The sequence below is a fragment of the Nocardia sp. Marseille-Q1738 genome, assembly GCF_965283145.1.
The window spans coordinates 802082-1026168 of record NZ_CBDIMS010000002.1 but is presented as its reverse complement, the minus strand read 5'-3'; the positions used below and the strand labels follow the sequence as shown (position 1 = coordinate 1026168).

At 68.0% G+C, this 224087-nt stretch carries 220 protein-coding genes and 1 riboswitch (1 of these 221 cut by a window edge); of the genes, 105 read left to right on the top strand and 115 right to left on the bottom strand.

Annotation, left to right across the window (positions count from 1 at the left end):
- Together ACWPXK_RS13170 and ACWPXK_RS13165 are read left to right on the top strand one after the other, a co-directional pair.
- Window positions 1-1397, top strand: partial view of an FAD-dependent oxidoreductase gene (locus ACWPXK_RS13170; RefSeq protein ID WP_454196329.1) — the 3' portion only. It extends 67 nt beyond the left edge of the window; 1397 of the gene's 1464 nt are visible here — the last part of the coding sequence; its start codon lies beyond the left edge, outside the window; it ends in the stop codon at window positions 1395-1397.
- A gap of 94 nt (window positions 1398-1491) precedes the next feature.
- Window positions 1492-2367, top strand: a complete 876-nt coding sequence (locus ACWPXK_RS13165) for an amidohydrolase family protein (RefSeq protein ID WP_454196328.1) — start codon at window positions 1492-1494, stop codon at window positions 2365-2367.
- 59 nt (window positions 2368-2426) lie between these two features.
- On the opposite strand, the gene ACWPXK_RS13160 is transcribed toward ACWPXK_RS13165, so the two are convergent.
- Window positions 2427-2909, bottom strand: a complete 483-nt coding sequence (locus ACWPXK_RS13160; protein ID WP_454196327.1) for a DUF456 domain-containing protein — start codon at window positions 2907-2909, stop codon at window positions 2427-2429.
- A gap of 164 nt (window positions 2910-3073) precedes the next feature.
- Between ACWPXK_RS13160 and ACWPXK_RS13155 the strand changes: the two genes are divergently transcribed.
- From ACWPXK_RS13155 to ACWPXK_RS13145, 3 genes are all read left to right on the top strand, one after another.
- On the top strand, window positions 3074-3703 hold the full coding sequence (locus ACWPXK_RS13155) for a type 1 glutamine amidotransferase family protein (RefSeq protein ID WP_454196326.1): 630 nt from the start codon (window positions 3074-3076) through the stop codon (window positions 3701-3703).
- 172 nt (window positions 3704-3875) lie between these two features.
- Window positions 3876-4325: a MarR family winged helix-turn-helix transcriptional regulator gene (locus ACWPXK_RS13150; RefSeq protein ID WP_454196325.1), complete on the top strand. Its 450-nt coding sequence runs from the start codon at window positions 3876-3878 to the stop codon at window positions 4323-4325.
- Entirely contained in the window at window positions 4325-5431 is a 1107-nt protein-coding gene (locus ACWPXK_RS13145; RefSeq protein WP_454196324.1) for a glycosyltransferase 87 family protein, read from the top strand. Before ACWPXK_RS13150 ends, ACWPXK_RS13145 begins: the two co-directional genes overlap by 1 nt.
- A 52-nt stretch (window positions 5432-5483) precedes the next feature.
- Here ACWPXK_RS13145 and ACWPXK_RS13140 read toward each other — a convergent pair whose 3' ends face one another.
- On the bottom strand, window positions 5484-6242 hold the full coding sequence (locus tag ACWPXK_RS13140) for an HAD-IIA family hydrolase (protein WP_442944044.1): 759 nt from the start codon (window positions 6240-6242) through the stop codon (window positions 5484-5486).
- A 305-nt stretch (window positions 6243-6547) separates the two neighbouring features.
- Here ACWPXK_RS13140 and fgd point away from each other — a divergent pair, with 305 nt between their 5' ends.
- Window positions 6548-7558 carry a glucose-6-phosphate dehydrogenase (coenzyme-F420) gene (gene fgd / locus ACWPXK_RS13135; protein WP_357726138.1) on the top strand — a complete coding sequence of 337 codons (1011 nt, stop codon included), beginning with the start codon at window positions 6548-6550 and terminating at the stop codon, window positions 7556-7558.
- 91 nt (window positions 7559-7649) lie between these two features.
- Here the strand turns inward: fgd and ACWPXK_RS13130 are convergent, their stop codons facing one another.
- Entirely contained in the window at window positions 7650-8156 is a 507-nt protein-coding gene (locus ACWPXK_RS13130) for a nitroreductase family deazaflavin-dependent oxidoreductase (protein WP_454196323.1), read from the bottom strand.
- 116 nt (window positions 8157-8272) lie between these two features.
- On the opposite strand from ACWPXK_RS13130, the gene pta reads away from it, so the two are divergent.
- Window positions 8273-10345, top strand: a complete 2073-nt coding sequence (pta, locus tag ACWPXK_RS13125) for a phosphate acetyltransferase (RefSeq protein WP_454196322.1) — start codon at window positions 8273-8275, stop codon at window positions 10343-10345.
- A 157-nt stretch (window positions 10346-10502) separates the two neighbouring features.
- The gene (locus ACWPXK_RS13120) at window positions 10503-11714 is read left to right on the top strand and encodes an acetate kinase (protein ID WP_454196321.1); all 1212 of its coding nucleotides are present in this window, start codon (window positions 10503-10505) and stop codon (window positions 11712-11714) included.
- On the opposite strand, the gene ACWPXK_RS13115 is transcribed toward ACWPXK_RS13120, so the two are convergent.
- From ACWPXK_RS13115 to ACWPXK_RS13105, 3 genes are read right to left on the bottom strand one after another with little or no spacing between them, the layout of a single operon-like run.
- On the bottom strand, window positions 11711-14386 hold the full coding sequence (locus tag ACWPXK_RS13115; RefSeq protein WP_454196320.1) for a tetratricopeptide repeat protein: 2676 nt from the start codon (window positions 14384-14386) through the stop codon (window positions 11711-11713). The genes ACWPXK_RS13120 and ACWPXK_RS13115 overlap by 4 nt on opposite strands.
- Window positions 14387-14392: 6 nt before the next feature.
- On the bottom strand, window positions 14393-15376 hold the full coding sequence (locus ACWPXK_RS13110) for a glutamate ABC transporter substrate-binding protein (RefSeq protein ID WP_454196319.1): 984 nt from the start codon (window positions 15374-15376) through the stop codon (window positions 14393-14395).
- Window positions 15373-16746, bottom strand: a complete 1374-nt coding sequence (locus ACWPXK_RS13105; RefSeq protein WP_454196318.1) for a hypothetical protein — start codon at window positions 16744-16746, stop codon at window positions 15373-15375. The genes ACWPXK_RS13110 and ACWPXK_RS13105 overlap by 4 nt, the downstream gene beginning before the upstream one ends.
- 187 nt (window positions 16747-16933) lie before the next feature.
- Between ACWPXK_RS13105 and ACWPXK_RS13100 the strand changes: the two genes are divergently transcribed.
- The gene (locus tag ACWPXK_RS13100) at window positions 16934-17620 is read left to right on the top strand and encodes an NUDIX hydrolase (protein WP_454196317.1); all 687 of its coding nucleotides are present in this window, start codon (window positions 16934-16936) and stop codon (window positions 17618-17620) included.
- 210 nt (window positions 17621-17830) lie between these two features.
- On the opposite strand, the gene thiE is transcribed toward ACWPXK_RS13100, so the two are convergent.
- Window positions 17831-18529: a thiamine phosphate synthase gene (thiE, locus tag ACWPXK_RS13095; RefSeq protein WP_454196316.1), complete on the bottom strand. Its 699-nt coding sequence runs from the start codon at window positions 18527-18529 to the stop codon at window positions 17831-17833.
- Between the two features lie 57 nt (window positions 18530-18586).
- On the opposite strand from thiE, the gene thiO reads away from it, so the two are divergent.
- From thiO to thiG, 3 genes are all read left to right on the top strand, one after another.
- On the top strand, window positions 18587-19660 hold the full coding sequence (thiO, locus tag ACWPXK_RS13090; protein WP_454196315.1) for a glycine oxidase ThiO: 1074 nt from the start codon (window positions 18587-18589) through the stop codon (window positions 19658-19660).
- On the top strand, window positions 19657-19875 hold the full coding sequence (gene thiS, locus ACWPXK_RS13085) for a sulfur carrier protein ThiS (protein ID WP_454196314.1): 219 nt from the start codon (window positions 19657-19659) through the stop codon (window positions 19873-19875). The genes thiO and thiS overlap by 4 nt, the downstream gene beginning before the upstream one ends.
- 79 nt (window positions 19876-19954) lie before the next feature.
- A complete protein-coding gene (gene thiG, locus ACWPXK_RS13080; RefSeq protein WP_454196447.1) occupies window positions 19955-20659 on the top strand; it encodes a thiazole synthase in 705 nt (234 codons plus the stop codon).
- 102 nt (window positions 20660-20761) lie between these two features.
- Here thiG and ACWPXK_RS13075 read toward each other — a convergent pair whose 3' ends face one another.
- Window positions 20762-21235 (bottom strand): DUF6194 family protein, encoded by a 474-nt coding sequence (locus ACWPXK_RS13075; protein WP_454196313.1) that lies wholly within the window; start codon window positions 21233-21235, stop codon window positions 20762-20764.
- Between the two features lie 84 nt (window positions 21236-21319).
- Here ACWPXK_RS13075 and ACWPXK_RS13070 point away from each other — a divergent pair, with 84 nt between their 5' ends.
- Window positions 21320-22018, top strand: a complete 699-nt coding sequence (locus ACWPXK_RS13070; protein ID WP_454196446.1) for a MerR family transcriptional regulator — start codon at window positions 21320-21322, stop codon at window positions 22016-22018.
- 156 nt (window positions 22019-22174) lie between these two features.
- On the opposite strand, the gene ACWPXK_RS13065 is transcribed toward ACWPXK_RS13070, so the two are convergent.
- Window positions 22175-23056 carry an alpha/beta fold hydrolase gene (locus tag ACWPXK_RS13065; RefSeq protein WP_454196312.1) on the bottom strand — a complete coding sequence of 294 codons (882 nt, stop codon included), beginning with the start codon at window positions 23054-23056 and terminating at the stop codon, window positions 22175-22177.
- 358 nt (window positions 23057-23414) lie between these two features.
- Between ACWPXK_RS13065 and ACWPXK_RS13060 the strand changes: the two genes are divergently transcribed.
- From ACWPXK_RS13060 to ACWPXK_RS13050, 3 genes are all read left to right on the top strand, one after another.
- Window positions 23415-24359 (top strand): ABC transporter ATP-binding protein, encoded by a 945-nt coding sequence (locus tag ACWPXK_RS13060; RefSeq protein ID WP_454196311.1) that lies wholly within the window; start codon window positions 23415-23417, stop codon window positions 24357-24359.
- Entirely contained in the window at window positions 24359-25120 is a 762-nt protein-coding gene (locus tag ACWPXK_RS13055) for an ABC transporter permease (protein ID WP_454196310.1), read from the top strand. Before ACWPXK_RS13060 ends, ACWPXK_RS13055 begins: the two co-directional genes overlap by 1 nt.
- A 506-nt stretch (window positions 25121-25626) precedes the next feature.
- Window positions 25627-26391, top strand: a complete 765-nt coding sequence (locus ACWPXK_RS13050) for an adenylate/guanylate cyclase domain-containing protein (protein ID WP_454196445.1) — start codon at window positions 25627-25629, stop codon at window positions 26389-26391.
- Here ACWPXK_RS13050 and ACWPXK_RS13045 read toward each other — a convergent pair.
- Window positions 26388-26555, bottom strand: a complete 168-nt coding sequence (locus ACWPXK_RS13045) for a hypothetical protein (protein WP_454196309.1) — start codon at window positions 26553-26555, stop codon at window positions 26388-26390. The genes ACWPXK_RS13050 and ACWPXK_RS13045 overlap by 4 nt on opposite strands.
- Window positions 26556-26748: 193 nt before the next feature.
- Between ACWPXK_RS13045 and ACWPXK_RS13040 the strand changes: the two genes are divergently transcribed.
- From ACWPXK_RS13040 to ACWPXK_RS13005, 8 genes are all read left to right on the top strand, one after another.
- Window positions 26749-28464, top strand: coding sequence for an acyclic terpene utilization AtuA family protein (locus ACWPXK_RS13040; protein WP_454196308.1), 1716 nt, complete (start codon window positions 26749-26751; stop codon window positions 28462-28464).
- A 70-nt stretch (window positions 28465-28534) separates the two neighbouring features.
- Window positions 28535-29686, top strand: coding sequence for an acyl-CoA dehydrogenase family protein (locus tag ACWPXK_RS13035; protein WP_454196307.1), 1152 nt, complete (start codon window positions 28535-28537; stop codon window positions 29684-29686).
- Window positions 29683-31281 (top strand): acyl-CoA carboxylase subunit beta, encoded by a 1599-nt coding sequence (locus ACWPXK_RS13030; RefSeq protein ID WP_454196306.1) that lies wholly within the window; start codon window positions 29683-29685, stop codon window positions 31279-31281. Before ACWPXK_RS13035 ends, ACWPXK_RS13030 begins: the two co-directional genes overlap by 4 nt.
- Window positions 31282-31289: 8 nt before the next feature.
- Window positions 31290-33323 (top strand): acetyl/propionyl/methylcrotonyl-CoA carboxylase subunit alpha, encoded by a 2034-nt coding sequence (locus ACWPXK_RS13025; protein WP_454196305.1) that lies wholly within the window; start codon window positions 31290-31292, stop codon window positions 33321-33323.
- On the top strand, window positions 33323-34483 hold the full coding sequence (locus tag ACWPXK_RS13020; RefSeq protein ID WP_454196304.1) for an acyl-CoA dehydrogenase family protein: 1161 nt from the start codon (window positions 33323-33325) through the stop codon (window positions 34481-34483). Before ACWPXK_RS13025 ends, ACWPXK_RS13020 begins: the two co-directional genes overlap by 1 nt.
- Window positions 34484-34493: 10 nt before the next feature.
- Window positions 34494-35270: an enoyl-CoA hydratase family protein gene (locus ACWPXK_RS13015; protein ID WP_454196303.1), complete on the top strand. Its 777-nt coding sequence runs from the start codon at window positions 34494-34496 to the stop codon at window positions 35268-35270.
- 5 nt (window positions 35271-35275) lie between these two features.
- Entirely contained in the window at window positions 35276-35890 is a 615-nt protein-coding gene (locus ACWPXK_RS13010) for a TetR/AcrR family transcriptional regulator (RefSeq protein WP_454196302.1), read from the top strand.
- A gap of 80 nt (window positions 35891-35970) precedes the next feature.
- Entirely contained in the window at window positions 35971-36468 is a 498-nt protein-coding gene (locus tag ACWPXK_RS13005) for a hypothetical protein (protein ID WP_454196301.1), read from the top strand.
- A 308-nt stretch (window positions 36469-36776) separates the two neighbouring features.
- Here ACWPXK_RS13005 and ACWPXK_RS13000 read toward each other — a convergent pair whose 3' ends face one another.
- The 3 genes from ACWPXK_RS13000 to ACWPXK_RS12990 form a co-directional block, all read right to left on the bottom strand.
- On the bottom strand, window positions 36777-37142 hold the full coding sequence (locus ACWPXK_RS13000) for a hypothetical protein (protein WP_364321371.1): 366 nt from the start codon (window positions 37140-37142) through the stop codon (window positions 36777-36779).
- 417 nt (window positions 37143-37559) lie between these two features.
- Window positions 37560-39695, bottom strand: a complete 2136-nt coding sequence (locus tag ACWPXK_RS12995; RefSeq protein ID WP_454196300.1) for a glycosyltransferase family 39 protein — start codon at window positions 39693-39695, stop codon at window positions 37560-37562.
- Window positions 39692-41023: a glycosyltransferase gene (locus tag ACWPXK_RS12990; RefSeq protein ID WP_454196299.1), complete on the bottom strand. Its 1332-nt coding sequence runs from the start codon at window positions 41021-41023 to the stop codon at window positions 39692-39694. Before ACWPXK_RS12990 ends, ACWPXK_RS12995 begins: the two co-directional genes overlap by 4 nt.
- A 156-nt stretch (window positions 41024-41179) precedes the next feature.
- On the opposite strand from ACWPXK_RS12990, the gene ACWPXK_RS12985 reads away from it, so the two are divergent.
- Together ACWPXK_RS12985 and ACWPXK_RS12980 are read left to right on the top strand one after the other, a co-directional pair.
- Window positions 41180-41302 (top strand): hypothetical protein, encoded by a 123-nt coding sequence (locus ACWPXK_RS12985; RefSeq protein ID WP_454196298.1) that lies wholly within the window; start codon window positions 41180-41182, stop codon window positions 41300-41302.
- Window positions 41303-41399: 97 nt separating this feature from the next.
- Entirely contained in the window at window positions 41400-42095 is a 696-nt protein-coding gene (locus ACWPXK_RS12980) for a TetR/AcrR family transcriptional regulator (RefSeq protein ID WP_454196297.1), read from the top strand.
- Window positions 42096-42286: 191 nt separating this feature from the next.
- On the opposite strand, the gene thiD is transcribed toward ACWPXK_RS12980, so the two are convergent.
- Window positions 42287-43132, bottom strand: coding sequence for a bifunctional hydroxymethylpyrimidine kinase/phosphomethylpyrimidine kinase (thiD, locus tag ACWPXK_RS12975; protein ID WP_454196296.1), 846 nt, complete (start codon window positions 43130-43132; stop codon window positions 42287-42289).
- 90 nt (window positions 43133-43222) lie between these two features.
- Between thiD and ACWPXK_RS12970 the strand changes: the two genes are divergently transcribed.
- Window positions 43223-44359, top strand: coding sequence for a GTP-binding protein (locus ACWPXK_RS12970; RefSeq protein ID WP_454196295.1), 1137 nt, complete (start codon window positions 43223-43225; stop codon window positions 44357-44359).
- 106 nt (window positions 44360-44465) lie between these two features.
- Here the strand turns inward: ACWPXK_RS12970 and ACWPXK_RS12965 are convergent, their stop codons facing one another.
- Both ACWPXK_RS12965 and ACWPXK_RS12960 read right to left on the bottom strand, forming a co-directional pair.
- Entirely contained in the window at window positions 44466-45089 is a 624-nt protein-coding gene (locus ACWPXK_RS12965) for an NAD(P)-dependent oxidoreductase (RefSeq protein ID WP_454196294.1), read from the bottom strand.
- Window positions 45090-45265: 176 nt separating this feature from the next.
- Complete coding sequence (locus tag ACWPXK_RS12960) at window positions 45266-46348, bottom strand: epoxide hydrolase family protein (protein WP_454196293.1); 1083 nt, start codon at window positions 46346-46348, stop codon at window positions 45266-45268.
- Window positions 46349-46435: 87 nt separating this feature from the next.
- Between ACWPXK_RS12960 and ACWPXK_RS12955 the strand changes: the two genes are divergently transcribed.
- A complete protein-coding gene (locus tag ACWPXK_RS12955) occupies window positions 46436-47080 on the top strand; it encodes a TetR/AcrR family transcriptional regulator (protein WP_454196292.1) in 645 nt (214 codons plus the stop codon).
- 76 nt (window positions 47081-47156) lie between these two features.
- Complete coding sequence (locus tag ACWPXK_RS12950; protein ID WP_040784385.1) at window positions 47157-47564, top strand: VOC family protein; 408 nt, start codon at window positions 47157-47159, stop codon at window positions 47562-47564.
- A 58-nt stretch (window positions 47565-47622) separates the two neighbouring features.
- On the opposite strand, the gene ACWPXK_RS12945 is transcribed toward ACWPXK_RS12950, so the two are convergent.
- From ACWPXK_RS12945 to ACWPXK_RS12930, 4 genes are all read right to left on the bottom strand, one after another.
- Entirely contained in the window at window positions 47623-48261 is a 639-nt protein-coding gene (locus ACWPXK_RS12945) for an inositol monophosphatase family protein (protein WP_454196291.1), read from the bottom strand.
- Complete coding sequence (locus ACWPXK_RS12940; protein ID WP_454196290.1) at window positions 48224-49159, bottom strand: helix-turn-helix domain-containing protein; 936 nt, start codon at window positions 49157-49159, stop codon at window positions 48224-48226. Before ACWPXK_RS12940 ends, ACWPXK_RS12945 begins: the two co-directional genes overlap by 38 nt.
- 143 nt (window positions 49160-49302) lie before the next feature.
- Complete coding sequence (locus tag ACWPXK_RS12935) at window positions 49303-50097, bottom strand: thioesterase family protein (protein ID WP_454196289.1); 795 nt, start codon at window positions 50095-50097, stop codon at window positions 49303-49305.
- Between the two features lie 146 nt (window positions 50098-50243).
- Window positions 50244-51488: a KasA/KasB family beta-ketoacyl-ACP synthase gene (locus ACWPXK_RS12930; protein WP_454196288.1), complete on the bottom strand. Its 1245-nt coding sequence runs from the start codon at window positions 51486-51488 to the stop codon at window positions 50244-50246.
- Window positions 51489-51527: 39 nt separating this feature from the next.
- Between ACWPXK_RS12930 and ACWPXK_RS12925 the strand changes: the two genes are divergently transcribed.
- Complete coding sequence (locus ACWPXK_RS12925; RefSeq protein WP_454196287.1) at window positions 51528-52085, top strand: TetR/AcrR family transcriptional regulator; 558 nt, start codon at window positions 51528-51530, stop codon at window positions 52083-52085.
- A 284-nt stretch (window positions 52086-52369) separates the two neighbouring features.
- On the top strand, window positions 52370-52636 hold the full coding sequence (locus ACWPXK_RS12920; protein WP_454196286.1) for a hypothetical protein: 267 nt from the start codon (window positions 52370-52372) through the stop codon (window positions 52634-52636).
- A gap of 20 nt (window positions 52637-52656) precedes the next feature.
- On the opposite strand, the gene ACWPXK_RS12915 is transcribed toward ACWPXK_RS12920, so the two are convergent.
- Window positions 52657-53118 (bottom strand): SgcJ/EcaC family oxidoreductase, encoded by a 462-nt coding sequence (locus ACWPXK_RS12915; protein ID WP_454196285.1) that lies wholly within the window; start codon window positions 53116-53118, stop codon window positions 52657-52659.
- A gap of 90 nt (window positions 53119-53208) precedes the next feature.
- On the opposite strand from ACWPXK_RS12915, the gene ACWPXK_RS12910 reads away from it, so the two are divergent.
- Window positions 53209-53670 (top strand): MarR family transcriptional regulator, encoded by a 462-nt coding sequence (locus ACWPXK_RS12910; RefSeq protein WP_454196284.1) that lies wholly within the window; start codon window positions 53209-53211, stop codon window positions 53668-53670.
- Window positions 53671-53680: 10 nt separating this feature from the next.
- On the opposite strand, the gene ACWPXK_RS12905 is transcribed toward ACWPXK_RS12910, so the two are convergent.
- Window positions 53681-54349 carry a TetR/AcrR family transcriptional regulator gene (locus tag ACWPXK_RS12905; RefSeq protein ID WP_454196283.1) on the bottom strand — a complete coding sequence of 223 codons (669 nt, stop codon included), beginning with the start codon at window positions 54347-54349 and terminating at the stop codon, window positions 53681-53683.
- Between the two features lie 164 nt (window positions 54350-54513).
- Here ACWPXK_RS12905 and ACWPXK_RS12900 point away from each other — a divergent pair, with 164 nt between their 5' ends.
- The 3 genes from ACWPXK_RS12900 (at window position 54514) to thiC (ending at window position 58347) form a co-directional block, all read left to right on the top strand.
- A complete protein-coding gene (locus ACWPXK_RS12900; RefSeq protein WP_454196282.1) occupies window positions 54514-54960 on the top strand; it encodes a hypothetical protein in 447 nt (148 codons plus the stop codon).
- A gap of 101 nt (window positions 54961-55061) precedes the next feature.
- Window positions 55062-56438: a lipase family protein gene (locus ACWPXK_RS12895; RefSeq protein WP_454196281.1), complete on the top strand. Its 1377-nt coding sequence runs from the start codon at window positions 55062-55064 to the stop codon at window positions 56436-56438.
- A 143-nt stretch (window positions 56439-56581) separates the two neighbouring features.
- Window positions 56582-56704, top strand: a riboswitch (TPP riboswitch).
- Window positions 56695-58347 carry a phosphomethylpyrimidine synthase ThiC gene (gene thiC, locus ACWPXK_RS12890; protein ID WP_454196280.1) on the top strand — a complete coding sequence of 551 codons (1653 nt, stop codon included), beginning with the start codon at window positions 56695-56697 and terminating at the stop codon, window positions 58345-58347. It overlaps the preceding riboswitch by 10 nt.
- A 107-nt stretch (window positions 58348-58454) precedes the next feature.
- On the opposite strand, the gene ACWPXK_RS12885 is transcribed toward thiC, so the two are convergent.
- From ACWPXK_RS12885 to ACWPXK_RS12870, 4 genes are read right to left on the bottom strand one after another with little or no spacing between them, the layout of a single operon-like run.
- Window positions 58455-58814, bottom strand: coding sequence for a hypothetical protein (locus ACWPXK_RS12885; RefSeq protein WP_454196279.1), 360 nt, complete (start codon window positions 58812-58814; stop codon window positions 58455-58457).
- 41 nt (window positions 58815-58855) lie between these two features.
- Window positions 58856-59689, bottom strand: a complete 834-nt coding sequence (locus ACWPXK_RS12880; protein WP_454196278.1) for a helix-turn-helix domain-containing protein — start codon at window positions 59687-59689, stop codon at window positions 58856-58858.
- Window positions 59686-60204: a DUF6879 family protein gene (locus ACWPXK_RS12875; RefSeq protein WP_454196277.1), complete on the bottom strand. Its 519-nt coding sequence runs from the start codon at window positions 60202-60204 to the stop codon at window positions 59686-59688. The genes ACWPXK_RS12880 and ACWPXK_RS12875 overlap by 4 nt, the downstream gene beginning before the upstream one ends.
- Complete coding sequence (locus ACWPXK_RS12870; protein WP_454196276.1) at window positions 60185-60556, bottom strand: hypothetical protein; 372 nt, start codon at window positions 60554-60556, stop codon at window positions 60185-60187. The genes ACWPXK_RS12875 and ACWPXK_RS12870 overlap by 20 nt, the downstream gene beginning before the upstream one ends.
- A 363-nt stretch (window positions 60557-60919) precedes the next feature.
- On the opposite strand from ACWPXK_RS12870, the gene ACWPXK_RS12865 reads away from it, so the two are divergent.
- Window positions 60920-61114 (top strand): hypothetical protein, encoded by a 195-nt coding sequence (locus tag ACWPXK_RS12865; RefSeq protein WP_454196275.1) that lies wholly within the window; start codon window positions 60920-60922, stop codon window positions 61112-61114.
- Between the two features lie 53 nt (window positions 61115-61167).
- On the top strand, window positions 61168-61686 hold the full coding sequence (locus tag ACWPXK_RS12860) for a DUF6879 family protein (RefSeq protein WP_454196274.1): 519 nt from the start codon (window positions 61168-61170) through the stop codon (window positions 61684-61686).
- 183 nt (window positions 61687-61869) lie between these two features.
- On the opposite strand, the gene ACWPXK_RS12855 is transcribed toward ACWPXK_RS12860, so the two are convergent.
- The 7 genes from ACWPXK_RS12855 to ACWPXK_RS12825 form a co-directional block, all read right to left on the bottom strand.
- Window positions 61870-62097: a hypothetical protein gene (locus tag ACWPXK_RS12855; RefSeq protein ID WP_454196273.1), complete on the bottom strand. Its 228-nt coding sequence runs from the start codon at window positions 62095-62097 to the stop codon at window positions 61870-61872.
- 109 nt (window positions 62098-62206) lie between these two features.
- A complete protein-coding gene (gene fahA, locus ACWPXK_RS12850) occupies window positions 62207-63385 on the bottom strand; it encodes a fumarylacetoacetase (protein ID WP_454196272.1) in 1179 nt (392 codons plus the stop codon).
- A complete protein-coding gene (locus tag ACWPXK_RS12845; RefSeq protein WP_454196271.1) occupies window positions 63382-64578 on the bottom strand; it encodes a homogentisate 1,2-dioxygenase in 1197 nt (398 codons plus the stop codon). The genes fahA and ACWPXK_RS12845 overlap by 4 nt, the downstream gene beginning before the upstream one ends.
- A gap of 171 nt (window positions 64579-64749) precedes the next feature.
- Window positions 64750-65376 carry a TetR/AcrR family transcriptional regulator gene (locus ACWPXK_RS12840; RefSeq protein ID WP_454196270.1) on the bottom strand — a complete coding sequence of 209 codons (627 nt, stop codon included), beginning with the start codon at window positions 65374-65376 and terminating at the stop codon, window positions 64750-64752.
- A 74-nt stretch (window positions 65377-65450) separates the two neighbouring features.
- A complete protein-coding gene (locus tag ACWPXK_RS12835; RefSeq protein WP_454196269.1) occupies window positions 65451-66281 on the bottom strand; it encodes an exodeoxyribonuclease III in 831 nt (276 codons plus the stop codon).
- Window positions 66282-66315: 34 nt separating this feature from the next.
- Window positions 66316-67323 carry an N-acetylglutamate synthase, CG3035 family gene (locus ACWPXK_RS12830; RefSeq protein ID WP_454196268.1) on the bottom strand — a complete coding sequence of 336 codons (1008 nt, stop codon included), beginning with the start codon at window positions 67321-67323 and terminating at the stop codon, window positions 66316-66318.
- Window positions 67313-67903, bottom strand: a complete 591-nt coding sequence (locus ACWPXK_RS12825) for a peptide deformylase (RefSeq protein ID WP_454196267.1) — start codon at window positions 67901-67903, stop codon at window positions 67313-67315. The genes ACWPXK_RS12830 and ACWPXK_RS12825 overlap by 11 nt, the downstream gene beginning before the upstream one ends.
- A gap of 184 nt (window positions 67904-68087) precedes the next feature.
- Here ACWPXK_RS12825 and ACWPXK_RS12820 point away from each other — a divergent pair, with 184 nt between their 5' ends.
- The 5 genes from ACWPXK_RS12820 (at window position 68088) to ACWPXK_RS12800 (ending at window position 72467) form a co-directional block, all read left to right on the top strand.
- On the top strand, window positions 68088-68441 hold the full coding sequence (locus ACWPXK_RS12820) for a DUF3263 domain-containing protein (RefSeq protein WP_454196266.1): 354 nt from the start codon (window positions 68088-68090) through the stop codon (window positions 68439-68441).
- Window positions 68442-68489: 48 nt separating this feature from the next.
- A complete protein-coding gene (locus ACWPXK_RS12815) occupies window positions 68490-69035 on the top strand; it encodes a LytR C-terminal domain-containing protein (RefSeq protein ID WP_454196265.1) in 546 nt (181 codons plus the stop codon).
- A gap of 155 nt (window positions 69036-69190) precedes the next feature.
- Window positions 69191-69874: a superoxide dismutase[Cu-Zn] gene (gene sodC, locus ACWPXK_RS12810; protein WP_454196264.1), complete on the top strand. Its 684-nt coding sequence runs from the start codon at window positions 69191-69193 to the stop codon at window positions 69872-69874.
- Between the two features lie 11 nt (window positions 69875-69885).
- The gene (locus ACWPXK_RS12805) at window positions 69886-71031 is read left to right on the top strand and encodes a glutamate--cysteine ligase (RefSeq protein WP_454196263.1); all 1146 of its coding nucleotides are present in this window, start codon (window positions 69886-69888) and stop codon (window positions 71029-71031) included.
- Window positions 71032-71099: 68 nt separating this feature from the next.
- A complete protein-coding gene (locus ACWPXK_RS12800) occupies window positions 71100-72467 on the top strand; it encodes a DUF5933 domain-containing protein (RefSeq protein WP_454196262.1) in 1368 nt (455 codons plus the stop codon).
- A 34-nt stretch (window positions 72468-72501) separates the two neighbouring features.
- On the opposite strand, the gene mnhG is transcribed toward ACWPXK_RS12800, so the two are convergent.
- From mnhG to ACWPXK_RS12735, 13 genes are all read right to left on the bottom strand, one after another.
- On the bottom strand, window positions 72502-72837 hold the full coding sequence (gene mnhG / locus ACWPXK_RS12795; RefSeq protein ID WP_454196261.1) for a monovalent cation/H(+) antiporter subunit G: 336 nt from the start codon (window positions 72835-72837) through the stop codon (window positions 72502-72504).
- Window positions 72834-73094 (bottom strand): monovalent cation/H+ antiporter complex subunit F, encoded by a 261-nt coding sequence (locus ACWPXK_RS12790; protein ID WP_364321511.1) that lies wholly within the window; start codon window positions 73092-73094, stop codon window positions 72834-72836. Before ACWPXK_RS12790 ends, mnhG begins: the two co-directional genes overlap by 4 nt.
- Complete coding sequence (locus ACWPXK_RS12785; RefSeq protein ID WP_454196260.1) at window positions 73091-73666, bottom strand: Na+/H+ antiporter subunit E; 576 nt, start codon at window positions 73664-73666, stop codon at window positions 73091-73093. Before ACWPXK_RS12785 ends, ACWPXK_RS12790 begins: the two co-directional genes overlap by 4 nt.
- A complete protein-coding gene (locus ACWPXK_RS12780) occupies window positions 73663-75276 on the bottom strand; it encodes a Na+/H+ antiporter subunit D (RefSeq protein WP_454196259.1) in 1614 nt (537 codons plus the stop codon). Before ACWPXK_RS12780 ends, ACWPXK_RS12785 begins: the two co-directional genes overlap by 4 nt.
- A complete protein-coding gene (locus tag ACWPXK_RS12775) occupies window positions 75273-75656 on the bottom strand; it encodes a Na(+)/H(+) antiporter subunit C (protein ID WP_454196258.1) in 384 nt (127 codons plus the stop codon). The genes ACWPXK_RS12780 and ACWPXK_RS12775 overlap by 4 nt, the downstream gene beginning before the upstream one ends.
- Window positions 75653-78562: a Na+/H+ antiporter subunit A gene (locus ACWPXK_RS12770; protein ID WP_454196257.1), complete on the bottom strand. Its 2910-nt coding sequence runs from the start codon at window positions 78560-78562 to the stop codon at window positions 75653-75655. The genes ACWPXK_RS12775 and ACWPXK_RS12770 overlap by 4 nt, the downstream gene beginning before the upstream one ends.
- A gap of 110 nt (window positions 78563-78672) precedes the next feature.
- Window positions 78673-79974 (bottom strand): hypothetical protein, encoded by a 1302-nt coding sequence (locus ACWPXK_RS12765; protein WP_454196256.1) that lies wholly within the window; start codon window positions 79972-79974, stop codon window positions 78673-78675.
- Window positions 79975-80099: 125 nt separating this feature from the next.
- Window positions 80100-82397 (bottom strand): AAA family ATPase, encoded by a 2298-nt coding sequence (locus tag ACWPXK_RS12760; RefSeq protein ID WP_454196255.1) that lies wholly within the window; start codon window positions 82395-82397, stop codon window positions 80100-80102.
- 67 nt (window positions 82398-82464) lie between these two features.
- Window positions 82465-82914 (bottom strand): hypothetical protein, encoded by a 450-nt coding sequence (locus ACWPXK_RS12755; protein WP_454196254.1) that lies wholly within the window; start codon window positions 82912-82914, stop codon window positions 82465-82467.
- Window positions 82915-82987: 73 nt separating this feature from the next.
- Window positions 82988-83341, bottom strand: a complete 354-nt coding sequence (locus ACWPXK_RS12750; RefSeq protein WP_454196253.1) for a UBP-type zinc finger domain-containing protein — start codon at window positions 83339-83341, stop codon at window positions 82988-82990.
- On the bottom strand, window positions 83338-84834 hold the full coding sequence (locus tag ACWPXK_RS12745; RefSeq protein WP_454196252.1) for an ATP-binding protein: 1497 nt from the start codon (window positions 84832-84834) through the stop codon (window positions 83338-83340). The genes ACWPXK_RS12750 and ACWPXK_RS12745 overlap by 4 nt, the downstream gene beginning before the upstream one ends.
- Before the next feature lie 14 nt (window positions 84835-84848).
- Window positions 84849-86516 (bottom strand): FAD-dependent oxidoreductase, encoded by a 1668-nt coding sequence (locus ACWPXK_RS12740; protein WP_454196251.1) that lies wholly within the window; start codon window positions 86514-86516, stop codon window positions 84849-84851.
- Between the two features lie 53 nt (window positions 86517-86569).
- Window positions 86570-86767 carry a hypothetical protein gene (locus ACWPXK_RS12735; RefSeq protein ID WP_454196250.1) on the bottom strand — a complete coding sequence of 66 codons (198 nt, stop codon included), beginning with the start codon at window positions 86765-86767 and terminating at the stop codon, window positions 86570-86572.
- A gap of 210 nt (window positions 86768-86977) precedes the next feature.
- On the opposite strand from ACWPXK_RS12735, the gene ACWPXK_RS12730 reads away from it, so the two are divergent.
- Entirely contained in the window at window positions 86978-87433 is a 456-nt protein-coding gene (locus ACWPXK_RS12730; protein ID WP_454196249.1) for an SRPBCC family protein, read from the top strand.
- Window positions 87434-87514: 81 nt separating this feature from the next.
- Here the strand turns inward: ACWPXK_RS12730 and ACWPXK_RS12725 are convergent, their stop codons facing one another.
- Window positions 87515-88543 carry a beta-ketoacyl-ACP synthase III gene (locus ACWPXK_RS12725; protein ID WP_454196248.1) on the bottom strand — a complete coding sequence of 343 codons (1029 nt, stop codon included), beginning with the start codon at window positions 88541-88543 and terminating at the stop codon, window positions 87515-87517.
- A 220-nt stretch (window positions 88544-88763) separates the two neighbouring features.
- Between ACWPXK_RS12725 and ACWPXK_RS12720 the strand changes: the two genes are divergently transcribed.
- The 6 genes from ACWPXK_RS12720 to ACWPXK_RS12695 all read left to right on the top strand — a co-directional run bounded on the left by ACWPXK_RS12720 (window position 88764) and on the right by ACWPXK_RS12695 (window position 93913).
- Entirely contained in the window at window positions 88764-89036 is a 273-nt protein-coding gene (locus ACWPXK_RS12720; RefSeq protein ID WP_454196247.1) for a GlsB/YeaQ/YmgE family stress response membrane protein, read from the top strand.
- A gap of 103 nt (window positions 89037-89139) precedes the next feature.
- Window positions 89140-89868, top strand: a complete 729-nt coding sequence (locus ACWPXK_RS12715; RefSeq protein WP_454196246.1) for a phosphatidylserine decarboxylase — start codon at window positions 89140-89142, stop codon at window positions 89866-89868.
- Window positions 89868-90788: a CDP-alcohol phosphatidyltransferase family protein gene (locus ACWPXK_RS12710; protein ID WP_454196444.1), complete on the top strand. Its 921-nt coding sequence runs from the start codon at window positions 89868-89870 to the stop codon at window positions 90786-90788. The genes ACWPXK_RS12715 and ACWPXK_RS12710 overlap by 1 nt, the downstream gene beginning before the upstream one ends.
- Window positions 90789-90935: 147 nt before the next feature.
- On the top strand, window positions 90936-91964 hold the full coding sequence (locus tag ACWPXK_RS12705; protein ID WP_454196245.1) for an RNA polymerase sigma-70 factor: 1029 nt from the start codon (window positions 90936-90938) through the stop codon (window positions 91962-91964).
- Between the two features lie 81 nt (window positions 91965-92045).
- Window positions 92046-93134 (top strand): NAD(P)/FAD-dependent oxidoreductase, encoded by a 1089-nt coding sequence (locus ACWPXK_RS12700; protein WP_454196244.1) that lies wholly within the window; start codon window positions 92046-92048, stop codon window positions 93132-93134.
- Between the two features lie 53 nt (window positions 93135-93187).
- Entirely contained in the window at window positions 93188-93913 is a 726-nt protein-coding gene (locus tag ACWPXK_RS12695) for a Clp protease N-terminal domain-containing protein (protein WP_454196243.1), read from the top strand.
- 239 nt (window positions 93914-94152) lie between these two features.
- Here ACWPXK_RS12695 and ACWPXK_RS12690 read toward each other — a convergent pair whose 3' ends face one another.
- Both ACWPXK_RS12690 and ACWPXK_RS12685 read right to left on the bottom strand, forming a co-directional pair.
- On the bottom strand, window positions 94153-94827 hold the full coding sequence (locus ACWPXK_RS12690) for a suppressor of fused domain protein (protein WP_454196242.1): 675 nt from the start codon (window positions 94825-94827) through the stop codon (window positions 94153-94155).
- Between the two features lie 59 nt (window positions 94828-94886).
- Window positions 94887-96980 (bottom strand): NAD(+) synthase, encoded by a 2094-nt coding sequence (locus tag ACWPXK_RS12685; RefSeq protein ID WP_454196241.1) that lies wholly within the window; start codon window positions 96978-96980, stop codon window positions 94887-94889.
- A gap of 151 nt (window positions 96981-97131) precedes the next feature.
- On the opposite strand from ACWPXK_RS12685, the gene ACWPXK_RS12680 reads away from it, so the two are divergent.
- Window positions 97132-97425 (top strand): hypothetical protein, encoded by a 294-nt coding sequence (locus ACWPXK_RS12680; protein WP_330233360.1) that lies wholly within the window; start codon window positions 97132-97134, stop codon window positions 97423-97425.
- A 226-nt stretch (window positions 97426-97651) separates the two neighbouring features.
- Window positions 97652-99277 (top strand): chaperonin GroEL, encoded by a 1626-nt coding sequence (groL, locus tag ACWPXK_RS12675; protein ID WP_040784310.1) that lies wholly within the window; start codon window positions 97652-97654, stop codon window positions 99275-99277.
- Between the two features lie 75 nt (window positions 99278-99352).
- Here groL and ACWPXK_RS12670 read toward each other — a convergent pair whose 3' ends face one another.
- The gene (locus tag ACWPXK_RS12670) at window positions 99353-100351 is read right to left on the bottom strand and encodes an SMP-30/gluconolactonase/LRE family protein (RefSeq protein ID WP_454196240.1); all 999 of its coding nucleotides are present in this window, start codon (window positions 100349-100351) and stop codon (window positions 99353-99355) included.
- A gap of 122 nt (window positions 100352-100473) precedes the next feature.
- Between ACWPXK_RS12670 and ACWPXK_RS12665 the strand changes: the two genes are divergently transcribed.
- Window positions 100474-100926 carry a MarR family winged helix-turn-helix transcriptional regulator gene (locus ACWPXK_RS12665; RefSeq protein WP_454196239.1) on the top strand — a complete coding sequence of 151 codons (453 nt, stop codon included), beginning with the start codon at window positions 100474-100476 and terminating at the stop codon, window positions 100924-100926.
- 78 nt (window positions 100927-101004) lie between these two features.
- Here ACWPXK_RS12665 and ACWPXK_RS12660 read toward each other — a convergent pair whose 3' ends face one another.
- Window positions 101005-102180 carry an MFS transporter gene (locus ACWPXK_RS12660; RefSeq protein ID WP_454196443.1) on the bottom strand — a complete coding sequence of 392 codons (1176 nt, stop codon included), beginning with the start codon at window positions 102178-102180 and terminating at the stop codon, window positions 101005-101007.
- A 49-nt stretch (window positions 102181-102229) separates the two neighbouring features.
- On the opposite strand from ACWPXK_RS12660, the gene ACWPXK_RS12655 reads away from it, so the two are divergent.
- On the top strand, window positions 102230-102550 hold the full coding sequence (locus ACWPXK_RS12655) for an ArsR/SmtB family transcription factor (protein WP_454196238.1): 321 nt from the start codon (window positions 102230-102232) through the stop codon (window positions 102548-102550).
- A gap of 1 nt (window position 102551) precedes the next feature.
- Here the strand turns inward: ACWPXK_RS12655 and ACWPXK_RS12650 are convergent, their stop codons facing one another.
- A complete protein-coding gene (locus ACWPXK_RS12650; RefSeq protein ID WP_454196237.1) occupies window positions 102552-103241 on the bottom strand; it encodes a ZIP family metal transporter in 690 nt (229 codons plus the stop codon).
- Between the two features lie 124 nt (window positions 103242-103365).
- Between ACWPXK_RS12650 and ACWPXK_RS12645 the strand changes: the two genes are divergently transcribed.
- From ACWPXK_RS12645 to ACWPXK_RS12635, 3 genes are all read left to right on the top strand, one after another.
- Window positions 103366-104190, top strand: a complete 825-nt coding sequence (locus ACWPXK_RS12645) for an HAD-IIA family hydrolase (protein ID WP_454196236.1) — start codon at window positions 103366-103368, stop codon at window positions 104188-104190.
- Between the two features lie 308 nt (window positions 104191-104498).
- On the top strand, window positions 104499-105131 hold the full coding sequence (locus tag ACWPXK_RS12640; protein ID WP_454196235.1) for a TetR/AcrR family transcriptional regulator: 633 nt from the start codon (window positions 104499-104501) through the stop codon (window positions 105129-105131).
- A 40-nt stretch (window positions 105132-105171) separates the two neighbouring features.
- Entirely contained in the window at window positions 105172-106029 is an 858-nt protein-coding gene (locus tag ACWPXK_RS12635; RefSeq protein WP_454196234.1) for an alpha/beta hydrolase family protein, read from the top strand.
- On the opposite strand, the gene ACWPXK_RS12630 is transcribed toward ACWPXK_RS12635, so the two are convergent.
- Window positions 106026-108083 (bottom strand): prolyl oligopeptidase family serine peptidase, encoded by a 2058-nt coding sequence (locus tag ACWPXK_RS12630; protein ID WP_454196233.1) that lies wholly within the window; start codon window positions 108081-108083, stop codon window positions 106026-106028. The genes ACWPXK_RS12635 and ACWPXK_RS12630 overlap by 4 nt on opposite strands.
- Window positions 108084-108116: 33 nt before the next feature.
- Window positions 108117-108659, bottom strand: coding sequence for an AMIN-like domain-containing (lipo)protein (locus tag ACWPXK_RS12625; protein WP_454196232.1), 543 nt, complete (start codon window positions 108657-108659; stop codon window positions 108117-108119).
- A gap of 218 nt (window positions 108660-108877) precedes the next feature.
- Between ACWPXK_RS12625 and ACWPXK_RS12620 the strand changes: the two genes are divergently transcribed.
- From ACWPXK_RS12620 to ACWPXK_RS12605, 4 genes are all read left to right on the top strand, one after another.
- A complete protein-coding gene (locus ACWPXK_RS12620; RefSeq protein ID WP_454196231.1) occupies window positions 108878-109852 on the top strand; it encodes a dipeptidase in 975 nt (324 codons plus the stop codon).
- Window positions 109853-110358: 506 nt separating this feature from the next.
- Window positions 110359-111759 carry a dihydrolipoyl dehydrogenase gene (gene lpdA / locus ACWPXK_RS12615; protein ID WP_454196230.1) on the top strand — a complete coding sequence of 467 codons (1401 nt, stop codon included), beginning with the start codon at window positions 110359-110361 and terminating at the stop codon, window positions 111757-111759.
- Window positions 111760-111764: 5 nt separating this feature from the next.
- Window positions 111765-112196, top strand: coding sequence for a hypothetical protein (locus ACWPXK_RS12610; RefSeq protein ID WP_454196229.1), 432 nt, complete (start codon window positions 111765-111767; stop codon window positions 112194-112196).
- 120 nt (window positions 112197-112316) lie between these two features.
- Window positions 112317-113018: a polysaccharide deacetylase family protein gene (locus tag ACWPXK_RS12605; protein WP_454196228.1), complete on the top strand. Its 702-nt coding sequence runs from the start codon at window positions 112317-112319 to the stop codon at window positions 113016-113018.
- 368 nt (window positions 113019-113386) lie between these two features.
- Here the strand turns inward: ACWPXK_RS12605 and ACWPXK_RS12600 are convergent, their stop codons facing one another.
- Together ACWPXK_RS12600 and ACWPXK_RS12595 are read right to left on the bottom strand one after the other, a co-directional pair.
- Complete coding sequence (locus tag ACWPXK_RS12600; RefSeq protein ID WP_454196227.1) at window positions 113387-113803, bottom strand: PPOX class F420-dependent oxidoreductase; 417 nt, start codon at window positions 113801-113803, stop codon at window positions 113387-113389.
- A gap of 46 nt (window positions 113804-113849) precedes the next feature.
- The gene (locus tag ACWPXK_RS12595) at window positions 113850-114251 is read right to left on the bottom strand and encodes a winged helix-turn-helix transcriptional regulator (protein WP_454196226.1); all 402 of its coding nucleotides are present in this window, start codon (window positions 114249-114251) and stop codon (window positions 113850-113852) included.
- A gap of 98 nt (window positions 114252-114349) precedes the next feature.
- On the opposite strand from ACWPXK_RS12595, the gene ACWPXK_RS12590 reads away from it, so the two are divergent.
- Complete coding sequence (locus ACWPXK_RS12590; RefSeq protein ID WP_454196225.1) at window positions 114350-115201, top strand: SDR family oxidoreductase; 852 nt, start codon at window positions 114350-114352, stop codon at window positions 115199-115201.
- Window positions 115202-115276: 75 nt separating this feature from the next.
- Here the strand turns inward: ACWPXK_RS12590 and ACWPXK_RS12585 are convergent, their stop codons facing one another.
- Window positions 115277-115654 carry a VOC family protein gene (locus ACWPXK_RS12585; protein ID WP_454196224.1) on the bottom strand — a complete coding sequence of 126 codons (378 nt, stop codon included), beginning with the start codon at window positions 115652-115654 and terminating at the stop codon, window positions 115277-115279.
- A 132-nt stretch (window positions 115655-115786) separates the two neighbouring features.
- Between ACWPXK_RS12585 and ACWPXK_RS12580 the strand changes: the two genes are divergently transcribed.
- Entirely contained in the window at window positions 115787-116572 is a 786-nt protein-coding gene (locus ACWPXK_RS12580) for a TetR/AcrR family transcriptional regulator (protein WP_454196223.1), read from the top strand.
- Window positions 116573-116775: 203 nt separating this feature from the next.
- On the opposite strand, the gene ACWPXK_RS12575 is transcribed toward ACWPXK_RS12580, so the two are convergent.
- Window positions 116776-117309, bottom strand: a complete 534-nt coding sequence (locus ACWPXK_RS12575; protein ID WP_454196442.1) for a carboxymuconolactone decarboxylase family protein — start codon at window positions 117307-117309, stop codon at window positions 116776-116778.
- Between the two features lie 228 nt (window positions 117310-117537).
- Here ACWPXK_RS12575 and ACWPXK_RS12570 point away from each other — a divergent pair, with 228 nt between their 5' ends.
- The gene (locus tag ACWPXK_RS12570) at window positions 117538-118413 is read left to right on the top strand and encodes an NERD domain-containing protein (protein ID WP_454196222.1); all 876 of its coding nucleotides are present in this window, start codon (window positions 117538-117540) and stop codon (window positions 118411-118413) included.
- A gap of 3 nt (window positions 118414-118416) precedes the next feature.
- Here the strand turns inward: ACWPXK_RS12570 and ACWPXK_RS12565 are convergent, their stop codons facing one another.
- The 6 genes from ACWPXK_RS12565 to urtA form a co-directional block, all read right to left on the bottom strand.
- Window positions 118417-119112 carry a GntR family transcriptional regulator gene (locus ACWPXK_RS12565; RefSeq protein ID WP_454196221.1) on the bottom strand — a complete coding sequence of 232 codons (696 nt, stop codon included), beginning with the start codon at window positions 119110-119112 and terminating at the stop codon, window positions 118417-118419.
- Between the two features lie 8 nt (window positions 119113-119120).
- Window positions 119121-119813, bottom strand: a complete 693-nt coding sequence (gene urtE, locus ACWPXK_RS12560; RefSeq protein WP_454196220.1) for an urea ABC transporter ATP-binding subunit UrtE — start codon at window positions 119811-119813, stop codon at window positions 119121-119123.
- 2 nt (window positions 119814-119815) lie between these two features.
- Window positions 119816-120628 (bottom strand): urea ABC transporter ATP-binding protein UrtD, encoded by an 813-nt coding sequence (gene urtD, locus ACWPXK_RS12555; RefSeq protein WP_454196219.1) that lies wholly within the window; start codon window positions 120626-120628, stop codon window positions 119816-119818.
- Window positions 120625-121764 carry an urea ABC transporter permease subunit UrtC gene (urtC, locus tag ACWPXK_RS12550; protein WP_454196218.1) on the bottom strand — a complete coding sequence of 380 codons (1140 nt, stop codon included), beginning with the start codon at window positions 121762-121764 and terminating at the stop codon, window positions 120625-120627. The genes urtD and urtC overlap by 4 nt, the downstream gene beginning before the upstream one ends.
- Window positions 121761-122645: an urea ABC transporter permease subunit UrtB gene (gene urtB, locus ACWPXK_RS12545; protein ID WP_454196217.1), complete on the bottom strand. Its 885-nt coding sequence runs from the start codon at window positions 122643-122645 to the stop codon at window positions 121761-121763. Before urtB ends, urtC begins: the two co-directional genes overlap by 4 nt.
- Before the next feature lie 164 nt (window positions 122646-122809).
- Window positions 122810-124081 (bottom strand): urea ABC transporter substrate-binding protein, encoded by a 1272-nt coding sequence (gene urtA / locus ACWPXK_RS12540; protein WP_454196216.1) that lies wholly within the window; start codon window positions 124079-124081, stop codon window positions 122810-122812.
- A 373-nt stretch (window positions 124082-124454) separates the two neighbouring features.
- Here urtA and ACWPXK_RS12535 point away from each other — a divergent pair, with 373 nt between their 5' ends.
- Complete coding sequence (locus ACWPXK_RS12535) at window positions 124455-126284, top strand: acyl-CoA dehydrogenase (RefSeq protein ID WP_454196215.1); 1830 nt, start codon at window positions 124455-124457, stop codon at window positions 126282-126284.
- Window positions 126285-126485: 201 nt separating this feature from the next.
- On the opposite strand, the gene ACWPXK_RS12530 is transcribed toward ACWPXK_RS12535, so the two are convergent.
- Window positions 126486-127328 (bottom strand): TetR/AcrR family transcriptional regulator, encoded by an 843-nt coding sequence (locus tag ACWPXK_RS12530; RefSeq protein WP_454196214.1) that lies wholly within the window; start codon window positions 127326-127328, stop codon window positions 126486-126488.
- A 98-nt stretch (window positions 127329-127426) separates the two neighbouring features.
- Here ACWPXK_RS12530 and ACWPXK_RS12525 point away from each other — a divergent pair, with 98 nt between their 5' ends.
- Window positions 127427-128635, top strand: a complete 1209-nt coding sequence (locus tag ACWPXK_RS12525) for an MFS transporter (protein WP_454196213.1) — start codon at window positions 127427-127429, stop codon at window positions 128633-128635.
- Between the two features lie 153 nt (window positions 128636-128788).
- Here the strand turns inward: ACWPXK_RS12525 and ramB are convergent, their stop codons facing one another.
- Window positions 128789-130195 (bottom strand): acetate metabolism transcriptional regulator RamB, encoded by a 1407-nt coding sequence (ramB, locus tag ACWPXK_RS12520; protein ID WP_454196212.1) that lies wholly within the window; start codon window positions 130193-130195, stop codon window positions 128789-128791.
- A gap of 96 nt (window positions 130196-130291) precedes the next feature.
- Between ramB and ACWPXK_RS12515 the strand changes: the two genes are divergently transcribed.
- From ACWPXK_RS12515 to ACWPXK_RS12490, 6 genes are all read left to right on the top strand, one after another.
- Window positions 130292-131803 carry an ATP-dependent DNA ligase gene (locus ACWPXK_RS12515; protein ID WP_454196211.1) on the top strand — a complete coding sequence of 504 codons (1512 nt, stop codon included), beginning with the start codon at window positions 130292-130294 and terminating at the stop codon, window positions 131801-131803.
- Window positions 131804-132135: 332 nt separating this feature from the next.
- Entirely contained in the window at window positions 132136-133392 is a 1257-nt protein-coding gene (locus ACWPXK_RS12510) for a lipase family protein (protein WP_454196210.1), read from the top strand.
- An 88-nt stretch (window positions 133393-133480) separates the two neighbouring features.
- Window positions 133481-134701, top strand: coding sequence for an anion permease (locus tag ACWPXK_RS12505; protein ID WP_454196209.1), 1221 nt, complete (start codon window positions 133481-133483; stop codon window positions 134699-134701).
- Window positions 134702-134712: 11 nt separating this feature from the next.
- A complete protein-coding gene (locus ACWPXK_RS12500) occupies window positions 134713-134997 on the top strand; it encodes a hypothetical protein (protein WP_454196208.1) in 285 nt (94 codons plus the stop codon).
- 11 nt (window positions 134998-135008) lie between these two features.
- Window positions 135009-135344 (top strand): DUF3349 domain-containing protein, encoded by a 336-nt coding sequence (locus tag ACWPXK_RS12495; RefSeq protein WP_454196207.1) that lies wholly within the window; start codon window positions 135009-135011, stop codon window positions 135342-135344.
- A gap of 17 nt (window positions 135345-135361) precedes the next feature.
- Window positions 135362-135652 carry a DUF3349 domain-containing protein gene (locus ACWPXK_RS12490; protein WP_454196206.1) on the top strand — a complete coding sequence of 97 codons (291 nt, stop codon included), beginning with the start codon at window positions 135362-135364 and terminating at the stop codon, window positions 135650-135652.
- Here ACWPXK_RS12490 and ACWPXK_RS12485 read toward each other — a convergent pair.
- Window positions 135647-136186 carry a DUF4254 domain-containing protein gene (locus tag ACWPXK_RS12485; protein WP_454196205.1) on the bottom strand — a complete coding sequence of 180 codons (540 nt, stop codon included), beginning with the start codon at window positions 136184-136186 and terminating at the stop codon, window positions 135647-135649. The genes ACWPXK_RS12490 and ACWPXK_RS12485 overlap by 6 nt on opposite strands.
- A gap of 299 nt (window positions 136187-136485) precedes the next feature.
- Here ACWPXK_RS12485 and ACWPXK_RS12480 point away from each other — a divergent pair, with 299 nt between their 5' ends.
- Both ACWPXK_RS12480 and ACWPXK_RS12475 read left to right on the top strand, forming a co-directional pair.
- The gene (locus ACWPXK_RS12480; protein ID WP_454196441.1) at window positions 136486-137448 is read left to right on the top strand and encodes a DUF5753 domain-containing protein; all 963 of its coding nucleotides are present in this window, start codon (window positions 136486-136488) and stop codon (window positions 137446-137448) included.
- Window positions 137445-137642 carry a DUF397 domain-containing protein gene (locus ACWPXK_RS12475; protein WP_454196204.1) on the top strand — a complete coding sequence of 66 codons (198 nt, stop codon included), beginning with the start codon at window positions 137445-137447 and terminating at the stop codon, window positions 137640-137642. Before ACWPXK_RS12480 ends, ACWPXK_RS12475 begins: the two co-directional genes overlap by 4 nt.
- A gap of 269 nt (window positions 137643-137911) precedes the next feature.
- Here ACWPXK_RS12475 and ACWPXK_RS12470 read toward each other — a convergent pair whose 3' ends face one another.
- Window positions 137912-138496 (bottom strand): DUF559 domain-containing protein, encoded by a 585-nt coding sequence (locus ACWPXK_RS12470; protein WP_454196203.1) that lies wholly within the window; start codon window positions 138494-138496, stop codon window positions 137912-137914.
- Window positions 138497-138996: 500 nt separating this feature from the next.
- On the opposite strand from ACWPXK_RS12470, the gene ACWPXK_RS12465 reads away from it, so the two are divergent.
- Window positions 138997-139608: a hypothetical protein gene (locus ACWPXK_RS12465; RefSeq protein ID WP_454196202.1), complete on the top strand. Its 612-nt coding sequence runs from the start codon at window positions 138997-138999 to the stop codon at window positions 139606-139608.
- Window positions 139609-139813: 205 nt separating this feature from the next.
- Here the strand turns inward: ACWPXK_RS12465 and truB are convergent, their stop codons facing one another.
- From truB to rimP, 11 genes are all read right to left on the bottom strand, one after another.
- Window positions 139814-140713 carry a tRNA pseudouridine(55) synthase TruB gene (truB, locus tag ACWPXK_RS12460; protein ID WP_454196201.1) on the bottom strand — a complete coding sequence of 300 codons (900 nt, stop codon included), beginning with the start codon at window positions 140711-140713 and terminating at the stop codon, window positions 139814-139816.
- Entirely contained in the window at window positions 140713-141381 is a 669-nt protein-coding gene (gene npt, locus ACWPXK_RS12455) for a 4'-phosphopantetheinyl transferase Npt (protein ID WP_454196200.1), read from the bottom strand. The genes truB and npt overlap by 1 nt, the downstream gene beginning before the upstream one ends.
- 44 nt (window positions 141382-141425) lie before the next feature.
- Window positions 141426-142385, bottom strand: a complete 960-nt coding sequence (locus ACWPXK_RS12450) for a metallophosphoesterase family protein (protein ID WP_454196199.1) — start codon at window positions 142383-142385, stop codon at window positions 141426-141428.
- A gap of 69 nt (window positions 142386-142454) precedes the next feature.
- On the bottom strand, window positions 142455-143747 hold the full coding sequence (locus ACWPXK_RS12445) for an MATE family efflux transporter (protein ID WP_454196440.1): 1293 nt from the start codon (window positions 143745-143747) through the stop codon (window positions 142455-142457).
- A gap of 508 nt (window positions 143748-144255) precedes the next feature.
- Window positions 144256-145257, bottom strand: coding sequence for a DHH family phosphoesterase (locus ACWPXK_RS12440; protein WP_454196198.1), 1002 nt, complete (start codon window positions 145255-145257; stop codon window positions 144256-144258).
- A gap of 13 nt (window positions 145258-145270) precedes the next feature.
- Window positions 145271-145714: a 30S ribosome-binding factor RbfA gene (rbfA, locus tag ACWPXK_RS12435; RefSeq protein WP_454196439.1), complete on the bottom strand. Its 444-nt coding sequence runs from the start codon at window positions 145712-145714 to the stop codon at window positions 145271-145273.
- A gap of 39 nt (window positions 145715-145753) precedes the next feature.
- Window positions 145754-146044 carry a DUF503 domain-containing protein gene (locus ACWPXK_RS12430; protein ID WP_330229492.1) on the bottom strand — a complete coding sequence of 97 codons (291 nt, stop codon included), beginning with the start codon at window positions 146042-146044 and terminating at the stop codon, window positions 145754-145756.
- A gap of 78 nt (window positions 146045-146122) precedes the next feature.
- Window positions 146123-149131 (bottom strand): translation initiation factor IF-2, encoded by a 3009-nt coding sequence (gene infB / locus ACWPXK_RS12425; protein WP_454196197.1) that lies wholly within the window; start codon window positions 149129-149131, stop codon window positions 146123-146125.
- Window positions 149132-149239: 108 nt separating this feature from the next.
- Entirely contained in the window at window positions 149240-149572 is a 333-nt protein-coding gene (locus ACWPXK_RS12420) for a YlxR family protein (RefSeq protein WP_454196196.1), read from the bottom strand.
- A gap of 122 nt (window positions 149573-149694) precedes the next feature.
- Window positions 149695-150723 carry a transcription termination factor NusA gene (gene nusA / locus ACWPXK_RS12415; protein WP_454196195.1) on the bottom strand — a complete coding sequence of 343 codons (1029 nt, stop codon included), beginning with the start codon at window positions 150721-150723 and terminating at the stop codon, window positions 149695-149697.
- A complete protein-coding gene (gene rimP / locus ACWPXK_RS12410) occupies window positions 150720-151394 on the bottom strand; it encodes a ribosome maturation factor RimP (RefSeq protein ID WP_454196194.1) in 675 nt (224 codons plus the stop codon). Before rimP ends, nusA begins: the two co-directional genes overlap by 4 nt.
- 163 nt (window positions 151395-151557) lie before the next feature.
- On the opposite strand from rimP, the gene ACWPXK_RS12405 reads away from it, so the two are divergent.
- Together ACWPXK_RS12405 and ACWPXK_RS12400 are read left to right on the top strand one after the other, a co-directional pair.
- Window positions 151558-152154, top strand: a complete 597-nt coding sequence (locus ACWPXK_RS12405; RefSeq protein WP_454196193.1) for a hypothetical protein — start codon at window positions 151558-151560, stop codon at window positions 152152-152154.
- Window positions 152151-152585 (top strand): ferritin-like domain-containing protein, encoded by a 435-nt coding sequence (locus ACWPXK_RS12400; RefSeq protein WP_454196192.1) that lies wholly within the window; start codon window positions 152151-152153, stop codon window positions 152583-152585. Before ACWPXK_RS12405 ends, ACWPXK_RS12400 begins: the two co-directional genes overlap by 4 nt.
- A 322-nt stretch (window positions 152586-152907) precedes the next feature.
- Here ACWPXK_RS12400 and ACWPXK_RS12395 read toward each other — a convergent pair whose 3' ends face one another.
- Together ACWPXK_RS12395 and ACWPXK_RS12390 are read right to left on the bottom strand one after the other, a co-directional pair.
- Window positions 152908-154659 carry an acyl-CoA dehydrogenase family protein gene (locus ACWPXK_RS12395; RefSeq protein WP_454196191.1) on the bottom strand — a complete coding sequence of 584 codons (1752 nt, stop codon included), beginning with the start codon at window positions 154657-154659 and terminating at the stop codon, window positions 152908-152910.
- 314 nt (window positions 154660-154973) lie between these two features.
- Window positions 154974-156746 (bottom strand): proline--tRNA ligase, encoded by a 1773-nt coding sequence (locus tag ACWPXK_RS12390; protein ID WP_454196190.1) that lies wholly within the window; start codon window positions 156744-156746, stop codon window positions 154974-154976.
- Window positions 156747-156804: 58 nt separating this feature from the next.
- On the opposite strand from ACWPXK_RS12390, the gene yaaA reads away from it, so the two are divergent.
- Window positions 156805-157548: a peroxide stress protein YaaA gene (gene yaaA, locus ACWPXK_RS12385; RefSeq protein ID WP_454196189.1), complete on the top strand. Its 744-nt coding sequence runs from the start codon at window positions 156805-156807 to the stop codon at window positions 157546-157548.
- A gap of 10 nt (window positions 157549-157558) precedes the next feature.
- Here yaaA and ACWPXK_RS12380 read toward each other — a convergent pair whose 3' ends face one another.
- Both ACWPXK_RS12380 and ACWPXK_RS12375 read right to left on the bottom strand, forming a co-directional pair.
- Entirely contained in the window at window positions 157559-158188 is a 630-nt protein-coding gene (locus ACWPXK_RS12380) for an HD domain-containing protein (RefSeq protein WP_454196188.1), read from the bottom strand.
- Window positions 158189-158294: 106 nt separating this feature from the next.
- A complete protein-coding gene (locus tag ACWPXK_RS12375) occupies window positions 158295-159890 on the bottom strand; it encodes a PucR family transcriptional regulator (RefSeq protein ID WP_454196187.1) in 1596 nt (531 codons plus the stop codon).
- A 219-nt stretch (window positions 159891-160109) separates the two neighbouring features.
- On the opposite strand from ACWPXK_RS12375, the gene ACWPXK_RS12370 reads away from it, so the two are divergent.
- Window positions 160110-161474: an aminotransferase class III-fold pyridoxal phosphate-dependent enzyme gene (locus ACWPXK_RS12370; RefSeq protein WP_454196186.1), complete on the top strand. Its 1365-nt coding sequence runs from the start codon at window positions 160110-160112 to the stop codon at window positions 161472-161474.
- A 42-nt stretch (window positions 161475-161516) separates the two neighbouring features.
- Window positions 161517-161930 carry a PPOX class F420-dependent oxidoreductase gene (locus tag ACWPXK_RS12365; RefSeq protein WP_454196185.1) on the top strand — a complete coding sequence of 138 codons (414 nt, stop codon included), beginning with the start codon at window positions 161517-161519 and terminating at the stop codon, window positions 161928-161930.
- Between the two features lie 575 nt (window positions 161931-162505).
- Here ACWPXK_RS12365 and ACWPXK_RS12360 read toward each other — a convergent pair.
- The 3 genes from ACWPXK_RS12360 to ACWPXK_RS12350 form a co-directional block, all read right to left on the bottom strand.
- On the bottom strand, window positions 162506-163966 hold the full coding sequence (locus ACWPXK_RS12360) for an MFS transporter (RefSeq protein ID WP_454196184.1): 1461 nt from the start codon (window positions 163964-163966) through the stop codon (window positions 162506-162508).
- A 226-nt stretch (window positions 163967-164192) separates the two neighbouring features.
- Window positions 164193-165467 (bottom strand): uroporphyrinogen-III C-methyltransferase, encoded by a 1275-nt coding sequence (gene cobA, locus ACWPXK_RS12355; RefSeq protein ID WP_454196183.1) that lies wholly within the window; start codon window positions 165465-165467, stop codon window positions 164193-164195.
- Between the two features lie 105 nt (window positions 165468-165572).
- Window positions 165573-167003, bottom strand: a complete 1431-nt coding sequence (locus tag ACWPXK_RS12350) for a DoxX family protein (RefSeq protein ID WP_454196182.1) — start codon at window positions 167001-167003, stop codon at window positions 165573-165575.
- A gap of 451 nt (window positions 167004-167454) precedes the next feature.
- On the opposite strand from ACWPXK_RS12350, the gene ACWPXK_RS12345 reads away from it, so the two are divergent.
- Window positions 167455-167925, top strand: coding sequence for a nucleoside deaminase (locus tag ACWPXK_RS12345; RefSeq protein ID WP_454196181.1), 471 nt, complete (start codon window positions 167455-167457; stop codon window positions 167923-167925).
- An 18-nt stretch (window positions 167926-167943) separates the two neighbouring features.
- On the opposite strand, the gene ACWPXK_RS12340 is transcribed toward ACWPXK_RS12345, so the two are convergent.
- Together ACWPXK_RS12340 and ACWPXK_RS12335 are read right to left on the bottom strand one after the other, a co-directional pair.
- Window positions 167944-169305, bottom strand: a complete 1362-nt coding sequence (locus ACWPXK_RS12340; protein ID WP_454196180.1) for a DoxX family protein — start codon at window positions 169303-169305, stop codon at window positions 167944-167946.
- 99 nt (window positions 169306-169404) lie between these two features.
- Complete coding sequence (locus ACWPXK_RS12335) at window positions 169405-170766, bottom strand: DoxX family protein (RefSeq protein WP_454196179.1); 1362 nt, start codon at window positions 170764-170766, stop codon at window positions 169405-169407.
- 245 nt (window positions 170767-171011) lie between these two features.
- Here ACWPXK_RS12335 and ACWPXK_RS12330 point away from each other — a divergent pair, with 245 nt between their 5' ends.
- Complete coding sequence (locus ACWPXK_RS12330; protein WP_454196178.1) at window positions 171012-172142, top strand: phosphotransferase family protein; 1131 nt, start codon at window positions 171012-171014, stop codon at window positions 172140-172142.
- A gap of 1 nt (window position 172143) precedes the next feature.
- Window positions 172144-173241 carry a hypothetical protein gene (locus tag ACWPXK_RS12325; protein WP_454196177.1) on the top strand — a complete coding sequence of 366 codons (1098 nt, stop codon included), beginning with the start codon at window positions 172144-172146 and terminating at the stop codon, window positions 173239-173241.
- 359 nt (window positions 173242-173600) lie between these two features.
- On the opposite strand, the gene ACWPXK_RS12320 is transcribed toward ACWPXK_RS12325, so the two are convergent.
- The 6 genes from ACWPXK_RS12320 to mqo all read right to left on the bottom strand — a co-directional run bounded on the left by ACWPXK_RS12320 (window position 173601) and on the right by mqo (window position 180935).
- The gene (locus ACWPXK_RS12320; protein ID WP_454196176.1) at window positions 173601-173963 is read right to left on the bottom strand and encodes a cobalamin biosynthesis protein; all 363 of its coding nucleotides are present in this window, start codon (window positions 173961-173963) and stop codon (window positions 173601-173603) included.
- Window positions 173950-175746, bottom strand: a complete 1797-nt coding sequence (locus ACWPXK_RS12315; RefSeq protein WP_454196175.1) for a cobyrinate a,c-diamide synthase — start codon at window positions 175744-175746, stop codon at window positions 173950-173952. The genes ACWPXK_RS12320 and ACWPXK_RS12315 overlap by 14 nt, the downstream gene beginning before the upstream one ends.
- An 88-nt stretch (window positions 175747-175834) precedes the next feature.
- On the bottom strand, window positions 175835-176449 hold the full coding sequence (gene cobO, locus ACWPXK_RS12310) for a cob(I)yrinic acid a,c-diamide adenosyltransferase (RefSeq protein WP_454196174.1): 615 nt from the start codon (window positions 176447-176449) through the stop codon (window positions 175835-175837).
- A gap of 272 nt (window positions 176450-176721) precedes the next feature.
- The gene (locus ACWPXK_RS12305; protein ID WP_454196438.1) at window positions 176722-178689 is read right to left on the bottom strand and encodes a magnesium chelatase subunit D family protein; all 1968 of its coding nucleotides are present in this window, start codon (window positions 178687-178689) and stop codon (window positions 176722-176724) included.
- 241 nt (window positions 178690-178930) lie between these two features.
- Complete coding sequence (locus ACWPXK_RS12300; RefSeq protein ID WP_454196173.1) at window positions 178931-179386, bottom strand: GNAT family N-acetyltransferase; 456 nt, start codon at window positions 179384-179386, stop codon at window positions 178931-178933.
- 19 nt (window positions 179387-179405) lie between these two features.
- Window positions 179406-180935 (bottom strand): malate dehydrogenase (quinone), encoded by a 1530-nt coding sequence (gene mqo, locus ACWPXK_RS12295; protein ID WP_454196437.1) that lies wholly within the window; start codon window positions 180933-180935, stop codon window positions 179406-179408.
- A gap of 285 nt (window positions 180936-181220) precedes the next feature.
- On the opposite strand from mqo, the gene ACWPXK_RS12290 reads away from it, so the two are divergent.
- Entirely contained in the window at window positions 181221-182312 is a 1092-nt protein-coding gene (locus tag ACWPXK_RS12290) for an alpha/beta hydrolase (RefSeq protein ID WP_454196172.1), read from the top strand.
- Here ACWPXK_RS12290 and ACWPXK_RS12285 read toward each other — a convergent pair.
- From ACWPXK_RS12285 to map, 5 genes are all read right to left on the bottom strand, one after another.
- A complete protein-coding gene (locus tag ACWPXK_RS12285) occupies window positions 182292-182855 on the bottom strand; it encodes an alpha/beta hydrolase (protein WP_454196171.1) in 564 nt (187 codons plus the stop codon). The two genes, ACWPXK_RS12290 and ACWPXK_RS12285, sit on opposite strands and share 21 nt — an antisense overlap.
- Before the next feature lie 55 nt (window positions 182856-182910).
- The gene (locus ACWPXK_RS12280) at window positions 182911-183303 is read right to left on the bottom strand and encodes a PIN domain-containing protein (protein ID WP_364326198.1); all 393 of its coding nucleotides are present in this window, start codon (window positions 183301-183303) and stop codon (window positions 182911-182913) included.
- Complete coding sequence (locus ACWPXK_RS12275) at window positions 183303-183587, bottom strand: AbrB/MazE/SpoVT family DNA-binding domain-containing protein (protein WP_364326196.1); 285 nt, start codon at window positions 183585-183587, stop codon at window positions 183303-183305. The genes ACWPXK_RS12280 and ACWPXK_RS12275 overlap by 1 nt, the downstream gene beginning before the upstream one ends.
- Window positions 183588-183680: 93 nt before the next feature.
- Window positions 183681-185219: a cobyric acid synthase gene (locus tag ACWPXK_RS12270; protein WP_454196170.1), complete on the bottom strand. Its 1539-nt coding sequence runs from the start codon at window positions 185217-185219 to the stop codon at window positions 183681-183683.
- A gap of 70 nt (window positions 185220-185289) precedes the next feature.
- On the bottom strand, window positions 185290-186153 hold the full coding sequence (gene map, locus ACWPXK_RS12265) for a type I methionyl aminopeptidase (RefSeq protein ID WP_454196169.1): 864 nt from the start codon (window positions 186151-186153) through the stop codon (window positions 185290-185292).
- 119 nt (window positions 186154-186272) lie between these two features.
- Between map and ACWPXK_RS12260 the strand changes: the two genes are divergently transcribed.
- The gene (locus ACWPXK_RS12260; protein ID WP_454196168.1) at window positions 186273-187295 is read left to right on the top strand and encodes an LLM class flavin-dependent oxidoreductase; all 1023 of its coding nucleotides are present in this window, start codon (window positions 186273-186275) and stop codon (window positions 187293-187295) included.
- A gap of 102 nt (window positions 187296-187397) precedes the next feature.
- Here the strand turns inward: ACWPXK_RS12260 and ACWPXK_RS12255 are convergent, their stop codons facing one another.
- The 3 genes from ACWPXK_RS12255 to ACWPXK_RS12245 all read right to left on the bottom strand — a co-directional run bounded on the left by ACWPXK_RS12255 (window position 187398) and on the right by ACWPXK_RS12245 (window position 189439).
- Window positions 187398-187757 (bottom strand): DUF4254 domain-containing protein, encoded by a 360-nt coding sequence (locus ACWPXK_RS12255; RefSeq protein ID WP_454196436.1) that lies wholly within the window; start codon window positions 187755-187757, stop codon window positions 187398-187400.
- Between the two features lie 321 nt (window positions 187758-188078).
- Complete coding sequence (locus tag ACWPXK_RS12250; RefSeq protein ID WP_454196167.1) at window positions 188079-188459, bottom strand: DUF1304 domain-containing protein; 381 nt, start codon at window positions 188457-188459, stop codon at window positions 188079-188081.
- Window positions 188460-188623: 164 nt separating this feature from the next.
- Window positions 188624-189439 carry an amidohydrolase family protein gene (locus ACWPXK_RS12245; protein ID WP_454196166.1) on the bottom strand — a complete coding sequence of 272 codons (816 nt, stop codon included), beginning with the start codon at window positions 189437-189439 and terminating at the stop codon, window positions 188624-188626.
- Window positions 189440-189574: 135 nt separating this feature from the next.
- Here ACWPXK_RS12245 and ACWPXK_RS12240 point away from each other — a divergent pair, with 135 nt between their 5' ends.
- A complete protein-coding gene (locus tag ACWPXK_RS12240) occupies window positions 189575-193003 on the top strand; it encodes a protein kinase domain-containing protein (RefSeq protein ID WP_454196165.1) in 3429 nt (1142 codons plus the stop codon).
- Window positions 193004-193036: 33 nt separating this feature from the next.
- On the opposite strand, the gene ACWPXK_RS12235 is transcribed toward ACWPXK_RS12240, so the two are convergent.
- From ACWPXK_RS12235 to ACWPXK_RS12225, 3 genes are all read right to left on the bottom strand, one after another.
- Window positions 193037-194338, bottom strand: coding sequence for a diguanylate cyclase domain-containing protein (locus ACWPXK_RS12235; RefSeq protein WP_454196164.1), 1302 nt, complete (start codon window positions 194336-194338; stop codon window positions 193037-193039).
- 120 nt (window positions 194339-194458) lie between these two features.
- Window positions 194459-195655 carry a terpene synthase family protein gene (locus tag ACWPXK_RS12230; protein ID WP_454196163.1) on the bottom strand — a complete coding sequence of 399 codons (1197 nt, stop codon included), beginning with the start codon at window positions 195653-195655 and terminating at the stop codon, window positions 194459-194461.
- Window positions 195656-196330, bottom strand: coding sequence for a PAS and ANTAR domain-containing protein (locus ACWPXK_RS12225; protein WP_454196435.1), 675 nt, complete (start codon window positions 196328-196330; stop codon window positions 195656-195658). It lies immediately after the preceding gene.
- A 753-nt stretch (window positions 196331-197083) separates the two neighbouring features.
- Between ACWPXK_RS12225 and ACWPXK_RS12220 the strand changes: the two genes are divergently transcribed.
- The 3 genes from ACWPXK_RS12220 (at window position 197084) to ACWPXK_RS12210 (ending at window position 200040) form a co-directional block, all read left to right on the top strand.
- Window positions 197084-197944: a helix-turn-helix domain-containing protein gene (locus ACWPXK_RS12220; RefSeq protein ID WP_454196162.1), complete on the top strand. Its 861-nt coding sequence runs from the start codon at window positions 197084-197086 to the stop codon at window positions 197942-197944.
- Window positions 197945-198061: 117 nt separating this feature from the next.
- Window positions 198062-199450 carry an APC family permease gene (locus tag ACWPXK_RS12215; protein ID WP_454196161.1) on the top strand — a complete coding sequence of 463 codons (1389 nt, stop codon included), beginning with the start codon at window positions 198062-198064 and terminating at the stop codon, window positions 199448-199450.
- Window positions 199451-199542: 92 nt separating this feature from the next.
- Window positions 199543-200040: a hypothetical protein gene (locus tag ACWPXK_RS12210; protein WP_454196160.1), complete on the top strand. Its 498-nt coding sequence runs from the start codon at window positions 199543-199545 to the stop codon at window positions 200038-200040.
- Here the strand turns inward: ACWPXK_RS12210 and ACWPXK_RS12205 are convergent, their stop codons facing one another.
- Both ACWPXK_RS12205 and ACWPXK_RS12200 read right to left on the bottom strand, forming a co-directional pair.
- Window positions 200041-200493, bottom strand: coding sequence for a DUF4254 domain-containing protein (locus ACWPXK_RS12205; protein ID WP_454196159.1), 453 nt, complete (start codon window positions 200491-200493; stop codon window positions 200041-200043). It lies immediately after the preceding gene.
- A gap of 261 nt (window positions 200494-200754) precedes the next feature.
- A complete protein-coding gene (locus tag ACWPXK_RS12200) occupies window positions 200755-201693 on the bottom strand; it encodes a phosphotransferase (protein WP_454196158.1) in 939 nt (312 codons plus the stop codon).
- 673 nt (window positions 201694-202366) lie between these two features.
- On the opposite strand from ACWPXK_RS12200, the gene ACWPXK_RS12195 reads away from it, so the two are divergent.
- Window positions 202367-203770: a GH25 family lysozyme gene (locus tag ACWPXK_RS12195; RefSeq protein WP_454196157.1), complete on the top strand. Its 1404-nt coding sequence runs from the start codon at window positions 202367-202369 to the stop codon at window positions 203768-203770.
- Window positions 203771-203896: 126 nt separating this feature from the next.
- Here the strand turns inward: ACWPXK_RS12195 and ACWPXK_RS12190 are convergent, their stop codons facing one another.
- Together ACWPXK_RS12190 and ACWPXK_RS12185 are read right to left on the bottom strand one after the other, a co-directional pair.
- The gene (locus tag ACWPXK_RS12190) at window positions 203897-205042 is read right to left on the bottom strand and encodes a CHAP domain-containing protein (protein ID WP_454196156.1); all 1146 of its coding nucleotides are present in this window, start codon (window positions 205040-205042) and stop codon (window positions 203897-203899) included.
- 222 nt (window positions 205043-205264) lie between these two features.
- Window positions 205265-206023 (bottom strand): SDR family oxidoreductase, encoded by a 759-nt coding sequence (locus tag ACWPXK_RS12185; protein WP_454196155.1) that lies wholly within the window; start codon window positions 206021-206023, stop codon window positions 205265-205267.
- 59 nt (window positions 206024-206082) lie between these two features.
- Here ACWPXK_RS12185 and ACWPXK_RS12180 point away from each other — a divergent pair, with 59 nt between their 5' ends.
- From ACWPXK_RS12180 to ACWPXK_RS12170, 3 genes are all read left to right on the top strand, one after another.
- Window positions 206083-206319: a winged helix-turn-helix transcriptional regulator gene (locus ACWPXK_RS12180; RefSeq protein WP_454196154.1), complete on the top strand. Its 237-nt coding sequence runs from the start codon at window positions 206083-206085 to the stop codon at window positions 206317-206319.
- A gap of 70 nt (window positions 206320-206389) precedes the next feature.
- Window positions 206390-207460 carry a DNA polymerase III subunit beta family protein gene (locus tag ACWPXK_RS12175; protein ID WP_454196153.1) on the top strand — a complete coding sequence of 357 codons (1071 nt, stop codon included), beginning with the start codon at window positions 206390-206392 and terminating at the stop codon, window positions 207458-207460.
- A 253-nt stretch (window positions 207461-207713) separates the two neighbouring features.
- Complete coding sequence (locus tag ACWPXK_RS12170) at window positions 207714-208235, top strand: hypothetical protein (protein WP_454196152.1); 522 nt, start codon at window positions 207714-207716, stop codon at window positions 208233-208235.
- Between the two features lie 22 nt (window positions 208236-208257).
- On the opposite strand, the gene ACWPXK_RS12165 is transcribed toward ACWPXK_RS12170, so the two are convergent.
- Window positions 208258-209550 carry a TIGR03118 family protein gene (locus tag ACWPXK_RS12165; RefSeq protein ID WP_454196434.1) on the bottom strand — a complete coding sequence of 431 codons (1293 nt, stop codon included), beginning with the start codon at window positions 209548-209550 and terminating at the stop codon, window positions 208258-208260.
- Between the two features lie 181 nt (window positions 209551-209731).
- Here ACWPXK_RS12165 and ACWPXK_RS12160 point away from each other — a divergent pair, with 181 nt between their 5' ends.
- On the top strand, window positions 209732-210229 hold the full coding sequence (locus ACWPXK_RS12160; protein ID WP_454196151.1) for a peroxynitrite isomerase: 498 nt from the start codon (window positions 209732-209734) through the stop codon (window positions 210227-210229).
- A 278-nt stretch (window positions 210230-210507) separates the two neighbouring features.
- On the opposite strand, the gene ACWPXK_RS12155 is transcribed toward ACWPXK_RS12160, so the two are convergent.
- Window positions 210508-210936, bottom strand: coding sequence for a DUF4254 domain-containing protein (locus tag ACWPXK_RS12155; protein ID WP_454196150.1), 429 nt, complete (start codon window positions 210934-210936; stop codon window positions 210508-210510).
- 76 nt (window positions 210937-211012) lie between these two features.
- On the bottom strand, window positions 211013-211546 hold the full coding sequence (locus tag ACWPXK_RS12150; RefSeq protein WP_454196149.1) for a DNA-directed RNA polymerase subunit beta: 534 nt from the start codon (window positions 211544-211546) through the stop codon (window positions 211013-211015).
- A 250-nt stretch (window positions 211547-211796) separates the two neighbouring features.
- Between ACWPXK_RS12150 and ACWPXK_RS12145 the strand changes: the two genes are divergently transcribed.
- The 9 genes from ACWPXK_RS12145 to ACWPXK_RS12105 all read left to right on the top strand — a co-directional run bounded on the left by ACWPXK_RS12145 (window position 211797) and on the right by ACWPXK_RS12105 (window position 219108).
- Window positions 211797-212678, top strand: a complete 882-nt coding sequence (locus ACWPXK_RS12145) for a helix-turn-helix domain-containing protein (RefSeq protein WP_454196148.1) — start codon at window positions 211797-211799, stop codon at window positions 212676-212678.
- Window positions 212675-212881, top strand: coding sequence for a DUF397 domain-containing protein (locus ACWPXK_RS12140; protein ID WP_454196147.1), 207 nt, complete (start codon window positions 212675-212677; stop codon window positions 212879-212881). The genes ACWPXK_RS12145 and ACWPXK_RS12140 overlap by 4 nt, the downstream gene beginning before the upstream one ends.
- 216 nt (window positions 212882-213097) lie before the next feature.
- Entirely contained in the window at window positions 213098-213670 is a 573-nt protein-coding gene (locus tag ACWPXK_RS12135) for a DUF3558 domain-containing protein (RefSeq protein ID WP_454196146.1), read from the top strand.
- Window positions 213671-213703: 33 nt separating this feature from the next.
- Complete coding sequence (locus ACWPXK_RS12130; protein WP_454196145.1) at window positions 213704-214177, top strand: hypothetical protein; 474 nt, start codon at window positions 213704-213706, stop codon at window positions 214175-214177.
- Window positions 214174-215328 (top strand): WXG100 family type VII secretion target, encoded by a 1155-nt coding sequence (locus ACWPXK_RS12125; RefSeq protein WP_454196144.1) that lies wholly within the window; start codon window positions 214174-214176, stop codon window positions 215326-215328. Before ACWPXK_RS12130 ends, ACWPXK_RS12125 begins: the two co-directional genes overlap by 4 nt.
- Window positions 215329-215656: 328 nt before the next feature.
- Window positions 215657-216433: an ESX secretion-associated protein EspG gene (locus tag ACWPXK_RS12120; RefSeq protein WP_454196143.1), complete on the top strand. Its 777-nt coding sequence runs from the start codon at window positions 215657-215659 to the stop codon at window positions 216431-216433.
- A 247-nt stretch (window positions 216434-216680) separates the two neighbouring features.
- Window positions 216681-217811: a hypothetical protein gene (locus ACWPXK_RS12115; RefSeq protein WP_454196142.1), complete on the top strand. Its 1131-nt coding sequence runs from the start codon at window positions 216681-216683 to the stop codon at window positions 217809-217811.
- Between the two features lie 99 nt (window positions 217812-217910).
- On the top strand, window positions 217911-218588 hold the full coding sequence (locus ACWPXK_RS12110) for a hypothetical protein (RefSeq protein WP_454196141.1): 678 nt from the start codon (window positions 217911-217913) through the stop codon (window positions 218586-218588).
- 31 nt (window positions 218589-218619) lie between these two features.
- Entirely contained in the window at window positions 218620-219108 is a 489-nt protein-coding gene (locus ACWPXK_RS12105) for a hypothetical protein (RefSeq protein ID WP_454196140.1), read from the top strand.
- Between the two features lie 529 nt (window positions 219109-219637).
- On the opposite strand, the gene ACWPXK_RS12100 is transcribed toward ACWPXK_RS12105, so the two are convergent.
- The 3 genes from ACWPXK_RS12100 to ACWPXK_RS12090 form a co-directional block, all read right to left on the bottom strand.
- A complete protein-coding gene (locus ACWPXK_RS12100; protein ID WP_454196139.1) occupies window positions 219638-219961 on the bottom strand; it encodes a hypothetical protein in 324 nt (107 codons plus the stop codon).
- Window positions 219962-220074: 113 nt separating this feature from the next.
- Window positions 220075-221253 carry a DUF3558 family protein gene (locus ACWPXK_RS12095; protein WP_454196138.1) on the bottom strand — a complete coding sequence of 393 codons (1179 nt, stop codon included), beginning with the start codon at window positions 221251-221253 and terminating at the stop codon, window positions 220075-220077.
- Between the two features lie 145 nt (window positions 221254-221398).
- Complete coding sequence (locus ACWPXK_RS12090; RefSeq protein WP_454196137.1) at window positions 221399-221884, bottom strand: hypothetical protein; 486 nt, start codon at window positions 221882-221884, stop codon at window positions 221399-221401.
- 968 nt (window positions 221885-222852) lie between these two features.
- Here ACWPXK_RS12090 and ACWPXK_RS12085 point away from each other — a divergent pair.
- From ACWPXK_RS12085 to ACWPXK_RS12075, 3 genes are read left to right on the top strand one after another with little or no spacing between them, the layout of a single operon-like run.
- Complete coding sequence (locus ACWPXK_RS12085; RefSeq protein ID WP_454196136.1) at window positions 222853-223074, top strand: hypothetical protein; 222 nt, start codon at window positions 222853-222855, stop codon at window positions 223072-223074.
- The gene (locus ACWPXK_RS12080) at window positions 223071-223508 is read left to right on the top strand and encodes a hypothetical protein (RefSeq protein WP_454196135.1); all 438 of its coding nucleotides are present in this window, start codon (window positions 223071-223073) and stop codon (window positions 223506-223508) included. The genes ACWPXK_RS12085 and ACWPXK_RS12080 overlap by 4 nt, the downstream gene beginning before the upstream one ends.
- A complete protein-coding gene (locus ACWPXK_RS12075) occupies window positions 223505-223810 on the top strand; it encodes a hypothetical protein (RefSeq protein WP_454196134.1) in 306 nt (101 codons plus the stop codon). The genes ACWPXK_RS12080 and ACWPXK_RS12075 overlap by 4 nt, the downstream gene beginning before the upstream one ends.
- The last annotated feature ends 277 nt before the right edge of the window (window positions 223811-224087 follow it).

Sequence of the window (224087 nt, the reverse complement as noted above, 5' to 3'; positions counted from 1 at the left end):
CCTCCGGGCTTGACGCGCACACCGCGAAGACCCGCCCGCTCCGCATCGCGATCGTGGGCGCCGGACCGGCCGGGATCTACGCCGCCGACGCGTTGATGAAGTCCGATGCCGACGTGAGTATCGACCTGTTCGAGCGCATGCCCGCGCCGTTCGGGCTGATCCGCTACGGCGTCGCGCCCGACCACCCGCGGATCAAGGGCATCATCACCGCCCTGCACAAGGTGCTGGACAAGCCGCAGGTGCGGCTGCTGGGCAACATCGACTACGGCACCGACATCACCCTCGATGACCTGCGCGCCTTCTACGACGCGGTGATCTTCTCCACCGGCGCCAACGCCGACCGCGCCCTGCCCATCCCCGGCATCGACCTCGACGGCTCCTACGGCGCGGCGGACTTCGTGTCCTGGTACGACGGGCACCCCGACGTGCCGCGCAGCTGGCCGCTGGACGCGGAGAAGGTCGCCGTCCTCGGCGTCGGCAACGTCGCCCTGGACGTGGCCCGCGTGCTGGCCAAGACCGGCGACGAGCTGCTGCCCACGGAGATCCCGCCGAACGTCTACCAGGGGTTGAAGGCCAACAAGGCGGTCGAGGTGCACGTCTTCGGCCGCCGCGGTCCCGCCCAGGCCAAGTTCACCCCGCTGGAGCTGCGCGAACTCGACCACTCGCCGACCATCGAGGTCATCGTCGACCCCGAGGACATCGACTACGACGAAGGCTCCGAAGCCGCGCGCAGGCATTCCAAGCAGGTCGACATGGTCGCCAACACCCTCGAGCAGTGGGCCATCCGCGATGCAGGCAACCGGCCGCACAAGCTGTTCCTGCACTTCTTCGAGTCCCCCGCCGAGGTGCTCGGCGAGAACGGCAAGGTCGTCGGCCTGCGCACCGAACGCACCCAGCTCGACGGCACCGGAAACGTCAAGGGGACCGGCGTGTTCAAGGACTGGGAAGTGCAGGCGGTATACCGTGCCGTGGGCTACCTGTCGCAGAACATCAGCAACCTGCCCTTCGACGACCAGGCCGGCACCGTGCCCAACGAAGCGGGCCGGGTGATCGTCGACGAGAACGCCGACGGCGCCGCTCGCTACATGCCCGCCACCTACGTGACCGGCTGGATCAAACGAGGCCCGGTCGGCCTGATCGGCCACACCAAGGGCGACGCCAACGAAACCATCGCCTGCCTGCTGGACGACGCCCCCGGCTTCACCCCCGCCGAGCGGCCCGAACTCGAAGCCGTCACCGAGTTCCTCGAAGGCAAGGGCATCCCGTTCACCACCTGGGCAGGCTGGTACCGCCTCGACGCCCACGAGCGTTCCCTGGGCGAACCCGAAGGCCGCGAACGCGTCAAGGTCGTCGAACGCGAGGACATGCTGCGCGCCAGCGAACCGCACAAGGTCTGATCACCTCGCGGCAACCGGCTCCGGTGCCGCGGCAGCACCCCCAGTGCTGGTCGTTGTGGCAGCGGAAAATCCGACACTGAGGCATTCTGTACAAGTGTTCGATGCCCACCTGCACATCTTCGACCCGCGGTTCCCGCTGGCCGAAAACGAGGGCTACCTGCCCGAGCCGTTCACCATCGCGGACTACCGCAAGCGCATGTCGCGGTTCGACATCAGCGGTGGCGCTGTGGTCAGCGGATCGTTCCAGGGCACGGATCAGAGCTACCTGAAGGCCGCCCTCGCCGAACTCGGCGAGGGCTGGGTCGGCGTCACCCGCCTCGACCTGGACGCCACCGACGAGGAGATCATCGAGCTGGACCGCATCGGCGTGCGCGCGCTGCGGTTCAACCTCAAACGCGCGGCCGCCGACATCACCGAGATGACGCTGCAAGCGCTGCGCGCGCACGAATTGGCCGGCTGGCACGTCGAGGTCTACATCGACGGCACGATGCTCGCCTCGCTGCAACCCGTCATCTCGAAGCTGCCCGCGCTCTCGGTCGACCATCTCGGGATGTCCGAGGAGGGTCTGCCGTTCCTGCTCGATCTCGTCGATCGCGGGGCGCGGGTCAAGGCAACCGGTTTCGGCCGGGTCGCCATGAACGTCGCCGACACGCTGCGCCGCATCCACGCGGTGAACCCCGAAGCGCTCATGTTCGGCACCGATCTGCCCGGCACCCGGGCGGGACGCCCGTTCGAGGACTCGGATGTCGACCTGATCTGTGACGTGGTGGGCACCGACATGTACGCGGTGCTCGAGGACAACGCGCGCGCGTTCTACCGGCTTCCCGCTCGCGAGCGGACCGTCACCACCGATCCGGCCCCGACCCTGCCGCTGTTTCGCCCGGAACCGCCGACGCTCCGGCTGCGCCGCGACGAATTGCCCGGCAGCCGAGCCGGAGACACGATTCCGTTCCCCGCCATCGACCGTTGACGCTCATGCCTGCGCCTCGCTGGCGCTCGGCTCCGGCATGCGCGATGTGTTGATGATTCTCAGGCGGCGATCGCGCCGACGATCCAGACGCCGGTGGCCAGCAGCGCGCCGAAGAGCTCGATGAGGATGGACAGGCCGACACCCTTCAGCGCCTGAACCGTTGCCCGCCATGCCTGTTGGTTGACGCGCAGCCGGTGGAGTTCCGAGAGATACACGCCGAGAACGAAACCGACGAACAGGCCGACGACCGGAATCACGAAGAATCCGACGATGCCGACGATCGCGCCCAGGAAGATCGCGCGATTGGACACCCCCGCTTCCTTCATCTTGCGTCCCGGCCAGGTGTATTTGACGACCCCCGACAGCGCCAGCAGCAACGTGCTGATCGCGAAGACGGTCCACGCCGTAGCTCCACCGGTCATGAATGCCCAGACCGCGACGGCCCCGAAGATCAGGATGACACCCGGCAGGATCGGCACGACGATTCCGATGAGGCCGACCAGGATCACCAAGCCGACGACCACTTCACCCCACACGCTCACTGACGGTTCCTCCGGTTCCCGCGAATTTCGCGCTGCTGGGATTCTGGCGCACCGGCGTTGCGCACGCACAGCGGAGGTTCCGGTCCAGCCGGCCCGCAGTCATCGGTGGCGGCGTTGGACAGAAAATATTGACAGCATGCTGTCAAATATGACAGGATACTGTCATGACCACGAAGGCAGTGCACATGGCCGTTTACGACACTCTCGCCGACTGGGAGGTGGGCGCGGCCACCGCGCACATCAACAAGCCGAGCTGGCATCGGGAGCCGGGAACGTGGCAGGTCAAGACGGTCGGGTTGACCGCGGATCCGATCACGACGATGGGCGGCATGCGGATCGTGCCGGACATCGTGCTCGCCGATCTCACGCCCGCCGACAGCGCGATGCTGATCCTGCCCGGCTCCGAGACCTGGATGGGGCCGGAGCTGGACGCGTTCGGGGAGAAGGCGCGCGAGTTCGTGGAGGCGGGCGTTCCGGTCGCCGCGATCTGCGGCGCGACCTACGGGCTGGCCAAGCAGGGTCTGCTCGATAACCGCAAGCACACCAGCAATGTCGCGGAATTCCTGCTCTACAGCGGCTATTCGGGCGCCGAGCATTACGTCCAGGAGCCTGCCGTCACCGACGGCGACGTGATCACGGCCAGCGCGAGCGCGCCGTTCGAATTCGCGCGTGAGGTGCTGGGCAGGCTCGGCGTGTACGAGCCGCACGTGCTGGACGGCTGGTACCGGCTGTTCGCGCACGCCGATCCGGAAGGATGGGCGGTGCTCGAGGCGTACGAGACGCAGCAGGCATGAGCGAGCGCAGCGAGCGAACGATGGACACAGCCGAGCACTCGCTCGTGCCGGAGCCGAGCGTCAGCGAGGCGCAGGCATGAGCGAGCGCCAGCGAGGCGCAGTCGTGAGCAGCGATCCGTCGGCGGCCCGGTCGATCGGCCGGGGCGCCGACCCGGTCGGCAGGAGGCGAAGCATGGCCGATGAACAGGAGTTGTTCGCCACGGCGGCGATCACGTCGTTCCGTTTGAATGGTCAGTTCCTCGCGGTGGCCGAGGAACTGGCGCGACCGGCGGGTTTGACCGCCGCTTGGTGGCAGGTGCTGGGCGCGGTGCTGCACACACCGTTGCCCGTCGCGGGGATCGCCCGCGAAATGGGCATCACCCGCCAGAGCGTGCAGCGCATCGCGGATCTTCTGGTGGACAAGGGACTTGCCGAATACCGGCCCAATCCCGCCCACCGCCGAGCGAAACTCGTCGCAGTCACCGAAGCAGGCCTCGCCGCGGTCCGGCGCATCAACCCGCAGCACGCGGTGATGTCCAAACGACTTGCGGCCGAACTCGGCCCCGAACAGCTCGCGCTGACCGTTGCGGTACTCACGAAGCTCTCCGCCGCGATGGACACGATCGTCACCGCCGACGACTAGTGGATGCGATCACTGGCTCGCCTGTCCGACTCGAGCTCGAACGCCTCTCGTTGTTCGCGAGCGCGTGGTGCGCCGCGACCTTGCTGCGGTATCGGCGTGGTCTCGGCATGCTGGCGGTCACGCTCGCGGTCGGCAGCGCGGGCCTGTGGCTGGAGCCGGTGCAGCAGACCTTCCAATACGGGCAGGTCAGCCTCATCTTGATGGCGGCGGTACTGGTGGACCTCGCGCTGCCCGAGCGCCGTTGGTATCGCGGGATACTGATCGGAATCGCCACCGGAATCAAGCTGACTCCCGCGGTCTTCATCGTCTACCTGCTGATAACTCGCCAGTTCAAAGCAGCCGGTGTAGCAGTCGCCACCTTCGCCGCCACCATTGCGATCGGCTTCTGGTATCGGCCGACGCAGGCGGCGCAGTTCTGGATTTCGGCTGTCGACCAGCAGAATCGCGTCGGATTCGCCTACGTGCAGAACCAGTCGATCAACGGCGTGTTCGGTCGCCTGCAGTGGACTACCTGGGACAACCACGCGCTATGGCTGCTGGCCGCCGGCGTGTTGGGAGTGGGCGGGCTGGCCGCGGCGAGATTCGCGTACCAGCGCGGCGACGAACTGCTCGCCATCCTGCTCATCGCGGCGGTTTCGCTGCTGTGCTCACCGATTTCGTGGACCCACTACTGGGTATGGATTATCCCTGCACTCATGTGGGCCTGGCGCGCCATGCGCCACCTGGCCCCGGTGATCCGGGCTGGTGTGCCCGCACTACTCGCTTTGTGGGCCTTCGCCTGGCCGATGCAGGTCGACCGCGTCGGCTCGTGGGACACCGACCTGCCGGTGATCCCCCAGGGAGTGATCTGGTTCGTTCCGCAGACCGATTACCGCGAATCCCATTGGACCCTGGCGGAATTCCTGATCGGTAACTCCTACACGCTGCTCGGTCTGGCGTCGCCGCTGACCGCGATCGGGTGGATGCTGTACCACGCGCGGCCCGCCGTGCCCGGCTATGCGGCTACGCCGTTCGACACCGGTGATCTCACTCCCGAGGTGGCCGCGGCCAACCTTGCCGGAAGTATGCTGCACTCGTGGCCGAAACCGTCATCGGCGCTGAGGTAGCGCGCTCGCTATCAGCTGCGACCGCTGCCGGACCTGTCCTCGCACCGCCCGGTCAGGCGGTGAACGGGGACTTGGTTTTTCCGATCAGGTCGGCGACGGACTCCACCACCATGGTGGGGCGGTAGGGGTACGCCTCGAAGGACGCACGGGTGGAGATGCCCGAGGTGACCAGGATGGTGCGCATGCCCGCTTCCAGGCCGGAGATGACGTCGGTGTCCATCCGGTCGCCGATCATCACGGTGGACTGGGAGTGGGCACCGATGCGGCGCAGAGCGGATCGCATCATCAGCGGGTTCGGCTTGCCGACGTAGTACGGCTCGCGGCCGGTGGCGCGGGTGATCAGCGCGGCCACCGACCCGGTCGCGGGCAGCGAGCCCTCGCGGGACGGGCCGGTCGGGTCCGGGTTGGTCGCGATGAAACGGGCGCCACGCTCGACCAGCCGGATCGCGGTGGTGATCGCCTCGAAGGAGTAGGTCCGGGTCTCGCCGAGCACCACGTAGTCGGGTTGGCTGTCGGTGAGCACGTAGCCGATCTCGTGCAACGCCGTGGTGAGCCCGGATTCGCCCACCACATAAGCGGTTCCGTTGGGGCGCTGGTCGTTCAGGAAAGTAGCGGTGGCCAGCGCGGAGGTCCAGATCGCCTCCTCCGGGATGTCGAGCCCGGTGTGCCGCAGCCGCGCCTGGAGATCGCGCGGCGTGCGGATCGAGTTGTTCGTCAGCACCAGGAACGGTGTCTCGTTGGCACGCAGCTCGGCGAGGAACTCGTCGGCGCCGGGTATGAGATGGTCCTCGTGCACCAGCACCCCGTCCATATCGGTCAGGTAGGACAGGATCGGTTCGTCGTCCGCAGTCACCCGGCCATTATCCGCTATCGACCCGCAACCGAAACGGGAACGGTCAACACCGACCCGTCGGTCGCATCCGGTACGGCGATAGCCGACGAAATACCTCGCCCCGGCCTCGGCGTTCTCTTGCTGAGGCCCGGGCAGGCGCGAGCATCACCGGGCGACGACGAAGATCATCCACGGCAGGCCGTCCGCACCGCACGACCATCGGGTTGGCTACTGTCGAGGGCGGATCGCGATGGCGGCGAAACGATACGCGAGGAGCGTGGCAGATGAGCGAACTCAAGCTCGGATACAAGGCATCGGCGGAGCAGTTCGGCCCCCGTGAACTCGTGGAGATCGCGGTGCTGGCCGAGGAACACGGCCTGGACAGCGCCACCGTGAGCGACCACTTCCAGCCGTGGCGGCACAAGGGCGGGCACGCGCCGTTCTCGCTGGCCTGGATGGCGGCGGTCGGCGAGCGCACCCAGCGCATCCAGCTGGGCACCTCGGTGCTCACCCCGACCTTCCGCTACAACCCCGCGGTGATCGCGCAGGCGTTCGCCACCATGGGCTGCCTGTACCCGGACCGCGTCATGCTCGGGGTCGGCACCGGCGAGGCGCTCAACGAGATCGCCACCGGATACACCGGTGAATGGCCGGAATTCAAGGAGCGGTTCGCCCGCCTGCGCGAGGCGGTCGACCTGATGCGTGCGCTGTGGACCGGCGACCGCGTCGACTTCGACGGCGAGTACTACAAGACCGTCGGCGCCTCCATCTACGACGTGCCCAAGGGCGGTATCCCGATCTACATCGCCGCGGGCGGTCCGCTGGTCGCGCGGTACGCCGGACGCGCGGGCGACGGCTTCATCTGCACCTCGGGCAAGGGTATGGACCTCTACACCGAGAAGCTGATGCCCGCGGTCGCCGAGGGCGCGGCGAAGGCGGGCCGTACCGTCGGCGACATCGACCGGATGATCGAGATCAAGATCTCCTACGACACCGATCCGGAACTGGCGCTGGAGAACACCCGCTTCTGGGCCCCCCTGTCGCTGACCGCGGAGCAGAAGCACAGCATCACCGACCCGATCGAGATGGAAGCCGCCGCCGACGCGCTGCCGATCGAGCAGATCGCCAAGCGCTGGATCGTCGCCAGCGACCCCGACCAGGCCGTGGAGCAGATCAAGCCCTACCTCGACGCCGGGCTCAACCACCTCGTCTTCCACGCCCCCGGCCACGACCAGCGCCGCTTCCTCGACCTCTTCCAACGCGACCTGGCCCCCCGCCTGCGCGCCCTCGCCTGAGCCAGCATCTCGTTGCAGCGAGCGGAGTCAAATGGCGGTTGTGGCGGTGGCTCGCAGCCGCCATATGACTACTCTCGATCCCACGGCCTCGTTACGCCCGGCGGAGGGCGAAGATGCGCAGGTCGCGGGTGGTGCGGGAGCGGTAGGCGGCGTAGGCGGCGGTGACTTCCACGAAACGGTTGAAGATGGCGTCTTTGTCGGGTCCGTCGACGGGGATGGCGGAGACATCGATGCGTTCGCCCGCGATCGCCACGGTGGCGGTGGGGTTCGCCAGCAGATTGGCCGTCCAGGCGGGGTGGTGTGCCTGGCCGAAATTGCTGCCGACCACGTAGAGCGTGTCGCCGTCGTGCACGTAGAGCAGGGGCTGGGTGCGCGGCTGACCGGATTTGCGGCCGATGGTGGTCAGCAGGATGACCGGCGCGCCGATCGGGCCGAGCAGGGTGTATTTGGCGTCGGTGCGTTCCAGGATCGCCCGGTCCAGCGGAGTGATGGCGCGGATCAACCGGGAACCCGGCTTCGTCGCCGCCAATCTGGTTGCCCCGCGCGCCAATAGGTTGGTTCTCGAACCCCACTGCCGATCCGGAAACTGCTCAGCCATGCCCGGACTATAGCGGTCGGGCCGAGCCTGGGCGTGCAGTAGCCGAAACCGCTCGTCACTGGCGACCGGTCGTGCGAGGCGAGTCGGATAGCCGCCTGTTCACTAAGCTCTCGGGCATGGCCGACAACGCTCCATCAGCCGTCTACATCGCCTCTCCGGAAGGCGACACCGGCAAATCGACGGTGGCTCTCGGAGTACTGCAGATGCTGTGCGCCACCACGGCACGGGTCGGGGTGTTCCGGCCGATAACGCGCTCGACCACCGAGCCCGACTACGTCCTGGAGCTGCTGCTCGAGCACAGCACCGCGGACATCGACTACACGCAGGCCATCGGCACGACCTACGAGCAGGTGCACGCCGACCCGGACGCGGCGATCAGCGAGATCGTCCTGCGCTTCCACGAGGTCGCGAAGATGTGCGACGCGGTGGTCGTGGTCGGCAGCGATTACACCGACGTGGCCAGCCCCAGCGAGCTGCGGTTCAACGCCAGGATCGCGGTCAACCTGGGCGCCCCCGTGTTGCTGGTGGTGCGTGGCGCGGGCCGCACTCCCGACGAGGTGAAGCAGCTGGCCGACCTGTGCGCGGCCGAGTTGTCTCACGAGCACGCGCAGTTGGTCGCCATCATCGCCAACCGCTGCGACCCGCGGCGGCTGGAGGAGGTCTGCGCGGCGCTGCGCGGGTTCGACGTCCCGTCCTGGACGCTGCCCGAGGTTCCGCTGCTGATCGCGCCGACCATGGCCGAACTGTGCGCGGCGATCGACGGCGAAATGTACAGCGGCGACCCGGAGTTGCTGCATCGCGAGGCGCTGCAGATCATGGTCGGCGGCATGACGGCCGAACACATCCTGGAGCGCCTGTCCGAGGGCGTCGTGGTGATCGCACCGGGTGACCGGTCGGACGTGCTGCTCAGCGTCGTGAACGCGCATGAGGCGGAGGGCTTTCCGTCGCTGTCGGGCATCATCATGAACGGCGGCCTGCTGCCGCATCCCGCGGTGGCACGACTGATGACCGGCCTCAAGCCCAAGTTGCCGATCCTCACCACCGACCTCGGCACGTACGACACCGCGGGCGCGGCCTACCGCACCCGCGGCCGTATGTCGGCGGGCAACCCGCGCAAGGTCGACACCGCGCTCGCGCTGATGGAGGAGCACGTCGAAGCGGAGGAACTGTTGCGGCGCATCGACGTCCCACCCAGTTCGGTCGTCACGCCGGAGATGTTCGAATACCAGCTCATCGAACGCGCGCGGGCCGACCGCAAACGCATCGTGCTGCCCGAGGGCGACGACGACCGCATCCTGCGCGCGGCGGGCCGGGTGCTCCAGCGCAAGATCGCCGACCTGGTCATCCTCGGCGACGAGACCGCGGTGCGCGCCCGCGCCGCCGAACTCGGCGTGGACATCTCGGCCGCGCAGGTGCTCGACCCGCGCAGCTCCGGCTACCTGGACGAGTTCGCCGCCGAGTACGCGGAACTGCGCAAACACAAGGGCATGACGCTGGAGCGGGCCCGCGAAACCGTCGCCGACATCTCGTATTTCGGCACCATGATGGTGTACCGGGGGATTGCCGACGGTATGGTTTCCGGCGCCGCGCACACCACCGCGCACACCATCCGGCCGTCGTTGGAGATCATCAAGACGGTGCCGGGCGTCGCCACCGTCTCCAGCGTGTTCCTCATGTGCCTGGCCGACCGGGTGCTCGCCTACGGCGACTGCGCCGTCGTGCCGGACCCGACCTCGCAGCAGCTGGCCGATATCGCGATCTCCTCCGCCGCGACCGCCGCTCGCTTCGGCATCGAAGCCAGGGTGGCGATGCTGTCCTACTCGACCGGCGAATCCGGCACCGGGGCCGACGTGGACAAGGTGCGTGTCGCGACCAAGCTGGTGCGCGAGCGCGCGCCGGAACTGCCGGTGGAGGGCCCGATTCAGTACGACGCCGCGATCGAGCCGACCGTCGCCGACGCCAAGCTGCCCGATTCCGAGGTCGCCGGCCGCGCGACGGTGTTCGTGTTTCCCGATCTGAATACCGGCAACAACACCTACAAGGCGGTGCAGCGCAGCGCGGGCGCGATCGCGATCGGACCCGTGCTGCAAGGTCTGCGCAAGCCGGTCAACGACTTGTCCCGCGGCGCCCTGGTGGCCGACATCGTCAACACCGTGGCGATCACGGCCATCCAAGCGCAGGAGGGGTGATGCGGGCGCTGTCCGCTCCGGCCCGATCATGGCGTGCGCGGAACAATTGCGTCGTGCGCCCGGTTGCTGGGCGAGACAGAGGAGGCGTGATGAGGAACAGCCACGCAGCGCCTGATCGCGCCCCGGTGCGGTTGGACCGCAGGGCACGGGAGGCGTCATGAGCAAGGCGGCCGAGGACTTGGTGCTGGTGATCAACTCCGGCTCGTCGTCCATCAAATATCAACTCCTCGATCCGGAGTCGAGCGTGGTGGCCGCCTCCGGGATCGTGGAGCGGATCGGCGAAGACGACGGGAGGATCGAGCATCACGCCGACGGCGAGACCACCGAGCGTTCCGGGCGGATCGCCGACCACACCGCGGGGCTGCGCTTGGTTTTCGACGCGTTCTCCGCGACGGGACACGACTTGGTGGGGGAGGGGGTGCGCGCGGTCGGCCATCGGGTGGTACACGGCGGTGAGGTGTTCTACCAGCCCACACTGATCGACGACGTGGTTGTCGCCGCGATTTCCGATCTCTCCGTGCTTGCGCCGCTGCACAATCCGGCCAATGTGGCCGGTATCGAGAGCGCACGTGAGCTATTGCCAGGAGTGCCGCAGGTCGCCGTATTCGATACCGCGTTCTTCCATAGCCTGCCCGCCGCCGCGAAGACCTATGCGATCGACGCCAAAGTCGCGGCCGCCCATGGCATCCGGAAGTACGGATTCCACGGCACCTCGCACGAGTACGTGTCCGGCCGCGTCGCCGGGCTGCTCGGGCGTGATCCCGCCGAGCTGAATCAGATCATCTTCCACTTGGGCAACGGCGCGTCGGCCTCCGCCCTGCGCGGCGGCCGCCCGATCGACACCACCATGGGCCTCACGCCGCTGGAAGGGCTGGTGATGGGCACCAGGTCGGGTGATCTCGATCCGGGTATCGTGCCGCACCTGGTGCGATCGGCGCACCTGGACATCGACCAGGTCGACACCCTGCTCAACCGGGATTCCGGGATCAAGGGACTGTCCGGCGTGAACGATTTCCGCGAGTTGCGGCGCCTCATCGAGAGCGGCGACCAGGACGCCCGGCTGGCCTACGACGTGTACATCCACCGGTTGCGGCGTTATCTCGGGGCGTACCTGATCGAGCTCGGCGGCGTGGACGCGATCACCTTCACCGCCGGAGTCGGCGAGAACAGCCCGCAGGTGCGCGCCGATGCTCTCGCGGATCTCACTCGGTTCGGCATCGAAGTGGACCCGGCCGCCAACACGGCGAAAGATCGGTCCGCCCGGCGCATTTCCCCGCCCGGCGCCCAGGTCGCGGTGCTGGTGGTACCGACCAACGAGGAGTTGGCGATCGCTCGCGCCGCGCGGCAGGTGGTCGCCGACCTCGGTTAGACCCAGCTCTTGGCGCGAATCGCGTTGGCCAGGTCGACGAGCGCGTAGCGATGTCTGCGGTTGGGTGCCCCGCGGGCCAGGGCACGCAGCCCCGCCTCGGTGCCCGCCCTCAGTTCGCGTTCGGTGAAGGGCGCGCCGAACAGCGTCGCGTCGGGGCGCTTCGGCGTGTTGCCCGCCTGGAGCCAGGCCAGCGCCGCGCCGAGAACGAGCACCCGCATCTGCACCGCGCGACTCTCGCCTCTGGGCAGGCTCAGCACCCGCGAGGCCGAGATGTGCAGGGTGAACTCGTCCAGTTCGGCCACCGGCGCGGCGGTCAGCATGAACAGCACGGCGGTCATCCGCGCGGTGGTGAAAGACCGCGACGCCGCGGGCACGGCGTCGAGCGCCTGCACGGCCTCGGTCACCCTGCCGTTCGCGGCCAGCTGCCTGGCCAGCCCGAAGGCGGCGCTCACCACGCCCCGGTCGGTGCGCCAGACGGTCTCGTACGCCTGCTCCGCATAGGCGCGCCAGTGTTCGGGATCCGGTGCGTCCCAGTGCTGGAGAATGAGTTCGGCGGTGGCCGCGAGGGCCAGCTTGGGGGCGATTTCGCCGGGAAGCACCCGGAAGACCTCGTCGAAATTCGCGAAGGCGCGCTCGTACTCGCGGTCGAGCAGTTCGGCCATGCCGCGGTACCAGCTGACCCGCCATTCCCGCTCGGGCAAGCGCGCGAGCAGGTCCAGGACGGTGCTGGACTCGCGCAGGTCGATTCGCACCCGCGCCTCGGCGAGCGTGAGCTCCAGGTCCAGATTCTCCGGGGTGTTCTCAGGATCGGCCTCGGCCCGGTCGCGCGCATCCCGCAGCGCCTCGAGCGCCTGGGCGGGTTCGGGGTGCACCGCGGCCGCGAGCAACGGTGCCGTCGGATCGGCCGGGTCCAGCAGCGGAACCGGCAGCCCCGCCACCACATCGAGGGGGTCGAGCTGGCTGCTGCGGGAGCGGCCGTCGGTGTAGGCGTCGGTTTGGCTGATCAGTTCGTCGGTACCGAAGCTTGCGCGGGGCGGAGTGAACACCGTGGACAGCTGGGGGTGCTCGTTACCGGTTTCCAGCGCGAGGATCTCGCGCAGCACTCCCGCCAGCTGCGCCGCCATCGCCCGGGCGGAGGGGAAGCGGCGTTCCGGATCCGGGTCGGTCGCGCAGAGCAGCAGGCGATGGAAGAACGGGTAGCGCGCGAGCACCGGCTCGTCGGCGGGGTCGGGGATGCCGTCGAGATATCGTCCGTGCTCCGATGGCATGTGCAGGGTGAGCACGGCCAGCGTGCGGCCGACGGTGTAGATGTCCGACGCGATGGTCGGGCCGGTCTTGGCGATCTCCGGCGCCTGGAAACCCCTGGTGCCGTATAGGTTTCCGTATGCCCCGATGGCGGCGACCGCGCCGAGGTCGATCAGCTTGACCTGATCTTCGGTGACCATGATGTTGTCCGGCTTGAGGTCGTTGTAGGCCAGCCCGGTCGAGTGCAGGTACTCCAGTGCGGGCATGATCTCCAGCAGATAGGCGATCGCCTCGGTGACCGGCATGCGCAGCGGGCGATCGTAGCTGTCGAGAATGTCGCACAGCGAGCAGCCGCCCACGTACTCCATGACGATGTAGCCGACCGGCGTGCCGTCGGCCGCGGGGTGCTCGACGAAGTTGTAGATCTTGACGATGCTGGGATGGGTCACCTCGGCGAGGAATTGGCGTTCGGCCATCGCCACCGCCTGCGCTTCGGCGTCGCCGGTGTGCAGCAGGCCCTTCAACACCACCCAGCGGTCGCTGACATTGCGGTCGATCGCCAGGTAGATCCAGCCGAGACCGCCGTGGGCGATGCAGCCCTGGATCTCGTACTGTCGCGCCACCATGTCGCCCGCGTGCAGCGACGGCCGGAAATCGAACGGGGCTGCACACGTCGCGCAGGTTCCCGCCGTGGTGGATGGACGGATCGGCGTCGCCCGGCCGACCGGTTTGCCGCAGCGCCAGCAGTATCGTCTGCGCTCGGACACGACAGGGTCGGCGAGTACGGCATCGCGTGGGTCGGTGGGCGGCACCGTCGGAATGGGCACCAGGCCCGCGCCGAGCCGTCGCACCGCTGGACGGCTCCGCGCGGTACGCACGCTTCGTCCCGTGGTGCGCGGCGAGCCCGGTCCTGAGTGCGGCCGCCGCGCACCTTCCTGTGCCGACTCCGATTCGTCAGGCGCGAGTTGCGTGGCGGGGCCTTCGTCCGCGGGCGGTTGCTGTCGGGTGGCGGACGAGTCCTCGGCGTCCGAGGCCGGTTTCCATGCCACCGTGTTGGAGCTGGTCTCCGGTTCGTCGACGTGCTTGCGGGTAGCCTCGGCCGCTCCTGATTCCGGTTCGCCCGCGGACGGGTCGTCGGTGTCCGATGCCCGGTTCCATAGCACCGTGTTGGAGCTGGTTTCCCGGCGGTCGCCGCGGGTCGCGTGGGTGTCCTCTTCGCTCGCTTCCGACTCGGGATCGGCTGGAGCTGTGTGCCGCTCGGGCGCGGCCGATGTCGCATCGCCCGCCCGCTGCGTTCGACGGGCCGTTTCGTCGTCGTGCTCGGTGGGTCCGCCAGCGGACGATGGCGTTTCGTTCGGATCGGCCGACCCTGGCTGTCCCGTGGCGGTTTCGTCCGGGTCGGGCTCAGGGGCGTGCCGTGGGTTCATCTCCCGTCAATCCTGATACGTGGGAGCGGGTGGAGCGGGAACGGGGCCGAGCACGGTCAGATATTGCTGGTACAGCCGAGTCCAGGTGCCGTCGCTCCGGATACGGTCCAGTGTGCCGTTGACGAAGCGGACAAGATCGTCGTGGCCCTTGGGGATGCCGATGCCGTACGGCTCCTCGGCGATGCTGCCGCCGACCAGCTCGGTGTACGGGTCCTGCGCGGCGAGGCCCGCGAGGACGGCGTCATCGGTGCTGACCGCGTCGACTTGGCGCTGCTGCAGGACGACCAAGCAGTCCGCCCAGGTCGGTACGGTGAGGATGGCGGCGGCGGGCTGGTCGCGGCGGATGTGGTCCAGCGACGTGGTCCCGGATACGATGCACACCCGCTTACCCGCAAGATCGGCCAGGCTGCGGATACCGGAATTCTTCATCGCGAGTACGCGCTGATTCGCGTGCAGATAGACGGTGGAGAAGGTGACTTTCTCGCGCCGTTCGCAGTTGATCGTCATGGTCTTCGCGACCAGGTCGACGGTGTGGTTCTGCAAAGCGGTCTCGCGCTCGGCCGAGCCGAGGCTGCGGAATTCGATCAGTTCCGGGTTGCCGAGCAGATCCCGGGCGACCTCCCTGGCGATGTCGGCGTCGAAACCGACGACGGAGCCGGAGATCGGGTCGCGGTAGCTGAACAAATTGCTGCCGGTATCCAGCCCCACGAGCAGCCTGCCGCGTGCCCGGATCGCGTCGATCACCGGTCCGCGCGCGGCGGCGCCCGCCCCGGTGGGCCGCAGACTGGCGGTCGGATCTCCGCAGCGCGGTGCGCCGGGCGGCGGCGGGACCGGCGAATCCGTCAGCACCGGTATGGCTTTGGCGGGCAGCGGGGGATCGGTGTACCCGGGCGTCCTGGTCGCAAGCGGCGCGCTGGCCTCGTTCGCGCAGCTGCTCGCCAGCGCCACCACGACGAGGACGACAACCAGAATGCCGCGCGGGGATCTCATCGGTACTCCCGAAGCCGGGGCCATATGCCGAGTCCGACATAGCCTGCCGCCAGAATGCCGAGCACCATCGCTCCTGCTCCTAGGAAGTCCAGTATGCGGGCCGCCTGGGAGATCTCGTCGCGCAGGGTGCCCCGTGTCTCGGCGATGCCCTGCTCCAGCGCGCGGTCGAGCGCGTCCACCTGCGCGGTGGCGTCCGCGGGGCCGGGGCCGATCGTCACCGCGGCCGCGCCATTGAAATCGCCCTTGGCCAGCGCATCGTTCATGCGCTGATGCGCTGTCCGCCAACGTTCCAGCGCGGGCACGGCATTGCGCACGTCGTCGGTGGCGGGCGCGGAATCGGGGTACTTGCCGAGCAGGTCGGCCAGGCGCTCGATATTCACATCGTAAGTGCGGTCGTAGTCGCCGGTCGCGTCCCTGCGCACCAGCTTCAATGTCTCCGCGGCGCGCGCCTGCTGGGTGAGGATCCGGCTCTCGGTCAGCCGCGACGACGGTACCGCGCCGTCGTCGCGGGCGTCGATCATCGCCGCCGCCGACACCGAGCCCGCGATCACCGTCCACGCCAGCAGGATCAGCATCGCCGCCGAGGCGAGCAGGAGACCGGGATTGAGCACCCGGCGCGAGCGCCGCGCCAGATCTCGCTGCACCCAGCCAAGTACGCCCAGCGTGAGTATCAGCAGGCCGATGGCGGACCAGGGTGGGCGCACGTGATGGCGCTGCGCGGCGGTCACCGCGGCGGAGCGGTGATTCTCCAGTTCCTCGGCCATGGGCAGCAGCGTGGTCTGCATCTGGTTGGACGCCTCGCTCAAGTACGCGGCCCCGACCGGATACCCGATGCGATTGTTCGTCCGTGCGGTCTCCACCAGACCCGAGTACACCGGCAGGCCGGTGACTATGCCGGAGCGCAGCCGGGCATCCGAATCGGCCGTCGCGTGCGGCCCGACGCGGTCGGATTGGGTCACCAACTCCGCGGCCGCCTCGCCCATGGCCTGGGTGTAGCGATCGCGCACCGTCTGCGGCTCCAGTCCGCCCGAGATGAAGGCGGTGCTCGCGGCGGCGTCGGCGATCGAGAGCGAGGTATACAGCCGGTGCGCGGAGTGCGCGTCCGGTTCGGTGTCGTAGAGCAGTACGTCCAAGCCCTCCTGCCGTTCGCTGACCGTCGCGGCGGTCACCGAGCCCGCGGCCAGGCACAGGCCGATGAGCAGCAGCCCGAGCGCGATCAGTCGCCCCGGTGAGGAGTTGGCGAACGAACGCAGGTTGGCCAGGTCGAGACGTTCGCGCACCACGGCGACGCTCAGCCCGCCGAGATTCTCCCGGCCGGCGGGCGCGGACGACGGCCGGAGTTCGGCCGTCGTCGGCTCGGAGCTAGCCATGTCCACCTCCCCAGTTTGGGCCGCGTGCGCGGATTTCACACGGCCGGACCGCATATTCGATCACTCCGCGCGTGTCGGTGCGGAGTTTATTGTGGTCGTACGAACGCCGCGGCGTGTTGAACACCCCCGGTTGGGAGCAAAGGGCGGGCGGGGGAGCACAGTCGTAGCTGGATGAGGATGGTACGAGATGCGTGGTGACGGCGACGGTTGGTCGCGTGGCCCGGACGGATTGCGGCACTGGGGCCGCTTCGGCGCCGCCGGATTGCTCCTGCGTGCTCCACTCACCGACGGCGGTTCGGCGGTGCTGCTGCAACACCGCGCCCCGTGGAGCCACCAGGGCGGGACCTGGGCATTGCCGGGCGGCGCGCGCGACAGTCACGAGACGCCCGAGCACGCGGCGGTCCGCGAGGCATGGGAGGAGGCGGGCATCGATCCCGCCGACGTCCGGGTGCGCGGCGCGCGCGTGACTGCCTCCGCCCTGAGTGGCTGGACCTACACCACGGTCGTCGCCGACGCGGTCATGACCCTCCCGACCATCGGCAACCGGGAGAGCACCGAGCTGGCCTGGGTTCCCGAACACGAGGTCGAGGCCCGTCCGCTGCACCCAGGTTTCGCCGCCTCCTGGCCCACCCTGCGCGCCGCGCCCGCCCGTGTGCTGCTCGCCGAGATCGACCACACGGTAGCCGCGGCGCTGCCCCGCACGATCGACCTCGCCGATCTGGGTTTCGTCTGGCTGCATTCGGATCCGCACGGACCGGGCGACTACGCCAGGATCGTCGATGAGTCCGGCGTTCCGACCGCCGAGCCGACCTCGAACGGGAACACCGCGGTGGACACCGCCCTGTCGTTCACCCGAGGACAGCTGCTTTCCTGACGCAGAAAAGGACGCAGCCGGACGGAGTCCGTCGTCAGCCCGCGCCGGGCCGAGCGGAGGCAGAGGCAGCCGCAGTAAGGGCGCTGCCGGACGGAGTCCGTCGTCAGCCCGCGCCGGGCCGAGCGGAGGCAGAGGCAGCCGCAGTAAGGGCGCTGCCGGACGGAGTCCGTCCATAGCCCGCGCCGGGCCGAGCGGAGGCGAGGCAGCCGCCTACGCGTTCGCCAGCAACGCCGTTTTCAGCTCCCGCGCCGCGGCTTCCGGATCCCGGGCCTCGGTGATCGCGCGCACCACGACGACCCGCGTCGCCCCGGCTTCCAGCACTTCCGGCAGGTTCTCGGCGTTGATCCCGCCGATCGCGAACCATGGCCGGGTCGGGTGGGCGTCCGCGGTCGAGCGGATCAACTCGGGTCCTGCCGCCTGCCTGCCCGGCTTGGTCGGGGTCGCCCAGATCGGTCCGGTGCAGAAGTAGTCGATGTGCTCGTCGATCGCGGCGAGCCCGGCCTGCGCGCGGTTGTGCGTGGATCGTCCGATCACCACGTCGGGGCCGAGAATCCGGCGCGCGTACCAGGGTGGGAGATCGCCCTGTCCGAGGTGCAGCACGTCAGCGCCCGACGCCAGCGCGATGTCCGCGCGATCGTTCACCGCGACGAGTGCGCCGTGCCTGCGCGCGGCCGCCTTCAATTCGGCGAGCGCGCCGAGTTCGGCCTTGGCCTCCAGGGGACCGAACTTCGCTTCGCCCGGCGAGCCCTTGTCTCTGAGCTGGATGATGTCGACTCCGCCCGCGAACGCCGCCTCGGCGAACCTGGCCAGATCGGCTTTTTCCCGGCGTGCGTCGGTGCAGAGATACAGCCGCGCGCGTGCCAGACGCTCCCGCGGCGAAGCGAGTCGGTTCGGGTGGGAGGGTTGCACGCCTTCGACGGTAGCCGCGCTACCGTGGGGATGCGAAATAGGAGGCAGGTGGAGCGGATGCGGACTCTGGCGGTCGTCGGTGGCGGCGCCATCGGGCTCGCCGTGGCCTGGCGGGCCGCCGAGGCCGGTTGGTCGGTCACCCTGCTGGATCCGGCGGTGGCCGGCGGCGCCTCGTGGGTGGCCGGGGGCATGCTCGCACCACTGTCGGAGGGCTGGCCGGGAGAGGACCGGGTGCTCGAGTTCGGCGCCGCCTCGCTGGCCCGCTGGCCGGAATTCGCCGCCCGGCTGGAAGCCGCGACGGGGGTCTCGGTCTTCGTCGCCGACGAGACCATGACCGTCGCGCTGGACGCGGCCGACGCCGCCGACCTGCGCACCGTCGCCGACTGGGTCGGCGGACGCGGCCATCAGCTGCGCATCCTGGATCGCGCCGGGGTTCGTGAGCTGGAACCCACGCTGGCCCGTTCGGTGCGCGCCGCGCTGCTCGCGCCCACCGAGCCCGCGATCGACAACCGCAAGCTGATCGCCGCGTTGCGTCAGGCGGCCGCGTCGGCGGGTGTGGTGGTGCGCGCCGAATCCGTAGACTCGCTGACGGACCTTCCGCACGACCAGATCGTGCTCGCGGCGGGCGCCGCGTCGGCCCAGCTGTGGCCCGGCTTGCCGGTCCGTCCGGTCAAGGGCGAGATCCTGCGCCTGCGGCAGCGGCCCGGCGTCGCTCCCGCGCCGCGACGGGTGATCCGAGCCCGAGTGCACGGCAGGCCGGTATATCTGGTGCCGCGGGCCGACGGGATCGTCGTCGGAGCCACCCAATACGAGGCGGGTTTCGATACCGCGGTCACCGTCGCCGGCGTTCGCGACCTGATCGCCGACGCGGAGGCGGTGTTCCCCGGCATCGGCGAATACGAGCTCGCGGAGGCCGCCGCCGGTTCCCGGCCGGGCAGCCCCGACAACCTGCCGCTGATCGGCCGGCTCACCGACCGGATCGTCGCGGCAACCGGGCACGGCCGCAACGGCATGCTGACCGTGCCGCTCACCGCGGACGCGGTGACGAGCCTGCTCGGCGGGGCAACGCTGCCCGAAGCGGAAGTCGCCGACCCGCAACGCTTTTCGACGACTGTAGGAGGAATACGATGACGCTGTCATCCGTCCCCATCGGTGTCACGGTGAACGGCGACGAGCACGAGTTCGCCGAACCGATCACCGTGCGCGAGCTGCTGGAACGCCTCGGCCTGCCGTGCAAGGGTGTCGCGCTCGCGGTGGACGGGGCGGTGTTCCCGAAGTCGCGCTGGGACGAACCGGTGGAGCGTGGCTGGCAGATCGAGGTGCTGACGGCGGTCCAAGGTGGCTGAGGAATCGGCCGCGTCGGGGCGCTCGGAGATCGACGCGCCGCTGCGGATCGCCGACCGCGCGTTCGGTTCCCGCCTGATCATGGGAACCGGCGGCGCGGAGAACCTCGCCGTGCTGGAGGAGGCGCTGATCGCCTCCGGCACCGAGCTGACCACCGTGGCCATGCGGCGGATCGACGCCGCGGGCGGCACCGGCGTGCTCGACCTGCTGAAGCGTTTGAACATCGCGCCGCTGCCGAACACGGCGGGCTGTCGCACCGCCGCCGAAGCGGTGCTCACCGCGCAGCTGGCGCGCGAGGCGCTGGACACCAACTGGGTGAAGCTCGAGGTGGTCGCCGACGAGCGCACCCTGCTGCCCGACCCGATCGAATTGCTCACCGCCGCCGAACAACTCGTCGACGACGGTTTCGTCGTGCTGCCCTACACCAACGACGACCCGATCCTGGCCCGCCGCTTGGAGGACGCGGGCTGCGCGGCGGTCATGCCCCTCGGCGCCCCCATCGGCACCGGCCTCGGCATCGGCAACCCGCACAACATCGAAATGATCGTCGCCGCCGCGAACGTCCCGGTCATCCTGGACGCGGGCATCGGCACCGCCAGCGACGCCGCCCTCGCCATGGAACTCGGCTGCTCGGCAGTCTTGCTCGCCACGGCCGTGACCAGGGCACGTCGCCCAGAGCTGATGGCAGCCGCGATGGCGGATGCGATCCGTGCCGGGTATTCGGCGCGGTTAGCCGGGCGCATTCCGAAGCGGTTCTGGGCTCAGGCGTCGTCTCCTGCGCTGTGAGGCGCACGCCAGGGGCGGAGCCCAGGTCAGTGCCCGAAACCTACGGCGAACTGGTCCAGTTCGGAGTAGTGCGCCCCTGGCAGTGAGCTTGCAGTTTCGTCATCAGCTGTGCGCTGATGCGGCGCGTCTCTCGTAGCGGGAGCGTGCGCGTTCATACGCTGTGCCGAGCAGTTCGCGGGTTACCTCAGCTGTGTGTCGGCCTGGGTTCACCACCGCGAGCCAGCCGGCGGAGCCGTACACGGGGTGGGCGATCACGGTGTCGGTGACGCTGGGGTCGATATCGACAGCTCGTTCGCGTGGTGCGTGGCCGGTCCAGTGGATGAAGGCTTCCTTTCCGGCGGCGATGTTGACGCGGAACGTATCCGGGCGGTCGAGGCGGGAGTTTTCGTCGCCCGGATAGTTCTTCGTCACGATCGTTGCGAAGGGCTGAGTTGCTTTCGGCACTTCTCCGCTCGGTGAGTAGTAGAAGTACGTGTCGCCCCAGCTGATCTCGGGTGAGCCGTCGCCGGGTTCCGGCTGGAGGGTCAGGACTCCGTCGAGGCGGGAAACGAAGCCGATGATCTCGTCGAGGGTCATGTGCTCCAGCGTGGCATTAAGGTGCTCGTGGAGACTTCGAGTCGAAAGACCAGGTGTGGAAGGGTGTCGACTCTCAACTCGTCCATGCGAACGGTCGATGTCGCGCGGCGTGCGGGCTACTCCGTACAGCAGATCCGTAACCTCGAACGTGACGGGGTACTGCCGACCGCGCTGCGCACAGCCGCGGGTTATCGCAGGTACGGCGAGATTCATTTGCGTTCCGCGCTGGCCTATCGGGCGCTGGCGGTGGGTGTTGGTCCCGTCGAGGCCAAGCGGATCGTTCGTGCGGTGCATGAGCGCCCGATCTCAGAGGTGCTCGCCCTGCTGGATGCGGCACACGCCCGGCTCGATCGGGAACGTGCGGACCTCGCGCTTGCCGAGCGGGCGGCCGAGGCGATCTCCGCGGAGCCGATCGAGGACGTGCGCGCGTCGGATTCGATGAGCGTGTCCGAACTCGCCGCCGCACTCGGAGTGCGCCCGTCGACCTTGCGGCATTGGGACGCCGAAGGGCTTGTCATTCCGGATCGCGTTGCCGCCCAGAAAACACGGCGGTACTCGCCGGACCAGGTTCGGGATGCGCGGATCGTCCACCAGTTGCGCGGTGCCGGATACCGCATCGACACTCTCCGGACCTTGATGCCGGACCTGCCGCGCGGACATCGATCCGACGATGTCGCAGCCGCGCTGGCAGCCCGTGACGCGAGCATCACGGCCCGCTCCCGCGCTCTGCTCGACGCCGCCGCCGCACTCAGTGCCGTGATCGCGCTTGCGGCAAGCCCCTGAACGACCTGCACCGGGACTCGGCACCGTCATCCACGCTCGACAATCATCCTGACTGGCACGGGAATCGCGAGACCAGCGCAGTTTCAGAACCCTTCCAGGCGCAGGCGCGTGAATGCGGAGGCGGCGCCCATGTCGCCCTGGACCGCGCGGGGTTTTTCAGGCGGCCGCCCAGGCGCGGATCGCGGCGACTATCTCGTCGGACGCATCTTCCTGAATGTAATGACCGGCGCCGACAAGAGGGACGGTGCGGTGTTGCGGGAACAGCTGCTCCCACCGGCGAAGTTCGGCGGCGCGGAAGGCGACATCCTTGGTCCCCCAGACGATCAGCGCGGGCCGGTCGGTCACAGTCGGTAGTTCGCGTTCGATATCGGCGAGCAGATCGCGGCTGGCGAGGATCTCACGGGGGAACACGTGCACCGGTTCGCGAGAGTCAGGGGTGGGAAAGGGGCCGCGGTAGGCGTTCATCACGGTCTCGTCCAGTTTCGTGCGCCGGACTCCGGCCGGGATGATGCGTTCGACGAAGAAATTGCGCTGCCGGATCAGCCAGCCACCGACCGGTCCGCCGAGAAAGCGCGAGAACGCTTGCGTTCCTAAGTCGGCTTTGGGCCAGGCCCAGGTGTTTCCGATGACGAAGGCGGCGAACCGGTCCGCGTGACGTATTGCGGTGGCGAACCCGATCGGGCCGCCCCAGTCCTGCACCATCAGGGTGATATCGCGCAGATCGAGCCACTGGACCAGTTGACCTACGATGTCGGCGTGCTCGGCGGGGGTGAAACGGTAACCCGGCGCTGCGGAGGACAGACCGAATCCGGGGTAGTCGACCGCGATGCAGCGGTAGCGGTCACGGAGGCCGATGACGATGTCGCGATAGAGGAACGACCAGGTGGGGTTGCCGTGCAACATCAGCAGTGGCGGCCCGTCGCCTTCATCGATGTAGTGGATCCTGACCCCGGTGAGGTCGAGGTAGTGGTCGGTGAAGGGGTAGAGCTGGTCGGGCACCCAAGACGGGCGGCGCGGTTGAGAGTCGGGTGCGGGCATGCCGACGATCCTCCTCACGGGTAGGTTCCGAGCTGGTAGAGGTTGAAACCGAAACGTCTGGTCCTGGTCTTCCGATGACTTCCACACCGCGTTCGACTGAAACTGCTCGTGCCCTGCGCGGATGGTCGAGGGGGGCTCGTCCACCCTCGGGACCACTGATTTCGTGCGCACTGGGTAACTCGCCGGGTACGCCTAGAACTGAAGCGCACCAAACGCAGGACCTGAACGCAAATCCGCGGCTCCCGACTTGTACGGCCTGAAGACCCGGAGAGGCGGGCGAGCCCTCATCCTCGAGGATGACCGAACTCGCCACTATTTACCGACGCGCGCCGCGCGGTTTTACGGAATGCTGGGCAGCATGATCGAGCTGAGAGGCCTGACCAAGCACTACGGGCAGACCGTCGCGGTGCAGGACCTGTCCTTCACCGTGCGACCGGGGCAGGTGACGGGCTTCCTTGGGCCGAACGGCGCGGGTAAGTCGACCACCATGCGGATGATCCTCGGGTTGGACAAGCCCACCGCGGGTACCGCGCTGATCGACGGCAAGCAGTACCACGAGCTGGACCATCCGCTGCGCGCCGTCGGCGCGCTGCTGGACGCCAAGTGGGTGCATCCGAACCGGTCCGCGCGCGCTCACCTGGAGTGGATGGCCGCGTCCAACGACATCCCCAAGTCCCGGGTGGAGGAGGTGCTGCGGCTGGTCGGCCTGTCGGAGGTGGCGGGCAAGTCCGCGGGCGGGTTCTCGCTCGGCATGTCGCAGCGGCTCGGTCTGGCCGGCGCGCTGCTGGGCGACCCGCAGGTGCTGCTGTTCGACGAGCCGGTCAACGGCCTCGATCCGGAGGGCATCCTGTGGATCCGCCGGTTCATGCAGCGACTGGCCGCCGAAGGCCGCACGGTGCTGGTCTCCAGCCATCTGCTCTCGGAGATGGCGCAGACCGCCGAGCACCTGGTCGTCATCGGCCGCGGCAAGCTCATCTCGGACTCGACCACGCAGGAGTTCATCGAGCGCGCGTCGGAGCAGTCGGTGCGGGTGCGCAGTCCACAGCTGGATCAGCTCCGCAGCGTGCTCACCTCGAACGGCATGACCGTCCGCGAAGACGGCGCTGGCGCCGACGGCCCTGCGCTCGTCGTCGCCGGCGTGACCAGTGACGCGGTCGGCAAGCTGGCCGCCGCGAACGAGATCACGCTGTTCGAGCTGGCCCCGCAGCGTGCCTCCCTGGAGGAGGCGTTCATGCGGATGACCGGCGGCGCCGTGCAGTACCACGGCGAAGGCTTCGACCAGGTGATGGGAGGCGCGCTCTGATGGGCGTACTGGCAGCGGAACGAATCAAGCTCACCTCGACCAGGTCGCCCTGGTGGTGCTCGGCGATCGTGGTGGCCCTGGCGCTCGGCATGGCCGCCCTGCTCGCCTGGGTGGCGCGGACCACCTACGGCGAGGAAGGCGCGATCGATATGACCGTCTCCACCGCGGTGGCCGGGATCAGCGGTTTCGGCGTCATGGTCCTGATGATCATGGCGACATTGACCGTGACCAGCGAATATCGCTTCGGCATCATCCGGACGACGTTCCAGGCCACTCCGCATCGGGACCGGGTCATCCTCACCAAGGCGGGGTTGGTCGGCGTGTACGGCGCGCTGCTGACCGCCGTTCTCGTGTTCCTCGCCTACCTGGTGGCCAAGGCGCTCAGCGGCCCGGAGGCGGGCGCGAGCCTGACCCTGTCCAGCGCGGAGGACTGGCGCGAGGTCTACGGCATCCCGATCTACGCCTTCCTGTGCATCATCCTCGCGGTCGGCGTCGGCGTGCTGGTGCGGCAGTCCGCCGCCGCGATCTCGTTGATCGTGCTGTGGCCGCTGCTCATCGAGGGCCTGCTGGGCGCGTTCGGCAGCTTCGGCCGCAATGTCACCCCATTCCTGCCCTTCGCGAACGCTAACCACTTCTTCAGCACGGCCCCGTCCACCGCCAACTGGCACTGGGGGCCCTGGGCGAGCTTGCTCTACTTCACCGCTTTCGTCGGCCTCGTCTTCGGTGCGGCCCTGATCTCGGCGAACCAGCGCGACGCGTAGCTACCCGAGTCGCTTTCCCTCGCCACTCGGGTTGGGGAGCGCCGACCTTGTCGGGAGGTCCGGTGCTCCGTCCACCGCCTGCCACTGCCCGGCGGACGGTGCGGCGATCGGCCCGGTGCGAATCTTCGCGCCGGGCCGATCGCCTGTGTACGGCCGCGTGTGAACATCCCGGAAACTATGCCGCCCGCCGGTTCCGAGACCTGTTCTCGGCCGAGTAGCCTCGATTCAGCAACCAGCTCGTTATCCATCGCGGGGCCCGACGACGTGCTCGCTGACGTTCACCGCGGAGGTGAGAGATGGCGATGATTGCTAACCGGCCGACGCCGGATCGGCTGAGATACCCTCGGGGCGTGAGCGAAACACCTTCCGGCGGCGCCGAGTCGGCGCCAGGACCGGAGGCCGATGGCGACATACCGCCCGAAATGGTCATCCCGTTGGAGCCGACCGACGAGTTCGACTCTTCCCGCCGTTCCGGCGGATCGCGGCGTGGCCAGCTGTCCGGGCTGATGAACGCCGCCAATCAGCGGGCCGATCTGATCGGTGTGCTGCGCAGGGCCCGTGAGCAGCTGCCAGGCGATCCTGCTTTCGGTGACCCGCTGTCGGTTTCGGGTCCTGGCGGTGCGCGGGCGGTCGCGCGAGCGGCCGACAAACTGGTGGGCGACGCCCCCAGCGCGGCCAGGGAAATAGGCTTCGGCGCCTTGCAGGTCTGGCAGGCGATGCTGGAGCGCGTGGGGCGCGGCAAAGGTAGCCAAGAGATAACTGTGATGTTCACCGATCTGGTGGCGTTCTCCCGGTGGTCGCTGTCGGCGGGTGACGAGGCCACCCTCGAACTGCTGCGCGAAGTTGCCAAGGCCATCGAGCCGCCGATCGGCGAGCGCGGCGGCCAGGTGGTCAAGCGCATGGGCGACGGCGTGATGGCGGTCTTCCCCTCGGCGGACCGGGCTGTGCGTGCCGCGGTGACCGCCAAGCGCAATCTCGCTGACGTGCAGGTCCGTGGCTATTGCCCGCGGATGCGTATCGGTTTGCACACCGGTTCTCCGCGCGAGATCGGCGGCGACTGGCTAGGTGTGGACGTGACGATCGCGGCCCGGGTGATGGAGGCGGGCGGCAACGGGCACACCATGCTGTCCGAAGCGACACTGCAAGCACTGCGGCCCGAGACGCTGGACGAGCTCGGTCTCGCGGTCAAGCCGTATCGCCGCAGCTTCTTCGCGGCGCCGCTCAATGGCGTTCCGGACGACCTGCGGATCTTCCGCCTGTCCAGGAACTAACCGAGCCACCAGGCCAGGGCGCCACCCGCCGCGAGAGCGGCGCAGACGGCCAGCGCGATGGACAGTGGGCGGGCGGTCTTCCACGTGGTGTATGCGCCGCCGGCCAGGAACCCGGCCAGGGCGAACAGAACGATCACGGTGACGTCGCTGGACACCGTGCTCATCTTGCTCCATGCGGCCAGGTCATCCCGTCGCGGGTGATGCGGACGCGGCGGGAGGTCGTTCAGTGTGCAATTAACAAGCACGCATGCTTGCTTTTTTCTAGCTCGAGTGTGATGCTGGTCGCGGAACGCGGACTCCACGGATGCGGCATGCGGCCCATCCTGACGGTTCGCCGCACAGGAGGCATTCCCGCAGATGAGTATGCTGGCCGCCGACCCGGACGTGCTCCGGATCGGCAACTGTTCCGGCTTCTACGGTGATCGGCTCGGTGCCATGCGCGAGATGCTCGAAGGCGGGCAGCTCGATGTGCTCACCGGCGACTATCTCGCCGAGCTGACCATGCTGATCCTCGGCCGCGACCGGATGAAGGACCCGAGCCTCGGCTACGCGAAGACCTTCGTCAAGCAGATCGAGGACTGCCTCGGGCTCGCGCTGGAACGCAAGGTGCGCATCGTCGCGAACGCGGGCGGCCTCAACCCGGCCGGTCTCGCGGAGAAACTGCGCAAGGTCGCCGCCGATCTCGGACTGGACGCGAAGATCGCGCACGTCGAGGGCGACGACCTGGTCGCGCGCGCGGGTGACCTCGGTTTCGGGGCGCCGCTCACCGCCAACGCCTACCTCGGCGCGTGGGGCATCGTGGAATGCCTGAACGCGGGCGCGGACATCGTCGTCACCGGACGGGTCACCGACGCGTCGGTGATCGTCGGCCCCGCTGCCGCGCACTTCGGTTGGGGCCGAACGGATTACGATCAGCTGGCGGGCGCGGTGGTGGCCGGGCACGTCATCGAGTGCGGCACTCAGGCCACCGGCGGCAACTACGCCTTCTTCACCGAACTCGCCGACCTCGGCAGGCCGGGCTTCCCCCTCGCCGAGATCCGCGCCGACGGAAGCAGCGTGATCACCAAGCACCAGGGCACGGGCGGCGCGGTCACTGTCGACACGGTCGAAGCCCAGTTGATGTACGAGATCCAGGGCGCCCGCTACGCCGGACCCGACGTGACCTCTCGCCTGGACACCATCCGGCTCGACCAGGACGGCCCGGACCGGGTGCTGATCAGCGGTGTCACCGGCGAGGCCCCGCCGCCCCGGCTCAAGGTCTCGCTGAACACCCTCGGCGGTTTCCGCAACGAGATGGAGTTCGTGCTCACCGGCTTGGACATCGAGGCGAAGGCCGAACTGGCGCGACGGCAGCTGGAGTCCTGGCTGCCGACCCGTCCCGCGGAGCTGACCTGGACGCTGGCCCGCCTGGATCGGCCGGACGCCGAGACCGAAGAGCAGGCGAGTGCGCTGCTGCGCTGCGTTGTCCGCGACCCCGATCCGAACAAGGTCGGCCGCGCGTTCTCCAACGTGGCGGTGGAGCTGGCATTGGCCAGTTATCCGGGATGCAGCTTTACGACCCTGCCGGGCAACGGATCTCCGTACGGCGTGTTCACCCCTGGGTTCGTCGACGCCGCTGAGGTGCCGCACATGGCGGTGCTTCCGGACGGCACCCGTGTCGATATAGCGCCGTCCACCGACACAGCCGAACTCGCCGAGGTCGCCGAGCCGCCCGCGCCCGAGCCGCTGTCTGCCGGGGAGACCCGCCGCGTTCCGCTGGGCACGATCGCCCTGGCGCGGAGCGGGGACAAAGGCGCAGATGCGAACGTCGGTGTATGGGTGCGCACCGACGAGCAATGGCGCTGGCTGGTGCACACGCTCACCGTGGCGCGCGTCAAAGAGCTGCTTCCGGAGGCGGCTCCGCTCACCGTCACCCGGCACGTCCTGCCCAACTTGCGGGCGCTGAACTTCATCATCGAAGGCCTGCTCGGTCGAGGGGTGGCCTACCAGGCCCGCTTCGACCCGCAGGCCAAGGGACTCGGCGAATGGCTGCGGTCCCGTCACCTCGACATTCCCGTGGAGCTGTTCGCATGACCGGTCAGGCACGGAGACGGCAGCTCGCGTCACCACGCAGGGCCGCCGGTCATGCGAGAAAGGACACCGCATGACCAAACCCTGGGACACGCCGGAACGACGCGAATTACGTTCCACGGTCCGTGGATTCGTGGAACGCGAGATCCTGCCGTACCTGGACGGCTGGGAGCGCGCCGGAGAGATCCCGCGCGGATTGCACAAGAAGGCGGGCGAGCTCGGCCTGCTCGGCGTGCAGTTCCCGGAATCCGCGGGCGGTTCCGGTGGCGACGGCGTGGACGCGATGATCGTCTGCGAGGAGATGCACCAGGCCGGAGCGTCCGGCGGGCTGTTCGCGTCGCTGTTCACCTGCGGCATCTCCGTGCCGCACATCATCGCCTCGGGCAACGCCGAGCAGATCGAGCGCTGGGTGAAGCCAACCCTCGCGGGCGAGAAGATCGGCTCGCTCGCGATCACCGAGCCCGGTGGCGGCTCCGACGTCGGACACCTCACCACCACCGCCCGCCGCGACGGCGACCACTACGTCGTCAACGGCGCCAAGACCTACATCACCTCCGGCGTCCGCGCCGACTTCGTGGTCACCGCGGTGCGCACCGGAGGCCCGGGCGCCGCTGGCATCTCGCTGCTGGTCATCGACAAGGACGCGCCCGGCTTCACGGTCAGCCGGAAGCTGGACAAGATGGGCTGGCTCGCCTCCGACACCGCCGAGCTGTCCTACGTGGACGTCCGGGTACCGGCGGAGAACCTGATCGGCCCGGAGAACTCCGGCTTCCACCAGATCGCGGGCGCGTTCGTCAGCGAACGCGTCGGCCTCGCGGTGCAGGCGTATTCGAGCGCGCAGCGCTGCCTGGACCTCACCCTGGAGTGGGTGCGCAACCGCGAGACCTTCGGCCGCCCGCTGATCAGCAGACAGGCGGTGCAGAACACGGTCACCGAGATGGCGCGGCGCATCGACGTCGCCCGGGTCTACACCCGAGACGTGGTGCAGCGCAGCGCCGAAGGCGAGACCGACCTGATCGCCGAGGTGTGCTTCGCCAAGAACACCGCGGTGGAGGCGGGCGAGTGGGTGGCCAACCAGGCCGTCCAGCTCTTCGGCGGCCTCGGCTACATGCGCGAATCCGAGATCGAGCGCCAGTACCGGGACATGCGCATCCTCGGGATCGGCGGCGGAACGACGGAAATCCTGACCGGACTGGCGGCGAAGCGATTGGGGTACCAGTCATGACCATCTTGCGAAGCACCCTGGATACCGGGTCGCCCGAGTACGCCGCGGCTGCGGAAGCCATGAGCGCCAAGCTCGTCGAGGTCGAGGCCGAGTTCGCCAAAGCCATCGCGGGCGGCGGGCCGGACAAGCTGGCCCGGCACCGCAAGCGCGGCAAGCTGACCGCCCGCGAGCGCATCGAACTGCTCGTCGACGAGGACTCGCCGTTCCTGGAGCTGTGCCCGCTGGCGGGCTGGGGCAGCGAATTCCACGTCGGCGCGAGCACCATCGCGGGCATCGGGGTCGTGGAGGGCGTCGAGTGCATGATCGTCGCGCCGGACCCGACTGTGCGCGGCGGCACCTCGAACCCGTGGACCCTGCGCAAGACCCTGCGCATCAACGACATCGTGCGGGAGAACCGGCTCCCGGTGATCTCGCTGGTGGAATCCGGCGGCGCGGATCTGCCCACGCAGAAAGAGGTCTTCGTCCCGGGTGGGCGGATGTTCCGCGATCTCACCCAGGCGTCGGCGGCGGGCATTCCGACCATCGCGCTGGTGTTCGGCAACTCCACCGCGGGCGGCGCCTACATCCCCGGCATGTCCGATCACGTGGTGATGATCAAGGAACGCTCCAAGGTGTTCCTAGGCGGACCGCCGCTGGTCAAGATGGCCACCGGTGAGGAGTCCGACGACGAATCCCTCGGCGGCGCCGACATGCACGCGCGGATCTCCGGCCTCGCCGACTACTACGCGGTGGACGAGCAGGACGCGATCCGCATCGGCCGTTCCATCGTCAAGCGGCTGAACTGGCGCAAGCGGGGTCCCGCGCCGCGGGCCGAGGTGATCGAGCCGCTGTACGACCCCGAGGACCTGCTCGGCATCGTGCCGTCGGACCTGAAGATACCGTTCGACCCGCGCGAGGTGATCGCGCGCATCGTGGACGGCTCGGATTTCGACGAGTTCAAACCGCTCTACGGCAGCAGCCTGGTCACCGGTTGGGCCGAGCTGCACGGGTACCCGATCGGCATCCTGGCGAACGCGCGCGGCGTGCTGTTCTCCGAGGAGTCGCAGAAGGCCACCCAGTTCATCCAGCTGGCCAACAAGACCGACACCCCGCTGCTCTTCCTGCACAACACCACCGGCTACATGGTCGGCAAGGAGTACGAGCAGAAGGGCATCATCAAGCACGGCGCGATGATGATCAACGCGGTGTCCAACTCGAAGGTGCCGCACATCTCGGTGCTGATGGGCGCGTCCTACGGCGCGGGCCACTACGGCATGTGCGGCCGGGCCTACGACCCGCGTTTCGTCTTCGCTTGGCCCAGTGCGAAATCCGCGGTCATGGGCGGGGCGCAGCTGGCGGGCGTCATCTCGATCGTCAGCCGCGCTGCCGCCGAGGCGAAGGGGTTGCCGTTCGACGAGGAGGCCGACGCCGGGATGCGTGCCATGGTGGAGGCGCAGATCGAGGCCGAGTCGCTGGCGATGTTCATGTCCGGGCGGCTCTACGACGACGGCGTCATCGACCCGCGTGATACCCGCACGGTATTGGGAATGTCCTTGTCGGCCATTCACAATGCCCCGATCAAGGGCGCCGAAGGCTTCGGCGTCTTCCGAATGTGAGGCGCGCCGTGTCCAATTCTTCCATCGCTCCGCCGGTCACGAACGTCCTCGTCGCCAACCGCGGCGAAATCGCGCGCCGGGTCTTCGCCACCTGCCGCCGCATGGGCTTGGGCACCGTCGCGGTGTACTCGGACGCGGATGCCGCCGCGCCGCACGTCACCGAGGCGGACGCCGCCGTGCGCCTGCCCGGCAATTCCCCCGCGGAGACTTACCTGCGCGGTGAGCTGATCATCGAGGCCGCGCTCGCCACCGGCGCCGACGCCATCCACCCCGGATACGGATTCCTTTCCGAGAACGCCGAATTCGCCAAAGCGGTGCTCGACGCCGGGCTGGTCTGGATCGGTCCGCCCGTCGAGGCGATCGAGCAGATGGGCTCGAAGGTCGCCGCGAAGAAGATGATGGACGCCGCCGGTGTCCCCGTGCTCGCCGAGCTGGACCCGGCCGAGGTCACCGAGGAGCATCTGCCGGTGCTGATCAAGGCGTCCGCGGGCGGCGGCGGCCGGGGCATGCGGGTGGTGCGCGAGCTCGCCGACTTGGCGCCGCAGATCGACGCGGCCCGCCGGGAAGCGGAATCCGCGTTCGGCGATCCGACGGTGTTCTGCGAGCGTTACCTGGAGACCGGCCGGCACATCGAGGTACAGGTCATGGCCGACGCCTACGGCACGATCTGGGCGGTGGGCGAGCGCGAGTGCTCCATCCAGCGCCGCCACCAGAAGGTGATCGAGGAGGCGCCCTCGCCGCTGGTGGAGCGCACCGAGGGCATGCGGGCGCGGCTGTTCGATGCGGCCCGTCTGGCGGCGGGCGCGATCGGCTACACCGGCGCGGGCACCGTCGAGTTCCTCGCCGACGAGCAGGGCGAGTTCTTCTTCCTGGAGATGAACACCCGGCTGCAAGTGGAGCACCCGGTCACCGAATGCACCACCGGACTGGATCTGGTCCGGTTGCAACTGGATATCGCCGCTGGTGGCGCCTTGGCCGCCGAACCGCCCGCGATGCACGGGCATTCGATCGAGGTCCGGCTCTATGCCGAGGATCCCGCGCACGACTGGCAGCCGCAGAGCGGAACGGTGCACCGGATCGAGATTCCTTCGGTGCGCGCCGAATTCGATCTGCTCGACCGCCCCGGCGTGCGCCTCGACACGGGCGTGGTGAACGGTTCGATGGTCGGCGTGCACTACGACCCGATGCTGGCGAAGGTCATCTCGTACGCTGAAAATCGAAGTGCGGCAGCGCGATTGCTGGCCGTAGCACTGCACCGGGCGAAAATCCACGGTCTGGTCACCAACCGAGACTTGCTGGTACGGGTGCTGCGTCATCCGGCGTTCTTGGCCGGTGACACCGACACCGCGTTCTTCGAGACGCACGGCTTGGTTGCCCTCGCCGCGCCGCTGATGTCGGAATCCGACGAGTCGTTGTCGATCGTGGCCGCCGCACTCGCCGATGCCGCGGCGAACCGCGCCGGCGCGCGGGTGGGCGGTGGGCTGCCCAGCGGATGGCGGAACCTGCCGGCGCAGTCGCAGCGCAAGTCCTACGAGAGCCGTACCACCGGGACGCATGAGGTGGGCTACCGGTTCGGCCGGACCGGTCTCACGGTGGACGGTCACGACGGGCTGGGCCTCGTCGAATCGGCACCGGATCACGTCGTGCTGTCGGTTCCGGGTGAGCGCGGTCCGGTGCGCAGGCAGTTCGAGGTCGCGCGCTACGGCGACCAGGTCTACGTCGACTCGCCGCTCGGCCCGGTGGCCCTGCGCAGGCTGCCCCGGTTCAGCGATCCGGCCGACCAGGTGGCCACCGGCTCGCTGCTGGCCCCCATGCCGGGCAGCGTGATCCGGCTCGGGGCCGAACTCGGCAGCCACGTCGAACAGGGTCAGCCGATCCTGTGGCTGGAAGCGATGAAGATGGAGCACACCATCGCCGCGCCCACCGCGGGCGTCCTCAGCGCCGTCAACGTCACCGTCGGCCAGCAGGTCGACGTCGGCGCCGTGCTCGCGGTCGTCGAACCCGCCTCGAACGACGAGACCAACGAAGTACAGGAGAACTGATGAGTTTCATCGAAACCGACGAGCAGAAGGCGCTGCGGGCCGCCGTCGCCGCGCTGGCCGCGAAGTACAACTACCGCGACTACGTGCTGCCGAAGGCGCGGAAGAACGAGCCGCTCGACGAATTGTGGGAAGAGGCGGGCAAACTCGGGTTTCTCGGGGTGAACCTGCCGGAGGAATACGGTGGCGGCGGCGCGGGCATGTACGAGCTGTCGCTGGTGATGGAGGAGCTGTCCGCGCAGGGCGCCGGCCTGCTGCTCATGGTCGTCTCCCCGGCCATCTGCGGCACCATCATCACCAGGTACGGCACCGACGAGCAGAAGCAGGAATGGCTGCCCAAGCTCGCCGACGGCTCCGGCAAGATGGTCTTCGGCATCACCGAGCCGGACGCGGGCTCCAACTCCCACCAGATCACCACCACCGCCCGCCGCGACGGCGACGACTGGATCCTCAACGGCCGCAAGATCTTCATCTCGGGCGTGGACCAAGCCGAGGCGGTGCTGATCGTGTCCCGCACCGCGGACCACAAGAGCGGCAAGCTCAAGCCTGCCCTGTTCATCGTGCCGACCGACGCCGAAGGCTTCACCAAGACGGCGCAGGAGATGGACATCATCGAGCCCGACCACCAGTACAGCCTGTTCCTCGACGACGTCCGGCTGCCCTCGACCGCGCTGGTCGGCAAGGAGGACGCGGCACTGATGCAGCTGTTCGCCGGCCTGAACCCGGAGCGCATCATGGGCGCGGCCATGGCCATCGGCCTCGGCCGCTACGCCATCGACCGCGCCGTGGAATACGCCAGGGAGCGCACGGTGTGGAAGACGCCGATCGGCGCCCACCAAGGCATTTCGCATCCGCTCGCGCAGGTGAAGGTCGAACTGGAACTGGCCAAGCTGATGATGCAGAAGGCCGCGACCCTCTACGACGCCGGTGACGAGATGGGCGCCGCCGAGGCCGCCAACATGGCGAAATACGCGGCGGCGGAGGTCAGCATCAAGGCGCTCGACCAGGCCATCCAGACGCACGGCGGCTCCGGCCTGACCAGGGACGTGGGGCTGGCCGCCATGCTGGCCGCCGCGCGGATCGGCCGCATCGCGCCGGTCAGCCGGGAGATGGTGCTGAACTTCGTCGCCCAGCACTCGCTGGGCCTGCCGAAGTCGTACTGAGAGGACGCGCATGACCGAGACGGGGCCGTTCGTCCGCTACGAGGTGAGCGGTGGTGTGGCGACGCTCACGCTGGACTCGCCGCACAACCGCAATGCGCTGTCGTCCAGGCTGGTCGCCGAGCTGCTGCGCGGCGTGGACGATGCGGCGGCCGACGACAAGGTGCGCGTCATCGTGCTCGCGCACACCGGCAACACCTTCTGCGCGGGCGCGGATCTCAGTGAGGCGAGCGACGCCGATCCGGCCGTGGCCGCCGACGAGCGCACCCGGGTGATGATCGACGTGCTGCGCAGGCTGGTGGAGACGCCGAAGCCGGTGATCGCCCGGATCGACGGCAACGTCCGTGCCGGTGGCATGGGCATCGTGGCCGCCTGCGACATCGTCGTGGCCGGGCCGGGCAGCAGCTTCGCGCTCACCGAGGTGCGGATCGGATTGGCGCCGTTCATGATCTCGCTGACCCTGCTGCCGAGGCTCAGCCCGCGCGCGGCCAGCCGGTACTACCTGACCGGCGAGAAGTTCGGGGCGGCCGTAGCTCAGGAGATCGGTTTGGTCACGGTCACCGCCGAGGACCCGGCGGCCGAGGTGGCGCGGCTGTGCGGGGAGGTGCGCAAGGGGTCGCCGCAGGGGCTCGCCGAGGCCAAGCGGCTGGTCAACGCGGACATCCTCGCTCAGTTCGACTCCTCCGCCGAAGAACTCGCGCAGCGTTCGGCGAGCTTCTTCGGCACCCCTGAAGTGCACGAGGGCATGCTGGCCTTTTTGCAGCGTCGCCCGCCGAGCTGGGCAGAATAGCCACCATGGCGACACCTCACGAACCGAAGCAGGACCGCAGCCGAGCCACCCGGCAGCGCCTGCTCGAGGCGACCATCGACTGTCTGGCCGAAATGGGCTGGGCGGCCGCGACGGTCTCCGTGGTCGCCGAGCGCGCCGGGGTGTCCCGTGGCGCGGCCCAGCATCATTTCCCGACCAGGGAGGATCTGATCACCGCCGCGCTGGAGTACATGTTCGACACGCGCAGCGGGCAGGCCGTGCAGGAAGCGGCGACGCTGGCGGGGCTGGGCGACGGCCCCGCCCGCACCGAGGCGGTGGTGGCGGGGCTGGTCGAGTCCTACACCAGTCCACTGTTCAAGGCGGCCTTGCAGGTGTGGACGCACGCCGCCGCCGATCCGGCGCTGCGCGAACGCATCGTCCCGCTGGAGGCCCGCTTCGGTCGCGCGTCACACCGCCGCGCCGTCGCGGCCCTCGGCGTGGACGACTCCGACCCGGTTGCCCATCACCTGGTCCAGGCGACCCTGGACATGGCCCGCGGCCTCGGATTGGCCGACGTCCTCACCGACGACTCGGCCCGCCGCAAACAAATCGTGCACCAGTGGGCGGCCACGCTGCACGCCGCCTTGCACGCGCCGCGCTGAGACCATCGCCGTTCGACGGGTATTGCTGCACCGCAGCGTCTTCCGGTTGGCGGTCCGAGCAGGGACACTGCACTCATGGTGTGGGTTCCGGTGGTGGCACTGGGACGGTCGTTGGCGTCCTCGCCGGGTTCTACTACTTCTTGGCCAATCGCCGCCGCAATGTCGTGCGGTTCGATTTCGATTCCCGGCGCATGATCTCGGGGGTACCGGGACCTCAGGCGCTGCGGGTCTCCTATGGCGGAGCGGTGATCGGTGACCCCAATCTCGTGGTCGCGACGTTCGTCAATCGCGGCCAGAAAGACGTGCGTCCGGATGACTTCGTTCTCGGTACATCGTTGCCGATCGACGTGAGCACTCCGGTGGTCGCGCTGATTCCGGACGAGGGCGGCACCCGGCTGCCCATCTCCATCACCTCCTCCGGCCTAGAGCTCGCACCTGTTCTGCTGCGCAGGAACCGCAGGTACACCATCACCGCGATCACCGATGGCCCACCGGCTTTCACGGTGAGAGATGAGGTGGTGGCCGACACCGACATCTCTTGGAAGGAGAGCGACGCCGATTCGGCGTCCGCCTGCTGATCGCGGGCGCGGTGCTTCTGACGCTCAACATCGTCACCGCGTCTGTGTTCGCCTCCTATTACTCGAAATCCCAAGAGAGGCTGCACGAGCAGCAACGGATGATCGCGGAGATGTACGGCAGGAATATCGCCCTCACCGAGGCCGTTCGCCGCCTTCTCGAATCCCCGCCACCTCGTTAGCACGGCGCGATAAGGCCCCCGCGATGGACGCCGACCGAGCGGCTGTCGGCTACCTATTGGGCAGAAGATGGCAACGGCCCCGCTCCCGCCGGCGCGGCGGTAGCGAGGCCGGTCCAACCGATCAGCTGATCAGCACAATCCCTGCTGCTCGAGCCGCCCGGAATCGATGGCGTAGGACGAGGCGCCGATGGCGGCACCGATGAGTCCGACGATGATCGCGCCGGGGATCGCGCCGACGAAGAAGACCGGCAGCCCGACGAGCGCTCCGATCATGGCTCCGACCGCCGCGCCGATTCCGGTGCGGAGTTCGATCGTGTCACCGGGCGGCAGGCACGCCTTGATGTAGGTCACCTGCGGAGGTTCGCTGGTCGCCGCCGCTATCGGTGCGGCGTTGTCTACCGGCGCCGCCGACGCGGTGGAGGCGAATCCCACGGCGAGCGCGGTTGCGACGAGTGCGCTGACCACCGTCACGGCCAGCTTCGTGAAAGCATTCAACTGTTTCCCTGAGTGTTCGCGGTGTACGCGTGACCTGATGGTGGCCGGGGCCCCGGCTCCCGACCCGAAGCCGTCACGTACCGAACATCATCGCTGGCGTTTTGCCGGGTGCCAAGAGCCTGCCGCCGAATGACCCACCGTGGTAACGAATGGCCTTGTTTCGCGGCCAGGTCACACTGGCGAACGTTCGCCACCGCGCACCTCCTTGGCTAAGTGGTTTAGTCCACAGGGAGGCTGGAGCCAATGGTTCGGCACATAGTGTGTTCTAAGTGGTGCGTAGCCGAAAGGTCACTGGTGCGCTCGGCGACGCGCCGATCGACGGCGCGGCGTGCACGACGCAATCCTGCGCACGACGCGGCCGCGCTGGAAGCGATGCGGCCCCGGGTGTGCAGGGCGGTGGGGCCGCATCGCATGGTTTCAGCGGGTGGCGGTCAAGTCGTACAGCGTGACGCCGTCCACCTGCATAGCGGTGAAGTTGTCCTGGACCCACTGCGCGATCTGCGCGCTGGGCGAAGAACTGGAGGAACCGGGACCGCCGCGGCCGCCGCCGATGAAATAGTGGATCTTTCCTTCGGCGACATACTGCTTGAACTGCTCCAGCGTGGGTGACGGGTCGCTGCCGTTGAAGCCGCCGATCGGCATCACGGGGAGTTCGGTGGCCAGTTGCAAGCCCGCGGCGCTGTTCGATCCGATGGCTGCGGCTACCCACGTGTAGTCGCCGCCGTTCTGTTCGAGCAGGGACACGACCTGCGCGCTCGGCTCACCGGCCCCGAGGAGCCCGCCCATTCCGCCGCCATTGGGGCCTGGACCACCGTCTCCGGTCGCGCGGCCTTGGTTCGGTCCGGTGCTGGGCGTCCGATTACCCGGCACTGCTTGCGGCCCTGTGCCCGGCATTTGATTGCCCGGCAGCGAAATCCCGCCGGGTATCGCGTCCCGCGGACCCGTTCCAGGCATCGGTGCGGACCCGGGCGCCGGCCCATCCGGCGCTGGCCCGGCACCGGCGTGGCCATCCGTTATCAGCCCGACCTGCGGTCCACCGTCCATACCGTTCATCCCCTCGCCCCACGGAGGTCGATTGCCGTGCATGGCGACGTTCGGCCCAGCTGAGGGGATCGAACCGGCGTGCGGGGTGGCGATCGTGTCGACCGTATAGGCCACCGGCCCGGCCAAGCCGGTGAACGCCACCGCCAGCGCCGAGACCACGGCCAGCTTCCGCGGCGCGGGGAAGGCGACGGCGAGCGTCGCGAGTACGCCGACGCCCAGCACGGTCCAGCGCAGCCACGGCTGCCATTCGGCACTGCGGGACAACAGCATCCACGCGGTCGCCGTGGTGAGACCCACCGCGAGCGCCGACGCCAGCCGTACCCCCAGCCGACCGCGCTCCCGCCACAGCAGCACCGCACCCGCGCCGACCAGCGCGGCGACCGCCGGGGCCAACGCCACGGTGTAGTACTGGTGGAAGATCCCTGCCATGAAGCTGAACACCAGTCCGGTCACCAGCAGCCATCCGCCCCAGAGGATCAGCGACGCGCGCTGGTGATCGGTCCGGACCTTCCTGCCGCGCAAGATGATTCCCACAACAAGCGCGACAAGGGCCGCGGGTATCAGCCACGCGATCTGGCCGCCCTGGGCGGGTTCGAACAGCCGCGTGATGCCGGTATTGCCCCACATGCCGTTGCCGCCCGCTGGAAGTTCGCCGCCGGGTCCGACGCTGCCGCGTTCGTTGCCGTTGAGCCGTCCCAGCCCGTTGTAGCCGAGGGTCAGCTCCAGGATCGAGTTCTCGTGCGAGCCGCCGATCCACGGACGCGACGAGGCGGGCCACAATTCCACCGCCAGCAGCCACCAACCGGCGGCCAGCACCATCGCGGCGCCCGCCGCGAAGAGTTGCACGATGCGTTTACCGAGCTTCGGCGGACCCGCGATCAGGTAGGTCAGTGCCAATGCGGGCACTACCAGCAGCACCTGCAATTGCTTGGTGAGGAAGCCGAATCCGATCAGCGCGCCGGTCAGCACGAGCCAGCGCCAGCGCCCGTCCGCCACCGCGCGCGTCATCGCCCAAGCCGCGGCGACCATCAAGAACACCAGCAGCGCCTCGGGATTGTTGAACCGGAACATCAGCGCCGCGACGGGGGTCACCGCCAGGGCCGATCCCGCGATCAATCCGGCGGCGGGTCCGAACGGCCTGCGCACCGTAGCCCACACCAGCGCGACGGTGGCCACGCCGAGCAGTACCTCCGGCACCAGGATGCTCCAGCTGTTCAGCCCGAACGCACGCACAAACAGTGCCATCAGCCACAGAGCGGCGGGCGGTTTGTCCACGGTGATCGAGTTCGCCGCGTCGGACGATCCGAAGAAGAACGCCTTCCACGACACCGAACCTGCTTGCACCGCAGCGGAATAGAACGAGTTCGCCCACCCGTTCGCGCTCAGATTGCACAGATACGCCACTGTCGTGCCGATCAGCAGTACCGCCAGCGCCGGGTACTCCCAGCGGAGTTCGGACTTCGGCCGCGGTTCGGCCGCGATCGGCGGTGCCGTAGGTGTCGCCGTCACAGGTGGTCTCCTTTACGGTCGAGCGTGATGCGAGCAGGCTCGGCGGCGAGCCGTCGGGGAGTCGTCCGAGGCGATTCGGCGAGCACAGGGGAGGCGGGGCGTTGTTCGGCCGCGCCCGCACTATTGCGGAACACCCATCGCAGACCGACGAACCGCAACAGCGTCGCCACGAGATTGGCCAGTACCAGCACGGAGAGCTCCAGAGGCACCGCGGCGCCCGGCGCCCACTGATGCAGCGCGAACAGCGACCCACTGGTGAGCGCCAACCCGATCCCGAAAATCGCCAGACCTTGGAATTGCTGCGCGACGACCCCGGTCGAGCCGCGCACCCCGAAGGTGAACGCCCGGTTGGCCGCGGTGTTCGCCACCGCCGTGATCAGCAGCGCCGCGAAGTTCGCCACCTGCGCACCGGTGACCGGTTGCAGCACGGCATACAGCAACAGATAGGCCAGCGTGCTCAGCACGCCGACGATCGCGAACCGCACCAGCTGTCCCACCATGCCCAGCGGCACGCCCGGCACCAGTGGTTCCCGGCCCACCGCCCGGCGCAGTTCCTCCAGTGGCAGCGCGCCGGTGGCCAGTGCCCGTCCGAGCCGCCAGATGCCGCGCAGATCTTTGCGCGCGGTGTCGATGATGTCGACCCGGCTGTCCGGGTCGTCGATCCAGTCCACCGGCACCTCATGGATGCGCAGCCCGACCCGTTCGGCGAGCACCAGCAACTCGGTGTCGAAGAACCACTCCCCGTCGCGGACCAGCGGCAGCAGGCGCCGCGCCACGTCGGCGCGCATCGCCTTGAATCCGCACTGTGCATCCGAGAAGTGCGCTCGCAGCGAGGCTTTCAGCAGCAGGTTGTAGCAGCGCGAGATGATCTCACGCTTCGGCCCGCGCACCACGCGGGAGGCGGAGTCGAGCCGGGTGCCGATGGCCAGGTCGGAATGGCCGGTGATCAGCGGTGCGACCAGGGGAAGCAGCGCGTTCAGGTCCGTGGACAGGTCGACGTCCATATAGGCGACCACCTGCGCGTCGGAGCGTTCCCAGACCGCCCGCAGCGCCCTGCCGCGACCTTTGGCGGCCAAGTGCACTACGCGCACGTCGGACAGATCCTCGGCGAGCAACTGTGCGACCTGGAGCGTGTCGTCGGTGCTCGCGTTGTCGGCGATCGTGATGCGCGCCGGGAACGGGAACCCGTCGCGCAGGTAGGCGTGCAACCTGCGCACGCACACGCCCAGGTCGGTCTCTTCGTTGTAGACGGGTATCACCACGTCCAGCACGGGCGACCCCGTGGTCTCGGTTCGTTCCGTCGCCGCGACGGTCACAGTCTCGGTCATGCGCACCACACTCGACGCCGACGCTGGCGCCGACCTGGGGCCGAGCTGTGAGGTTGCTGGGGGTGGAGCGCGGTGGTGATGCGCCTCTGGCAGGCCGACATAGCGTACGGTCGACGACAGCGGGACCACTCAGGTTCTCCGAGCAAAGGACCACGATTGTCCGACAAATCTCCGCGCAGTTCGATGTCCAAGAAGTCCGGGAAATCCATCAAGGAAAAGCGAGCGGAGAAGAAGGCGAAGGCCGCGGACGATAGCGGCGCCGACCCCAGGAAGCGCTGAGCGAGGCCGGCTACACCGGCCGACGGCCGCGTATAGGAACCGGTGGTAGCGGGTAGCATCCGGATTCGTGATGCGTAGCGGCCCGAGAACAGACGAGGTGCCGCGAAAGCGTGTCGACGCTCGCACCGAGCGATGGCGGGAGCATCGTCTGAAGGTCCGCGAGGAGTTCGTCGACGCGGCATTCCGTGCGCTGGATAAGTTCGGCCCCGAAGTCAGCATGGGCGATATCGCCAAGGAGGCCGGCGCGGCGAAGCCGAAGCTGTATCGCCATTTCGAGGACAAGGCCGACCTCTACAACGCGATAGTCGACCGGGTCCGCGACATACTGTGGGAACGAATCACGGCAAGTTTCGACCTGACCAACGATTCGGCCGGCGAACTCGTCCGCCGCGGAACGTCGGAATATGTGCTGGTGGTGTCACAGCACCCGAACGTCTTCCGGTTCATCCTGCACGGCCACTTCACGCAACGATCCGACGACTCCGGCCGTGCGTTGCAATCGGCCAGGCAGTCGGCGAAGCGCGCCGCCGAGCTGTTCGCGGGGGCATCGGGCGACGAGTCGGTGCCGATCGCGAGCGCGGAACTGGTCATCTATTCGATTTTCGGTGCGGTGGCCTCGGCCACCGACTGGTGGCTCGGCGCGAACCGGCTGGAGACACCGACCATGCCGATCGAGCAGTTCGTCGCCTACCTCGCCGAGATCATCTCCGCGCTGGTGGCGGCGAACGCACGGCTGAACGGCATCGTCATCGATGCCGACCGTCCTCTGCACCTTGCCGTTTCCCGTAGGTGACCGTGGCGCCGCCCGGGCGGACGCCGAGGCCGGTTGTCGCATACACACCGAACGCCGTTGTTCTGATTGCCTTCACCATTGAAGCCACCTGTGTTTGCGACGACCTCAGTATCGCAGCGCCCACCGACAAGAAATGGTGCCGCGCCGTGCGGTGCTGCCGGAAGTCGCCGTCTCGCTGAGTGGTTGCCCGGTCAGTTTTCGTGCAGCCGCCACAGCGGCGATACCGGCCCGTGGCCCGCGCCCAGATCGTAGGACGCGGCCAGGCAGCGGTAGGTCCATTCCTTGGCGAACTCCACCGCGTCGGGAACCGGATAGCCGTGCGCCAGCGCGCAGGCGATCGCGGCGGCCAGCGTGTCGCCGCCGCCGTGGTCGTTGCCCGTCGCGATGCGCGGCGCGGTGAACTCGAGGAACTGCTTGCCGTCGAACAGCAGGTCGGTGCTGGATTCGGAGGAGCGCAGGTGCCCGCCCTTGACGATCGCCCATCGTGGCCCGAGCTTGTGCAACGCCTCCGCCGCGCGCCGCGCCGAATCCTCGTCGTCGACTTCGATACCCGTGAGCAGCCTGACCTCGTCGAGGTTCGGCGTGATCACGGTCGCGAGCGGAATCAGGGTGTTGCGCAGGGCGTCCAGCGCCTCGATGTGCAGCAGAGGGTCGCCGTGCATCGAGGCGGCGACCGGATCGACGACCAGCGGAATGTGGCCGTCGCGGCCGATACCGACCTCCTGGCATACGGCCGCGACCGCCTCGATGATCGCGGTGGAGGCCAGCATGCCGGTCTTGGCCGCGCCGACGCCGATGTCACCGACGACCGCGCGCACCTGATCGGCCACGACTTGCGGCGGGATCTCGTGGAAGCCGCTGACGCCCACCGAGTTCTGCACGGTCACCGCCGCCACCGCCACCAGCGCGTGCACTCCGCACAGCGCCATGGTGCGGGTATCGGCCTGGATTCCGGCGCCTCCGCCGGAATCGGTACCGGCAATGGTGAGCGCCCGGACGGGGGTCTGCCCCTCGGCGGGCAATGGCAGCAGTTTCACGAGTCAAACCCTACGGCGGTCCGGCCGCGTCGCCACCGGCAACCGGAACCCGAACGTCGACAGCAAATGAAAATCGTTATCATTTACGCCATGGACTCCGATCTGCTTCCCGTCACCGTGCTGTCCGGCTTCCTCGGTGCGGGCAAGACGACGCTGCTCAACCACATCCTCGCCAACCGGGAGGGCCGTCGGGTGGCGGTCATCGTCAACGACATGAGCGAGGTGAACATCGACGCCGCGCTGGTCGCGGGACAGGGCCACCTGGACCGCACCGAGGAGAAACTCGTCGAGCTGACCAACGGCTGCATCTGCTGCACGCTGCGCGAGGACCTGATCGAGGCCGTCGCCAGGCTCGCCCGCGAGGGGCGGTTCGACCAGCTGGTGATCGAGTCGACCGGTATCTCCGAACCGATGCCGGTGGCCGCGACCTTCGACTGGGAATTCGAAGACGGATTCCGGCTCGGCGACATCGCGCGGCTGGACACCATGGTGACCGTGGTCGACGCTTCGACCTTCCTCGCCGAAGTGGCGCGCGGGCAGGCGCTGGCCGAGCGAAACCTGCAAGCGGGCGACGGTGACGCCCGCACCATCGCCGATCTCTTGGTGGACCAGGTGGAATTCGCCGACGTCCTGCTGGTCAACAAGACCGACCTGGTCGGCGCCGCGGCGGCGGGCGCGGTGGAAGCGACGGTGCGCAGGCTCAATCCGCGCGCCCGGGTGCTGCGCACCAGCAACGGCGTTGTGGATTTGGCGGAGGTGCTGGACACCGGCCGCTACAACCCGTTGGTCGCGGCCGAGGCCGAGGGATGGGCGGACGAACTCGCCGGTGGGCACACGCCCGAGACCGAGGAGTACGGCATTCGCAGCCTCACCTACACCGCCGACCGGCCGTTCCATCCGCTGCGCTTGTCCGAAGCGTTGGACCAGCTGCGCGGTCTGCTGCGCAGCAAGGGGTTCTGCTGGATCGCGAGCCGGTCGACGCTGGCCGCGGTCTGGTCGCAGGCCGGGCCGAACCTGGTCTTCGAACCCGCCGCGTGGTGGTCGTCGTTGGAGGTGCCGCCGGGGCAGGAGATCGTCTTCATCGGTATAAAGCTGGATTGCGACGGGGTCCGCGCACTGCTGGACGCGGCCTTGCTCACCGACGCGGAGTTCGCCGAGGGTCCGGGCGCGTGGGCCGAGTACCCCGACCCGTTCCCGGCTTGGGGCGAACTGCACGAGCACGCCTGAAAGGCATTGCCCGAGTGCGGCCCACGTCCCGGATTCGGGGGCGTGGGCCGCTTCGTCCTTTCCAGTATGAGCGGCCTCTCCGTGGTCGCGCAGGGCGCGCCGGTTCTCAGTTGGAGATGCCGGGCGCCTGATGGAGGTAGGTCGTGTCGGTCAGTTGCTCGATCATGAAGTCCGCGATGTCGGCGCGGGCGATCTTCAGGGTGAGACCACGCTCGTCTGCCGGGAACCCGCGCCGGTAGCTGCCGGTGCGCGGTCCATCGGTGAAGGCGCTCGGCCGCACGATGGTCCAGTCCAGGTCGCTGGCCCGGACGTATTCCTCCTGCAGGACATGGTCGGCGTAGGCCGGACGCAGCAGCAGCCCGAACAGCACGTACTTCCACAGGAAGTTCAAGTTGCCCTTGCTGTCGCCGACGCCGAGGGTGGTCTGGCAGATCAGCCGTTTGACGCCGGTGCGGTTCATCGCCTCGATGATCGCTTTGGTGCCGCCCGCCCGCACGACGCCCTTGCGGCCGTTGCCGAGCGAGATCAGCACGGCATCCTGGCCCTCCACCGCACGCTGCACCGAGTTCGTATCCAGCACGTCGCCTTCCACCACGCGCAGCCGTACGTGCCGCTGCCCCACGCTCGCCGCGTTGCGGGTGAACGCCGTGACCTCGTGACCCTCCTGCAAGGCCCGCTCGACGACGAGACGTCCGACGGTGCTGGTGGCTCCGAAGACCGCGATTTTCATGGTGTCCATCTCCTTGTTCGAAAGCTGTTGTGCTGTTGCTGAATCCAGTACATCAGCGGGAGACGAGACGAACCATGGCCGTGAGTCTCGATGACATAAGAGACTGTCTCGAGCGTTGGACGCATGCGCATGGCCTGCATCCGATCGGATGCAGGCCGCGGCCTCGGGACGAATGGTCAGCGGTACTTCGCGAAGAACTCCGTGATCTCCTGCGCCATGAGCGCGGGCGCCACATGGTGCAGGTAGTGGGTGAACACGTCGTGCGTCCGCCACGACACGATGTTGTGGTCGCGCTCGGCGAAGCGCCGGATGCCGTGGAAATCGCCGGTGGAGCCCGAGAGCGCGAGCGGCACCGTGGTGGGTGTGGTGGGACGCTCGCCCTTGTCCTTCTCGAAGTAGTGCCGGATCGCCGAACCCGCGGTGCCGGTCAGCCAGTGGATCGCGATGTTGGTGAGCACGAAATCGTCGTCCAGGTCCGGGCCGAGCAGCTGGCCGTTCCAGCCGACCAGTCCGGCGGGCGAGTCCATGATCGCGTGCGCCAGCGTCTGCGGCTGCTGGGATTGCAGGACGTTGAAGCCCATCTTGTTCTTGACGAACCAGTCCAGGGTGGCCAGCGCCTGCTGCTCGTCCTCGGTGAGGTCGGCCAGCTCGGCCGGATCGCCGGACGGGAACGAGTACACCTGCGCGACGTGCACGCCCACCACGTTGTCCGGCGCCACCCGGCCGAGTTCCGGCGAGATCGAGGCGCCGCCGTCGTTGCCCACCGCACCGTAGCGGGTGTAGCCCAGTCGTCGCATCAGCTCCGCCCACGCGCGAGCGATCCGGGTGTCGTTCCAGCCCGCCTCCGTGGTGGGGCCGGAGAATCCATACCCCGGCACGGACGGGATCACAAGATCGAATCCGGCTGCGGTGAGCGGCTCGATCAGGCCGACGAACTCGACGAAGGTGCCCGGCCAGCCGTGCGTGAGGACCAGCGGAAAGGCGTTGTCCTGCTCGGCTGTCACGTGCAGGAAGTGGATGTTCTGGCCATCGATCTCGGTGGTGAACTGCGGGTAGGCGTTCAGCGACGCCTCGACCGCGCGCCAGTCGAACCCGTCGCGCCAGTAGTCGACCAAGTGGCGGACGCGCTCGACGCTCACCCCGTAGGTGTCGCCCGATCCGGGGATCTGCTCGGCCCAGCGGGTGCGGGCCAACCGGTCGCGCAGGTCGTCCAGGTCGGCCTGGTCGACGTCGATGCGGAAGGGGGTGATCGCGGTCATGTCCTGCTCCTCAGTGAAACGGAATGCTTCGTTCTGTTTGAACGGTATCAGAACGGATCATTCCGTTTCAAGTGCTATCCTGGATTCATGCCGAAGACATCCGATGCCCCAGCTCAGAAGGGTCTGCCCGGCCGCAAGGCGCAGGCAGCCCGCAACGACGGCTTGATCTTGGAGGCCGCCCGTGCGGTGTTCCTCGCCGACGCCTCGGCCCCGATCTCCGCCGTCGCGGAACGCGCGGGCGTCGGGATCAGCGCGCTGTACCGGCGCTACCCGAGCAAGGAGGCGCTGCTACGCACGCTCTGTTACGACGGCCTCCGCCGCTACAACGCGGAAGCCGATGCGGCGCTGGAGGATTCGGACGGCTGGCGCGGCCTGGTCGGCTTCCTGGAGCGGGTGGTCGACGCGGACGTGCACTCGCTCACCGTGCATCTCGCGGGCACCTTCACCCCGGACGAGTCCATCCTGCCCGACGTGCAGCATTCCGGAGCGGTGACCGAGGAGCTCGTGCGCCGCGCCCACGCCACCGGCAAACTGCGTCCAGACGTCACCCCGCAGGATCTCGGACTGATCCTGGAGTCCTGCGCAGCCATCGCGCTGCCGAGCCGGGAACGCACCGTCCAGCTGCGCCGCCGCGTGCTCGCCATGCTCGTGGCCGGGCTCAGCGCGGACGGTGACCTGCCCGGCCCACCTCCCGCACCCGACGAGTTCGCCTGGCGCTGGACGCGGCGGTAGCGCGCCGATGAATTTCGCCGCGTGAGGCGGTCTGCACTGATACGAATACCGCTGTCCGCCCCCGAAAGGATCCGCTGTGAACTGGACACTCGAGGTTGTGATCGTGCCCGTGTCGGATATCGACCGAGCCAAGGAGTTCTACGCGGAGAAGCTGGGCTTCGCCGTCGACCACGACACGAAGATCGCCGACGGCGTGCGTATCGTGCAGCTCACCCCACCCGGTTCGGGCTGCTCGATCGTCATCGGCGCGGGCGCCGTGCCGGACATGACGCCCGGATCGCAGCAGGGCCTGCAACTGGTCGTCAACGATCTGCTCAGGGCGCACAAGGAACTGGTCTCCCGCGGCGTCGAGGTCACCGAGATCCAGGTCCTCGGCGAGAACCCGACCCCCATGCCCGACCCGCTGGACAACGTCGGTTTCTTCTTCTTCACCGATCCCGACGGGAACGGCTGGGCCGTCCAGCAGATCTCCACCCGTCCCTGAGTAAATCCGGCGCGGCCAATGGCCGGTCTGGCAAATCAAGTCCTCGTTGTGCCGTTGATCAGCGGATCGATTTGTTGATCAAAGTCATGAATTCGTCGGCGACGGCAGGGGATGCGGCGACCGTGTCAGCGGAGTCGAGGCTGTGCCGACGGGAGGTGGAGTCGAGGACGATAGCGCCGGCTTCGCGTGCGATGACCACACCAGCGGCCGTATCCCAGGGCTTATTGGACAGCATGACGCAGGCATCGGTCCGTCCCTCCGCGACCCACGCGAGATCGAGGGCGGCCGACCCGAACATTCGTACGCGCTCGACTGTCGCCGCCAGCGCGGCGGTGAGGGCAATGCGGCGCTTGTTCTCGAGTTCAGCCTCCGCTCCGACCGCGTAATCGCCGATGGAAACGATTGCTCGGCTCAGCATTTCGGTGCGGCTCGCATTGATCGGCTTGTCGTTGCCATACGCGCCCTGACCGGCGGCAGCGTAGTACTCGAGGCCGAGGAATGGTGCGCCGATGACTCCGATCACCGGTTCGCCGTCCTGAACCAGAGCTAGCGACACGGCGCAGAGCGGCAGTCCATGGATGAAGTTGGATGTTCCGTCGATCGGGTCGAGAACCCACATGGACCGGCCACTGATCTCTGCCGACCTGTCATCGAATTCCTCACCCAGAAAATCGAATTCGGGTGCCGCCGCGGCCAAATACTTGCGCTGATGCCAGCCATTCAGTCCGGAGATGCTCGGCTGGCATCGCGGCCAGGCCGTGTGTCGCCTCCTCGATTGCTTTGGTCGTGTGCCCCATCAGCGCCAGAACGCCACCACGCTGCACGGCCCCGAATCCAGGGCTCCACCAATACATCGACGGGGGAGGTTCGATGCCATCCGTCGCTTCCGCCGCTGCGTCGGCCATAGCCAGCGCGCGTTGTGCTTCACTCGCCTCCCCCCGAGCGGCCAAGAGCTCAGCCCGCCGCATTCGCCCGTAGGCCCTGATAGTGGGGTGCGCGTCCCGTACTGCCAGCGCGGCGTCCGACAGGGCGATGACTTCGCCGTAATTCCCCGCACTCACAGTCACGTAGCCGAGGAAGCCCAAGCTGTGCGCAAGCCGGTCCGGGTCACGGGACTCCTTCGCCAAGCTCACTGCGGTGCCGAGGCTGCGCCGGGCGGCGGCGTCGGCTCCGATCGCGTGTTCCAGCCACCCCCGGTACTGGGTGACCTCGGACGCGAGGGCCGCCGCTTCGGCCCGTGCTGTGCGCGCCTCACGGGCAAAGTCTTCGGTCATGGCAGACATGCCGCGCACCGCAGGAAGTACCGTCACAGCCCCGGCCGCGTCCTCGATTCGGCGCGTAGCCGCCAACATCACCGCCACGTCGGACAGGGCGGCGGAGTCCACGCTGGCCGGCGTTCGCACCGCCGCCGTCAGCCGGTCCAAGTCCGCGCCAAGCACCCTTTCGTAGGCGGCGGCGACACCAGTCGGTATCGGGCGCTGGCCGGTCTCGATCAGCGATAAGTAAGCCTTGCTGTAGTAGGTCCGCTCGGCCATCGCGCGCAGCGAGATACCGGCCGCCTCGCGAGCGGAACGCAGCAGCGCACCAGGTTCCATGATTGGCACCATAACGCCTTGTAGAAGCGTGTGGACGCGAATCTATCTCGGCTTCAAGATGATTCGGCCAATGCTCGATTCGGCCTCGCCGCAGGGTTGACCCGACCGTTCATCGGTTCCCGCCCGCCGGGGGTCTGCCTCGGCTAACGGACGCCGAGGAATAGGGTTTGCGTGCTGCGGCCCAAGGGGCCCTTTTCGTCGTAGAGCGACGATTCGGCCATTCCTATGCCGTGGGGTTGGGGATGGGTGACGGCGTCGAGGCAGACCCATTCGCCTGCTGGCTGGCGATGCAGGGTGACCGTCAAATCGGTATTGATGAACAGGTATTTCGACCAGTCCAGGACCGCGCTGACGCCGTTGCCGGAATCGGCGGCCGCGAGGGTGCGTTCCAGCGGGCTCGGATCGGTGCCCGCGACGATCGGGTGTTTGAGCCTGATCCAGCAGATCGCGGGGCCGGGTTCGGCGAAAGAGCCGCTGACGAAGCGGTATTCGATGGCGGTGTGGAAGCCGACCGGCTGAGCGGAGGGGAACTGTGCGGGCACCGACGCCTGCTCGGGGCCGGGGCGCACGCCGGTGGGCACGAAGCGTTCCGGCACTGGCAGTTCCGGGTCGGCAAGCTTGAACCGCCAGGCATTCGCCCGCATCACCGGCCCGCGATCGGTGGACAGCGTGGCCTCGATCAGTTCGACGCTGCGGCCGGGCCGGGCGACGTGGGCTGTCGCCGTCAGCGGTGCCAGCGGGACCGGGCCGAGGATTTCGACCGCGACGCGCCCGACCTGAAACCCTGGTCGCGGCTCGCACCGCTCGATCACGTGACCGAGCAGCGCGGAGGGCGGCCCCGCGTGCTGGGCGTCCGGCGACCAGGGGCCGCGGGTGAGCTCGGTGGAGAGGAACCGATCCGGGTGCTCCGGATCGGGCAGATAGAAGGCGTCACTCACGGCCGCGCCTCGCTCGGCATCGTCGTGCGCAACCGCGCGCTGTTTCGTCGGCTCGCTCGCAGACGCTCGTTCACGTCGTTGTCCGTTCTTTGGGACGATCGGTCGGCTGTGTATCGACTGTAGCCCGCGTCGCGACCGGGCGGGGGTCAGACCCGGCCGAACGCGAGGGCCACGTTGTGACCGCCGAACCCGAACGAGTTGTTCAGCGCGAAGTCGATGTGCTGGGGCCGCGGTGCGCCCGCGACGATGTCGAGATCGATCGCCGGGTCGCGGTTGTCGAGATTCAGTGTGGGCGGAACGACCTGGTCACGCAGGGTGAGCATGGTGACCAAAGATTCCAAGGCGCCGACCGCCCCGATCGAATGTCCCAGCGCGGATTTGGGCGCGTAGACCGACGCGTCGGGGACGACGGACGCGATCGCGTTGGCTTCCGAGGCATCGCCGATGGACGTCGACGTGGCGTGCGCGTTGACGTGCTGGATATCCGAAACCTGCAATCCCGCGGTCTGGATGGCCTTGCGCATTGCTCGTGCGGCCCCGATCCCCTCCGGTTCGGAGGCCACGATGTGATAGGCGTCCGACGTGATGCCCGCGCCGAGCATCCGGCCGTGCACGGTGGCGCCGCGGGCCCGCGCGTGTCGCTCGGACTCGAGCACCAACAGGGCGCCCGCCTCGCCGAAGACGAAGCCATCGCGGTCCCGGTCGAACGGACGCGAGGCACGTTCCGGCTGGTCGTTGCGGGTGCTCATGGCGCGCATCATGGCGAAACTCGCGATGGGCACGGCGTCGATATGGCCTTCCACCCCGCCCGCGACCACCACGTCCGCCTCGCCGGTCGTGATCAGCCGCCAGGCGTGCGCGATGGCTTCGGAACCGGACGAGCAGGCCGAGACCGGCGCGAAAATTCCTGCCCTCGCGCCGATTTCGAGTCCGACGGTGGCGGCGGGCCCGTTCGGCATCACCATGGGCACCGACATCGGCGACACCTTGCGGTACCCGCCGTCGCGCATCGCGTCGACCGCGGAGATGAGCGCGTCGCCGCCGCCGAGGCCGGTGCCGATGGCCACGGCCAGCCGCTCGCCGTCCACTTCGGGCGCGCCCGCCGAGCGCCAGACCCGGCGGCCGAGCACCAGCGCCATTTGCTCGACGTAGGAGTGGCGGCGCTGTTCGATTCGGGTCAGTTCGGCGCCGGGGTGTGACTTCAGCTTTCCGCCGATGCGGACCGGCAGGTCGTATTCGGCCACGAAATCGTCATCGAGCACGCCGATCCCGCTGCGTCCGGCCAGTAGTCCGGACCAGGTCGTGTCCATGTCGTCGGCTAGCGAGGTGATCGCCGCGTATCCGGTGACCACGACCGAATCCCGAGTTTCTGAAGCGATTGTTACAGTCACGATGTCATGAATACCTGTACCAATCGCTACAGTCAACTCATGGCCCGCCCCCTCGACCACGCCAAACGCGCCGAACTGCTCGCCGCCGTCGTGCGCTACATCGCCGATCACGGTCTCGCGGACCTGTCGCTGCGCCCACTGGCCGCCGAACTCGGCACCAGCTCGCGCATGCTGATCTACTACTTCACAACCAAGGAAGAGCTCCTGGTCCAAGCACTCGCGACCCAGCGCCCCGACATCGCGGCCCTGTTCGCCGACATCACCGACGCGGCCGAACTCCGGGAACGGCTGTGGGATTTCTGGACCGCCAATACCTCGGGCGCTGGCGTCACGAGCGTCAAGGTGATGCTCCAAGTCCTCGGTGCGGCCTGTGCTCCGCGCAGTCCGTACGCGGACTACGCCACCGCGGCCATCGCCACTTTTATCTCGGCACTCACCGACGGGCTGCGCCGTCTCGATGTCGCCGACGATCCGGAAGTCGTAGCAACCCTGCTGGTCTCGGGCCTCCGCGGCATACTCCAGGATCGATTGATCACCGGCGAGGTCGAGCGGACCGATCGTGCCGCTCGGCGTCTGATCGACCAGATGCTCCGCTAGCGGGCGGCCGTCCCTGTCCTGAATCTCCGAGCATGCCTTCGTGTACGCACGTCAGCGTGGCTCCGGCCCAGGTTCTTCCGCCCGGTGTCGATCATGCTGCGAAGGTCGTTGACCTGGCCGAGAAGTGGTGCTGATGTGACGTGCCCCTCCGGCGCGTTTCCCCCGGCTCCCGATTGGTCAATCATTTACGCGGCGGAACGTCGGCCCGGCGCGGCGGACGCCCGAAACACCTCAGATCGACCACCAGGCAAGAGAACTGCGCCGAGCGCGCACCAGGAGGACAAGTGCGATTCATCAAGGCCAGCACCATCGCCGTGATACTGGCCGCCGCCACCGTGGCCGGAGCAAGCCCGGCGCACGCCGATGAGCCTGCGCCCAGTGGCCCCGACGAGAACATCTGGATCGACGTCAACGTGCTGGGATGTTCTTTCGGAGCTGGGCTCGGTGCGGACGTCCTCCTGGCTCTCACCGCCGGCAGCGGCTCCAGTGCCCGTGTCTCCTCCGGATTGGCGACCCGCCTCCGGATCGCCGGTTGCCTCCCTTGGGCCTGACGGTCCACTCGGACGAAAGCCTATCCGGCCACTGCGGACGGTTTCTGGCGTGAATCGAACCGTGCCGCAAGGGTTTCCATAAACCAGTGGTATTTGGTGTTCTGGAAGGCGGCGAGCAGCCATCGGCCGTCCTGTCGTACGGCGATGGTGGTCTGCACCTTGGTGTTGCGGCGCGTGCGCCGTTGCTTGCCTTTGAGCACCGCGCCCTTGCTGTGGATAAGCGCGACATCGGGGGTGAGGAAACGGAGTTGGGTGACCTCCCCGTCCAAACGGGTGCCCTTCAGGTACTTCTCGAACAGTGGCACGTGGGAGGCGGCGATCGCGGTGCGGCCTTTGAAGTGTGAGCCCACCCAGGTGACGTAGTCCGCGTCCGGGGTGAAAACCTCGGCGAAAGCTTCGGCATCTCCCTTGGTCCACGCTTCGGCTTGGCTGGTGAGCAGCTGACGGATGGCGTCCTCGTCGGTGTGCTGGTCGACGGTCATGGCATCTCCAGTAGAATGAATCGATCAATAACTGATCGAGTAAGTAGTTGACTGAGTAAGATGTTGGCCGAGTAACACGAGGTTGTCAATATGCCGAAGCGTGCCGAATTGGATGCCGCGCTGACCATGGCCGCCCAGCGCAGCGCAACCGACGCGGTGATGATGCACCAGGCGGTGGCCGATCGACTCGGGCTGCATGTGACCGACCTGCGCTGCCTGAACCTGCTGCGCCTCGGCGGCCCGGCCACCGCGGGGGAACTCGCGACGCAGACCGGCCTGACCACCGGCGCGATCACCAGAATGATCGACCGCCTGCTGAAGTCCGGTTATGTCCGCCGCGAGCACGACGAGCAGGACCGGCGGCGGGTCATCGTGAGCGTGATCCAGGAACGAATCGATGAGATCGCCCCGCACTACGAGATCCTGGCGAGGGAATTCGGGGCGGCGCTGGCGGATTACACCGCCGAGCAGATGGAACTCGTGCTGGAAGTGTTCAACCGGCTGCACGAGACGTCGTTGCGGGTGACCGCGCTGCTGCGCGCGGGGGAGTAGGGCGCGCGGTTCACGGCGAGGCTCGTCGCCCCGCGTGGACGACGGTGATGAATCGGGTCAGGTCCTCGATGAGGATGGAGGCCGAGTCGGCCGAGTTGTCCTGATGTAGCCAATCGGTGACCAGTTCGAAGACGCCGCCGATGGTGGCGAGCGCCAACGCCAGGTGTCCGCGCTCCTCGTCCGCGTCTCGCGCCTCCGACCATTGCTGGTCCAGGAATGCCGCCGCCCAGCGTCGATTGGTCCGGCGTTGCCGCTCGACGGCGGGTGAGATGCCACCCGCTTCGCCGAAGGTCACCTTGCCCAGCCGCGGATCGTCCGTGATGGCGTGCACGAAGGCGCCGATGATCGCCTCCACGCGATGTGGCCACGGCGAGTCCGCTGCCCCGGCCGCGACGTCGGTGACGCGTTGCTGGATCTGTGCGGTCACCTGCTCGAGCAACGCGATGTAGCACGCTTCCTTGCTGTCGAAATGATCGTAGAAGCCCTTGGTCCCGACGTAGGCGCGCTGGCAGATCTGCTCGATCGATGTTCCCGAAAAACCTTGCTCGGCAAACAGTTCGGTGGCGGCGTCGAGCAATTGGCTACGCCGCTGGGCACTGCGCTGCTCGGCGTCGAGGCCACGGATCCGGCGCCGGGACCCGGGAGCGGCAGGCCGCGCGGCGGAGGTGCTGCGGGTCATCTCTCGACGATAGCCGGGGACCGGTCGGCGCGTCCGTCGCGCCCGTGCTTGAGAGCGGCGTACCCGGGTACCGCCGCTACACGAGCGTCTCGATCTCCGGCAGCAGGCCGGTCAGCCCCGCGGAGATCATGAGCGCACGCCGGAGAAGACGAAGGAGCGAGGTCATGACCGACCGCCCGGACGTTCGTCACCGCAGGCCCGACGGCGTCGACGACGCCACCGTCGCCGCCACCGGAAAGCTCTCCGAAGCGCTGGAGACCGCCGAGCGCGCCCGCGGCCACCTGTACGCCTTCCATCAGCTGACCGGCCGTGCCGACCTGATGCTCGACCTCGTGGTGGACCTGTTCCGCGCGGCGGGTCACCTCCAGATCGCCGACCGGATCTCCACCGAGTTGATCGGCCGCAACGTCCTCGCGGGACGCTGGACATTCCAGGTCGTCGAGGAATACGACGACGGATACTTCGACCTGTTCCGCAGCATCGAACGCGCGGTCCGGGACGAACTTCTCGACGGCCGCCGCCACATCTACGAGGCGGAGATGAAGGAAGCCCGCCGCACCCACGGGTTGCCGGACCACTCCGCCACACCGGAATCGACCGAAGGCAACTGACCTGGTCGCGGGGCCGCGACCGCATTTTCAACAAGAGCTCTTGTTGGTAACTTGCCATCATGTTGTAATCACTGTCACGTCGATGAGGGAAGGACGTGTCGGTGATCAATGGAGATCTGGCCTGCCGCGGGGTGCGCGTGCTGGCCACGGCGGTCGTGACGGTGGTGGTGGGCTGCGTTTTGCTCGCGGGAGGCGCACCGGCTACGGCAGTGCCGCTGCCGCAAACGGATTCGTTCTATCAGCCGCCGGAGGGGTTCGAGTCACGGCCGCCGGGCGGTATCCTTCGCGCACGGGAGGTGCGGCTGGCAGTGCTCACCGTGCTGCCGCTGAACGTCCGGTCCTGGCAGTTGCTGTATCGGACCACCGATCTGTTCGGGCGACCCGCCGCGGCGGTGACCACCGTGCTGTTGCCTGCGGGCGCGGATCCGAATCGGTCTCGCCCGCTGGTCTCGCTGCAGTTCTACTACGACAGCGCGAGCCCCGATTGCGCCCCTTCGTTCGTGCTGCGACAGGGTGCGGGGCTGCCGGGTGCCGAAGGCATCCACTCGCAGAGCGAATTGATCGCGGTCGCCGCGCTGCTCAGCCAGGGTTGGGCGGTCTCCATCCCGGACTACGAGGGCCTGGAGGGCCACCTCGCGGTGGCCGAGGAGCCCGGCTACATGACCCTCGACGGCATTCGCGCCGCCGAACGCTTCGAGCCGTTGGGCCTGGACGGCGCGAACACACCGGTCGCGCTGTGGGGGTATTCCGGCGGCGGGATGGCCTCGGGCTGGGCAGCGGAGATGCAACCGGCCTACGCCCCCGAACTGGACGTCAAGGGCATCGCGCTCGGCGCGCCGACCTCGGATGTCGTCTCCCTGCTGCACGTCAACGGGTCGATGTTCTCCAGTCTCATCGGCATCGGCATCTCGTCGCTCCGCAAGGCGTACCCCGAATTCCGCGAGGCGTCCGATCGCTACCTGACGCCCGAAGGCCGAGCGCTGATGGATCGCACTGCCGCGCAATGCCTTCCGCGTAACGCGCTGACTCAGATGTTCGTCGACTATCAGCGCATGCTGACGATTCCGATCGCGGATTTCCTCGCCGTCCCGGAGATCGCGGAGGTCTTCGACGCGACGGTGCTCGGCCGGAACATCCCCACCGCACCGATTTTCCTGTACCACGGCGTCTGGGATGAGGCGGTGCCGATCTGGACCAATGACCTTCTGGCACAGCGGTATTGCGCGGGCGGCGCGTCGGTGGTCTACCAGCGCGACCACTTCAGCGAACACCTGAGTTTGCCGTCACTCGGCATGGCGGACACCTTCAACTGGCTGAAGGCACGGCTGGCGCCGGGCGCTCCCGACCAGATCGGCTGCCGCACCGAGAACGTGGTGTCCATGCTCGCCGACACCGACGCGCTGCTGTCCCAAATCGAGATCAATCTCAATGCGACTTTCGGCGCGCTCGGATTCCCCATCGGGCCGCGGGAGCGCTGAGGCGAGCTTCGTCGGACGCGTCGGTCAGCCGGGAGCCGCTGCCCTCGGCGGCGTCCTTCTCGGACCGTCGACCTCGGAGTTCGCCCATCTTGTCGAATCCCCCGGCATGTGCGTGTCCGGGCCGGGTATGGTCGGGCGGGAAATTTCACACCAACGGGGGCTCGCACCAGCGGGCTGAGAGGACGGCTAGCCGAGAGGCGTCAGGGCCGTCGACCGTATGAACCTGACCGGGTAATGCCGGCGTAGGGAGGAAAGAATGGCATCCACCGCTGCATCCGACGGCAGTTCCGCGCCTGTCGACAGCGTCACCACCGGCCCCATCGAGGGCAGCGTCAAGCACTATCTCGAGGTCGACGACCTGCGCATTCCGGTGCGCCGGATCAACCTGACCAACGGTGAGCACTTCGACGTCTACGACACGTCGGGTCCGTACACCGACGACACGGCGACCATCGATCTGGAAGCCGGTCTACCGAAACTGCGCGACACCTGGGCCAAGCCCACGGTCGAGGGTCCGCGTACCCAGCTCGCCTGGGCCCGCCAGGGCATCGTCACGCCGGAGATGCGCTTCATCGCCGCGCGCGAAGGGGTTTCGCCGGAGCTGGTGCGCGAAGAGGTTGCGGCGGGCCGCGCGGTGATCCCGGCCAACCACAATCACCCGGAGCTCGAGCCGACCATCATCGGCAAGAAGTTCCTGGTCAAGATCAACGCGAATATCGGCAACTCGGCCGTCTCCTCCTCGATCGCCGAGGAAGTGGAGAAGATGGTGTGGGCGACCCGCTGGGGCGCCGACACGATCATGGACCTGTCCACCGGCAAGAACATCCACGAGACGCGCGAGTGGATTCTGCGCAACTCCCCGGTTCCGGTCGGCACCGTGCCGATCTATCAGGCACTGGAGAAGGTGAACGGCGATCCGACCAAGCTGACCTGGGAGATCTACCGCGACACCGTGCTCGAGCAGTGCGAGCAGGGTGTGGACTACATGACCGTGCACGCGGGCGTGCTGCTGCGCTATGTGCCGCTGACCGCCAAGCGCGTCACCGGCATCGTCTCGCGCGGTGGGTCCATCATGGCCGCGTGGTGCCTTGCGCATCATCAGGAATCGTTCCTGTACACGCACTTCGAGGAACTTTGCGAGATCCTCGCACGCTACGACGTCACCTTCTCCCTCGGTGACGGCCTGCGGCCCGGCTCCATCGCCGACGCCAACGACGAGGCGCAGTTCGCCGAGCTGCGCACCCTCGGCGAACTGACCAAGATCGCGAAATCGCATGGCGTGCAGGTGATGATCGAAGGCCCCGGCCACGTGCCGATGCACAAGATCGTGGAGAACGTGCGGCTCGAGGAGGAGCTGTGCGAGGAGGCGCCGTTCTACACCCTCGGCCCGCTCGCCACCGACATCGCGCCCGCCTACGACCACATCACCTCGGCCATCGGCGCCGCGATCATCGCGCAGGCGGGCACCGCCATGCTCTGCTACGTCACGCCGAAGGAACACCTCGGGCTGCCCAACCGCGACGACGTGAAAGTCGGCGTGATCACCTACAAGATCGCCGCACACGCCGCCGACCTCGCCAAGGGACACCCGCACGCGCAGGACCGGGACAACGAATTGTCCAAGGCGCGTTTCGAATTCCGGTGGCGTGACCAATTCGCACTGTCGCTGGACCCGGACACCGCGCGCGAGTACCACGACGAGACACTGCCCGCCGAGCCAGCCAAGACCGCGCACTTCTGCTCCATGTGCGGCCCGAAGTTCTGCTCCATGCGGATCTCCGCCGACGTGCGCGAATACGCCGCCAAGCAGGGCATGACCGAGACCGAGGCGCTGGAGGCCGGGATGGCGGAGAAGTCCGCCGAGTTCGCCAACAGCGGCAACGCGGTCTACCTGCCCGTGGTTTCGTAACGATCGCCCGCCGCCCGCCGTATTTCGGCGGGCGGCGGAACCGGCGTCCGCACCCGCCAACTCGGGAGGCGACGTCATCGACGCCGTATCCCGCCGCGCATCCGTGGCTATGTCACGTCGCGATCATCGGCTGCGGAGGCCGTGAAGCCGGTTGCCCCGATAACCACGGCACACGGCTTGCCGATCTTGTCCATCTCGTAGAGCGATTCGTACAGGTGGGTCGACATCAACGTCATCCACCACTCCCACGGAGACTGCTCCTGGCGGGCGGGATCCTCGGCAATGCTTCGGTAGTACTCGAGCAGCGCGTCTTCTGTGAACCTGATCGGCACGGCCGGATGCATCGGCGAGCCGCCTCGACCGGTGATCCACAAATCGCCTCGAGAATCGGAGATGATCTCCAGGTTCCAGTCTCGTCCGGCATCGACTACCGAGCCGACCAGATCCGACACCGATGGGTCAGGCACATCCCCTCCTAGGAACGCCGTGAGTTCTGTTGCAAGTGAAGTCACCTGCCGCGCAACTCGTCCATCGCTGCCGCGATCATGGCCCGTGCGTCCTGCCCATGCACGGCTTCGTCCTTGAGGCGGTGGAATGCCTTCTCGTACAACGCTATCTCGCTGGGCTGCGTGATCGTCAGCTCAGCGGAGATGGTCTCGACCTGCACCATGCGGCTGTCGAACATGGCGAAGTTGTTTGTCGGCGCGAGGTATTCGTGCTCGGACGGGACGATGCCCAGCACGACGCGAGGCAGAGACATCGCCGTGAGCAAGCGGTCCATCTGTTCGAGCATCGTGTCTGCGTTGCCCACGCGGGTGTGCAGAACCTGCTCAGCGAGCATGAAGTAGAAGCGGTGGTTGCCCCGGTACAGGACTTGCTGACGTTCGAGGCGCGCGGCAAGGCTGGATTCGAGGTCGTCGCCTGGTCCGTCGTAGAAGTCGAGTACCCGGCGAAGGATCGCTTCGGCGTAGGGCGGTGTCTGCAACAGACCCGGCACAAGGACGGGCTCATAGCAGCGCATGAGGTTGGTCTTAGCCGCGACAGCTACTGATTGTTTCTGCCTGTGCGGCAATCGCATCCGACGCCATTCGAGGTATGCGGCTTCGACGTTCCGCAGAGTGGCGATGAGGTCGGGTACTTGATCGGCACTGTGGGTGTGGATGCACCAGACGCGGAGGTCGTCATCGGTCGGCACTTGCCTGCCGTACTCGATCTTCGAGACCTTGGAGCCAGGCCAACCGGCAAGCTCAGCGAGTTGCCTGCCGGTCAACCCAGCGTCCTTACGGAGGTTGCGCAGGCGCTCACCGAACGCCTCGCGGGCCTGTTTCGCAGTAGTGGTCACGCCCGGATGTATTCAGCGTGGGGGACGGCCCTGTCCCACACCCGACCCCACACGCTGCGGATGTACTCGACTATCACGGGGTCCGTCGTGACCGCGCCTCCACCAGCAGCGCCATCGGGAGTGAAGGTGGTGAAGGATACAAGGTTGTCATCGAACAGCCAGAAGTCATCCGCTGACAGCTCGGATGGGTCGATCAGGTGCCTGGACAGATACCGGATGTCCTCGCCGGCCTCGATGTTGTGGTGCGCGACGACGAGACCCCACCGCGTGTAGTCGACATGTGGCTCCGTGACGACGCGGACGCGCCGCATCACCTTCCCGGACGTCGTTACCTCGCGAACGAGGTTCGTCCAGTCCTCGAACCACTCGAAGTCGTCGGGCTCTCCGGCGAGAAACTTGCGGAACGGCTCGGACTCTTCGGGTGTGGAGTAGGTGTCGACTACTTCGAGATGGCAGGCGGTGTGCTTGAACGAACGGAAGAGGTCGTAAAACGCCTCATGCCGCAGGAGTTGCATACTTCCTGATCTTCTTTCCCTGCGGTACCTCGATGCAGGTCTCGTGGCCCGGGATGCTCATCTCCGCCAATACATCTGGGTCGGTCACCGGCTTGCCGCTGAGGATGAATGTCCCGTGGCCGGTGTCCTGAAGCAACACACCCAGGCACGTCCCCGGCCTGAGGAACGCGAGTAGCGGGTGTGAAATCTCCACTCGGTCGTCGTACCCGGGTACCTTCCAGCCCTGGACGATGTAGGTGCCGTGATCGGTGAAGTACAACGTGGGCGAATCTCCGCCCTGGGTGTGTTTGCCCAGGAACGTTAAGCGCGTGGTTGTGCCTTCAGGCAGACCGTTTCCCATGTTTTCTTTCATGATTCGATAGTCAGACACCGGGGAAAACCAGTCAACAGAAATCCTACCGACGAGAAAACAGTAGCAAACTCGTTCAGAGTTTCGCGCTCAGGTCCTTAGCGTCGTCTGCAATGGGCCGGGTGAGCTCGACGTTTGTCGTTCACCCGGCTCAGAGCCAATCCGTTCACCGAAAGGGATTGGCGTGAAAGGAGATCAGTGCCACGTGCGCATCGTGTTCGGGCTACTCGTGTTCGACTTCCGCGCAGCGAGGCAAGCAGCGATTCTGTACGCGAAGGACGTCGGGGCTTGGCTCGGTGTTCCCGTGCTGATAGACGATGAAGTACGCGACGACATGCGGCCCCTGCCTTGCGAGTCGCTATGGTCGTGATCGTCTTCGCGCTCGCCGCGGTTGGGTCGTTCGTGCTCGGGTACATGCTGGGCCGCCATCGCTCCACATCCCGTCCACCGGGACGGCACAGCGTCGAGTACTTCACGATGGCTGCCGAAGCGACGCTGGAGCTGCCCGTGGTCACCGATCGCGCGTCACGTCATGCGATGCGCTACCCAAACGGCGTCTGAGATCGCTCTGTGAGCGACTGGCTTCGAGGTACGTGTAGGAAGGAGATTGCGGGATGCAGCTGCTGCAGAGGGAGGCGTTCGATGAGTACTTCCACAAGTTCGAGCGGACGGCATATCACCTGGAAGTGCTCGATAGCTACTCGACGCCCGAGGAAGACGAACCGTTCCGTAAGTTCCTCGCCGGGGAGCCGGACGACTACGCATGGTGCGACGACTGGGATAGCCTGATCCACGAAGTCACGAGCAACAGGCGAGTTGTGCGGCGTGCCCGCGTCGTCACGGAGCCACACACCGACTACGCGCGGTGGTGCATGGTGGTCGCGCATCGCAACATCGCCGCGGGCGAAGATGTGCGCTACCTGGCTCGGCACCTGATCGACCCCGCCGAGCTGACCACGGACGACTTCTGGCTGTTCGATGACAAACTCGTGGCGTTCACCGTCTTCGAGCCGTCAGGCCAGTTCATGGGCGGTGCGTTCACACAAGACCCGGTGATCGTCGGACATTGTAGGGCGGTATGGAATCGGGTGTGGGACAAAGCCGTCCCTCACGATGAGTACATCTCGCGGTGACATTACGGCGCTCTGGATCGAATGCGATCCGATCATGACCCACGCGCATAGACGGCACGGAACCTGATCCGCAAGGCGTTGGAAGACGGGTCGATCAGCCCATGGGCAGACGAACGACCGCCGCCCCATCTGTCGCGCTGACGGATGGGGTCCACGGCGTATGCAGGCTCGACCGAGAACGCGTCAGCGGGCGGCGGCGGAGCCGGTGGCGAGGGCCTCGACGAGTTGGACGAACAGGTAGGCGAGGGGCGAGCTGCAAGTTGGCGGCTGGCTGGAGGTGCAGCCGGAGCCGGTAGAGGATGAGCCGGAGTCGGCCACTGGGGCCGGGGATGCCGTGGCGGTCGCGGTGGCGAAGTGTCCGGGGATCAACAGGGCGCCGACGATGACGAGTCCGGCTAACGAGCGTTTCATAATTCTTCTCCTGCATTGCCCCCGATGGGTTCCTCCTCCGGTGGCAGACGCTACTGGCCGCAGGATCTTCTGCTAAGACGTCGATTCCGGGGGTACCAGTTCCGGGGTGTCAGCGCGTGCGGGCGGGGCGGATTCGGCCGGTGACCTCGCCCAATCCGATCCGTGCCGCCTGAGGGCCTGGAGCCGATGCGGTGATGGTGACCTCGTCGCCGTCTTCCAGGAAGGTGCGCTTCTGGTCGTTCACCAGGACCGGTTCGGTTCCGCCCCAGGATAATTCGATGAACGAGCCGCGCTGGTTCGGGGCGGGGCCGGAGATGGTGCCGGAGGCGTACAGGTCGCCGGGGCGGGTGGATGCGCCGTTCGCGGTGAGATGGGCCAGCATCTGTGCTGGTGACCAGTACATCCGGGAGTAGGGCGGATAGGCGACCGGTTGGTTGTTCCATGTCACGGTGAGATCGATGTCCAGGCCCCAGTCTTGGGTTCCGCGTAGGTAGGGCAGTGGCATGGGTGATTGCTCGGGCAGCGGTATACGTGCGGACTCCAGGGCGGCCAGGGGGGTGATCCACGGCGAGATCGAGGTCGCGAACGACTTGCCGAGGAAGGGGCCGAGCGGCTGGTACTCCCAGGCCTGGATGTCGCGGGCGGACCAGTCGTTGACCAGCGCGACGCCGAAGACCCGGTCGGCGAACTGGTCGATCGCGACCGGCGTGCCGAGGTCCGAGCCGAGGCCGATCACGAAGCCGAGCTCCGCTTCGATATCCAGGCGCCGAGTCGGGCCGAAATCCGGGGCGCCCGAATCAGTTCTGCGCTGACCGCATGGCCGAGTCACTTCGGTGCCCGAGACCACCACGGTGCCCGCTCTACCGTGGTAGCCGACCGGCAGGTGACGCCAATTGGGCAGCAGCGGGTCAGCGTCGGGCCGGAACAGGCGGCCCAGATTCGTCGCATGATCGATGCTGGCGTAGAAGTCCACGTAGTCGCCGATTCGCACCGGCAGTCGCAGCGCTACGTCGCCGACGGGATGTACTGCTGCAGGGTCGATCTCGCTGTCCACCAGTTCACGGATCTGTTCGCGTACGTCGCGCCAGCGCGCCGGTCCCTGCGCCAGAAAACCATTCAGATCGGGACCGGCGAATACGGAATCCTCGAGTGTCGCAGCGAGGTCGATGACCTGATCGCCGTACCGCACACCCACCCGGAAGTCCTGGCCGGTCGGCGCGAACACGCCATAGGGCAGATTGTCCGGACCGAACAGGGATTCGGCGGGTACCTCGACCCTGGTCCTCATGCGGGACCCCGCCCGGACCAGGTCCACGCGTAGGTCGGGTCCTCGCAGGCCAGCGCGCCTTCGCCGAGTTCCAGCGGCCGGAAGGTGTCCACCATGACGGCCAGCTCGTCGAAGTACTCGATGCCGATGCTGTTCTCGTAGGCGCCGGGCTGCGGTCCGTGTGCGTAGCCGCCGGGGTGCACCGAGACCGAGCCTTGCGTGATCCCGGACCCCTTACGCGCCTCGTAATTCCCGCCGCAGTAGAACATGATCTCGTCGGAGTCCACGTTGGAGTGGTAGTACGGCACCGGGATCGATAGCGGGTGGTAGTCCACCTTGCGCGGGACGAAATTGCAGATGACGAAGTTGCCGCCCTCGAATGCCTGGTGGACCGGCGGCGGCTGATGGATGCGGCCGGTGATCGGTTCGAAGTCGGCGATGTTGAAGGTGAACGGGTACAGACAGCCGTCCCAGCCGACGACGTCGAACGGGTGAGTGGCGTAGACCATGCGCGTTCCCACCACCTGCCCGCCGGGCCGGTGCTTGACCAGCACCTCCACGTCGGTGCCGGTCGAGGTGAGCGTCTCGGTCGGTCCGTGCAGGTCGCGTTCGCAGTACGGGGCGTGTTCGAGCAGCTGGCCGAACTTGGACAGGTAGCGCTTGGGCGGCGTGATGTGGCCGGTCGCCTCGATCACGTACGCGCGTAACGGTTCCGGTCCGGTGGGCAGCCAGCGGTGGGTCGTGGCCCGGGGGATGAGCACTTGGTCGCCCTGACGCGCCGACAGCGGACCGAACACGGTCTCGACCATCGCGGCGCCGGACTCCACGTACACCAGTTCGTCGCCGATGGCGTTGCGGTACAGCGGCGATCGGCTCTTGGCGGCCACGTAGGAGATCCGCACGTCCGCGTTGGCGAGTAGCAGCCGCCGCCCGGTGACCGGATCGGTCTCGGCCGGGGTGTCACCGGGAAACAGCGCATGCAGTCGTAGATGCCGGTGGCGCAGTGGATGATTCGGCTTCGTGGTCTGATCGCGCAGCTCCCACACCGTCGAATCGACGAGCGCGGGCGGCAGGCCGCGGTGATACAGCAGCGAGGAGTCGCCGGAGAAGCCCTCCTCGCCCATCAGCTCCTCGTAGTAGAGCCGGCCCTGCTCGTCGCGATGCTGGGTGTGCCGCTTCGGCGGTACCGCACCCACGTGCCGATAGAACGCCATGACCGTTCCTCCGCCAGCCGGTGGTCGGATAGTTGATCACCATCGTAGTGATCGGGGCTGGTAGGTGGAGCGAAAACGCGACCCGGCCGCGCCAGCTTTTGCCGGATATCCGCCCGCTGACACGTCGAATTACCGGGCAGCGCCCGCCTTCGTCGAAGAAATGTCAGCTGTTCAGGCGTTCCGCAGCGCCCGGTAGACCGCGGCGCCGACGAACGCACCGAGATCCTCCGGCGTCCATCCGTCCTGGTCCGCGAGCAGCGCGCGCACCGCCGCTTCCCCGGCGGACACCCACTGCTCCACCAGCACTGGCAGCTTGCGCTCGGCGTCCTCGGTACCCCAGGCGCGCAGGGTCGGGCGCAACAACTTGGCGCAGCGCTCCACGACGAGCGCGCGGCCGCGACCGAATGAATTGGCCACGGCGGGATCAGGATTGCCGTATACCAGCCGCCACGCGTCGGGTCGCTCCGCGGCTTTCGTCAACAGTCTGCGGAAGCCCCCGACGAAGACGGTCTCGTCGGCGTCCACGTCGTACGGCGTCACCACCTCGAGCACGCCGCTGACCAGGTAGCCCTCCTCCCGCTGGATCAGCGCCTCGATCAGCTCGACGCGATCGGCGAAGCAGGCGTACACCACCGGCCTGGTCACGTTCATGCGCTCGGCGATGGCGGCCATGGTGATCGCGGCGATGCCGTTCTCCACGGCGATGGCGAGCGCGGTGTCGAGCACCTGCGGGCGGCGCCGCTGCGGGCCGAGATGCTGCGCCCGCTGCCGCTGCCTGGCGGCCGGATCGCCGCCCATGCCGCTCGACCTGGGAGTTCCGGTCGCCCGATTCCCGCTGGTCCGGCGCGGGAAGGGCGGTTGCGACGGCCGGGTCACGCGTGCTGCGGGGGGTCGGTGAATTCGGCGATCACCGGAGCGTGATCGCTGGCGCCCTTGCCCTTTCGCGCCTCCCGGTCGACCATCGCGTCGGTCACGGTGGCGGCCAGCGCCGGGGACGCGAGGATGAAATCGATGCGCATCCCCTCTTTACGCGGGAAACGCAGCTGGGTGTAGTCCCAGTAGGTGTAGACGCCGGGGCCGGGCGCGAACGGGCGCATGACGTCCGCGTACCCGGCGTCGACGACGGCGTGGAAGGCGTCGCGTTCCGGTTGCGAGGTGTGCGTCTTGTCGGCGAAGTACTCCACGGACCACACATCGTCGTCGGTCGGCGCGATGTTCCAGTCGCCCATCAGCGCGATCTTGGCCTGCGGGTCCTCGGCCAGCCAGCGCGCGCCGTTGTCGCGCAGCGCGGCAAGCCATTCCAGCTTGTAGGCGTAGTGCGGATCGTGCGGTGTGCGCCCGTTCGGCACGTACAGGCTCCAGACCCGCACGCCGCCGCAGGTGGCGCCGATAGCGCGGGACTCGACCACCGGCGCACTGATCAGGGATTCGCCCGCGTCCTTGTCGAAACCCGGCTGGTCCGGGAAGGCGAGCTCGACGTCGGTGAGGCCGACCCGGGAGACGATCGCCACCCCGTTCCACTGATTGATGCCCAGATGGGCCACCTCGTAGCCGAGCTCGTCGAAGCGCTCGTAGGGGAACTGATCGTCCCGGCACTTGGTCTCCTGGATGGCCAGCACGTCGATGTCCTGGCGATCCAGCCAGTCCGCGACACGATCGAGCCGGGAGCGGATCGAGTTGACGTTCCAGGTGGCGAGACGCACGAAGCCTTCCTTCACGAGTGGTGACAGGTCTGTTCTACCGCAGGCCGCCGGGTTCGGCGAGAGGCGCGGGCGCCGCGTATCGGTAGGCGTGATGTTCGACGAAGCCCAGTTCGCGGTACATCGCGCGAGCGGCCTCGTTCGCGGCCTCCACCTGGAGGTAGGCGTGCGTCGCGCCGCGGTCGCTGCCCCAGCGCAGCAGTTCGGCGCAGACCAGCGTGCCGAGCCCGTGCCTGCGGTGGGCGGCGGCGACCGCCACGCAGGTGAGGCCGACCCAGCGCCGACCGTCCGGCGCGGTGGTGAGCGCGCCGCGGCCGATCGCGAGGGGACGCGGCAGGCCGAGCGAGGCGAAGCCGAGTTCGCCGTCGTGTACCGCGGTCAGCACCTCGGGAACCGGCATGGGAGCCGAAAGCTCTTGCCCGGCAGGGTCTTCACCGCTGTAGCGGTGCATCGCCAGCCAGTCGTCCTTCGGTTCCGGCGCGATGCGCACCATCGGGGGGCCCTGCGGCAGAACGAAATTGTCGATATCGATGGCCAGCATGAGCGTCTCCCGCCAGCTGTGCCAGCCGGGCGGCACCGGCGCGAGCCGATCGGGTAGCGCGAGTTGCAGCGGCAAGCCGCGCTCGGTGTACCACTCGCCGATCCGGTGCAGCGTCTCCGCGGACACGACCGCCGGTCCCGCGGAACTGCCCAGTGGCACCGCGGAATTCGCGCGGCCGGTGTAGCCGTGGCCCGCGCGCGCCAGCCAACCGTCGATCCAGGCGTGCTCGACGCCGGGCCACGCGTAGGCGGCGGCTGCCTCCAGTGCGCGGATCTCCTTGGTGCGAATAGGCCGCGGGCCGATGGCTTTCAACGCGACCACCCGGTCCGGCGCCACCGACACGACTTGGCCGTCGGCGCCACGCACGGTCGGCGGGTCCAGCGAGACGAGCTCGCCGATCACATCGGTGAGCGGTTGCGGATAGCCCGCGGGCAGCTGATAGCGCAGCACCACGCGGCGGCCGAGCGGGATATCGGGCAGACCGGCGCCGGGGTCAGTCGTCATGCCCGAACGGGTCGGGGTCGGTACCGGGCAGCCAGCGCAAACCCGGTGTGCCCCAACCGTTTCGCTTGATCGCCTTCTTCGCCGCCCGTGCGTTGCGGCCGATCAGCACGTCCACATAGAGAAAGCCGTCCAGATGGCCGACCTCGTGCTGGAGCATGCGGGCGAAGAATCCCTTGCCCTCCACCTCGACGGGGTTGCCGTGCTCGTCGGTGCCGGTCACCTTGGCCCATTCGGCGCGGCCGGTGGGGAACTGCTCGCCGGGCACCGACAGACAGCCTTCTTCGTCGTCGTCCGGGTCGGGCATGGTCTCCGGGATCTCCGAGGTCTCCAGCACCGGGTTGATCACCGCTCCGCGGCGGCGGGTCGCGGTGCCGTCCGCGCCCAGATCCGGGCAGTCGTAGACGAACAGGCGCAGCCCGACACCGACCTGGTTGGCCGCGAGTCCGACGCCGTGCGCCGCGTCCAGCGTGTCGTACATGTCCGCGATGAGTGGAGCCAATTCCTCCGGCGATTGGGTGACCCGCTCGGTCGGATTGTGCAGAACCGGGTCGCCGACGATCACGATCGGGAGGATTGCCATGCGCCAATTATTGCCGTGGGTTCCTCGTCACAACGCCTCGGGTGCCGCAACCGCGACGCGCCGGCTACCGGCAGGTAGCGAACACGCCGCGCCGCGGCCCGGGTGTTTCACGGCGCGCGTGGTTGAATGATCCGCGACGTACAAGCACCATTTTCGTCTGGTGGTTACTCGGCGAGGGAGCGAGATGGACGGCGCAGCGGCACGGAATCTTTCCGAGATCCAGGACGGCCCTTCCGCGAGCGGCGAGGTCACGGCGGAATCGGCGCATGCCGAGCAGGGCGACGGCAGCGGTCTGAGTCGGCGCGAACTCGACATCCTCGCCTTCGAGCGGCAGTGGTGGAAGTACGCGGGAGCCAAGGAAGAAGCGATCCGCGAGCTGTTCGGCATGTCGCCGACCCGCTACTACCAGGTGCTCAATGCCCTTGTCGACCGGCACGAGGCGCTGGCGGCGGATCCGATGCTGGTGAAGCGGCTGCGCAGGCTGCGCGCGAGCAGACAGAAGGCGCGGGCGGCGCGGCGACTCGGTTTCCAGGTCTGACCCGGCGATGCGGGCCTCGACCCACCCCGTGCGGCTAGGCTCGCGAGGGTGAGCTACCCGAATCCCACCTCCGGTGGGCCACCGTTGCGCGCCCTGGCGATGGTGCTGATCGCGTTGGCCATCGTCTTCGCAGGTCTCGGCGCGATGTCGCTGTCCAGTTCCGACGCCGACACCGACGCCTCGGGCCCGAGTCAGCCGGAGACCACCACCGCCACCGCGGCGCCTCAGGTCCCGGCGGGCACCACGGCGCCCAGGGCACCGGCCTCGACCGCCGCGTCGACCAGCACGTCCGCGGCGGCGGCCAGCAGCACGGCGGCCCGTTCGGTGCCGGTACGCGTGCTGAACAACAGCATGGTGGCCGGGCTCGCGGCCAAGACGGCGAACCAGCTGTCGTCGAACGGGTGGACGATCGCGGAAACCGGGAACTATCCAGGGACCAATATCCCGAAAACCACCGTTTATTACGGAAGTTCGCCCGGTGACAAGGAAGCGGCACAGGCCATCGCGGACGAGCTCGACGCGGCCGTCGCACCGAAGTCGAGCGCGATCGGGGATTCGGCGCCCGGTGTAACTGTGATCGTCACGGGTAACTGACGGGTGTAACCGCCGTTCGCGTGCGTCGGACGGAGTAAGAAGTCGGGCGGCCCGGGCGGGGGCGCGAAACGGCGGGCGTGGCATCATTCTGTCCGGTAACGAACGTGTCCACCCAGCTTTACTCGTAAACTCGGTACTCGTAAAGGAGTTCCCCGATGGCCCCGTCCACTACTCGACGCCCGTCCTGGCGGACTGCGACCCCGCTGCTCGCGGTCGCGGTCTTCGGCCTCGCCGCCTGCACGAACAGCCAGGAGTCGAGTGACGTCAAGGGCACCACGCCGCCGGTGTGGACCGGTTCCCCGGCTCCGGCGGGCGAGCAGGCCACCGAGCACGGCACCCCGCACACCGACCCCGGGGTGAACGTGGAGCTGAAGGACTCGTCGGGCGCCTCGGTCGGCACCGCGAACTTCGCCAAGGACGGCGATCATCTCCAGGTCACCGTGGAGGCGCACGGCCTGCGTCCCGGCTTCCACGGCCTGCACGTGCACTCGGTGGGCAAGTGCGAGGCGAACTCGGTCGCCCCGACCGGCGGACCGGCGGGCGACTTCCTCTCGGCGGGCGGCCATCTGCAGGTCGGTAGCGCCAACGCGCACCCGGCCAGCGGTGACCTGACCTCGCTCGAGGTGCGCTCGGACGGCGCCGCGAAGCTGGTCACCACCACCGACTCGGTCACGTTGGACGAGATCAAGGGGAAGGCCCTGATCATCCACGCCGACGCCGACAACTTCGGCAACATCCCCAACCGCTATGTCCGCGCCGACGGCGTCGCGGGCCCCGACGAGACGACGCTGGCGACCGGCGACGCGGGTGGTCGTGTCGCCTGTGGCGTCATCCAGTAGAACGGTGTCCTATGGCCGGGGCAGGAATCGAACACGTTCCCTTCGGTGGCTCGCCCCGGCCCACCATCGGGGTCGAATGGGAGATCGCCTTGGTCGACAAGGTGACCCGCGACCTGTCGAATACCGCGGCGGCGGTCTTCGACTCGGTCGGTGACCTGCGCGCCCACGACGGCACGCCGCAGGTGACCAAGGAACTGCTGCGCAACACCGTGGAGATCGTCACGGGCGTGCACGACACCGTTGGCGCGGCGGTGGAAGACCTCTCCGGCACCATGAACACCGTGCGGCGCGCGGCCGACCCGCTCGGCGTCGACCTGTTCTGCGCGGGTACCCATCCTTTCGCTCAGTGGTCGGCGCAGCAGCTGACCCGCTCGGAGCACTACGACGAGCTGATCGAGCGCACCCAGTGGTGGGGCCGCCAGATGATGATCTGGGGCGTGCACGTGCACGTCGGAGTGTCCCACCGCGACAAGGTCTTTCCGATCCTGAACTCGCTTCTGCTGTCCTACCCGCATCTGCTCGCGCTGTCCGCGTCCTCGCCGATGTGGTCCGGTTCGGACACCGGCTACGCCAGCAACCGGACGCTGATGTTCCAGCAGTTACCGACCGCGGGCCTGCCGTTCCAGTTCGAAAACTGGACGCAATTCGAGCATTTCGTGCACGACCAGCTCAAGACCGGTGTGTTCACGCAGCTCGGCGGCATGCACTGGGATATCCGCCCGGCGCCGAAGTGGGGCACGATCGAGGTGCGGGTGTGCGACGGGATCTCCACGCGCGCCGAACTTGCCGCGATGGCCGCGCTCATCCACTGTCTGATCGTCGACCTGGACCGGCGCGTCGTGGAGGGCGAGACCATGCCCACCCTTCCGCCGTGGCATGTGCAGGAGAACAAGTGGCGGGCCGCCCGGTACGGGCTGGACGCGATCATCATCACCGACGCCGACAGCAATGAGCGGTTGGTCACCGACGACCTCGACGAGCTGCTGAACCGGCTGGAGCCGACGGCGGCGCGGATCGGCTGCGCGGACGAGCTCGCGCTGGTCGCCGAGATCCCGAAGCGGGGCGCCTCGTATCAGCGGCAGCGCCGGGTTGCCGCGGCGTCACAGGGCGATTTGGTCGCGGTGGTGGACGCGCTGGTCAAGGAGCTGAACCAGTAGCGAAGCGCCGCGGGTGAGTCGGTTGCTGTTCAGCTGCCCAGGGGGATGCCGTTCACCCCCTGTTTACTATGGTTGTCGTGCTTGTCGAAGACCCGGGTGTCAGAGTAGGTAACGCGGTAGTGCGCAGTCGCGAGCCGCGGCCCCGGGCCTGGGTCGTGGCCGCGGTGGCCGCGGTGCCCGTCTTGCTGATCGCGTTGCAGGTCATCGCCATTCGACAGGGTTTCGAAGGGCCGCTGGACAGCTTGTGGCGGGATTATGTCGGCACGCCCAAGTCCATGTCGGTTCCGTGGGCGGGCTTGATCCTTGCGCTGGTGGGTGTTTCGGTGCGGCGCAGGATGGTCGCGGTCGGTGTCGCGGTGGCCATCGATGTGGTGTGGGCCGGCGCCCGGTTGCTGGCCGGGGACCCGTTCGCGATCGGCAACGGCCCGGTCATCGTGCTCACCGCGTTGGCGCTGCTGGCCTGGCTGCGCTGGACCGGCGCCGAGCGGCGCGACGCACTGCATGCGGCCGCGCTCGGCGCGCTGCTCATCCTGGCCACCAAAGTCGGCGACGTGTGGCTGCACATCACTGTCATCGGCAGGCCGACAGTGCTGGACGAGTACGTGATCCTGGCCGACCACGCGCTGGGCGATCCATCCTGGGTGCTCGGTCGCGCGATCGACGCGCTCGGGCCGGTGGTCTACGCGGTGCTGCACTGGGTCTACATCGAGCTGCCGGTGGCGGCGATCGTCGTGGCCGTGTGGCAGCTGCGCCGGGTGGTGTCGTCGGGCCGTTGGCCATCGCACTACCTGGTGCGCACATTCCTCATGCTGGGGCTGGTCGGCCCGCTGGTGTACGTGCTGTTCCCGGTCGTGGGGCCGATGTTCGCGTACGGGCCGGACGGCGACGGATTGCAGCTGGGCAACTACTGGCCGGGTGTCGTGCCGCCGATCGACCGGAATCCGATGCCGCTGCCGTTCGACGCGGCGATACCGCGCAACTGCATGCCGTCCATGCATACGGCTTGGGCGCTGTCGGTCTTCCTGCACACCCGCCGCGACCTCGACGGCGCGCCCGCGCCGGGCTGGCTGCGCTGGGGCGGTGCGTTCTGGCTGCTGGCCACCCTGGCGGCCACCTTGGGCTTCGGCTACCACTACGGCGTCGACCTGGTGGCGGGTGCGGTGCTGTGCCTCACGGTCGAATCCGCGCTGCGCGAGCCGGAACGCGGCTGGGGATGGTTCCGGATCCGGCTCGTCGCCGGCGGTGTGGCGGTGCTGGCCGCGTTGCTGCTGTCCTACCGGTATCTGGCCGTGCCGATGGCCGACTACCCGGTGCTCGCAGGCACCGTCGTGCTCGGACTGCTGGCCGGACTGGCCGCGGCGTTCCACGCGACGTGGTTCGCGAGCGTGCGGGAACCGCAGCAGGCGCGGCGGGAGGTCGAGCACGCCGCGCTCTGAGCAGGGGTTATCCGGCTACGCAGTCCTTCGACGTCTAGTCGATGTCGTCGTCGAGCATCTCGTTGACGCGCAGCAGCCCGTCGCGGTGGCGCTGCTCGCGGTAGGCGGTGCGGCCGATGAGGTGGGCGATCACCGGTGCGGTGAGCAGCGTGAACAGCCCGACCAGCGCCAGCGCCCAGACGTCGCCGTGCCCGCGCAACTGGATCGCGGCGCCCGCGAGCACCAGGATCAGCCCGATCACCTGGGGTTTGGTCGCGGCATGCATCCGGGTCAGGGTGTCCGGGAAGCGCACGAGTCCGATCGCGGCGGTCAGCGCGAGTGTCGAGCCGAACAGGATCAGGAAGCCCGCGAGCACGTGCCAGAGGTTCATGTGTCGTCCCGCACCCGGAACCGGGACACCGCGGCCGAGCCGAGGAACCCGACCAGCGCCAGCGCGACGATCGCCGGTATCGGCGTGGTGTCGACGCTGTAGGCCGCCCAGACGGCCAGCCCGGAGGCGGCGATGGCCATCAGCGAGTCGACGCCGACGACTCGGTCCAGCGTGCTCGGGCCCACCACGACGCGATAGGTGGTCAGCAGGGCGGCGGCCGTCAGCAAGACGGCGGCGAGAATGGCGACGACGGTCACGGGGTCACCTCCGGTGGCGAGGTCGGTCGGGCGAACGGCCATCCGGTGGGCCGCTCCAACCCTTCGATGAGCAGGCGTTCCAGCCGCCGGGTGGTCCGATAGAACTTGTCCACGGCGGCGTCGCTGCCGACGTCGAGGACGTGGACATAGACCACACAGCGCCTGCGGTCGATCTCCAGCACCATGGTGCCGGGAATCAGGTTGAGCAGGTCGGCCCACAACCCGAGCACCAGATCCGACCGGGTGCCGGAGTACACCCGCAGCACTCCGGACACCGGCGTCGGTACCGGGCGGATCGCGAACCAGGCGACCTGGAGACTCGACTCCAGCGCGTAAAACGCACTGACCACTAGCAATTCGAACAGCGGAAGCAGGCGCAGCCGTCCGGCCACCGGCACGCGCGGCAGTGGCAGCGCCACCATGATCAGTGCGGCGACCACCAGCCCACCCAGCAGGTTTGCCACGCTGAGATCGCCCCACAGCGCGATCCAGACGAGGCTGAGCCAGATCAGAATGGCGATCCGCACCACCGTGTCGCGCCACGTGCCGCGCGTCGTCTGCTCGTCGCTCATCGCAACGCTCCCGGGTCGTCGGGCGAACCACCCAGCACCGCACCGATGTACACGCCGGGATCACGCAGGTCGACCGCGGCTCGGTCGGCGATGGCGAGGATCGGCCCGGCCAGCACCGTCAGACAGAGGCCGACCGTGACCAGCGCCGCCGTGGACAGCACCATCAGCACCGGCATCCGGCCGGGATCGATGCGCTCGTCGTAGTGCACGACGGTCGATTCCTCGATCAGCGTGGGTGGTCGCGCCGCGGTGAGATGCCCTTCGGGCGCGTCTTCACGCGGACGCCAGAACGCTTTGCTCCACACCCGCGCGACGGCGTAGAGGGTGAGCAGGCTGGTGAGCACGGCTCCGCCGACCAGTACCCAGGCCAGTACGCTGCCTCGTTCGGCGCCCGCCTGCAAGAGCGCGACCTTGCCGATGAACCCCGAGAAGGGGGGAATGCCGCCGAGATTCAGCGCTGGCACGAGGAAAAGAACCGCGAGCAGGGGGCTGGCGGCGGCTAGCCCGCCCAGCCTGCGCAGCGAGGTCGATCCGGCTTGCCGCTCGATCAGTCCGGCTACCAGGAACAGCGAGGTCTGTACCAGGATGTGGTGCGCCACATAGAACACCGCGCCCGACAGCCCGGCCGTATTTGCCACCCCCACCCCGAACACCATGTATCCGATGTGGCTGACCAGTGTGAACGACAGCAACCGGCGGATGTCGCTCTGCGCGATGGCGCCGAGGATGCCGACGAGCATGGTGAGCAGACCGCACACCAGCAGCACCGAGTCGAAGCCGCCCTCCGGGAACAGCAGCGAGTGCGTCCGGATGATCGAGTACACACCGACCTTGGTGAGCAGGCCGGCGAACACGGCGGTCACCGGTGCGGGGGCGGTGGGATAAGAGTCGGGCAGCCAGTTCGACAGCGGGAAGACCGCCGCCTTGACGCCGAACGCCACCAACAGCACCGCGTAGATCGCGGTGCGGGTGCCCTCGGGCACCGCGCCGAACCGGACCGCGAGCTGGGCCAGGTTCAGGGTTCCGGTGGCCGCGTAGGTCAGCCCGATGCCGGTCAGGAAGATCAGCGAGGAGACCATCGAGACCATCACGTAGGCCACGCCCGCGCGGATGCGCTCGGTGGTCGCGCCGACGGTGAGCAGCACGAACGAGGCGGCGAGCAGGATCTCGAATCCGACGAACAGGTTGAACAGGTCACCGGCGAGGAACGCGGCCGAAACACCGGCCGTCAGGACGAGATAGGTGGGCCGGTAGATGGAGGTGGGTTGCCGTTCGTCGCCGTCGCGGATGTTCTGGCCCGCGCCGTAGAGCCAGACCGACAGCAAGACGATGGACGAGACGAGCAGCATCGCGGCCGACAGCCGGTCCACCACCAGCGTGATGCCGATCGGCACCGGCCAGTTGCCGACCTGCAGCGCGGTGGTGCCGTCCCGGTCGACCAGGAACAGCAACAGTCCGCAGATCACCACGACGCCGGCCAGCGCCGCGAAGCTGACCGCGCTCTGCACGCGGGGCCTGCGGCCGAAGACGAGCGTGGCCGCGGCGCCGAGCAGCGGAACGAGCACCGGCAGCGGAGCGAGGATCGGCAGCAGGCCCGGAGCGAGGGTCACCTTTCCGGGTCCTCTCTCGCGCGCCGCCGGGCGACGTCCACGTCTTCCTGGTCGTTGGCCACGTCGTCGGTGGTGGTCAGCATGTAAGCGCGGTAGGCAAGGGCGAGTACGAATGCCGCGATGCCCATGGTGATCACGATCGCGGTGAGCACCATGGCCTGGGCCAAGGGGTCGGCCATGTCCTCGGTCGCGGTCTCGGTCTCGCCGCGGATGGGCGGTTTGCCGTCGCCGCCGCCCGCGGTGAGGATCAGCAGGTTCACCGCGTTGCCGAACAGGATCAACCCGAGCAGCATCTTCGACACGGCGCGTTCCAAGATCAGGTACACACCGCACGCGACCAGGATGCCGATCAGGACCAATAGCGTCAGATTCGCCGTCATCGGCCGGAACCCCCGTTCTCCGAAGTGGTCTCGGCGTCGGCCAGTTCGCTGTCGAGGCGCGCGCCGAGGCTGCGCAGCACGTCGAGGACCAGGCCGACCACGATGAGGTACACACCGAGATCGAACAGCAGCGCGGTGACCACCTTGACGTGACCGAGCACCGGCAGGGTCAGCTCGATGATCGCCGAGGACAGCGGCGGCGCGCCGAGCAGCAGCGAGGAGACCGCGGTGCCCGCCGCCAAGGTGAGGCCCGCGCCGAGGATGTGGCCCGCGTCGATCGGCAGCGCCTCGCCCAGCTCGTAGCGGCCGCCCGCGAGATACCGCAGGGTCAGCGCGAGCCCCGCGGTGAGCCCGCCCGCGAATCCGCCGCCGGGTGCGTTGTGCCCGGAGAAGAAGAAGTAGACCGACAGCACCATGATTGTGGGAAACACCAGACGAGTGGTGATCTGCAGGACCATCGACCGTTCGGCTCGGGCGACCAATCGGCCCGCGGGCAGCCAGCTCACCAGATCGGGGTCGTAGTCGGGGGAGTCCGCCGCACGCGGCGCGCTGCCGAAACGCCTGCTGCGGAACACCAGCGAGGCCACACCGGTCGCCGCGACCACGAGCACGGAGATCTCGCCGAGGGTATCCCAGGCGCGCAGGTCGACGAGCAGCACGTTGACCGCGTTCTCGCCGCCGCCGAGTGCGTACGCGGCGTCGGGGATCCGATGCCAGATGGGTTCGGCGGTGCGCGCCGCGACGGCGAAACCGGCGAGCACCGCGACCACCGCGCCGACCAGCACGGACAGGATCGCCCTGCGCGTCTCGAGCGCGGTTGTCCTGCTCGCCTCGATCGTCGCCGGAAATGCGCGCAGCACCAGGACGAAGATCACCAGGGTCAGCGTCTCCACGAGAAATTGGGTCAACGCCAGGTCGGGCGCGCCGTGCAGGGCGAAGATCACGCCGCAGCCGTAGCCGGTCACACCGACGACCAGCACGCTCGCCAAACGATTGCGCTGCACCGTCGCGGCCAGCGCGGTCACCGCCATGATCACGCCGATGACCAGTTGCAGCGGCGAATCCCACAGGCGCAGCGTGACTCCCGTGCGGGTGCCGAGGGCGAGCAGCACACTCGGCAGGATGACCAGCGTGACCAGGATCGCCGCCTGGCTCAGCGGCAGCGAGCCGCGCTGCACCGCGCCGGTCATCCGCAGCGACAGCGTGTCCATCGCGCGCAGCGTGGCGTCGTAGGCGCGGTCGGCATTGCCGAGCCGCGGGTGCGGCGATTCGGGGAAGCGGTCGCGCAGCCGGTACAGCAGGATGCCGGCGGCGACGATCAGGACCGTCAATACCAGCACGACGTTGATGCCGTGCCACAGCGCCAGATGCGAAGGCGCCGGTCCGGCAAGCGTTTCGGCGTACGGACGCACCCGCGCGTCCAGCCAGGACGGCGCGAGACCGGCTACCAGGCTCGCTACCGCGAGGAGGGCGGGCGGTGCCAGGAACAGCGCGCCCGGAGGATGCCAGCGGACGCCGCGATCCGCGGCTTCCGGCTGGGCCTGCTCGACCGGCACTTCGCTGGGATGGTGGGTGACCGGCGTGGCGCCGGGGGCGGGTTGTAGCGCGACGTGCTTGTCCGCGAAACTGCCCCAGACGAACCGGAAGCTGTAGGCGACCGTCAACATCGACCCGAGCACCACACCCACGAGGACCGCGGCGCGCGCCGACACTGTGAGCGTATCCGCGTCCAGAACGGCGCCCAATGCGCTCTCTTTGCCGACGAAGCCGAGCAGAGGCGGGATTCCGGCCATACTCAGCGCGGCCAGGATCGCGGTGCCGCACAGCACCGGAGCCCGGCGGCCCAGCCCCGACAGCTTGCGCAGATCACGCGTGCCCGCCCCGTGATCGATGATCCCGGCCACCAGGAACAGACACGCCTTGAACAGCGCGTGCGCGATCAGCATGGTCATCGCGGCCAGCGCGGCGTCCGGCGTGCCGATGCCGGCCAGCACGATCAAGAACCCCAGCTGGCTCACCGTGCCGAAGGCCAGCACCAGCTTCAGATCCACCACCTGGAGCGACCGCAGGCCCGCCAGCAGCATGGACGCCAGACCGAGGGCGAGCACCAGCGGATGCCACACCGGGTTCTGCGCGAACACCGGCGCCAGCCGGGCGACCAGGTACACACCGGCCTTCACCATCGCCGCCGCGTGCAGGTACGCGCTCACCGGCGTCGGCGCGGCCATCGCGCCGGGCAACCAGAAATGCAGGGGTACCACCGCGGATTTGGTGAGCGCGCCGATCAGCAGCAGCGCCACCGCGACACTCGCGGCCGTACCGCTCGGCGGACTCCCCGTGGCAAGCAGATCCGACAGTAAGTAGCTGTCGTTCGCTTCGGCCAGCACGACGATGCCGACCAGCATCGCCAGCCCGCCCGCGCCGGTGACCAGCAGCGCCTGGATCGCGGCCCTGCGGGTGGCGGCCTGCTCGGCGTTGTGACCGATCAGCAAGAACGACAGGACTGTCGTCGCTTCCCAGAACACGTAGAGCAGCAGCATGTTGTCACTGGTCACCAGCCCGAACATCGCGCCGGCGAAGGCGATCAGCTCGGCGGCGAACACGCCGAGCCGCGGTTCGTCGTCCTCGAAGTATCTGGCGCAGTAGACCAGGATCAGCGCGCCGATGCCCAGCACGAGCGCGGACAGAACGGCCGCGAGCGTGTCGAAACGCAAGTCGATGTTCATCGCGATGCTCGGCGCCCAGGTCAGCCGAACACGCTGGGGCTCAGACCAATTCGTGATCACCCAAGCCAGGCAGCCGAGCGGGACCAACGCCAGCAGGTAGAAAGCGTTGCGTCCCAGTGCCCGCACCCACAGCGGCGCCACCAAGGCGGCGGCAGCATGCGCGAGCAGGATTGCGAGCAAACTTCACTCCGTCGAGTAGGGGCGGCGGGGTGTCCGGGACAATCCTACGTAAAGCCTGGTTTTTTCGCGGAGCGGGCGAATATGGCGTCGGCTATACCTTCGGGTCGAGGCTATATATCCGCTAACGATTCGCTCTCGGGTTGCCCTTTCGGGCGTGGCTGGCTGCGGGGCCGGAATTTCCGGAGCACGGCGAGTCCGATCGCACTGCCTATAGCGATGGCGAGCGCGGCGCGGCCCGGCGTCGGGTCGTGCACGGGCACGTCGACGTGCCAGTCCTCGAGTTTGTCGGGCATCACCGAGACCGCCGAAGGCAGATAGAGCGCGGAGATCGCGAGAACGCCGCTCGGCGCGTAGTGCGGACGTGCCGTGCCGCAGCAATAGCCCGCGGTCAGCGCGATGACGGCACTGATCGCGGCGAAGCCGACCGGGTTCGCGGTCGTCGAGGCGACCATCGCGAAGATCGCGATGCCTGCGACCAGCAGAATGGCGATGGCGGCCGAGGCCAGCCGGGTGCCGAGCGCGACACCGGCCGCCGCGAGTGGGATCAGCAGCACCGCACTCCAGCCCGGCCGGACCGCGTAACCCACCGCGTCGACCGCCGCGGTGAGGCTCACGGCCAGGTACACGCCGGTGCCGTCCCGGCCGGGCAGCAGCATGGCGGCGGCCGTCGCGCTGACGATCGTCGCGGCCACCACGATCCCGATCTCGACCGCGTGGCTCTCGGCCGGCAGCTTGCTGTACTGACGGCCCAGCCATTCGGTGCCGGCCAGGACCACCAGCGCGAGCACCATGGCGGCGAGGATCGGTGTCACCGGCAGCGCGATCGCCATGCGCGGCGTCTTCGGCTCCTCGGTGTCCGACCAGTTGCGCAAGGTGCTGATCACCAGCAAGGCCAGCGCCACGCCGATCATCCAGCGCGGCGGGGTCTCCAGCACCGCGTACGGATCCGCGTCGATATCCAGCAATTCCGCGAGATCGCCGAAGGCGAAGAACCCGACGGCGCCCACCGCGAACGCCGCGGCGGGTAGCCGCCGGCGCAGCACCACGGCGCCCAGCCCGCCCAGCAGCACGGCTCCGAACACCGAGTCGATGTAGTTCTGCGTGGTCAGCATCTCGGCCGTGGACACCTGGCGCCCGGCGAAGTGGTTGATCAGCTGGCCAAGCGCGCCTGCCGTCGCCGTCGCCCACCCGGTGAGCGGACGGGCGGTCGTGCTGACCAACACGGCCACCGTGACGGCGACGATCACCGCCAGCGCCGCGCTGCGCGGCACGCTGTTGAGCAGACCGGCGATCCGATACGGCGTCGTCTGCTGCTGCGTGGTGACGCTGACCGGCAGGAACAGCGTGACGCCCGCGACCACGGCGCCCATGAACGCCGTCGTCGCGTCGACCACCTCGCCGATCCTGCGCACGGTTGTCGAACTTACCCGCGGTGCACTCGCGATCCTGTAATTGCTGGCAATTTGCTCAGAAATGTCTCGAGTGCGAAAGATGCTCAAAAATGTTGTTTACCGAAAGTGTGCTGGATTCGGCGCGGTCAGAGGTAGCGGCCCTCGCTGGCCGCGGCATGTCCGCGATCGCGCGCGTAGCGGCGCAGCGCATCGATCTGCAGCGGGTCGAGTGAGGGGCGCACCACCGCGGTGGCGGCCGCGACGTCGGCCGCGGTCACGTCTGCGGCTTCCATATCCCGGCGCATCGCCGTGAGCGCGGCCTCGCGCAGCAGCGCGGCGCAATCGGCGGCGGAATATCCGTCCAATTGGTGGGCCAGCGCGCCGAGGTCGACGTCGTCGGCCAAGGGCACCGCTCGGCCCGCGGTGCGCAGGATCTCCCGCCGCGCCGCCGCGTCCGGCGGCGGCACGAAGACCAGTCGTTCCAGCCTGCCCGGTCGCAGCAGCGCCGGGTCGATCAGCTCCGGCCGGTTGGTCGCGCCGAGCACCACCACGTCGCGCAATGGCTCCACGCCGTCGAGCTCGGTGAGCAGCGCCGCGACCACCCGGTCGCCGACGCCCGCGTCGCCGGTCTGCCCGCGGCGGGCGGCGAGCGCGTCGACTTCGTCCAGGAAGATCAGCGACGGCGCGGAATCGCGGGCACGCTGGAACAATTCGCGCACCGCGCGCTCGGACGAGCCGACCCACCGGTCCAGCAATTCGGCGCCCTTGACCGCGTGCACACTGAGTTGCCCGGTACCGGCCAGCGCGCGCACCAGAAAGGTCTTGCCGCAGCCGGGCGGGCCGTAGAGCAGCACGCCGCGTGGCGGGTCGATGCCGAGCCGGGCGAAGGAGTCCGGATGCCGCAGGGGCCACAGCACGGCCTCGGTCAACGCCTGCTTGGTCTCCGCCATGTCGCCCACATCGTCGAGACTCAGGCTGCCGATCGCGAGCTCGTCCATGCCGGACCGGGACAGCGGCCGGATCACCTCGAGTGCGCCGAGCAGGTCCGACTGGGTCAGCTGCGGCTCACCCTGCTCTCTCGCCCGCCACGCTGCCCGCAGCGCCGCCTCTCGGCACAGCGCCGCCAGATCGGACACCACGAATCCCGGCGTGCGCGCGGCGATCTCGTCGAGTTTCAGGTCCTCCGTCGGCACTCGGCGGAGCAGTTGCTCCAGCAGCGCCTTGCGCACGGCGGCGGTAGGCAGGGGCAGGGCGAGTTCGCGGTCGCACAGGTCAGGGGCCCGCAGCCGCTGGTCGATCCCGGCCGGATGTGCCGTGGTCGCCAGGAGTGCGACGCCCGGTTCGGCGACCGCCGCGCGCAGCTGGTCGAGGATGAGCGTGGCGACCGGTTCGGGATCCGCGGGCAGCAAGGCGTCGACATCGCTGATGAGCAGGACACCGCCTTGGCCGGAGCCGATGTCGGCCACCGCCTGGGCGACTTCGCGGAGCCGTGCGCCGCTCTCGGCCGCGCCGATGGTGGGGCCGTCCAGTTCCACGACGCGCCGCCGCGCCGTGACCGCGCGCGCCAGTGTCGCTTTGCCCACGCCCGCCGGTCCGGTGATCAGCACGCCGAGATGCGGTTTCGCGCCGAGCGTGCGCAGCAGTTCGGGCTCGTCCAGCGCGAGGCTGAGCCATTCGCCCAGTTTCGCGGCTTGGCCGCGCATGCCGGGCAGATCCTCGATAGAGATTCGCGGTGCGAGATCCCTGGTCGCCGCGGTCCGTCCCGCCGCGGCGCCATTCGTGCCCGCCGCGGTAGAGAACGCGGCGGCCTCGGTGGCGCCGCGCGAGGCCTCACCGACCGGGATGGGCGTTCCGGCCGAGGCCAGATCGGCGGCGGTGCGCGCGGCGACGGCTCCCGCACCCCAGACCACCGCGGTGTTCGGCTGCACGCTCACCGGGCCGCGCGGATCGGTGGCGGTGACGGTGAGCAATTCGGTGGTCCACGCGATGCCGAAGGTGCGCGAGAGTGCCTGAGTGGCCGCCGTGGAGCTGATGTCGGGACCGAGGTCGCGCGGCAGCAGCGAGACCGCGTCGCCCACCGTGACCACCTTGCCCAGCAGCGCCTGCCGCAGGGTCGCGGCCGGAATCGTGCGGGTGGCGTGGACGGAACCGCTCACCGAGATCTGTTTCGCGCCGTAGACCGTCGCGGGCGAGACCACCACCGTCGCGTTCTCGCGCAGGCCGGCGTTGGAGAGCGTGACGTCGTCGAGCAGGGCGACTCCGGCGGGTGTGCCCGAGCGGGCGATACCGACCACCGCCGCCGTACGCCGTGTCCCCACCAGCATGATCCCGTCCCATTCCCGCAGTCCGAGGGCGGTGAGCGCCTCCGGATGCAACCGGACCACCCCGCGCCGGGCATCGGCGGCGGAGGGATTCAGCCGGGCGGTGAGTGCCAGTTCTGCCACTGTGCCATTCTCCCGCGTATCCCCGCCGTCGGTCACTATGTCGTGGCTCGGCAGCGGCCGCGTCGTGCTACTTCTTGACGATTCCGGCGGCGACCGCCACCGAGGTGTCCGCCACGCTCGGCGACAGGCAGACCAGCTTGGCAGTGCCGAGCGCGACGTTCGGGCTGCCCTCGAACGGACCGCCGGGGTTCTCCGCCAGAATCTGCTCGATCAGCGCTTTCTCGCCGTCGGTATCCAGCTTCTTGAACTCACCGCAGGTGGTGCTGGACGCGGGCCCGAGCGAGGAGGTGCCCTCCTTCATCGTGGTGACCGGCGCGTCCGTGCCCGTGTCCGTACCCGTGCCGGCGTTCGGCGCCGTGATGGGAGCGGTCGAGGTGCGCGCGGGTGTGCTGGTGCTGGTGGCCGACGCGTCCTTGCGGAGTCCGTTCGCGTCGGTGGACTCGTCCGCTCCGCCGCAGCCTGCCAGCAAGAAACCCACCGTCCCAACGGCTAGGACGATGGCGGAAGTTCGCTTCATACCGTGCTTTCCCGGGTAAATCGTCGTGCCGGAGCCTCCGGCACATTCGGTGCAGCGTACCGGTTCGGGCGGGTCAGTGGATGTGTGCCTGCCAGTCCGCCGGAACCCGCTCGCGCGGGCCGGGCACGCCTTGATCCGCCGGGTGGCTGCGCGGCGGGGCCAATTCCGGCCCACCCGCATACATCTCCCCGGTCTCGAAGTTGTAGTACCAGTCCTCGCCCGGCTCGAAGCTCTGGATGAACGGGTGGCCGGTGTCCTTGGCGTGCGCGGTGGCGTGCTGCGCGGGGGAGGTATCGCAGCAGCCGACGTGCCCGCACTGGGCGCAGCGGCGCAGATGAACCCACCACCCCGAGTTCCGCTCGCATTCCACGCAACCCGGCCCGCTGGGCGGTACCGCGGGATCGATGCCCTCGACCTGCTCGGTCATGACTGCCCTTCCGCGTTCGATTCGGTGTCGATCTGATTCTGTTCGGGACGGTGCAGCGGCAGCCAAACGGTGAACGTGGTCTCGCCCGGCTCCGAGTCCACCCGGATATCGCCGTTGTGCTTGTTCACCACGATCCGGAACGAGATGTCCAGCCCGAGTCCGGTGCCCTCGCCCATCGGCTTGGTAGTGAAGAACGGCTCGAAGATCCGGTTGCGAGCCTCCGGCGGGATGCCGGGACCCGTATCGCCGATCTCCACGACCGCGCATTCGTTTTCCCGCCTGGTGCGGAGGGTCAACGTGCCGTCGCCGTCCATCGCGTACACCGCGTTGTCGATCAGGTTGGTCCACACCTGGTTCAGTTCGGCGGCGTAGCAGGGCACGGGCGGGAGGGTCCGGTCGTATTCCTTCACCACGCGCACCCCGTCGCCGATCTTGCGACTGAGCATCACCAGCGTGCTGTCCAGCAGTTCGTGGATGTCGACCACCTGGAACGGCGCCCGGTCCATCTGCGAGTACTGCTTGGCCGCGTCGACCAGCGCGGAGATGCGCGTCGTCGAGTCGGCGATCTCGTTCATCATCAGCTCGGTCTCGATGGTGTAGTTCAGCCAGCGGATGGCGCCCTGGAACACCTTCTCCGGCGCGCCTTCCAAGGTGGCCGCCACGCGCTCCAGCCAGTCCGCGTCGAAACCGGCTTGGACGAAGTTCGGCGCCAAGTTCCAGCCGTCGCTGATCCCATGGTCATCCAGCCATTCACCGAGCGCGTCCTCGCGGTCGGCGGCTTCCATCGGTGTGAGTTCGGGAGCCTTCGCGACTTGGGCGGCCGCCTCTTCTTGCAGCCGCACCAGAGCGCCGAGGGACTCCGGATCGAACTTGCCGTCCGCCATCATCGCGAGCTTGTGCCGCATGCCCGCGACCCGCTCGCGCAGGCCGGAGGTGGCGCGCACCGCGGCGGCCGCCGGGTTGTTCAGCTCATGGGTGAGGCCCGCCGACAGCGACCCGAGCGCGAGCAGCCGCTCACGTTCGCCGATGCGCGCGTTGGTGTTGCGGTTGCCGAAGAACACACCCTCCAGCAGGTGCACCGCCATCGGGAACCACTCGTGCATCATCCGGGCGAAAACGTTCGCGTCCAGCACGAAGAACCGGGACGGCCTGGTCACGTACATCGAGCCGTTGTACTTCTGCTCGACCTTGTCGCCGATATAGGCCATCCAGGCGCCCGCGTAGGCGCCGTGATGCTCGGTGCGGACCAGCTCGATCTCCGCGCCGCCGGACTGCTTGGTGAGCACCACCTCGCCGTCCATCAACACGTAGAAGCAGGTGGCCGGTGCGCCTTCGCGGAAGACCACCCCCGGTTCGATGGTCTCGATCCGGCCGTCGGCGCACAGCCAGTCCAGCTGCTCGTCGGTCAGCTTCTCGAACAGGAACAAGGCGCGCAGCTCGGCGGGATCGCACACCAGCCTGCTGCGGCGTTCCGCGGTCTGTTCCGATGTCATTGCCAGCCTCCTGATCACGCGAGATAGCGGTGCACGAGCATGACGGCCATCGCGCCCTCGCCGACCGCGGAGGCGACGCGCTTGGCCGACTCGGCGTGCACGTCGCCCGCCACGAACACGCCGGGCACGCTGGTCTCCAGATGGTGCGGCGGGCGGGGCAGTTCCCAGCCCGCGGGACGCGCGCCCTCGACGAGCAGGTCCGGCCCCGCGAGCACGTAACCCGCTTCGTCGCGTTTGACCACGCCGTCGAGCCAGTCGGTCTGCGGCGCGGCGCCGATGAACAGGAACAGCCGCTCCGCGTCGGCCTTCTCCTCGGCGCCGGTCCGGTTGTCGCGCAGGACGATCTGCCGCAGCCGCTCGTCGCCGTCGGCGGCGACCACCTCGGTGCAGGTGTGCACCTCGATATTCGTGATCTGCGCGATCTGCTGGATCAGGTAGTGCGACATGGACCGCTCCAGCGAATCCGCCCGGACCACCAGGTGCACGGTGCGGGCGTTGCGGGACAGGAACACCGCGGCCTGCCCCGCCGAGTTCGCACCGCCCACGATGTAGACGTCGTGATCGGCGCACTCGGAGGCCTCGGTCATGGCCGAGCCGTAGTACACCCCGCGCCCGGTGAAGTCGTCGACGCCCGGCGCCGGGTGGCGGCGGTAGTCGACGCCGGTCGCGATGATCACGGTGTGCGCGCACAGGCTGCCGCCGTCGGCGAACCGCACGGTGCGCGCGGACCCGTGCACCTCCAGCCCGACCACCTCGCGGGTGGTGATCACCTCGGCGCCGAACTTCGCGGCCTGCCGCCGCGCCCGGTCGGCCAGCTGCGCGCCGGACAAGCCATCGGGGAAGCCGAGGTAGTTCTCGATGCGCGAGCTCTGCCCGGCCTGTCCGCCGGTCGCGGTCCGCTCCACCAGGACGGTGCGCAGGCCCTCGGACGCGCCGTACACCGCCGCGCCCAAACCGGCGGGACCGCCGCCGACCACGATCAGGTCGTAGAACTCGCCCGCGGGATTCACCGTGAGGCCGACGTGCTCGGCCAGCTCGCTGTCGGATGGCTGCACCAGCGCCGTACCCGCCGACGTGATCACCACCGGACAGCGCTCCGGCTCGGCCCCCGCCGCCTCCAGCAGACGCGCGCCCTCCGGCTCGTCGGCCGCGTACCACCGATAGGGCAGCTGGTTGCGGGCCAGGAATTCGCGCACCTGCGACGAGCGCGGCGACCAGCGAGTGCCGACCACCTTGGTCTCGGTCACCGGCCGGTGCTCGCTGCTGCGCCACGCGTCCAGCAGACTGTCCAGCACCGGGTAGAGCTTTTCCTCCGGTGGGTCCCAAGGCTTGAGCAGGTAGTGGTCCAGATCGACGACGTTGATCGCGTCGATCGCGGCATTGGTGTCGGCGTAGGCGGTCAGCAGCACGCGGCGCGCGTACGGGTGCAGGTCCATTGCCTGCTCCAAGAATTCGATGCCGTCCATACCCGGCATCCGGTAGTCGGCGATCAATACCGCGACCGGCTGGCCGCGCAGTTTCATCTCTCGAAGCGCGTCGAGTGCCTGGGCACCCGATTCCGCGCGCAGAATCCGGTAATCGGCGCCGTAGCGGCGACGCAAATCGCGCACCACCGCCCGGGAAACTCCCGGATCGTCATCGACGCTCAGGATGGCCGGTTTCGTAGCAGCGGGTGAAGTCACCTGACGAGTATGGAGCCTCCGGGTGGCGCCTGTCGTGGGCGTTCGCCCAGAGCTCAGAGGCGGTGGTGCAGGACGAGCTCGAGTTCGGTTGGAGTGAGCAGTCGCTCCAGGCGTTCTTCCTGGGCGGCCGCGCGTGCGCTGCGCGGTGACATCGACGCGTCAGGGGATCTGAGCCCGTTCTCGGGCTCGATTGCGGGTAGCAGCGGAACCTGGTCCGCCGGGCGACGATGCAGCAGTTCGCGCAGTTTCACGGCCGATCACCTCACGTTGGGACGCCGAAAAGTTGGAGGCAGTTTCTGATGCTTCATCTATCCGTTATTCTGCGCCGCGCATTACAGTGGCTGCCGCCCAAGTGGCGGAAATGTGACGCAACTGTCTTCCCATCTAAAATGTGCGTGAATCGTCCACACGCGCATCCGACGGATGGCCGTCGGTACGTCGCTCGTATCCGGGAGGCAGCGTTGCCGAACAACCTCGAAGCCGCCATCGACATCTCCGCGCCCCCCGAGCAGGTGTGGGCGGTGATCGCCGACCTGAAGCGGATGCCGGAGTTCAGCCCGCAGTGTGTGCGGATGGTGGTGCTCGGCCCGCCCAAAGCGGGCACCTGGACGGTCAACCTCAATCGCGACGGTAAGAAGTACTGGCCCACCACCGCCCGCATCGTGCGGTATGAGCCGAACCGGGCATTCGCCTTCCGGGTCAACGAGAACCGTACCGTGTGGAGCTACACCCTGGAGCCGACGGAGACCGGAACCAGGCTGATCGAACGCCGGGACGTGCCCAACGGCACCACCTGGTTGTCCCGCAGGGCGATCAACGCGGCGCTCGGTGGCGAGGCCCCGTTCGAGGAGGCGCTGGTGCGTGGCATGAACGAAACACTCGGCAAGATCAAGACCGCGGTCGAGGCGCGCGGCTGATCCCTGCGGTGTGTCGAGGGCCGACACCGACGCATGGGCCGAGTTCGCCGGAGTGCCGCTACGGCACCCCGGCGAGCAGCGCTACTTCCAGTTGGGCAGGTTCACGACCTGGGCCGCGTACGAGAGCCCCGCGCCGAACGCGATGAGCAGCGCGGTGTCACCCGGCTTCGACTCGCCCTTGCGCAGCAGCGCCTCCATGGCCAGCGGGATCGACGCGGCGGAGGTGTTGCCCGACTCCTCGATGTCGTTGGCGAGCGCGCAGTGTTCGGGCAGCTTCAGCACCCGGGCCATGATCTCGATGATCCGGCCGTTGGCCTGGTGCGGGATCATCGCGTCCAGGTCGTCGGGGGACAGGCCGGCGCGGTCGATCGCGTCGCGGCACACCTTCTCCAACGAGTGCGCGGCCCAGCGGAACACCGCGGTGCCCTCCATGGCCATGTAGGGCCGTACCGCGTCCAGGCCCTTTTCGTCGATCTCGGCGAAGTACTCCATCCAGTCCTTGTCCTGCCGGATGGCGTGGTGCTGGGTGCCGTCCGAGCCCCACACGGTGGGACCGATGCCCGGCTCGTCGGACGGGCCGACGATCACCGCGCCCGCACCGTCGGCGAAGAGGAAGGCGGTGGAGCGATCGGTCGGGTTGACCGTGTTGGTCAGTTTCTCCACGCCGATCACCAGGACGTGCCCGGCCGTCCCGGCCCGGACCAAGTCCGACGCCAGCGCGATCGAGTGGCAGAAGCCCGCGCAGCCGGCCGAGACGTCGAAGGCGGCGGCGCCGTTCATGCCGAGTTCGGTGGCGATGCGCGGGGCGGCGGCCGGGGTCAGCAACAGGTGCGTCGACGTAGCAACGATCACGCAATCGACTTGGTCGACCGCGATGCCGGAAGATTCCAGCGCCCCGCGCGCGGCGCCGACGCTCATGCTCTGAATCGTTTCCGACTCGTCGGCGAACCGTCGGGTCTTGATGCCCGACCTGGTCCGGATCCACTCGTCGCTCGAGTTGATCGGACCCGCCACCTCGTCGTTGGTGACCACTCGAGCAGGGCGGTATACGCCGAGCCCGAGGATCGCCGTGTGCTCTGCCCCGGTGGTCTGGGTGATGCGAGCAGCCATCTGCGTCTCCTATGTACCTGCGGCGGCGCCGCCGGGTTCTACCCGAAGCATCGATATCGGTCCCTCATCCGCCACTGCCCATCCGAGGATAGACATGAGGCTTCCTCATATTAGCCCGAGAGTCGCTCATCTGGCGCGCGTATTTCGACAATCCGTGGGTATCTCGTCGAACACGCCACTGCTGTCCGAGGCGTGGCCCGATTATTGATGTGAGGACACCATGCTCGGTCTCGGAATCATCGGATGGATCATCATCGGCGGTCTGGCCGGATGGATCGCCAGCAAGATCATGAAGACGGACGCTCAGCAGGGCATCCTGCTCAATATCGTCGTCGGAGTGATCGGCGGCCTGCTCGGTGGGTTCCTACTGAAGGTGCTCGGCGTCGACGTCGAGGGCGGCGGCCTCTGGTTCAGCTTCTTCACCTGCCTGGGTGGTGCGGTCATCCTGTTGTTCCTGGTGCGGCTGGTCACCGGAAGCAGGATCAGGTCCTGACCCCGCGTGCCACAGGCTCCTTTCCCGTAAGGTGTGAACGCTTGCGCCGGTCCTATCCTTGACAGGGCGCAACCCGTCTGCATCGAGCACGAAAGAGGAGCCTGTGGCCCGCCGTCCCACCCCGCCCGGCACGCCTGAACGCACCGGAGTCGGCCACGTCGTCGATCTGGTCCGTCACGCGATCCCTCCGCTGCATCCCGCCGGGCTCCCGTTCGTGGCCGCGCCGCTGGCGGTCGCCGTCCTGGGCGGCAAGCGCACGTGGGTGCGCCGGACGGGACTGGCCGCCGCGGCGGCCTGCGCGACCTTCTTCCGGCATCCGCACCGGGTGCCACCCAACCGGCCCGGCGTCGTGGTCGCCCCCGCCGACGGTGAGGTCGCCTTGGTCGACACCGCCGCTCCGCCCGCGGAACTCGGGCTCGGCGATCAGCCGCTGCCCCGGGTCAGCATCTTCTTGTCGGTGCTGGACGTGCACGTGCAGCGCACTCCGGTCTCCGGCGTGGTGCGCACCGTGCTGCACCAGCCCGGCCAGTTCCGTTCCGCCGACCTGCCCGAGGCCAGCTCGGTGAACGAGCGCAACAGCATGGTGCTGGAAACGCCGGAGGGCAGCCAGGTCGTCGTCGTGCAGATCGCCGGTCTGCTCGCCCGCCGGATCGTCTGCGACGCTCAGGTCGGCGACGTGCTCACCATCGGCGACACCTACGGCTTGATCCGCTTCGGCTCGCGGGTCGACACCTATTTCCCGCTCGGCACCGAACTGCTCGTGCAGCCAGGCCAGCGCACCATCGGCGGCGAGTCCGTGCTCGCCGTGCTCGGCTCCACCGCTGACGCGTGATGGAAGCGGCGGTACCCAACCAGCGGCGGCGACGGAGGACCATCCGGCTGCTGCCGAGCATCGTCACCATCTTGGCGCTGTGCGCCGGACTGTCCGCGGTGAAGTTCGGCCTCGACGGCAAGCTCGGCATCGCGCTGGCCATGATCGGCGCGGCGGCCGTGCTGGACACCCTCGACGGCAGGCTGGCCAGGATGCTGGACGCCACCACGAAGATGGGCGCCGAGCTGGATTCGCTGTCGGACGCCATCTCCTTCGGCGTCGCCCCCGCACTCGTGCTCTACGTGACCCTGCTCAGCAGCAACAGTGTGGGCTGGATCGTCGCGCTGCTGTTCGCTGTCAGCATCGTGCTGCGGCTGGCTCGATTCAACACCCTGATGGACGACGACACCCGGCCGGACTGGGCGCGGGAGTACTTCGTCGGCGTGCCGGCTCCGGCGGGCGCGCTGATCGCGATGGTGCCGGTGGCGCTGCTGGTGCAGTTCGGCGACGGCTGGTGGGTGGGCTTCTACGAGGTCGCGGCGTGGACGGTGTTCGCGGCGGCGCTGTGCGTCAGCACGATTCCGACGCTGGCGATGAAGTCGGTGTCGGTGGCGCCGCAGGCGGCGGCCGGGCTGCTGGTGCTGGTCGCGCTCGCGGCGGCGGCGCTGGTGACCTATCCGATCGTGCTGCTGCTGGTGCTGGTCGTGCTGTACCTGGGCCATATTCCGTTCGCCTGGCATTCCCAGCGCTGGGTGGCCGCGCGGCCGGAGACCTGGCAGCACAAGCCCGCCGAGCGGCGCGCACAGCGTCGCGCGGACCGGCGGTTACCCGCGATCCGTCGTCCGGTGATCCGCGGCTCCTCCGCCCGGCTGCGCCTGCGCCGCCCCGGCGCCAAGCAGCGCCAAAACGGAAATCTGCCACCCGGCGGGAATCTTTCGTAGCCCTCTCGGGTGACAACTGATTTGCTGAGTACATGGGTAACTCGTCGGGCACGCCCAGAACTGATACGGCGCTAACGCAGGACCTGAACGGAAATCCCGCGTCACCCGACTGGTACGGCCTAAAGACTCGGAGAGGCGGGTCAGCACATGGGTAACTCGTCGGGCACGCCCAAACCAGTAGCGGCACCAAACGCAGGACCTGAACGCAGATCTCGCGTCACCCAACCAGTACGGCCTGAAGACGCGGAGAGGCGGGTTGGCCTGCTGGAGTTCGAGGAGCACCGGCCGCGGCTGTTCGCGCTCGCCTACCGGATGCTCGGCTCGGCGAGCGAGGCCGAGGATGCCGTGCAGGAGACCTATCTGCGTTGGGACGGGGCCGACCGCGACGAAATCCGCTCCGCGGAGGCGTGGTTGAGCACCGCGCTGGTCAATCTGTGCCGCACCTGGCTGGTTTCGGCACGGGCCAGGCGGGAGAACTACGTCGGACCGTGGCTGCCCGAGCCGGTGCCGACCGCGAACGGCGAGCTCGGTCCGCTGGAGACCGTCGAAGAGCGCGAACTGGTCTCTTTCGCGCTGCTGACCGCGATGGAGCGACTGAGTCCGGTCGAACGGGCCGTCTTCGTGCTGCGCGAGGCATTCGGGTACGCGCACCGCGAGATCGCCGACATGCTCGATGTGACCGAGGCCAACTCGCAGCAGATCTTCCGGCGGGCGGGCCAGCGCGTGCGAGAAGGACGGGCTCGCTTCGGCGTTCCGGCCGAGCACGCTCGTGAGCTGGTCGAACGGTTCTTGAAGGCGGCGCGCGAGGGCGATGTCAAGTCGCTGGAGCAGATGCTCACCGCCGACGTGACCGCGACGGCCGACGGCGGCGGTCTGATCAACGCGGCCCGTCGCCCGATACACGGCGCGAACCATGTGGCACGGTACCTCGCCGGCTTGCTGCGCTGGGAGGTGCCGGGGATGCGATTGCTCGTCGAGGAGGTCAACGGCGCGCCCGCCGTGGTGGCGCGTGTGGATGGGGCGCCATTGCTCGTGGTGGGGATGGATGTGGCCGACGGCGCGGTCGCTGCGCTGCGGTTGATCGTCAACCCGGAGAAGCTGGCCTATTTCGCCATGTCGAGCGGGTCGAACAGCGTGGAGGGCACGCTCCCCGCGCGGCCTCGCCGTCCCTTGTGACGCGCTTCACGGTGCTGGTCTGTCAGGATTCGATGGCCTGTCCGGTCTGAAGGGTGATGGCCGATCGAAAGGAGCCACATCATGACCGGACAGCATCGGATCGTCGTCCTCGGCGCCGGGTACGCGGGGCTGGCGGCGGCCCGCAGGCTCGCACGCACGGCGCGCGACGCGCGAATCACCGTGGTGGACGCCCACGCGGCGTTCGTCGAGCGGGTGCGGCTGCACCAGCAGGCGGCCGGGCAACGGATTCCGGCTTGGGATCTGCGGGAACTGCTGGAACGTAAGGGCATCGACTTCGTACATGCCGTCGCAACGGACATCGACACGACCGGGAAGCGCGTGGTGCTCGACGTGGCGCCCGCTCTGGAGTACGACACCCTGATCTACGCGCTCGGCAGCGTGGCCGACGCCGAGCGCGTGCCGGGCGTGGCGGAGCACGCGTACTCCATTGCGACGCAGGAGGACATGAAGAACCTGGTCGTGCCGCGCGGAACGGTCGTGGTGGTCGGGGCCGGGGCAACCGGGATCGAGCTGGCGGCCGAACTGGCCGAGTCGAACCCGGATAACCGGGTGTTATTGATCGCTTCGGATGAACCGGGTGCCTGGCTGTCGCCGCGCGCGCGAACGCATATCCGGCGGACACTCGAGCGGCTCGGGGTGGAGATCCGCTCGGACGTCAAGGTGATCGAAGTGACGTCCGCGGGCGTCCGACTGGCCGACGGTGCACTGGTCGAGGCGGCGGCGACGGTGTGGACCACGGGTTTTCGCGTGCCGGGCCTCGCCGCCCGCTCGGGGCTCGCGGTGGACTCCGACGGCCGCGTGCTGACCGACGCCACCCTGCGCTCGGTGTCGCATCCGGACGTCTACGCCGCGGGTGACGCCGCCGTTGTCGCGGGGCCCGGCGGGCGCGAGCTACGCATGGCCTGTGCCACGGCGCTGCCTACCGGCAAGCACGCGGCCGATGCCGTCGTCGCGAAGGTACGCGGGGCCGAGCCGCGGCCGCTGCGGTTCCGGTACGTGCTGCAGTGCCTGAGCCTGGGCCGACGCGACGGGCTGGTCCAGTTCGTGCACGCCGACGACGCACCGGGCGGGATGGTGCTGACCGGACGAACCGCGGCGTGGGTGAAGGAACGGATAGTGCGCGGCGCGTCCTGGGCGGCCCGGCCCTGAGCGATCGTCAACCAATGGTTGACGACCTGGTGTCGTCAACCTATGGTTGACGCATGACATCGCCATTCCGCCTCGACGATCTGATCGAGGGCATCAAGAAAGCCCGTCCCGACAACGTGCTCGAGCAGCTGTCCGACGCTGTTGTCCTGGCGAACCACCTCGACGAACTGGCCGATCACCTGATCGGCCATTTCGTGGACCAAGCCCGCCGCTCGGGGGCCTCCTGGACCGACATCGGCGCCAGCATGGGCGTCAGCAAGCAGGCCGCGCAGAAGCGGTTCGTGCCCAAAGTGCCCGACCCGGGCGCCGCCGCGGCCATGGACCCGAACGCGGGCTTCGCCCGGTTCACCCAGCGGGCGCGCCAGGTGGTGATGGCCGCGCAAGAGGCCGCCCGCAGCGCGGGGAACCCGGAAATCGGCGTGGGGCACGTAGTGCTCGGGCTGCTCACCGAACCGGAGGGGCTCGCGGTGAAGGAACTGCTCACCCACGGCATCGCGCTGGACGTGCTCTCCGCCGCCGCCACCGCCTCCCTGCCGCCGAGCGAGGGCGAGGTCCCCGCGCTGGTCCCGTTCGGCCCGGAGGCGAAGAAGGTCTTGGAGCTCACCTTCCGCGAGGCGCTGCGCTTGGGGCACAACTACATCGGTACCGAGCACATGTTGCTCGCCCTGCTCGAGCAGGAGAACGGTTCCGGACTGCTCAGCGACCTCGGCATGGACAAGGCCCGCACCGAAGCGCACCTGATCGAGCTGCTCTCGGCGTTCACGCCAGGGAAGTCCTGATCCGGCGGTGGGCGGCGGGAAGCTTCGCGTGGCCACCGCGCTCGCCGTGGCCATACTGGTGATCGGCGTGGCGCGTCGATCGGCTTCCGATCACCGAATCCGCAACGTGATCAACGGGGTCCGCGGCGCGCATGCCGCGCGGGCGCGCCGTCGCCGGGCGCTGCGGACCCGAGGAGCGGGTATCGCCGGGCCGCGTCGAAGCGCTCCGGTCGCACGCCACACGACGCGAGTGGCCTGAATTACGCCCGCCCGGCCAGACCACCGCCCCACCGCGGCCAGCGGGCCTGCGGTTTCGGCTCGGAGACCAGCGGCTCGCGGTGGATGTCGGTGACGTACAGGGGGAGGTGGGGTTCCAGCCGGGCGAGCAATTCGAGGCCGCGTCCGCCCTGCGCCGTACGGTATTCCGGCATGGTGAGGCCGACGAGCTGCAGGAACCGGACCCGGCCGTGCGGGCTGTCGATGGTGCCCAGTTCGGGGTCGGTCACGAAGCAGACGGCATGACTGGTGCAGTCCGCATGGCCTGCCGCGATCGGTCCGTTCGACTTGATGGTGTGTCCCGGCTCGAACCACTTGCCGGACTGGAAGACGTAGCGCGCCAGGTTCTGCAGAAAGTTCGCCGGCCACGCGGGCGGTTCGGTCTGCTCGGGCCCGCGCGCCAGGCGGAAGGTCAACTCGAAGCCCCAGCCGGATTCCGCCGGGTTGTCCCACTCCTTCTCGTACAGCTCGGTCATGCCGTAGCCGACGTAGTGCCAGTGCGGTACCGGGTCGGTGCGGGAGTACGCGCTGATCCCGTCGAGCGGGTCGGGTCCGCCGAGGGACCACGGGTGGTCGGGGGCCCAGTGGAAGGGTTCGATATCGCCGTACAGCGGCCGCAACGCGCCGTCGATGGCATCCCAGCCGGGTTTCTCACTCACCCCGCCACCATAAGCACGCGCCGCCCGGCCGCATTCGGGGCGTCAGGTGCCGTGCCCGGTCAGGAGTCCGGCACGTTGCGGGCGAGCTCGTCCAGCCAGGCGGCCGCCGACGCGTCGCTCGGTGCGCGCCAGTCGCCGCGGGGGGAGAGCGATCCACCGGAGCCGACCTTCGGCGCGTTCGGCAGCGTCGAGCGCTTGAACTGGCTGGTTTGCACGAAGCGGCGCAGGAATTCGGCCAGCCAATGCTTGATCGTGGCCAGGTCGTAGGCATTGCGCTGGTCGGCGGGCACGAGGTCGGGCCAGCGCCCGGCAGTGGGATCGGACCAGGCGTGCCGGGCCAGATAAGCGATGCGGCTGGGGCGGTAGCCGAAGCGCAACAGGTAGTACAGATGAAAATCCTGCAACTCGTACGGGCCCACCGTGGCTTCCGAACTCTGGCTCGGCACCGAGGAATCCGTGTGCGGAATCAGCTCGGGGGAGATCTCGGTGCGCAGAATCGACGACAGCACCTCGCCCGCTTCGGGTCCGAACTGCTCGGTGTCCACTGCCCAGGCGATCAGGTATTTGATCAACGTCTTGGGCACCGAGGCGTTGACGCTGTAGTGCGCCATGTGATCCCCGACGCCGAACGTGCACCAGCCGAGCGCGAGCTCGCTCAGGTCGCCCGTGCCGACCACCAGCGCGCCGTGCTGATTGGCCAGCCGGAACAGGTGCGAGGTCCGCTCGCCCGCCTGCACGTTCTCGTAGGTGATGTCGTAGCGCGCCATGCCGTCGGCGGCCGGATGGCCGAGGTCGCGCAGCATCTGGGTGGCCGAAGGGCGGATGTCGATCTCGGTCGCCGTGACGCCGAGCGCCGTCATCAGGCGGTGCGCGTCGGTCCGGGTCCTGGTGCTGGTCGCGAACCCGGGCATGGTGTAGGCCAGCACGTTCTCCCGCGGCAGGCCGAGCCGGTCCATCGTCTTGGCCGCCACGATCAGCGCCTGAGTGGAGTCCAACCCGCCGGACACTCCGATCACCACGCGCTCGAGCCCTGTCGCGCGCAATCGCGTGCTCAGCCCCTCGACCTGGATGTGGTGCACCTCGGCGCAGCGCTCGTTGCGCACGGCGGGATCGGCGGGGACGTAAGGGAAGCGCTCGATGTCGCGGCGCAGCGCAACCGCTTCTTCGGGGATCGGCAGCCGCACCTCGACGCGGCGCATCGCGGCCAACCGGTCGCGGTGGTCGTGCACGTTGTCGGCGAAGCTCGTGGTGCGCAACCGATCCGCCGCGAGCCGGCGCAGGTCCAGGTCGGCGGTGACCAGCTGGGGATGATCGCAGAATCGCTCGCCCTCGGCGAGCAGGTCGCCGTTCTCGCAGATCAGCGCCTGCCCGTCCCAGGCGAGGTCGGTGGTCGACTCGCCGTGCCCGGCGGCGGAATACAAATACGCCGCGAGATAGCGAGCCGAGTGCGAGGTGCACAGCGCCCGCCGGTAGTCCGCCTTCCCGATGACGATATTGCTCGCGGACAGGTTGACCAGCACCGTCGCCCCGGCCAGCGCGGCGAAGCCACTGGGCGGCAAGGGAACCCACCCGTCCTCGCAGATTTCCAGGTGAAAGGTGAAATCCTCCAGGTTGCTCGCGTGGAACAGCAGGTCGGACCCGAACGGCGCCCGGTGTCCCGCGATCGTGACCTGGTCTTCCAGCGCTTCCCGCGCCGCCGCGAACTGACGCTTCTCGTAGTACTCCCGGTAGTTCGGCAGATAGCTCTTCGGCGCCACGCCGAGCACGACGCCGCGGCAGATCGCGACCGCGCAGTTGAACAGCCTGCCCTGCGCCCGCACCGGTGCGCCGACCACGAGCACCGTGTCGAGGTCCGTGCTCGCCGCGACGACCCGCTCCAGCGCCGCCTCGACCGCGACGTCCAGCGCGTCTTGGTGGAACAGGTCGTCGGCGGTATACGAGGACAAACCCAGCTCGGGAAACACCGTCAGCACCGCACCGGCCGCCGCGGCCTGTCCGGCCAGCTCGACGGTCTGCTCGACGTTGTAGGTGGGATCGGCCACCCGGGCCCGTGGCACCGCCACCGCCACTCGGGCGAACCCGTGCCGGTACAGCGAATCGAACGGCAGGTCGGCCACCGTATACCCCTTCGGGATCACCTGATCACGGTCCATCCGGAATCTACGCCGCGTCGGACGTCCAGGTGCGTTGTTGGGTTCCCGGCGAGCGCAGGACCAGCGCACCGGCCTGCTCTTTTACCGCCGCAGCCGGGTGGGGCTGATCGTCCGGCCCGAGATGTGAACCGACGACGGCTAAGCTATAGCAATGGCGGATGAAATGGATTCCGACCTAATAGCGGGGGAACGGCGCGCAGACCTGCTGCGCGCACTTTCGTATGTGTCCACCGAGTCTCAACCCGACGGCAGCTATGTGGTGAACGGCGACCTGCCGCCGGACGTGGCGCCGCCGTTCATTCGCGCGATCATGCGGGTGGAGGCGGAGTTGCTGCTGCACGACGCCGAGCTCGTCACCGTCGAGGGCGGCGAGCCCCGCACGCCCGAGGAACGTCGCACGGACGCCTTCGTCGCCTTGGTCCTGCGCGTCGACGACCGCCCGTAACGCGGCGCGGCGGCGCGGGATGACCTTGCACTCGGCACCCCTGAGTGCTAATAATGCTCTTGGCACTCTCGACCTGTGAGTGCCAGGTCGGGCCGGTGAGACCGGGTTCCATCGACACCCTCGGTCGTCCGTCGCGGGCACCGCACCTGGCCAGCGTAAATGGGGCGATCCAAACCTGCGGTCGTCCTGTGTGTCAGCCATACACATGGAGGATCTCAACAACGCCATGGCCAAGACAATTGCGTATGACGAAGAGGCCCGTCGCGGTCTCGAGCGGGGTCTGAACAGCCTCGCCGACGCGGTCAAGGTGACGCTGGGCCCCAAGGGTCGCAACGTTGTCCTGGAGAAGAAGTGGGGCGCCCCCACGATCACCAACGATGGTGTGTCCATCGCCAAGGAGATCGAGCTGGAGGACCCGTACGAGAAGATCGGCGCCGAGCTGGTCAAGGAAGTCGCCAAGAAGACCGACGACGTCGCGGGCGACGGCACCACCACCGCCACCGTGCTCGCTCAGGCGCTGGTGCGCGAGGGCCTGCGCAACGTCGCGGCCGGCGCCAACCCGCTCGGCCTGAAGCGCGGCATCGAGAAGGCCGTCGAGGCCGTCACCGCCAAGCTGCTCGACACCGCCAAGGAGGTCGAGACCAAGGAGCAGATCGCCGCCACCGCCGGTATCTCGGCGGGCGACGCGTCCATCGGTGAGCTGATCGCCGAGGCCATGGACAAGGTCGGCAAGGAAGGCGTCATCACCGTCGAGGAGAGCAACACCTTCGGCCTCCAGCTGGAGCTCACCGAGGGTATGCGCTTCGACAAGGGCTACATCTCGGGCTACTTCGTCACCGACCCGGAGCGTCAGGAAGCGGTCCTCGAGGACCCGTACATCCTGCTGGTCGGCTCGAAGGTCTCCACCGTGAAGGACCTGCTGCCGCTGCTGGAGAAGGTCATTCAGGCGGGCAAGCCGCTGCTGATCATCGCCGAGGACGTCGAGGGCGAGGCCCTGTCCACCCTGGTGGTCAACAAGATCCGCGGCACCTTCAAGTCCGTCGCGGTCAAGGCGCCTGGCTTCGGTGACCGCCGCAAGGCGCAGCTGGCCGACATCGCCATCCTGACCGGTGGCGAGGTCATCAGCGAAGAGGTCGGCCTCTCGCTGGAGGCCGCGGGCGTCGAGCTGCTCGGCCAGGCGCGCAAGGTCGTCGTCACCAAGGACGAGACCACCATCGTCGAGGGCGCTGGCGACGCGGAGGCGATCAAGGGCCGGGTCGCGCAGATCCGCACCGAGATCGAGAACTCCGACTCGGACTACGACCGCGAGAAGCTGCAGGAGCGCTTGGCCAAGCTGGCCGGCGGTGTCGCGGTGATCAAGGCGGGCGCGGCCACCGAGGTGGAGCTCAAGGAGCGCAAGCACCGCATCGAGGACGCCGTCCGCAACGCGAAGGCCGCCGTCGAGGAGGGCATCGTCGCCGGTGGTGGCGTCGCCCTGCTGCAGTCGGCTCCCGCTCTGGACGAGCTGAAGCTCAGCGGTGACGAGGCCACCGGTGCGAACATCGTGAAGGTCGCGCTGTCGGCTCCGCTGAAGCAGATCGCGTTCAACGCGGGCCTCGAGCCCGGTGTGGTCGCCGAGAAGGTTTCCAACCTGCCCGCGGGCCACGGCCTGAACGCCGACTCGGGCGAGTACGAGGACCTGCTGGCCGCCGGCGTCGCCGACCCGGTCAAGGTCACCCGTTCGGCCCTGCAGAACGCCGCCTCCATCGCGGCGCTGTTCCTGACCACCGAGGCCGTGGTCGCCGACAAGCCGGAGAAGGCCGCCGCTCCCGCGGCCGACCCGACCGGCGGCATGGGCGGCATGGACTTCTGAGTCCGGCCACCCGGCAACACCTGTCGAACCGGAAGCCGGTCCACCTTCGGGTGGGCCGGCTTCCGGCGTTCGGGGTCAGATTCCGTCGACGGTGACCACCGCGAAAGGCTTCGGGGTGCCCGGGCCCATCGGGCCGCCTTTGTCGAACTGGGACGAGACGATCAGGGTTCGGTTCCCGTCGCGGACCAGAGTCGTGGGAATGCCCAGGGACACGTCGGTGTGCTGGTGCGTGCGCGTGGCGGTGGCGCCGTCGTCGGAGATGGTCCAGCGGCTGATGGTGTTGGTCGTGTTGTGGGCTACCCACAGGGTGCCGTCGCGCAGGTCGAGTCCGTCGCCCTGCCGCAGATCGCCGCCGTGCAGGGTCACCTTGCCGACCGGGTTCGCTTCCGGAGTCAGGGCTACCCGGTACAGGTTGCCGCGGGGCATGTCGACGGTGAGCAGATAGCGACCTGCCGGGTCGGCGACGATGCCGTTCAGGGTGAACGTGCCCGGCTCGATCGGTCCGAGGGTGGAGCGCAGGTCGACGTGCGGGCTCAGCTCGCCGCGTCCGCCCTTGGCGATCGCTGCGGCCAGTTGGTCAGGGGTGACGCGATAGATGACCGACCGGATGCTGTCGGTCAAGTACGCCGTGCCGTCCGAGGTGATGACGAGGTCGTTCACGAAGCGCGGGTCGGCGCCGGGCACGGTGAAGTCGGCCAGCAATGAGCGAGTCGCGATGTCGTACACCGCGACGCCGGTAGTCGAGTCGGTCACCCACAAACGGCCCGCCGTGTCGGCTTTCAAGCCGTTGGCCGTCTTGTGGCCGTGTGCGCCTTCGGGCAGGAAAACTTCGGCCTGCCGAGCGTTCGGCGTCGCGCGATACACCGCGCCCGTGGTGTAGGAGCCGACGTAGCTGTCTCCGGTGCGGGCATCCAGCGCGATGCCCTCCGGGTAGATCCGGTCGCCGGGGAGTTCGTAAGCGGTGTGGACGTGCGTGGCCGGCGCGTCGTCGCCCGTTCCGCAGGCCACCAGCGCGGTGCTCGCGATTCCGGCGGCCAGGGTCGACAGGACGCGGCGGGGCAGTGTGTGGGACATCCTCTACCTCTTCGAGGTCATGCGGTCAGATGGACTCACTTCGAAGTGTGTGCACGAATCTAGATTAGAGTTCTAATGCTCGTCAATGCTCTATCGAGAAGACGGGCGGATACGATGCGGTCATGACGCCCATGCCCGCCTCCGAACGGATCGGTTCGTATGTCAAGCGCGCCGAGCAATCCCTGAACGCGGCCAAGAACGCCGCGTTGAAGCCGGTGGGCATCACCGTCGCGCAGTACGCCGCGCTGCTGTTCCTCGCCGAGAACCCCGGTATCTCGGCCGCCGCCCTCGCGCGGTTGTGCGGAGTCACGCCGCCGACCATGAACACCGTGCTGAGCAACCTGCAGGATCGCGGGCTGATCGCACGCACCCCGCATGCGTGGCACAAGAACGTGCTGGAGACGACCCTGACCGACGCGGGCACGGCGGTCATGCGCGACGCGGACGCCCGCGCGATCCGCGTCGAACGCGCCTTGGCCGAGGAGTTCACCGAGGAGGAGCGAACGACGCTGCTCGCCCTGCTGGTCCGCTGCGCCGACCGGCTGGACACCATTCGCCCGGAGTCGGGCAGCTGACCGCAGTTCGAATGTTCGCGCGCCCGGAAATCGCCGCTACCCGATCCGGTGCATTGCGGACCGTCGCGCGTGCCGGTTTCAGGCCGCGACGGTGGTCGGCGACTCGCTGCGAGAGCGTCCCTGCGGTACGGCCAGCGCCAGCGCGAGGGCGGCGATGAGCGCGGACGTCCAGGGCAGCCATCCGCTGCCGGAGGTGTCCAGCACCGCGGCGCCGACCAGTGAGCCGATGCCCGCGCCGAGGTAGATGGCCGAGCCGTTGAGGCCGAGGGCGACGGTGGGCGCGTCGTGGGCGATGCCGAACAGGCGATGCTGTTGCGGTATCAGGATCGCCGAGCCGAAGAGCCCGGTCATGGCCAAGACGGCGAACACCGCCCATGCCGTATGGACGACGGCGCCGAGCAGTGTCAGGCCCACCAGCGCGCCGACGAGCCCCACGGTCAGCGTGCGCCGTGAACCGTAGCGGTCGACGGCGCGACCCGCCTGTGCGTTGCCGATCACCTGGCCGATGCCCATGGCCAGCATCAGCCAGGCGAGCATGCTCTGCGGCACCGATGCCGCGACGACCACCGGCAGGTAGACGATGGTGGTGTAGACGGCGGTGATCTGCGCCGTCGTCACGAGTAAGACGCGCAGTACCGGCGGCCGGACCAGCACGCCGATTCGCTCGCGAAGTCCGGTGCTGGGCAACGTCACTCGGGGCAGCAGCAGGACCAGCGCCGCGGCGACCGCCCCGCCGAGCGCGATTGCCCACAGCACACCGCGCCAGCCGATCCAGCGCTCGACGAAGACGCCGATCGGCACGCCCGCGACGCTGGACAGGGTGATGCCGGCGGTCACGATCGACAACGCCCGCCCGCGGTGCGCGTCGTCGGCGAGCACGCCCGCGACGGCGAAGGCATTGGCCTGAAACGCCGCCGCCCCGATGGCCGCCACGACGCGCGCCGCGGCCACCACGGCGAAGCTCTCACCGGCGGCCTGCCCGATCATGCCGATCACGAAAAGCGCTGCGCCGCCACCCAGTAGCAAGCGACGGTCCCATGGTCCGGTGGCCGCGGCGATCAACGGCGAGGCGATGGCGTAGGTCCAGGCGAACAAGGTGGTGAGCTGCCCGGCGGTGGACACCGAGACGTGCAGGTCGGCGGCGATGAGGGGCAGCAGGCCGCTGAGCACGAAGCCGTCTGTGCCGAGCACGAAGGTGCCTACGGCGAGTGGGAGGAGCGAGCGATACAGATCATTCGATGATTGTCGAAGCATCATAGAATGAGAGTGGGATACGATTCGATTGTTGTCAAATGATCGGAGGATGGAGATGCGCCAGCTGCCGCAGCCGAGTACCGCCGACATCGATCTGGTCCGGGTGCTCAGCGCCTTGGCCGACCCGGTCCGGCTGGAACTGGTGCGCGCGCTTGCCGGCGTGCGAGAACCGTTGAGCTGCAACGTCAAAGAATTCGACGTGGAAATCACCGCCGCGACCGCCTCGCACCACTGGAAGGTGCTGCGCGACGCAGGCGTGACGACGACGTTCGCGTCCGGCCGCAACCGCCTGGTCGAGTTGCGTCGCGAGGACCTGGATCAGCGCTTCCCGGGTCTGCTGGACGCGGTCATCGCCGGTGCCCAGCGCTGACTCAGCCGCCGAGTACGAAGGCTACGAGAAAGCCCGCCGCCGTGGCCATTCCGATCCACCAGCCGCCCTCGCGGTAGGCCTCGGGCAGCAGCGAGTCGGCGAGTACCGCGACCGTCGCGCCGCCCGCGAATGCCTGCACGGCGCTGATGTGCGTGGGGGAAAGGTTGTCCGACAAGAGGTTTCCCAGCACGGTGACCAGCACGAGCGCCGTCGCGGTCGCCGCCCAGAGCCACAGCGTGCGGCGCTGCGCGACGCCGTGCTGATCCCGCATCAGCGCGGCCCCGCTGATCGCCTCGGGCACATTGCCGACGACCACGGCCACCAGCAGGACCATGCCGCCGCCCGCGGTCAGCGAGACGCCGAGCGCGGTGTTCTCCGGAACGCCGTCGAGCAACGTGCCGAGCATCAGGGCCCAGCCGAGCGCGCGCGGCCCCAGCTTGTTCTCGATGAGATGGTTCGCGACCACGTAGACGCCCGCGCCGGCGAACAGCGCCACTCCGGCGATCACGGCGCCTGCCTGGTGGAACGCGGGCTCGAACAGTTCGACGGACGCCGCCGCGATCAGGGTGCCCGCACCGAAGGCCATCAGCGAGGCGAGCACCACTTTCGGTAGCTGCCAGCGCAATCCGACGGCGGCGCCCAAGACCAGCGGCACGCCTGTCCCGAGTCCGTAGAGCAGCGCGGTGAGCATGCTTCAGCCTAAGTCGGGTGGACGCGTCGAGCCGCCGACGACTCCGCGGCGGGCTTCCGGGCCGCGCCCGCCGGTCCAGAGCTGTCCCCGGGCGCTCGAAGGCCGTTGGTCGTACGCTGAAGCCATGTCCGACCGCGGCCGGATCCGAGGCGTGCTGTACGACATCGACGGCGTCCTGGTGACCTCCTGGCAGGAGATCGAGGGCGCCGCCACCGCGGTGCGCCGGATCCGCGACGGCGGACTGCGCCGGGCGTTCCTCACCAACACAACCTCACGTACCTGCGCCGAGATCGCGGAACGTCTCTGCGGCACCGGAATCGACGTCGAGCCAGCCGAGATCGTCACGGCCGCAAGGCTCACCGCCGAGTTCGTGGGGCGCCGCTATCCCGGCGCCAATGTCTGGGTGCTCAACCACGGCGACATCGCAGCGGACCTCACCGGCGTGACGCTCGACGACGACCAACCCGACGTGGTGGTAATCGGCGGAGCGGGACCGGAGTTCACGCATTCGGCGCTGAGCCGGGTGGCGGAGTTGATGCTGGACGGCGTGCCGGTCGTCGCCATGCACAGCGGGCTCACCTGGGCGACGGCCGAGGGACTGCGCATCGATGCGGGCGCGTACCTCCCCGGCTTGGAGGCCGCGGGCAATGCGCGGATCGAGGTGGTCGGAAAGCCCGCCGCGCCGGGCTTCCGCACCTGCGCGGAATTGATGGGGCTCGATCCGGCGGAGGTGTTGATGATCGGCGATGATCTGCACTCGGATGTGCTTGCGGCGCAAGACGCCGGGTTGACCGGCGTGTTGGTACGCACCGGAAAATTCCGGCCCGGAGTGCTGGCATCGGCCGAGCGTTCGCCCGATCACGTCATCGATTCCGTGGTCGCGCTGCCTGATTTACTGGCCGATCTTCGCGCGGCGGGCGAATCCCCCGTAACCGGCGAATCGGTTTGATTCAAAAAATTCTACGGTTTCCCTCTAAAATTGCCCGCAAACGCGGAGCGCCTGGGTATCGTCTCTGTCGGCAAATAGCCAGTGACAGGCAAGTCATACGGTCAGATCGGAGTTGCTGAATGGCTGATCCGCTAACGAGCGTGCGTCTGCGGAAACTACTATGGTCGCCGGGCTTTTGGTCCGGCGACCAATTAATGAGCTAGCCACTGCATAGCCAACTTTCGGCTAACACCCGTTCGGCCGAAGGTTGTAACGAAGGGCCCGATCGATGACGATGCGATCGGGCCCTTTCTGTATTGTCTGGCCCAATGTCACAGGATGCGAATACGGGTCGAATGTATGCCGGGCAACCCGTGGAGGACCGGCAACGTCAGCGGCGTGCGCGTTTTCTGGAGTCAGGCCTGACGGTCTTCGCGCGCGACGGCTACGCCAATAGTTCGGTCGGCGCCATCTGCAAGGACGCCGGACTCTCCTCGCGACAGTTCTACGAGGAGTTCACCGGTCGCGAGTCGCTACTCCTAGAGCTCTACGAGCAGATCGATCGGGAGTCGCGGGACGCTGTGAAGAAGGCGTTGGACGCGAAGTCCGGTGCGAGCGCGTTGGATGTCATCGACGCCGCCGTGCGTTCCTATGTCGAATCCATCGGCTCCGATCCGCGCAAAGCGCGCGTCGCGCTGGTCGAGGTCGTCGGCGCGGGCCCGAAGGTGGAGAAGTTCCGCCTCGCGGTGCGCCGGGAGTGGGGCTCGCTGCTGGCCGGCGCCGCCGAGGACGCGGCCCTGCACGGCGAGATACCCACCGGCGACTACGAGATGCGCATGCTCGCGATCATCGGCGCGGTCAACTACGTGGTGGATTCGTGGAGCGGCGCGGACCCGCGCCCGCCGCTGGACGACGTCATCCGGGTGCTGAGCAAGGTGATCATCGGCGCGGTCGGCGCGTAGCGTGCGCGACCGGGCCCGACCGGCGCGGTAGCGTGCCGACATGCAGACAGTTCCGATCCAGATGCCGGACGGCACCACGGTTCCGGTGCGGTTGATCCCGGCCGAGGGCACGCACCGGCACCCGGTCACGCCGGACGCGCCGCGTCCGGTCGTGGTGATCGTGCCCGGTCTCGGCGTTCCGGCCGGGTACTACGAACTGTTCGCCTCGGGCCTGGCGGCGCGCGGGTTCGACGTGGCCATCGGCGAGTTGCGCGGCAACGGCGACAGCAGGCCGAAGCCGAGCTCCGCCAGCACATTCGGCTACCACGAGCTGGTCTCGGTCGACTTCCCGGCGATCTTCGAGGTGGTGCGCGACCAGTTCCCGGACAGCACGCCGTATCTGCTCGGCCACAGCATGGGCGGCCAGCTCGGTGTCATGTACGCCGCCCGCATCCGCGGCAGGCTGGGCGGGCTCATCCTGGTCGCTTCGGGCACCCCGTATTACCGTGGCTACCGGGGACTTTCGGGGCCGGGCATGCTGGTCGGCACCGCGGCGATGTCGCTGACGGCGAACCTGGCGGGCTTCTGGCCCGGCGACCGCGTCTCGATGGGTTTCGGCCGCCAGTCCAAGGTGCTGATCTCGGACTGGGCCCGGCTGGCACGCACCGGCCGCTTCGTCCCGGTGGGCGCGGACATCGATTACGAGGAGCGGATCGCACGGCTGAAACTGCCGGTCCTGTCCATCACGATGACCGGCGACGAGCTCACTCCGCCCAGCTCCGCCGAGCACCTGCTGGACAAACTGCCGAACGCGGAGGTGACGCGCTGGCGGCAGCCGGAAGCGCTCGGCCACAACGGCTGGATCCGGCAGTCCACCAGCACCGTCGACCAGATCGAGAAGTGGCTGCGCGACCGCTAGGCGCGTCGTTCGATCAGCATCTGGGTGAAGAACTCGTAGATCAGCGCCGCCTGGAACGCGGACTGCTTGTTGTCCGCCGCGCCGCCGTGGCCGCCCTCGATGTTCTCGTGGTACCAGAATTCGTGACCCTGGGCCTCCAGCAGCGCGGCCATCTTCCTGGCGTGGCCTGGGTGCACCCGGTCGTCCCTGGTCGAGGTGGTGAGCAGGATCGGCGGGTAGGCGCGGTCGGCGCGCGCGTTCTGGTAGGGCGAGTACTTGCTGATGTACTCCCATTCCTCCGGCTTGTCCGGGTCGCCGTACTCGGCCATCCACGAGGCACCCGCGAGCAGCAGGTGGTAGCGCTTCATATCCAGCAGCGGCACCTGGCAGACGATCGCGCCGAACAGCTCGGGATAGCGGGTCAGCATCACGCCCATGAGCAGTCCGCCGTTGCTGCCGCCGACCGCGCCGAGCTGGTCGGCGGTGGTGATGCCGCGCGTGACAAGGTCTTTGGCGATGGCGGAGAAGTCCTCGTACACCTTGTGCCGGTTGGCCTTCTGCACCGAAGTGTGCCACTGCGGCCCGTACTCGCCGCCGCCGCGGATATTGGTCATCACCCAGGTGCCGCCGCGCTCCAGCCAGCCCATGCCCGACGCGCCGCTGTAGGCCGGGGTGCGCGACACCTCGAAGCCGCCGTAGCCGGACATCACCGTCGGGCCGGGCACGTCCTTGCGGTCGCGGTGGCGGATCACGAAGTACGGCACCCGCGTCCCGTCCTCGGACTCGGCGAAGAACTGCTCGGTCTCGACCCCCGCGGCGTCGAAGAATCCGGGTTCCTGTTTCAGCTGCTCGGTCTGCCCGCCGACGGAACTGGCCAGCAAGGTGGCCGGGGTGGTGAAGCCGCTGGTGCTCAGCATGAACTCGTCGCCGCCCTCCAACGGGTCGAGGCTCAGCACGCTGGTGGTCGCCATCGGCGGGGTATCGGCCAGCGGCTCACGCCGCCAGCCCGCCGCGCTCGGGGTGAGCACGTGCAGCTTGGTCTGCACGTCCTCGAGCGTGGCCAGCAGCAGATGATTCTCCGTCCAGGCGTAGCCGTGCAGCGAGGTGTGCGGGTCAGGGGTGAAGATCACCTCGAATTCCCGGGCGCCGGACAGGAACTTCTCGAAATCGGCCGCCAGCAGCGCGCCTGCCGGAAAGGATTTCCCGCCCACTTCCCACGGCGACTTCAGCCGGACCAGCAGCCAGTCCTTGTACCACGATTCGCTGGCGTCGCTGGGGATGTCGAGGTGCCGTAGCGTGCCGTCCGCTTCGAGCAGGTAGACCTCCTCGTTGAAGAAGTCGGTGGCGCGGCCGATGTAGTGCCGCTCGTAGCCGGGCGTCCGGTCGTAGCCCGCCGAGACCGCGACATCGCCCGGCTCGCCCTCGAAAACCGTCGTCGCCTCCGTCAATGCGGTGCCGCGGCGCCACAGTTTCGCGATCCGCGGATACCCCGAATCGGTCAGCGAGCCCGGCCCGAAATCGGTGCCGACGTATACGGAGTCGATATCGATCCACCGGATCTCCGACTTCGCCTCGGGCAGGAAGTAGCCGCCGTCATCGGGGTCGAGGAACACCTTGCGTTCGATGTCGAACTCGCGCACCACCTTCGCGTCGGCCCCGCCGCGCGACAGGCTGACCAGTGCGCGGGACTGTTCCGGGCGCAGCACCGCGGCGCCGCCCCACACCCAGTTCTCGTCCTCGTCGGCGGCGACCGCGTCCAGGTCGATCAGCACATCCCAGTCCGGGGCGTCCTTGCCGTACTCGGCGAACGTGGTACGCCGCCAGAGGCCGCGCGGGTGCTGCGCGTCCCGCCAGAAGTTGTACAGCCACGGACCGCGACGGGCGGGGTAGGCGATCTTGGTGTCCGTGTCGAGCATGTCCAGGATGCGGCGTTCCAGCTCGCGGAACCGCTCGGAGTCGGCGAACCTCTCGTGCACGACGGCGTTGTGCGCGCGAGCCCAGTCCAGGACGCGCTCGTCGGTCACTTCTTCGAGCCAGAGGTAAGGGTCGGTCACATTCTGCTCAACGCCGCTCATGCCCACATTGTTGCCGAGCGGCGCAAGCCGGGTTCACCAGGAGTGTGCGACGTCGACCACGATGCGCGATCCGCTGCCCGGTCCAGGGAGGGTGTGCACCTGGAACGGCAACCGGGCGCGCACGCCGAGCCCGACCGTGGTCTGGCCCTCGAAGGAGCCCGCCCAGGCCACCTGGCGGAAGGTTCGGTAGTCCCGCACGTCGGCGAGCTCGGCCCGGTCGCCGGGGTGGTAGGTGGCGTTGTACGCGTCGTCGTGAGCAGGGGCGTTGAGGATGATGCTCAGCGCCGCGCCGCCGCGCAGCGGGACGAGCGCGCCGGAGCCATCCATGACGACCCGCTCGACATAGCCGACGTGGTACCCGGTGACCGGTCCGGCGATGTCGAACACCAGCCGGTCGAAGCATTCGTGCCGCCCGGCGCGCACGCCGGTGAGCGTCGCGACCGGTCGGACCTGGCTCGTCTCGGGTATCGAACCCCACGCCGAGGTGCACTCCGGCGCGGCTGACGCGGGGCTGGACGCGATCCAGAGACCGGCGAATGTCACGAGGGAAACAAACAGCAGAAGCAAGCGACGCATGGTCGCACCGCCTTCGTAGGCACGAGGGATGAACTACTGGGTGAATCGGCCGCCACGGACTCGCTGTTACGCATGGGAATGCCGAAATGCGTTGGGGAACTTGGGCGATCGGCCGTCGCACGCGGTCCGGCGCCTCGGAATTTGCTGCACACCGCCCACTGGCCGACCTTGGCAGTAGGATCGCTGCTCCAAGGCCGAGCCGACCAGGAGGTTCGAGGTTGCCGCCGTTTCTCTGGGAACAGCACTGCTGTCTGCCGCTGTCGCCCGCGGCGCGGATCGGCGACCTCGCGCGCTACCTGGCCGGGTCGTACCTGTCGGTCAACGTCGGGTATTCCCGCCAGTCGACCGCCGACTCCCTTGCGCTGCTGCATCGATTTCGCCGGGATGCCTTGGCGGACGGTCGGTTTCGTCTCGTCCGCACGGTGGATGAGGTCGGCGCCCCCGAGACGATCGCGCTGGCGTTCGATCTCGAGGACGCCGGGCCGCTCGGCGGTGATCTGGACAATGTGGCGCGGTTCTACGAACTCGGCGTGCGATCGCTGCTGCCCGCCTACAACCACGCCAACGCCGCGGGCTGCGGGTGCTTGGACACCGAGGACACCGGGCTCACGAGGTACGGCCGCGACCTGATCCACGCGCTCAACGAGGTCGGGATGTTCGCCGACGGGTCGCACTGCTCACGCCGATCCGGCCTGGAGCTCGCGGAACTGAGCGCCGTCCCGATGATCTACAGCCACTCGAACTTCGCCGCGCTGTGCGACCACCCGCGCAACATCACCGACGAGCAGGCGCGGGCCTGTGCCGCGACCGGCGGCGTGATCGGGATCAATGGCGTGGGAATCTTCTTGGGACCCAACGCGGCCGATGAGCGTGCCGAGCGGATCGAGGCGATGGCGCGGCATATCGAGTACGGCGCCGAGCTGGTCGGCATCGAGCACATCGGAATCGGGTCGGACTACTCCTTCGACGCCGAGGACTTCAACGCCGAGCTACGGCAGAACCCGGGCGCGTTCTCGGAGTCGTACACCAGGTGGGGTCCGCTGCAGTGGGTTCCGCCGGAAGACCTGCTCGGCGCCGCCGAGGTGCCCGGCCTGGACGAGGTACTGGCCGGGCGCGGCTTCAGCGCGGCGGACCGGGCCGCGGTGTTCGGCGAGAACTTCCGGCGGATCGCCGCGCAGGTGTGGCGGAACTGATCACGCCAGCCGCACCGCATCTTGCCGATGTCCGCGCCGGATAGGGCACCGATGACCCGCGCCGCCGGTGGCCTCGCCCGCCCGGCGCCGAGCGGTGCTGCGACGGCGAGCCCGGCTCCCGGGCTCCCGGTCGTCGTCTCGGCGAGCAATTCCCACAGGCGGGTCAGCGAGGGCAGTGGAATGCGGTTCCTCGTCAACGCCACGTCGTCGACGCGGGGATGGCGGCCAGACGATCGGCTCTGGTTCCCGTGGCCGAGACGACGGCGCGGACGAGCCGGGTCAGGTGCGTGGAAGCGGTCCCCGTCCATCGGATCGGGCAGTGCGTCCGTGGCGCTTGGCGGGGGTGCCGAGACCGGGTCGGCACAGCTGTTCACGCGGCATGCTAGCCCTGCGGATCTACCACGTTCTTCCCGCTCACGGGAAGTTTTCTGGTGGGTGTGGCCCACGACTCATTGTTGTGGGGGACCGGTGGGTGAAGTTTGCCCGGCGGCGTTAGGCTCGGTCTCGTGACTTCCCATTACGACGTTGTCGTTCTCGGTGCCGGTCCAGGCGGTTACGTCGCCGCCATCCGTGCGGCACAGTTAGGCCTCCGTACCGCGATCGTCGAGCAGAAGTATTGGGGTGGGGTGTGCCTCAATGTCGGCTGCATCCCCTCCAAGGCGCTGCTGCGGAATGCGGAACTGGCACACATCTTCACCAAAGAGGCGAAGACCTTCGGCATCTCCGGCGAGGCGACCTTCGACTTCGGCGTCGCCTTCGACCGCAGCCGCAAGGTCGCCGACGGCCGGGTCAAGGGCGTCCACTTCCTGATGAAGAAGAACAAGATCGACGAGTTCGACGGCAAGGGCACCTTCACCGGCCCGAACTCGCTCTCGGTCGAGCTCACCAAGGGCGGCACCGAGACGATCACGTTCGACAACGCGATCATCGCGGCGGGCACCGTCACCAAGCTGCTGCCCGGCACCCAGCTCAGCGCGAACGTGGTCACCTACGAGGAGCAGATCCTCACCCGTGACCTGCCCGGCTCGATCCTCATCGTCGGCGCGGGCGCGATCGGCATGGAGTTCGGTTACGTCCTGAAGAACTACGGCGTCGACGTGCGCATCGTCGAGTTCCTCGACCGCGCGCTGCCGAACGAGGACGCGGACGTCTCCAAGGAGATCACCAAGCAGTACAAGAAGCTCGGCGTCACCATCACCACCGGTGCCGCCGTGCAGTCCATCGAGGACGACGGCGCCAAGGTCACCGTCTCGATCAAGGACAACAAGACCGGCGCGATCGAGACCGTCACCGTCGACAAGGTGCTGCAAGCCGTCGGCTTCGCGCCGCGGGTCGAGGGCTACGGCCTGGAAACCACCGGCGTGCAGCTCGAGCGCGGCGCCATCGCGATCGACGACTACATGCGCACCAACGTGCCGCACATCTACGCCATCGGCGACGTCACCGGCAAGTTGCAGCTCGCGCACGTCGCGGAGGCGCAGGGCGTGGTCGCGGCCGAGACGATCGCGGGCGCGGAGACCGTCACCCTCGGCGACTACCGGATGATGCCGCGCGCCACGTTCTGCCAGCCGCAGGTCGCCAGCTTCGGCCTGACCGAGCAGCAGGCCCGCGACGAGGGCTACGACGTGAAGGTCGCGACCTTCCCGTTCACCGCCAACGGCAAGGCGCACGGCCTCGGCGACCCGACCGGTTTCGTCAAGCTCATCGCCGACGCCAAGTACGGTGAGCTGATCGGTGGGCACCTCATCGGCCCGGACGTCTCCGAGCTGCTGCCCGAGCTCACCCTCGCGCAGAAGTGGGACCTGACGATCAACGAGCTGACCCGCAACGTGCACACCCACCCGACGCTCAGCGAAGCCCTCCAGGAAGCCTTCCACGGCCTGGCCGGTCACATGATCAACTTCTGATCCGCGTGTCTTCCTCGAACGGCCCGGCCAGGGCGGTCATGCCCCAGGCCGGGCCGTTCGCGCGGTTGCTGCTCGGCGCCGTGCTCGGCGTATGTGTCACGCTGGCGATCGTCCTCGCGGACACCGGCCTGCACCGGTTCGAGGCGGTGCAGCGCATGGCGCAGCCGGAGCACGTCGAGTATCCCGAGGACACCGCGACCCATTACGTGGGCATCGTGCGGAAACGCAGCCGGCTGCTCGGCCGTCACCAGACCTACGAGGTGTACACCGGCCGATCCCCCGATCTGAGCTACGGACATTTCGTCGAGATCGCCATCACCGGCGTCGAGCGTCCAGTCCTGCGGGAGGCGGACTGGCGGCCGGAAGGCGTGCGCATCCGATTCGAATCGGGCCACGAGTTGTTCGTTCCCGCGGAGAAATTCCTCGGCGGACGCTGAGCGGGACCGCCCGTGCCGTCTCGCGGGCGGCGAGCGTCTCGTCTTCTCGGCCAAGGGCTTCCGCGCCGGTAGGAACTTCGGAAGTCGGCGTCGGCGCCGGTGGTCTGCTATACAGCGAGCATGCTTCGTAGGTGGCTGATCGGAAGTGTGCCGGTGCTCGTCGTCGTGGTGCTGCTGGCAACGGGCACCTACTACCTGATGAACGCCCGCACGTTCCAGTTGGCCGGTCATGTGGTGAGCAGGGTGAACACCGACGCGAAAGTAGTTGCGCTGACCTTGGACGACGGCCCGACCAACCGTGCGCCCGAGGTGCTGAAAGTTCTCGCCGATGCTCAGGTTCCGGCCACCTTCTATCTGAACGGCCGTGATCTCGCCGCGCACCCCGAGCACGGCACGGCCATCGCCGCGGCAGGCCACGAGATCGGCAACCACACCTATTCACATCGGCGGATGGTCTTCGTCACCCCCGGCACGGTCCGCGACGAAGTGGAGCGTACCGACGCCGAGATCATGAAAACCGGCTACGTCGGACCGATCACCTTCCGGCCGCCCTACGGCAAGAAGCTCCTGATGCTGCCGCGTTATCTGGCCGAGCACGACCGGGTCACCGTGATGTGGGATGTCGAACCCGATTCCGGGAAGAACGCCACCGCGGACGGGATCGTTGCCGAGACCATCGACAAGGTCCGCCCCGGCTCGATCATCCTCTTGCATGTCATGCACGGAAGCACCGCCACACTCGACGCCATCCCGCGCATCGTCGCCGAATTGCGTTCCGCGGGATACCACTTCGTCACCGTCACCGACTTGATGTCCCGCTGACCGGATCGGCACCCGCGGGCAACGGGGCATAGGCCTGGCCAATGCCGCTGAACAGGTGGCCGATTCGATGATCGCCGAGCAGTAGCGGCGGCTTTCCGCCGTCGCGGTGAGCAGGCCCAAGTGCTGCGCGAGGCTGCTCGTCGCGCGCCGACGGCGGCAAGGTACCTGCGATCGGCAGCCCGTCCACGGCGCCGAACTGGTGGCCGAGCTGCTGCTCGGCTGGTACCACGCACCCGTCCGCCGCAGCTGGGGCGCGCGGTGCTGGTCCAACGGCCAGCGGACTGGTCGTGTTCCGCCGTCACCGCTATCGGGCGACCGAACAAGTCTCTCGGTTCGACGCCGAGCGCCCTGGTGCGGTGCCCGGCGGATCAGAGCATGCCGTAAGCGTGGGTCGGTGTGAACAGGACCAGGGCGCGGCGATCGGCGACCATCGCGTTGCGGTATTCGTCCCAGTCGGGGTGTTCGCCGGAGGCGGCGCGGTAGTAGTCGACGAGCGCGTCGACCGTGGGATCGTCGGGGGCGGCGGCGACCGGTGTGAGTTCCACCGTGCCTTCCAGTACGGCGTAGGCGAAGAAGTCGTCGCGGGTCACGTGTAATGCCGCCCATGGGTCGCGGACCAGGTTGCGGTACTTCGCGCGGTCGGCGGTGATGGAGATGCGGATGCGGCCGTCGGCGCCGACGACGTGCAGCACGTTGGACAGTTGCGGGCGTCCGTTGCGGCGGATCGTGGTGAGTACCGACCTGCGGTGGTCGCGCGCGAAATCGACTGCGGCGGCGAGTTCCATGCTCGTGTAACCCGCGATGACGCCGGACTCTTCCCGATGGCGTGAGTCAGTCGCGGTGATAGGCCGCCTGCGCCTCGCGCACGAGCGGCATGTTCGTCTCCAGCACCTGGATGAGTGCTTCCAAATGCGCGGCCACCTCGGCGCCCAGTTCGGTGAGGGTGTATTCGACGCGCGGCGGGATGGTCTCCAGTACCTCCCGGTGCACCATGCCGTCGCGCTCGAGCGCCTGCAAGGTTTGCGACAGCATGCGTTCGCTGACGCCGTCCACCCGGCGGCGCAGTGCGCTGAATCGATACGGACCCTCACGCAGCGCGACCAGCGCCAGAGTGCCCCAGCGGCTGGCCACATTCTGCAAAACCGGCCGTGAGATGCAGTTCCGGGCGAATACATCGGCTTCCAGCGTGGGGTCGTCGTCGGCCTCGACCGGGACGGTGCGCTGGGTTGTCATGACCGCCATGGTACCCAACTTGACCGCAGTAGCGGCGAAGGGCATAGTGCTTACGAATAGTTAGTACTAGTAAATCCGTACACAACTTGGAGGTAATTATGACCGTCGCGGTGACCGGGGCCAGTGGACAACTGGGCCGACTGGTGGTGGAGGCGCTGTTGCGTCAGGGATCGACGGACGTCGTCGCGATCGCGCGCGATCCGCAGAAGGTGGCCGATCTGGCCGCGCGGGGCGTTGACGTCCGGCGGGCCGACTACGGCGACGCGGCGGCGCTGGACCGGGCGCTCGATGGCGTCGACCGGGTGCTGCTGATCTCGGGCAACGAGTTCGGTGCGCGAGTGGCCCAGCACGCCAACGTTATTCGTGCCGCCGAGCGTGCCGGCGTCGAACTGCTCGCCTACACCAGCATCCCGGGTGCGACGGACAACCCGCTGATTCTCGCCCAAGAGCACAAGGGGACCGAGGCGGTGCTCGCCGAGTCGACCGTGCCGTACGCTCTGCTGCGCAACGGCTGGTACTGGGAGAACTACCTGGGCGGCCTCGAGCACGCGGTGCGCTCGGGTGTGCTGCACGGCGCCGCGGGCGAGGGCCGCGTGGCGGGTGCGGCACGCGCCGACTATGCCGAGGCGGCCGCCAGGGTGCTCACCACGGATGGGCACGCAGGCCGGGTATACGAGCTCGGTGGCAGCGAATCGCTCACCTATGCCGAACTGGCGCAGGTTATTTCGGAGGCTGCGGGTAAGCCTGTGCGCTACCAGGATCTGTCGGAGGACGACTACGCTGCCGCGCTGGCTGGGGCGGGGCTGCCCGCCGAATACGCCAGGGCCCTCGCCGATGCCGACACCGGCATCTCGCAGGGCATTCTCGACGTGCGCTCCGGCGATCTGGAAAAGCTGCTGGACCGTCCTGCCACTCCGGCTGTCGACGTCTTCCGCGCGGCGCTCGGCTGAGACCCGCAACCCGACGACGAACACAACACAGAACGGCGCGGATCCCGCGAAGGGATCCGCGCCATTCGCGTGGGCTCACACCCACTGCACCAACTGGATGATGATCCCGTTCGGATCACTCATCTGGAAGTACCGCTCGCCCCATTCCTCGGTTTCGATGGGCGTCACGATCGGCACTCCTTCGGTTTGCAGCCGGGCGTACTCGGCATCGATGTCGTCGACGACGAAGACGACGAGCAGGCCCTCGCCCGCGCTGCCCGCCGCGCTCTTCGGCTTGAAGGTCGCCAGCCCGGTGCGCAGGTAGATGACGTTCATCCCGGCGTCGGGCCGCTCCAGCGAGACGAATCCGTCGGCCGACATCTTCTCCTCGAACCCGAGGTGGTCGATCAGGAACTTCGCCGAGGCGCCGGGGTCGGGGACGTTGAGTGAGATGGCGGAAGCGGTGATGTTCATGGGTCTCCCTTGGGCGTCGGCGGTCAACTCTGTACTATGTACGCTATACTTTGTAGAGAAATTTCCGTGCGGGCGCACTGTGATCTGAATCACGTGGATACCATCGGATTTCCATCAGGTGAGGAGGCGGCGGTGGGACAGCCGAAGGAGCGCAGCGGCGCGGGCGACCCGGTGCGCACGCTAGAGCTGCTCTGGCGGATCCCGGCGAGTTCCGGCGCCGTCCGGGGGCCGAAGCAACGCAGCAGTGTCGAGGCGGTTGTCGCCGCGGCGATCGAGATCGCCGACGCGGAAGGCATCGGCGCGCTGACCATGCGTGCGGTCGCCGCCGAACTCGGCCTGACGCCGATGGCCACCTACACCTACGTGCCGGGGAAGGCCGAGCTGGTCGAGCTGATGCTCGACACCGTCTACGCGCGGATGGAACGTACCGACCTGACCGGCTTACCGTGGCGCGAACGCGTCACCCGCGTCGCCGCCGAGAACCGGAGTCTGCTGGCGCGGCATCCGTGGGTCGCCTACCTGCCGACCACCCGTCCGCCGCTCGGTCCGGGCCTCGCCGCGAAATACGACCACGAGCTGCGGGCATTCGACGGTCTCGGACTGGACGACGTCGCCATGGACGCCGCGCTGACGTTCGTGCTCGGTTTCGTCACGTCCGTCGCCCGCATAGCCATCGACGCCGAGCGCGCGGCGGCCGACAGCACCATGTCGGACCGGCAATGGTGGGAGCGGGCCGCACCGGTGCTGGCCCAGGTTTTCGATGCGGAGCGCTATCCGCTCGCCGCGCGCGTCGGCGCGGCCGCGGGCCAGGCGCACGACGCCGCCTACAGCGCCGACCACGCCTACGAATTCGGCTTGGCGCTGGTGCTGGACGGTCTCGCCCGGCGCATCGAGGGCCCCCGCGCCGCGGACCGCTAGACGTACCCGCCTTCGCTCCGGCCGTGCGCGGGCTCGGAGACGGACTTCGCCGACAGCGCCCTTATGCGGCTGCCTCGCCTGCGTCCGGCCCGGTGCATGAGCGGGTTTCTCGAGGCTGCGCTCGTCCCGGGGTGTGGGCCGGTTTCTCGCCCCTCCGCCCGGCTCGGCGCGGGCTGTGGACGTACTTCGTCGGGCTGCGCCTGTCAGACGCCGTCGCGCTGGATGCGCAGCGCGGTGATGGTGGCGGCCAGGCCCTCGTATTGATTGATCAGCAGGACGATTTCGATCAGGCTGCGCTCGTCGTAGTGCTTGGCCAGCTCGGACCAGGCGTCGTCGTCGATGTCGCGTTTCTCCACGAGCTGGTCCACCGCGGTCAGCAGCGCATGGTGCTTGTCCGACCAGCCCGCGGCGACGGGTCCGCTGCGCAGCCGATCGAGGATCTCGGCGGTCACCCCGACCCGCCTGCCGAGCCGGATGTGATGGTCCATCTCGTAGTCGCACCCGCGCAGATGCGCGACGCGGATGATCACCAACTCGGATTCGTGGCGCGGCAACCGCCCGCCCGGCATCAGCCTGCCCGAGTAGTGCAGCCAGCCGCGGAACAGGCCCTTGGTGCGGCCGAGCGTGCTGAACAGATGCGCGTCGTCGGTGCCGGCGGCACGGGAAAGTACCTGCCAGGCAACCCAATTGACTGGACCGAGTTCCCGGAGTCGCCCGGGAGAGATGCGTGGTTGCAGCACTGAAACCATGCTGGGACGCCTCCTCGCGTGCTGGTACGGCCGGCGTCGGTGCCAGGCCGTATATCGAGGGTACCCGGGCGTCAGCTCGAGGATGGGGGGATCATTCTTTTGCTTTCCAGTGGTTTTCGGGCCGGTACCCCGTCATCATCAGTACCGGTGCGGGTCGCCGCGGCCGCAGCGGGTTCCGCGGTGTCAGGTGTAGGCAACAGGTCGGCAGGGGAGCAGATGCTGGTGAGGATCAGGCCCGGAGCGGAGCTTTCCGGTGCCGAGCGGGAATTCGTCGCGTGCCTGCGGTCGTATCCGACGACCGGCCTCGCCGTGATCGACCTGGAGGCGGACAACCGGCGCGTGGACGCGGCGGTGTGGACGCCGCGGGGTCTCACCGTGCTGGAGGTGCACGGGTTCCGGCGCAGGCAGAGCGGCATCCTCAGCACGCCCGCCGACGGGCCATGGAAGATCAGTGACGCGCCGGTGGAGCTGGACGACCAGGATTCCGGAAGCCCCGCCGACCGCGTGGAGCACGGCATCTACGCGGTGAAGCACATGCTCCAGCGGGCCTTGCAGGATCCGGGACATATCAGCGGCGCCGTCGTGCTGGTTCCGTTCCGCGGCGCGGTGGTGCGCCCGGCGCGCACCAACCTGCGTGCCGGGTTGGACGTCGTCGTCGGCAACGTCACGGACGCGACCGAGCTGCGCATCTACCTGGAGGGTTTCTCCGCGGGACCGCGCAACTGGACCGTGGACCGCGTGATCGGTGCGTGCAACGCGCTCGGCCTCGCGGAGTTCGCCCCGTCCCGCGCCGAGCTGCTCGACGCGGGATTCGAGGAGAAGGCGCCGGAGCCGACGACGATGATCGCGCGTCAACCCGAACCGCGGGTCGAGCCGACCCCGGGCGTCGCGACGAAGAGCCAGGCCTACGCGGGCTGGTCCGTCGTGGTGGTCGCGGTGGTCGGCGTCCTGCTGGTGCTCGGTGTGATCGCCAGCGCGCTGGCGCAGGACTCGGCGCAGCCGACTCCCGCGACCGACACCACGACGAGTCCGACGCCATCGCCGCCGCCGTACCGGCCCGCCGAGTGCTGGCCGTTCCAGCCGAACTGCTGATCCTCAATCCCGCACGGCCCGGCCCAGTTTGGTGAGCCGCAGCGCGTGCTGCGCGCGGGCCAGCACATGCGTCCGGGAGGTGTCGATGTGGGCGGTGAGGGCCGCCGCCGCGGCGTCCACCGCGCCGGACAGCAGGTTTTCGGCGATCGCGATGTGTTCGGCGGTCATCGTGGCGATCCGTTCCGGGGTCGGCATGTCCAGCGTGCGCACCGGGCGCACGCGGACGTGTACCGCGGTGAGCGCGTCGGCGAGCGCGGCATTGCCCGCCGCGGCGAGCAGGGAAGTGTGGAACCGTTCGTCGGCGGCCACCAACGCGGGTCCCGGTTCGGGCGGGTTGTCGCGCAGCGCGCGCCAGGTGTCGAGTTCCGCGCGAACCAGGTCCATGTCGTGCGCGTGTTCCGGCGGCCGCGCCCGCTGGATGCCCCTGGCCTCCAGCACGATCCGCAGCTCGTAGAGGTGGTCGAGTTCGTCGAGCCGGGGACGGTACGGGTACAGGCCGTCGGAGAGTCGTTCGACCAGCCCGTCTGCTTGCAGCCGGGCCAGCGCCTCGCGCACGGGGGTGCGCGAGACCCCGTAGGCTTCGGCGAGGCGTTCTTCGCCGAGCCGTTCGGTCGGCACGAGGACTCCGGTGGCCAGATCCCGGCGCAGCGAGTCGTACACCTGCTCGCGCAACGGAATCCGACCCCTGTTGCGGGTCACGGCGGTGCTCAGATCGCCATCGCCGAGCGGACCGCGCTCCCGGCGCCGGAGCCGCCCGCGCCCGTGGCGGCCACCCGGCCGGATTGCAGGACGTAGTAGTGCTGGGCCGCCTGCAACGCGAACCCGATGTGCTGCTCGACCAGCAGCACGCTCAATCCGCCGCGCCGGGTGAGATCGATGATGGTGCGCTCGATCTCGGCGACCACCGACGGCTGGATGCCCTCGGTCGGCTCGTCGAGGATGAGCAGCTTGGGCTCGGTGATCAGCGCCCGCGCGATGGCGAGCTGCTGCCGCTGGCCGCCGGACAACAGGCCCGCCTTGCGGGCGAGCAGCTCGCGCAGCGCGGGGAACAGATCCAGTGACTCGTCGATCAGCGCCTTGCCCCGCTTGCGTCCGTCCGCGACGACCTGCAAATTCTCCGCGGTGGTCAATTGCGGGAAGCTCTGCTGCCCCTGCGGCACGTACGCGATGCCGCGGCGCACCCGTCGCGACGGGGACAGTTTGGTGATGGTCTCCCCCTCGAATGCGATCCGCCCCGATTTCGTGCCGATCAGGCCGACGGCGGTGCGCAGCAGCGTGGTCTTGCCCGCGCCGTTGTGTCCCATGATGGCGACCACGCTGTCGTCCGGGACGGTTACCGAGACGCCGTGGATCACCTCGGTGCGGCCGTAGCCGGAGTGGATATCGGTGAGTTCCAGCATCGCTATGCCCTTTCGCCTTCCAGCTCTGTCCCTACGGCCGCGGTGGTGCCGAGATAGACCTCTTGGACTTTCGGGTCCGCCTGCACCTGCTCGACGGTTCCCTCGCTGAGCACCTTGCCGCCCGCGAGGACGGTCACCGAGCTGGCGAAGGCGCGCATGAAGTCCATGTCGTGCTCGACCACCACGACCACGCGTTCGCCGCCGATGCGGCGCAGCAGGTTTCCGGTCTCCTCGCGTTCCTCCGCGCTCATTCCGGCGACCGGCTCGTCCAGCAGTAGCACCGACGCGTTCTGCACCAGCAGCATGCCGATCTCCAGCCACTGCTTCTGCCCGTGCGCCAGGACGCCAGCGGGTTTGTCGCGCAGGTCGGCCAGACCGGTGGTCTCCAGCGCCTCCTCGATGCTCGGCAGCACCGATTTGCGGCGGCGCAGCATGGTGAGCGCCGAGCGGCCCGCGCCCGCCGCGATGTCGAGATTCTGTAGCACGCTGAGCTGTTCGAAGACGCTCGCGGTCTGGAACGTCCGCCCGACGCCGAGCCGGGCGATCTGATGCACTTTCTTGCCGAGCAGTTCGACGCCGGTCTTCTGGGCCGAACCGGTCGCCGGAACGAGTCCGGTGATCGCATCGATGAGCGTTGTCTTGCCCGCGCCGTTGGGGCCGATCAGGAAGCGCAGGTCGCCCTGCAATACCGTCAGGTCGACGTCGGTGAGGGCCTTGAAGCCGTCGAAACTTACCGAGAGGCGGCGGATCTCGAGGTACTCGCTGGACATTCCGGCGTTGCCGCCGAGTTTGGGTTCGTGCGTCGTCTCGGTCATCGGGATTCCACTTTCTCGGTCGCGGGTTCCGGCAGCGTCTCGACCACCGCGGCAGAGGCCGGTGGACGCCGGAACCGGCCGTCCACCAGTCCCTTCACCATCGACCACAGTCCGGCCAGCCCGGCCGGGACGAAACCGACCACCACGATGAACAGCACGCCTTGCAGGTAGGTCCACCCGGACGGGAACTCCTCGGAGAACGCCGTCTGCGCCCAGGCCACCCCGATCGCGCCGAGCACCGGCCCGAGCAGGGTGGTGCGTCCGCCGATCGCGACGCCGATGAGGAACGCGATGGACGGGACGACGCCGATGTCGGCGGGGGAGATGATGCCGACGATCGGGGTGAACAGCGCGCCCGCGATGCCCGCGAAGAAGGCGGCGACCACGTAGGCGACGATCTTCACGCTCGCCGGGTCGTATCCCAGGAAGCGCACCCGCTCTTCCTGGTCGCGCACCGCGACGAGCAGTTCGCCGTATCTGCTGTGCATCAGCTGCCGCACCAGCGCGACCACCACCAGCAGTGTGGCCGCGGCGAAGAAGAACAGCATGCGCCGGTTCACCGGGTCGGACAGCTTGAAACCGAAGAACGCCCGGAAATCCGACAGGCCGGTGAACCCGCCGATGGCCTGCTGACCGGTCAGCAGAATGGCCAGCGCAGCGGCCAGTGCCTGGCTGAGGATGGCGAAGTAGGCGCCCTTCACCCGGCGCTTGAACACGCCGTACCCGAGTGCAGCCGCGACCAGCGCGGGCAGCACCAGGATGCCGAGCAGCGCCACCGGAGCCGACGCGAAAGGCCGCCAGAACGACGGCAGTTCGCGAATGCCCGCGATCTCCATGAACTCCGGTACGTCGTTGCCGAGCCGAGCCGCGTCGGCCATTTGCAGGTGCATGGCCATGATGTAGGCGCCGATGCCGAAGAACACACCCTGACCGAGGGTGAGCATTCCACCACGGCCCCAAGCCAATCCGATACCCACCGCGACGATCGCGAAGCAGAGGAATTTCGCCAGCAGATTGAGCCGGAAGTCGCTGAGCACCGCGGGAGCGACCGCGAACAACAGGACGGCGGCGACCGCGAACCCGGCCGGCGCGGTGAGCGAGGAGTGCGCGCGCCACCGTTGCACGAGTGTGGTCATGCCAGGCTCCTTGTCCGGACAGTGAACAGACCCTGCGGGCGGACCTGCAGGAAGATCACGATGATGACGAAGACGACGACCTTCGCGATGGACGCGGTGGTCGAGTATTCGATGTAGGAATTGAGCAGGCCGAGCGCGAACGCCGCGATCACCGTGCCCTTGATCTGGCCGAGTCCGCCGATGACCACCACCAGGAACGCATCGATCAGATAGCTCTGGCCGATGGTCGGACTGGTGGAACCGATCAGCGTGAGCGCGACACCGGCCACACCCGCCAGGCCCGAGCCGATGAAGAAGGTGCTGATGTCGGTGAAACGGCTGGAGACGCCGGAGGTTTCGGCCAAGCCGCGGTTCTGCACGACCGCCCGGATGCGACGGCCGAGCGGCGTCGTCTTCAGCACCGCGGCCAGCGCGGTCACCGCGACGACCGCCAGGATGAGAATGAAGATGCGCGTCTTCGGCACCACCGCGCCCAGGATCGTGACGCCGCCGCCGAGCCATTCCGGCGCGATGACGTTCTTGGCGGGCGCGCCGAAGATGTCGCGGGCCAGCTGTTGCAAGACCAGCCCGACGCCGAAGGTGACCAGCAGGGTGTCCAGCGGCCGGTCGTACATCCAGCGGATCAGGCCCATCTCCAGCGCCGCGCCCAGCAGTCCGCCGACGAGAAACCCGATCAGCAGGGAGACGACGAGCGACACTCCGGCCGACGAAATGACCTTCTGCACAACATAAGTCGTGTAGCAACCGGCCATGATGAACTCGCCGTGCGCCATGTTGATCACGCCCATCTGACCGAAGGTCAGCGAGAGCCCGAGCGCGGCGAGCAAGAGAATCGATCCCAGGCTCAGCCCCGTGAAGAGCTGTCCGATTACAACGTCCATGGGAGGAGACCTATATCTTTTGGCGGACTGATGTATTGCGGCACCCAAGTACCTGCGCTGCTGTCCGCGGCCCCCCTCATTGCTCGCTTCGAGCGACCGCCGCTGGCGACTTTCGTCGTGGCTACGGCGGCCACCCGAAGCTGGGCCGCGGACAGCAGCGTGGCCTACTTCAGGCCCTTCGCCCAGTCGTAGGACTTCAGGTACGGGTCCGGGGTCACCGACTTGCCGGAGTCCCAGACGGTGTAGATGAGGCCGTCGGGGCGGATTTCGCCGATGCGGGCGGTCTTGGTGATGTGGTGATTCGAGCCATCGATGGTCACCAGACCCTCGGGGGCTTCGAAGCTCACGCCATCGGCGGCGGCCTGAATGTCCTCCACCTTGAACGACTTCGCCTTCTCGACGGTGTTCTTCCACAGGTAGACCGACGCGTAGGCGGCTTCCATGGGGTCCGAGGTCGGCTTGTCGGCGCCGAACGCGGCCTTGTAGTCGGCGACGAACTTCTTGTTCACCGGGGTGTCGACGGTCTGATAGTAGTTCCACGCGGTGAGCTGGCCCGCGATGTTCTGCGCGCCGATGCCCGCGACCTCCTCCTCGGCGATGGACACCGAGATCACCGGCATCTCGGCGGCTTTCAGCCCCGCGCTGGTGTACTCGCGGAAGAACGCGACGTTGGAATCGCCGTTGAGGGTGTTGAACACCGCGCCCGCCTTGGCGGTGCGGACCTTGTTCACGATGGTGGAGAAGTCGGTGGAGCCGAGCGGGGTGTAGTCCTCGCCCTTGATCTCGATGCCGTTGGCCGCGGCGTAGGCCTTGATCTCGCGATTGGCCGTCTGCGGGAAGACGTAGTCGCTACCGACCAGGTAGAGCGACGTGATGCCCTTCTGCTTCAGGTAGTCCAGCGCCGGGATGATCTGCTGGTTGGTGGTCGCGCCGGTGTAGAAGATGTTCTTGCTGTCCTCCAAGCCCTCGTACTGCACCGGGTAGTAGAGCAGCGAGTTGAGGCTTTCGAACTTCGGCTTCATGGCCTTGCGGCTGGAGGAGGTCCAGCCGCCGAACACCGCGGCGACGCAGTCGGAGCTGATCAGCTTCTCCGCCTTCTCCGCGAAGGTCTTCGGGTCCGAGGCGCCGTCCTCCAGCACCAGCTCGATCTTCTTGCCGAGCACGCCGCCCGCGGCGTTGATCTGGTCGACGGCCAGCTTGGTGGAGTTGGCGACGGTGACCTCGGAGATGGCCATCGTGCCGGACAGCGAGTGCAGCGAACCGACCTTGATCGCGTCCTTGGACGTGTCCACGCAGGACATGGCGTTCGAACCGGTCGAGGCGTCGTCCTTGGCGCCGCAGGCGCTCAGCAACAGGCCGGCGAGCGCGACCGCGGTCGGTACCGCCATCGCCTTGACCAAGCGCCGATGGCGCGGGATGGCACGGGAATCTGACATGGGGCGGACCCTTCTCCTCATCAGGTGTGCGGCGGCGCTGGGTTCGCGACGCACCGAATACCCGCGGCTTTTACCCGGTCACGGCGGTACACCGGGCTGTATACAACCGCTGTATTCGTGATGCGAACGGTAGACAGAAGTTGTTGCGCCGGAATATCTCTCGATGACGAGTCCGTTTCGTCTGTTTCGCGCGTGTGAACCTTTGCGGTGAACGGTCGGTGAACGGTTGTGAGGTCTTGGCAAACCCGCTGGCCGTCGCGGCGCTGGCTACGGTTGCGTAGCGTCGCCGCGATGCGGCACGCTTCGGTTCGTACGACGTCGGAACCGTCTGTCCCGGCGGCGCCTGCCGCGGACTCGAGTCGAGGAGGACGAGATGGGCCACTACAAGGCGAACCTGCGGGACATCGAGTTCAACCTTTTCGAGGTGCTCCAGCTGGACAAGCTCCTCGACACCGGCGCCTACGGCGACCTCGACTCCGACACGGCCCGGGAGATCCTGGCGGAGGTCAGACGGCTGGCGGAGGGCCCCGTCGCGGACTCCTTCGCCGCGGCCGACCGGGAGCCGGTGGTGTACGACGCGACCACCTTCTCGATCTCGGTTCCGGAGCCGCTGCGCAAGACCGTCGCCGCCGTGCGCGAGTCGGGCTGGAGTCGTCTGGGCATGCCGGAAGGTGTGGGCGGCACCAGTGCGCCCGCGGCGCTGGTGTGGGCGGTCGCCGAGATGATCACCTGCGCCAATCCCTCGGCGTCGTTCTTCAACATGGGCTCGGTCATGGCGTCGGTGCTGTACAACGTCGGCACCGAGCAGCAGAAGCACTGGGCGACGCTCGGCTTCGAGAAGGGCTGGCAGGGCACCATGGTGCTGACCGAGCCGGACGCGGGCTCGGACGTGGGCGCGGGACGGACCAAGGCGATCCGGCAGGAGGACGGCTCCTGGCACCTCGAGGGCGTCAAGCGCTTCATCTCCGGCGCCGAGGTCGGTGACACGGCGGAGAACGTCTTCCACCTGGTGCTGGCCCGGCCGGAGGGCGCGGGGCCGGGCACCAAGGGCCTGTCGCTGTTCTACGTGCCGAAGTTCCTGTTCGACCCCGAGACGCTGGCACTCGGCGACCGCAACGGCGTGTACGTCACCGGAGTCGAGCACAAGATGGGCCTGAAGTCCTCGCCCACCTGTGAGGTGACGTTCGGCGGCAGCGGCGTGCCCGCCAAAGGCTGGCTGGTCGGCGAGGTGCACAACGGCATCGCGCAGATGTTCCAGGTGATCGAGAACGCGCGCATGATGGTGGGCGTCAAGTCCGCGGGCACGCTGTCGACCGGCTACTTGAACGCGTTGGACTACGCCAAGGAGCGGGTCCAGGGCGCCGACCTGACCCAGATGACCGACAAGGCCGCGCCGCGTGTGACCATCATCCGCCACCCGGACGTGCGGCGCTCGCTGGCCATGCAGAAGGCCTACGCCGAGGGCCTGCGCGCCGTGTACCTGTACACGGCCGCGCACCAGAACGCCGATGTGGCACAGCATGTTTCCGGCGCCGGACCCGATCTGGCGCACCGGGTGGACGATCTGCTGCTGCCGATCGTCAAGGGCGTCGGTTCCGAGCGGGCCTACGAGTACCTGACCGAGTCGCTGCAAACGGTGGGTGGCTCGGGCTATCTCCAGGACTATCCGATCGAGCAGTACATCCGGGATGCGAAGATCGACTCGCTGTACGAGGGCACCACCGCCATCCAGGCGCAGGACTTCTTCTTCCGCAAGATCGCCCGCGACCGCGGCGTCGCGCTGGGCCACGTCAACGCGCAGATCGCGGCGTTCCTGGACACGAAGACCGGTCGGTTCGACACCGAGCGCGAACTGCTGCGCACCGCGGCGATGGACGTGCAGGCGATGGCGGCCACGCTCACCGGCTACCTGATGGCCGCGCAGCAGACGCCCGCCGAGCTGTACAAGATCGGCCTCGGCTCGGTGCGCTTCCTGCTCGCGGTCGGCGACCTGCTCATCGGCTGGCGACTGCTGGTGCAGGCGGAGATCGCCGCCGCGGCCCTGGCCGCGGAGGCGCCGGAGAAGGACCGCGCCTTCTATACCGGAAAAGTCACCGTGGCCAGCTTCTTCGCCAAGAATGTGCTGCCGAACCTGACCGCGGTGAAAGGGATCATCGCCGCGCTCGACAACGACATCATGGAATTGGACGAGGCCGCGTTCTAGCTCTCGTCACCCGCCACCCGAGCTTGTCACCAGGGACCTCGACCGTCGCGCCGCGAGCCGACGGTCGAGGTCGGTGGCTGTGCGGGCCGTCCGCGATGGGATTCGGGCGCTGACCGCGGTGGGGTCCACTGCTCGGCAGGGTCGCTCATGGCGCTCGTTCCGCAGTGTCCGCCGCCGACGGCCGGGACTGGTGCTGTGCGGTCAGGCGTCAGGGTCGGCCAGCAATTTGAGTACGACCGGGCGCGACAGCGTGCCGGAGACCTGCCTGGCCAGCTGGTTGGCGCTCGCGCCTACGGCGTGGGCCGCGCGCAGGGCGGTGGCGAGTTCGTCGCGGGCGGCTTCGGCGGCGGCTTGGGCCGCACGCAGCCGAGCTGCGGCCCGGTCCACGTCCGACTGACCCACGCTGCTGGTCAAGTCATTGACCAGCTCCACTTCCGGGAGGCGCCCGCCGTGCTCGCCCACGGACGAGTCGCGTCGCATCGCGGCCCTGGCGAACTCCATCAGGAACCGCCGGGTGCCGTCGGTGTCCTCCGCGGCCTCACCCAGCAGCAGCCTGGTGGTCTGCGGCACCGCGAGCGACCAGTTGGCCAGGCCGCAGAGAGCGAGCAGCAGGCGGCCCGCGTTGTCGGAGTCCACGTCGAATTGCTCTTGGGCACGGTCTGATTTGCGTACGTAGTGCTGGGCCCGCCAGCCGTCGATGTCGTGCGCGTCCGCGCCGCGGTGCAGCGCCTCCCACAGCATCAGCCGCAGCAACTGCGGATTGTTCCTGTGGTAGTCGAACAGCTTCCCGACGTACCCGCCGGGTTCGGTGTCGGCCAGCGGTTCCACCACGGTGATGAACTCGCGCAGGGTCTCGATCAGGATGACGTCGAACAGCTTGTCCTTGCTGCCGAACAGCCCGTAGATGCGCTCCTTGTTGACGCCCGCCGCCTCCGCGATGCGGTCGACCCTGGCGCCGGCCAGCCCGTACTGCGCGAATTCGTCGCGGGCGGCGCGCAACAGGGCCTGCCTGGTCGCGTCACTGCGTTTCATCGTGGCCGTCATGGCGAACACTTTACCAGCTCATTAAACCAACTATTTGGTTGACATCGTGCCGCCAACGGACTTACCTTCGACGCATGGCAATGCCCATAGTTCAGCCCATGGCCGACACGTCGGCCGTGACGCGCACCCCAGGCGCGTCATCCAGTGCCCACACCCGGCGCACCCTCCCCTTCTTCGTCCTCTCCGCCCTCCTGGCCACCGGCCAGATGTACGTCCCCATCCCGCTGTTCACCGCCATGAAAGCCGACTGGGGCGTCGGCTCGGCCGTAATGACCTGGATCATCAGCGCGTTCGCTTTCGGATACGCGGGCGGCTTCGTCCTGTTCGGTCCGCTCTCCGACCGCTACGGTCATCGGCGGGTGCTGGTCACCGGAATGCTGGTCACCGCGGTGGTCACACTGTTGACCGGATTGGCGTTCAGTGCGCCGCTGGCCGTCGGCCTGCGCGTCGTCCAAGGCCTGGTGGTCGGCTCGATGCCGCCCGCGATCATGGCCTATGTGGCCACCCGTCTGGACCCGGCGCACCGTGCCGTAGCCACGATGTCGGTGTCGACGGCGTTTCTCGCGGCGACGGTGGTCGCGCAGATCGTGTCGCAGGCGATGGTCAGCGCATTCCCTTGGCGCACCGTATTCATCGCCTCCGCAGTCGTTTTCGCCGGTATGGCGCTGGTGTTGCGCTCGATGCTGGTCGCTGACGCCCCGGCTGGGCGGGACCGGCCGTTGCGCCACAGCTACGCCGCCATCCCCGCGGTGCTGCGCATCCGGCCGCTGCTACCGCTGCTGCTCGCGGGTGCGATGAGCATGGCCGCGATGGTCGGCGTGTACACCGGCCTCGAATTGACCGGAGTGATCGAGAGTCCGGGGGAACTGCTCGCGCTGCGCGCCGGCGCGCTGCCGGTGATGATCGCGCTGCCCTTCGTCGCGGTCCCGCTGGCCAGGCTGTCCAAGCACCGCCAGATCGTGCTGGGCGTGCTGATCGCCGCGTCCGCGATGGTGGTCGCGGCCTTCGGAGGCACGCATCCGGTCGTGCTGACCGTCCTGCTCGCCGTCCTGGTCGGTGGCGTCGGCGTCGTCGCTCCCGCGGTATTGCAGAGCGCGGGCGAACTGGGTGGCGAATCCCGCGCCGCCGCCATGTCGGTGGCGATGTTCAGCTTCTACGTGGGCGCCACCATCGGTCCGCTCGTCGCCGCGGCCGCGGCGCCCTACGGATTCGCGGTGCTCGCCTCGATCTTGGCGCTGCTGCTCGTCGCAGCCCTCGGTATGACGGTGGTCGGCCTGAATAGTCGGCGGGCGGTAGAGCCAGCCTGACCGAACATGCTCTCCGGCCGGTACCGCTCCTGCGATACCGACCGGACGGTCAGGCCGAGCTATCGGTCCGCCTCGTCGGATTCACTTGGCGGTCCACGAGTCAGTTGACTACGGATTACCCGAGTTCGGGACTTACATCGACGTGGCGGGCGGCTACTTCAACACGTACGGCGAGACCGAGCTGCGGTGTTCGCTGATGTCGAGCACCTTGCCCAAGGGTGGGAACGCGCGCTGCGGGCAGTTGGCCCGCTCGCATACCCGGCAGCCCGCGCCGATCGGTGTCGGCTGCACTTCGTCGAGATCGATGCCGTCGGCGTAGATCACGCGGCTCGCGTGGCGCAGCTCGCAGCCGAGGCCGATGGCGAAGGTCTTGCTCGGCTGGCCGTAGCGGGTGGCGCGGCGTTCCACCGTGCGGGCCACCCACAGGTACTTGCGGCCGTCGGGCATCTGGGCGATCTGCGTCATGATCTTGCCTGGGTAGGCGAAGGTCTCGTAGACGTTCCACAGCGGGCAGGTCCCGCCGCTGGAGGAGAAGTGGAAACCGGTGGCGGACTGGCGCTTCGACATGTTGCCGGCCCGGTCGACCCGGACGAACGAGAACGGGACGCCGCGCAGCGACGGTCGTTGCAGCGTGGAGAGCCGGTGGCAGATGGTCTCGTAGCTCTGGGTGAAGAACGCCGACAGCCGCTCGATGTCGTAGCGGAAATCCTCGGCGACCTCGTGGAAGTGCGTGTACGGCAGCACCGTCGCCGCCGCGAAGTAGTTGGCCAGGCCGAGCATGGCCAGCTTGCGGGCGTCCTCGGAGGCGAAATTGCCCTCCTCGACCAGTTTCTCCAGCAGGTCACCGCATTCGAAGTAGGCCAGCTCGGCGGCCAGCTTGAAGGTGCGCTGCCCACCGGACAGATGCGGGGCGATCTCCAGGCCCCGGGTCTTCGGGTCGTAGCGGTGCAGTACGCCCTCGCCGAGATCGATGCGTTCGATGATCCGCACGTCGTGCGCGCGCAGCATCCTGGCGACCTCGCTGTTCACGTCGCCGCCGTGGAAACGGATGCGCGCGGTGAGCTCTTCGGCGGCCGTGTCCAGCTCGTGGATGTAGTTCTGGCGCTGATAGAAGTAGTCGCGCACTTCCTCGTGCGGCTTGCTGATCGCCGCGCTGCCCGCGCCGTCGGCGAACCGGTCCTCGGTGGCCGCGGCCAGCTGCGCGGAGGTGTTGCGGTAGCGGTTGTGCATGTTGACCAGCGCGCGGGCCATGCTCGGATGCGCCGAGACGATGTCCGCGATCTCCTGGGCATCGGCCTCGATACCCAGCTCCTGGTCCATGACCACCTCTTGGAGCTCGGCGATGAGCCGGGTGTCGTCCTGGGCGGCGAAGAAGGTCGCGTCGACGCCGAACACGTCGCTGATCTTCAGCAGCACCGGTACGGTCAGCGGGCGCACGTCGTGTTCGATCTGGTTGAGGTAGCTCGCCGAGATCTCCAGCTGCTGTGCCAGCGAGACCTGGCTCAGCCCGCGTTCGGTCCGCAGCTGACGCAACCGCGCTCCGACGTAAGTCTTGGCCATGCGCCCAGCCTATGGGCGGTTTCGCATCCGTGCCAATGCAGGATTAGCACTCGGGTCGCCGCACGTGTGTCATACCTCACGGCTACCGTCGGCAGGGTGTTGTTCTCGGATGTCGTCCTGGCCTCGGAGACCGTTCGGGCGACCAGGTCACGAAAGACGAAGATCGCCACGTTGGCGGGGCTGCTGACGTCGGCCGCGCCGCAGGAGCTGGCGCCGGTGGTCGCCTGGGTGTCCGGTGAACTGCCGCAGGGCCGGATCGGGACGGGCTGGCGCACACTCGCGGCGCTGGATCATCCACCGGCGGCCGCGGCGACGCTGACGGTGTCCGCGGTGCATGCCGCGCTGACCGATCTGGCCGAGACCTCCGGCTCCGGCTCGGCGGCCCGCCGCAAGGAACTGCTCACGGCGCTGTGGTCCGCCGCCACCGCGGATGAGCAGGGCTTTCTGCTGCGCCTGCTGACCGGGGAGTTGCGCCAGGGCGCGCTGACGGCGGTCGTCGCCGAAGCCGTGGCGATCGCCGCCGACGTGCCCGCCGACCTCGTTCGCCGTGCCTACATGCTGTCGGGCCAGTTGCCGGTCACCGCCACGGCCGCGCTGACCGGTGGCGCCGCCGCGCTCGCCGAGTTCCGGCTCGAGGTCGGTCGTCCTATCCAGCCCATGCTCGCCTCGCCCGGCGCGACGCTGGACGAGGCGCTGCTCGAATTCGAGGGCGAGGTGAGCGTCGAGCACAAGTTGGACGGCGCCCGCATCCAAGTACATCGGAATGGGGATGAGGTCCGGGTGTTCACCAGGACGCTGCGCGACATCACCGCGGGCGTCCCGGAGCTGGTCCACCTGGTCGCCGGTCTGGACTGCACGAGCGTGGTGCTGGACGGGGAGACGCTCGCGCTCACCGACGCCGGGCGCCCGCGCCCGTTCCAGGAGACCATGAGCCGCTTCGCCGAGGTGACTTCCACGCGCGAACTGCTGCTGCACCCGTACTTCTTCGACTGCCTGCATCTGGACGGCCGGGACCTGCTCGACGCTCCGCTGGCGGAGCGCCGGGCCGCGCTGACGAAAGTGGCGGGCGAGCACAGCATTCCCGCGCTGCTGCGGCCGGATGCCGAGGCGGCCGCCGAATACTTCGACGGCGCGCTCGCGGCAGGGCACGAGGGCGTGATGGTCAAGTCGTTGACCGCGCCGTACGCGGCGGGCAGGCGCGGCCAGGCCTGGCAGAAGATCAAGCCGACGCACACCCTCGACTTGATCGTGCTCGGCGCGGAGTGGGGCTACGGCCGCCGCACGGGCTACCTGTCGAATCTGCACCTCGGTGCCCGCGATCCGGACACGGGCAACCCCGTCATGGTGGGCAAGACCTTCAAAGGACTCACCGACGCGCTCCTGCACTGGCAGACCGCCGAATTCCCGCGGCACGAGCGATCCCGCGATCAGCACACCGTCTACCTGTGGCCGCGGCTGGTCGTCGAGATAGCCCTCGACGGGGTCCAGGTCAGCCCGCGCTATCCCGGCGGCGTCGCCTTGCGCTTCGCTCGCGTCGTGCGCTATCGCCCGGACAAGGAACCCGCCGAAGCCGACACCATCGACACCGTTCGCGCCCTTTTGCCCTGAGCGTCCTCTTCTCGACACCGAAGGTGTGAGGCGATGCTCACCCGCTTCCACCGTCGGCGTCATGCGCGGCCAGCTATGCCGTGGTCACGGCGTGCGGCTCGTTAACGGGTGCGGTCGTGGGGAGCACGGAGGCGCCGACGGAGTCGAACTGCGGTGCGTTGTCGACGCGACTCGCGAAGCGAAACGCGCCCGATCGGCCGAGGGCGCGTGTCGGGCGTGCGAAGCCTCTCGAGCCACTGTAAGTATGGGCAGCGCAAGGTTCCGGATGGCCGCCACAATGCATTGGTCCGGCCGGTTCGTGCTTCCGGACAAGGAATCGGCGGGTGGGTGGGATGATGCGAAAGTTGCTGCGTGGGCGGTCTGCCCGAGTGCTGGTGGCGCTGCTCGGCGCCGTGGCCGTGAGTGCGGTCGGGACGCCTGCGCAGGCGAATCCGATCGAGCAGTTTGTCACGCCCTCGCGTGAGTACAGCGGCATTCTGCCCACGCCGCTGGGCGATCCGTTCTACACGCCGCCGCCGGAGTTCGAGAGCCGGCCTCCCGGAACGGTCCTCGCATCCCGTCCGGGCGGCACCGGCCTGACGCTGTTCCCGTTGACCTCGACCGAACTGCTGCTCCGATCCACCGACGCCAAGGGGCGCCCGGTCCCGGTGGTCGCGACGCTGCTGGTGCCGAAGACGCCGTGGACCGGGCCGGGGCCGCGCCCACTGTTGTCGTTCAACGCCGCCATCGATTCGCTCGGGCATCGGTGCGCGCCGTCCTACGAGCTCAGGAGCGAGCTGTCGGCCAAGCTGTGGGCCGCCCAGATTCCCTTGTCCAAGGGCTACGCCGTGCTCGTGCCGGACCATCAGGGCCCGCGGCAGGCGTACGGGGCGGGTGTGATGGCCGGGCACGCGGTGCTCGACGCGATCAGGGCCGTGGTGGCAACCCCGGACTTCGGCATGCGGCCGGACACGCCGACGGTGGTCACCGGATACTCCGGTGGCGCCATCGCGAGCGGGTGGGCTGCCCAGTTGGCGCCGCAGTACGCGCCGGAGCTGAATCTCGTCGGTGCCGCGTTCGGCGGTGTCCCCGCCGACTTCGGCATGCTGCTGGACACCATGAACGGCCGCAACCTCGCGTCCGGGGTCTTCCTGGCCGCGACGCTCGGGCTGGCGCGGGAGTACCCGGAGATGCTCGGGTTGATGAACGACAACGGCTGGCGGCTGGCCCAGATCGGCAAGGACTTCTGTATGTCCGCGCAGGAGTTCGCCGGGGTGGTCGCGCCGATTCCGGTGCAGGTGCTCACCGACGCGGCCGCACCCACCGACCTGCCGGTGATCAAGGAGATCCTGGCCGCCAATCGGTTGGGCGCTGCCGCGCCGACGGTGCCGGTGTTCCTCTATCACGCCACGCACGATCCGTGGGTGCCCCTGGCCGGCGCGGAGAATCTCTACGCGGACTGGTGTCGCGCAGGTACACCGGTTGATTTCCAGGTCTACCTCGGCGAACACTTCGTGGTCGGGCTCAGCGGTATCCCTGGCGCTACCACGTGGATCGACGATCGCTTCGCAGGTCGGCCGGTAGCCTCCGGCTGCACCCGATCCGGCTGAGCAGGGCGAACCAGGTTAGCCCAGCCTGGACGAACGACTCGCGGCAACCAGGCGGCAGTCGAATTCGACGGTGCTTCACACTGGAGGCGTGACCGTCGAACTACTGGTTCTCCTGATCGTCATCGGCACGGCGCTCGTCTTCGACTTCACCAATGGATTTCACGACACTGCCAATGCCATGGCGACCTCGATCGCCACTGGAGCGCTCCGGCCGCGCGTCGCCGTCGCGCTCTCGGCGGTGCTGAACCTGATCGGCGCGTTCCTGTCCGTCGCCGTCGCCGCGACCGTGGCCAAGGGGATCGTCCGGCTCGACGCGGTGTCGGGTCACGACCTGCTCGTCATCGTGTTCGCCGGTCTGGTCGGCGGGATTCTGTGGAACCTGCTCACCTGGTTGTTCGGGTTGCCGTCGAGTTCTTCGCACGCGCTGTTCGGCGGTCTGATCGGCGCGACGCTGGCCGCGCTCGGCTGGAGCGGCGTGATCTGGGCGTCCGGTTCGGACGGCGTCGTCACCAAGATCATTCTTCCCGCGGTGCTCGCCCCGATCGTCGCCGCGCTGGTCTCGGCGATCGGCACCTGGCTGGTCTACCGGATCACCAGGGGCTCCGCCGAGGACAAGGTCACCGAGGGCTTCCGCTGGGGCCAGATCGGCTCCGCCTCGCTGGTCTCGCTGGCGCACGGCACCAACGACGCGCAGAAGACGATGGGCGTGATCTTCCTCGCGCTCGTGGCGCACGGGACGCTCACCAAGAACGACGAGATGCCGCTGTGGGTGATGGCCGCATGTGCCGTGGCGATCGCGGCCGGCACCTATCTCGGCGGCTGGCGGATCATCCGGACGCTCGGCAAGGGTCTGGTCGAGATCGACTCACCGCAGGGCTTGGCGGCCGAATCCGCCTCGGCGGCGATCATCCTCACCTCGGCGCACTTCGGGTTGCCGCTGTCCACCACGCAGACCGCGACCGGTTCGATCCTCGGCACCGGCCTCGGCAAGGGCGCGGAGGTGCGGTGGGGCGTGATGGGACGAATGGTGGTCGCCTGGTTGCTCACCCTGCCGCTGGCCGGGGTGGCCGGGGCGATCTGCTGGGCCATCGCGCACGTCATCGGCGGGCTGGCCGGCGTGCTCGTGGTCTTCGGCATGCTGATCGTGCTGTCGGCGCTGATGTATCTGCGGTCGCGGCGCGACCCGGTGCACACCGGGAACGTCAACGAGTGGCCGGGCGACAGTACGGATCCCCAGGCGGTTGCGGAGGAGCCCGCTGACGGCGGCCCGGCGGCGTCCTCGAACTCGACCCATTCGGCCCAGGTGTAGGAGGACCAGGCGTGCACACTCTCGTCACGAATCTGAGCTCGCTGGGGAAGGTGACCGCGGCCGGGCTGCTGCTCGGCGCGGGCCTGCCGATGATCTTCGCGATCGGAGTGCGGTTCTGGTCCCTGTCGGCCACCGTCGCCGCGGACGGAAGCACAGTGCGGCGTAACTATCCGGCGCTCGCGGTGGCGCTGGTGTGTCTCGCGCTGGTCGTCGCGGCGATCATCACTGGAATCCTGTACACGGCCAGGGCATTTCTGGCGGCCAGATTCGGCATCCATCTGTTCGGGCAGGCATGAAGGGTGGCAGTGTGACCGATCAAGCGAAACCGGCGCCGATCCGGCCCAAGCTGCTCGGCAAGATCGTGCGCTGGCTGCGTGCGGGTTACCCGCAGGGCGTTCCGCAGTCGGACTACGTCGCACTGTTGGCGGTGCTGCACCGCCACCTCACCGACTACGAGGTGGCCGCGATCGCCGAGGAGCTGGCGGCCTCGAATCCGGAAACCGGTATCACCCGCGCGGAGATCCAGCAGGCCATCGCCCTGCACGCCAAGGAGCAACCGGACGACGACGATATCGCCCGCGTCGCCTCCCGCTTGGCGGCGGGTGGCTGGCCCTTGGCCGACCCGCCCGCCGATTCCGACTGACCGAGAAACGATCGCCGATGCCTCCCTTCCTGAACGCGATCATCGACTGGCTGCGGGCCGGATATCCGGAGGGTGTCCCGGAATCCGACTACATCCCGCTGCTCGCTCTGCTGCGCCGCCGCCTGTCCGACGAGGAGGTGGCCCGGATCGCCGCCGAGCTGGCCGATTCCGGCGACACGACCGATATCCAGGTCACCATCACCAAGATCACCAACGACATGCCGTCCGAAGCCGACGTCGCTCGGGTGCGCGCCCGCGTCGAGGCGCGCGCCTGGCCGGACCCGGAGAGCGGTTCTGGAGGTTCATGACGCCGAGCGTGGGCCGCTGAGGTAGGGCAGGCGGCGCACTCCTGCCGCCACCTCATAGGCGAGGTCTTCGTAACCGAGCGCGAGTTCGGCGAGGCGCTCCCAGGCGTCGTGCACCGCCCATTCCGGTGCGGCGGGCAGGATTTCGTGGGCGGACGCGGAGAACTGGGCGAGCCGGTCGATCACCATGCCCACGGTTTCGGTATGCATGAGGGCGCCGCCGTGCGGAAGCGGCATTTCGGTGGCGACGAATCGGTCGATGGCGAGGACGAGCCGGGCCCGATGCTGATCGATGTCGTTCGACCCGCCCGGGTGGGCAAGCAGCCGACGCTGGTGCAATCCGGCGAGTAGGTGCGTGGACGCCAGGATCGGATGGTCGTGGCGCGGCGCCGCGCGGCAGGCATGCAGGACAAGTTCTTTGGTCGGCAGCGGTCGCACCGCGATTACCCCCTGGATCGATTGGTAGTGCCGGGCAGTACGCGAATCGCGCGAGTCATCGACGATGCCGCCTGCCCGGGCGCGGCACTCGGTACCCATGACGGGCGTCCCATGGCTTCTCGATGACTACCAGGCCGAGCGCTTCCATCGCCGTCAGCCCGATCCGGTTCGCCAACTCCTCTATCAGCGAAACCGCTTCCGCCGCTTGGATAGCCGCCGTCGCCTGTTCCGTCGTCACCATCCGACCGCGCAGATAGGACACGACCCACGCATCCTCACTGACCCGCCGCGCCTGGTGCGGCGTCCGATCACTCACCATCCAAGCCCGGTCGATGACGTGCACAGACATTCAGAACCCCCTCCATCCCCGCCGAGCGGGTCCGGAGCCCCCGCCTGTGATGCGCGACACTCGAATTGTAAAGTATACGAGTCAGATTACGGAACTGTTTGGTCGCCATTGTCGGCTGTATTGTGCGTGCATGGCGCTGTCACCTGCGGTTGCGCGTTGGGAGCTAGCGCTCCGGCTTCGGCAGCGGCGGCTGGAGCTGGGCATCGGAGCTGCCTCGATCACCAGAGCGCTCGACGTGTCGGCCGCGTACTGGTCGCACATCGAGAACGAACGCAACTTGCTCCCAAAGGACAAGCTCGAGCAACTGCTGGACATCCTCGAGATCGATCGCAGCGAACAGCGCGAACTGCTGGCGCTTCGTGAGGCCGCGAAGAGGCGCGGATGGTGGAGCCGATACTCCGCGTTGTTCGGTGACGAGATCCTTCGCTACTACGGAATGGAGTGGGGAGCCGAGTCGATCCGGACTTACGAAAGCATCATGATGCCCGGCCTTCTGCAAGGTGAGGAGTTCATTCGGGCCCAGATGCTTTCGGCAGGAGCGACGGTACGGGCGATAGAAGTCGATCAGCGAGTCGAGGCGAGACTTCATCGGCAGCAAAGACTGACGGGCGAGAGCCCGGTTTCGCTACGGGCGGTTATCGGCGAGGCGGCGCTCCGCCAACAGGTAGGCGGTCCAGATGTGCTGCGGCGTCAACTGGTTCACCTTGCCGATCTGCTCGAGTCGTACTCGGGGAACGTCGAGCTGCAGGTTATCCCGTTCACGGCCGCGGACAGCGTTCCGGCGAGCTCCACCTACCATCTGCTCGACTTCGCCAGTCCTCGTTTGCCGACACTGGCCTGGCACGAGTCAGCGGTATTCGGCCAGATCATCATCGATGACGAGAGCCGAAAGGAAACCAAGGTGCGTGACTTGGGTTTCGTGTTCGAGCGAGCCCGTTCGTTGGCGCTGCCTCGGGCCGAGTCCTTGGCGCTGATCCGGGCGACCGCGGCCGGACTAAACTCGGCTGGGTGAGCAGTACCGGTTGGTTCAAATCTTCGTATTCCAACGACAGCCAGACCTGCGTCGAGGTGTGCTTCGACGACAACCGAGTACTGGTCCGTGACAGCAAGTTTCGGGGGACGCCCGACGCGCGGCCCGTTCTGTCCCTCACACCCAGCCAGTGGTCTGCCTTCACAGCGGCGATTCGAGCAGCCGAACTTGCTTAGTTGAGCGAGAACCGCAACCGTCGTCGCTCTACTCCCAGCTGACTCTCAGCTTGGCTACAAGCAACACTCAGCTCGCCCAGGAAGAGTAGCCCCGTCGGTACGAAGTAACCCACCGACAGCTCTACCGGTGGACAACTGCCCTGCTCCACCACCCGACCGGCCGGCGGCGCCAACTTCCCTCGTCCGCGCCGCCGGCCGCCACCGGCGGTCAACGAGTGGCACATGGCTGCGGCGAATCGCGAGAAGGGTCCTCGGTGGTGTGCCACTCGTCAGAAATCCGCGCCGTGGCGGCGTAAGGCGTGGCGGGTTCGGGTTGTGATGATGTGGGGGCGGTTGGTGAGGAGGGCGGCGCTTACCCGGACCACTGACCAGCCGAGGGATTCGAGGGCGGCGGCGCGATCGATGTCCCAGGCGCGCTGGTGGCGGTCGGTCCAATGCTGGGCTCCGTCGTATTCGACGGCGACTTGCCATTTGCGCCAGCCCATATCGAGGCGTGCGAGAACCATGCCGTCCGGGCCTGTGACGCGAATCTGTGTTTCGGGCGGCGGGAACCCGGCCTGACAGAGTAGAAGCCGGGTGCGCGTTTCTTGGAGCGACTCGGCGCCACCATCGACATGGGGCAGTACTTTGCGCAGGTTGGTGGCGCCGCGCGCCCGAGGATGGTGGTTGGCTACCTGCTGAATTTCGTGCGTGTCGAGCCGGGCCGCGTTGCAGAGGGCGTCGACGACTTCGACCGCCTCGTCAAAATCCAGGCGCCGGGCCAGGTCGAATGCGGTGCGGGCGGGTGTGGTGCACCGGAATCCGCCGATCGTGCACACTTCGTCGCTCGGGATGGCGTCGCGGTAGACCAGCACGTGCCGCGGTGGACGGGCGCGAGTGGGCAGTGCGATTTCGGCGGGCTTGTCGTCCAGCCACAGCGTGCCGCATCGCCGCGGCGGAGAACCCGACCAAGATGCCGCTGCCCTTGGCCCAATGCCCGACTGCCTCCGCACGGCCCCGGGCATCCAACCGAAGCCCTTTCCGGACATAGACATCCGGATACACCCGCTCGTAATCCTTGCGCAACTCCCAAGCGCTCACCCGCCCTGAGCGAACCGCCCAACTACCCGGAAAAGCCCCCTCGATCTCCCCCATATCCCGGATTCTGCCCGCCACCCCCGACATAGCTTCGTGAGTGGCACATGGTTGCGGCAAAACGCGAGTAGACCCCTCTGTGGTGTGCCACTCGTGAGCCCGTCAGCCGCACGCGTCGATTCGCATGACCACACTCACGAACTCGGATCACCAACCGGAGAGGGAAATGTCCAAGAGACGAAATCGGCTGCGGTATAAGAGGAAAGCATTGCAGCGGCAGATGAAGGTCGGATCCACGATCAGGTACCCGCCAGACTCCACGATCGACGCGATCCTCGCCACCATGATGGCCGAACGCAGCGCCGACACCACCGACTCGAATGCCGACTCCATCCACTTCTGGGGGTTCGCCGGCACCGACCGCCCCACTACCCAAGAAACCGCGCGCACCGCGATCGTCCTCGATCCGGACGCTGAACGCTCCGCCATCCTCGACGCCGCCGAATGGCTCATCCGCAGATTCCCTGGCCGCCTGTGGGGATTCGGGCTCGCCTACCGGACGATCGGCGAAATGTTCACCGGACCCGGCGGCGTGCCCCACGATGCGGTCCGGGCAGCGATGGCGGGCAAGCTGCATGAACGCGCTGGGGCCGATGAGATGTGCGCGGCCACGATTTTCGACGCCCGCGCACGAACGTACACCGCGCTCACCTACGTCCACCTGCCCGAACTCGGCCCGACCCCAACTTGGGTCAACGACACCCGGGACAACACCGACGCCTGGATCGAGTTGTTCGATCGACGCGTCGTCGCCGCACACGCCTGGGCGGCGGCGATAACACTCGACCCCGGCCACAACCACGCCGCCATAGCCCGGCTACGAACGCCATAATCCCCGACCAGGCCGACACGGCATATTGCCGCGAGTCCGGTCATGCGCGGTCTCGTCTGCGTCCGGTGCAGTGGCCGACGCGTGACCTGCGATTCACCCGTCGATGCGCGCACGCTCACCGATGCACCTCGGCAGATGCGAGTGCATCGCGACCGCGACTGCCCCCGGAAACGGGCAGCTTCGCGGCGCTGGTCAGGCTGGTGGATCAGAGGTTGGCCGGGCGGACGACCATCACCGAGGACGCGCGGTTGCCGGACTCCCGCAGCAGGGCGATGGCTCGGCCTGCGGGGTCGATGGCGGCGTAGACGCCGGGGATTCCGACCGGGGCGAGCCAGCGTCCGTTGCGCAGGTCGTCGGACTGCTTCTCGTCGATGTCCCGGTGCGGGAAAGCGGTTCTGACCGCAGCGTCGATATCGAGGCTCAGCGCTGGCGTGCCCGATTCCGCGGCGGCGGCCAATTCGTCCAAGGTGCGGGCGTGGTCGAGGGTGAACGGACCGACCCGGGTGCGGCGCAACGCGGTCAGGTGGCCGCCGACGCCGAGGGCGGCGCCCAGGTCGCGGGCCAGCGCCCGCACGTAGGTGCCCGATGAGCACTCGACCACCACGTCCAGGTCGACGAAATCGCCGGCGTCGCGGCGGGCCAGCACGTCGAAGCGCGACACCGTGACCGGGCGGGCGGCCAGCTGCACGTCCTCACCCGCACGATGGCGCGCGTAGGCGCGTTCACCGCCCACCTTGATCGCGCTCACCGTCGCGGGGACTTGGTCGATGTCACCGGTCAGTTCGGCGGTGCGCGCCGCGATGTCGGCGTCGGTGAGGTGGGCGGCCGGGGTGGTGGCGAGCACCTCGCCCTCCGCGTCGTCGGTGGTGGTGGCCTGTCCGAGGCGGATGGTCGCGGTGTACGCCTTGGTCGTCAGGGTGAGCAGCCCCAGCAGCTTGGTCGCGCGTTCCACACCGAGCACCAGCACGCCGGTGGCCATCGGATCCAGCGTGCCCGCGTGCCCGATCTTCTTGGTCCGCAGCAGCTTCCGGCATTTCGCGACGACGTCGTGGCTGGTCCAGCCACCGTCCTTGTCGATGATGAGCAGCCCGCCGAGAGCGTCCATCAGACGTGCGCGATCGCGGTCAGGATGTAGCCGTCGACGATCAGCCAACGGCCATCGAACGAGCGCAGCGGCACGCCGCCGTCGGTGGTCTGACCCGGCACCAGCAGTTCGGTGTGGAAGCTGCCGTACCCGGAATCGGCTGTGCTGCTTTCGATCTCGAAGGTGATGTGCGCGTCCTCGAAGCCCAGCCAGCGCACCGTCAGCGGGAACCATGCCTTGTAGGTGGCTTCTTTGGCGCAGAACAGCAGGCGGTCCAGGTGCAGCTCGGAGTCGGTGGTCTTCAGCCACTCCCGCTCCTGCGGCAGGCTGACCGAGTCCAGCACCCCGTCGGGCAGCGTCGCATGCGGCTCGGCATCGATGCCGATGGAACGGAACCGCAGCTTGTGGCCCAGCGCGGCGGCCTGGTAGCCGTCACAGTGGGTCAGGCTGCCGACGATCCCGCGCGGCCACACCGGAGCGCCTCGCTCCCCCTTGCCGATCGCGACCGGCGGCTCGCCGAGCTGCGCGAGCGCCAGGCGGGCGCAGTGCCGTGCGCCGATGAAATCCCGGCGCCGCTTCTCCACCGACCTGGCGATGAGATGCTCCTCCGCCGGATGCGGCTTCAGATCCTCCGGGTACGCCACCAACTCGGCCGAGGCCACACCGGCGGGCAGAATGTTCTCGATCATCACCGCCGAGCCTAGCCGAGCGCCCTCGGCGGCCTGCGCCACGACTACGCCAGTCCGCGCCGCTGCTGCGCCTTGCTGCGCATTTCCGCGGCGGCGGCTTCCATTTCCGGGGTGACCTGGAAGTGGCCGCCCCACTTGTTCAGGGTGCCCGGCGGATATTGCGGGGTGGGCAGGATCTGGCGCAGCAGTCGATCGGGCAGACCACGGCGTTGCCATTCGCGGGGGTAGCCGAGCGAGACCTCCTCGAACCGGACGCCGTCGTAGTGCGAGGTGCGCGGGATGTGCAGGTGGCCGTAGACCGAGCAGACCACGTTGTAGCGGGTGTGCCAGTCCGCGGTCAGTTCGGTGCCGCACCACAGCGCGAACTCCGGATAGAACAGCACATCGGTCGGCTGCCGCACCAGCGGAAAGTGGTTGATCAGGACGACCGGCGTGCCCGGCGCGAGCGCGTCGAGTTTGCGTTTGGTCACCTGCACGCGGGCATGGCACCACGCGTCCCTGGTCAGGTACGGCTCCGGCGAGAGCAGGAACTCGTCGGTCGCCACCACGTTGCGCTCCCTGGCGATGGCGAGCCCCTCCGCCTTCGTGGTGGCGCCCTCCGGCAGGAACGAGTAGTCGTACAGCAGGAACATCGGTGCCAAGGTCACCGGTCCGCCGTATTCCTCGGCGCCCGCGCCCTCCCACACCGGGTACGGGTCCTCCGGCGTCAGCACGTCCAGGTCGCGGCACATGGCGACCAAGTAGTCGTAGCGCGCCACCCCGGACATCTGCACCGGATCCTTGGCCGTGGTCCACAGCTCGTGGTTGCCCGGCACCCAGATCACCTTGGCGAACCGGCCGCGCAGCAGCTCCAGCGCCCACCGGATGTCCTCGGTCTTCTCCCCCACGTCGCCGGCCACGATGAGCCAGTCCTCCGGCGAGTCCGCCGTGATCTGCTCGACGACCGGCCGATTCCCCTGGTGCCCGACGTGAATGTCGCTCACCGCCATCAACTTGGGTATCACCACACCTACCTTGGCACATCCGTTCCGATTCGCACGCACCGGCCGAGCCGGGTGTCGCCGACGCTCCCGTTACGCCGGCACCTCGGCGCCGACGCGGGCCCACCGGCCCGACAGCGCCCGCCACGTGACGGCGATCAGCCGCAACACCATGAACGCGGCCAGGCCGGACCAGATTCCGGCCACGCCCCAATCGAACGCCAGCGACAGCCAGATGGCGGGCAGGAACCCGGCCAGCGCCGCGGTGAGCGTGGTGGTGCGCAGGTAGGCGGCGTCACCCGCGCCGAGCAGAACGCCGTCGAGGGCGAAGACGATGCCCGCCACCGGAATCAGGACGACGAAGAACCACCACACCACGTGGGTGCGATCGAGGACCTGCGGGTCGCCGGTGAACAGCGTCGGGATGACCGCCGCGCCCGCCGCGAAAAAGGCGGCGAGAGCCAGGCTGAAAATCTCCGACCACCAGGTGACGCGCCGGGCGATGCCGCGAGCGCCCGCGGCGTCACCCGCGCCGAGCGCGGCGCCGGTGAGCGTCTGCGCCGCGATGGCCAGCGCATCCAGGGCGAGGGCCAGGAAGTTCCACAGTTGCAGGACCAACTGGTGGGCGGCCACCGAGGCAGCGCCGAACCGGGCCGCGACCGCGGCGGCCGAGACGAAACAGGCTTGGAAGGCGAAACTGCGAACGATCAGGTCACGACCGAGGACGAGTTGCGCGCGCATGACCGCCCACTGCGGCGCCAGCGACACCCGTTCGCCGACCAGCGCGTTCAGGAACAGCGCCGCCATCACCACCTGCCCAGCGACATTCGCCACCGCGGAACCGGGCAGCTCCATACGCGGCGCGCCGAACAGCCCGTACACCAGCACCGGGCACAAGAGGGCCGAAACGGCGAGTCCGGCAACCACATAGGCCAGCGGCCTGCGCGTCTCTTGGACGCCGCGCAACCAGCCGTTGCCCGCCATGGAGATCAGGATCAGCGGCACGCCGAACAGCGCGATCCGCAGCCAACCCAGCGCCGCCCCCGCGATATCGCCGCCACCCGCGATCGCGCTCGTCAGCGGCACGGCGCACGACTCGGCCACCAGCAGGATCGCGGCGCCGACCACGATCGCGATCCACGTCGCCTGCACCCCTTCGGCGACCGCACCCCGATGGTCGCCCGCGCCGTGGCGACGTGCCGAGCGCGCGGTGGTCCCGTAGGACAGGAAAGTGAGCTGTGAACTCGTCTGCGCCAGAATCAATCCGCCGACCGCGAGACCGGCCAGCGCGAGCGCGCCGAGCCGACCGACGACGGCGAGATCGAACAGCAGATAGAGCGGCTCGGCGACCAGCACGCCGAGCGTCGGCAAGGCCAGTCCGAGAATGCGTTTCGGCCCGGCCGCCGCGGCCCGGTCGACCTCGAGTAGCCGCGCCTCGGCATCCTGTGGTGCTGGATCGGCAATCTCCGCCTCGCTGGAATTCTTCGCGTTCACCAACTCCTCCCCTCCCCGGCCACGGCCACCACCACGACCGCCGTCGGTCCAGTTGATGCCTCACCACGGCATGGCACGCCGATAGATTCCGCCATCTGCGAGCCCGCCGACACCGGACCCCGCGCGGACGACGGCGGCACACGCACACCAATCGATCCGGTCACGACCCGGACCGACATCCGGCGAGTTCCCGCAGACGTCCGCACACGCGCGAAGCGCGCCCTCCTTGGTCCCGAGACCAACCGCGTATCGGCCAACCCGCACACCCCCGTGGCGACGGCCGGGCGAACGGGAAACAGCGGTGGCAATGCGCCAGGCCTGCAACCGGACACGACATCGACTCGGGCGGAGCTGATTTCGTGGCGACCTGCTTCGTGCCGACCGATACCGAAAATCACCGTCACCCGAGCGCGGCCAACAACGCGGCGACCAGGTCGTCGGGCGAGCCGTACGCCGTGTACCCCGCGGCGAAGCGGTGACCGCCGCCGCCCAGCGCCGTCGCCACCTCCGCGACGTCCACCCCATCGCCCACCGAGACCCTGCTGTCGCGCGAGCGCAACGACACCGTCCACCGATCGGGCACGCCGTGGGATTGCTTGAACACCGCGGCGATTCCCGCTTCCGCGGTCGTGCGCACGATATCGATGACGCTCTCAACCTCCTCCGACCGCAACCCGTCGACATCGTCGCGGTGCACGAACGCGTACACCAGCCCGATGCCACCGCGTACGTCCGGCACGAGCCGCGCGGTTCCCAGCACACGCGACAGCATCGACAGCCACCCGAACGGATGCGTGTCCAGCAAGGTGCGGGCGATCTCCGCGCCATCGATCCCCGTCGACAGCAGGCGCTCGGCCAGTTCGTGGGTACCCGGCCGCACCCACCGGAACGAGCCGGTATCGGTGACCAGACCGGCGTAGAGGCAATGCGCCACGTCGGGCTCGATCGGCACGCCCCAGGCGTCGAGCAGCCGCGCGATCACGCTCGTCGTGGACTCGGCGCCGGAATCGACCACGTTGATCACACCGAAGCGCGTATTCGACCGATGGTGATCGATCACCATTGTCGTTGCGGCACCGGACAATCGGTCGGCGAGCACGCCGAGCCGCGCCGCGCTACCGCAGTCGACCGTGACGAGCAGGTCCACCTCGGCGCGCACCTCCGCGGGCGCCACCAGATGCCGAACACCCGGCAGCGACCGCATCGAGAAAGGCAACTCGGCCGGCTCGGCGAACGACACCTGCACCGGAGTCCCGCGCTGATGCAGGACCAGCGCCAGCGCGAGACCGCTTCCGATGGTGTCCGCATCGGGCTGCACATGGCAGATGATGGTCACCGAGCGCGCCGCCTCCAGCGCCGCCACGGCCGCGTCCAGGTCGGCGGTTTCCCGCATTGTCGTCATCGACTACCGCATGTCACTCGTCGGTGTCGCGTTCGACCTTGTAGGGGTCGGTGTCGCCCGCGTGCCTGGCGTTGGCGGCCACCTTGGCGACCGCGTCGTCCGCGGCCCGCGCCTTGGCGAGCAGCTCCTCCATCTGCCGCGCCGCGTCGGGCACGGTGTCCAGCACGAACGCCAGCGACGGAGTGAACTTCACCCCGGTTCCCGCGCCCACTTTGGAGCGCAACACACCCTTGGCCTTCTCCAGACCGGCGGCCGCACCCTCGTAATCCGGTTCGGTGTCGAGGGTTTCACCCATCACGGTGTAGTACACCGTCGCCTCGCGGAGATCGCCGGTCACCTTGGCGTCGGTGACGGTCACGAAACGCAGCCGCGGATCCTTCACCTCGTATTCGATCGTGGTGGCCACGATCGAGGCGATCCGCTTGGCGAGTCGGCGTGCCCTGGCTTGATCCACCATGGCCATTTCCTCCTCACTACTTCTGTTCTCCCACCACGGTCAGTCCTCGGGTCCGAAGATCCGGCGGCGCACCGCCAGCAACTGTAACTCCGGACGGGCCGCGACGTGCCGTTCACATCTGTCCAGCACCTCGGTCAGGTGGTCCATTCCCGCGCTGACCATGGCGACGCCCAGCATCGAGCGCCGGTAGAGATCATGGTCCCCGCCTTCGGCGGCACTCACCCCGAAGCGCTGCAATTCGGCCAGGATCGGCCGGATCACCGAACGCTTCTGCTTCAGTGAATGCACATCGCCGAGTAGCAGGTCGAATTCCAGTGCACCCAGGTACACCGACACCCCTCTAATGGTTGTGACGACCGGCCCGGACGCCGCGGCATACAGCGCGGCGTCCGGGCTCGTCTCGGTCTATCAGTCGCGCGGCTTCTCGCGCAGTTCGTAGGCCTCGATGATGTCGCCTTCCTTGATGTCGGAGTAGGTGACCGTCATACCGCATTCGAAGCCCTCGCGGACCTCGACGGCATCGTCCTTCTCCCGTTTCAGCGAGGAAATCGTCATCGTCTCGGCGATCACCATGTTGTCGCGGAGCAGGCGCGCCTTGGCGTTGCGCTTGACCGAACCCGAGGTGACCATGCAACCGGCGATGTTGCCGACCTTCGACGAGCGGAAGATCGCCCTGATCTCGGCGCGACCCAGCTCGACCTCTTCGTAGATCGGCTTGAGCATGCCCTTGAGGGCCTTCTCGATCTCGTCGATGGCCTGGTAGATCACCGAGTAGTACCGGATGTCGACGCCCTCGCGGTTGGCCAGCTCGGTCGCCTTGCCCTCGGCGCGGACGTTGAACCCGATGATGATCGCGTTCGACGCCGACGCCAGGTTGACATTGGTCTCGGTGACGCCACCGACACCGCGGTCGATGACCCGCAGTCGCACCTCGTCGTCCACCTGGATTCCGAGCAGCGCCTCTTCGAGGGCCTCGACGGTACCGGAGTTGTCGCCCTTGAGGATCAGGTTCAGCTCGCTGGTTTCCTTCAGCGCGGCATCCAGATCTTCCAGGCTGATCCGCTTGCGGCTGCGTGCGGCCAGCGCGTTGCGCTTGCGCGCGTTGCGCCGGTCGGCGATCTGCCGTGCGATCCGGTCCTCGTCGACCACCAGCAGGTTGTCGCCGGCGCCCGGCACCGACGTGAAGCCGATGACCTGGACCGGCCGCGACGGCAGCGCCGCGTCGACATCCTCGCCGTGCTCGTCCACCATGCGCCGCACGCGACCGTAAGCGTCGCCGGCGACGATCGAGTCGCCGACGCGCAGCGTGCCGCGCTGCACCAGCACCGTGGCGACCGGGCCGCGGCCGCGGTCGAGGTGCGCCTCGATGGCCACACCCTGGGCGTCCATGTCCGGGTTCGCCCGCAGGTCGAGGGCGGCGTCCGCGGTGAGCAGGACCGCCTCGAGCAGTGCTTCGATGTTCGTGCCCTGCTTGGCGGAGATGTCGACGAACATCGTGTCGCCGCCGTACTCCTCGGCCACCAGGTTGTACTCGGTCAGCTGCTGCCGGATCTTCTCCGGGTTCGCGCCTTCCTTGTCGATCTTGTTGACCGCCACCACGATCGGCACGTCGGCCGCCTGCGCGTGGTTGATCGCCTCCACCGTCTGCGGCATGACGCCGTCGTCGGCGGCGACCACCAGGATCGCGATGTCGGTGGCCTTCGCACCGCGGGCACGCATGGCGGTGAACGCCTCGTGACCCGGGGTGTCGATGAAGGTGATCAGCCGGCCCTCTTCGCCCAGGTGGGTGAGCACCTGGTAGGCGCCGATGTGCTGGGTAATGCCGCCGGCCTCGCCCTCGCGGACGTTGGCCTTGCGGATGGTGTCCAGCAGTCGGGTCTTACCGTGATCGACGTGACCCATGACGGTCACCACCGGCGGACGCTGCTCGAGGTCTTCCTCGCCGCCCTCGTCCTCGCCGTAGGTGAGATCGAACGACTCCAGCAGCTCGCGGTCCTCGTCCTCGGGGCTGACCACGTGCACGACGTAGTTCATCTCGCTGCCGAGCAGCTCGAGGGTCTCGTCGTTCACCGACTGGGTCGCGGTGACCATCTCGCCCAGGTTGAACAGGGCCTGCACCAGCGCGGCCGGGTTCGCGTCGATCTTCTCCGCGAAGTCCGACAGCGACGCGCCGCGGGCGAGCCGGATGATCTCGCCGTTGCCGCGTGGCAGCCGCACGCCGCCGACGGCGGGCGCCTGCATCGAGTCGTACTCTTGCCGCTTCTGCCGCTTCGACTTACGGCCACGACGGGGCGCGCCACCGGGACGGCCGAACGCGCCGGCCGCACCACCGCGGCCGCCGGGACCACCGGGACGACCGCCGCCGCCACCACCGCCGGGACGACCGCGGAACCCACCGGCCGCACCGCCACCGGCACCGGGCGCACCCGTGCCCGCACCGGGAGCTCCGCCGCCGCCACCGCGGTAACCGCCGCCACCGCCACCGCCACCGGGACGACCGGCACCGGCGCCTCCGCCGGGACGACCGGGACGACCCGCGCCGGGACCACCGGCTCCACCCGGACGCGCCGCACGCGAGGGCATCGCACCCGGGTTCGGGCGTGGTGGCATCGAGCCGGGGCTCGGCCGCGGACCACCGGGACGCGGACCACCCTGGCCGGGTGCCGGGCGTCCACCCTGGGCGGGACCGGGACGCGGACCACCCGAGGCAGGACCGGGACGCGGGCCATCCTGGGCGGGACCGGGACGCGGGCCACCCGGACGGGGAGCCGGTCGCGGCGCGGGGCGCTCGGGAGCCGACGAATAGGGGTTGTTACCGACGCGCGGGGTCTTCGGCCCCGGACGCGGACCGGACGAGCCGCCACCTTGACGCGGGGCACCCGGCGTGGGTGCGCCGGGACGCTGCTGCTGACCGGGACGCGGACCACCGGGCGTCGGGCGCGGACCGGCCGGGGCCGGTGCGGAACTCGCGGTCGCGCCGGAGGCCGCGGCGGCAGCCGGAGTGATGGATTCCCGTGCCGCGGGCTTGGGCGCTGGGGACGGTGCCGGACGCGCGGCGGGGCCCGGCTTCACCGCCGGGGACTCGCCGGTGCGCGCGGCGGGACGGGCGCTCTCCTGGGCGGCGGGGGCCGCCGGAGCGGGCGCCGGTGCCGGACGCGGACCGGGACGCGGGCCTCCGCCCGCGGGCTTCGCGGCCGGACGGGCCGACGACGGACCGGGGCGTGCACCCGACTTGGCGCCGTTCGACGGGGCGGACTTCGCCGCGAACGACTCACGCAGCCTGCGTGCGACGGGAGCTTCCACCGTCGACGACGCGGACTTCACAAACTCGCCTTGCTCCTTGAGCGTTGCGAGTAGTTCCTTGCTCGTGACACCGAGTTCTTTGGCCAACTCGTGCACGCGGGCCTTGCCTGCCACTGCTCTCCTCACTGAGAGGCCGAGCAGCGCCACCGTCTTGCTGACGGGGGCCCGCACGACCTCGGGTTATCTCCGATGGACGTTCATCGTTGGTACTTCACGGTGTGCTCATGAGTGCTCGTGCCTGTTCTCGAGGTAATGCTCCAGGGCTGAGATATCCAGATGTCCGGACACTCGTAGTGCTCTGCCGATGGCTCGGCGCCGCTCTGCCGTGCTCAGACAAGCCGAAAAGGGGTGCAGCCAGGCACCCCGTCCGGGAAGTCTGCGCCGCGGATCGGGAACGATCTCGATGGCGTGGGAGCCGTCACCGGTCTCACGGTCCCGAGCCACGATCCGCAACAGATCGACGGCCAGTTCGCGCTTCCGGCACCCGATACACGTCCGCACGGGAGCCGACCGGCGCTGGGGCGCCGCGTGCTGCTCGGTGGTGCGATCGGGCATAAGTGCCGAAGGTTCGGACTGAACCTTGGACCACTCTACCGCTGTCGTGCTCGGAACGCCGAACCCCTCCCCCGCTGAAGTTACGAACCTGTCATCCCGAGCACTCCGCTGGCGGGTTCCGGTCAACTCCGGTGCGCCTCCGTCCGGACGGATCCGCCCATGTCAGGCGCGGCATCGCTGCGGATATCGATGCGCCAACCGGTCAGCCGCGCGGCCAGGCGGGCGTTCTGTCCCTCCTTGCCGATGGCCAGCGAAAGCTGGAAATCGGGCACCACGACGCGGGCCGCGCGGGCCTCGGGGTCGACGATCGTGACCGAAACCACTTTCGACGGCGAGAGCGCGTTGCCGACGAACGTCGCCGGGTCGTCGGCGTAGTCGATGATGTCGATCTTCTCGCCGGCCAGCTCGCTCATCACATTGCGCACCCGTTGGCCCATCGGGCCGATGCAGGCGCCCTTCGCGTTGACGCCGGGCACGGTGCTGCGCACGGCGATCTTGGAGCGGTGCCCCGCCTCCCGCGCCACGGCGACGATCTCCACCGAGCCGTCGGCGATCTCGGGCACCTCCAGCGCGAACAGTCGCCGCACCAGGTTCGGGTGGGTGCGCGACAACGTGATCTGCGGGCCACGCGGACCGCGCGAGACGCCGACGACGTAGCACTTGATCCGGTCGCCGTGCTCGTAGGTCTCGCCGGGCACCTGCTCGGCGGGCGGGATCAGTCCCTCCGCGCCGTGCAACTCGCTGCCGATGCGCACGACGACCGTGCCGCGGGCGTTGGCGCGTACGTCGCGCTGCACCACGCCGCCGACGATGTCGCCCTCGTGGGTGGAGAACTCGCCGAAGGACTTCTCGTTCTCCGCGTCCCGCAGCCGCTGCAGCACGACCTGCCTGGCCGTGGTCGCCGCGATCCGGCCGAATCCCTCGGGGGTGTCGTCCCATTCGGAGATCACGTTGCCGTCGGCGTCCAGTTCGCGCGCCATCACCCGGACCACGCCGGTCTTCTGGTTGATGTCGATGCGCGCGGTGGGCTGATGCCCCTCGGTGTGGCGGTACGCGGTCAGCAGCGCCGACTCGATCGCGGAGATCACGGTCTCGATCGAGATCCCCTTGTCTGCGACGATCGCGCGCAGGGCTTCGATTTCGATGTTCATTCCACGATCCCTTCGGTCGGCGAATCAGACGCTGTTACGGATTGGTGTTGTGCATTCGGTGTTCCTCGAGCGGGACTGCTCTGCGCCGCGTCGGCGACCGCCACCGCGTCTTCCTCGCCAGGAACGGGTCGCCCCGGAACGACTCCGCCGGCGAGTTCCAGCTCGCGCGCGCCAGGCGGCGAGAACTCGACTTGGACGACGGCGCTGGCGATGTCGGCGAGCGGGACCGTCACCCGGTGCGGGTCACGTTTGCCGCCGAGCACCAGCGCTACCGAATCGCCGGTGAGCGCGCCGACTCTGGCTTCGAAGGTCGCCGCCCCTTCCGGCGGCTGCACGCCGTCACGCAGTGCGACGCGCACCTTCCGCCCCCGGGCCCGGTGCCAGTGCCGGTCGGCGGTCAGCGGGCGATCGATGCCCGGCGTCGTCACTTCCAGCAGGTAGGGCGTCTCGCCGAAATCTCCCGCGTCGTCCAGCACGGCGGACAGCTCCGAGCTGAGCGTGGCGATCGCATCCAGATCGGACGCGTCGCTGTCCACGATCACCTGCACCCGAGCCTGCGCGTCCGCGCGCTTGCCCGCCGTCGAGATCTCGACGCCCTCGAGGTCGAATCCTCGGCGTTCGACGAGACCAGCTACGAGCTGGCTCACCCTTTCCTCGGTCGGCATCGGCATGTGGGCGGCTCCTGGTTCAGTTGTGACGCGGCGGGAAATTTCTCTACCGAAGGTCTAGCGTAACGCGCCACGAGAGTGTAAAGGACCAGTGGTCGAGGAGTTCGCGCGCCACGGCCCCGACGCCTCGTCCGGTGGCGTGCCACGAATCTGGCACGATGGTGCCGTGCCCATCCGCCTTCCCGCCCCGCCGCGTGCCGGGTGCACTTCCGGCATTCCCACCGACCGGCACGAGCCCCGCCTCGCCGCCCTGGATCGTCGCAGCGCACTACGCCTCGCGGGCGGAGGAACGGTCGGCATCCTCGCCCTCGGCGCCCTGGCGGGCTGCGCCGAAAAGGAAGTGGTCCACGAACCGGATCCCCTTGCCGCACAGGAAATTCTGGCTCGTGCCGATGCCGCCGCGGCCTCCGCGGCCATCGCCATGGCACCGGAACGGCACGCGGCGCTGGGCGTGATCGCGGCCGAGCGCACCGCGCACGCCGATGCTCTGCGCACCGAGATCGCCCGCGTGATCGGTGTCTACGCCGACGGAACCACACCGGTGCACCGCACCCGCGCCAATGGATCAGGGCCGTCCGCCGTGGCCTCCGGCAGCGCCGTTCCGCCTACCGCCCCGCCGAGTATCGATGCGCTGCGCGCCCAGCTGACCTCGTCCCAGAAATCGGCCGCCGACCTGGCCCGCGCGCTGTCCGGATACCGGGCCGGGCTGCTCGCCTCGATCAGCGCCGCCTGCGCGGCTCAGGCGGGGGTGCTGCTGGCATGACCGAAGCCGAACGCCAGGCGCTGTTGGACGCGCTGAACGCCGAATACGGCGCGGTATACGCCTACGGCGTCATCGCCGCGCACGCCTCGACCGAGCGCACCAGACTGATCGCCGAGCACACCGCCGCCCACCGCGCCCGGCGCGACACCACCGCCGACGCGCTCGCCGCCGACGGTACGACGGTGCCGCCGCCCGGCGCCGCCTACACCGTGCCGTTCCCGGTCACCGACCCGATCTCAGCGGCCCGGCTGGCCGCGACGGTCGAGTCCGACACCGCGATCGCCTGGCGAGCGGTGGTGGAGCGCAGTGCGTCCGCGACCGTCCGCCGCACGGGTGTCGACGCGCTCACCGACGCGGCTGTCCGGCTGGCAACCTGGCAGTCGATCCTCGGTGCCAACCCGCCGACCGTCGCGTTCCCCGGCAAAGCCTGACCCCGTGGACGCCGGCGGGTGCACCGGGTCGGCAGCGCCGCACGTTGTTCGGAGCACCAGCCGGGCCGCGATCGTGGGCGCGGCCCGGGAGGACCACCTGCCTGCGCGCCGCCGATGCCAGATAGGCCAAGCGGGTGCGCCTGCTCGTCGAGCGACCAAGGAGACCACCATGCGGATCGTCGGGCGTGCGCTCGAACCGCGAAGGCCACCTGCGGTCCGGGACCGGGCCAGGTCCGGCCCGTCGCCGCACACCGCGCGATCGGACCGGCCCTGAATCGGCCCGTCACGGATCCCGGACCGCCATCCGGCCGAAACGGCTTGCCTACGGCCGCATTTCGTAGGCGCCGTCGTAGGACGCCACCTCGGCCCACACGCGGTCGAAACGCGGACGGTCGGCGACCGGCGGCCGCAGCGCGGCCGCGGCCCAGCCCTGCTGGTCCGGGGTGGCCGACGACTTGCCGTACAGCGCGGTGGCGTAGGCGTTGAAATCGCGGATCTGGAAGTCGAAGATCTGGTCGATCAGATCACGGTCCAGTCCGGTGATCGCGGCCTGCTCCAGGATCAGCTGGCCGTAGACCACCAGCGAGAACAGGTGGCCGATGGTCAGCATGAAGTCCAGGTCCTTCTGCTGCTCGGCGTCCGGCGCCGCCGTGGTCAACAGCGTGCGCAGCGCCTGCGCCTGCTCATAGAACCGGCCGACGTTGGGGATGTCGGCGTGCTTGTCGTAGATCGGCGTCCAGTCCGCGAACCGCACCTTGCCCGCGCCCCGCGCCGGGCCCTGCCGCCAGAAGAACGCGTCGTCGGCCGCGTCCTGCCTGGTCCCGATCTCCGGGTAGTCCTGCGGGTTGAACAGGTAGTTGGGCATGAACTTCAGGATCTGCCCGACATTCACATGCACCGTGCCCTCCAACCGGGGCAGGGTGTTGATCAGCCGCTGCACCTCGGCGAAGTAGGTGTTCTTCTCGAACCCCTTGGCGGCCAGCACGTCCAGCAGCAGCGTCATGACGGTCTCGCCCTCGGAGGTCACCTTGGACTTCGTCATCGGGTTGAACAGCAGATAGCGGCGGTCCTCCAGGCTCGCGCTGCGGAAGTAGTCGACGGCGCGGTCGCTGAACAGCTTCATCGCGAGGATGCGCGCGTAGGCGTCGACGAAGTTCGTGCGCACGTGCGGGAAATCGGTGACCGGGTTGCCGTAGAGGATGCGGTTGTTGGCATGCGTGATCGCCTCGTAGAAGGAGTGCTCGACCATGCCGATGCCGCCGTGGCAGAGGTTGAACTTGCCCACGTTGACGGTGTTCAGCGCCGCGGAGAACGCCTCGGGGCCGGTGTGCAGGATGTCCTCGGCGCGCACCGGGTAGTTCTCCAGGCGGAAGGTGCTGACGTACATCTGCTGGTGCACGACATTGCCGAGCAGGCGATAGTTTTCGTGGCGGGAGTCGGCGGCGAACCAGACGTAGGCGTCGGCGCCCTCCAGATCGGCGCGACGGGAGAACACCGACACCATGCTCGCCACGTTGCCGTTGCCGATGTAGTACTTCTCGCCGTTGGCGCGGAAGAGGATTCCGGCTTCGGCGTCGGCGCTGCCGGGCTCGGTGGGAGTGAGCACCAAGTCGGTGTTGTAGATGTCGGCCCCGTGGGTCTGTTCGGACAGACCGAACGCCATCACCTCGCCCGCGGACAAGTCGGCGGCCGCACGCTTCTTGGCGTCCTCGTTGTCGCTCTGCCAGATCGGGCCGAGGCCGAGGATGGTGACCTGCTCGGCGTACCAGTACGCCAGACCGTAGAAGCCGAAGATCTCCGACAGCGCCGCGTTGCGGGCCGCGTCCCACCGGCGGTTCGGGTCACCGTCGGCGTAGGCCGCGGGGGTCAGGAAGGTGGCGAACAGCTTCTCCTTCTTCACGAAGTCGAGGAAGTCGGCGGTCCACACCGCGTTCGCGTCGTCGGCGAGCAGACGCTGCTTGCCCCGGACCTCGAACCACTCGATGGTGGCGCGCAACAGTCGCCGCGTCTCGGCGTCGAACTGCTGCGGGTCATAGGTGGCGGGGTTGAACAACCGCGCGTCTGTGTTCGTCATGGCGGTTAACTTACCAGCGGGTAATCGCAGCGTGGACCAGGTACGGGGGTTTATGACCGGCAAATTCAGGCTACGGTCGCGTAAGTAGCCGCTGCCCGGTTGATGGCATGGCGCAGCCACGTTCGGGCATCCTCCGCGAGCCGTGTCCGCCCACGATACGGGCACAGCGAACAGCCCCGTGAGTGCGTGCGCCAAGGGGCCATCGGAAACGTGATTTCGCTAGCACATGGGTAACTCACCGGGAACGCCCAAAACCCGAGCGACACCCAGCGCAGGACCTGAACGCAGATCCCGCGCCACCCAACTGGTACGGCCTAAAGTCCCGGAGAGGCGGGGTTGACTTTGGCGACCACCGCGTCCACCGCCGCGGTGGCGGGGAGTTCTTCGGTCTCGCCGGTGAAGCGATCGCGCAGTTCGACCTTGCCCTCCGCCCAGCCGCGGCCGATCACCAGGACCAGCGGCATGCCGAGCAGTTCGGCGTCCTTGAACTTCACGCCGGGCGAGGCGGTGCGGTCGTCGAAGAGCACGTCCAAGCCTTGGGCGTGCAGTCCGGCCACCACCTCTTCGGCGCCGGCGCGAGCCGCGTCGTCCTTGTTCGCGATGACGACGTGCACGTCGTACGGCGCGACCGCGGCGGGCCAGCGCAGCCCCTTCTCGTCGTGCTGCTGTTCGGCGATCACCGCGACCATGCGCGAGACACCGATGCCGTAGGAGCCCATGGTCAGCCGGACCGGCTTGCCGTTCTCGCCGAGCACGTCCACCTCGAACGCGTCGGTGTACTTGTTGCCGAGCTGGAAGATATGGCCGATCTCGATGCCGCGCGCCGACACCAACGTTCCGCGCCCGTCCGGCGAGGGATCGCCGTCCCGGACCTCGGCCGCCTCGATGGTGCCGTCGGGTGTGAAATCCCGTCCGGCGACCAGGCCGACGACGTGCTTGCCCGGTTCGTCGGCACCGGTGATCCAGCTCGTCCCGGTTCCGACACGGGGATCGACCAGGTAGCGAACACCATTGGCCTGCAAGGCCTTCGGGCCGATGTAGCCCTTCACCAGGAATGGGTTCTCGGCGAAATCGGCGTCGGTGAGCAGCTCCACCTCGGCCGGTTCGACCGAGGCGCCGAGGCGCTTGTCGTCCACCTCGCGGTCACCGGGGACGCCGATGCCGATGATCTCGGTCTTCCCGTCCGGGTGCCGCAGCTTGACCATGACGTTCTTCAGCGTGTCGGCCGCGGTGACCGGGCGGCCGTAGCGCTCGGCGAGGCCCGCGCTGTTGGCCCAGTCGACCAGCGTCGCGATGGTGGGGGTGTCGGGGGTGTCGTGCACGACGGCGGCGGGCCGGCCCTCGATCGGCAGCGGCTCGGGAGCGGGCGTGACCACCGCCTCGACGTTGGCCGCGTAGCCGGATTCCGGGCAGCGCACGTAGGTGTCCTCACCGACCGGGCTGTCGGCCAGGAACTCCTCCGACGCGCTGCCGCCCATCGCGCCCGAGGTGGCCGCCACGATGACGTACTTGACCCGCAGCCGGTCGAAGATGCGCTGGTAGGCCTGCCGGTGCGCGTCGTAGCTGGCTTTGAGGCCGTCCTCGTCCAGGTCGAAGGAGTAGGAGTCCTTCATGACGAACTCGCGCCCGCGCAGGATGCCCGCACGAGGGCGCTCCTCGTCGCGGTACTTGGTCTGGATCTGGTACAGCGTGACCGGAAGGTCCTTGTAGGAGCTGTACTCGCCCTTCACGGTGAGCGCGAAGAGCTCCTCGTGGGTCGGGCCGAGCAGGTAGTCCGCGCCCTTGCGGTCGCGCAGCCGGAACAGGCCGTCGCCGTATTCGGTCCACCGGTTGGTGGTCTCGTACGGGTCGCGCGGCAGCAGCGCGGGGAGCGAGATCTCCTGGGCGCCGATCGCGTCCATCTCCTCGCGCACCACGTCCTCGACCTTGCGCAGCACGCGCAAGCCGAGCGGCAGCCACGAGTAGACGCCCGGGGCGACGCGGCGCACGTAGCCGGCACGGACCAGGAGTTTGTGGCTGGGCACCTCCGCGTCGGCGGGATCGTCGCGCAGGGTTCGCAGGAATAGGCGGGAGAGGCGGGTGATCACGGAAGCACAGGGTAGTCGCCGGCCGTACGCCATTTACAGCGCATTACCGTATTCGTTCGTGCTGGTGCTGCTGCCTCCTTCCGAAACCAAGTCCGACGGCGGCGCCGGAGCGCCTCTCGCGCTGGACGAGCTGGCTATGCCGCAGCTCACGGCGGTGCGCGCGCGGCTGGTCGAGGAAGTGGTCCGGCTGGCGGCCGACCCGGACCGCTCCCGTGTGGCGCTCGGGCTCGGCAAGGGGGCCGACAGCGAGATCGCCAGGAACGCGGCGCTGCGCACTTCGCCGACCCGGCCCGCGCTGGAGCGCTACACCGGGGTCCTCTATGACGCGCTCGACGCGCGCTCCTTCACGAAAATCCAACGGTCCAAGGCGTATGCCCGGCTCGGCATCGGCTCGGCCCTGTTCGGCGCGATCCGCGCGGGTGACCCGATTCCCGCCTACCGGCTCTCCGGCGGCTCCAAACTGCCCGGTCTGCCCACCCTTTCGGCCCTGTGGCGCGACGAGCTGGCCGCGGCGCTGCACGCCGAGGCCGCGGGCGAGCTCGTCGTCGATCTCCGCTCGGGCACTTATCAGCAGCTGGGCCGGGTTCCCGGCGCGGTCACCGCGAACGTGCTCACCGAGCATCCGGACGGCTCGCGCACGGTGGTGAGTCACTTCAACAAGCACCACAAGGGCCTGCTCGCTCGCGCCCTCGTGCTCACCCGGGCCGAACCGGCCGACGTCCGCGGGGTGGCGCGGGTAGCGGCCAAAGCCGGACTACGGACCGAAATCGCCTCGCCCACTGAGCTTTTGATCATCACCTGAGTGCGGATCGCTATCCGGTCGCAGCGGTGAGCGCGGACAGCTCGGCGGCGAGATTGGCCCGTGCCGCCGACTCGTATCGATGGCGAGCGGTCGGCGTGCGGAACAGATAGGGCTGCTCGGCGAGTTTGCGCAGTACCGCCGCCCGGCCCGCGCGGAACAGGTCGTCCGGGACGTGCCGGTACTCCGCACGCACCGCCCGGGTGTACGCGGCGTAGCCCGGGGCGTCGGCGGCGAGGATCGCCAAATCCGCGTCGCAGAGCACGTTGCCGTTGCGGTCGCCGGCCGCGGGGTCGTGGGACGCGGTGAGGCGGACCAGCCTGCCGACCTCGCCGATCATGTCCGGCTCCGCTCCCAGCGCGGCCAGCGTCGTCTCGGCCAGTTCGGCGCTGCGCTCCTCGTTGTCGGCGCGATCGACCGCGTAGACCGCGTCGTGGAAGAAGGCGGCATAGCGGACGGCGGCGAGGTCGTCCGCGTCGTCGGCCAAGTCCTCGATGACGGCCAGCATGGCGGCCAAGTGCTCGACGGTGTGATAGCGCCGATGCGGCTCGCCGTACCGCCGCACCAGATCCGCGCCGACCGCACCGGCCTGCTCCCCCGCCAGCGCGATCCACTGCGCCAGCACGCTTTCCTCCACCGTCATGCGCACAGTCTCACCGAACCGTCAGCGCTCGACAATGAGCATGGTCACCGCTCGGCCGTGCCGTCGTCAGGTCGCCGCACTTTCGCGAAAGCGGCAGCAGCACCTGTCACAGGTTCCCGGTACCCGCCGTCAGGTCGCGGATCAACAGGGCGGTGTGCAACGAGGTGCGGGATTCGCCGTCGTCGAGGTCGACGTCGAGGATGCGTGCGATGCGGGCGAGCCGGTCGTAGAGGGTCGGGCGGCTGATCTCTAGCCTGCGGGCGAGTTCGGTCTTGTTGCCCGCCAGGTCGAGGAACTGCCGCAGGGTGCTGGTCAGATCGGTGTCGTGGCGGATGTCGTAGCGCAGCAGCGCGCTCAGCTCGGTCTCGGCGAACCGCTGCACGCCCGGCTCACCGCGGATCAGCGACAGCAGACCACGCAGGCGCACGTCGCCACTGCGATAGAACGGCCGCGCCGCCGAACTTCCCAGCGAAAGAGCGACTTCCGCGACATGCGCGGCATGCGGGAGCCCGTGCGCGGTGTCCGACAGCGAATCCGACACCGCGCCCGCGCCGATCACCGCCCGCCGCACCCCGTCGACCCGGCGGACCTCACCGAGGATCGTGGCGCAGGCGGCGGCGAGCGCCTCGTCCGGGTCAGCGGCGCGCGGCAGCGCGAGGATCAGCGCAACCCGGTCCCCCTGCTCGGCCGCGACCAGCGCGGTCGTCTTCGACAGGCCGAGCCCGTGCGTCACCGCGTCCACGATGCCAACGGCGCGGCGCTGTCCCGCCACCGGATCGGTTTCGGTCGCGGCGGCGACGTCGACGGCGAGTGGGACGTAGGCGGCCCTGCGAGCCAAGCCGAGCGCGGCGGCGCGAGCGAGTGCGTCGCGTTCGTCCAGCCTGCCGTTGACCAGGTCGTCGATCAGTCCGGTCTGGGCCTGCCGGTGCAGACCGAAGCGGTCTTTCTCGATCATGCGGTGCAAGGTCAGCGTCTGGGCGGCGCGCTCGAGCACCATGCGCGCCCGCTCGCCCGGCACGCCGTCGGCGCGCAGGAGCAACCGGCCCCACCGCTGCGTGTGCGGGCCCACCGCCACCGCGTTCCAGGTGTCCGGCAGCAGGCGCGAGGTGGTCTCCCAGTTCTCCAGCAGCGCCGAGGTGGACGCGTGCCGCGCGGACAGCGCCAGCACCCGGTGCGCCAGGTCTTCCAGCACCACCGGCGCGTCCAGCATGGCCGCCGCGGTCTGCACGATCTCGGCCAGCGCGGCGCGGCGCACACTGAGCTCGGTGAACGTCTCGTGCACGGTGCGCGCGAACTCCAGCTCCGCGAATTGGTCGGCGACGATCACCCGGTGCACGGCTTCGGTGATCTCCACGAACCGGGTGACCCGGTGCAGCGCGATCAACGGAAGCTCCAGCGCGTCGGCCGTCGCCGCGACGGCGGGTGACAGCGCGCGCACGTAGCCGCCGAGTTCGACCACCAGCCCGGAAACCCCGGCGGCAGCCAGGGTGGTCAAGTACTCCGCCGTCGCCGCGTCACCGTGACTCATGGCCTGTCCGGTGGTCAGGATCAGCTCGCCGCCGACCAGCAGTTGCGCCGTGTCGGCCACCTCGCTGACATGCACCCAGCGCACCGGCCGCGCCAGCGATCCGCCGCCGACGACCTCGGGTTCGCCCGCGCGCACCACCGGCATCGCCAATACCTCGGCCACGGAAGGAAGCACCGACGAATCGTAATACCGAGCGCGAAGTTTCATACAGATCGTCGGCACATCAGGATGGGTACATGCCGGAGAGTGAGAGTCAGGCCGCGTTCCGGCCCCGGTCGCCTCGGGCATCGCAGACTCGCGGTGCCGATGCGCACCGACGGAAATGCGGAACATGCACACATCGGGCACTGGCTCGACCATAGGTAATGTCAAGTGACGCAGGAGAACTCGCCGATGACCCTTCCGAACGGACTGTCCCTCGACGAGGCCAGTGCCGCGGCCGCCCGAGCTTCCGAACTCGACCGCAGACATGTCTTCCACTGCTGGTCCGCGCAGGCGCACCGGGATCCGCTGACGATCACCGCCGCCTCGGGTTGCTACGTGTGGGACGGGGACGGCAACCGGCTGCTCGACTTCTCTTCGCAGATGGTGAACACCAATATCGGGCACCAGCATCCGAAGGTCGTCGCGGCGGTGCAGGAGCAGGCCGCGAAGCTGTGCACCATAGCGCCGCAGCACGTCAACGCCGCTCGCTCGGAGGCCGCACGCTTGATTGCCGAGCGCACCCCCGGTGACCTCGACCGGATCTTCTTCACCAACGGCGGCGCCGATGCCGTCGAGCACGCCGTGCGGATGGCGCGGCTGCACACCGGCCGCTACAAGGTGCTCGCGCGCTACCGCTCCTACCACGGCGGCACCGAGACCGCGATCAATCTGACCGGCGATCCGCGGCGCTGGCCGAACGACCGCGGCAACAGCGGCGTGGTGCACTTCTTCGGACCGTTCCTGTATCGCACCGAATTCCACGCGACCAGCGAGGCCGAGGAGACCGAGCGCGCGCTCGCCCATCTCCGGCAGACCATCGCGTTCGAGGGTCCGGAGACGATCGCGGCGATCGTGCTCGAACCCGTCCCCGGCACCGCGGGCATCATGGTTCCGCCGCCCGGCTACCTGGCCGGGGTGCGGGCCCTGTGCGACGAGTACGGGATCGTGTTCATCGCCGACGAGGTGATGTGTGGCTTCGGGCGCACCGGAAAGTGGTTCGCGATCGAGCATTTCGATGTCGTGCCGGATCTGCTCACCTTCGCCAAGGGGGTGAACTCCGGATATGTGCCGCTGGGCGGAGTGGCGATCGGTCCGGCCATCGCCGCGACCTTCGACGATCGGCCCTATCCCGGCGGGCTCACCTACTCCGGGCATCCGCTGGCCACGGCCGCGGCGGTGGCCACCATCACCGCGATGCGCGACGAGCGGATGGTGGAGAACGCCGCCGACATCGGCGCCCGCGTGCTCGGCCCCGGCCTGCGCGAACTCGCGCGGCGGCATCCCAGCATCGGTGACGTGCGCGGGACAGGCGTGTTCTGGGCGCTCGAGCTGGTCCGGGACCGGGTCAGCCGGGAGCCGCTGGCCCCGTACGGCGGGACGAGTCCGGCGATGGGCGAGGTGGTCGCGGCGTGCCGTGCGGCCGGGCTGCTGCTGTTCGTGAATTTCCATCGGCTGCACGTCGTCCCGCCGTGTGTGATCACCGAGGCCGAGGCGAAGGAGGGTCTGGCGATCCTCGACCAGGCGTTGGAAGCAGCGGACCGGCACACCGTCTGAACTGTGGGAATGCCCTGCCGCGCCGGGTTGTTCGCTCAAAGTGTGACCAGTACCGCTGTACTTTCCGATGACCTGAAGAAGTACCTGGACGAGGAGCGGGTGTTCGCCACCGCCGCCACGGTCGGGGCGAACGGGCAACCGCACCTCACCGTGATCTGGCTGAAGCGCGACGGCGATGATCTGCTCTTCTCCACCACCGCCGATCGCCAGCAGGGCAAGAACCTCGCGCGCGACCCGAAGATCACGGTGCTGATCAACCCGCCGGACAACCCGTACGTCTACGCGGAGATTCGGGGTACCGCGACGATCACCCCGGATCTGGAGAAGACGCTGCCCGACGAGCTCTCGCTGAAGTACACCGGCCAGAAGTACGCGGATTTCAACCCGGCGTCGGTGAACGACGGCCCGCGCATCATCGTGCGGGTGACCCCGCGCCGCGTGGCGGGCCGATTCTGATCGGCCCGCTGAGACCGCGCCCCTAGCCCGGCTGACGCTAGCCGCGAGGATGATTCCTCCGGCCCGGCGCCCGGCGCTGAATCGTCCGCGCCCCCGGTCCTGACGTCGCCGCGGTGGTGCACGACGAGTCGAGCGTCGGGCATATGCGGGGCACCCGCCGTCTGTGCGCGCTGAGTGCGTTGCGGGCGGCCGGGCCTGCCGGGCCTGCCGGGCCTGCCGGGCCTGCCGGGCCTGCCGGGCCTGCCGGGCCTGCCGGGCCTGCCGGGCCTGCCGGGCCTGCCGGGCCTGCCGGGCCTGCCGGGCCTGCCGGGCCTGCCGGGACATGCTCGCGGCGCTTGCCGAGACAGGCTTCTGCTGACCGGCGGACAGTGGATCCTGCGGTTACCGCCTACGCAGCCGCATCGGCTGCGACCACCCCTTTTCCGGGCGAGGCGAGACCGAGCATTCCCCGTTCGCGGCCCGGCTCGCGTCCGAGCGGCCGCCGCGTCCGCGACGCAGTCGCCAGTGGCGCTCGCTCAGTCGCGAGCCATAAGGGGGCCGCGAACACCCAGCGCCGCAGGCGCTGGCAAACAAACTCAGGCCTGCTGGGCCTCTTCCTGGGCGTGCTGCGCCATCGCCAGCTGCTGCGGTGTGAACCGCAACGTCAGCGCGACCAGTCCGGCCGCGAAGGCGATGAGCGCGCAGACGAACAGCACCAACGTGTAGCCGTTGCCCAGCGCTGCGATCTCATCGGGCGTCATCCCGGCGACCTTGCCGGTGCTGCCGCCGAGCGAGAGCGTGCGCGAGGCGGCGATCGGGGTGAGCAGGCCGATGAAGACCGGCGTCGCCAGGTTCATGAACATCTGGCCGACCGCGGCCAGCGGACCGATGTTCGCCGGTGGCACGCCGACGAGCACGCACAGCGGCGAGAGCACCATCGCGATGCCGACGCCGAAACCGATCACCGTCAGCAGCGGCAGCAACGTCGCGAAGTAGAGCACCTCGCCGTCGAGGGTGGAACCGAACAGCAGCCCGACGCCCAGCACCACGGCCGCACCCGCGAGCAGCCAGCGGGGCGCGATGTACAGCGCCGCCTTGGACGCCACCGCGCCGCCGATGCCGATGCCGACGGTGAACGGAATGGCCGCCACACCCGCCTTGAGCGGACCGTAACCGATCACGTTCTGCATGAACTGGGCGACGAAGAAGGTCATCGCGCCCAGCACGCCGCCCGCGAGGAAGATCAGCAGGAAGGTGGCGACGCGGTCCCGGCTGTCGAACAGCGACCACGGCAGCAGCGGATCGTCCACGCGCCGCTCCAGCGCCACGAAAACGATGAGCAGCACGACGCCCGCGATCAGCGAACCGATGATGGCCGGGTGCCCCCATCCGAGCTCCGGTCCCTCGGTGGCGCCGAACACGATGGAGGCGCAGGCGATGGTGCCCAGCACCGCGCCGGGCACGTCCAGCGACGAGCGGTGGTGTTCGGTGTCGGCGAGTTTGTAGGCCGCGCCGAGGATGATCAGCACGCCGATCGGGACGTTGATCAGGAAGATCCACCGCCACGACAGCTGGGTCAGCGCGCCGCCGACCACCAGGCCGCCCACCGAGCCGATACCGACCATCGAGCCGACGATCGCGATCGCCTGATTGCGCGCCTTGCCCGGCGCGAACGTGGTGGCCACCAGGGCGAAGGCGGTCGGAGCCGCGACCGCCGCGCCCGCGCCTTGGAGGGCGCGCGCCGCGATCAGCATGCCTTGGTTCTGCGCGAGCCCGCACAGCAGCGAGGCGAAGGTGAACACCGCCACGCCGACGACCAGCATGCGTTTGCGGCCGAAGGCATCGCCGAGCCTGCCACCGAGCAGCATCAGGCCCGCGAAGGTGAGCCCGTAGGAGGTCACCGTCCACGCGCTGCCCGCGCTGGTCAGCCCCATCTCCTCTTGCAGCCGCGGCAGCGCGAAGATCACGACCGTGCCGTCCAGCACGACCATGAGCTGCAACCCGCTCAGGACTAGGATCGCGAGCCCGAAGGCCCGCTGCGTCACTGGATACTGCATCGTCGCAGCGGGATTCCGAAGCACAGTGAGCCACTGTAATTGATAGCCCAACCGCCTCCCCGCCCCACCGACCCGGCACGCTGGCCATGCATGGCCAGCGGCCCCATAAATCGACGCCGCAGCCCTTGCCGCGGCGAGGTATCGGCCCGCACCCCGGCCGTCGGCGGCACGGCCATCACTGCGCAGGTTCCGCGATGCCGGTTCGATCCATGCGGCTGCGGGTGCGCTAACCGGTCGCGGAGTCGGCGTGCGATGGGGTGGAGGCGGCGGAGAATCCGGCGGTGGGGCCGATCACAACGATGGCGGGTGGCCGGATGCCTTCCTCGCGGACCCGGGTGGCGACTGTGCCGAGATCGGCGCGCAACACGCGCTGGGTGCGCAGCGTGCCCTCTTGGATGACCGTGGCGGGTGTGTCGGCGGGCCGCCCGCCGTCGAGCAGCGCCGTGGCGAACTGTTCGATCCGCTCCACCGCCATCATCAGCACCAAGGTGCCGCGCAGGCGGGCCAGCGCGGGCCAGTCGACCAGCGAGTCCGGATGGTCCGGCGCGACATGCCCGCTCACCACCACGAACTCGTGGGTGACACCGCGGTGCGTCACCGGAATCCCCGCGGCGGCGGGCACCGCGATGGGGCTGGTGACACCGGGCACCACCGTGACCGGGACCCCGGCCGCGACGCAGGCTTCCAGCTCCTCGTAACCACGCCCGAACACGTATGGGTCGCCACCCTTCAGCCGCACCACGAACTTGCCCGCCTTCGCGCCTTCGATGAGCGCGCTGTTGATCGCATCCTGCGCCATCGCCCGCCCGTAGGGGATCTTCGCTGCGTCGACAACCTCGACCTCGGGTCCGAGTTCGGCGAGCAGTTCCGGCGGAGCCAGCCGGTCGGCGACTACCAGATCCGCCCTGGCCAGCAGCCGCCGCCCGCGCACGGTGATCAGATCGGGATCGCCCGGTCCGCCGCCGACCAGGGCCACACCGGGCGTGATCGGCGTCGAGTCGTCGCTCACCACACCCGATTGCAGGGCCTCGAGCAGCGCGGTGCGCACCGCCGCCGAGCGCCGGTGCTGTCCGCTGGCCAGCACGCCGAGGGTCAGTCCGTCATAACGCGCGGTAGCCGGGGTGACCGCCGTGCCGAGCCGCGCCGTGTCGGCCCGCACGCAGAAGATCCGCCGCCGCGTCGCCTCGGCGACCACCGCCGCGTTGGTCTCCGGCTCGTCGGTGCACGCGATCGCGTACCAGGCGCCGTCGAGGTCGCCGTCGGCGTACGCGCGCAGCGCGATGGTGATCTGACCCGACGTCGCCATCCCCTCGACCGCGGGCGTGACCGCGCGACTCACCACGTGCACGTCCGCACCGGAGGCGATCAGCAGGCCCAGCCTGCGCTGCGCCACCGTACCCCCGCCGACCACGACGACGCGCCGCCCGCGCAGATCGAGCCCGACCAGGTAGTTCGGGTCGCCGGTGGGCTGGTCTTGCGTTGCGTCTGACGTGTTCGGCACAAGTTTCGAGCCTACGGCCTGACCGCCTGCCACTGGCAATCGACCGGCCACCCCCGCGGCGTCGGTTCGCATCGCCGCGACCACGACCGAGCGCCAGGTCGCCGTCTACCGGCGATAGGGTGCCTCCTGAACCCAGTGGAAGCCCCGCGCGATCAGGGGGAAGCTGTCCTGCTCGACCAGCTCCATACGCAGCCGGACCGGTCGTCCGCCGAGTTGGCCTTCGAGGATCAGGGTGGCCGAGTCGGGCTGCTGATAGGTGAACGTGCCGAGCTTCCACCGGCCCGCGGCATCCTGGGTGAGGGTGATCGTGCGTGCGCCGGCGTCCACCGTCCCGGGCAAGGTGACCAACGAGTCGTCCATGCGCTGAACGGTCACCGCGACGGGGTTGTCGAACACCACGCGGCGCAGGCGTTCCGAGACGACGGCACTCGCCGGGCGCGGCTGGCCGGACCGGCTGACCAGCGCGGGCAGCTCCTGGCCCGCGACCGTGTGTTCGGTGACCTCCCAGATGCCGTACAGCGGCGACTTCGGGCGCGCGTTGCCGTAGCGCTGCCAGGCGTCCAGCGCCTCGGCGACGGGGGTGACCACCAACCACACCGCGAGCACCGCTTGCAGAATCGCCGCGACCCGTCGCCCCCGCCCCGAGCCGAGCAGCGGCTGCCGGTTCGCCGCACCCACCGCTCGGCCGACGAGAACCCTTGCCAGACGGTTCGCCTCGGGCAGCAACAGCACCAGCGCGAACAGCAGCAGATGCAGCGCGTACAGCTTGACCGGCACGTCGTAGGCGAGGTTGAGCACCAGCACCTGGAGACAGACCACCAGCGCCAGCAGCGCGCCCGCTGTCGCGGTGACCGGCAGGAACAGCAGTAGTGCGGCGGTGACCTCGGCGAACCCGAGTGCGATCTCGTAGGGTTGCGAGACCGCGGTCTGCGCCCACAGCACCCCCATCGGACTCATGTCCCCGAACCGCTCGATCAGCAGGTGCAGATCGAACGCCATCTGCGACGGCAGCACCTTGACCATGCCGTACAACAGCAGCGACGTCGCGAGCGAGAAACGAAGGACCAACAGCAACCACCCGAGCAGCCGCGTGTAGTCCACGCGCCGCCGATCGGCCACCGACCAGACGGCCGCGACCAGCGCGGCGACGACCAGCCAGGTGAACGTCGCCAGCCAGTTCGCCGTGGTGTCGCCGCTGCCGGTCTCGGCCCAGCTGATCGGCTCGTCGATCCCGAAGACCTGCCTGCCCATCCAATCGGTGACCGGGCGCAGTCCCCACACCCGCGCTGACGCGATCACCCACTCGTGCGGTACCGAGAGCGAGCTGAAGAACGCCTGGAACAACCACTGTCCGGCCATGCCGATGCCCAGGTAGACGAATCCGAACCGGAACAGCACCCGCGTCAGCAGTCCCCACCGCTGCGCCGGCTCCACGGCCTCGTCCTCGTCCCGCTCGGCCTCGACCGATACCGTCGCCACCACGCCCGGCCCTCTCCGCTGATCCTGTGCGGCAGCAACGCTAAGGCGAGTCGGCATCGGCCGGTATCCGCGAAAACAGGTGCCCCAGGGATCGCAGGCACGGAAATCAGGGGCACGGATGTTCCAGCCGGGACTCGAATCAGGCTTTCTCCGAGGCAATTCCGGCGCTCTGAGCCGGCGCGGGCAAGCTGGAGCCCGAGCCGGTCGCCGACACCGTGCGCGCCGCGATCGCGCGGGCGCCACGGCGCGACGTACTGCTGGTGCCCGCCCCCACCACCCACGAAGCGATTGCACTCCGGGAGACGCCGCGGCATGCCGAAGTACCGGGCAACTGCGGCGCACGCCCCGGCCGATCCGCTGTGACCTGCGACGACACACCGCGGCGAACGGGGCGGCGAGTCGCTTACGGACATCAGGTGGCATACGGTCGGTTTGTCATTCACTCCGCCCGGCTCCACCGACGGACTCGATGTCGTGGCCGGGACCGACCGGCTTGGAAGGTGGACGCATGACACGGGTGACACCGGCACAGGAGCTACTCGAGGTGGCCTACGAGGAAGCACTCCACGGGCTCGCCGAGGGCGGGATCCCGATCGGCGCTGCCCTCTTCGACGCGGACGGCACGCTGCTCGGACGCGGCCGCAACCGCCGGGTGCAGTCCGGGGATCCGAGCGTCCACGCCGAGACCGACGCTTTCCGGGCGGCCGGACGGCGGCGCGACTACCGCAGCACGATCATGGTCACCACTCTTTCGCCGTGCTGGTATTGCAGCGGCCTGATCCGCCAGTTCGGTATCGGCTCGGTGATCGTCGGGGAATCGCAGACCTTCTCCGGCGGGCACGAGTGGCTCGCCGACCACGGTGTCACGGTGACGGTCCTGCAGGACCGGCGCTGCGCCGAGCTGATGACCCGGTTCATCGCCGAGCATCCCGCACTGTGGTACGAGGACATCGGGATCGCCGACGAACTCGACGCGTGAATCCCCCATCCGCACGGCTCAGCGGAAATACGGATATTCCTGAACCCAGTGGAAGCCGCGGCTGCGCAACGGGAAATCGTCCAGGTTCACCGAGGTCAGCGCGATCGACACCGGCTGTCCGGCGATCGTGCCGGTCAGTGTCAAACGCTCGGGTGCGGGCCGGTCGAAGCCGAAGCTGCCGATCATCGCCGGTCGCTCGGTCATCATGCTCGGCGGCGCCAGCAGGGTGAGGCTACCGGCGTCGGAATCGACCATCGCGAGCACCGGAACCAGCCGACCGTCCATCCGCTGCACCGCGGCGCCATCCCGATCGAAAACAACCCGCTGCCAACGCAATTCGTCGGTGGTCAGCGGCGGAAGCGGCTTGCCGTCCACGCTGAACTCGGTGACCGCCCAAATGCCGTACAGCGGAGGTTCCGGCCGTCCCGCGCCCTGTTCGGTCCATCGATCCCAGCCGGTGTAGGCGTTGGAGAACAGCAACCACAGCCCGAGCGCGATCTGCGCCGCGGCCGCGATTCGGTTGGCTCGCGGCGTCCGGAACAGCGGGGGCGTCGTCGACGAGCCGGTGGGCCGGTCCAGCACCAGTACGTTCACCAGGCGCCGGGCCTCCGGCGCGAGCAGCACCAGGCACAGCAGCACGAGGTGGAACGACAGAATCTTCGCCGGCACGTCGTAGGTCATGTCCAACACGAACACCTGGGTCGTGCACACCAGGCTCAGCATGGCGCCCACCAGCGCGGTACGCGGCACCAACAGCAGCACTCCGCCGAGCAGTTCCGCGCAGCCCAGCAGGATTTCGTACGGTTGCGACACCCCGATCTGGTTCCAGAGCACCGCCATGGGGCTGAAGTCTCCGTACGGCTGGATCAGCCGGGTCAGCGGCGTGGGCGGCATCTGCGTCGGGATGACCTTGGCCATCCCATACGAGACCATCTGCCCGGCCAGGCACAATCGCACGAACAGCAGGAACCACGGCTGCACCGCCCGGTAGTCCGGCCGTTTCCGATCCAGCACGCTCCAGACCACGGTTGCGAGCACCGCGGCAACCCCGACGAGGAACACCAGCACCCAGAAGTAGGCCTGATCTCCGCTGATGGACGCCGTGTTCGCCGCGACGGAGGCGCCGAACACCTGCGTGCCGGTCCACTCGACGAGCGGGCTGAGCGCACGGGCGACCCCGGAGTTCACCCGGTCGGGCAGCCATTGCCGGGCCAGACCTAGGAACTCCGGCACGATCGACGGATACACCAGGCAGAACAGGCCGAAATACAGAAAACCGAAACGGAACGCCACGCGGGTTGCGCCGCTCCAGGGCCGGGTACCGGGATCCGTGGCGCTCGCGGCGCCGTCTGCCCGATCGAGGATCGCTTCCGCAGTCACGGCGGTCCTTTCCAGTCCGAGTTGCAGACCGAAGGTATCGAAAAGTCCGGTACCCGTTCGGGAATTGGTCGGATCCGACGAATCGTCGCGGGATCGCGGTCAGCGAAAGTACGGGTAGTCCTGCACCCAGTGGAATCCGCGGCTGCGCAGCGGGAAGGAGTTCAGGTCCACCCGATCCAGCGACAGCGTCACCGGCGTCCCGTTCAGCTCGCCGGTCAGCAGCAGTGTGTCCGTGGTGGGCTGGGTGAAGGTGAAACTCGCCAGACGGGTGGGCGACGCGCCCAGGGATCGTGGCGGCTGCGACAGCACGAGCGTGTGGGCGGCATCGTCGACCTGCGCCACGACCGGCATGAACGAGTCGTCCATCTTCTGCACGCTCGCGTTCGGCCGATCGAAAATCACTCGGCGCCAGCGGTTCTCGTCGGTGACCAGCGGTGGCACCGGATGCCCTGCGCTGTCCCGCTCCCCGACCGTCCAGATGCCGTACAGCGGGGGCTTCGGCGCCCCGTTCGTTGCGCGCCACATTTCCCAGCTGATCTGCGCGGTGCCGATCAGGATCCACAGCCCCAGAGCCACTTGGAGCGCCGCCGCGATCCGGTTCGCGCGCCGGGATCCGAACAGGGCGGGCTGCGTGGCCGGCTCGGACGGGCGTTGCAGCACGAGCACATTCGCCAATCGCCCGGCCTGCGGCGCCAGGACCACCAGGCACAGCAGCAGCAAGTGGAACGACAGGATCTTCACCGGCACGTCGTAGGTCATGTTCAGCACGAAGACCTGCGCCATGCTCACCAGGCTGAGCAACGCGCCGATCGTCGCGGTGCGCGGCACGAACAACAGCACTCCGCCGAGCACTTCGGCGGTGCCGAGCAGGATCTCGTACGCGGGCGCTGCGCCGACCTGGTTCCACAGCACGGAGGCCGGGCTCATGGTCCCGTACGGCTGCAACAGCGTCGTGAGCGCCGGTGTGGGCATCTGTGTCGGGATGGCCTTGGCCATGCCGTAGAAGAGCATCTGGCCGCCCAGACACAGCCGGATGAACAGCACGAACCACGCTCCGAGGGTGGTGTACTCGCGACGGCGTCGATCAAGGATCGACCAGACGACCGTGATCACCGCGGCCGCGACGAGTTCACAGCAGATCAGCACCCAGATGGCGGCTTGGTCGCCGCTGCCGGAATCCTCGTGCAAAACGGCGTCGACTCGCAAGACGTGTTCGCCGACCCAGCCGGTCAGCGGGCTCGTCGCGCGCATCTGCCACAAAATCGCGCTCTCCGGCAGCCATTTCCCCACGATCCCTGTGAACGCGAAGAGGATCTGGGCGAACAGCACACAGAACAGGAGCAGATACGCGAAGACGAACCGGAACCCGATCCGGGTCGGCAGGCGCCAGGGCCGTCGCTCGACGCCGAGCCGCTCCTCGTCACGGCGGGGATCCAGGACATTCGTTTCGATCGTGCGCACACCGACCCCTCGCTCGCCGACAGATTCCGCGAGCCGAAGGTATCCGAGCGGATGGTCCGATGACCTCAGGGAAATCCCGGAATTCCGCCTACATCTTCCGGCCTACGTGCTGACCCCACCGGCCGATCGCCAACGGTCCGGTCAGCGGGACTCGTGTCCGGTTTCCACCCATGACCCAACTAGAACGCGTTACAGTCGCGTATCCCGGGCCGGTGCACCCGGGCGGCACGTGTCAGGAGGACAAGATGACCGACGATCCGGACCCGGCACAGCGACAGCAGCTGACCGTCAGCGAACGCGACCTGGACACGCTCGCCGAGAATCTGGCCCACTGGCTGCATGGGAAGGCCGGCGCCGACCACCTGCCACGGGTCTCCGGATTGTCGCGTCCGCAGTCCGGCGGCATGTCCAGCACGTCGATTCTGTTCGACGCCGAATGGAGCGCCGGAGGGCGCTCGGAGCGGGGATCGTTCGTCGCGCGGATGGCGCCGGAGGCCGGATCGTTCCCGGTCTTCCAGACCTACGACCTGGCCACGCAGTACCACGTGATGGCGGGCGTGGCCGCGGCCACCGACGTGCCGGTGCCCGAGCTGTGCTGGCTGGAGAACGACGAGAAGCCGCTCAGAACACCGTTCTTCGTGATGCGCCGCGTCGACGGCCGGGTGCCCGCGGACAACCCGCCGTACGTCTTCGTCGGCTGGCTGTTCGACGCCAGCCCCGCCGAGCGGCTCCGGCTCACCCACAACACGGTCGAGGTGATCGCGAAGATCCACGACATCCCCGATCCCGCGACCCGGTTCCCGATGCTGACCGGACCGGGCCAGTCCCTGCGCAGGCACGTCGCGGCGCAGCAGGCGTGGTACCGGTGGGCGCTCGCGGACGACGGCTTCGCGATCCCGCTGATCGATCGGAGTTTCGCGTGGCTCGACGAACACTGGCCCGCCGACCCCGGCCCGGACGTGCTCAGCTGGGGCGACGCCCGTCCGGGCAACATCATCTACCGCGGGTTCGATCCGGTGGCGGTGCTGGACTGGGAGATGGCCGCGCTCGGGCCGCGCGAACTCGACCTGGGCTGGGTGATCTTCATCCACCGGTTCTTCCAGGATCTGGCCACCCGTTTCGGCCAACCCGGTCTGCCCGACTTCCTCCGCCGCGACGACGTGGTGGCGAAATACCGAGCGCTGACCGGGCATACGGTGCGCGACCTCGATTTCTATCTCGTCTACGCCGCATTGCGGCACGCCATTGTGATGGCCAGGGTGAAGCGCCGGATGATCCACTTCGGCGAGGACACCGACACGCCGGATCGCGATGACTACGTCATGCACCGGGCGGGCTTGGAAGCGCTGCTCGACGGAACCTACGAATGGGACTGACATGCCTGTGCCTTTGGACGAATACCCGATCCATCAGACACCGCTCTCGCTGGCCCGGGTGGCCAGCAGCGATCGGAACTTCTACGACCGCAGCTACTTCAACGCCCACGACCGCGACGGCGGCACCCTGCTGATCACCGGGTTCGGCGTGTACCCCAACCTCGGGGTGACCGACGCCTACGCCGCCGTCCGCCGCGGCGACACGCTGCGGGCGGTGCGCTTCTCCGACGCGCTCGGCGACCGCGGCCTCGACCAGCGCGTCGGCGGCTACCGCGTCGAGGTGCTGGAGCCGTTGCGCCGCATCCGGGTGGTCTGCGACCACGACGACCTGGGCTTCGACCTCACCTGGACCGGCGCCTTCCCCGCCGTGCAGGAACAACCGCACCTGATTCTGGCCGGGAACAGGCCGATCATCGACGCGTCCCGGTTCGCGCAGGTCGGCTCGTGGGCAGGGACGCTGCACGTGGACGGCGACGACATCGCGATCGACCCGGCGGTGTGGACCGGAACCAGGGACCGCTCGTGGGGTATCCGCCCGGTCGGCGAGACCGAGCCGCCCGGACGCGCGGCCGCCGAGCCCTCGGGTGGGTTCTGGTGGCTGTACGTGCCACTGCGGTTCGAGGATTTCGCCGTGGTGGTGATCGTGCAGGAAGAGCCGGACGGCAGGCGCACACTCAACGACGCGACCCGGGTCTGGCCGGACGGGCGCACCGAGCAACTCGGCTGGCCGCGCATCGCGATCGAGTACCGTTCCGGCACCAGGCTTCCCGTGGCGGCCCGGTTGGAGCTGACCACGCCGGACGGCAAGCCGCTGGAGATCGAGATCGCGCCGGGCACCGGCGTCCCGCTGCACGTCGGCTGCGGCTACGGCGGCGACCCCGACTGGCAGCACGGTCAGTGGAAGGGCCGCGACTGGACCTCCTCCAGCCGCTACGACCTGACCGACCCGGCCATCGTCGCCCGCACCCCCTACGGTGTCATCGACCACGTCGCCCACGCCCGCTGCGGCGACGCCGAGGGCTGGGGCCTGTTCGAGCACGCCAGCATCGGCCGCCACGACCCCACCGGCTTCGCCGACTGGGGATCCGTGGCACCGTAGCCGCCGCACCGGTCACTCACCGGGCCGAACTCGCGACAGCCCATCGCGTGGCTGCTGGCCGCCCCGCTGCTGGCGACGGGCGGCGCCGATGACGACGCGCAGACCCGCGCGGTCGGCGTCCGATTCGCCGGGGTAGCTCGTAATGGGCGCGGGCGACGCCGCGGACGATCAGCATGCCTTCGGCTGGTGCGGGCGTGCCGGAAGCGCCGCGCTGTAGAGCAATTCCACGAGTTCGGCCGGATGTCGTCGGGGGTGGCTGTCACCGGCCCGCTCGTTGCAACGCGCACTGGCCGAAGCGTGCGTCTCACCATGGACGGCTCGGCTCGTCGACAGGGCCGCGGTGCCGGACGAAGCGACGCTCAGCGCGCGGCGGCCGCCGCGATCACGACCCCGTTGATCGTCGTCTTCGAGATCAGCAGCGGACCGCGTCCGGCCAGTAGGGCGGAGGCTTCCGCGACGCTCGCGGTACCGAGCGCGCTCGCGGTGCGTGCGGACGGATTCGGCACGCGGACTCCGGCGAGTTCGGCCGCGGTGTAGGAACGAACGGGCACGCCCAAGGCCGCGGCAGCGGCTTGCAAGCCGGGTTCGGTGGCGCGCCGATCGATGGTCGCCAAGCAGGCGATGACGTCGTCGCCCAGCACTTCTCGCAATGCCGCGCGAATTCTGGCCTCGGCGGTGCCCGGACGCATACCGACGCCGACGGCCAGGTCAGGTCGTGACACGAGCTCTGGCGTAGGCCGCTGCCGCCGCGACGAAACGGCGTACCGCGTCCGGGTTTCCGGCTGGATGGGTGTGCAGGTAGGACGCGTGCACACTGCCGACGAGCGCGCCGTCGCGTACCCGTTCGCCCTGGCTGCCGTGCCAGCCCCACGCGGGCGTGGCCGAAGGGGGCGACACCAGGCGGGTTCGATGGAACTCGTGCCCGCGCACCCGTTCACCTGCCCGCCACAGCGGCGAGTCGCCGAGCGCCACGGCATCTCGGTAGCCGAGCGTCAGGCGCGGCCCGAACTCGGCGTCGGCGTCGATCACCCCCGCCATCGGATGGCCGTCGAGCGAGCGCGTCAGGTACAGCAGCCCGGCGCATTCCGCGTGTACCGGCATCCCGCGCCGCGCGGCCTCGGCCACCGCCCGCAACAGCGGGACGTTCGATGCCAGCTCCGCCGCATGTTCCTCCGGGAACCCGCCGGGCAACACCAAACCCGCCGTAGCGGCGGGCAATTCGTCATGCAGCGGATCGAATACGGCCACCCGCGCCCCCGCCGCAGTCAGCAATTCCCGATGCTCGGCATACCCGAACGTGAATGCCGCCCCACCCGCGACGGCGATCAGCGGTCCCTCCGGGTCTGCGATGGCACCTGCATCGAGAGCGCTCCCGGCAGCTGCCCGCGAGTCACCGCCGCGATCCAGCGGCCGCTCGGCACGCCCCTGCGCAGCACCACCACGACCGAGGGCTGCCTCGGCATGCGCCCGCGAGCCACCACCAAGAAGCGCGTCGTCGGAGGCCCCCGAGTCACCGCCACGTTCGAGCGGCCGCTCGGCATGCGCTTGCGCAGCAGTACCACGACCGAGGGCTGCCTGGGCATGCGCCCGCGAGCCACCACCAAGAAGCGCGTCGTCGGAGGCCCCCGAGTCACCGCCACGTTCGAGCGGCCGCTCGGCATGCGCTTGCGCAGCACCACCACGACCGAGGGCTGCCTGGGCATGCGCCCGCGAGTCGCGACCACCGAAGGTTGCCTCAGCGGATGCCAGCGGATCGACATCGCTATCGCGCAGGGCGGCGGCGGGATCCCAGGTCGGTCCGGTGACCGACGAGCGCGCCAGCGCCGCGATCGCGTGCAGGTCGACATGGGCGGCCACGAGATCCGTCATCGCCGCCACCGCCGCCGTCGCGGCGGCGCCGTGTTCCACGGCGGGAATCAGGCCGAGATGCCGGGATGGAACCTCCAATTCGGCCATCCGCGGCAGCGATCCGAGCACCGGCAGGCCGACCCGGTCGCAGGCCGCGCGCAATACCTGGTCGTGCCGTTCGCTACCGACCCGGTTCAGGATCACCCCGCCGAGCCGGACACCGCTGTCGAAGGTGGCGAACCCGTGCAGCAGGGCCGCCAGGCTCTGGCTGTGCCCGCGAGCGTCGACCACCAGCACCACCGGCGCGCCGAGCAGGCTCGCGACCTGCGCCGTCGACCCCTCCGCCACCGGGCCCGAATGCCGCTCGTCGATCCGCCCGTCGAACAGCCCCATCACACCCTCGACAACCGCCAGGTCGCACCCCCGCGCACCATGCCGATACAACGGCACAACACGTTCCGCCCCGACCAGCACCGGGTCCAGATTTCTCCCTGGCCGCCCCGCCGCCAACCCGTGATACCCAGGATCGATGTAATCAGGCCCGACCTTGAACGGCGCAACCCGATGACCAACCCGCCGCAACGCCCCCACCAACCCGGTAGCGACCGTCGTCTTCCCACTCCCCGACGCCGGAGCCGCCACCACCACAGCCCTCATCCCGCACCCCGCATGTCGAGTGGCACACCATCGTGCGGGCATCTCGCGATACACCGCAGCGATGTGCCACTCGCGATCCGGAACAGAGTCACCATTCGATGCCTCGTTGGCCTTTGCGGCCCGCGTCCATGGGGTGTTTGAGCTTGGTCATCTCGGTGACGAGGTCGGCGGCTTCGATCAGGGCGGCCGGAGCGTCACGGCCGGTGATGACGACATGTTGGTTGCCGGGACGGTTGATCAGGGTGTCGACCACTTCGGTCGGGTCCACCCAACCCCACTTCAGCGGATAGGTGAATTCGTCGAGGACATAGAAGCGGTGCTGCTCGGCCTTCAGGCGCCGGGCGATTTCCTGCCAGCCGGCCAGCGCGGCAGCGGCGTGGTCCTCCTCGGTGCCCTGTTTGCGCGTCCAGGACCAGCCTTCGCCCATCTTGTGCCACTCGACCGGCGCGCCCGCGCCGGTCTGCTCGTGCAGCGTGCCGAGGGCGCGGAAAGCCGCCTCTTCGCCCACCTTCCATTTGGCGCTCTTCACGAATTGGAACACCGCGACGTCGAAGCCCTGGTTCCAGGCCCGCAGCGCCATCCCGAACGCGGCCGTCGACTTACCCTTGCCCGGCCCGGTATGCACCGCGAGCACCGGCTGATTGCGCCGCTGCCGCGTGGTCAGCCCGTCCTCTGGAACGGTCTCCGGAACACCCTTGGGCATCGAAATCTCCTTGCTGTTCTCGGCTCACTCCGAAACGGTTCCGGGCCTTCGCGCCGCGCCGACGTCCGCCAGCGCGGCCGGATCATGCACGGAAGTCCCACACATCCGGCCCGCCCACAGTCGGCCGACCGGAGAAATCGCCAAACGCGTTCGCACACCAAGCATTCCGCGTCGACCGGCTCGTCTCGCGCCACCACCGACCAGCCGATCCGACCGCGTCGTCAACCCCGCGGCGGCCGAATGCCCTGCGTGCGAGGGCATAGTTCCGCTGCTCAAGCGGCCCGCACCGAGGCACCGCGCACGCTGCCCGAGCCCGCGCGGACGATATCGGCCACCGAATCTCCGGTCAGCTCGGCCAGTCTCAGATATCCGCCGCGCAGATCGCGCGCGAGGTCCGCGGCGAGACCGAGGCGGATCATGCCGCGCTCGCAGTCGACGACGATGGACGTGACCGCGTCCTTCGCCAGCAAAGACGCGGCGGCGCGGGCGCGTGGAACGGGATCGGCGCCGCCGGTCGCGCGGCCGTCGGTCAGCAGCACCAGCATCGGCCTGCGGCGCGGGTCGCGCACGCGCTCGCGCCGCACCACCTCGCGCGCCTTCAGCAGGCCCGCCGCGAGCGGAGTCTTCCCGCCGGTGCGCATCCCGGACAACCGCCGCACCGCGATGTCGACCGACGAGGTCGGCGGCAACACGAGTTCGGCGTCCGCGCCGCGCACGGTGACGACGGCGACCTTGTCGCGGCGCTGGTAGGCGTCCCGCAGCAGCGTGACCACCGCGCCGGTGACGGCCGACAGCCGGTCCCGTGCGGCCATGGAGCCGGACGCGTCGACCACGAAGACGATCAGATTGCCTTCTCGCCCCTCGCGATACGCGCCGCGTAGGTCGTCGGCGGCCAACCGCAACGGGCCCCCGTTACGTCCGCGGGACCGTTGATGCGGTGCGGCGGCGAACACCGTGCCGAGCAGATGCAGCCCCGAGGAGGGCTCGATGCTGGAACGTACGACGCGCCCGTGCCGTGACTCGGCGCGCGACCGTCTACCCGGCGCACCCTCACCGACGCCCGGCACCTCCCAGCGCGGCGGCCGCGCGGGCGCGGAAACCGGTGCGCCACTGCGTCCTTCGCCCGATCCGCCGCCCGGCCCGTCCGGCGGCGAAGGATCCTCCGGCCCGCCGTCGGGTTCGTCGCCGGAAACACCGTCCGGTTCCGCACCCTGTGGCGCTGATTCTTCGGTCTGCGTAGGCGACTGCTCCTCGCGCCGCGCCTCGGCCGCGGCGTCGCGCATGGCGTCGTCGAGCTGCTGTTCGCTGATGCCCGGCTCGTCGAACGGATCACGCCTGCGCCGGTGCGGCAGCGCCAGTTCGGCGGCGACGCGCACGTCGTCCTCGGTCACCGTGTCGCCGCCGCGCCAGGCGGCATGCGCGGTCGCGGTCCGGGCGACGACCAGATCGGCGCGCATCCCGTCGACATCGAACGCGGCGCACAGCGCGGCGATCCGGCGCAACTCCACATCGTCGAGCACCACCAGGCCGACCCGGTCCCTGGCGGCGAGGATCCGCTCGGCCACCGCGCGATCATCCTCGGCGTACCGCGCCGCGAATCCCGCCGGATCGGCCTCGTAGTCCAGCCTCCGGCGCACCACCGCCATCCGCACGTCCACATCTCGGGAAGCGGCCACGTCCACGGTCAGCCCGAACCGGTCCAGCAGCTGCGGGCGCAGCTCGCCTTCTTCCGGGTTCATCGTGCCGACCAGCACGAAACGCGCCGGATGCGAATGCGAGACGCCGTCGCGTTCGATGTGCACCCGGCCCATCGCCGCCGCGTCGAGCAGCACGTCCACCAGATGGTCGTGCAGCAGGTTGACCTCGTCGACGTAGAGCACACCGTGGTGCGCGGCGGCCAGCAGGCCGGGACGGAACGCCTGCTCCCCGTCGCGCAGAACACGCTCCAGGTCGAGGGAACCGACCACGCGGTCCTCGGTCGCGCCCACCGGCAGCTCCACCAGCCGGGCGGGTCGCGCCCCCGTCTCGTCCACGACCGGCGGCAACAACTGGGCCAGCGCACGCACCACGGTCGACTTGGCGGTGCCCTTCTCGCCGCGAACCAGCACGCCGCCGATGCCGGGATGCACCGCGCACAGGATCAGCGCCAGTTGCAGCCGTTCTTGTCCGACTACGGCCGAGAAGGGAAACCCGGCCTCACCGTCCGAACCCGGACGCGTTCGGGCGTGCTGATCGGACACAGGCGCGGTTTCGGCATGGGACACGGACACGCCCCAACTCTAGGCACGCCGCGCCAGTTGCCGATCGTCGCCCTCCATCCGCACCGAACCCGCACCCCTCGCCCGAATACCGTGGAGACGAGTCTTCCGAACAACGTTCGCGGCCAGGATCAGTTCCCTCCGCCGCGCCGAGCGAGGCCGTAAACGCCCGCACCCGCCCCGGAACGCCCGGAGCGGGTGCGAATGGCGGTACGGGGGCTACCTACTCCCCACCCCTGCGCATCGGCACGTGCGCGATGCCGTCCTCGTCGAACTCCTCGCCGTCGACCTTGAAACCGTGCTTGGTGTACAGGTCGACCAGGTAGCTCTGCGCGGACAACCGCACCGTCGCCGAACCGACCTCGGCCAGCGCCGCCTGCAGCAGCCGGGTGGTGTAGCCGTGCCCGCGCGCGGGCGCCGCGGTGCAGAGCCTGCCGATGCGGAAGCTCTTCACCCCGTCCTGGTGCTCCTCGCACAGGCGCAGCGTCGCGATCACCTCGCCCTCGTCATCGAGCCAGAAATGCCTGGTCTCGGGCAGCAGGTCATGCCCGTCCAGTTCCGGGTAGGCGCATTTCTGTTCGACGACGAAGACTTCGACGCGCAGTTTCAACAGCTGGTAGAGCGTCGCGGTATCCAGATCCTGCGCCCATGACCGTTTGAGAGCAACCGTTGACATCATCGCGCCTTGCTATCACAACCTAGGCGTTCGCCGCGACCCCCGCGTGCCTCGGCGTGTTGTCGCCACCGCCGACGAGGTTGAGCGCCTTGGAGGTCCAATCCCACACTTCGTGGAACAGCGCCGGGTTGTCCGAAAGCTTCACGCCCAGCGACGGCACCATTTCCTTCAGCTTCGGCGTCCACTCGGCGTACTCCCGCGGGAAGCAGCGCTGCAAGACGTCGAGCATGGCGGTGACGCAGGTCGATGCGCCCGGCGAAGCGCCGAGCAGACCGGCGATGGTGCCGTCCTGCGCGGCGATCACGGCGGTGCCGAACTCGAGCACGCCGCCGACGCCCTTGCGCCGGATCACCTGCACGCGCTGGCCCGCGGTGATCAGCTCCCAGTCCCTGGCCTCGGCGCGCGGGATGAACTCCGACAGCGTGATCACCTTGCCCGCCTCGGACTTCAGCAGCTCGCTGACCAGGTACTTGGTCAGGCCCAGCTCGGTGACGCCGACGCCGAGCAGGGAGAAGATGTTGTTCGGCCGCACCGACTTGAACAGGTCGGTGTTCTTGCCGTCCTTGAGGAACTTCGGCGTCCAGCCCGCGTAGGGCCCGAACAGCAGGCCCGGCCGGCCCTTGATCACGCGAGTGTCCAAGTGCGGCACCGACATCGGCGGCGCGCCTACCGCGGCCTTGCCGTAGACCTTGGCCTCGTGCTGGCGGATCAGCGCCGGGTTGACGCAGCGGAAGAACTGGCCACTGACCGGGAATCCGCCGAATCCCTTGGCCTCCTTGATGTTCGCCTTCTGCAGCAGCGGCAGCGCGCCGCCGCCCGCGCCGACGAACACAAATTTGCTGATCAGAGTGCGGGTTTCGCGGGTGCGGACGTTGCGGACCGTGACCAGCCAGGATCCGTCGGACCGCTTGGACAGGTCACGCACCTCGTGGCCGAAGGCCAAGTCGGCGCCGGTGGCGCCGAGGTAGGCGAGCAACTCCTGGGTGAGCGAGCCGAAGTCGATGTCGGTGCCGCCGTCGGTCCAGTTCAGCGCGATCGGCTCGGAGAAGTCCCGGCCGCGGGTCATCAGCGGCAGACGCCGGGCGAACTCGTCGGGGCGGTCGATGTATTCCATGCCCTCGAACAGCGGGTGCGGCGCCAGCGCCTCGTACCGCTTGCGCAGGTACTGCACGTTGTCGGCGCCGTGCACGAAGCTGACGTGCGGGATCGGGTTGATGAAGGCAGACGGATCGCCGAGGATGCCGTTCTCCACGCCGTAGGACCAGAACTGGCGCGAGACCTGGAAGCGCTCGTTGATGTCGACGGCCTTGGTGATGTCCACCGAACCGTCGGGGTTCTGCGGGCTGTAGTTCAGCTCACACAGGGCGGAGTGTCCGGTGCCCGCGTTGTTCCACGGGTCGCTGCTCTCCGCGGCGGCGGCGTCGAGCCGCTCGAACAGGGAGATCGACCAGTCCGGCTGCAGCTGCCGCAGCAGCGCGCCGAGAGTGGCACTCATGATGCCGGCACCGATGAGTACTACATCGGTCTTTTCAGTCAGGGCAGCGTTCGGCACGGGTAGATCGACTTCCTTGTCCTTCTGCGCGGGCCCACCGGGCGGGTGGACCTGCCTGGGCACGGTGTGTGGTTGTCACTCGGGTCCGGCTCCGCCGTTCCCGAACAGCATGGCGGGAGTCAGGTTACCCGCCGTTCACCTAGGCCCAATTGTGCACCTCACCACCCCCGCGCCACGCGACCAGCCTGCCGAATGTGCGGAATGCGACAGAGATCGTCGTCACTTCGGCGGCAGGGAGACCGCGACGGTCTGTCGGCTCGTGCCGCTGTCCAATACATTGGTCGCGTGACGAACGAACAGTCGCTCGCCGGGCCGGGCGGCACCTCTCCGGATGGCGTCCGCGACACCGCTGCCGACGGTGGCTGGCGCCCCGACGTCCTAGGTCCGCACTACCAGCAGCGCACGCTGCCGCTTGGCCCCGATCCCGACGGCGAAGGCGACGTGGTCGCCACGCTGGTGCGCTATGTGCCTTCCGGCGCCGTCGAGCAGACCGCGGGCGCGGTGCTCTACGTCCACGGATTCACCGACTACTTCTTTCAGGAGCACCTCGCCGAGCACTTCGCCGCGCGCGGGTTCCAGTTCTACGCGCTCGATCTGCGTAAGTGCGGCCGCTCGCTGCGGGAAGGGCACACGCCGCACTATGTGACGGATCTCGCTTTCTACGACCGGGAACTGGACGAGTCGCTGCGGATCGTGCAGGCCGAGACCGGTGCGCCGGTGGTCGTCAACGCGCATTCCACCGGCGGCCTGGTCGCGTCGCTGTGGCTGGACCGGCTCAACCGCGCCCGGGGAACGGCCGCCGCCGGGATCACCGGTCTGGTGCTCAACAGCCCGTGGTTCGACCTGCAAGGGCCTGCGTACTACCGGACCATCGGAACGCGGGTCATCAAGGCCGTGGGGCGGTTCCGGAAGATGGTCGAACTCCCCGGGGGCAAGATCAGCACCTACGGCGACAGCCTGCACCGGTCGGTGTCCGGCGAGTGGGACTACAACCTGGACTGGAAGCCATTGGAGGGCTTCCCGGTTCGGCTCGGATGGTTGCGCGCGATCCGCAACGGACACGCGCGGCTGCACGAGGGCCTCGATATCGGCGTGCCGTCGCTGATCCTGCGCTCCAGGATGACCAAGTTCGCCCGGCGGTACGGTCCCGCGGTGGACGTGGCCGACGCGGTGCTCGACGTCAAGCAGATCCAGCGCTGGTCGGGCTGCCTGGGCGACCGCACCAACATGGTGCCGATCGACGGCGCCAAGCACGACGTGTTCCTGTCCGGCCCCGAGGCGCTGGCTCAGGCGTTCGCCGAGCTGGACAGCTGGCTGGATTGGCTGGCGGGCTACCAGGCCGCGGTCCGGGAGCAGTCACCAGAGGCTGGTGCGTAGCACGATCTCGGTGGCCAGCTCGTGGTCGGCTTCGGTGGCCACGTTGGTGACGTCCACCTCGATCACCCGGAACTCGCCGTAGACCAACCGCCCGGACGCGTCGGCCACCGAGCGCGGCAGGTTCTTGGTGACCAGCAGCGTGGTCGGCACCTCCACCGGACCGGTGGTCGCGTCCAGCACCGCGCCCTCGGCGCCTGGAGCGGCCGGATGGCCCCGGTCGGCGACGACCAGGCTCTGGAACCGGCCGAAGCCGCGAGCGCACGCCTGCCAGGCCAGCACGGCGCCCGCACCGCGTCCGGCGACGTTCACCCACGGCAGCCCGAGCTCGTCCAGGATCGCGGTCACACCGGCCGCGTTCAGGCCATCGATCGACTCCACTGCGAAGGTGCGCAGGTCCGACGTGTGCAAGCGGGCGCATACCTGGTCGTAGACGTCCGCCGGATCACCCGCGTCGGGCAGCAGCAGCACGCTGTGCCGGGACTGCGGCCCATCGATCCGCACGGTCCACGCCCGGTCACCGACCGTGATCTGCCGTGATTCCATGCCGGATCACGCTACACGGATGGCCGGGGCGCAGGGGCGAGTGTGCGGGCGGCAGTCAGGCGAGCAGGCGCATTCCGGCCTGCTCACCTGCGTTGTGGTCGAAGGTGACGGTCAGCTCACACCCCGCCTCCTGGCCGAGCTGCTGGATCAGCGCGTCGGCGAAGTCCGCGCCGTCGGCGGCCCGGCGCAGCGCCTGCCGCACCGTGTCGGCGCGCTCCACCACGATCTCGCTGGAATCGAGCAGGCCCAGCAGCACGTCGGTGACGGCTTCGGGGTCCTGTTTGTAGCCGCGGCGCAGCACCCAGTGGATCTCGGCGAGCACGATCATCGTGACGTAGCCGGGCCTGCTCTCACTGAGCCCGTCGATCACCTGGTTGGCCCGGGCGGACTGCTCCGGGTCGTCCTGGGTGAGGTAGCGGATGAGCACGTTCGCGTCCAGACCGATCATCACCGCTTGCCCTCCACGACGTTGCCCGCGATCGCCTCGTTCATCTCGGCGAGGCCGATGGGTGAGCCGGACCAGCCGACGATGCCCTTCAGCGCCTTGATCGTGCGCGTCTCGGGCACCAGCTCGTAGGTGCCGGTCGGGGTGGGCACGAAGGCGACCCGCACACCGGCACGCAGCCCCATCGCGACGCGCACGTCGATCGGGATGGTGATCTGCCCCTTGCTGGTCACGGTCGCCGACACCACGCTTCCCCCTCGGCTGTTGGGCTTCTTGTCCGTCGCCATATCCCTCACCCGACCGTGATCCTTCGCTGCGATCGGCCCGCCTTACCTGGGGCCGGATTCCTTACTGCAAGGTAAGGCGCCGGGTCGGCGGCGTCAACCGATACGGTCACCAGCGAGAACAGCGTCGGTGGACAAGATCGGCAGATCAGCGGGTGCGCCATCGGTGAGGAGGCGCTCGATCGCCGCGACGTCGAGATGGTCTTCGACCAACCCGGCCACGAGATCGAGCTGCGCGGCCCGCACGGCGGCCACCGAAACATCCTCGGCCACAACGAAACCCGAACGCCGCGCGGCCGCCGCGACCGTGCGCAGCCAATTGCGCCGCAATTCGTCCGACTCCAGCAGCCCGTGCAGATGGGTGCCCCACACCGCCCCGCGCACGCTGCCCTCCGGCTCGCCGTCGACCGTGAGCCACGGCGGGTCGCCGCGGCGCGTCACGCGGCCGTGGTGGATCTCGTAGCCCCGCACGGGGATTCCGCCGACATGTCCAACGCTTCGGCGCAAGACCTTCGGCTCGGCGAATTCGATGCTGAGATCGAGCAACCCGAGCCCGTCCACCTCGCCGTCGCCGGACTCCACCCGGTCGAGGATGCGGGTACCGAGCATCTGGTACCCGCCGCAGATCCCCAGGATCGGACCGCCCGCGGCGGCGCGTGCGCGCAGCGCCTCGGCGATACCGGTGCGCCGCAACCACCCCAGATCCGACACCGTCGCCTTGCTGCCCGGCACGATCACCAGATCCGCGCCCGCGAGCCGGGACGGCTCGCTCACCCAGCGCACCGCGACGCCCGGTTCGCAGGCCAGCGCCTCGATGTCGGTGGAGTTGGAGATGCGCGGCAGCCGGATCGCGGCGACGGTCAGCCATTCGGCGCCCATCGGCGGTCGCGGACGGCCCACCGGCGCGTCGGCGAGCGTGCCGAGCGAGTCCTCGGCGTCGATCCAGAGGTCCTCGGCGTACGGGAGCACCCCGAGGGTGGGGCGGCCGGTGAGCTCGGTGAGGCGCTCGAGACCGGGCCGCAGCAGCTCCCGCGCGCCGCGGAACTTGTTGACGACGAAGCCCGAGATCAATTGCTGGTCTTCGGGCTCGAGGATCGCGAGGGTGCCGAACAGGTGGGCCAGCACGCCGCCGCGATCGATGTCGCCGACGAGCAGCACCGGCAGCCGCGCGGCGCGCGCGAGGCCCATGTTCGCCAGATCCGTCGCGCGCAGGTTGATCTCGGCGGGCGATCCGGCGCCCTCGCAGATCACCACGTCGAATTCGGCGCGCAGCGCGGCGAGTTCGGCGGCAACGACGGCACGCAGTTCCCGTCGGTGCCGGAAGTAGTCCTCGGCTCCGACCGTGCCGACAGCCCTACCCCGCACCACGAGCTGCGAACGCCGATCACTGCCGGGCTTGAGCAGGACCGGATTGAATCGGACGCTCGGTTCCAGCCCGCATGCCTGCGCCTGCAACGCCTGCGCCCGGCCGATCTCCCCGCCGTCGAGCGTGACGACGGAATTGTTGGACATGTTCTGCGCCTTGAACGGCGCGACACGCACACCACGCCGGGCCAGCATCCGGCAGATCCCGGCCACCACGACGCTCTTACCCGCGTCGGAGGTCGTGCCCGCGACCAGCAGCGCGCCCTTCATCGCACCCCACCGGGCCCGATCGCCCAAGCCGCCGAATGCCGTAGCAGGACCACCCCGACCAGGCCGCGGGTCACGGCAGGGTCAGGATCTCGGCCCCCGACTCGGTCACGACCAGGGTGTGCTCGAACTGCGCGGTCCACTTACGGTCCTTGGTGACGACGGTCCAGCCGTCGTCCCAGATCTCGTAATCGATCCCGCCCAGGTTGATCATCGGCTCGATGGTGAACGTCATGCCCGGTTCGATGACGGTCTCCACCGCGGGCTGGTCGTAGTGCAGGACGACCAAGCCGCTGTGGAAAGTGGGGCCGACGCCGTGGCCGGTGAAGTCGCGCACCACGCCGTAGCCGAAGCGGTTGGCGTAGGACTCGATGACCCGCCCGATCACGTTGAGCGCGCGGCCCGGCCGGACCGCCTTGATGGCCCGCATGGTGGCCTCCTCGGTCCGCTCGACGAGCAGGCGCACCTCCTCGTCGACCGCACCGGCCAGGAAGGTCTTGTTGGTGTCGCCGTGCACGCCGTGGATATAGGCCGTGACGTCGATATTGACGATGTCGCCGTCCTCGATCACGGTGGAGTCCGGGATACCGTGGCAGATCACCTCGTTCAGCGAGGTGCAGCAGGATTTCGGAAATCCCTTGTAGCCCAGGGTCGACGGATACGCGCCGTGGTCGCACAGGTACTCGTGCGCGATGCGGTCCAGTTCATCGGTGGTGACGCCCGGCGCGACCGCCTTGCCCGCCTCCTCCAGGGCCTGCGCGGCGATCTTGCCGGCGATCCGCATCTGCTCGATCGTCTCCGCGGTCTGCACCCAGGGCTCACGCCCCTCGTTGGCGGTCTTCTTCCACGCGTACTCCGGGCGCTCGATGGCGTGCGGGACTTCACGGGTGGGCGACAGCGTGCCGGGGATGAGCGGCTTGCGGGTGCGGACAGACATAGCGAACAGCGTAATCGGAGGGTCGGACCGATGCCGAAGGCCAGCTGGAATAGTTTCGGACCACGGTCCGTTTACAGGTGTTGGTTGACATCGAAACTATCCGGAAAGAGGCTCGAACCGTGGAACTGGGACTCACGACGTTCGCCGAGCTCTATCCCGTCGGCGACCGGCCCGCACCGACGGCGGCCGAGCGGCTGCGCGAAGTGGTCGAGGAGGCCGTCGCCACCGAGCGGGCGGGACTCGACGTGTACGGCGTCGGTGAACACCACCGCAAGGACTTCGCCGCCTCCTCGCCCGCGGTCGTGCTCGCGGCGATCGCGGCCCGCACCGAGCGGATCCGACTCACCAGCGCGGTCAGCGTGTTGAGCTCGGACGATCCGGTCCGGGTGTACCAGGACTTCGCGACGCTGGACGGCCTGTCCGCGGGCCGCGCGGAGCTGATGGCCGGGCGCGGCTCGTTCACCGAGTCGTTCCCGCTGTTCGGTTACGACCTGGCCGACTACGACGAACTGTTCGACGAGAAGCTGGCGCTGCTGCTGCGCATTCGCCAGGACGAGCCGGTCACCTGGAGCGGCAAGTTCCGTCCGCCGCTGCGCGACACCGTCGTCTACCCGCGCACCGACCATCGGCCACTGCCGGTCTGGATCGCGGTGGGCGGCAGCCCCGAATCGGTGATCCGCGCCGGACTGCTCGGCCTTCCGCTGGCCATCGCGATCATCGGCGGACAGCCCGCCCGATTCAAGCCGCTGGTGGACCTCTACCATCGTGCTCTGGAAGAGGGAGGCCACCCGAAACAGGCGGTCGCGGTGCACGCGCACGGGTATGTCGCGGACACCGACGAGCAAGCCGTCGCCGACTTCTACGAGCCGTACGCACTGGCGATGAGCACCATCGGGCGCGAACGCGGGTGGGGACCCATGACACGCGCCCAGTTCGACGCCTTGCGCGCACCGGGAGGCTCGCTGTTCGTCGGTACGCCCGACTACGTCGCCGACAAGGTCGCCGCGGTCGGTGAAACGCTCGGACTCGACCGCTTCATGCTGCACACCAGCGTCGGCACACTGCCGCACGAAAAGGTCTTGCACACCATCGAACTGCTCGGCGCGAAGGTCGCCCCGCGCCTTGCCGCCATCGCGGAGTGATTGCCGCGCACCGGGAGTGGCGGGCGTGCCGCGCCAGTCGACTACGCGGCACGCCGGGCGCGGCGCCCCGTTGCGCCCGCCGTCACTGTGCCGGTGAGCTGATCACTGCTCGGGCAGACGGCGGCGGCCACCGGCCACGTCGGTTACCAGATCAGTGTATCCGTCGACGAGTTCGGCCAGGTGATACCAATGTTTATGGGTATTGTCGCTGCGCGCGCCTTCGGTATCGATGACCTGATTCGCGTCCACCCAGCTACGCGCCATCCGGTCCACCACCGCGCCGAGGCTTTCGGTGTGCAACGAGGCCCCGTTGCGGTGCTGCGGCATCTCCTGCGCCACCCAGTCATTGATATCGTCGACGAGTTCGCTGCGCCGACAGTCGATTTCGGCAATGAGGGCGACGTCCTTCAGCTGGGCGCGGCGCTGATGTAGCTCGGCGAGCGCGTGCGCGGACCGTAGCAGTTCCCGATCTTGGAAACGGCGTCCCTGGAAAGCGCACAATAATTGCGGCGCGGTCGGTAATGCGCCGACCGTCGGCGCGCTCACCGCCCTACTCCGAGTTCACCCGACACCAACGCTCTTTGTACCAACATGATTGGCTCTCGATTCGGTTATCCCGGTCATCGGATCGGTTGTCACAACAAGGATAGCTGGATCATGCACGTACAGATGCACGAACGCAAGATTGCGTCCGCCCTTCTGCGGTCAAGGGCTCCTGATAGCGCGGAATGCCCAGAGCCCATCGAGCACAATCGATTTCGGCGCCCGCCGGGCCTGCGACACTCAGAGCTGGGTCAGCGCGGCCAGCAACGTCAGTATGGGCAGCGTGCCCTGTATTACGGCGCCCCTGGCGAACCGGCGATCGTGGGCCACCAGGACGATCGCGGCGGCCAGCATCGACCCGCATCCCGTCAGCACCAGCGCCCAGCCCGCCTCCGGGACCGGCCGCAGGAGCGCCACGCCCACCAGCGTCGTCACCGCGAGAAACAGGTTGTAGAAGCCTTGGTTGAACGCCCACGGCCGCGCCGCGGGCATATCACTGTCGGACACCTGGAAGATCCCCTTGTACACCTTGGGATCTTTGAACCGCACGGATTCCATGACGAAGATGCCGATGTGGAGCAGGGCGGCCGCGACCGCCAGCGCCTGGACAACCCAGAGCATGTGACCTCCTGACGAAGTGAACCGGCCGGAGGACGTCGGCGGCGATCGCGGATCATGGGCGAGCCGACGCGGACGGCCTTGGCGACTCCGGTATGCCGACGCGCATCCTATGGCCCGGCCCGCGCCGCCCTCCGCAACGCACCCTCGACACGCCGCGGCTCACGTCATCTCGAGAGCCCGAACACACGACGCGCGTTGCCGTCGAGATACAGCTCGCGGGTTTCCTCGTCGAGGCCCAGCCCGTCGAGCCCGTCGAGCGCGTGCTGCGGGAAGATCATCGGGTAGTTCGTACCGAACAACACCTTGCGGCGGCCGCTACCGGACTTCAGGTACGAGACCAGCTCCGCCGGAAGACGTTTCGTCGTATAGGCCGAGGTGTCGATGACGACGTTCTCGTGCTTGCGCGCGACGGCGATCATTTCCTCCGTCCACGGATATCCGATATGTCCGCACACGATGGTCAGTTCCGGGAAGTCGAGCGCGACCTGATCGATGTACGGGATGGGGCGGCCGGTCTCCGACGGCCGCAGCGGACCGGTGTGCCCCACCTGCGTACAGAACGGGAGGCCCAGGTCGACACAGGCCGCGAACAGCGGATAGAAGCGCCGATCGGTCGGCGGAAGCTCCCACAACCACGGCAGCACCCGCAAGCCCTTGAATCCTTGCTCGGCGCGGCGGCGCAGTTCCCGCACCGCGTCCATCGGCCTGCGCAGATCCACCGACGCGAGGGGGAACAGGCGCTGCGGCGCCTCCGCGGCCCATGCCGCGACCTCGTCGTTGGAGATCAGAACGCCGTCCGGCGCGTGCCAGGCCGAGATCAGCGCCTGGTCGACGCCCGCGGCGTCCATCGCGTCCAAGGTGACCGTCAGCGGGATGTCACCGGTCGGGATGGTGGCGCCGGTCCAGCGCCGGAGCGAGGCGAACATGTCGTGGGCAAGGAACCGCTGGGTGGGGTGTTGCGCCCAGACGTCGATGGTCATGTGCGTGATCCTGTTCGTCGCATCGGGATGGATCGCCTCCCGGCCACAGCGGTCGCAATAACCGAACCGGGAGGTTCGCCAGGCATAAACTGGGTATCTATCGCAGGACCGTAGACACCGAGGCAGAGCAGGGCAATGGCTGGTTCGGACCCGTTCGCCACACAGCGCGATCGGCCTCCAGGTATCGAGCAGGAACTGGAGGGCGCGGGTCTCGACGACCCCCACGTGATCGGCAAGGGCGGCTTCGGCGTGGTCTACCGCTGCCGGCAGCGCGCGCTGAATCGCAGCGTCGCGGTCAAGGTCCTCACCGGGCGGCCGGATCTGGAGCCGGAGAATGTCGAGCGGTTCCTGCGCGAGCAGCAGGCGATGGGCGCGCTGTCCGGGCACCCGAACATCGTGCCGATCCTGCACGTGGGCACCACCGCCAGCGGACGCCCCTATCTGGTGATGCCGTATCACTCGCAGGGTTCCTTGGCCAACCGCATCCGCCGCGAGAATTTCCTGCCGTGGCAAGAGGCGATCGGGATCATCATCAAGTTGGCCGGGGCCCTGGAGACCGCGCATCGCGCGGGGATCCTGCATCGCGACATCAAACCGGACAACGTGCTGCTCACCGACTACGGCGAGCCGCAGCTCACCGACTTCGGGATAGCCCGTGTCGAAGGGGGTTTCGAGACCGCGGCCGGGGTGGTGACCGGTTCTCCGGCGTTCACCGCGCCGGAGGTCCTGCGCTCGGGGGTCCCGTCGGTGGCCTCCGACGTCTATGGGCTCGGCGCGACGCTGTTCGCCATGATCACCGGTCACGCGGCGTACGAACGTCGCTCCGGCGAGCAGATCGTCGCCCAGTTCCTGCGGATCGCCGCGGATCCGCTCCCGGATCTGCGCCCCGACGGCATCCCCGACGACGTGTGCGCCGCCATCGAGGCCAGCATGTCGCACGATCCGGCGAACCGTCCGCGCTCCGCCGCCGCGTTCGGCGAATCGCTGCGCGATATCCAGCGCGCGAACGGCCTGCCGATCCAGAACATGACGCTGCCTACTGTCGATCAGGCGATCTCGATACAGGAAGACCTCAGCACCCGGCCCATGGCGGCCACGGCACGACACCCCTCGGCCCACCCCAAGACGCCGCCCACACCGGAGACGAGGTTCCGCCCGGCGATGTCCTCCCGGCCACTGGTCCGCCGCGACCGGCTGATGGACGCGTTGCAAACCGAGCCGCGACCGCGGCTTGCCGTCATCCATGCCCCCGCCGGGTTCGGCAAGAGCACGCTGGCGGCCCAATGGGCCAAGCGTCTGGCCGAAACCGATGGTGTGACGGTGGCGTGGTTGAACGCCGACCGGGACGACAACAACGTCGTGTGGTTGCTCACCCACCTGATCGAGGCGTTCAACCGGGCCAGCCCGGAACTGGTGCCCCAGTTGGCGCGGATACTCGAAGAGGGCGGCGACAGCGCGGCCCGCTATGTGCTCACCACGCTGATCGACACCATCCACGAACGCGGCGATCGGTTCGCGCTCGTCATCGACGACTGGGATCGGGTCACCGACCCGGCCGCCGTCGACGCGTTGCATTTCCTGATCGAGCAGGGCTCACACCATCTGCAGATCATTCTGACCAGCCGATCGGTCGAGAGTTTACCGCTCGGCACCATGCGCGTTCGCCATGAGATGGTCGAAATCGATGCCGCCGCATTGCGTTTCGACGCGGAGGAAGCGCGCGCGTTGCTCGCCGAGCAGAGCGGTGTCGCGCTGGCCGACAAGGAGAGCGCCGAGCTGCGCGACTGCACCGAAGGCTGGGCGGCCGCATTGCAGCTGGCTTCGCTGTCGCTGCGCGAGCACCCGGACCCAGGGACACTGATCGCTCACCTGTCCGGGCGTCATCACACCATCGGCGAATACCTGGCCGAGAACGTGCTCGACACCGTCGAGCCGGATCTGCTCGATGTTCTGCTCAAAACCTCGCTGCCCGAACGCATCTGCGGCAGCCTGGTCACCGCGCTGACCGGTCGGCCGCATGGGCAGGCCGTGCTGGAGAACCTCGAACGCCGCAATCTGTTCCTGCGCCGGATCGACGAAGCCGGTGAATGGTTCCGTTACCACCACCTGTTCGCGGAGTTCATCCGGCAGCGGCTCGAACGCGACCATCCCGAGCAGGTGCCCGAACTGCATCGTGCGGCCGCCGCCTGGTTCGCCGAGCACCAAATGCTCAGCGAAGCCATCGAGCACGCGCTGGCCTGCGGCGACGAGAAGAAGGCCGTCGACTTCGTCGAGGGGAAGACCCGCGCCCTGGTACAGGACGGACAGCTCGCGACGTTCCTGGGCCTGGTCGCCAAACTTCCCACGGCGGAAGCCTGCGCACGCCCGCAACTGCAGATCGGTGTGGCGTGGACGAATGCCCTGCTGCGTCGGACCACCGACCTGCACGCCGCGTTGCGACTGGTCCGGGCGTCACTGGAGAAGTCTCCGGAGCCCGACCCCGATGTCGCGGTCGAGGCCGACCTCATCGAGGGCGTGGAGCACGTGTTCGCCGACCGCCCGGAAGGCGTGGACGCCGTGGTCGCCGCGTGCCTGGACCGGGCCGACACGCTGGGGCCGTGGGCGCTCGGCGCCGCCGCGAACCTCGCCGCGTTCTCCGCGAGCTGCCGGTTCGACTACGACCGAGCGCGCGAATGGCACGACTGGGCGGCCCCGTACTACCGGGAAACCCGCAACACGTTCAGCCTGATGTACAGCAACAGCCTGGTCGGCATCGCGGCGCGGGAGCAGCTCGATATCGCCGCGGCGGAACGCAGTTTCCGGACCGCTCTGCACATCGCCACCACCTCGTCGGGCCCGCAGTCCTACGCCGCGCGGTTGGCCGGCGCTCTGCTGGGCGAACTGCTCTACGAACGCGACCAGCTCGCCGCCGCGGAACGGCTGCTGGACGAGGCGGGGCGGCTCGGCACCGAGGGCGGGCCGGTCGAATTCATGATGGCCGCCTACGCCACCGGCGCCCGCATCAAGGCTCTGCGCGGTGACCTCGCGGCCGCCGCGCGCCGCCTGGACGAAGGCGCCGAGGCCGCGCGCGCCCTGAAGCTGCCGCGGCTGGCCACCCGGATCGCCAACGAGCAGGTCCGGCTCGGACTCACCGCGAGTTACGTCACCGAACCGCCGTCCGGCGTAGACGGGATCGCGACGATCACCGCGGAAATGCGCGAGGAGTCCGCGATCCGGATGCTGCTGCGGTCGGGTGCCGCGAAACGGGCGGCCGCCGCGGTCGCACGCGCCCAGCAGTTACGCGATGCCATCGACACCGCGCGACGCCCACGGGCCGCGGCGCAGGCACAGCTGCTGCTCGCCTCGTGCCTCGCGGCGGCGGGGAAGACCGACGCCGCGAAGGGTGCCCTGGTGCCGGTGGTGGCCAAGCACGCCGACGTGGGCCTCATCCGGCCGCTGCTCGACGAAGGCACCTGGATCACGTCACTGCTGCACACCCTGAATTACGACCTGCGCGAAGGACTCTGGAAAGACGAATGGCCGATCGTCCCGCCAGCCTTCCTGCACCGGTTGCTGGAACGCTGAAAGACCTTGCCGGAGGATAACTTTCCGCACGGTTCACAGCACAGGCTGCGGTCCGCGAGAGGTATCCGTGTCGAGGATGTGCAGCACCCACCGGCCCTTGCCGTCGGCTTTGGCGCGGTAGAGGCCGGTGTCGGCGGCATCGAGCAGCGATTCGGCGTCCGCGCCCGCGACCGCGGTGACGACCGCGCCGATGCTGATGGACATGCGTAGCCGCCGGTCGCCCGCGGTGATCGGATCGACCAACGCCTCGAGCAGGCTGTTCGCCACGGCGGCCACCCGGTGGTCGCTGGCGGGCGGCGGGATCAGCGCGACGAACTCGTCACCGCCGATGCGTGCGATCAGGCAACCCGAGCCACGCACGCTGTCCTGCAAACGCGCGGCGATCGCGGTAAGGATCTGATCGCCCGTTCCGTGGCCGTAGCGATCGTTGACGTGCTTGAAGCGATCGATGTCGACGAAACACAACCCCGCGCGGTCGCCATTGCTGGCGCCCGCGATCATCTCGTCGATCCGTTCGACGAGATGCCGCCGGTTGGGCAGCCCGGTGAGCGGGTCGTGGCGGGCCTGCCGATGCAGCTCTTCGCGCATCCGGTGCTGCTCGGTCACGTCTTCGCCGACCGCGAGCAGATAGTCGCTCTGCCCGTCCACGCCCTTGACGAACGTGATGGCGAACGCCGCCCACCCGTAACTGTCGTCGGCGCGACGAATCCGCTGCTCCAGTTTCACGGTGCCGTGCCCGGCCGGGACCAGCTGCTCATAGACCAGCGTGCGGATGCCGTCGCGGTCACTGGGGTGCGCGAAGTCGTAGACCGACACCCCGCGCAGGGCTTCGACCGGGACTCCGATCATGTCGGCCAGGCCGCGGTTGGCGTCCAGCAGCGTCCCGTCGGTGTCGCCGATGGCGATGGCGATCGCGGCGTTGTCGAAGACGACGCGGAACCGCTCGTCGGCCGCTCGAGTCGCGTCACCCAGCGCGTCCGGGTGCCCCTGCTCGTGCGGGCGCAGGTGCGCTTCGTACCCCTGCCCCACCGCGGCGAGCAGCGCCGCGAGCCGTCGGCCGCTGCTCGGGTGCGCGGCGCGTTCGGCCAATTCGAACAACACCTCGGCGGACACACTGGGTACGGCGGGCGCGATCACCCCGGCGGCGGCCAGCTCGGCGCCCACGCGGGCACCCACACCGGCGTCGAAAGGTTCGGCTTCGAGGCCGGAAACCAGCTCCTCGACCAGGCCGAGTAGCAGGACCTCGGGGGCGGGCACGGACACGGACTCACCGGTGACGGCCCGCAATGCCTGCCACCACGAGTTCGCCAGCCTGGCGAATTCGATCTGTTCCACCGCAACCCCCTCACCATTCAGGCCGGAGATAGCCCCCGACGCATCGTATCCACATATGTTCGATACCGTCGAGTACTCCCGCTGGGAGCGCATTCCCACTGCTGGTGATGATGCGCGGTACTAACCCGTGCCGTTCTCAGTGAATATCGAGGCGCCTTTATAGCGCAACGTCGTGATCTGCCAGGCCCAGGTCGCCTGGACACAGGCGATCAGATCGGCGATGTGGGTCGAGACGGTGGCCGCCAGAGCGGCATCATCCGCTCCCACGAGATCGCATCGTTCGGCAGTGGCCGCACCAACCTGCCGGAATTCCGTGAGCCGCGCCCGAACGATCTCGGTGGCGCCGTGCACGGCGTCCGCCAAAGACCACCCGGGATGGTTCAGCAGGACCACCGGGATCAGGTTGAAGTCCGCGAGATCGACGATGCACTCCTTTTCGAAAGAGAACACGTCGTTCATCAACGCCCCGACCTCGACGGTCAGCACCCTCAACCGGCGCAGGTCCCCGTCGAGCCCCGCGCGCCGGATCCGGTCCCAGGGCAGGTAGTCGTCGCGACCGAATTCGCACAGGGCGATGGCCGGATACATGCCCGATACCCGGGCCCGCAGGTCGATGTACTCCGCGACGCTGAGCAGTTCGCCGCGGGTGCGGGCATTCTGGTCCTGGATCGCGGGCCGCAGATGATCGATGGTGGCGTCGACGAACCGATCGAGCCAGGCCGGATCGGCGAGGGCGGACAGCATGGTGAGGAAGGCCGACGTCGCGGCCTCCAGCGGGGTCGGATCGCCCGGCGCCGAGCATGTGCGCAACAGCGAGCACAACCGATCGACCGCGGCGCGCGCCCGTCGCTGCTCGTCGTGGTCCAGGTGCCCGAACTTCTCCCGGCCCACAGTGTCGTTGAGCCAGAACAGGATTGCGTTATAGAGGCCGATGATCGTCATTCGCTCGACGCTGATGGCGCCGGGGTGCAGATACGGCGTCATGCTGTTGTAGTGCTTGCCGCCGGGATCGAGCCAGATCGCATGGGCCCGGCAGAATCGTTCGACCGCCGCACAGGCCTGCGCCCCGAACCGGTTCGGCCGGAAGTCGCGGCAGTAGTCGAGTATGTCCCAGTCGGGCGTGCTGAACATCGCGCGCAACGACCACTGCCGCCCCGCCCGCAGCAACTCCTCGTGCTGCACGCGCATATTCACGATGTCCCGCTCGAGCGCCGATGTGTACTCACCGACCACGACGACTCCGTCTCCACAATGGTTACTTCGCCTAAATTCTCTCGGCTTACCACCCGTGGGACTGGTCGAATGACCAAAAGTCACTCACTCCGCCGCCATGACGTCGCCGTGCATGGTCAGCAGCAGATGGTCGAAGCGGGCTCGTTGCGAGGCCGGACCGCCACCGATGGCGGGAATCTCGGTGACCAGCCGCTGCGCCAGCGTGCGCAGCTTGACGTTGGTCTCCTGGGAACGCCATTGCAGCACCCGGAACGCCTGTTCTGCGTTGATGCCGTAGACCACCATGAGCACCCCTTTGGCCTGTTCGATCACCGCCCGTGATTCGACGAGCTCGGGCAGGGTGCCGTCGAGGACCTCCTGCCGGTTCTCCTCGAGGGTCTCGGACACGTCGATGAAATAGCCGCTCGTGCCGATCACCAGGCCCCGGTCGTCGAGCATTCGGTCGGCGACGACGAGCACGTGATGGATCCGCCCGGAGGTATCGATGACGCGATGGCGGCCGCAGAACGGCTCCGCGGAACGCATGGCGGCGTCGATGAACCGGGCGACCAGCGCGCGGTCGTCGGGATGCTTGTGCGCCAGCAGCAGTTCGGTGCTCGGCTGCGTGCTCCCGGCGGCGTAGCCGTAGAGAGCCGCGAGGCCATCCGACCATTCCCATCGCTGATCGTCGAACCAGAAACGGAAGCTACCCACGCTCTGCGGCGTGCCAGCGACGACGCTCTCGACCGCGGAGGCGCTTGTCAGCGCGAGGTCATCCATCCTCGTCACGCGGGTCATTATCCAACCGTCCCGGTCCCGTATCAGCGCGGAACACAATCCGAAATCGAACTGTAGCAAACTTTCAGCATCCACCAGGTGTGCGAGCATTTCCGCAGAAAACTAGGGCATTCGACATACTGCGATCGATCCGGCAATCCATCCGCAACAGACAGGTCGCACGGCATCCGATACGGCTGTCCGCAACACCGGCCAGCAGATGCCGTGCAACCGGCGCAGCGCCGTGACGCACTGCCGGACCGGCCGCCACGCCCACTGCCGCCGCGCTACCCCCGGTCGCGAATGCGGTCTTCGATGTCGGCCGTGGAGGACTGGGCACCCACGGGAGAACCCGCGACCGACGCGGATCACCGTCACACGCCACTCCCGTCACGACAGCGCGCCATTCGCCGGCTACGTACCGCCCGCTCCCGCTCCCGCTCCCCGAACCGGGCAACGGCCGATACCCAGCTCCCGAGCCCGCAGATGGCAGCATTCCCCATCATGGGAAGAGCGGCGCCGGCCATCCCGCGAGTATTGGTACCGCGGTGCGGCCTACCCTCGGGCCTGGTTTGCCCCCGGGCTTCCCCGCAATCGTCCGCGTCCCGAAAAACACTGACCATAATGCGGATCACTGGAGGTAGTCTCTGTTGCTGTGTCCCGCTTTCATTGCAGATCCGCTGCATGAGAGCCGTATTCACGTGAGGACGCCGTAACGCGTTCCAGCAAGTGCGCAAGACCGAAAGGGTTGTTCTGATGGCAGGCAAGCGCACCGTACTGACCGTCCGGTTGCGACGTCTGGCGGCAATGCTGCACGAGATGCGCGAAAACGCCCAGCTCAGCAAGGAAGAGGTCAGCGCGAAGACCGGGATCAACGTCACCACGCTGTACCGGATCGAGACCGCGCAGGCCCGCCCGCAGCGCCGCACCCTCATGGCGATGCTCGACCTCTACCAGATCGGCGACGATTCTCGCGAAGACGCCCTGGAATTGCTATCGGACGCGTTGAAGCCCGGCATGTCGCGCGCCTACGAGGGCAGCGTGTCGGAGGTGTACGCCGCCTACATCAACTTCGAGTCCGAGGCGCTGTCTGCCCGCCACTACCAAACCTCGATCATCCCAGGGCTTTTGCAGACCTACGAGTACGCGACGGCGGTGATCGACACCTCGATGCCGAAGCTGGAGGCGTCGGTGATGGAGAGCAGGGCGAAGGCCAGGATGGATCGCGCCGCCAACCTCTCCAAGGAGGAGCCGCTCGAGCTGTGGGTGGTGATGGACGAGGCCGCGATCCGGCGCACGGTCGGCGGCCCCTCGGTGATGCGCGGCCAGCTCGAGCGGCTGCTGCTGGAGACCAAGCGAAAGAACGTGATCCTGCAGATCCTGCCGTTCGACGCGGGCGCGCATCCGGGCATGGCCGGCCCGTTCACGCTGCTGGATTTCCCCGATCCCGCCGACCCCGAACTGGTCTATGTCGAGGGCATCGCGGGTGACGAACTCATCGAGGGCCACAACGAGATCCGGCGTTTCGGCGTCATCTTCGACCAGCTGCGCGCCATGGCGTTGAGCCCGCGCGACTCCGCGGCCATGATCGTGGAGGCCGCACGCCGGATGGACTGAGCGACCCGCTGGCCGACCCGACATCCCGCCGTGTTCGTCCCTGGGTGAACGGCCCCGGTTAGCGACTATTTCCCCGGCGAATGGGTACTCTCGGCCTTACTGCCGAGGGGAGGACGCATGTCCGACGTCACCGTGAATCCGCCAGCCCACTCCGAGCCCGAACTGAAACGGGTGATGGGGCCGGGGTTGCTGCTGCTGTTCGTCGTCGGTGACATTCTGGGCACCGGTATCTACGCGCTCACCGGCAAGGTGGCCAACGAAGTGGGCGGCGCCGTGTGGGTGCCGTTCCTCGTCGCGTTCCTGGTCGCGCTCATCACCGGTTTCAGCTATCTCGAGCTGGTCACCAAGTACCCGCACGCCGCGGGGGCCGCGCTGTACACGCACAAGGCTTTCGGCATCCATTTCCTCACCTTCATGGTCGCCTTCGCGGTGATGAGCTCCGGGATCACCTCCGCCTCCACCGCCTCGCGAGCCTTCGCGGCCAACTTCGCCGAAGCCTTCGACCTGGATATCGGCAACGGCATCGCGGTGACGGTGATCGCGCTGGCGTTCATGGCGGTGGTGGCGGCGGTGAACCTGCGCGGGGTGAGCGAGGGCGTGAAGCTCAACGTGGTGCTCACGTGCGTGGAGCTGACCGGCCTGCTGATCGTCATCGCCATCGGCTGCTGGGCGCTCGGCTTCGGCGACGGCGATTTCTCCCGCATCGTGGAATTCGACACCAGTGAGCGCACCGCGGTTGGCGGCGTCATCGTGGCCACCACGCTCGCGTTCTACGCCATGGTCGGGTTCGAGGACTCGGTGAACATGGCCGAGGAGTGCAAGGAGCCGAGCCGGATCTTCCCGAAGGTTCTGCTCGCCGGGCTGCTCATCACGGGTCTCATCTACGTGCTGGTCTCCATCAGCGCGATCGCGCTCGTCCCCGCCACCGAGCTCGGCCAAGGCGATACGCCACTGCTGAAGGTGGTCGAGGTCGGTGCGCCCGGCTTCCCGACGCACGTCTTCGCCTACATCACCATGTTCGCGGTCGCCAACTCGGCGCTGATCAACATGCTGATGGCCAGCCGCCTGATCTACGGCATGGCCAGGCAGAATGTGCTGCCGCGGCCGTTCGGCCACGTGGGCGAGCGGCGCCGAACACCGTACAACGCCATCGTTTTCACCACGCTGCTGGCGCTCGGACTCATCCTGTTCGTCGGTGAGGTGCCCGAGCTCGGCGGCACTACCGCACTGCTGCTGCTGGCGGTGTTCACCGTGGTGAACGTGGCCGTGCTGGTGCTGCGGCGAGACCAGGTGGCCCACAAGCACTTCCACACGCCGACGCCGCTGCCGATCCTGGGGGCGCTGAGCTGTGGCTTCCTCGTCACACCTTTCACCGACCGCAATCCGGCGCAGTACGCCATCGCGGGCGTGCTGCTGGCCATCGGCGTCGCACTGTGGGGCCTGAACTACCTGGCCATCCGCGCCATGCGGGCACAACCCCTGGACACCGAGCCGCCCGCGAAGTGACCGATCGCGCGCTCCGGCAGCCGATTACCTGCCGCCGGTATGTCCGGTTCTGCGGATGACTAGTGGCTGCGATGTAGGTAAGGTTGGCGCCGATGACCAGCATGGAAGCGCGCTTAGGTGACGCGACTCGAAGCGTGCCGCTGCCCAACCCGTGGAACCTGACCGTCTATTTGGCCGCGGTGGCCGCGCACCGCGGCCGCTCGATCAGCCTGCACCCCGTTCCGAAGGCGATGCTGGCCGACACGGGCTGTGGCGGCGGCGGCCTATGGGTAGCGCGCAAGCACGACGACATCGTCGTGTACGACGCCGCGGCGACCGGCCGCAACGCCGATCACGTCATCCTGCACGAAATCGGTCACATGCTACTCGGGCATCACAAGGACGCGGAGCGCGTCGATTCGCTGCCGCCCTCGCTGGCCGTCATCCTGCCCTCGATCTCGCCGCACTCCATCGAACATGTGCTCGGCCGTGCCGAATTCGGAGCCGACCGCGAGCGGGAAGCGGAAGTGTTCGCCGACATGACCATGGTCTACGCGACGTTGCCGCGACGGCGCTCTCGGTCGTTCCGGCTGTTCGGTCGGGGCAAGTAGCTACCACCGGTCGTAGTGCGCCTCGGGTAGTCGCCTGGCCCCGGTGCGCAGGTCATCGATGAGATCCTGGTAGCCGTCGGCCAATTCGTCGACGCGGATCCAGGCGTCGTAGAAGACAGCGTCGGGCGCGTGGGCGAGGGCGATGAACGCCTGCGCGGCGAGCATGGCCAGCCGGTCCACCATTCTGCCCACGGTCTCGGTGTGTTCGGGCGCGGCGGGACGCGGTATCGGCGCCGCCAACGTGACCCAGCGGTCGATCCCGCGCACCAACTGCGCTCGTCGCCGGTCGAGTTTGTCGCACCGGCTGTGCGGAGTGCGTTCGCGAGTCTGGTGCAGCTGAGCCAATTCTCCAGCCGCCTCCAGCATCGGGTGGTCTATGTGCGGCAGGCCGCGAAATGCCGCCAGCAGCAGTTCTTTTCCGGGAATCGCCCGATCGTCGGACGTCTGATTCACCCTCAGCACCCCCATTCCGACCAGGGCGGACGCGTTGCGATCGCGTTCTCGATGCCTTGTCACGCCGGTGTTCCGGCACTGCCCGAACATCCACATGTGCCTAGCGTGACCCAGACCTGCCTCCTCCGCGTCCATTTCACGCGGTTCCGCCCACACGACACGCCCATCGACCGGACTTCCGGCACCCGATCGCAAGCCGCAAGCCGTGGCAAACATCCAGTGACCTCGTCTTTCTCGAAGACAGATCCGATTTTTCGGCGCCTATTCGCAGCCGAGTCGACACGCCAGCCAATCTCCGGCGAGTCGGGCAAATGCCGCTTGATGGGCGCGCAGGTGCGGCGAACGCGGCGGCCCCGGCTTGCGGCAGGCGGCCGCCCAATAACCGGCGAGCGCGCAGACGAAGGCGTCGACCGCCTCCCGATCGGCGTCGCGAGTCACCGGATGCGTGGCGATAATCGGCTCCGGATCCACACCGGCGGCCGCGATCGACGGAGCGAGAGCCACCAGGTCGATCCAAGCGGCGCCCCGGCAGGCCCACGCCCAGTCGACCGCCAGCACCACCCCGTCCGCCCGCCGCAGCATGTTGTCAGGGCGAAGATCGGTGTGGAGCAACGTATCTCCTCCCGCATGCGCCGACCACGTCGCTTCCAGCTCGGCCAACGCCGCCAGGTGCCGGACGGACCAACCGTCCAGATCCGGTGGCGGCCCCTCCGCCGCGAACGCCCGCCAGCCGACCAGCACCGGCCCATAGGCCTCGGCGATGGTCGGCACATCCGGCACTGGACTCGGCGTCAACTCCGTGGCCAACCGCGTCACCAGATCGAGGGTGTCCCGCAACTCCCGCGGATCACTCAACCGCGGAGACACCCCCGCCACATCGTCGAACCCGGCGACGAACCAGCCCTCGATGTCCTCGGCGAACCGGCACCGCGGCGCGGGCGCCGTCGCGGGCAGCCGCCCGGCGACCCGGGCCTCCGCCCGATACGCGGGCGCCAGCCCATCCTGCGCCTCGATCGCTTTCACGAACACGGCGGCGCCACCCGCCGTCCTCACTCGCGATGCCACACCATGACTGAACCCACCCCGCTGATCCACGGCCGCACACACCGCGTCCCCGACCACTCGCTCGATGCCCGCCCGTACGGCGTCCGGCAACTCCGTCCAACCGATCCGGCAGGCAGTGTCCTCGTAGTCCAGCATCCCACCATGGTCCGGGGGCACCTCCTCGGACGCTACCGAATTAGCCCTGGAATCGTTCCTCTCAAAGCGTGGCGGGTTTTCCTATTCGGCCCTGTCACGTGACAGCCAGAGCCGCCTCCGCACGCATAGCGGCTGTGGAAGATGAACGGGCACTTCAGCGGCAGTTCCACATCTTGTCTCAACAAAGCGCGGCGCGCGTGCGGGTCACCTACAATAGAGAGCGCGATCCGCAATCCGGCCGGTACGACCCAGAGTCACCCCTCAACCGCGGTCACGATACGAAGATCGTCAGCGGAAGGCATTCCCGAGGGGCCGCAAATGCTGGACGAGGTAGTCCAGGAGGCACCGAGCCTGTGAGACGTCACAAATCAGAACATGCCCTGGGCAGGGGACGAACTGGTTCATGTGGTCTGTCGATCCCCTCATCACTTCGCATCTGAGCTGAGAACCGCAGCCCGGGGACTACACGGCGCGGTAATGCGATTGCGGCCGCCCGGCACCTCGGGGAAGAGATCTGACGACTCGGGTACCCGAGCCCGTGGCCACACAACTGCTGCTGCTGTCGAACGTTCCGATACCGGCTGAACTCAACCCCGAAACTCCCGTAGTCAGGAGGCTCAGCATGGCTGTTACGCAGTGGAGGAACGTCGTTACCGGACCACTCGGAAAACGGATGGCGAAGTTCCTGGAGTCCTACCCGAACGCTGACGAGATCTACATCACCAGCGCGATAGACGGCGACCATGGCGCCGTTTCACACCACTACGGCTTGACCTACGACGGCTCGCCGACTGCCGCCCTGGATATCGGTGCCGGAGGATACCCGGCGGGTTCGGTCAAGATGCGTAACTTCGCCAAGTGGCTCTACGACAATTACGCGGACTTCACCGTGGAGCTCATTCACTCGACGCCGTTCAACGACGATGACGGGTTCTACGTCAAGAACCAAAGAAGGGATCCGGGCGGAGGCGTGTACGGCGGCCCGGGGGCGATCGGACACTTCGATCATATCCACTGGGCGACGTCAGCGGCCTTGATGACCGCCATGGAGCAGCGGGTGGGCCAAACCGCCCCCGATCGAGTCCATCCCACCACGACCCAACCAGCGCCGCTGGGGACCGGCGTGGCCAACACGACTCCGGTCTGGGGATGGGATGCCTCGGACTACGATTGGGACCGCGGCCCCATGAATCTTGTCGCGGCCAAACGAGATGGCATCTCGTTTTTCGTCCACAAATCGACCGAAGGCAAGACCTGGCGCGCGGCGCACTTCCAGGAAGCACTGGAAAGGGCACGCGGCGCGGAAATCCCGGTGCTCGGCGCGTATCACTTCTTGTGGCCCAACAACATCGAGCAGCAGGTCGACTTCTGGATGGACTACGTCGATGAGAGAACACCATGGTGGAAAGATGTGCCATGGATCTGGCAGATCGACGCCGAAAAATCCGCACCGATGCCTCGCCCGCCGAACCCGGAGGAGATACGCCAGGTCGTCGAGTTGCTGAAGGAGCGCATGACCCAGCAGAACGCCACCGGCTACGTGATCGCCTATGCGCCGAAGTGGCTCTACGACAATGAACTCACCGGAAATTACGACATCTGGAACAGCAACTACACCGGATCGGGCGCACCTCGTCCCTTCAAGGACCAGTACCAAGGGGTGACCGACTTCCAGGCCGGCTGGAAACCGATGTCAGGCCGGAAGCCAACGATCCTGCAGTTCGCGTCGGACGCCGTGGTCGGCACTCAGCACACCTGCTGTGTCGATAAATTCGACGGCGATCTCCATCAACTCATCCGGAAGTGTGGACGCGAACCCGAGCAGGTCCGAAGCCTCATCGACCCTGCGGAGATCCGCCGGATGCGGCCGGTCGAGGAGTACGCCCTCGCAAGTGCCGCCGGGCAGCGGGGCCTCGTCAACGGCACGATGTCTGCTCGCGCTGAGGGACGGCAGCGGGTCGAGACGGAATCATCGGGGCACTTCCCCGAGCCGCTCACCGCTGCGGAACAACGTGAACTGCTCGACCTGACACGTCAGCTGGCCGGGCAGAGCAGTACGACCAGCGGGCAGAAATAGGCAGCATTCCATGGCGTAAGAGTGTGATCCCTGGGTTCGGCAAGCACCGAACCCAGGGATGCACGGTTTTCTGGTGCGACGCAGGCGGGGACGGGCTGGGCGGAACCGTCAGGATGCCATCGTGTCCTAGGACTGTGGCGGCTTGACGACGCCGACGAGCGCTCCTGCGTTCATGGCATAACTCTGGGTCTGCAGGCGATCACTGGAATTGCCTTCGATGGTGTTGATTCGGCCGGTTCTGGGGTCCACGGATTCCACGATTCCCACATGGTCCGGGGTTCCATCGCCCTCCCAGTCGAAGATGATCATGTCCCCTTTTTGGGCATTCGATATATTCGCCGCCAAACCCAAGTGTTTGGCGTCGCTCCAGATGGCGGGAACGTAATTCTTGTTGCTCCAGTCGACGTTGTAACCGGCCTGATCCCACACCCAGGTGGAGAAGGCCGCGCACCATGCGTCGTTGATGTTGTAGGGGGCCTTGTAGAGTTTGCCGTCCGGGCCGCGGAACATCGGGACATTGTTGCCGCCGCTTTCGGAAACACCGAGTCTCAGCTGCTCCTGCGCCTTCGCGACGATATCGTCCCGAGTTCCGTTACCGGGGGCCCAAGTCGCGCTGCTCGCGGTCGGCGCCCACGGACTCAGGCGCCCGACATCCGGCGCGTTACCGTACGGGTTGCGAGGCAGGTCCGGCATCAACTCGTAGATATTCTTGGCGTCCCTTTGCATGCCGCTGTCCGCGTCCTCGATCCTGTCGTGCACACGGTCCACGGCCTCCAGGATCAGGCGCAGCAACCGGACTTCCTCGGCGGCGGTCAGGTGCACGCTGCCATCGGGCAACTGGATCGTTGGATGTGCCCCGCTCAGCTCGGCTTTGAGCCCGTCCACGATCCCCAGCACGTCCTGGAACGCCTTGTTCGACGTGTCGAAGCTCGCGATAGCGCTTGCATTGACAGTGTCGTTATACGTTCGCAGTTGCTCAGCCCTCTCCTCGATCTCGCCGCGCCTGCTGCCGTAGTTGTCGGTCATTACCGACGATGGCGAGTCGAGCTGCTGAGCACCGTCCTTGGTGAGCTCGTGCCCTTCCTTGCTGAGCAGCTTGTTCCCTGCCAGCCAAGCGATCATGTCCGGCTGTCCGCCGTCGAAGCCGGACGCGAACAGCACAATCGAACGCTGCATGTATTCTTCCGCCGCCTCGACGACAGCTGTGAGACCGCCGCTGGCGTAGGCGGGAGGGTCGAGATTGATCTCTATGTCTTGGAAGGTTGTCGTCATGCACGCCCTCCACCCGGTGCGGCCCACACAGCCGGTCTCCGTGCGCCGACAAACAGCATCCGTAACCTCACTCGCCCAGGACCGCCGGACGCCGTGGCGGCATACCCTCTATGCACTGAGTATCGGATATTCCCAGCGGTAGTAACTCGCAGCGTTCGGCCCGTCGTTCGAGCGGCTCACGGCACATAGACCCGGCCCTTCGGCGCAGCCTGCCCAGCCGTTTCAGGAGATGGGTTCTCGCTCGTCGAGATAGTCCCGACCGCCGATGTAGGTGGTGTTTCCCGAATCGGCCGTACCGGTCGTGGCCAGGGCGACGGCGGTGGCGAACTCGGTGACCGTGGGAAGTGTGCCCTGGTCGCGACGCGCGGCGACTGCGTCGGGATTTCGGCGTTCCAGAAGCTGGACGATGATCGTGCCGTCGATCATGTCGCCGGAGACGACGTGCAAGGTGACGCCGCGGGCGCTGAGTTCGGGGATCATGGCGCGTAGTGCGTCCTCGCCCGCGCGTTTGCTCGCGGCGATCGGCTCGTAATCCGCGGGGACCGGCTTGCGGCCGTGGAAGTGTGCCTGATGGCTGGTCACGAAGACGATCCGAGAGCCGGACGGCATGTGCGGCACGGCGAGTCGTACCAGCCGTTCCTGCGCGTCGCGGTTGAGCGTCATCGCGTAGCCGGGCCCCGCGTGCAGTTCGAGACCGCCGGAGGCGTTGAGCACCAGCACGTCGAGGCGACCGAACTCCTCGGCGATTCCCGCGATCAGCGCGCCGGCGGAGTCCGCGTCGGCGATGTCGGCGCCCGCCGTCGACGCACTGCCGCCCGCCTGCCGGATCGAGTCGGCCAGACGCTCGGCCCGCCGGGCCTTCTCCCGGTAGTTGATCACCACATGGTCGCCGCGCGCCGCGAGCACTTGTGCGGTCTCCGCGCCGATACCACGGGATGAGCCCGTGATCAGGACGATTCGCCGTCCGGTCGTGTCGTCCACCGTCACCCTTTCGATCGCGCCAGGAGAAGCCCGGCCCATGCTTCTATTTCAGAACCACTATGCTGGAACCCGACCGCCTCGGCTTCCTCGAACTGCGCCGCCGCATGGGCAACTGCTCGTCGAGCATGCTCTCGGTGCGACTGCAACACCTGCAAGCCGCGGGCCTGATCGCGAAGAACCCCGACAAGTCATACGAATTGACCACCGCGGGCATCGAACTCGGCGCGGCACTGCGCCCGATCTGGGACTGGTCCCGCCGCTGGCGCGTAACCCCGACCGACCCGCAGGCGAACTGAACAACCCGCACCGGCCGGGCGAGAAGTTCACGTTTGACCTTCGAGTTGGTTGAGGCTCCATGATGGCCGGGTGGCGAGTTCGGAATCGGCAGGGTTGATCACGATCGGCGTGCTGGCACGGGCAAGCGGGCTCACCGCGAGCGCGCTGCGGTTCTACGACGACTGCGGGCTGCTCGTCCCCGCTCGGGTCGACCCGCGGACCGGATACCGCTATTACACCGAGACGCACCGCGAGCGGGCGACCCTCATCCGGCAGCTGCGCGCGATCGACCTGCCGCTGGAGACGATCGCGGAGATTCTCTCCGGCGACACCGGGCTGGCGCGGGACCTGCTCGACCGTCACGTGGACGAGCTCGCGCGGCGGGCCGGCGAGGCCGCCCGCGTCGCCACGATGGTCATGCGGTCACTCGGGCCGCACGTGGCGGTCTCCGCGGCCGTCCTGGCCCAGGCCCTCGAGCAGGTCCACGCCGCCGCGGCACGCACCCGCGAGATCCCGGTGCTGGCAGGAGTTCTGCTGGAAGCGAGCGGAAACGCGCTGACTCTCACGGCAACCGATCGCTACCGCCTATCCACCCGCACCGTGGTGGCGAACAGGCAGCACGGCGGCGACTGGTCCCGAGTGCTCGACCTTGACGGCCTCGGCTCGATCACCGCCTGGTTGCGCACCGTGGACGAGGTCGTCGCGACTCCGACCGAAGACGGTTTGGTCATGGCTGGGGACGGCACCGAGCATCGGTCCGCCGTCATCGATGAGCCCTTCCCAGATCACCGCGTCGTGCTGTCCGGGCTCGGACCGGCCCGCACCAGGGTGATCGCCGCCCGCGGCTGCTTGCTGTCTCTGCTCGAAACGGCCACTGCAACAGTGCGATTCGTCATCGACTCAACCGGCGTCCGAGTGTCGGCCGGCTACGAAGCGCACCGTCTTCCCGCTACCGTCACGGGTTCCGCCATCACCCTGTCGTTCGACCCCGCGACCCTGCTGCCCGCCGTGCATACCGCGCTCGGACCCGACCTCATGCTCGATATCACCGGTACGGATCAGCCGGTGGTCCTGCGATCCGCCACCGACGGCGACCTCACCACGCTGACAATGCCCACACGATCCGCCGACAACCACGACTACGCGGGACGACGCCCATAGGACCAGTGCCCAAGCCGCCTACGAGCGCATGGCTGCCCACCTCCACCCAGCCCGGACGCCGCCGATCGATACCCACCATCCGATCGGACGATGTACCGCCACCAGCGATTTCAGCACCTACTCATGCCCAGCAAGACGCAGCGCCCCGCGGTCCGCTCGGTCGCGAAGCCGCCGAAGCGCGATCGTCCGCCCCACAGATCGTTGACGACCGCACCGACTCGACCCACTCCATCCGCCCACCCTCAGGAGACCGATGACCACCCCAGACCAGACCATGGCCACCATCACCGACGCGGTCGCGCTCGGTCGCGACGGCCGTCCGGATGACGCGCGCGACGCTCTGCTCGCCCTGTGGTCCTCGCTCGGGCCGCAGGGCGATCCGCTGCATCGCTGTGCTCTCGCCCACTACCTGGCCGACCTGTACGACGATGCCGCCGAGGCGCTCACCTGGGATATCCGGGCACTGGACGCCGCCGATAGCCTCTCGGACGATCGCACCCAGACCTATGACGCATCACTGCGGGTGGCGGGCTTCTACCCGTCACTGCATCTGAACCTCGCCGACGACTACCGCAGGCTCGGCTCGTTCGCGGCCGCGCAGCGCGAGATCGACGCCGCCCGCGCCCATGTGCATACCCTCGCCGACGACGGCTACGGCGCCACCATTCGCACTGCCGTGGAGGAGGTCGAAGCAGCTATTCGGGAGCGGCGCACCGAACGCCGGGCGTCGGCACCGACGGGGGGCGATAACGCAGCAGCGGCCCGCGCCGAATGACGCGGGCCGCTGCGACGGGGATCTACTTCAAGCGGAGCTTGCCGAACAGGCCGTCCTTCTCATCGTCGGGTCCCGCGGTGAAGTACAGCGAGTCGGCGTCGCCGAGGCTCTCGCCGTTACCGAACATCAGCGCCCACAGACCTTCGATCGCCACCGGCTTGCCGTCGGCGTCGCGCAGGTAATCGGCGAACTTGCCGGTGGCGTCGTCGTAGGCGAGCACATGTCCGGCGCCGCCGAAGTTGCCGACCAGCAACTTGCCGCTGAGCGGGCCGAAACCCTCCGGCGCGACGGTCACCGCCCACGGCGCGTTCAGGCGCTTGCCGTCATCGAGGATGCGCACCAGCTTGCCGTCGGCGTCGAACTCGGCGAGCTTGCCCTTGTCCGGCTTGCCGCCCGCGGCCTGCTCCTGATCCTTGTCCAGCGAATCCTCTTCGCCGGCATCGAATTCGGCCGCGTCGTCTTCGTTCGGCTGTGTGGTGGCGTAGGCGACGAAAACGCGGTTGCCGATCGTCGAAACGTTGAACGGCGCGGGGTCACCCGGCTTGACCTTCTTCCCCTTCTCCGGCGCGGCCGGGTCGATCGCGTCACCGGTGGCGAACGGGTTGGCGAAGCCGGTGGTGGGAATCAACTGCCAATTCTTGTCGAACGTCCGGACCTGCGGGTCGGCGCCGAAATCGGCGGCGAGCAGCTTGTCCCCCGAAGGCGTCAGCGCGATCCCGAAGAACTGCATGCCCTGCGGCTGGCCGTCGAAGAGCAGGTTGGCCGGGCCGTCGTGACGCACGATCCGGCCCTCGGAACCCTGCTCGGTCCACGCCGAGATCTTGCCCGAGTCGGTGGCGAAGATGAACCGCGCCGAGCCGTTCAGCGGACCGCCTTCCGCCTCGACCGGCTGGTCGTGCACGACGAACAGATCGGAGGTGATCGGCGCCGGGTTGAACACGACGCCGGTGGTCTTGCCCACGCTGTTGTCCGAGGTGTCGGCGTCGGCGCCGGGGATGGTGACGATCTTCAGCCCGTCCTGGAAGAGTTTCCGCACTTGCTCGTCCGACGACTTGGTGACGTCACCGACGAACTGGAACGACTTGCCGCCCGCGCCGACCCAGAAGTGCCCGCCCGCACCCTTGGGCCGGTCGGCGAGACCCCACGCGTTCACCAGCTCGGGGAAGGTGAACTGCGCCTTGTACTCGGCGTCGTTGGCGGCGAGATTGGTCTGGACGTACTTGTTGCCGTCGAGAGCCGGCACCTCCTCGGACTTCGAGTCCGAGCAGGCTGCCGCGACGACCAGCGCAGCGCCCAGCGCCGACGCGCGCAGCAGACCGCTTCTGCCCCACGCCCGGGGCGCACCACCGCGCCGCGACTCATTCCAACGTCCGTTCAACTTTTCTGTTTCCTTTCCGGCAACACGCCACCTGGCGCTAAGGTGAACCTAACCTTAGCGTGGGTCAATTTCGGGAGTAGCGGAACGGCGCGCGAAGCACGGGTCTAGGCTGTCCGCCGTGGTCGAACCCCAGCCCTCCATTGCTCCGCATCCTGATATCGCCCCGCTCGCTCCACTGCTCGGCATTTGGCGCGGCAATGGCCAGGGTGAATACCCGACCATCCAGCCCTTCGGCTACGTCGAGGAAATCCGGTTCGGCCACCTCGGCCGCCCCTTCCTCACCTACCGGCAGAAGACCCGCGCCACCGACGACGGCAGGCCGCTGCACGCCGAAACCGGCTATCTGCGCTGCCCGCGTCCCGACCGCGTCGAGCTGATCCTCGCCCATCCCACCGGGATCACCGAAATCTGCGAGGGCTCACTCACCATCGACGACGGCACCCTGCGCCTCGAACTGGACTCCACCGGCATCGGCCGCAGCAGCACCGCGAAACTGGTGACCGCCCTCGGCCGCTCCATCCACCTCTCCGGCGACACCATCGACTACACCCTGCGCATGGCGGCGGTCGGCGAGCCGTTGCAGCACCACCTCGCCGCCACCTTGCGGCGGGACTGAGCGCCAAGGGCTGGCGTCGAATCGTTCCCTCGACATGCCGACGCCGCAGTACGGAGTAACCGGCCGCTACACGGGTAGTCCTGGTCAAGGGTGCACGCCAGCGCGGACAATGCACGCTGACTGCCCGCTCGGCCGTGAACGAGGGGCCACGTGGCGCAGTCTCGACCGGCCGGAGCCCGGCAAGCGGCGATCTATGACCCGAGGAACCCGAACTGCCGTAGGCCGGGAAGCCGCAGGCCCTCTTCCGAGAAGTAATGGAAGGAAACCTGCGGCCTCGATCAGAAAGCATTGGGCAAGCGGCGGCGGCCGATGGTGAGTTCGGTGGCGAGGTCCTCGTAGGCGAGGGCTAATTCGGCTAGGCGCTCCCAGGCGAACCAGAGGTCCCATTCCGCGTCGGCGGCGAGGGCCGCGTATGCGGTGGCGCTGAGGTGCGCCAAGCGGTCGATCACCGCGCCGAGGGATTCGGTGTGGAGGTAGGCGCCGCCGCGGGCGGAGGGCAAGCGCCTCTCGGCCCAGCGGTCGATGTCCCGGACCAGGCGGGCGCGGGATTCATCGATATCGGACACGGCACCCTGGTTCGCGTCGAGTCGGCGGGCGTGCAGGTCGGCCAGGGCGCGGGCGCGCAGCAGCACCGGGTGATCCGGTGGTGGCTCGCCTTCCCGGCAGGCTTGCAGCAGTTGACTTCTCGTCGGCAAGACATCGTTCACGGCCGCGCCTCGCTGGGGCTGAGCTCCGCTGGGCGTGACCGCGCACTGTGTTCCCGGTTCGCTCGTTGAGGCGTGCTCACGGTCGCGCCTCCCCGGGACGCTCCGCCGTGCTCGATTGCGCGCTGTCTTCTTGGAGCACTCGCTGACGCTCGTTGACAATGCTCCGGCCCGCGCAGGTCAGTACGCAGTCCACGATCACCGCTGCGGATGGGCGGAAAGTGTCCCGGGGTGCAACCACCCAGCGACGAAAGCCGCCATTTGCGTCGGCGGGCGACGGTAGCGCTATTTCGCTGCCGAATGGCACGACCGACACGTCGAGCCGGAATAGGGCCGCGAACAGTCGCGTGTCCTCGGGAAGGTCAGGACGGCACAGGAAAGTCCAACGGCGCGAACGGATATGCGCGACGACCGGGCCCAGCGGGTGTCCTCGGAAAAGCATGTCGTCTCGCACCCACTGCCCCAGCCGGTCGGGCATCGTGATTCCGCCGACCACACCCGCCTTCACGACGATCCGGCCGATCTCCGGGTGTATCCCGGCGGGCAGGCCGCAGGTACGGCGGTAAAACGCGCAGCGGGACGCGGGTGTATCCGCGAATGCCGCATGGTTCATTCGCCAGCCTCGATTCAATTGGTCCGATAAGAGCAAATGCCCGATCGCTGGACCTGGAACCGTTGTCGCGGTTAAGGTTTCAGCACTTCTTCGATTCGGACCGGGCGCGTTCAGTAGAGCACCGGATATTGCTGGGCGGGAACGTAATCAGTTGTGGAATCGGGCGGAAACCGCCCAGGTTCCAAGGATCCCCGCCAAAAGGTTCCAGTTAGCAACCTGGCCAGTAGTTTGGCTACGAAAGGAATTCGTCGTGACTCCAACAGGTTCCAGCCTTCCCCGCCGCATGCTCGGCCGTCAGTTGCGGGCGCTGCGGATCAGCGCGGGCATCAGCGCCGAGTTCGCCCGCGATGCGATCGGTGTGAGCAAGCAGACCCTCTGGCGGATGGAGACCGGACAATTGGTCCGGCTGCATCCGCTGCTCATCGAGCGGCTGTGCAAGCTGTACGGCGCATCCGACGAACAGACCGCCGTCTTGCTCGCCCTGACCGAGGAGACCAAGCACACGGAGTGGTGGTACCACTACGACGATGCCATCCCAAAGGGATTCAGCCACTATGTCGGATTGGAGGCAGCGGCCCGCCGTGTCTTCTCCTACCAAACGACTCTTCTGCCCGGACTGCTGCAAACCAACGAATACCGGCGGGCACTGATATGGGTCGACTACCCCATGATGCCCGGTCCGGAGGTCGAACGACGCATCGAGGTGTTCACCCGGCGAAAGGCCCGCTTGGACAGCGACTCAGAGCCGCTGAGTCTCAACGCGATCATCGATGAGTCCGCGTTGCGTAGACCGATCGGCGGACCATCGGTCATGGGAGATCAGGTCGCGCACCTGGCCAGAGTCAGCGAACACCCGAACATCTCGGTGTTGGTGGTTCCGCTCGAGTCGGAGGCATATCCGGGCCTGCGGGTCGGCCCGTTCGTGATGCTCGAGTTCCCCAAGCACCCGACCGCACATCTCACCGAGCCGCCGATCATCTACATGCAGGGCTTCACCGGCGACCTGTATCTTGAGAAACCCGAAGAGGTAAGGGGATACCGGCAAGCGTGGGCCGATATTCAGCGATCGGCGCTTGATGAGGCGCACAGCCGATCCCTCCTCCGCAAGATCGCAAAGGAGTACGCCGAGTGAACGCCGATCTATCCGCTGCCTCGTGGTTCAAGAGCAGCTACAGCAGCTCGGACAAGGAATGCGTCGAGGTCGCGTTTCTTGGCGACGGCTCCGTAGGTGTGCGCGACTCGAAGAATCCCACTGGCCCGGATCTCGTGTTCCCACCGAGCGAGTGGGACTCGTTCACTGCCAGCATATCTAGCGGCGAGTTCCGCTTGCCATAGCTCCTGGCCAACTGCTCGGTCGCGGCCCTGGAGCCTCCGCCGCCGGAGGCTCCGCGGCTGCTGACTCGAGTTTGCCGCTCGAGGACCATACATCTGCACGTCCGATCGGTTGCACCTGAGGAACCCCACCGGTAGCGTCGACATTCGCTGAGGGGGGCGGAGAAGCCGGTCCGGCCCCCCAGGGGAAGGGAGAACACCGGTGTGCAAGGGGAACCGATGACATCAGGACGGAGTTCGCGGCGACTGACTATCTTCGCCGTCGGTGCCGCACTCATGCTGGCAGGCTGCGACTCCTCGACCAACGGCGATGCCACGCCGACCGGGAGTCCCGAACCGAACCACAGCATCGCCCCCGATGCACCCACCGCATATGACACTTGCAAGGACATACCGCAGAGCGTCCTGGACTCCGAGAAACTCCGACGCCGCGATGAGGCCAATTCAAGTGCCAACGGTGGCATCAAATGGCGCGGGTGTCGATATGGACGCACTGATGGCTACTTCGCCACTATCACCACGTCGAACCTGACCGTCGAGATGACACGAGACAGGCACTTCCCCGAAGCGACCGAGTTCACCATCGCTGGGCGCGAGGCGATCTCGACTCGTCAGTTCGACGGCCCCAACATCAAGGACGCGTGCACGGTGAACGTCGCCATGAAGGGCGGCAGTCTCGACATCAACCTCCTCAATCCGGCCTCGAACCGAGATACTGGATCGATTGATTCATGCCAACTGGCACGGATGCTTGCCGAGAAGATCGTGCCAACGATGCCGACCAACGCATAGCACGATCCATCAAATCGTCGGGAGGGATGAAACATGAGCGACGACAACACGCCTCGGCCGATGGCGAACATGATCAGTGCGGCGCGCGAGGGGCAGTTGGCGGTTGAGATGAAGGCGGAAGACTTCATCTATCTTGACCGCGACTGCAACTTCTTCAAGGAAGCCATCCGCAATATTCAGACGACTGTGGCAGATGTCGCGAGAGCGGACCACTGGGGGCTCGGCGAGAAAGTAGAGGGCATGGTGTCGGCCGGTACCTTGGTAGACCGTTTTCGAACGAAAGCGAACGGCGCCGCGGATGGCAACAGCGTCTACCAAATCCTGGACCATCACTACCGTATTGTCGAGGACATTCAGGAGACCTACAAGATCGTCAGGGATCGAATGATGCAGGTGGACAGCGACTTTGCTGCTGAGTTCAACAAGCTGAACACGACGCTCCCGGAGCGCCCACCCGTCCAACGCCCGTTCGGACCGGTTCTGCTCCCGGACGGAACAGGCAAATGAGCGGCTACGAGAACACCCGCATTCCCAACGGCGGCGAGCATCCTGACAGCTGGGAACACCCCCGGATCAACGATTCGTTCAAGCCGCTCAATCCCACCACCGCGTACACGCAAGCGGACAAGTACTGGCAGGCCCGCAACCAGTGGGAGCAGGGCGTGGAAACGTTCGCCCGCTCCATCCAAACCTCGATCGCCCAAGCATGGTCCGGCCCGGCCGCGGAGCAGTCGAAGAACGCGATCGCCAAGTACACCAGCGACGCGCAGAACCTCACCAACTCCCTAGAGGAGCTGTACTGCCGCGTGCGCGACGCCGCGACCGCGATCGAGAACACCAAGAAGGCGCTCCCTGACACCGTCCACTACCCCTGGACCGAGCGAGTTTTCCACCCGAGCCGCTGGAGTCTTTCGGGCGAGCAATCCGAGGCCGAGCAGGCCGCACGGGCCGCGATGAAGCAGTTCTACGTGCAGCCGTTCAGCGAAATGGACGGCAAGATTCCGGTGCTGCCCACGCCGGTCGGCCCTACCGCGTCGGTGGACATTCCAGCTCCCCCGCCGGGTGGATACCAGAACAGCAACAACGGCGGTCCGAACTCGACCAGCCCGGGCAGTAATCCCGGCACCACCGACTCCGGCGTCCCCGGTGACAAGGACGGCGACGGCAAGCCCGATGAACCGGGCGCCCAGGAGCAGAATCCTGCCGACCAGTCGTCACAGGAGCAGCAGTCTTCCAACACGACACCGGCCAACACGTCGACCACACCCGCCGGCGTGGATCCCACGGCGACGAACCCGACAACGGACCCCACCAGAACCGTGCCGACCGGTACCGGAACCCCGCACGGCCCAGGGACACCCGGCATACCGGGAACCCCTGGCACGCCGAACCAGCCGCAACCTGGACGCAGCATCCCGGGCGCGCCGGGAACGCCGAGCACAGCGGCGAAACCGGCGGCCGCCGCGACAGCCGCAAGCGCGCGCGGTATGGGCGGTGTTCCCGGCATGATGGCACCCGGTGCACGCGGTGGCGGCAAGGACGAGGAGTCCACGCACACCACTCCGGACTACCTCATCAACCAGGAGAACACTGACGAACTGCTCGGTGAGCTCCCGAAGACGCTGCCCGGCGGCGTAATCGGCGGCGAGCCACAGTGAGCGGGCCACCACCGGAATTCACGCGACGAGGCCATGACCCCACGCGGGCAGTTCGATTGGTCGCGGAGGTTTTCCAGCCGACCGGGATCCCCGCAGACGCGACCTCCTGACCGTCCAGCGCAAACCCATTCCGCCCCGGCATACGACCACGTTCCATACCGCGGCGGGCATGTACCAAACTCGTCCGGCCCCGGCATCTGCCCCGCCTCGCACATCGGCCGCGGGCACGTGCCGCCCTCTCTACTCGGCACCGCCTGCCTCGCCAACCAGTGGCGGGCGTGTCCGCGCACGACAGCGGCCGCCGCGATGCGGCCAGATAGGACTTCACATGGCTGAATGGACCTGGGAACCGGACGACTTCGCCGCTCTCTGGTACGGCGACGCCCACGACCGTTTCCCGAGCCCGCTGCGCTACACCAGCCGCTTCACCTTCCGCGACGACTTCGACGCCCACCGCACCGCCGTCCGCACCCGCTACTCCGCCGACGAGCTCGATGAAATCAACGCCGCCATGCACACCCTGAGCACGTCCGAACTCCGCATCGAAATTCTCGGCGGCACGTGCAAGCACAAGAACAGCACCGGCCGCGACGACCTGCGCGAATACCGGATCCTCGGCGCCCGCACCAACTACCACGCCGTCGTCCTCAGCCAGGCCGGCAACCAACACGAACAGAGCCCCATTCGCGTGCGCATGTTCCCCGCCGACCAACTCCCCACCCGCCTGGTGAACGCGATCCCCGCCTGCAAGCCCGGCACCGAACGCCCCGCCACCTTCCACCCCGACGATCTGACCCCGCGCCGCGACACCTACCTCCAGGACAACGCCCGCAACACCCCGCGCGAGCAATACCTGCGCCTCCTCGGCCGCCCAGCCGACGGCGGCGGCATCGCCGTCCTCCTCCCCGCTCCCCTACACACCCACGCCAAACCCGCCAAAGTCCTCCAATGGCACGACATCTCCAACGACGGCCGCTACACCGAACACCGCACCCACCACATCACCGTCCGCCCCACCACGCCCACCGACCTGACCACCCACTTCACAACCTGGATCGACCAAGCCCTCCACCACCTCGAATCCACCCGCCCCGAAACCTGGTAACCAGCCCACCGGAACCGAACCCGCTCCTGAGTGAGCGTCAGCCGCCGGCGGAACAGTTGCGGACGGCCTGATCATGGTTGCGCCGGCCGTCGTAATGTACATAGGCTCTGACGCACGCCCAGCGGCGTTATCAGACGGGGGTTCAGGCCAATGCCATCGCAGACCAACACGTACACACACTGTCGCGGTAATCGGCAATCGATTGCTCGAGCCGACGCCGGTCCGGCCTGGGTATCCCGGAGGCGGCGTGGATAACTTTGCGGGTGACCTGTCCAGTCTTGCGGGGTTCAAGTTGGATCTGCAGGACCTCGGAACAAATTTTTCGTCGAACGCCTCGCGCTTGCTGTCGGGCGTGTCCCTGCCCACGGGATCGACGGGGCTTATGGCCAGTCTCGCATCACCGCTTGACCAGTTTCAGAGGGCGGTATCGGCGGCACAGCAAGCTGATCTGACTGCCATCGGCACCCTTGGTGCGAACCTGGCCACGGCGGGGACCAGGTACCAAGCGACCGACGATACCTCCGCGAAGGCGATTTCAGCGGTATCGACGAGCATCTTCGGAAACATGGGCGCGACCGGTTCAGCAGGTGGCACTCGAGATGTCAGCCGATTCGGCGCTCTACAACTGCCCAGCCTGCCGGAGGTTCCGGAGAACCAGTACACGGTCCGGCAGGTGGTCGCCGTAGGTATCAACCTGATTTCTACATACGACGATCGGCTGAGCGAAGCGATCGGCATCAGGCCCGCAGCGGACTACCTTTCTCCGCTGGTAGCGGACTGGGAGGTCTTGCAGGCTATCGGCAACCGGATCGGCCTGCTCGGCATCAACGACTACGTCACCTCGGAGAACCTCAGCAGCGGCACCAGATGGTTGCAAGGCAGATGGTCTGGGGATGCATCGCAGGCATTCGGGGCAAGCGCAAATACCCTCTGGCAATCGGTCGCCGGACGAAGCATCGATCTGGAGGCCGTGTCGAAAATCGTTGAGAACGCAGGCGCGTGTCTCGAGCGCTTGGTTTACAATCAGGCGATCGGGCTGACTGCCGGAATCCTGCAGCCGATGACCTATCTTGACGCTACTTTCCCACTGGGTGTGTGGGCGCCGTATATCAATAAACCGATCAGGGAAACAATCAGGTTCGAAATCGCATCGCAGGTCGAGGCTTTGAGAAATTTGGCAGAGTCCCGACAAAGTGAGATTGTGGCAGTTATCGAAAAGGCTTCCCGGGCTCTGGACTATTCTCCTGGGCGAACGATGCCAATATTCAACGCGAGCGATTTTGAAATTCCAGACAAGGTTGTAGTCGATGCGGGCGTAATTAGGTTCGGATTCGGCGACACCATATGGTGGGAGGACAGCATTGGCTCCTCTGTTTGACCCAACTACTTCCGATTGGTCACACGATCTTCCATCTGATCGCAGTCTAACAAGAAATGTTGATGTCAGGCACATGAGTGTAATGAGCGGAGGGCTCTGATGGCACCCGATATCCCGCCGATGCCACCGTTTCCGCCCACGGACCCTGGGCAGGGTCCGTTTGGTTCGCAACCGCTGTACAGCCGTTATGACGACTATAAGTTCCTGGATGTAGCACTTGGTGCGGCGGCAGCCGCAGATGCCGCGGGCCTGCCCAATGCAGGCCGCCATTTGAACCACTATCTTCAGAGAAGCGGTAAAGACCTGATCCTCGACGTGGATACGATCATGAATGATGAGCCCGGACTGAAACAGCACATCGACAGCATCGTTACCAAAGTCGTTCGGAGCATAGCTGGTGGCAACGCACCGTTCCAGTCGGGGTGGGAAGATTACACTTTTACTAGTCGGGACTGGTATCTGGCGATAGGTTCAGTGGAAGCTTGCGCCTGCGGGGTGGCCGTGGTTCACCAGCCGGACGCCGAAGGCCAGCAGCCTCGTATCACGCTTGATTATCAGGCGCACCTGTTCGACCGCTATAATTGGGATGGCAAAAAGAATACAACAATCGCTGGTGCAACATGGACCGATCGCGAGCTGGGTGCCCTACATACAGCTGGATTGGCGAGGGAATTTAATATGTACGGTTCGTCGACGGTAAGGCACTACGAGGGACTTCTTCCTGCCAGTGGTGTACTCGACTTGCCGGCTGGGCCGGGAAAGACGCCGCCGCGGTGATACCTGACCCCCTAGCCCGAGAGGTCATTTGATGAGAGTGCCATGGTGGGTCCTGCGTGCCCTGATAATCAGCGTGATTGCAGTGGTATCGCTCGCTGGAACTGGTTGCAGCAGCACTATCGATCGCGCTACAGCGCCGGAGGTCGAGACTTCAACCAGCCCCGAGTTGGTGAAAGAAGCGACCGAATTCGGTGGCTGGGTGCTTCCTGGAAGCGGGAAGATTCTCCTGGTCAAGAAGCAGATTATCCGCAACAGAAAGTACCAGATCGCTGTAGAGATGTCCCCCGCGGATCTCGGCTGGATGTTGGAGCAGTCTCGATTCGCAGCCACTTTCGAGAAGGTGTACCCACCATTCATCGAGGAGACTATTGCCGGGCCCGATCTCGCGTCTTCGCCGAATGTTCAATCAGCTGGGGACACGTTCCTTTCGGCACCAGGCAAGGGAACGATCCGCGAGGTCGTAGTCGATGAACGCACGACGGAAACTCGAATAGTCCACATTGAGTTCCGCAGAGTTTGAGGCCGAGAGTTGAAAATGACGCGACCGTCACCGACGGCACAAATAAATGGTCGGCAAATACGGATAGTCGGACGCAGTAACCGGCATTCACTGAGATAGGAGCGACGATTGAGTAGGGTCGTAGGACGCTTGGTCAGCACGACTACAGGGCTGATAGCCGTCGCGCTCATACCCGGATGCGGAATAGTAATCAAAAGCCCTGCACCAAAAGACTCTAGCCATACCCTTCACGATCAATGCAATAGAACACTCAGCTTTTTTGCCAATGACCTCGGATATCCGATGTGGATATCGAATATGGGTCCGACAAACCCGAAGCGCCAATAGCTCCGCCTGATCCAGGGCTCGGGCGTGGGCAGCATCCCGGGGTGAGTGCCCAGCGCGGTGACGTCGCGCTCTGATGTCAACGAATCGAGCTTCGTTACAACATGATCCAACACCACGCATCAGATCTACCAGCACCCGGTCAGTCGAGCGCCGTTGCAGCCCTTCGCCAGAGGTCCTGAAGGCGCCTTCCGGATAGCTGACGTCATGCCTGCTGATGTGGGGTTCGGCGGCGGAGCATCGCGTAGTAGATGCACCATGCCTCGACCTGGCGGTTGAAGACGGTTACCAGTTCCCAACCGAAATGCTCGTCCAAGTATTCGACGCACGCTGTCAGAGCCGACACGGTGCCCTGATAGTCGGCCTGAAGCAGAGGCGCCGGGCTCCAGCCAATCGCCCCCTGCTGCTGCGAGTAGACGACGAGGTACTTGCGTTGGTAGGTGCGCATGTCGACAGTGCCATCCAAGATGACCCGGACATCGAAAACCGGGCCCGGACCGGCCGGGAGCAGTTGAGGCTGACCGTTCACCCTCCGACTACTACCCGTGCAGGAGCCTTGGAAACAACTCTCACGTCTTCTCCCTGAGATCGCTTTGTCGAAACTGGGTCGAGTGCTTGGATTCCGCATACCGCCACGCAGGCTCAGGTACCGGGCGGGAGAGTTGATGCCAGAGTGTTCACCACCCGTTTCAGCTCGGAACACAATTCAGGTCGCCTATCGTGCTCGTTCACCGCTGCTTCGAACATGACAAGTCCCGGGACCACGCCGGAGTTCGTATTCCGTGCCACGTCGAATGCTATGTCGCAAAAGTAATCCGATTGCGCCCAGTACAGCATCACCGCGGGGCGCCCTCCGATTGTCAGCGGCGTTGGCCGCACATACTTGTCCCGGTCCCATACCTCGTCTTCGAACGAGACACTGCTGGAAACCAGGACCTCATACCACGCGCCGCGCCACGTACATGACGCACGGCCGCTCGTCGGACTTTCTCCTCCGGACCGCTTCGAGAGCACCTCGAGACCGGCTGCGCTGATGTCGCGATCCGAGATGCCGCACGGATCCCATACGGGAATCGGGGAAGCTGTAGTCCTTGGTGCGGGCGTAGTGGTCGTATCGGCGGATGAGGGCCGGGTAAGCATCGTTGTCGGCAGTGCCGACTCGGCATGCCGGGCAACAGCTTTGGCGATTGATTCCGCACCGACCTGCAGATCTCTGCGCAGCTCCTCCGAGTAGCCGACAGGAAAGGGCTCACGAGTTCCGGACCAATCCTTGCCGGATGTCTCGACATCCACGTCGAGGTTGCCGATTCTGAACCGAACGCCAACCCGCGCCGGGCCGCCTTTGGGTTCCTCGACCCAGGTTATCGCGTCGTCGCCGATACCGGGAAGCCGCGACGGCCGCGAGCTGTCGCTGGCTCTGGTCGCCTGCGCTGACAGGCCGGTGGTGCTCGCCTCGGCGCGAACGGGCAGCGTGGTGATGTCGTAGGAGATCGCGACGCTTCGCGACATCGGCACCCTACCCGACTTGATGGGCTCACGAGGGACCGGATCGCCATACTTCACGGCGCAGGACAAACTCTGTCCATACTGGCCGCCGATACGGCTCTGCTCGAATCCATCAGCCGGGCTGTACAACTCGCCCGCAAACGCTTTGAGGGCGTGTTCTGCCGGTGCCACCGCGTCAGCACAGGTGGCCGGCAACGACGAGAAGCCCGGTCGATAGTCCGGCATATCGATATCGGGGGAACAGCCAACCAGCCACACCACCAAGCACAGAAGAAGGTGCAGCACAGACGACCGGCGGCCGATACGAACACCCATGAGCGACTTCCCTCCCCAAGAACAAGACGCCATGCACGACGCGATGTCGAATGGGAGGCTACTCGACGGCCAGAGCTGCGACAAAGGGGCCGGTGCTACTCCTGGCGGATCGGTGATGCTCCTGCACGAGCACCTCGGAAGAAGGTCAGCGGAGCCGTGGATCCGTCAGCAGCACCACGCGGTCGGCTGCGGGATCGAACCCGAGCACTGGGTTACCGTAGTCACCCTCCGCGGTCATGGACACCGGCTTGCCCAAGCGACGGCCGATAGCGCACAGGAAGCTGCAGAGGGTATCCACCCCCGCCTGATCCTGCAGCTGGCGAAGGTCGATGTCGAAATCGATATCCGCTGCAGACACCGGCCGGAAGATCACCAGCACATCCGGGACAGGCCAGACCCGCAGATCGGCCATCTCCGCTTCGGCAGGGCGCGACAGAACCTTCGCGGCAGACGGCAGCGGTCTCGCGTCGCCGCCCTCCGAGTACTCCCACGCCCAACCACTCGACCGGACCAGGTCGAACACCGCCTGCCAGTCCTCTACCGAGGTGCCTGACACCGATACATCCGGCAGAGCACCCATCAGGTCAGGGTCGAAGAAGGTCTTGACGTCACTCCACAGCAGATCCGGCATCTTGCCATGCTGCCCGGCCGGTCCATCGGAACGCAGCCCGATTTCGTTGGCGACCCCCGCCACGCGACGTCATACCCGCGGGCGCCATTGCAGTCCTTCGCATGAGGCCCTGGAGGCTCCTTCGGGATAGCTGACGTTCCGGCCTGCTGATGCGGGTCTCGACGGCGAAGCATGGCCCGCGCGGCGTGTCGCGAGCGAAAGTGCCGCAGAGGGCTTCCCGCTGTTTAGCGCAGGGATTGTCGGCTCGGCGGTGGATTTCGGCGGTGCTCACGAAAAGACCTCTGCCGCAACGTTGCTACAGAACCCCGCTCGTAGCGGATGCCGCCAATACCGGTCAACACCTGGCAACAATCTGGAAAACGGACAAAAACGGATGCTGGGATGCGTTGCCTAAGTGCAGGTCCCGGGGGGTTAATGGAGGTATGTAACCGGGCCACTACCAGAGTCGGGCACCCCCCGGTGTAGAGGAATCAGCAAACTAGGAGGCAGCGCATGCCTACTTTCCTCTCCCCCTCCTCGGGGCAGCAGTCGCGGGGTCCCCGTGTCACGGTAACCGGCCGCAGCGTAGCCGACCACTGCTCCCCGGTGCGCACGGACGAACGGCACTACGAACCCCCCTCTTCCACATACGGGTTCGACTAGGTCCGCTGTTCGTCGACGATCCGACGTCACCGACACACCGTGCTGAGCGACCCCAGCCGGAAGCGGCGGGGCGAGGTGCAGGACTTCCAACCGGACGCGCTGTACCAACGCGAAGACAGGAAGCCCTGCTGTATACGCGGTGATCCGCAAACCGCTGAAACCCAGCGGGCTCGAGAGTGGCAGTCTCGGCTGCCCTGCTCCGACGAATCCACTGGGATACGGGCCATCCAGAATTCCGGCAAAACGGGCTCGTGTATTGGGACACCGCCAGCCTTCGAATACCGACGAGCTTCCGCACAACCCACACAAAAGAGAAAGGGAAACCAATGAACGCAATACTCACCGCCCTCCGCAGCGAGCCCGTTCGCGCCCTGCTGTACCCGCTGCTGGTAGCGCTGATCGGGTACGGGGTCACCAGGGGTGTCGTCTCGGCTGACACGTCCGGATTCATCCTCGCCGTTGTCGCCGCGGCGCTGGGACTTCCGGCCGTCGAGTCGGCGCGCCACCGGGTGAGCCCAGCGCCGCCGCGCAGTGGTGAACCCGCATGAGAACCCCGAAGACGACCACACGCCACGATCCCTTCGAAGTGGTCCTGTGCGCTGTCTTCGGGGTCTCCGCCCTATTGCAGGCCTTTCACGGTCCGCCACCGGGTTCCGCTACCTCGAACATGCCACCGGGATTCCGGGTGCTGTGGCTGGTCCTCATGCTGGTCGGCTGCGTCGCGACGCTGGTCGGCGTGTTCGCTCGGCGTGTGTGGGGGTACCTGGTCGAGCAGATCGGATTGGGGGCGCTCGGTTGGTCGCTGATGGCATTCGGCGGTCAGCTACTGGTGATGCAGTTCCAGCATCGAACTATCAGTCCCGCCACGATTCTCGGCGGACCGCTGCCCATCGCACTGGGTCTCGCGTTCCTGTGGAAACGCCGGCAGGTATTGCAGGACGTGCAGACCCTGCACGCGGTGAAGATGAAGGAGGAGCCATGACTTTGGTCCAGCAGTCGCCGGTGTTCGCGGCGCTCGTGCTGATCGCCAGCTCCTCGGTGCTGTCGGCAATCGTGACGGCATGGTTCAAGCGCGGCGATGTCGACGCCACCATGACCAAGACGAAGGCCGACGCCGCGAAGGTGCTGAGCGACCTTGCCATTTCGCAGACGCAACTGATGTCCGAGCAGATGGGCGAGTTTCGTATGGCGCTACGGGTGCACCGGGAATGGGATCGGAAGATGGTGACCCGGGCACGGAAGGCAGGCATCGAATTCGAGGACCCGCCCGAACTGTTCCTCTGACCGATGACAGTACACCTGGGTGAGTCCCTGCCGGGACGGTTTCGGCGAAGTTGCCGAACGCTCGTGGCAGCCCGAGGTTTCCGCAACCGAACCCGGCGGTCTCATGCCGGACGGAGGCCGGCGCCTGGCGAAAATGCCGCTGCCGCAATGCCAGATGGGCTGGTCACGGGCGACACGCGGCCAATCCGAAAACGGACCAAAACGGATTCAAGACTCGTTGCCCAGTTGCTGGTTCAGGAGTGTTAATGGAAAGTAGCCGGGCCATTGAGCGAGTCGG

What these genes read in the sequence shown, in the direction of transcription:
- ACWPXK_RS13155 (WP_454196326.1), top strand. Translation starts at nt 3,074, where the DNA reads ATGACCACGAAGGCAGTGCACATGGCCGTTTACGACACTCTCGCCGAC.
- ACWPXK_RS13150 (WP_454196325.1), top strand. Translation starts at nt 3,876, where the DNA reads ATGGCCGATGAACAGGAGTTGTTCGCCACGGCGGCGATCACGTCGTTC.
- ACWPXK_RS13140 (WP_442944044.1), bottom strand. Translation starts at nt 6,242, where the DNA reads ATGGACGGGGTGCTGGTGCACGAGGACCATCTCATACCCGGCGCCGAC.
- fgd (WP_357726138.1), top strand. Translation starts at nt 6,548, where the DNA reads ATGAGCGAACTCAAGCTCGGATACAAGGCATCGGCGGAGCAGTTCGGC.
- ACWPXK_RS13130 (WP_454196323.1), bottom strand. Translation starts at nt 8,156, where the DNA reads ATGGCTGAGCAGTTTCCGGATCGGCAGTGGGGTTCGAGAACCAACCTA.
- pta (WP_454196322.1), top strand. Translation starts at nt 8,273, where the DNA reads ATGGCCGACAACGCTCCATCAGCCGTCTACATCGCCTCTCCGGAAGGC.
- ACWPXK_RS13120 (WP_454196321.1), top strand. Translation starts at nt 10,503, where the DNA reads ATGAGCAAGGCGGCCGAGGACTTGGTGCTGGTGATCAACTCCGGCTCG.
- ACWPXK_RS13115 (WP_454196320.1), bottom strand. Translation starts at nt 14,386, where the DNA reads ATGAACCCACGGCACGCCCCTGAGCCCGACCCGGACGAAACCGCCACG.
- ACWPXK_RS13110 (WP_454196319.1), bottom strand. Translation starts at nt 15,376, where the DNA reads ATGAGATCCCCGCGCGGCATTCTGGTTGTCGTCCTCGTCGTGGTGGCG.
- ACWPXK_RS13105 (WP_454196318.1), bottom strand. Translation starts at nt 16,746, where the DNA reads ATGGCTAGCTCCGAGCCGACGACGGCCGAACTCCGGCCGTCGTCCGCG.
- ACWPXK_RS13100 (WP_454196317.1), top strand. Translation starts at nt 16,934, where the DNA reads ATGCGTGGTGACGGCGACGGTTGGTCGCGTGGCCCGGACGGATTGCGG.
- thiO (WP_454196315.1), top strand. Translation starts at nt 18,587, where the DNA reads ATGCGGACTCTGGCGGTCGTCGGTGGCGGCGCCATCGGGCTCGCCGTG.
- thiS (WP_454196314.1), top strand. Translation starts at nt 19,657, where the DNA reads ATGACGCTGTCATCCGTCCCCATCGGTGTCACGGTGAACGGCGACGAG.
- thiG (WP_454196447.1), top strand. Translation starts at nt 19,955, where the DNA reads ATGGGAACCGGCGGCGCGGAGAACCTCGCCGTGCTGGAGGAGGCGCTG.
- ACWPXK_RS13075 (WP_454196313.1), bottom strand. Translation starts at nt 21,235, where the DNA reads ATGACCCTCGACGAGATCATCGGCTTCGTTTCCCGCCTCGACGGAGTC.
- ACWPXK_RS13070 (WP_454196446.1), top strand. Translation starts at nt 21,320, where the DNA reads ATGCGAACGGTCGATGTCGCGCGGCGTGCGGGCTACTCCGTACAGCAG.
- ACWPXK_RS13065 (WP_454196312.1), bottom strand. Translation starts at nt 23,056, where the DNA reads ATGCCCGCACCCGACTCTCAACCGCGCCGCCCGTCTTGGGTGCCCGAC.
- ACWPXK_RS13060 (WP_454196311.1), top strand. Translation starts at nt 23,415, where the DNA reads ATGATCGAGCTGAGAGGCCTGACCAAGCACTACGGGCAGACCGTCGCG.
- ACWPXK_RS13055 (WP_454196310.1), top strand. Translation starts at nt 24,359, where the DNA reads ATGGGCGTACTGGCAGCGGAACGAATCAAGCTCACCTCGACCAGGTCG.
- ACWPXK_RS13050 (WP_454196445.1), top strand. Translation starts at nt 25,627, where the DNA reads ATGAACGCCGCCAATCAGCGGGCCGATCTGATCGGTGTGCTGCGCAGG.
- ACWPXK_RS13045 (WP_454196309.1), bottom strand. Translation starts at nt 26,555, where the DNA reads ATGAGCACGGTGTCCAGCGACGTCACCGTGATCGTTCTGTTCGCCCTG.
- ACWPXK_RS13040 (WP_454196308.1), top strand. Translation starts at nt 26,749, where the DNA reads ATGAGTATGCTGGCCGCCGACCCGGACGTGCTCCGGATCGGCAACTGT.
- ACWPXK_RS13035 (WP_454196307.1), top strand. Translation starts at nt 28,535, where the DNA reads ATGACCAAACCCTGGGACACGCCGGAACGACGCGAATTACGTTCCACG.
- ACWPXK_RS13030 (WP_454196306.1), top strand. Translation starts at nt 29,683, where the DNA reads ATGACCATCTTGCGAAGCACCCTGGATACCGGGTCGCCCGAGTACGCC.
- ACWPXK_RS13020 (WP_454196304.1), top strand. Translation starts at nt 33,323, where the DNA reads ATGAGTTTCATCGAAACCGACGAGCAGAAGGCGCTGCGGGCCGCCGTC.
- ACWPXK_RS13015 (WP_454196303.1), top strand. Translation starts at nt 34,494, where the DNA reads ATGACCGAGACGGGGCCGTTCGTCCGCTACGAGGTGAGCGGTGGTGTG.
- ACWPXK_RS13010 (WP_454196302.1), top strand. Translation starts at nt 35,276, where the DNA reads ATGGCGACACCTCACGAACCGAAGCAGGACCGCAGCCGAGCCACCCGG.
- ACWPXK_RS12990 (WP_454196299.1), bottom strand. Translation starts at nt 41,023, where the DNA reads ATGACCGAGACTGTGACCGTCGCGGCGACGGAACGAACCGAGACCACG.
- ACWPXK_RS12970 (WP_454196295.1), top strand. Translation starts at nt 43,223, where the DNA reads ATGGACTCCGATCTGCTTCCCGTCACCGTGCTGTCCGGCTTCCTCGGT.
- ACWPXK_RS12965 (WP_454196294.1), bottom strand. Translation starts at nt 45,089, where the DNA reads ATGAAAATCGCGGTCTTCGGAGCCACCAGCACCGTCGGACGTCTCGTC.
- ACWPXK_RS12960 (WP_454196293.1), bottom strand. Translation starts at nt 46,348, where the DNA reads ATGACCGCGATCACCCCCTTCCGCATCGACGTCGACCAGGCCGACCTG.
- ACWPXK_RS12955 (WP_454196292.1), top strand. Translation starts at nt 46,436, where the DNA reads ATGCCGAAGACATCCGATGCCCCAGCTCAGAAGGGTCTGCCCGGCCGC.
- ACWPXK_RS12940 (WP_454196290.1), bottom strand. Translation starts at nt 49,159, where the DNA reads ATGGAACCTGGTGCGCTGCTGCGTTCCGCTCGCGAGGCGGCCGGTATC.
- ACWPXK_RS12925 (WP_454196287.1), top strand. Translation starts at nt 51,528, where the DNA reads ATGGCCCGCCCCCTCGACCACGCCAAACGCGCCGAACTGCTCGCCGCC.
- ACWPXK_RS12915 (WP_454196285.1), bottom strand. Translation starts at nt 53,118, where the DNA reads ATGACCGTCGACCAGCACACCGACGAGGACGCCATCCGTCAGCTGCTC.
- ACWPXK_RS12910 (WP_454196284.1), top strand. Translation starts at nt 53,209, where the DNA reads ATGCCGAAGCGTGCCGAATTGGATGCCGCGCTGACCATGGCCGCCCAG.
- ACWPXK_RS12905 (WP_454196283.1), bottom strand. Translation starts at nt 54,349, where the DNA reads ATGACCCGCAGCACCTCCGCCGCGCGGCCTGCCGCTCCCGGGTCCCGG.
- ACWPXK_RS12900 (WP_454196282.1), top strand. Translation starts at nt 54,514, where the DNA reads ATGACCGACCGCCCGGACGTTCGTCACCGCAGGCCCGACGGCGTCGAC.
- thiC (WP_454196280.1), top strand. Translation starts at nt 56,695, where the DNA reads ATGGCATCCACCGCTGCATCCGACGGCAGTTCCGCGCCTGTCGACAGC.
- ACWPXK_RS12875 (WP_454196277.1), bottom strand. Translation starts at nt 60,204, where the DNA reads ATGCAACTCCTGCGGCATGAGGCGTTTTACGACCTCTTCCGTTCGTTC.
- ACWPXK_RS12870 (WP_454196276.1), bottom strand. Translation starts at nt 60,556, where the DNA reads ATGAAAGAAAACATGGGAAACGGTCTGCCTGAAGGCACAACCACGCGC.
- ACWPXK_RS12860 (WP_454196274.1), top strand. Translation starts at nt 61,168, where the DNA reads ATGCAGCTGCTGCAGAGGGAGGCGTTCGATGAGTACTTCCACAAGTTC.
- ACWPXK_RS12855 (WP_454196273.1), bottom strand. Translation starts at nt 62,097, where the DNA reads ATGAAACGCTCGTTAGCCGGACTCGTCATCGTCGGCGCCCTGTTGATC.
- fahA (WP_454196272.1), bottom strand. Translation starts at nt 63,385, where the DNA reads ATGAGGACCAGGGTCGAGGTACCCGCCGAATCCCTGTTCGGTCCGGAC.
- ACWPXK_RS12845 (WP_454196271.1), bottom strand. Translation starts at nt 64,578, where the DNA reads ATGGCGTTCTATCGGCACGTGGGTGCGGTACCGCCGAAGCGGCACACC.
- ACWPXK_RS12840 (WP_454196270.1), bottom strand. Translation starts at nt 65,376, where the DNA reads ATGGGCGGCGATCCGGCCGCCAGGCAGCGGCAGCGGGCGCAGCATCTC.
- ACWPXK_RS12830 (WP_454196268.1), bottom strand. Translation starts at nt 67,323, where the DNA reads ATGACGACTGACCCCGGCGCCGGTCTGCCCGATATCCCGCTCGGCCGC.
- ACWPXK_RS12825 (WP_454196267.1), bottom strand. Translation starts at nt 67,903, where the DNA reads ATGGCAATCCTCCCGATCGTGATCGTCGGCGACCCGGTTCTGCACAAT.
- ACWPXK_RS12820 (WP_454196266.1), top strand. Translation starts at nt 68,088, where the DNA reads ATGGACGGCGCAGCGGCACGGAATCTTTCCGAGATCCAGGACGGCCCT.
- sodC (WP_454196264.1), top strand. Translation starts at nt 69,191, where the DNA reads ATGGCCCCGTCCACTACTCGACGCCCGTCCTGGCGGACTGCGACCCCG.
- ACWPXK_RS12805 (WP_454196263.1), top strand. Translation starts at nt 69,886, where the DNA reads ATGGCCGGGGCAGGAATCGAACACGTTCCCTTCGGTGGCTCGCCCCGG.
- ACWPXK_RS12800 (WP_454196262.1), top strand. Translation starts at nt 71,100, where the DNA reads ATGGTTGTCGTGCTTGTCGAAGACCCGGGTGTCAGAGTAGGTAACGCG.
- mnhG (WP_454196261.1), bottom strand. Translation starts at nt 72,837, where the DNA reads ATGAACCTCTGGCACGTGCTCGCGGGCTTCCTGATCCTGTTCGGCTCG.
- ACWPXK_RS12785 (WP_454196260.1), bottom strand. Translation starts at nt 73,666, where the DNA reads ATGAGCGACGAGCAGACGACGCGCGGCACGTGGCGCGACACGGTGGTG.
- ACWPXK_RS12775 (WP_454196258.1), bottom strand. Translation starts at nt 75,656, where the DNA reads ATGACGGCGAATCTGACGCTATTGGTCCTGATCGGCATCCTGGTCGCG.
- ACWPXK_RS12755 (WP_454196254.1), bottom strand. Translation starts at nt 82,914, where the DNA reads ATGAAGCGAACTTCCGCCATCGTCCTAGCCGTTGGGACGGTGGGTTTC.
- ACWPXK_RS12750 (WP_454196253.1), bottom strand. Translation starts at nt 83,341, where the DNA reads ATGACCGAGCAGGTCGAGGGCATCGATCCCGCGGTACCGCCCAGCGGG.
- ACWPXK_RS12745 (WP_454196252.1), bottom strand. Translation starts at nt 84,834, where the DNA reads ATGACATCGGAACAGACCGCGGAACGCCGCAGCAGGCTGGTGTGCGAT.
- ACWPXK_RS12725 (WP_454196248.1), bottom strand. Translation starts at nt 88,543, where the DNA reads ATGGCTGCTCGCATCACCCAGACCACCGGGGCAGAGCACACGGCGATC.
- ACWPXK_RS12720 (WP_454196247.1), top strand. Translation starts at nt 88,764, where the DNA reads ATGCTCGGTCTCGGAATCATCGGATGGATCATCATCGGCGGTCTGGCC.
- ACWPXK_RS12710 (WP_454196444.1), top strand. Translation starts at nt 89,868, where the DNA reads ATGGAAGCGGCGGTACCCAACCAGCGGCGGCGACGGAGGACCATCCGG.
- ACWPXK_RS12705 (WP_454196245.1), top strand. Translation starts at nt 90,936, where the DNA reads ATGGGTAACTCGTCGGGCACGCCCAAACCAGTAGCGGCACCAAACGCA.
- ACWPXK_RS12700 (WP_454196244.1), top strand. Translation starts at nt 92,046, where the DNA reads ATGACCGGACAGCATCGGATCGTCGTCCTCGGCGCCGGGTACGCGGGG.
- ACWPXK_RS12695 (WP_454196243.1), top strand. Translation starts at nt 93,188, where the DNA reads ATGACATCGCCATTCCGCCTCGACGATCTGATCGAGGGCATCAAGAAA.
- ACWPXK_RS12685 (WP_454196241.1), bottom strand. Translation starts at nt 96,980, where the DNA reads ATGGACCGTGATCAGGTGATCCCGAAGGGGTATACGGTGGCCGACCTG.
- ACWPXK_RS12680 (WP_330233360.1), top strand. Translation starts at nt 97,132, where the DNA reads ATGGCGGATGAAATGGATTCCGACCTAATAGCGGGGGAACGGCGCGCA.
- groL (WP_040784310.1), top strand. Translation starts at nt 97,652, where the DNA reads ATGGCCAAGACAATTGCGTATGACGAAGAGGCCCGTCGCGGTCTCGAG.
- ACWPXK_RS12670 (WP_454196240.1), bottom strand. Translation starts at nt 100,351, where the DNA reads ATGTCCCACACACTGCCCCGCCGCGTCCTGTCGACCCTGGCCGCCGGA.
- ACWPXK_RS12665 (WP_454196239.1), top strand. Translation starts at nt 100,474, where the DNA reads ATGACGCCCATGCCCGCCTCCGAACGGATCGGTTCGTATGTCAAGCGC.
- ACWPXK_RS12660 (WP_454196443.1), bottom strand. Translation starts at nt 102,180, where the DNA reads ATGCTTCGACAATCATCGAATGATCTGTATCGCTCGCTCCTCCCACTC.
- ACWPXK_RS12655 (WP_454196238.1), top strand. Translation starts at nt 102,230, where the DNA reads ATGGAGATGCGCCAGCTGCCGCAGCCGAGTACCGCCGACATCGATCTG.
- ACWPXK_RS12650 (WP_454196237.1), bottom strand. Translation starts at nt 103,241, where the DNA reads ATGCTCACCGCGCTGCTCTACGGACTCGGGACAGGCGTGCCGCTGGTC.
- ACWPXK_RS12645 (WP_454196236.1), top strand. Translation starts at nt 103,366, where the DNA reads ATGTCCGACCGCGGCCGGATCCGAGGCGTGCTGTACGACATCGACGGC.
- ACWPXK_RS12640 (WP_454196235.1), top strand. Translation starts at nt 104,499, where the DNA reads ATGTCACAGGATGCGAATACGGGTCGAATGTATGCCGGGCAACCCGTG.
- ACWPXK_RS12635 (WP_454196234.1), top strand. Translation starts at nt 105,172, where the DNA reads ATGCAGACAGTTCCGATCCAGATGCCGGACGGCACCACGGTTCCGGTG.
- ACWPXK_RS12630 (WP_454196233.1), bottom strand. Translation starts at nt 108,083, where the DNA reads ATGAGCGGCGTTGAGCAGAATGTGACCGACCCTTACCTCTGGCTCGAA.
- ACWPXK_RS12625 (WP_454196232.1), bottom strand. Translation starts at nt 108,659, where the DNA reads ATGCGTCGCTTGCTTCTGCTGTTTGTTTCCCTCGTGACATTCGCCGGT.
- ACWPXK_RS12605 (WP_454196228.1), top strand. Translation starts at nt 112,317, where the DNA reads ATGCTTCGTAGGTGGCTGATCGGAAGTGTGCCGGTGCTCGTCGTCGTG.
- ACWPXK_RS12600 (WP_454196227.1), bottom strand. Translation starts at nt 113,803, where the DNA reads ATGGAACTCGCCGCCGCAGTCGATTTCGCGCGCGACCACCGCAGGTCG.
- ACWPXK_RS12595 (WP_454196226.1), bottom strand. Translation starts at nt 114,251, where the DNA reads ATGACAACCCAGCGCACCGTCCCGGTCGAGGCCGACGACGACCCCACG.
- ACWPXK_RS12590 (WP_454196225.1), top strand. Translation starts at nt 114,350, where the DNA reads ATGACCGTCGCGGTGACCGGGGCCAGTGGACAACTGGGCCGACTGGTG.
- ACWPXK_RS12585 (WP_454196224.1), bottom strand. Translation starts at nt 115,654, where the DNA reads ATGAACATCACCGCTTCCGCCATCTCACTCAACGTCCCCGACCCCGGC.
- ACWPXK_RS12570 (WP_454196222.1), top strand. Translation starts at nt 117,538, where the DNA reads ATGCTGGTGAGGATCAGGCCCGGAGCGGAGCTTTCCGGTGCCGAGCGG.
- urtE (WP_454196220.1), bottom strand. Translation starts at nt 119,813, where the DNA reads ATGCTGGAACTCACCGATATCCACTCCGGCTACGGCCGCACCGAGGTG.
- urtD (WP_454196219.1), bottom strand. Translation starts at nt 120,628, where the DNA reads ATGACCGAGACGACGCACGAACCCAAACTCGGCGGCAACGCCGGAATG.
- urtC (WP_454196218.1), bottom strand. Translation starts at nt 121,764, where the DNA reads ATGACCACACTCGTGCAACGGTGGCGCGCGCACTCCTCGCTCACCGCG.
- urtB (WP_454196217.1), bottom strand. Translation starts at nt 122,645, where the DNA reads ATGGACGTTGTAATCGGACAGCTCTTCACGGGGCTGAGCCTGGGATCG.
- urtA (WP_454196216.1), bottom strand. Translation starts at nt 124,081, where the DNA reads ATGTCAGATTCCCGTGCCATCCCGCGCCATCGGCGCTTGGTCAAGGCG.
- ACWPXK_RS12535 (WP_454196215.1), top strand. Translation starts at nt 124,455, where the DNA reads ATGGGCCACTACAAGGCGAACCTGCGGGACATCGAGTTCAACCTTTTC.
- ACWPXK_RS12530 (WP_454196214.1), bottom strand. Translation starts at nt 127,328, where the DNA reads ATGACGGCCACGATGAAACGCAGTGACGCGACCAGGCAGGCCCTGTTG.
- ACWPXK_RS12525 (WP_454196213.1), top strand. Translation starts at nt 127,427, where the DNA reads ATGGCCGACACGTCGGCCGTGACGCGCACCCCAGGCGCGTCATCCAGT.
- ramB (WP_454196212.1), bottom strand. Translation starts at nt 130,195, where the DNA reads ATGGCCAAGACTTACGTCGGAGCGCGGTTGCGTCAGCTGCGGACCGAA.
- ACWPXK_RS12510 (WP_454196210.1), top strand. Translation starts at nt 132,136, where the DNA reads ATGATGCGAAAGTTGCTGCGTGGGCGGTCTGCCCGAGTGCTGGTGGCG.
- ACWPXK_RS12490 (WP_454196206.1), top strand. Translation starts at nt 135,362, where the DNA reads ATGCCTCCCTTCCTGAACGCGATCATCGACTGGCTGCGGGCCGGATAT.
- ACWPXK_RS12485 (WP_454196205.1), bottom strand. Translation starts at nt 136,186, where the DNA reads ATGGGTACCGAGTGCCGCGCCCGGGCAGGCGGCATCGTCGATGACTCG.
- ACWPXK_RS12480 (WP_454196441.1), top strand. Translation starts at nt 136,486, where the DNA reads ATGCGCGACACTCGAATTGTAAAGTATACGAGTCAGATTACGGAACTG.
- ACWPXK_RS12465 (WP_454196202.1), top strand. Translation starts at nt 138,997, where the DNA reads ATGAAGGTCGGATCCACGATCAGGTACCCGCCAGACTCCACGATCGAC.
- truB (WP_454196201.1), bottom strand. Translation starts at nt 140,713, where the DNA reads ATGGACGCTCTCGGCGGGCTGCTCATCATCGACAAGGACGGTGGCTGG.
- npt (WP_454196200.1), bottom strand. Translation starts at nt 141,381, where the DNA reads ATGATCGAGAACATTCTGCCCGCCGGTGTGGCCTCGGCCGAGTTGGTG.
- ACWPXK_RS12440 (WP_454196198.1), bottom strand. Translation starts at nt 145,257, where the DNA reads ATGACGACAATGCGGGAAACCGCCGACCTGGACGCGGCCGTGGCGGCG.
- rbfA (WP_454196439.1), bottom strand. Translation starts at nt 145,714, where the DNA reads ATGGTGGATCAAGCCAGGGCACGCCGACTCGCCAAGCGGATCGCCTCG.
- ACWPXK_RS12420 (WP_454196196.1), bottom strand. Translation starts at nt 149,572, where the DNA reads ATGCCCGATCGCACCACCGAGCAGCACGCGGCGCCCCAGCGCCGGTCG.
- nusA (WP_454196195.1), bottom strand. Translation starts at nt 150,723, where the DNA reads ATGAACATCGAAATCGAAGCCCTGCGCGCGATCGTCGCAGACAAGGGG.
- rimP (WP_454196194.1), bottom strand. Translation starts at nt 151,394, where the DNA reads ATGCCGATGCCGACCGAGGAAAGGGTGAGCCAGCTCGTAGCTGGTCTC.
- ACWPXK_RS12400 (WP_454196192.1), top strand. Translation starts at nt 152,151, where the DNA reads ATGACCGAAGCCGAACGCCAGGCGCTGTTGGACGCGCTGAACGCCGAA.
- ACWPXK_RS12395 (WP_454196191.1), bottom strand. Translation starts at nt 154,659, where the DNA reads ATGACGAACACAGACGCGCGGTTGTTCAACCCCGCCACCTATGACCCG.
- ACWPXK_RS12380 (WP_454196188.1), bottom strand. Translation starts at nt 158,188, where the DNA reads ATGACGGTGGAGGAAAGCGTGCTGGCGCAGTGGATCGCGCTGGCGGGG.
- ACWPXK_RS12370 (WP_454196186.1), top strand. Translation starts at nt 160,110, where the DNA reads ATGACCCTTCCGAACGGACTGTCCCTCGACGAGGCCAGTGCCGCGGCC.
- ACWPXK_RS12360 (WP_454196184.1), bottom strand. Translation starts at nt 163,966, where the DNA reads ATGCAGTATCCAGTGACGCAGCGGGCCTTCGGGCTCGCGATCCTAGTC.
- ACWPXK_RS12350 (WP_454196182.1), bottom strand. Translation starts at nt 167,003, where the DNA reads ATGCCGACTCGCCTTAGCGTTGCTGCCGCACAGGATCAGCGGAGAGGG.
- ACWPXK_RS12345 (WP_454196181.1), top strand. Translation starts at nt 167,455, where the DNA reads ATGACACGGGTGACACCGGCACAGGAGCTACTCGAGGTGGCCTACGAG.
- ACWPXK_RS12330 (WP_454196178.1), top strand. Translation starts at nt 171,012, where the DNA reads ATGACCGACGATCCGGACCCGGCACAGCGACAGCAGCTGACCGTCAGC.
- ACWPXK_RS12325 (WP_454196177.1), top strand. Translation starts at nt 172,144, where the DNA reads ATGCCTGTGCCTTTGGACGAATACCCGATCCATCAGACACCGCTCTCG.
- ACWPXK_RS12315 (WP_454196175.1), bottom strand. Translation starts at nt 175,746, where the DNA reads ATGAGGGCTGTGGTGGTGGCGGCTCCGGCGTCGGGGAGTGGGAAGACG.
- cobO (WP_454196174.1), bottom strand. Translation starts at nt 176,449, where the DNA reads ATGCCCAAGGGTGTTCCGGAGACCGTTCCAGAGGACGGGCTGACCACG.
- ACWPXK_RS12300 (WP_454196173.1), bottom strand. Translation starts at nt 179,386, where the DNA reads ATGATGTCAACGGTTGCTCTCAAACGGTCATGGGCGCAGGATCTGGAT.
- ACWPXK_RS12285 (WP_454196171.1), bottom strand. Translation starts at nt 182,855, where the DNA reads ATGGAATCACGGCAGATCACGGTCGGTGACCGGGCGTGGACCGTGCGG.
- ACWPXK_RS12280 (WP_364326198.1), bottom strand. Translation starts at nt 183,303, where the DNA reads ATGATCGGTCTGGACGCGAACGTGCTCATCCGCTACCTCACCCAGGAC.
- ACWPXK_RS12275 (WP_364326196.1), bottom strand. Translation starts at nt 183,587, where the DNA reads ATGGCGACGGACAAGAAGCCCAACAGCCGAGGGGGAAGCGTGGTGTCG.
- ACWPXK_RS12270 (WP_454196170.1), bottom strand. Translation starts at nt 185,219, where the DNA reads ATGAAGGGCGCGCTGCTGGTCGCGGGCACGACCTCCGACGCGGGTAAG.
- map (WP_454196169.1), bottom strand. Translation starts at nt 186,153, where the DNA reads ATGTCTGTCCGCACCCGCAAGCCGCTCATCCCCGGCACGCTGTCGCCC.
- ACWPXK_RS12250 (WP_454196167.1), bottom strand. Translation starts at nt 188,459, where the DNA reads ATGCTCTGGGTTGTCCAGGCGCTGGCGGTCGCGGCCGCCCTGCTCCAC.
- ACWPXK_RS12245 (WP_454196166.1), bottom strand. Translation starts at nt 189,439, where the DNA reads ATGACCATCGACGTCTGGGCGCAACACCCCACCCAGCGGTTCCTTGCC.
- ACWPXK_RS12240 (WP_454196165.1), top strand. Translation starts at nt 189,575, where the DNA reads ATGGCTGGTTCGGACCCGTTCGCCACACAGCGCGATCGGCCTCCAGGT.
- ACWPXK_RS12225 (WP_454196435.1), bottom strand. Translation starts at nt 196,330, where the DNA reads ATGGATGACCTCGCGCTGACAAGCGCCTCCGCGGTCGAGAGCGTCGTC.
- ACWPXK_RS12220 (WP_454196162.1), top strand. Translation starts at nt 197,084, where the DNA reads ATGGCAGGCAAGCGCACCGTACTGACCGTCCGGTTGCGACGTCTGGCG.
- ACWPXK_RS12215 (WP_454196161.1), top strand. Translation starts at nt 198,062, where the DNA reads ATGTCCGACGTCACCGTGAATCCGCCAGCCCACTCCGAGCCCGAACTG.
- ACWPXK_RS12210 (WP_454196160.1), top strand. Translation starts at nt 199,543, where the DNA reads ATGACCAGCATGGAAGCGCGCTTAGGTGACGCGACTCGAAGCGTGCCG.
- ACWPXK_RS12200 (WP_454196158.1), bottom strand. Translation starts at nt 201,693, where the DNA reads ATGCTGGACTACGAGGACACTGCCTGCCGGATCGGTTGGACGGAGTTG.
- ACWPXK_RS12195 (WP_454196157.1), top strand. Translation starts at nt 202,367, where the DNA reads ATGGCGAAGTTCCTGGAGTCCTACCCGAACGCTGACGAGATCTACATC.
- ACWPXK_RS12190 (WP_454196156.1), bottom strand. Translation starts at nt 205,042, where the DNA reads ATGACGACAACCTTCCAAGACATAGAGATCAATCTCGACCCTCCCGCC.
- ACWPXK_RS12180 (WP_454196154.1), top strand. Translation starts at nt 206,083, where the DNA reads ATGCTGGAACCCGACCGCCTCGGCTTCCTCGAACTGCGCCGCCGCATG.
- ACWPXK_RS12170 (WP_454196152.1), top strand. Translation starts at nt 207,714, where the DNA reads ATGACCACCCCAGACCAGACCATGGCCACCATCACCGACGCGGTCGCG.
- ACWPXK_RS12150 (WP_454196149.1), bottom strand. Translation starts at nt 211,546, where the DNA reads ATGAACCATGCGGCATTCGCGGATACACCCGCGTCCCGCTGCGCGTTT.
- ACWPXK_RS12135 (WP_454196146.1), top strand. Translation starts at nt 213,098, where the DNA reads ATGACATCAGGACGGAGTTCGCGGCGACTGACTATCTTCGCCGTCGGT.
- ACWPXK_RS12130 (WP_454196145.1), top strand. Translation starts at nt 213,704, where the DNA reads ATGAGCGACGACAACACGCCTCGGCCGATGGCGAACATGATCAGTGCG.
- ACWPXK_RS12125 (WP_454196144.1), top strand. Translation starts at nt 214,174, where the DNA reads ATGAGCGGCTACGAGAACACCCGCATTCCCAACGGCGGCGAGCATCCT.
- ACWPXK_RS12120 (WP_454196143.1), top strand. Translation starts at nt 215,657, where the DNA reads ATGGCTGAATGGACCTGGGAACCGGACGACTTCGCCGCTCTCTGGTAC.
- ACWPXK_RS12110 (WP_454196141.1), top strand. Translation starts at nt 217,911, where the DNA reads ATGGCACCCGATATCCCGCCGATGCCACCGTTTCCGCCCACGGACCCT.
- ACWPXK_RS12105 (WP_454196140.1), top strand. Translation starts at nt 218,620, where the DNA reads ATGAGAGTGCCATGGTGGGTCCTGCGTGCCCTGATAATCAGCGTGATT.
- ACWPXK_RS12095 (WP_454196138.1), bottom strand. Translation starts at nt 221,253, where the DNA reads ATGGGTGTTCGTATCGGCCGCCGGTCGTCTGTGCTGCACCTTCTTCTG.
- ACWPXK_RS12090 (WP_454196137.1), bottom strand. Translation starts at nt 221,884, where the DNA reads ATGCCGGATCTGCTGTGGAGTGACGTCAAGACCTTCTTCGACCCTGAC.
- ACWPXK_RS12085 (WP_454196136.1), top strand. Translation starts at nt 222,853, where the DNA reads ATGAACGCAATACTCACCGCCCTCCGCAGCGAGCCCGTTCGCGCCCTG.
- ACWPXK_RS12080 (WP_454196135.1), top strand. Translation starts at nt 223,071, where the DNA reads ATGAGAACCCCGAAGACGACCACACGCCACGATCCCTTCGAAGTGGTC.
- ACWPXK_RS12075 (WP_454196134.1), top strand. Translation starts at nt 223,505, where the DNA reads ATGACTTTGGTCCAGCAGTCGCCGGTGTTCGCGGCGCTCGTGCTGATC.